A 230,686-nucleotide genomic window follows, 5' to 3' on the forward strand; every position below is an offset into this window, starting at 1 on the left:
GGATTGTTTGGATTGAATGAAGATATTGAAAAAGCTTGGAGAATGATGAGTAGAGACTATGAAGAAATGACTGGGAAAAAAATTCCATAAAACATTTGACTGTTTGTTAAAAGAATAGATAAGTTGTATAAAGTCAAGCCTAGAAAAGAATTTTGTTCATTCTTATCTGGGCTTTTTTGATGCAATAAATAAGCGCCAATAGAACAAAATTACTTGTTATTCTATTCTAGGTGAAAACGTTCAATCTTGCGAAGTTACGGTTTGTTCACAAAAAAGTTACTTTTATTAAATAAAACTAAAGAAGTAACAAAAACTTCGCTTTTTTCAGTTATTTCAAGTAACATAGAACGTATCTTAAAAGAAAAAGTTTGGATGATTCGATGCGTAGAGTAAGAAAAATAATTTATAAAATCATGCTACTTTTGTTTGTTGGTTTAGTTGCTGGTCTTGGCTATCTTGGCTATAAAATACATCAAAATGTTGAAACGGTAATGACCTTTGAAAAACAAGTAGAAGCAGAAGTCAAAAAAAATAAAATACCTGAATACAAAACATTAGCTTTAGCGATTATCTATACAGAATCTAAAGGGAAATCTGGCGATATTATGCAGAGCAGTGAAAGTGTTTATGGACAACAAGAAGTGATTGAAACACCAGAAGAAAGTATCGCACATGGCGTCAAATTTCTCGCGGAAGCGTTAGCGAAAGCAAAAGAAGCTGGCTGTGATGAGTGGACAGGCGTACAAGCATATAATTATGGACTGGATTATATTCAGTTTGTTAAAGAACGCGGCGGGAAACACACGACAGAGTTAGCAGAAGAATATTCAAGAGAAGTCCTTTCACCGTTGCTAGGGAATGACCAAAATACGAAATATCGTTATTATCGTTGGCAAGCGTTAGTTTACAATGGTGGTTACCTTTATCAAAATGGTGGCAATATGTTCTATGCGGAAATTGTCAAAATGAATCGTTGGTTTATTGAAAAGTTAAATTAAAACGAGAAAAGTCTAAAGAATTCTTTCAACTTACAGGAATTTTTTAGGCTTTTCTTGCAGTTTCATGAAAATGCAAGTAAACTAGAAGGGATGTAACTGATTAATTGAAAAGGTAGGGAAAGAGCTGGATGTTGAATAAAGTCGACCTGAAAAAAGGGTTAAGTACAGAAGAAGTTGCCAAGCAGAAAGAGTTAGGCCTTCAAAATAATTATGAGGAAAATGTAGCAAAATCTACAAAAGATATTATTTTTGATAACGTCATGACGTTATTCAACTTTTTAAACTTTGCAATCGCTGTTTGTTTACTATTTGTCGGAGCGTATTCTAATCTGGCTTTCTTAGCGATTATTATTGTGAACATGTCAATCGGGATTTTCCAAGAAATTCATGCCCGTAATTTAGTTCAAAAATTATCTATTGTGGCAAAAGAAAATGTTCATGTTGTTCGAAATGGCGTACAACAAGAAATTGATACAAAAGAACTAGTTATGGAAGATATTGTTATTATCTCTGCAGGGGAACAAGTTCCTTCTGATATGGAAGTTATTGACGGTAAAGTCGAAGCGAATGAAGCGTTGTTAACAGGTGAATCAGATTTAATTGAAAAGGAAATCGGCGATACCCTGCTTTCTGGAAGTTTCATTGTTAGCGGACAAGCCTATGCCCGTGTTATCCACGTTGGTGCCGAAAACTATGCTGTGAAAATCACCCAAGAAGCCAAAGTGCATAAACCAATTCAATCAGAGTTAGTCAATTCGATTCGTAAAGTCTCTAAATTTACAAGTTGGGTGATTATTCCTCTAGGGATTATTTTATTTGTTGAAGCTTTTTGGCTAAGAGATGCTGGCATTAAAACATCTGTTGTTGCTTCTGCAGCTGCTTTGTTAGGGATGTTACCAAAAGGATTAGTACTATTAATTAGTATTGCGCTGACAACAGGTGTCATTAAGTTAGCCAAAAAACGTATTCTAGTACAAGATATGTACTCAATTGAAACATTGGCCCATGTGGACACTTTGTGTTTAGATAAAACTGGAACGATTACAGAAGGTAAAATGAAAGTGCAAAAGGCGATTATCTTGCATGACAAATATGAAGAACTCTTCCCGCAGATTATCGGAAGCTACCTATCTGAAAGTACGGATAATAATATTACAATGCAAGCAATTCGTGATCATTATGAAGTATCCAATCGATTTGGCGCAAAAGAAGTCTTGGCTTTTTCTTCTGAACGAAAATGGGGGGCTATTGAATTTCCAGAAATTGGGACAGTTTATTTAGGGGCTCCTGAGCGTTTGGTAGACGATAGTCGGTTGCCAGAAGCTGTTTTTACAGCACAAGAGAATGGTTATCGCGTCTTGATGTTAGCCATTGCGGAACAACAACCGTTAAACGAAACCAAAATGCCTTATTTAGAGCCATTAGCAATTCTAGAAATTGACGATCCAATTCGCCAAAATGCCAAAGAAACACTGGCTTATCTAAAAGAAGAAGGAATCGACTTAAAAGTAATTTCTGGTGATAATCCGGTGACTGTTTCAAATATTGCTCGTCGTGCTGGGCTACCCGGTTATGAGTCTTATATTGATTTGTCGACCAAAACGACAGAAGCAGAAGTGCGTGAAGCGGTTCAGCAATACACAGTGTTCGGACGTGTATCGCCTCAGCAAAAACGAACCATTGTACGTGAGTTGAAAGACACAGAGCATGTGGTGGCGATGACCGGCGATGGGGTCAACGATGTTTTAGCGTTACGAGAAGCGGATTGTAGTATCGCTATGGCAGAAGGAGATGGCGCTACTCGGCAAATTTCTAATCTAGTTTTGCTAGATTCTGATTTTACAACGTTACCAGATGTCTTGTTTGAAGGACGGCGTGTGGTAAATAATGTAACTCGAGTTTCCAGCGTTTTCTTCATTAAAACGATTTATTCGTTTATTCTCTCAATCATTTGTGCCTTAACGGCCATTGCGTTCCCGTTCATTCCGATTCAAGTGACCTTGATTGATTTAGCAATTGAAGGGTATCCTGCTTTCTTCTTATCTTTCGAAGGGGACAAACGAAAAGTTGTCGGGAAGTTTTTACCAACGGCTTTGAAAAATGCGTCTGTTAATGCGCTTTTAGTTGTAGTGAATATCATTGCTGTTTATCTGATTGGACAAAATCAAGGATTTTCTTCTTTAGACACCACGACGTTAATGTATTATTTATTAGTTGGAATTAGCTGTATGGCTGTTGTTCGAGCATGTCTGCCTTTAAATCCATTACGCATTTTCTTGGTTTTCAGTACCATTATTGGTATTTATGTAGCAGCTATGTTATTCCACAACATTTTAGAAATTGGTTTCTTAACTTCGCAAACAATGGGTCTCTTCTTTATTATGATGGCCATTAATATTGTGGTGCGTGTAGCAATTGGTTTCGTACAAATGAAACGTGCTGGAAAAACAATTAAAGATTTATAAAAAACAGAGGTTGAGTTAAAAGCATTCGTCTCCAGAAATGCAGTTCTTCTTTAAATCTTGAAGGGAGTCGGAGCAAGTTTGATGTTTAATTGATTATTTTAAGAGTTAGTGTCTGGGGCAGAAGTCAGGATGACTTTTGTCCTAGATACTTTCTTTTTTTGTTGAGTTGAAACAAGATACTTGAAAAACAGAGATTATGTGATACAATAAATCATGTGTAAATGTGTCCATTGGAATTCGCACTGAAATGACAGTGCGTTTTTTAAACGGTCAATCACATGAGTTAGCACAATGCTATTCTTAGGAGGTGAGGACAATGGCACAACGCATTCCTCAGGAAGTCATTGAGGAAGTTCGTCACCGAACGAATATAGTAGATATTATTGGGCAGTATGTCCAGTTAAAAAAATCCGGTAAAAATTATATGGGTTTATGTCCGTTTCACGAAGAACGTTCCCCTTCATTTTCAGTAGCAGAAGACAAACAAATTTTTCACTGTTTTGGCTGCGGGAAAGGTGGAACTGTTTTTAATTTCTTGCAAGAAATTGAAGGCATTAGTTTTCCAGAATCCGTGAAACGTGTTGCAGATTTGGAACATTTATCTGTGGACTTTGATTGGTCAGAGCCGCGTGAAGTAGCGGATACCCCAGAAAACCAACAAAGACGGAGTTTGTTACAACTGCATAGTAAAGCCGCAGAACTTTACCATCATATTTTAGTGAATACTAAAATTGGCGAACCCGCATTAAACTATTTATTAGAGCGGGGGTTAACACAAGAACTAATTGAGACCTTTCAAATTGGATTTGCGCCGCAAAAACGTGATTTCTTAAGTCAAGTTTTTAAAAATGAACAATTGGATGAAACGCTTTTTGAGCCTTCTGGGCTGTTTGTCCAAAGAGATAACGGTACGTTTTTGGATCGTTTCTATCAACGAATCATGTTTCCAATTAATGATCCCCAAGGCAATGTCATCGCCTTTTCTGGTCGCTTGTTAAAAACAGCTGATTTTCCAGGGGATGAGATGCCTAAATACTTGAATAGTCCTGAAACAACACTTTTTAATAAGCGAGAAACGCTGTTTAACTTTGATAAAGCCAGAAAAGAAATTCGTAAAGAAAATACAGTCTTGCTTTTTGAAGGATTCATGGATGTTATCGCTGCTTGGCAATCAGGCGTAAAAAGTGGGGTGGCTTCAATGGGGACTAGTTTGACCAATGAACAAATTCGGCGTTTGGAGCGGGTCGCTAAGGAAGTAGTTATTTGTTACGATGGCGATAATGCCGGTGTTCAAGCCACAAACCGTGCGATTCAATTATTGCAAGAAAACAGTCATTTTGACTTGAGTATTGTCAGCATCCCTGAAAAGCTGGATCCTGATGAATATGTGCGGAAATATGGCGCAGAAGCTTTTCAAAATTTAGCCAATCATGGCCGAGAAACAGTTTTTAGTTTTAAAATGAATTATCATCGGTTAACTAGAAACATGAATAACGAAAAAGAACAATTGGATTATGTGAACGAATTGTTACGGGAGTTAACCAATGTTCAATCTCCCTTGGAACGTGATCGTTATTTAAACCAAATTGCTCAGGAATTTCAACTTTCTGTTCATAGTTTGGAAGAGCAATTCAATCAATTGAAGCAAGAGCAACGTTCAGTCCAACGGCAAGAAAGGCAACAATTTTATCAAGATGAAATGATGCCACCACCAATGGAAGAACCTGTTTTTGAAGAGAATCACGTCCAGAACAAGTTACCGTTAACACAAGTTCAAAAAGCAGAACGTTCCTTATTATTTCGTTTAATGAATGAACAAGGAGTACGGCAAACCGTTCAACAATTGCCAGATTTTTCGTTCGCTCATGATGAATACCAAGAATTATATTTCTTGCTAGAAAGTTATGCGACACTGCATCAAAGTTTCGACATTGCCGATTTTATTAATTTCTTGCAAGATAATCAAACCAAACAATTAGCAATTGAAATTGCGTATCAGAATTTATCGGAAGAAAGCTCTGAGCGAGAAGTTGCCGATTTATTACATGTAATTGCCTTATCAAGTATTGCAGAGGCAATTGAGCAGAAAAAGATTCAACAGCAAGAAGCAAAACGAGTGGGCAACCAACAGCTTGAAGCCGAATTAACAATGGAGATTATCCAATTGGCTCGACAGCTTAAAGCTCAACGAACATTTACTTAAGCAATATAATGAATAGAACTAAGCGTTTTGTTCATTTTATTTTGATAAGTCCCAGTGATTTATCAGTTATTTCAAGCGTGAACCGAAAAATGAAGGGGGCCTTCTTTCATGGAAAAAGAAACAAGTAAAAAATATGAAGCTGCAGTGGCAGCATTTATCAAAGAAAACAAGCCTAAAGGAACAGTGGTTTATGATGATTTAGCGAATCAATTAGCCACACCGTATACTTTGGATGCAGAAGCTATGGAAAAATTGATCCAAAAAGTTGAAGATGCTGGTATCAGCGTGGTCGATGAAAATGGAGACCCAAGTGAACATAGCTTGAAAAAAGATGAAAAGGAAGCGGAAAAGGCCCAAGCAGAAGACTTATCTGCGCCAACAGGTGTTAAAATTAATGATCCCGTGCGTATGTACCTAAAAGAAATTGGGCGCGTTCAATTATTAACTGCCGCAGAAGAAGTTGAATTGGCACTTAAAATTGAAGAAGGCGATCAAGAAGCAAAACAACGTTTAGCAGAAGCTAACTTACGTTTGGTTGTTTCAATTGCCAAACGATATGTAGGTCGTGGTATGCAATTCTTGGATTTAATTCAAGAAGGTAATATGGGCTTAATGAAAGCTGTTGAAAAATTTGACTACCGTAAAGGATTCAAATTCTCTACGTATGCTACTTGGTGGATTCGTCAAGCGATTACGCGGGCAATTGCGGACCAAGCTAGAACGATTCGAATTCCTGTTCACATGGTTGAAACAATCAATAAATTGATTCGGATTCAACGCCAACTATTGCAAGATTTAGGTAGAGAACCAACGCCAGAAGAAATTGGTGCGGAAATGGATTTACCAACAGAAAAAGTTCGTGAAATCCTAAAAATCGCACAAGAGCCAGTCTCTTTAGAAACACCAATTGGTGAAGAAGATGATTCACATTTAGGTGATTTCATTGAAGACCAAGATGCTACCAGTCCTGCTGAACATGCAGCTTACGAATTGTTAAAAGAACAACTAGAAGATGTTCTGGATACTTTAACAGACCGTGAAGAAAATGTTTTACGTTTACGTTTTGGTTTAGATGATGGTCGGACACGTACGCTAGAAGAAGTCGGAAAAGTTTTCGGTGTCACTCGCGAACGTATTCGTCAAATTGAAGCAAAAGCGTTAAGAAAACTAAGACATCCTTCTCGTTCAAAACAATTAAAAGACTTTTTAGAATAAACATACCGTTTAGCGGCTCTTTTCGTGCATGCGAGAAGAGCCGCTTTTGATTTTTAAAAAGTCTCTAAATGTCATTGCTAGTTATTGGAAGAAGGCGCAAGTTGTGGTAAATTAGAAGTAATGGAATATTAGCAGAATGTGAGGCGGAAGAATGACAAAAAAATGTCCGAAGTGCGGGAACGAATTCGATGCAGAATTAACGACCTGCCCAACATGTGGCTATTCACTAACTGACACAACAGTTGATAAAGAAGAAGCGGAAACGACTTCAACAAATATAGATTTTGAAACACAGGAAAATGAACAACACGAAGATCAATTAAATGAGAATATTGAATGGTCTGAGTTAAAAGATATGAGCTTAGGCCATGTGATGGAACTGTTTGGCGAATCACCAGAAGAAGAAAGTAATGATGACAAAAAAGAGGAGTCAACAGAAGATAACTTAATAGTCTCTGATTCAGAGGATGTTTCTGGTCTAGAAACATCGCTTCAAGAAGGGGCTAGTGAGGAGACTCATGATTCGGTGGAGGAGTCGACACCAGCGACAGAAGAGACGCCTACTCATTCAACAGAAGAAAAACTAGCAACGGACGAAGCAGTTAATTTAGAAGAAACAACGGAAGAAACAACTACTGTTGAAGCAGAAACAGCTGAGGTATCTGAGACGGTGAAGTCAGAAGAGGAAGCTTTAACAGAGATTTCAGGAACTGAAGTTATCTCTACCACTTCTGAAGAAGAAATTTTTTCACAACCACCGATAGAAGATCAAGATGTAACACCAAACGAAACTTTGCAAGCTTATATTCAAGCGCATCGAGCAGATACAGAAATGTCTGAAAATCCATCAGAAGAAACAGCAGAGACCCAAGAGTTAGAAAACAGCGGTGAGGCAGTATTAACCCAAGCCGAAACACCAACTGAATCCATTTCAGATTCTGAAGAAGGGTTAACAAGTGCAGCGTCGCTAGAAGCACCGAGTGAAGCTGATGCAACCGAGGAAAAAGTTTCAAATTCAGGTGTGATACCACCGATGAATGAAACTGGGAATACTCAACCAGCGCCTGCTCCGAAGAAACCATCAAAAAAAGTAGTTTTCGTTGCGCTTGCGGTTGTTTTATTAGCTGGAGGTAGTGCTTGGGCGTATCATGATCAAACGCAAAAAGCTGCCGCACAAGAGGCGGCGGCACTAACCAAGAAAACAGATACGCTGAAAGATGAACTAGCAGCCTTTTATACCACGAAGGAGCAAGTTTTTATTAAACCAGATATGGTGACTGTTAGTCCAGAAAAACTCTCAAAACAAGTCGCGGAAATTAAAGATTCAGAAGAGTATTCTCAATTAAATAAACAAATTCAAACATTGAAAGAGAAGCAACAAACCATTCAACAAATCAACCAATTATTTGAGGCGCCGATTGTCAATGGCAATGAGTTGAAACCGGCGATTCTAGCTGCTGATCAACCAATTTCCGTAAAGAAATTAACAGGAAATGATCCATTTGACCAATTGATGAACCAAGCAATCGATCAAGCGAACCAACAATACAACCAATTACAAAAAGCTAAAAAAGCGGTTGAGGTCATTTATAAAGATGGAAAAACTACCAATCAGCTGAATCGAGACACGTATCAAGCTGCTAAGGCAGAAGTAGATAAAGTAACAAGTGATAAGCTGAAAAAAGAACTGGTCAAACAAGTCACGACAGCTGACCAAGCGTTAACCAAGGTTGAAGAAGAACAGAAAAGAATTGCAGAAGAACAAGCTGCCGCAGAGCAAGCAAAACAAGCAGAAGAACAAGCGAAACAAGCTGCTGCCGCGAAAAAAGAGAACGCTAAGAAGGAAGAAACAGCGAAAACAGAAGCGAATGGCTACACGGCGCCGAACAGTGACGGGGTTTACACTAGTCCGCTTTATGCGCCAGATGCTGCCGATATCGCTGATAGTAGCAATCCAGCGTGGACATGGGCACCAGGTGTGAAAGAAAAAGTCTTAGACACAGTGATTGCTCGTGGCTATGTGGTTCCTGGCGGATATTCTTTAGAACCTGCCAAAATTGTGAATGGCGAAGGTTACTACAATCTTTATGCAACAAACAATCAATCAAAATTATTAGAAGGCACTACAGAGAAAAATGTTCACATGTATTTAGTTACAATCAATGCTAAAACAGGTTGGTTCAAAGGGAACGCTTCTCGTAATGCAGGGCAATAAAAGAAAATAGAAACAATCGAACAAAAGCGGAAATCTTTTGTTCGATTGATTTTCCTTGAGGAGTTAATGATAAATGAGAGAATTACTAGCAACAACATTTACCGGCATTGTGGTCGATGAAAATGAACAATTTTATTTTGTTCAAAAAAATGGCATCACATTCCGTTTAAAAAAAGAAGAAGGTACGCATGCTATAGGGGAGGCTGTAGAAGGGTTTGGTTATTTAAATCAAAAACAAGAGCCAGCACTGACAACTACAATTCCTACTGTGCGCATTGGTAGCTATGGCTTTGGTACTGTCACAGGAACGAGACGTGATTTAGGTGTCTTTGTAGACGTTGGCTTACCAGATAAAGATGTCGTTATTTCGTTGGATGAATTACCAACCATGCGGGAACTTTGGCCTAAAAAAGAAGACCGAGTAATGGTTACTTTAAAAGTGGACAGTAAAGACCGCATTTGGGGCGAATTAGCAGATGAAAAAGTCTTTAAAGCAATGGCAAAACGTGGGAATGCTGAAATGCAAAACCAAAACTTAACCGGGCATGTGTATCGTCTGAAACTTGCAGGAACGTATATTTTAACTGATGATTTATACATTGGATTTATCCATCCTTCTGAACGATTCCAGGAACCACGTTTAGGTGAAAAAGTAGTGGGACGTGTGATTGGCGTGCGGCCGGACGGCGTATTGAATCTTTCGTTAAAACCAAGAAGTCATGAAGTAATCAGCGATGATGCGTTAATGATTCTAACTTTCTTAGAAAGAGCAAACGATCACCAAATTCCTTTCACCGATAAATCAAGCCCTGATGAAATTAAACAAACCTTTGGCATTAGTAAAGCTCAATTTAAACGCGCCTTAGGCCATTTAATGAAACAAAAATTAATTAAACAAGAAGATGGTAAAACAATTCTAATTGGCTCGTTGGAACAATCAAAAGAAAAAAATTAAGGTAGCTAATTGAGAATATCTTGCAAATTACAGTTATTTCTTTTATAATTATTTTAATTTGATTGATAAATTAAGTTTCTTAATTTGTAATCATTCTAAACAAGGAGCTGTAATAATGGATTCGACTGCTGCTTTAAAAAAGACAAAAAAACAATTACATGAATCAGGCTTTAAATTAACACCACAACGGGAAGCAACCGTACTTGTATTATTGGAAAATGAAAAAGATCATTTATCAGCAGAAGAAATTTACTTCTTGGTAAAACAAAAAAGTCCGGAAATTGGTCTAGCAACAGTCTATCGAACGCTAGAAATTTTAACAGACTTAAAAGTCGTTGATAAAGTGAGCTTTAACGATGGTTTAGCTCGCTATGATTTAAGAAAAGAAGGCGCCAAACACTTTCACCACCATTTGTTATGCTTAGAATGTGGCACAATTGAGGAAGTGGAAGAAGACTTGCTTGGTGAAGTAGAGCAAATTGTTGAAAGTCGGTATCATTTTTTAGTCAAAGATCATCGCTTAACTTTTCATGGTATTTGTCAAAGTTGTCAAAGTAAACATTAAAAAAACTGCCTTGCATTAATTTATGCAAGGCAGTTTTTTATTCATTGGAATTATAAATTAGCGAATTTTTCCAATAAGCGAATCATTTGGCAAGTAAAACCATATTCATTGTCATACCAAGCCACAGTTTTCACTAATTGGAAATCGCCAGCTGTCGTTACTTCTGTTTGCGTTGGGTCAAAAATCGAACCTTCTGTCGTGCCGATTATGTCTCCAGAAACAATTTCACGATCATCATAACCGAAAGAAGGGTTATCAATGGTGTGTTTTTTCATTGCTTCATTTACTTGATCAGCTGTTACTTTTGTTTTTAAAATGCTAACTAATTCTGTTAAGGATCCATCCACAACGGGAACACGTTGGGCATGGCCTTGTAATTTTCCATTAAGTTCTGGAATAACTAAGCCAATTGCTTTAGCAGCACCAGTTGAATGGGGAATAGTATTGTCTGCAGCAGAGCGTGCCGCACGAAGATTTCCGCCACGAACAGGGCCATCTAATAGCATTTGTGTTGATGTGTAGGCATGGACAGTTGTCATGGTACCAACTTCAATACCGAATTCATTATTTAAGAAGTAAGCCATCGGTGCTAGACAGTTTGTCGTACATGAACCGGCAGAAATGATTTTATCGTTGGCATCAAGTGTATCATCATTGACGTTATAAACGATTGTTTTCATTGCGCCTGCAGGAGCAGAGATAACCACACGTTTCACACCTGCATCTAAATGAGCTTGTGCTTTTTCTTCAGAGGTATAAAAACCTGTACATTCAAGCACAATGTCTACTCCGTTTTCTTTAACCCAAGGGATTTTACTTGCATCTGGTTCTGCGTAGACACGGGTTTCTTCGCCGTCAACAACAATGCCATTTTCAGTGGCTGTCACGGTGCCAGGATAGGTGCCATGCGTAGAGTCAAATTGTAATAAGTGAGCCAACATTGTTGGGCTAGTCAAATCATTGATAGCCACAACTTCAATATCATCAGAAACTTCTTTTATTCGGCGAAAGGCTAAACGACCAATTCTTCCAAAACCGTTAATTCCTACTTTGACTGTCATAACAAAAATTCCTCCTTTAGATGTTTGTGTTTCTTTGGACCCTTGCTGAAAAAGTGATTTTCTTCAACTATCTATAGTATGAACCTCTAAAATTTTTTTGTCAAAAGACTGATAGCGAAGCGACAAAAAGAAAGCGAAAGATTCATGAGAAATTTTGCTTTTTCCAACGATAACTAACTAGAATTGCTAGACAAACGGTTGTTTTCCCGATACAATAATAAAGACTTTCGAATCACGCTTTTTGAGGTGATTAAAGATAGTAGAAGTAGAATAGGAGGACAAATTATATGTCCATGTTTTTAGATCAAGTGACGATTGATGTCAAAGCTGGTAAAGGCGGCGACGGAATGGTTGCTTTCCGTAGAGAAAAATATGTACCAGACGGGGGTCCCGCTGGTGGTGATGGCGGTCGCGGTGGCGACGTTGTTTTAGTTGTTGAAGAAGGATTACGCACATTAATGGATTTCCGGTTTAATCGTCATTTTAAGGCGACACCTGGAGAAAATGGTATGAGTAAAGGAATGCACGGTCGTGGTTCAGAAGATTTACTTGTCAAAGTTCCACCAGGTACAACAGTTCGTGATGCAGAAACTGGAGCCTTAATTGGGGATTTAATTGAGAATGGTCAGACCTTAGTAGTAGCAAAAGGCGGACGCGGTGGTCGCGGGAATATTCGCTTTGCTTCCCCGAGAAACCCTGCACCAGAAATTGCCGAAAACGGCGAACCAGGCCAAGAACGTAAAATCGAATTAGAATTAAAAGTTTTAGCAGATGTTGGCTTAGTTGGGTTTCCTTCTGTAGGGAAATCAACGTTACTCTCTGTTATCTCGTCCGCTCGTCCGAAAATTGGTGCCTATCATTTTACGACGTTAGTTCCAAACTTAGGGATGGTGACTACTAGTGACGGTCGAAGCTTCGCTGCAGCAGATTTGCCAGGCTTAATTGAAGGAGCTTCTCAAGGTGTCGGCTTAGGAACACAGTTCTTACGCCACATTGAACGGACGCGTGTTATTTTACATGTCATTGATATGAGTGGCATGGAAGGACGCGATCCTTATGAAGATTACTTGGCAATCAATAAAGAATTGGCTTCACACAATTTACGTTTGATGGAGCGACCTCAAATTATTGTTGCCAATAAAATGGACATGCCTGAAGCAGAAGAGAATTTAGCGAAATTTAAAGAGCAACTTGCGAAGGAACGCACAGATGAGTATGCTGATGAGCTACCTATTTTCCCAATCTCTGGGGTTACTCGTAAAGGTATTGAACCTTTATTAAATGCAACAGCTGACTTGTTGGAAGTAACGCCTGAATTCCCATTATATGAAGATGAAGTGGTAGAGGAAGAAACCGTTCGTTATGGCTTCCAACCAGAAGGTCCAGAATTTACGATTGATCGTGAACCAGATGCTTCATGGGTTTTATCTGGTGAAAAATTAGAAAAATTATTTGAAATGACGAATTTCGATCATGATGAAACAGTAATGCGTTTTGCACGTCAATTACGTGGTATGGGTGTCGATGAGGCATTACGAGCACGTGGCGCGAAAGACGGCGACATTGTTCGGATTGGTAATTTTGAATTTGAATTTGTCGAATAAGCATAAAACCAGTTCACTCAGTGAACTGGTTTTTTATTTTAAAATTAGTATTAAATTAGCGAATAGATTGAAATAATATTTTTAATAGCTTATAATTTTAAATGTAACAAAATAACAAACGAAAGGAGCGAAATTGAAATGGAAAACAATCAAGCAATGGTTCCTAAGTTTTCAGTTAAAAGTGCCGGTTTTCTTTTTAGTATGGGGCTCTTATGTGGTGTCCTGTTGCCGAGTGTTTTATTATGGACTTTCAATCTGCCGTTTAATATTGGTGCCATGATTTTTTTGCCTGTTGGGATTGCTTTTGCGTTAGCGTATAGTCATTATTTTATTGAAACGAAAACAGGTTTTTGTAAGCGTTTTATTTGGTTGTTTTTAATTTCTCTTATTTTATTAGAGCTTATCTCTTATTTATGGCTGATTAAAGGAGTTATTTTTTAAGAGAAAAACAGAGGAGAGTGTTATTTATGTTAGATAAACTGACTGTTTGGATTGAAAATCATCTAGCTGGACCAATGGCTAAAATTGCCAATCAGCGCCATTTACGTGCGGTGCGGGATGGGATTATTGCGACATTACCTTTAATTATTGTCGGTTCTTTTTTTCTAATTATTGCGTTTCCGCCGTTACCAGAATCTTGGGGCATTACTCAATTTTTAACAAGTAATGCTGCTACAATTTTATTGCCTTACCGAATGACAATGTACATTATGGCGTTATATGCGACTTTTGGCATTGGCGCTAGTTTAGCGAAATCATATAATCTTGATCAAGTCTCTGGAGGGATTTTGGCTACGATTGCTTTTTTATTAACATTAGTACCTGTGGCGATTCCTGAAGAAGCCAGTAAAGCAGCTGGCGTTTCTGGGTTTGTTTTACCAATGGCTAATTTGGGTGGTGCAGGGATGTTTGTCGGGATTGTGACGTCAATTATTGCTGTCGAAATCTATCGAGTAACAGATAAGTCTAAGTTCAAAATTACAATGCCTGATAACGTTCCACCTGCTGTTGCTCGTTCATTTGAATCGTTGACTCCGACGTTAATTGTCATGTTATTGATTGGTTCAATCACTTATTATTTAGGCTTTGATTGGCACACATTTGTAGGGAACTTAGTAGGACCACTAGTTCAAGCAGCGGACTCTTTATTGAGTGTCTTGCTGTTGGTCTTTTTAACCACATTTTTCTGGTTCTTTGGGATTCACGGCGCTTCAATCGTAGGATCGTTGGCGCGTCCTCTATGGCTACAACTATTAGAGGAAAACACGACTGCTAAAGCAGCTGGCGAAGCATTACCTCGGATTGCGGCAGAACCTTTTTACCAATGGTTTATTTGGATTGGTGGTGCTGGAGCCACAATTGGTTTAGCTATATTATTAGCCTTTCGGGCAAAATCAGAATATGGTTCAAAACTAGGAAAAGCTATTTTAGCACCGTCTATTTTTAATATTAATGAACCAGTTATTTTCGGTGTACCGATTGTCTTAAATCCGATTTTAATGATTCCTTTTATCTTTGCACCAATGGTTTTAGCAACGATTGCTTGGTTTGCCACAAAATTAGGTTTAGTAAGTGAAGTTGTCTTTACCGCTCCTTGGACCTTACCAGGACCAATTGGCGCCTTTATGGCGACAGGCGGCGATTGGCGTGCTGCTGTTTTGAATATTGTTTTAATTCTAGTGGCCATTTTGATTTACTATCCGTTCTTTGTAGCTTATGATAAAAATGAGCTTGCCAAAGAACAAGGCAAACAAATAGAAGAATAAAGAGTGCAGCCGTTTAGTGTCCAGAACAAAAGGTGATGACCTTTTGTTCTGGACCTATTTGTTTATAAGCGTTAAAAATTCTCAATTTTTTTGAAATGTATAGAAAATTTTGAGAAAAGAAACGCATAAAAAAGTGTAAAATATTATATATATAATGAAAATGGTTTTCTTTTGTGTGAACATAATAAAGTTATTGTTAACTAAAAGAGAAAAGGGGTATGAAAATGGTTAGAACGAAGGTATATACAAAGGAAAAAATCTTAAACGTAGCTGAAAAAATTTTAGTAGATAAAGGTTTTTCTAATTTAACTGCTAGAAATATTGCAGATACTATGGGGATTTCTACGCAGCCAATTTATTTAGAATTTGTCAACATGGACGATTTAAAGCGAACCTTAATTAAATCGTTATTTCATCGTATGCAATTATTTTATAAAGCAGATGTCGGTGCCTCAGACCCAGTGATTGCATTGGGTCTGAACTTTATATTATTTGCCCAAAAACATCAAAAAATCTATACGGCGTTATTTATGAAAGCACATGGTTATGAAGAAGAATTGCAGCAAATGCTTCAAGCTTTTTTTGAAGAGCGTTTATTATTGGATAAAAAATATGTACAAATGGACAAAGGAAAATTTGTCGAATTATTTCCTAAAATGGTGGTAATCTATTTAGGTTTAGCCACAGCGGTTACAATGAAAACAATTGACTTAACTAAGAATCAAGAAATTCAATTATTAAGTCAATTATTGATAGAAGAGTAGTGTTTTGTTATTTATTCAAAATAACAAAAATACGACATAAGTCTGAGGAAAAACTGGTCGTTGCGCCCGAGGAAGGATTGTTTAAAACTTGCTATACTTTGGAAGAAGTAACAGAGAATAATTACTCGGGAGGATTTATGTGATGAAATTTATTAAATTTTTAGTGGTGACAGCAATTGTTATTGGTGGTGGTTTATTTGGGGCCAAGTTTTACGCAGAGAAGAACTCTGGCGAATTAGCTGGTGTGTTAGATCAATTAAATCCATTGGTTAAAGAAGGAAATGTGTATGTTAAAACAAAGAAAGCCGATAGCGTTAATGGCTATGGAATTGCTAGTTATACGCAAGTAGCCGCAGATGAGGAAGGCAAAACACGAGAAATAACTTTTACAGCGGACCATGAATTAAAAACAGATCATTATCTAAAAGTCTCAAATAAAGGGGCCCACATCAATACGTATGAAGAGGTCAATCAAGACCAAGTACCAGAAAAGGCATTACAAGCAATTCAAAAATAACAAAAAGTCAGAACGTATCTTCAGCGTACGTTCTGACTTTTTGTTATTTTTTTGCTTCTTGAAGAATATTGATTTTTTCAATTTTAACATCAGTTTTTGGTTTATCGTTGGCACCAACTTCGACTTTGGCAATTTTATCGACAATATCCATTCCTTTGGTTACTTGACCGAAAACAGTATGTTTTTTATCAAGAGAAGGATAGCCGCCTTTTTTGTAAGCATCAATGATTGCTTTTGGATAATCATCATATAAAAGACCATCAGATTGATCATCTGTATTTTGGACAATAAAGAACTGACTGCCGTTAGTATTAGGTCCTGCATTCGCCATTGATAATGCGCCACGAATGTTATATAACTGGTTTGAAAATTCATCTTCAAATGGTTTATTCCAGATGCTGTTTCCGCCAGTTCCATCACCGCTAGGATCGCCACCTTGGATCATAAAGTTATTGATGACGCGGTGGAAAGTCAAGCCATCATAATAGCCATCTTTGGCATGTTTCATAAAGTTCTCGACAGTTTTTGGAGCCTGTTTAGGAAATAGTTTGATTTCAATATTTCCCATTGAAGTAACCATTTGGACTAAGTCTTGATCTTCGGCAACTTTGTCATCTAGTTGTGGTAAATCTAGTGAATTTAAGTCGACCGAATCCTTTGTTTTGCTTTCACTGGATTTAGCGACAGAATCACTCGTTGCGGTCGTGCCTTTATTATTGGTTGTGTTACAGCCTGCTAAAAGCAAGGTGAATGCTGCAACTGAAGCAACAGCAAGCATTTTCTTATGTTTCATCTGTTTTCCTCTTCCTTTCACACTGACAATTAGGTTCTTTTTTATCATAACAAAAGAGAAGATAACAAACCAGTGGAATTTTTATAAGATTTCCTATAGGAAAGGTGTAGACCACTTTTGTTTTTTTTGTTACAATGTAAGCAGATACATTATTATGTTTTACAATTTAGGAGGCAATCACATGGGAAAATTAGGTATTTCAATTTATCCAGAACGTTCAACATTTGAAAAGGACAAAGCATATTTGGATTTGGCTCATAAATACGGCTTTAAGCGTGTCTTTACTAGTTTATTGCAAATCAATGATGATCGGGAAAAGGTATTAGCAGAGTTTAAAAAAGTCGTAGATTACGCCAACCAATTAGGTATGGAAGTGATGGTCGATATTAATCCTGCATTGTTCGAACAATTAGGCATCTCTTATGATGATTTATCATTTTTCCATGATATGGGCGCTTACGGTATTCGTTTAGATCTTGGTTTTACTGGGCAAGAAGAGGCGAATATGACAAGAAACCCTTATGGCATTAAAATCGAAATTAATATGAGTTCAGGGACAAGTTATGTAGATAATATTATGGCCTACTCACCAAACACAGAAAATTTACTAGGCTCACATAATTTCTATCCACATCGTTATACAGGCTTAGGCTATGAGCATTTTGTTTATTGTTCAGAAAAATTTAGAAAATATAATTTAAATACGATGGCATTTGTGAACTCACACGATGCTACATTTGGGCCATGGCCGACACAAGATGGGTTATGTTCTTTGGAAGACCACCGCGATTTAGAAATTGCAACGCAAGTTAAGCATTTAGTTTTAACAGGATTAATCGATGATATTTCTGTCGGAAATGCTTATGCCTCAGAAGCAGAATTAGCAGCAATGGCAGAAGCCTTTCATGCACCGTATCCTTCGATCAAAGTGGATACAGAACCAGAAATCACAGAAGATGAAAGAATTGCATTGTTCGATAACTTACACAGTTATCGTGGAGATCGTTCTGATTACGTTTTGCGTTCAACAATGACACGTGTTTACTATAAAGATCGTCCTTTCCCAGCTCATACAACGAGAGATATTGTTCGAGGCGATGTCTTGATTGACAACGTTGGCTATGGACAATACAAAGGGGAAACACAAATTGCTTTAAAAGAAATGAAAAATGATGGCCGTGTAAATGTGGTTGGTCGTATTTCTGATGACGAACGTTTCTTATTAGAATTTTTGAAACCATGGTCAAGTTTTAAACTTATTGAAAATAAATAATTTTTAGTTTCCTATAAATAGATAAGTGGAGCATAGCGCAAGAGGTAATATTTTTGTGCTATGCTTTTTTTGTCGCAACAAAATTGTCTCATTGTAGTGGTAAAGAAAGATGGCTGAATCTTTGAATGGTAGTTGTCAAAAAAAGGGCGACAACTTATAATGAATCATACAGTTTAAATAAAAGGAGTACGTAGATGAATCGATGGTTAAAAATTTTGATTGCGCTTATTGTAGTAATTGCAATTGGTTTAATTGCGGCAGGCTTATATTTTTATAATTATGCAGTAGTTCCAGGAAAGAAAGACTTTATAAATGAGAATACCCCAGGGTCAAAAGTGGTCCAGACACCTGAAGGCGCGTGGTTTAAAGATGACAAAAATCGACAAGAATGGTCAATTACTTCGGAAGATGGGCTACGTCTAAAGGCCATTTATTTACCAGCCGACAAAAAAAGTAATCGTACCGTTATTATGGCGCATGGTTATATGGGTTCGGCAGAAACGATGTCTGTCTTTGCGAAAATGTATCATGATTGGGGATACAATGTGTTAGCGCCAGATGCGCGTGGTCACGGGAAAAGTCAAGGAGATTATATTGGGTTCGGCTGGCCCGATCGTAAAGATTATGTCCAATGGATTGAGAAAGTTTTAACCGAAAATGGTCAGCAAGAACAAATCACTTTATACGGTGTCAGTATGGGTGCTGCTACAGTCATGATGACGAGCGGGGAAAAATTACCAGATAACGTGAAAGCCATTGTGGAAGATTGTGGCTATTCTACAGTCAATCAGGAGTTGCAATATCAATTGAAAGAGCTTTTCAATTTACCAAGTTTCCCATTAGTTAATGTTACTAGCGGGATTACGAAACTTAGAGCTGGCTATTTCTTTGGGGAAGCAAGTGCTGTTAAGCAATTGCAAAAGAATCATTTACCAATGCTCTTTATTCATGGTGAAAATGATACGTTTGTGCCGTTTAGTATGTTAGACGAAGTTTATAATGCAACCCAAGGACCTAAAGAGAAATATGTCGTGCCTGGAGCAGAGCATGCGAAAGCTTATAATAAAAACCCAGAAAAATATAAGGAAACAGTAGCTGCTTTTCTAGATAAATATATAAAATAACAAATTTATTCTTTACTAATAGTAGCAACAACAAAAGACTTGTTCTTAAGTTAACGACTTAGTGAACAAGTCTTTTGTTGTCAGTTGATTTTTTTTAATAAGTTGGAATTTACCCATGCAATCTAGGGCATAATCTGATAGGATAGTACTAGAAATGAGGGAAGGATAATGGAAGAACAATTAGTCGATTATTTACACTATTTACAAATAGAGCGGGGCTTATCAAATAACACACGACGGAGTTACGAACGAGATTTAAAAAAATACGTAGCCTTTTTACAAGAACAAGGCCTGCATTCTTGGGACGAAGTTGACCGTTACATGATTACAGAATTTTTGCAATCCCTTCACGAAGAACAGCAAGCTTCAGCAAGTGTGATTCGGATGATTTCTAGTTTGAGAGGATTTCATCAATTTTTACGTCAAGAACGCTTAAGCGAACATAATCCGATGCAACATATTGACTCCCCCAAGAAAGTTCAAAAATTGCCAAGTACATTATCTGTTGACGAAGTGACTCGATTAATTGAAACGCCTGATACAAGTAAACCACTAGGTATGCGGAATCGTGCTATTTTAGAAGTGATGTATGCAACGGGCCTGCGAGTTAGTGAACTAATTGAAATAAAATTAGGGGATCTGCATTTATCCATTGGTTTATTGCAAACAATCGGAAAAGGGGACAAAGAACGAATTATCCCTTTAGGCGATTATGCGATTCAATGGATTGAGCGCTATATGAACGAAGCCAGACCTCAATTGATTAAAAATCATCCGAATGAAACACACCTGTTCGTTAATCATCATGGTGAACCGTTATCTAGACAGGGCATTTGGAAAAATTTAAAACAGATTGTTCGAGAAGCCCAGATAGAGAAAAATATTACCCCGCATACATTACGGCATAGTTTTGCGACACATTTGTTGGAAAATGGCGCAGACCTTAGAATCGTGCAAGAATTATTAGGACATGCAGATATCTCCACGACACAAATTTATACACATATTACCAAACAACGAATGGCAGATGTTTATAAGGAACATTTTCCTCGGGCTTAATTTGCGAGAATGCCCACAAACGAATAAATTTATGGTAAACTAGGAAGTCGAGAAAAGAAAGTAGGTGTCGTTTTTGCAAGAAATTAATTTAAAACTAGATGTCTTTGAAGGACCACTGGATCTTCTACTACATTTAATTCAAAAATTAGAAATCGATATCTATGACATTCCCATTACAGCAGTAACTGAACAATACATGTCTTATATTCATGCGATGCAAACCTTAGAGTTAGAAGTCGCTGGAGAATATCTAGTCATGGCTGCCACCTTAATGGCTATTAAAAGTCAGATGTTGCTTCCAAAACAAGAGCTTGAAATCATTGATGATGAAGATTTTTTTGAAGAGGAAGACCCACGGGAAGCTTTAGTAGCTCAGTTATTGGAGTATCGGAAATTTAAATATGCAGCGACTGTTTTACATGAAAAAGAAGAAGAACGTAAACTCTATTATACAAAAGAACCAATGGATATGGATGATTATAAAGAGGAAGATACAACACTACCGCCTAATCAAATCAATACAATTGATTTATTTCTAGCCTTTCACGCCATGTTAGAAAAGAAAAAAAATCGCCAGCCTGTTGAAACAACTGTTGCTAGTGACGATGTTTCCATCGAAGAAAAAATCACCGCTATTTCAGAGCGTATGCGTCAAGTACAGAAAGGGAAGGCAGTGTCGTTTGATTCTTTCTTCGATTCTTATTCCAAACAAGAAATTGTGACAACGTTCATGGCTCTTTTAGAATTAATGAAAACAGGCGTGATTTATGCTGAACAAGAAAATAATTATAGTGAAATTTTGTTATTTAATACAGAAACCCAGCAGGAAGATACAACAGAGGTGGAGGAAACACAGTGACATTAGTTAGTCAAATTGAAGCAATTTTATTTGTGGTTGGCGAAGAAGGAATTGGCTTGGAAGAGCTGGCGTACTTATTAGAGAAGTCAACAGCAAAAACCTATGAAGAATTAACGAAATTGAAAGAACATTATGCTTCTGACAATAAATCGGCGTTAAATATTTTAGAAGTCGGCAATCATTTTGTCTTAACAACGAAGAAAAAATATGCCTCATTACTAAAAAAATATGCGCAATCGCCTATGTCGAACGCCTTATCACAAGCGGCGCTAGAAACATTATCCATTATTGCTTATAAGCAACCAATTTCGCGTATTGAAATTGATGAAATTCGTGGCGTACAGACTTCTGGCTCTATCCAAAAGTTAGTTGCCCGTCAGTTGATAGAAGAAAAAGGCCGCGTCGATGGTCCTGGTAGAGCGATTTTGTATGGCACAACGAAGTATTTTATGGATTACTTTGGGTTGAAAAGTTTAGATGAATTACCAGATATCCAACAAATGGAAGATGAATTAGAAGAAGAACTACCAATGGATCTATTTTTTGATCGTTATCAAGAAACGAACCCAATGTCTGAAACAACAGAAGGCGAGGAAGCTTAAACAATGGAAAGATTACAAAAAGCAATTGCTCATGCTGGGGTGACTTCGCGTCGCAAAGCAGAGGAATTAATTGTCAAAGGCCGCGTAAAAGTCAATGGCCAAGTGGTCAAAGAATTAGGAACGCAAGTAAGTAAACAAGATACTGTTGAGGTTGATGGTGTACCAATTTATCAAGAAGAATATGGTTATTATTTATTCTATAAACCAAGAGGGGTTATTTCTGCGGTGTCTGACGATAAAGGCCGTAAAGTAGTAACGGATTATTTTACAGATGTTACTGAGCGAATTTATCCAGTCGGTCGTCTGGATTATGATACTTCTGGGTTGTTACTTTTAACGAATGATGGAAGTTTTTCACAAAAATTAACCCATCCTAAACATGAAGTAGATAAAGTCTACGTAGCAAAAATTAAAGGTGTACCTACTAAACGGGATCTATTGCCATTAGCCAAAGGCATTCGCATTGATGGCAAACGCACAGCACCAGCCAATTTTCAAATTCTTTCAGCGGATATTAAAACAGGTAGCAGTGTCGTGGAATTAACGATTCATGAAGGACGTAATCATCAAGTGAAGAAAATGTTTCAAGCTGTTGGTTTCCCTGTTCAAAAATTAAAACGTGAACGTTACGGTGAGTTGACCTTACAAGGTTTGCGACCAGGGCAATATCGTGATTTAACTAAAAAAGAAATCAGTCAATTATTAAATCAAGCTAAATAAGATAAAATGACTCGATCTCTTCGCGCTTATGGCGAAGGGATTGTTTTTTTTGAGAAATGAAACAATCAATGAAATTTAATAAAAAAGCTTAGTTAGTTGCATTCATTGTTCAAATCGGTTACACTAAGTAAGTAAAAAAATATAATACAAGGTTCGTCTTCAGGGGCAGGGTGTAATTCCCGACCGGTGGTTATAGTCCACGACTCGTTTTTAACGATTGAATTGGTGTAATTCCAATACCGACAGTATAGTCTGGATAAAGAAGATAGGGCTTATTTGAGACGCTTTTTCATCAGATAATCCTACTCTATTTTTCCCTGCAGAAAAATAGGGTTTTTTTGTATGACAAAGAAGCGAATCAAAAAGTTCGTTGAAGATGGGTCCTTAATTGGAGGATTTCAGATGAACAACAAGGTACAAAAAATGGTCAGCATTGCAATGTTGGCTGCAATCGGTACAGTATTACAATTTGTGGCATTTCCGATTATGCCGGCGTTTAGTTTTTTGAAAATCGATTTTAGTGATATTCCGATTCTACTCGGAATGTTCTTGTACGGACCGTTAGCAGGAGTAATTACTGCTTTTGTTCGTTCGTTGCTACACCTGTTCTTAACCGGACTAGCACCGCAAAATATGGTGGGAGATTTCGCTAGCTTTTTAGCAAGTAGTATCTTCACCTTGCCAATTTTTTATTTCTTTGGTAAAAAGAAAAATATCCGTACAAATCGGATAGTGGGCTTAGTAAGTGGGATCTTAGCCTTGACAATTTTCATGAGTATTGCGAATTATTTTGTCATTACACCCATTTACTTACAATTATATGGTGTGACCACACAACAATTTTTAGGAACATCTTTAGCAAGCTATGTGGCGATTGGTATTGTGCCATTCAACCTTATTAAAGGCCTCTTAGTCAGTGGTGTTTTTCTAGTACTACATGCGAAGTTATTGCCATGGCTATCAAAAAAGCAACATACTATTCAGAAAAAAACACCGTTAACAAAATAAATGATAAAAAACCTGCTGTTGAACAATGTTTGACAGTGGGTTTTTAAAATTTACGCCTAAAAGAAAAGAGGTTGTCATAATCTGTCATCATTCTGTTAAAAAATACTAAACCATCTGCATTGTAATTTTAACTTTCCCTTGGTATGATAGAAATCATCAAAGAAAGAGGAGTTTTCCTGAGTGAAAAAGTGTAAAAATTGTCGTCATGTGAATCGTGATACGGAGTCCTTTTGTGAAGAATGCGGCGCTCCGCTAATGAATGAATCTATGCATCAAGAGGAAAACCAAGCACAACCATCAATGAATAAAGGGAACGAATCTACTCCTCTCAGATCAAAAAGAAGCTGGATCTGGGTGTTTCTTTTTGTGTTCATCGTTCTTGGAGCGGGTAGCTATTTTCTCGGGACGCATTATTTTTCTAAGGAACAACAAATTTCTCATTTTATTGAAGCGATTGAGAATGGTGATGCCCAAGAATTAAGTAAAAAAATGAGGACGAACGAGTCTGAATTTCAAGTGAATCCGCAAAGCATTAAGCCTTTAATCACTTATTATCAAAAAAATCCAACTGAGCTAAAAAAATTAGAAAAAGCGCTATTAAAGGATAAAAAGCTACATGGTTTAACTATTCGTGAAACAAGTCAAACAGCATTTTTCTTTCACCGTTATCAATTCATTTTAACGCCTGTTTCTGTTCAGTTAACGACGAATCAGCGCGGTGTGACGCTGGCAATGAACGGGCGGGAAGTGGGCACTTCCGACTCAACCACTTATCAAAAGGAATTGGGACCCTTAGCGCCAGGACAATATACCTTTACAGCCACAGTGAAAGATAGCACCGGCGAACCTGTTATCACAGAAGAGTATCGTTTATTAGAAGAGGAAAATTATATTTCTAGTATTCCTTTAGATTTTAAACGAATGAATTTTGTTGTGGAGAGCAATCTGCCAGACGCAGATATTTATATTAATGATCGGAAAGTTGGTACGCTAACGAATGGAAGCAAAACGATTGGCCCTTTGTTCTGGTCCAAAGGGATGACGATTCAACTTAAAAAGACGATTAATGGAGAAGAAATTCAAACATCAAAAGAAACGATTGGTGAAAATGATTTTGTCGAAGCGCTCTCCGATAATCCAACGCTACAATTGAATTTTCCGTTAGCTAGCGACTATGATGCCCGCAAAGCGCTAGAAACCTTTTATCAAGCATTTGCCAAACAAGTGAAAAGTCATACGGATAGTACAGAATTTGCTAAAAAATATCTCGTTGGTGGGGAAAATAATCCTCAATTTCCTTCTTTTATAGAAGCACTTGAACGATTACGTGAAAAGAAATCGACCGATGTTTCACCAGATTTTGAAGTGACCATTAATACGCTACAATTGGATGGTAAAGAAAATTACCATGTCAATTATTATTTAGAAGCTAAAAATTCTAAAGCAAAAGAAAATGGTCTTCGTTATGAATGGATCAATGGCCTAAATGATCAAATTCATTTAGTCAAAGAACCGCTAAAAGAAGGACAATTACAGTTTGTTTCGATAGATGAACAAACACTTGCTTGGCTCGAAAAAATACTCTAAGCAAAAATGAGTGCTAAATTATTTAGCACTCATTTTTGCTTATTTCTATTGCACGCGTGGGACATTTGCGGTACGCTTTTAACACATTCTCGCGTTCGTTTTCTGGAATAAATTGTTGTCGAGCATGCGGCTCGTCTTTAAAAAGGACAATCCCATGATCATCATAATCAAATATATTGGGCGCATAAACTTGACAAAGTCCACAAGCAATACATTTTTCAGGAACTAAACGTGATTGCATAAACAGTGACACATCCTATCTAAAAGAGGTTTACTATGGAAGCAACTTTTATTTTAGCGTTATTATCTCACGGATACAAGGTACGTGCATCAACTTTGTATCATCTTTTAAAAGGCAAACGGACTAGCTCTGTTTTGATTTATGGTTTTTTATATGATTGTTTACGGTTCATTGGCTGGTGGCCAACGATTTCCGAACAAGCCTTTTTTCAATTTCTTGAAAAACTTTCGAAGGCGAAACAAATTCAGTATCACAAAGAGACAAATGAGATTCAACTAACAAAAGAAGGGCAACTATTTTTAAAGGAGCACCATTTTTCGTTGCTGGATTATCCTGCAATTGATCTTTATCGTTTTGGCAGAAGTGATCGAGAAAGTTGGCAACTCATTCAATTTGCCGTGCAAGTGACTTCGTATTTATCATTTGAGGAAAAACAGTATATTCCACTTTTATCAACACCGATTCCGCAACTATATTTGAAACGATGGTTACAAAAAGACAAGAAAGAGCAGCGCATTCAATCAATCAAAGAAGAACTGTTGCGAGGGTTTGAGTTACTAACTGAAGCAGAAAGCGACTATTTGGTTGCGCAACTTTCTGGTTATCAGCAAACTGGCAAAGTTCCTCAGCAATTAACAAGCGATAAGACAGCTCTTGAACAGCGTTTGTGGCACACGCAAGCGGTTCATCATTTACTGCAGTTGATAATGTACGGAGGAAACTATCCTGCTTTACAAACGCTTGTATGGCCGTATCTAGAAAAAAATCTAAACCAAAGTATGCAAGAAACCCAACGATTGTTAACGGAAGGCAAGACGCTTCAAGAAATTGCTGAGCAACGAAAAATAAAACTGAGTACCATTCATGATCATCTATTAGAGTTGGCTATTCAAGGGCAGCTGCAGGCGTCTGTTTATCTTGAAAAGGAGGCAATACTCCAAAACTTGGCTCAAACAGAACAAAATCCGCGGTTGTGGGTGTATCGGGATTGGCGAGCGCAAGAAGCGACGCTTTCTTATTTAGATTTCCGCTTATATCAAATCCAACAAATTTGGCAAGAAAAGGAGTGAGTGTTGTTGACATTAGAACAAGAATTATTCACTCGATTTGGTTATGCAGCGTTTAAGCCTGGTCAAAAAGAAGTGATTACAAACTTACTTGACGGTATGAATACATTGGCTGTTTTGCCAACAGGCACTGGCAAATCATTGTGTTATCAATTTGTGGGCCAAAAGTTAGAGGGACTAACGGTAATTGTTTCTCCCTTACTTTCGTTAATGGAAGATCAGGTGCGTCAATTACAAAGACAAGGAATTAAAGGTGCGGTTGCCTTAAACAGTACGTTACAGTATTCAGAAAAGCGTTATATTTTAGCGAAAATGTTCCAATACGATTATCTGTTTTTAAGCCCAGAAATGCTTTTGCAGCAAGAAGTACTTAGTGTGTTACAACGCCAAAAAATTGCATTATTTGTGGTGGATGAAGCCCATTGTGTTTATCAGTGGGGCGTCGATTTTCGCCCTGAATATAGTAAATTAGATCTGGTCCAAAAACAGCTAGACTTTCCTTTGACCTTGGCGTTAACTGCCACAGCGACACCCGTTGTACAGCACGCAATTATAAAACAATTATTTTCTCATGGTAGCTATCAAGAAGTTCTTTCTTCAGTGAATCGAAAAAATATTGGCTTGTTCGTGAAGGAAACGTCAGAAAAAGAAGAAGTATTACTAGATTACTTATCTAAAACGGCTGGTAAAATCATTATCTATTGCGCCACGCGCAACAAAACAGAACAAATCAGTCAACTTATTCAGGCGAAAACCAGTTTTAAGATAGCCTATTATCATGGGGGCTTGGAGGCTAGTGAACGTAGTCGCTTGCAAGAACAATTTATTGATAATCAAATCGATATTCTTTGTGCAACGAATGCTTTTGGGATGGGAATCGACAAACCTGATGTTCGTGGAGTGATTCATTTTGATTTGCCTGATAGCTTAGAAAATTACCTGCAAGAAATCGGGCGAGCTGGACGTGATGGTCAAAAAAGTTGGGCGCTATTATTGTATAAAAAAGGGGATGAATTTATTCATCGGTTTTTCTTAGAAGAGACAAGAGCGAATCGAGCGACATTAAAATCGCTGATTGAAGGAGAAGAACAAGCAGGTTTGTTAGAAAATGCCACCGAGTTACAACAAAAATGGGTTCAAGGCTATTTAGCCAAGGATTATTCTTTTGAAGAGCTAGAGCATCGTTTAGAGGAGAAAGAAAAAGATCGTCAAGCGCAATTAAGAGGGATGCTGACGTATATTGAAACCACAACCTGTCGAAGAACGTTGATTCAAACTTATTTTCAAGAACCGATTGTCAAACAATCACCGGAAACTTGTTGTGATAATTGTGCGTTATTCTTTGACATTTACCAAGATTCAATAGTAAAATCGAACAAGACCAGCAATCAAAATGAAGGAGGTTGGCGTTCTAAATTTCTAAAATTATTTAAAGAACGTGATTAATTCATTTTTTTAGTCGGCAGTTGGCAAAAGCTATGATATAATAACAAGCGAGAGAAGTTTAGGAGGAAATTAGCAGTGAGTAAAAAGGACAAAAAGAAAAACCAAGCTCGTGAGCCATGGGAACAATCAATTTATGAACCTGATCAAAATGGTGGTGGTTCTCGTTTAGCAAAACGCCAACAGCAACGAGGAAATTCATTATTTCTAACTGTTTTAGTTATTTTGCTATTATTAATTATTGCCATTCCAATTGGGACTTTCTTATGGATGATGCAAGACAAGAAACCGAACGAAAGTGCTAGCAAAAATAGCCAGCCATCTTCTTCATTAGTCCAATCATCATCAAAAGAGAAGAAAAAAGAAAGTACGTCAAAATCAGTGGAAAGCTCAGAACCAGCAAGCAGCCAACCAGCTGAAAATACAACACCTTCAAGTTCTGATGCTGCTGCACAGCAACAACAGGACCAACAAGCACAACAACAGGACCAACAAGCACAACAACAGCAACAGCAACAACAAGAGCAGCAACAACAACAAGAAGCTCAAAATCAACAACAGCAACAAGCGCAGAACCAACAACCTGTTTATGATACCGTTCAAAGTGGTGAAGGGGCACGTCAAGTTGCCGAACGTAACGGAATGACATTAGAACAAATTTTAGCGTTAAATCCTGGGATTGATACATCTGTGTTTTATCCGGGACAACCATTACGTATTAAATAATCCAGAAAAAGAGGTTTGGACAGCACTTTCAAGGGCTAAACCGCGACGGATGATTACATGAGAATGCCAATAAGCAGAAATTTCCGAAAGATGGTTTGCGTCTTTCGAGGGATTTCGGCTTATTGCTTTTTCGTTAGAAACTCGTCATCAGTTTAAATCCAAGTTCTTTTCTTCTGATTTTAATATAAAAGAAGAAGCGCATTTTAAAGGATGCATATCAGTTAAGGAGTTTTTTCATGGGGAAAATCAGTATTGCTATTGACGGACCAGCTTCGTCAGGCAAAAGTACAGTTGCAAAAATTTTAGCAAAACAATTGAATTATGTGTATTGTGACACGGGTGCCATGTACCGAGCGATTACGTATCTGGCCTTGCAAAATCAAATCGACATTCAAGCGGAAGAGCCATTAGTAGCGCTTTGTGTCAACCACACTATTTCTTTTCAGCAAGCAGAGAATGGCCAACGTGTTTTTATCGACGGTCATGAAGTGACCGAAGCGATTCGCCAGCCAGATGTAACGAATGCTGTTTCAGCTGTTTCAAAACATGCAAAAGTTAGAGAAGAAATGGTGGCGTTACAACAGAAAATTGGTCAAGCCGGCGGAGTTGTCATGGATGGTCGAGATATTGGTACTGCAGTTTTACCAAAGGCCGAAGTAAAGATATTCTTGGTGGCTAGCGTTGAAGAACGTGCAGAACGTCGTTTTAAAGAAAATCAAGAAAAAGGGATTGAGACGGATTTTGAAACCTTGAAGGCGGAGATTGAACGTCGGGATTATTTAGATTCAACCAGAGAAGTATCACCCCTTGTCCAAGCAAGTGATGCTGTGAAAATCGATACAACAGGGTTGACGATTGAAGAAGTCGTCGCCGCCATACAAAATGTGATTAAACAAAAAGGTTTTGAACTTTTTTAAAGAATTTTAAGAAAAATAGAAGAAATCGCTTTATTTTTTTACAAAAATCTCGTACTATGTAAGTATATATAGCTAAGTTTTGGAATTTTTGTTGGCATAGGAGGATAAGAGGCATGACAGATTTTGAAGACAAACAAGTAGCAAACAACGAAACAATGGAAGATGCAATGAACAGCGTTCAAGAAGTCAGTGTTGGCGATATTGTTAAAGGCGAAGTTTTAGCCATTGAAGACAAACAAGTTGTTGTCGGCATTGAAGGAGCGGGCGTTGAAGGCGTTGTTCCTGCAAAGGAATTATCGACTTTACCAGTTGAAGATGTACACGAACTTGTGAAAGTCGGTGATGTGTTAGATTTAGTTGTTATCACATCAATTGGCAAAGATAAAGAAAACGGCAGTTATTTACTGTCAAAACGCCGTTTAGATGCTAAAAAAGTTTGGGAAGAAATTGAACAAGATTTCCAAGCGGGCAAAGTAATCGAAGCACCTGTTACAAATGTTGTTAAAGGTGGTTTGGTTGTTGATGTCGGTGTTCGCGGATTTGTTCCTGCCTCAATGGTTGAAGATCATTTTGTTGCAGATTTTTCTGAATATAAAGGTCAAACACTAGCATTTAAAATTATTGAAATCGAACCTTCAGAAAACCGCTTAATTCTTTCACATAAAGCAGTTGTTGAAGCTGAAAAAGAATCGAAAAAAGAAGAATTACTTTCTTCTTTACATGACGGAGACGTTGTTGAAGGGAAAGTAGCTCGTTTAACAGATTTCGGCGCATTCATTGATTTAGGTGGCGTGGATGGTTTAGTTCATGTTTCTGAAATTGCTCATCAGCATGTGGGCAAACCAAGTGATGCGTTAACTGTTGGCGAAGACGTTCAAGTAAAAATTCTTTCAATTAATCCAGAAGAAGGACGTATTTCTTTATCTATTAAAGAAACACTGCCTGGACCATGGACAGATATCGAAACAAAAGCAGCCGCTGGGACTGTTTTAGATGGCACAGTAAAACGCCTAACAAGCTTCGGTGCCTTTGTGGAAGTTTTCCCTGGTGTGGAAGGATTAGTGCATATTTCTCAAATTTCTCACAAGCACATTGCAACGCCTCATGAAGTCCTTCATGAAGGGGATCAAGTACAAGTGAAAGTTTTAGAAGTTAATCCAGAGGAACATCGTATTGCTTTAAGTATCAAAGCGTTAGAACCAAAACCTGAGTCTCAAGAAGAACCAAAAGAAGAACAGGAATATGAATTGCCTGAAGAAAATACTGGCTTTACCATGGGCGATATTTTAGGTGACGCTTTATCTGATGCGAAAGAAGAGGAATAACACGTTACTTTCTTGAAATTTATGAGTTTGACATAGCCGTAAACAGATCGGCTATGTCAAACTCATTTTTTCTTGAATTGGTTAGAAAATCAGCAGAAACTAAAACTTTTCTTGCACTTTAAGGTTTGATTAGGTAAACTAGTAAGGATTGAAATTCTCAAGGAGGGAATCAAATGGCAAATCCAACTATTGCGATTGTCGGTAGACCGAATGTCGGTAAATCGACTCTTTTTAACCGCATTGCCGGTGAGCGTATCTCGATTGTAGAAGATACTCCTGGCGTAACACGCGACCGTATTTATACAACTGGAGAATGGTTAGGGCGTGAATTTAGTATTATTGATACAGGTGGGATTGATTTAGGTGACGAACCATTTATGGACCAAATCAAACACCAAGCAGAAATTGCGATTGATGAAGCAGATGTGATTATCTTTGTTGCTAGTGGCCGTGAAGGAATTACTGATGCAGATGAGTTAGTAGCAAAAATTTTATATCGTAGTAATAAACCAGTGATCTTAGCTGTTAATAAAGTTGACAATCCTGAAATGCGTAATGATATTTATGAATTTTATGCTTTAGGACTAGGGGATCCTTTCCCAGTTTCTGGTAGTCATGGTTTAGGCATTGGCGATGTGTTAGACGAAGCAGTTAAACATTTTCCTAACACTTCAGAAGAAGAGGACGAAGATACAATTAAATTCAGTTTAATCGGGCGTCCAAATGTCGGTAAATCATCATTGATTAATGCTATTCTTGGTGAGGATCGCGTGATTGTTTCAGATATTGAAGGAACAACGCGAGATGCAATCGATACGTATTTTGAATCTGAAGAAGGTCAAAAGTTCTTAATGATTGATACAGCTGGTATGCGTAAACGTGGAAAAGTATACGAATCAACTGAAAAATATAGCGTCATGCGCGCAATGCGGGCGATTGAACGCTCAGACATTGTTTTAATGGTCTTGAATGCAGAAGAAGGTATTCGTGAGCAAGACAAGCGTGTGGCGGGCTATGCCCATGAAGCAGGTCGCGGTATTATTATCGTGGTCAACAAATGGGATACAGTCAAAAAAGATACAAATACAATGCGTGATTTTGAAGCGGAAATTCGTGATGAATTCCAATATTTAGATTATGCACCCATTATTTTTGTGTCTGCATTAACCAAACAACGTTTAAACAAACTGCCTGAACTAATTGAAACAGTAAGTATGAATCAAAACTTACGGATTCCTTCAGCGTTGTTAAATGACGTTGTAATGGATGCTGTAGCAATTAATCCAACACCAACCGATAAAGGAAAACGTTTGAAGATTTTTTATGCAACACAAGTGGCAGTCAAACCACCTACATTTGTTATTTTTGTCAACGAAGAAGAACTAATGCACTTTTCTTATGCCCGGTTTTTAGAAAATAAAATCAGAAAAGCATTTACGTTTGAGGGCACGCCGATTAAAATCATTCCGCGACGCCGAAAATAGTGCATTCTACCATACTTTTTTTAGATATTCAAATAAATTTATCAACTTTGAGAAAAAATGATTATTTTTTGAAAAAACTGGTTAAAATACACTAAAAACCTTGCTATTACAACTTTCTTATGCTATCTTGTTAACAGAATATTGAACCAGATCAATATTTGCTGTCTGTTTTTGGACCACTCAAAAATAGACGGAACTTTAGGTGTGTAAAAACATCGTATCTCTTATAGAGGAGGTGAAATGATCCATGGCAAATAAAGCAGAATTAATCGAAAACGTTGCATCTTCAACTGGTTTAACTAAAAAAGATGCTACTGCAGCAGTAGACGCTGTCTTTTCAACAATTCAAGAAACTCTTGCTAAAGGTGAAAAAGTTCAATTAATCGGTTTTGGTAACTTTGAAGTTCGCGAACGCGCAGCTCGTAAAGGACGTAACCCACAAACTGGACAAGAAATTCAAATCGCTGCAAGCAAAGTACCTGCATTCAAACCAGGTAAAGCATTGAAAGATGCAGTGAAATAAGACAGACAATTAGAACCCTTGGTTTCCAAGGGTTCTTTTTTGAATCATACATAAAAAATGTTATTTTAAGAGGTGGTCGAAACAGTACGCTAAAAGGCTAAATTGTAACGAGCCTTGGGTGAGAAAAACGTGCTTCGCTCCGAGAATCAAGCGGGAACGGTTCGACACTCGCTCCTTGCTTTTTTGATAAAAAGAGAAAGATTTATGAATGAAGGACAAAAATAAGTTGTTGCCAGTAGCTGTTTTTTAGTGGTTATGCTAGACTTGGGGTGAAGGAAGAGGAAACAGTCTTAAGGTGGTGAATCAATGAAATACAACTATTCTAGAGGGGAAAACAAGGTCGCTATTATTTATGGAGAAACATTTGCTTCCGTCCTAAAAAAACGACCAGTAACGACGGAGTCAATCGTTGTTTTGGCGAATCAGCGTTACTATGATCTTTTTTCGGAGAAGATTAATTATGCCTTTGGGGAACAGTTGGGATTAAACTGGTATATTTGTCGCAATGATGTTCATTGCAATGACTTATCAGAATTAGAAAGTGTGTTACGTTTCTTAGCTGATTGGCCAGAAAATCAGGATGTTTTATTGATTGGTTTGGGTAATGAAGGGGTACTACAATTAACCGCATTTTTGCACCAAGTAAGTAAGTGTTCCTCCAAATGTTGGCTGATGCCTGTGTCTGTTCAAGCGTTACGGCAAGGACTTTTACCAAGTGTCACAATTCAGCAAGCACAGCATGCAACCATGCATATAGAAAATCATTCAGAAGAAATTTTGTTTGATAGTACCTTGACCAATAAAAAAGGTGCCGCTCCTTTAATTGATTTGCTCGTTTTTATTCGAGCGGGTCTTGTCTGTGATTATGCTTATTTACAAATGCTATACCAAACGTATCCAGATAAAAAACGGTTGAATCAAACGTCATTTAATGGTATTTTAGACGAGTTGTTATCCTTTTATGAACAAGTAGGGGAAAAAGTGGATCAATTTGGCCGAGTTTTTGAAGCGGCCTTTGCTACAACCGAAAATGGCCATTTGTTATCAGGTCCCATGAAACGATTATTGGGATTATTGTTACAAGTTTTATGGAGCCAGCAAGTCAATCACTTTGACTTTCAATTTAAAAATTTTATCGTTTGGTTTATTCGCTTAGGTTTTCCGGTGGCGTTTCCAAAAGAAATTTTAAGTGCTGATTACGCAGAACAAGTCTTGGCTCACACAGAAACACTAGGTCCTCCTATGGTGTTGGAAAAAATCGGTCAGCTAGGAGCAGCTTTAAAGCCAACGCCCGATCAACTGTTAACAACGATTGAAAGATACCAAGAAATTTTAAAAGAGATTTGAGGGGAAATTATGTCATATAGTGAAAAAATGGTTCAAGCATTACAAGCTGAAAATTTAGCAGAAGCACAGTTAATGTTTGAAGAAGCATTAAAGAAAGATGATGAAAATACCTTAGCTGATTTAGGGGAAACGTTATTATCTTTAGGTTTTCTAGAAGAAGCCAAACAAATTTTCCAACAATTGTTGGAACAATTTCCCGATGCAGATGGCTTAAACATTCCATTAGCAGAAATCGCCATTGAAAATAATGAAATAGATGACGCATTCATCTATTTAGAAAAAATTCCAGAAACTAGTGACAGTTATGTCCAAAGCCTCTTAGTTACTGCGGATTTGTACCAAGTTTTAGGGATTCCAGAAGTCAGTGAAGCGAAATTAAAAGAAGCAGCCAATCTTATGCCAGAAGAGCCGTTAATTCAATTTGCTTTGGGAGAACTATATTTTACAAATGGTCAATTTGTCGAGGCTATTACTCGTTATCAAAGCATTGTAGAAAGTGGGACAGCGCAAATCTCTGCTATTTCCTTGAATGAACGCTTAGGAAGTAGTTACAGCATGTTAGGTGATTTTGAAGAAGCAGTTCCTTATTTGGAAGCCGCGGTCAAAGAAGAACAAACAGATGATCGTTTATTCCAATTAGCTTTCACTTATTTACAGTTACATGAGAATCAAAAAGCCATTGCGTTGTTCCAGCAATTAAAAACACTAAACCCACATTATCAATCACTTTATCTATATTTAGCGGAAGCGCTCCAAGAAGAAGAGCAATTAGAGGAAGCAAAAGCGGTGATCGAAGAAGGAATTGCGGAAAACCCCTTCCAAGTAGAGTTATACCAATTTGCCTCTGAAAATGCCTATCGCTTACACGATATTGCTGGTGCTGAAAACTGGTTGTTAAAAGCTTTGGAATTAGGTGAGAAAACAGATGAAAGTCGTTTGACCTTAAGTAATCTCTACATCACGGAAGAGCGTTTTGAGGAAGTAATTACTATCTTAAATGATTTAGAGGAAACGGATCATCCTTATGCTGAATGGAATTTAGCAAAAGCGTACAACGAATTAGAAGACTTTGCCGTCGCTAAAGTTCATTATGAACAAGCAGCGCAAGAATTGTCTCACGAACCAGAATTTCTAAAAGAATACGCATTGTTCTTACGAGAAGAAGGCGAACTTGAAAAAGCAAAACACTTGTTATACCACTATTTGGAACATGAACCTGGTGATGTCGACATGCAATCTGTGCTAGCAGATATGGAAGAAAGATAGGAAACGACGATGTTTGTTAGTTTATCAGAAAAGAAAAAATTTTTAACTTGGTTAGTGAATACCGTGCCTTTTGGAAGAAGAGAAGTACTGTGGATTTTAAATTACTTATTAACGCACGATGCGATTTTAAATAATGTTCATTTTGTTGAGAACGTAGAGAAAACCGATCGGGGGATCCGTGTGGTAGCGGATGGTTTAGGTAAGGAGCCGTTATTGCTTTTTATCCAAGCACAAGAATTTACAGATCCGGAACAAATTTTTCATGAGATTCGAATGAATTGGCGGAAAGCTCTTTATTTAGAATGTGTATTTCCAGAGGCTTGGCAAACGAGCCAGTATTTATCTGTTTTAGAAGACAATCCGTTTGCGCCATGGAATGAACAAGTGGATCAGGAAGTTGCCAGAGCGATTGATCAATATTTTAAGCAAGAAGAACAAACGCAGCGAATGGCATTAATTAAAGCTCAAATTGATGATGCTTTAGAAACAGGCAACAAAGAAGCGTTTTTAGAATTATCCGATGAATTAAATCGTTTGAAGCAACAATAAATAAAACCCAGCATTTTCAATAAATGCTGGGTTTTATTTATTGTTTTAATTTAAAGCGCCGTTGTTTGCTGGGTTTTGCATAAGTAAAGCCTTCGCCAATTGCTTCATGTACGTTAATGATGGACACAAAGGCTTTTTCATCTATTTCATTAGCAATCCGTTTGACTTCCATTATTTCTCGAGGGCTGACTACCGTGTAGAGAACCCGTTTTTCCACTTGTGAATAAGCACCTTCACCATTTAAATATGTTACCCCGCGTTCTAAAGAAGCCATTAAACTTTGACCGATTTCTTCGGAATGATTGGAAACAATTAAAATTCCTTTCGCAGCATAGGCTCCATCGAGTACAGAATCAACAACACGACTGAAAACAAAGGACACAATTAAAGTATACATCATTCGTTTGACATCAATATAGGTCAACGAGAGGAGTAAGACTGCAACATCAAAAAGTAACAACGAGCGGCCCATGCTAATCCCAAAGTATTTTTCGAAAATGCGGGCAATGACGTCGGTCCCACCAGTGGTTCCGCCTACGCGGTAAACAAGGCCACTACCGAATCCTGCGGCCAAACCAGCTAAGAGAGCAGCAATCAATAAATCATGATCTAAATTAATTTCAACAGGAAATTTTTGCCAAAACCACAAAAATACCGATAACGACACGGTACCAATTAGCGTATAATAGAGGGAACGTTTGCCTAAAATTTTTCCACCAATTAATAAGAGCGGAATATTGATTAATAATGTCGTATATGCTGGGTTAAAATGAAATAAGGCTCTTAAAATCAAAGTAATCCCCGTGACACCACCTTCGGCCAGGTCATTGGCAATATTGAAAGTAACCAAACCAAAGGCATAGATACAGCTTCCTAATACAATAAATAACACATCTTTAAAATAAAATCTTTGTTCTTCCATTTAATCACGTCCTTTTACAGTATAAACTGTATCATTCTCTATATAAAACAACAAGTAGAACCTTTCCAGATAGCCAAGTTTTTGATAAGATGTAGGAGGTAGAGTAAGAAAGGTTGGGGTAAAATGTCAGAATCAGAACAACGTAGTTTGCAATCGATGCAAACAGAAGTTGATGATTATATTCAACAGTTTAAAACAGGCTATTTTTCACCATTAGGACAAATGGCTCGTTTGACGGAAGAGGTCGGAGAATTAGCCCGTGAAGTCAATCATTATTATGGTGAAAAACAGAAAAAAGCAGACGAAAAACCAAAGACAGTATCAGAGGAACTTGGAGATGTCTTTTTTGTATTGATTAGCATGGCAAATTCTTTAGAGATTGATTTAACCGAAGTTTTTGAAGAAAATATGGCTAAATTTAACAAGCGGGATCGCTATCGCTTTGAAAGAAAGGATGGGAAAACACATGATTAAAATAATTGTCGCTGGGTTTAAAGGACGAATGGGCAGTACAGCTACACAAATGGTCTTAGAAACTGCAGACTTTGAATTAGTAGGTGTGTATGATCCTCATGAAGCACAAGAAACTGTTTCTTTCAATGATGAAACAGCAATTCCCGTTTTTCATCGCTTAGAAGAAGTCCTAGCTGTCAAACCAGATGTTTGGATTGATTTTACGGTTCCTGAAGCCGCCTATCCAAATACACGTTTTGCGTTGGAACACGGTATGGCGCCTGTTGTTGGGACGACAGGCTTTACGGAGGAACAAATCAACGAATTGACAAACCTATCTCGAGAAAAAGCCATCGGCGGCTTGATTGCGCCAAATTTTGCAATTGGGGCAGTTTTAATGATGCAATTTGCCCAAAAAGCGGCACAGTATTTTCCGGATGTGGAAATCATTGAATTACATCATGATAACAAATTGGATGCACCGAGCGGAACGGCTATAAAAACTGCAGAAATGATTCAAGAAGTTCGGCCAGCAAAAAAACAAGGGAATCCGCAAGAGGTAGAATCAATACCAGGGGCACGCGGGGCTGATTTCGAGGGTCTGCGAATCCATAGTGTCCGCTTACCTGGTTTAGTGGCACACCAACAAGTCCAATTTGGCAGTGTAGGTGAAGGGCTCACTATTCGGCATGATTCTTATGATCGGCGTTCATTCATGACAGGAGTAGCGTTAGCTTGTCGGCAAGTGGTACAGAGAACAGAACTACTTTACGGATTGGAACAGATGCTATGAAATTGACAACTATTCCAAACGAATTTAAAGAAGCCGCTCCCGTTATTCGTGAAATCAATGCACAGGGCTTTGAAGCGTATTTTGTCGGGGGCAGCGTCCGTGATGCTTTATTAAATAAACCAATCCATGATGTCGATATTGCGACAAGTGCCTATCCAGAAGAGATTAAGCAAATTTTTAAACGAACCGTTGATGTGGGCATCGAACATGGCACAGTCCTTGTATTGATGGAAGACCAACAGTATGAAGTAACAACCTTTCGTACCGAGTCAACTTATCAAGACTTTCGTCGACCAGATGAAGTCACCTTTGTTCGCTCCTTGAAAGAAGACTTAAAACGGCGAGATTTTACGATTAATGCCTTGGCGCTCGACAGCACAGGCGAAATCATTGATTTATTTGATGGTATCGAAGATTTAACTAATCAAACCATTCGTGCTGTCGGTAATCCCCATGAGCGGTTTCATGAAGATGCTCTGCGAATGATGCGGGGCTTACGCTTTGCTAGCCAATTAGATTTTAAAATTGAAGAAAAAACCTTAGCCGCTATCGCTGAATTTCATCCTTTATTAGAAAAAATTTCAGTAGAACGCATTACGATTGAATTTGTAAAAATGCTTTTAGGGGTTAATCGACAAGGTGGCTTAGCTCCGTTTATTGAAACAGAATGCTATCAATATTGTCCCAAATTACGAGAACAAGGGGCTGGACTTTTTCGTTTAATGGACTTGCCTGCTCGTCAAATTGAAACAGAAGCAGAAGCGTGGACGTTACTTATTCAATCGTTGAATTTACCAGAAGCAGAAATTCGCTCCTTCTTAAAGGCTTGGAAACTTTCAAATCAATTAATTCAAAACGTTTCACAATTAGTACGCGGTTTGCGTTTTCGCTTGAGTAACGACTGGCAGCCAATGATGCTTTATGAATTAGGCGAAGAATCAGCAGTACTTGTTGAAAGGCTTTTATATTATTACCAACAAGAGAGTCAAGTACAAGTAACAAAAGAGTTAGTTAAGGCATTACCCATCCATCAAAGACATGAATTGGCCATAACAGGAAAAGACCTTTTAGCCGTCTTAGAAGAAACACCAGGCAAATGGTTAGGGGAACTGATTGCTGAAATCGAGCAACACGTTGTTGAAGGTAGCTTAGAGAATAAACAAGAAGTTCTGCTTTCGTTTGCCAAAAAACAACGTTCAAAAGGAGAGAAAGCATAATGCCAACAGAAATGTTTACAAAAGAATTCTTGGTGAAAGAATCACAAACGGCTAAAATGCTCGGTTCTGGTGACTTAGAAGTTTTAGGAACCCCTGCTTTAGCTGCCATGATTGAACAAACGGCCAAAGAAGCTGTGAAGGACCAATTATCAGTTGGGGAAACAACTGTCGGAACGGTGTTAGAATTGCGCCACTTATTTCCATCCGCGGTAGGGGCGACAATCGTTGTTACGATGACCAGCATTGAACAGACTGCACACAAAATACGCTATGAATTTGTTGCTTATGAAGGAGAACGACAAATTGCCAAAGGTTCTCACCAACGTGCAGTAGTTGAGATTGATTCTTTTTTAAAAAGAATAACAAAAGATTAAGAATCTACAGCGAAAGTTTGTGACCGTTTATCAAAAGTATGGTAAACTAATAATGTAAGAAATTATTTTTAAGTAAGGAGATTTGTGCTATGGCTAGAGAAATGACAGGACTTAAATTTTATTTCAGAAATGGTGAAACTTGGACGATTGATCGTCGTTTTATTGGTGATTTATGGATCAAACATATTACAACAAGTTTTGGCCGTATCCATGGTAGTGAATTTGTTGAAATTCATCCATGTGAAGGGTTCAAAATTGAAATTTTCCAAGAAGGAGATCATGTTCAAACCCACGATATTAACTTAGGTGGCTTAGAATTAGGGATGTTCTCTCGTGCTTTAAAATATGAAGATATCGAACGTATGGAAATTCTTTACAAAAATGGCACACCAGATTTAGTTTATTTCCCTTACAAAGATAAAACAGATGAGGGCTTGGATAACATCTATCAATCTACAAAAGTCAGCGAAAAAACTAAAAACTTATACATTGTTATCGACCCAACACAAACAGTTGATGATGTATACGCTGAAGAATTAAAATAATTTTTGCTCCACAGGAATCAGTGAAATGACTGGTTCCTGTGGCTTTTTTCAGTCTTTTGACGAATAAAATAACATTGGTTTTAATGGAATAGTCGAAAAAATAAGCGAATAAGTGTTGACACATGTTTTTTCTAGCGGTATACTGTTAACAATTCTTAATTAAATCAGTTTTGGAGTGATTCTTATGACAACAACGAAGAAAAACCATACACAACTGAATAACTTTTACTTTAGCTATTTTAGATAGGTTTGTATTCATAACATTATGGGTACAGACAACAAACGTTTGTATCTATAATGGCTAGGGAAATTTAAGATGACTTTCAGCCATGTAGATTTAAGAAAATCTATAGTGGCTTTTATATTGCTTTTTTGTAGGGTATTCACTGTAGATTTTTCTTAAAATTTACTGTGAATATCCTTTTTGTTTGGCCAAAAATTAGGATTTCAGAAACTTACTAAAAAAATTTCGTAAAGGAGCACACAGGATGAAAGAAATAACTGGAGCTACTCGTTTAGCTGGGTTATTCGCGAAACCCAGCCGACACAGTATTTCACCGTTGATTCATAATACAGCATTTCAAAATTTAGGAGTTGATGCTCGGTATCTGGCGTTTGACGTTGGACAAGAGACATTGCCACAAGCAATTGAAGCGATTCGAACGTTTCACATGTTAGGGGCCAACTTATCAATGCCCAATAAAGTGGCGGCTGTAAGTTATATGGATGAACTAAGTCCTACCGCTCAACTGGTTGGCGCAATTAATACGATTGTCAACAAAGATGGAAAACTTTACGGAGACAGCACGGATGGTACTGGTTTTATGTGGAGTTTGAAAGAGAAAAAGGTTGACGTTTTTCAGAATAAAATGACCATCTTAGGAACAGGTGGTGCAGCCTTATCAATCATTGCCCAAGCTGCTTTAGATGGCGTGAAAGAAATCGCCGTTTACAACAGGAAAAGCGCGGGGTTTAACAACAGTCAAAAAAAACTGGCAAATTTCACTGAACGAACCAACTGTGTAATTCATTTAAACGATTTAGCGGATACTGAAAAACTAGCAAAAGATGTTGCTGAAAGCGTCTTGTTAGTTAATGCAACGAGTGTGGGTATGCATCCACATGCACATAGTAGTCCTATAGAAAATTATGCAATGATTCAGCCGAAGTTATTTGTGTATGATGCTATTTATAATCCCAGAGAAACACAGTTATTAAAAGAAGCCCGTTTACGTGGCGCAGAAACAAGCAACGGCTTGGACATGCTACTTTATCAAGGAGCTGCTGCTTTTGAACAATGGACAGGACAAAAAATGCCTGTATCAGTCGTGAAACGTAAAATTGAAAATAGATAAAAAGAGCGCCGTTTAAAGGCATGAGGAGAGAATATAATGATCGTAATTATGAAAGAAAATGCAACCGAAAAGCAAATGAAACAAGTCATTGATTTAGTAACAGGTGCAGGCTTAACTACTCAAACAAGTCAAGATAATGGAAAAACAGTGATAGGCTTGATTGGTGATACAGAAAAATTAGTTGAAGCAGAGTTAACAGCATTAGAAGGCGTGGAAAAAAGTGTCCGCATTTCGTTGTCATACAAACTAACGAGTCGTTTATTTCATCCAGAGAATACAGTGGTTGATGTGAACGGTGTTAAAATCGGTGACGGCAGTATGACCATGATGGCGGGCCCTTGTTCAATCGAAAGCTTAGATCAGATTCGTGAATGTGCGCGAATTGCTAAAGCTGGCGGTGCAACAATTTTACGAGGTGGTGCATTCAAACCTAGAACGTCGCCATACGCTTTCCAAGGACTAGAAGAAGAAGGACTAAAATACATTCGCCAAGCGGCTGATGAATTAGATATGCAAGTCATTACAGAAGTGATGGATGAAGCGAATTTAGAACTTGTCGCAAAATACAGTGACATTTTACAAATCGGTGCGCGCAACATGCAAAATTTCAAGTTATTACAAGCGGTTGGTAAAACTGGAAAACCTATCGGCTTAAAACGCGGGATTGCTGGTACGATTGATGAATGGCTAAACGCAGCTGAATACATTGCTGCGCAAGGAAATTTCAATGTGATCTTCATTGAACGTGGGATTCGTACGTACGAAACCGCTACGCGCAATACACTTGATTTAAGTGCGGTGCCTTTAATTAAAAAATTAAGTCATTTTCCAATTATTGTTGATCCGAGTCATGGTGTTGGTATCTGGGATTTAGTACCGCCAATGGCCCGAGCAGGTGTTGCTTCAGGTGCGGACGGCTTGATTGTAGAAATTCACCCAGACCCAGCGAATGCGTGGTCAGATGGGCCACAATCCTTGAATGAAAAAACTTACCTACGTATGATGAAAGAAGTTCATATCATCGAAAAAGCAATGAAAGAAATTAATGCTTTAGAAGATTAGTAAAGACAGAGGAGTAGAGGACATGAAATTAACCGTAACGTTACCTACACATTCATATGATTTAACCATCGAAACAGGTGCCTTAGATAAAATTGGCACCTGGGTACGTAGCCTGTGGCAGCCACAACGGGTAGCGATTATTACCGATGAAACGGTGAATAAATTATATGGCGCAGCTGTTGAGAAAGAATTGCAAGCTGCTGGTTTTGAAACATCATTGATTGCTGTAGCGGCAGGTGAACAAAGTAAGAGCCTCGAAACAGCTCAGCTGCTTTATGATTTTTTAGCGGAACAGCAATTGACTCGAAGTGATGGTCTAATTGCTCTAGGTGGAGGCGTTGTGGGAGATCTAGCTGGATTTGTCGCTTCAACCTATATGCGCGGTATTCACTTTTTACAAGTACCAACAACCTTACTGGCACAAGTAGATAGTAGCATTGGAGGTAAAACAGCGGTTAATACTAAAAAAGCCAAAAATCTTGTCGGTACTTTTGCCCAACCAGATGGGGTTTTAATTGATCCTAATACACTTAAAACATTAGAACCTAGACGTGTTCGTGAAGGAATTGCAGAAATTGTAAAATCAGCAGCTATCGCTGATGTTGAATTGTGGCACCGTTTATCCTCTTTGGAAAATGAACAAGATTTAGTGGCACATGCAGAAGAAATTATCACGGCCTGTTGCAAGATTAAACGTGATGTCGTCGAAGAAGATGAATTAGATTTGGGCTTACGTTTGATTCTGAATTTTGGGCATACGATTGGCCACGCATTAGAAAATACAGCTGGTTACGGGGTGATTGCTCACGGTGAAGGCGTTTCTTTAGGAATGATTCAAATAACTCAAGTCGCAGAACAACAAGGGCTTTCCCCACTTGGGACTACCCAAGAGTTGGTCACCATGCTAGAAAAGTTCCATTTACCAGTAACCACAGATCGTTGGTCAGAAGAACGTCTCTATCAAGCAATTACACATGATAAAAAAACACGTGGGGGACAGATTAAAATCATTGTCTTAGAAAAAATTGGTCAAGCGAAAATTGTCTCTTTACCAACGGAAGAAATTCGAGCATTTTTAAACAGAGAAGGAGGAATTTAAGATGCGCTTTATTACAGCAGGCGAATCACATGGACCTGAATTAACTGCTATTATTGAAGGCTTACCAGCCGGCTTGCCTTTAAGTAGCGAAGAGATTAACCGAGAATTAGCAAGACGTCAAGGCGGTTACGGTCGTGGGGGACGGATGAAAATTGAAAAAGACCAAGTACGTATTACTTCGGGTATTCGGCATGGTAAAACACTTGGCTCACCAGTAACGTTGGTTGTCGAAAACAAAGACTGGAAAAATTGGACCTCCGTGATGTCAGTAGAGCCAGTTCCTGAAAAACAAAAGAAAATCCGCCGCGTCAGCAAACCACGTCCAGGACATGCTGATTTAGTTGGTGGCATGAAATATCAACATGATGATTTACGGAATGTTTTAGAACGGTCTTCGGCACGAGAAACAACGATGCGTGTGGCGATTGGTGCGGTTGCTAAAAAACTCTTAGCTGAACTGGATATCCAAGTCGCTGGGCATGTCGCGGTATTAGGCGGGATTGAAGCTACGATTCCTGAAAATTTAACGATCCGTGAAATTCAAGAACGGTCTGAACAATCTGCCGTTCGCGTATTAGATCCTTCCGTAGAAGAAAAAATGAAAGAACTAATTGACCAAACCAAGAAAAATGGCGATACAATTGGTGGGGTAGTAGAAGTACTTGTGGGTGGCGTTCCAGCTGGCTTAGGTAGCTATGTTCAATGGGATCGTAAACTAGATGCCAAAATTGCGCAAGCTGTTGTAAGCATCAATGCTTTTAAAGGTGCTGAGTTTGGCATTGGATTTGAAATGGCGCAACGCCCTGGTAGTCAAGTGATGGACGAGATTGTTTGGGACGAAAGTACTGGTTATACCAGAACTTCCAACAATTTAGGCGGTTTTGAAGGAGGAATGACCAATGGAATGCCAATCATCGTTCGTGGTGTCATGAAACCTATTCCAACCCTTTATAAACCATTACAAAGCGTGAATATTGATACAAAAGAGCCTTATAAGGCCAGCGTTGAGCGCTCTGATAGCACGGCGGTACCGGCCGCTAGCGTTGTTTGTGAAGCCGTTGTTGCAACGGAAGTAGCGAAGGCTATGCTCGAAAAATTTGATAGTGACTCATTTGAACAAATGAAAGAAGCAGTGAAACGTTATCGTCTATATACTCAAAACTTTTAATGGAAGAAAGTCGCAAGTATATGGAGGGAAAAAATGAAGAAACGTATTTTAATCGTAGGATTAGGGCTAATCGGGAGTTCACTGGCTTTGTGTATCAAAAAAGGACATCCCAACAGTGAGATTATCGGTTTCGATAATCAAGCGGAGTCAACTGAATTTGCTAAGAAAACGGGTCTAATTGATGAGATAGCTGAATCTTTAACAAGTGGGGCAAGACGAGCAGAGATTATTTTTCTTTGTTCCCCAGTTAAAGCAACTTTAGTACAACTAGAAGAATTAAACCAATTATCACTAGAAACTGCTCTGATCACAGATGTGGGTAGTACCAAGGTGGAAATTAATCAGTTAGCAACAAAGCTTAACATGAAAAATTTTATTGGTGGTCATCCAATGGCTGGTTCACATAAATCCGGCGTAACAGCCGCTGATGAACGTTTGTTTGAAAATGCCTACTATATTTTTACCGATGACCATGGCGAAAAAAACAAACAGATTCAGGAGTTACAAACATTACTAAAAGGAACGCATGCGAAGTTTATTACGATGCCTGCACAGGAACATGATGAAATTACTGGTGCTCTAAGTCACTTGCCACATATTGTTGCCGCAGCTTTAGTGAACGAAAGTCAGCAACTGAATACCACTTACCCTAGAGCACAGCAGCTAGCGGCTGGAGGATTCAGAGATATTACTCGAATTGCTTCCTCTGATGCAACGATGTGGACGGATATTTTATTAAGCAATCGCTTAGTATTATTGGACTTACTAGAAAATTGGCAAAAAGAGATGACTACTGTTTGCCAATGGTTAACAGAAAAAAACGCCCCAGCTATTCGTAATTTTTTTGATAAGGCCAAAGAAACACGTGCTCAATTGCCTATTCACAAAGAAGGCGCAATTCCAGCTTTCTATGATCTGTTTGTTGATGTACCAGATCAACCAGGAATCATTGCTGAAATTACGCAAATTTTAGGCGAAGCGGACCTTTCTCTTACAAATATTAAAATTTTAGAAACGAGAGAAGAAATCTATGGGATTCTTCAATTGTCTTTTAAAAATCAACCAGACTGCCAAGCTGCAAAACAAATTTTATCTAAAGAAACGAACTATACGTGTTATGAAAAATAAGAGGTGATGAGGGTGCAACTACGTACAAATGTGAAACATTTACAAGGGACTCTGATGGTTCCTAGCGACAAATCGATTTCCCATAGAAGTATTATGTTTGGAGCAATTTCTTCTGGAAAAACGACGATTACAAATTTTCTAAGAGGCGAAGATTGTTTAAGTACCTTAGCGGCGTTTCGTTCTTTGGGTGTGAACATTGAAGATGACGGGACGACAATCACCGTTGAGGGGCAAGGATTTGCAGGTTTAAAAAAGGCGAAGAATACAATTGATGTTGGAAATTCAGGGACAACAATTCGCCTAATGCTGGGCATTTTAGCTGGCTGTCCCTTTGAAACGCGCCTAGCTGGTGATGCGTCTATTTCTAAACGACCGATGAATCGTGTGATGCTTCCTTTAAACCAAATGGGAGCGGAATGTCAAGGGGTTCAGCAAACGGAGTTTCCGCCAATTTCTATTCGCGGGACTCAAAATTTGCAACCGATTGACTACACAATGCCTGTTGCGAGTGCTCAAGTGAAATCGGCTATTTTATTCGCCGCTTTGCAAGCCGAGGGCACTTCTGTAGTGGTTGAGAAAGAAAAGACACGTGATCATACAGAAGAGATGATTCGACAATTTGGTGGGACACTTGAAGTAGACGGCAAAAAAATTATGTTAACTGGACCGCAACAATTAACAGGTCAAAATGTGGTAGTTCCTGGTGATATCTCTTCTGCAGCTTTCTTTTTAGTTGCGGGTTTAGTAGTCCCAGATAGCGAGATACTTCTGAAAAATGTTGGCTTAAATCAAACGCGGACAGGTATTTTAGATGTGATTAAAAACATGGGTGGTTCCGTCACTATTTTAAATGAAGATGAGGCCAATCACTCTGGCGATTTACTTGTAAAAACGAGTCAATTGACAGCTACAGAGATTGGTGGCGCTATTATCCCACGTTTAATTGATGAGTTACCGATTATTGCTTTGTTAGCTACTCAGGCTACTGGCACGACAATCATTCGAGATGCAGAAGAATTGAAAGTCAAAGAAACCAATCGGATTGATGCAGTAGCGAAAGAATTAACAATTTTAGGCGCCGACATCACGCCTACTGATGATGGCTTAATTATACATGGACCAACTTCTTTACATGGTGGAAGAGTTACCAGTTATGGGGATCATCGTATCGGGATGATGTTACAAATTGCTGCATTACTTGTAAAAGAAGGCACTGTTGAATTAGATAAGGCTGAAGCAGTTTCAGTTTCTTATCCAGCATTTTTTGACGACTTAGAACGTTTAAGTTGTTAACGAAGGAGGATAACGAACCATGGAAAGCATTGTTTTAATTGGTTTCATGGGTGCGGGTAAAACAACTATCGGCCAAAGTTTGGCCAATAAACTAAAGATGCCTCATCTTGATTTAGATACAGCGTTAATTGAAAAAATAGGACGCTCAATTCCTGACTATTTCGAAAAATATGGTGAAGCAGCTTTCCGAGAACAGGAAACCCAACTTTTAAAGGAGCTGTCAAAAAATACAGCCGTCCTTTCAACTGGGGGCGGGATTGTTGTCGGACCAGAAAATCGTAGCTTATTAAAATCTTTTCAGCAAGTGATTTATTTACATGCGACACCAGAAGAGCTGTTAAAAAGAATCACAGAAGATACTGAAAACCAACGGCCCTTAGCTATAGAACGTTCTTCAAAAGAAATCATTACTTTGTTTGAGTCTCGTAAAAATTTTTATGAAGAATGTGCGAAGATGACAATTGATACGACCAATCGCTCACCAGAAGAAATTATCAATGAAATTCTGCAACAATTAAAGGAGTAGAGAAACGATGAAAGTTGGTTATTTAGGTCCGATTGGTTCCTTTACGTACAGTGCAACGTTGGCTGCTTTTCCTGATGCTACATTGATACCGTACGCATCGATTCCAGCTTGCTTGAAAGCAATTGAACAGCAAGAAGTGGCATGTAGCATTATTCCAATAGAAAACACGATTGAAGGAACTGTTAACGCATCGATAGATTATTTGTATCATCAAGCGCAGTTACCTGTCCAAGCAGAGTTAGTTTTACCGATTCAACAACAATTAATGGTGGCAAAAGAGAATCAAGCGATCTGGCAACAAAGTCAGAAAATTTTATCACATCCGCAAGCATTAGCTCAATCGCAGATGTTTCTAGAGAAAAACTTTCCAGAAGCGATTTTAGAAGCAACGCCTTCAACAGCTTACGCCGCCAAATACATTGCAGAACATCCAGAATTACCTTTTGCAGCTATTGCACCAAAACTTTCTGCGGAAATGTATGATTTGACCATTGTTGAAAAAAATATACAAGATTTATCGGTAAATCAAACCCGATTTTGGGTTCTTGGTTCTGAAAATTTAGCGATTTCTTTCCCGCTATCTGAGAAAAAAATAACGCTGGCGATTACGATGCCAAGTAATGTTCCTGGCTCTTTACACAAAGCATTAAGCGTGTTTAGTTGGCGAGGGATTAATCTTAGCAAAATAGAATCGCGGCCGTTGAAAACAAAGCTCGGAGAGTACTTCTTTTTAATGGACTTAGTGAATGATCAACCAGAAAAACTAATTGAAGCAGCTTTAACAGAACTGGAACTGATTGGCGCAGAAATAAAAATTTTAGGGGATTACCCGATCTATGTTTTGTCCACACTTTAAAGAGTTAAAAATGAAAATGAAGCTTACTTATTAGATAAAGTGAGTTTCATTTTTTATTAAATTACATATTTGTAATAGGAATTTCCTGCGAAATGAGGTATCCTAAGAAAGGTGATAAAACACAGAGGTAAAGGAGTGACACGATGAGTCGTGTAGATCGTTATAAACATATTCATGAAAAATCGAGACCAGCAGAGCATAAAAAGACCTTTAATCCCCGAAAATCAATGGGTGAACATAGAGAAGAAGAACCAGAAGAACTAGCTGAAAGCCTTCAAGAGCCAGTTTACGAAGACAGCTATACTGAGGACAGTCGCAGAAGTGAGAGGCGACATCAAACAGATTCAGGTGGTGGCAACGGTTCTGACCAACCACCCCGCGGAAAAAAAGACAAGAAACCAAAAAAGAAACGTAAAAAATCAAAAACAAAACGCTTTTTCAAATGGCTAGTAATCCTATTGATTCTGTTATTTGCTTATAGTACAGTCATGTTTTTAAAAGGAAAATCTGCAGCAGAACATGATGACTCGTTGCCTCAAGAAAAAGTAGAAACATTTAATGGTGTCAAAAGTAGCAACGGGGCTAAGAATATTTTAATTCTTGGCAGCGATACACGTGGGGAAGATGCTGGACGAGCCGACACAATAATGGTTCTCCAACTAAATGGACCATCAAAAAAACCGAAATTAATTTCATTTATGCGTGATACATTCGTGGACATTCCTGGTGTCGGGCCGAATAAAATTAATGCCGCATACGCTTATGGCGGTGCTGAATTGGTTCGTGAAACGTTAAAACAAAACTTTAATTTAGATACGAAATATTATGCTAAGGTAGATTTCCAATCATTTGAAAAAATTGTTGACTCTATGTTTCCAAAAGGTGTCAAAATCGATGCAGAAAAATCACTGAATTTAGATGGCGTTGATATTGAAAAAGGGCAACAGGTCATGGATGGACATGTCTTACTTCAATACGCTCGCTTTAGGATGGATGAAGAAGGCGACTTTGGTCGGGTTCGTCGCCAACAACAAGTTATGTCAGCTGTAATGAGCCAAATGAAAAATCCAATGACTTTATTAAGAACCCCAGAATCACTTGGGAAATTAGTCGGCTATATGTCGACAGATGTGCCTGTCAGTTTCATGCTAACGAACGGACCATCATTGATGATTAAAGGAAAAGCAGGGGTTGAGTCATTATCGGTTCCGGTACCAGATTCTTGGAATTTTGGTGAATCCTCTTATGCAGGCAGTATTTTAGAAGTAGATGAACAAAAAAATGCTGACGCCATCGAAAAATTCCTGAACGAATAAGGAAAGCATTTTAAAATATCCTTTTTTATGCTATATTAGAAACAACGTGGAAAATTAGTGAAACGAGGTTACAAAATGAAAATTGCTATTGTGACAGATAGTACAGCTTATTTACCCGAGCGCATTAAAGATCATCCGAATCTTTTTGTAATTCCCATCCCAGTCATTTTAGATGGAAAAATATACAACGAAGGCATTGACATTGAAGCAGATGAATATTATGCATTGCTAAATAATAGTAAAGAATTTCCGACGACTTCACAACCTGCTTTAGGAGAAGTGTTAGAGCTTTACAAATCAATCGCTGAACAAGGGTACGACACCATCATCAGCATTCATCTTTCTTCAGGAATCTCTGGTTTTGTTCATACATTGCACGGACTTACTGATGAAATCCCAGGCGTTGCTTTGTATCCATATGACTCAAAAATTACAAGTATGCCAATGGGACACATGGTAGAAGCTGCTTTAGATTTAACAGAAGAAAAAGCCAGCTTAGAAGAAATTTTTGCCAAATTAGATTTAATTCGTGACAATACGTATGCATATCTAATTGTAGAAGATCTGAACAACTTAGTTCGTGGCGGTCGCTTAACGAATGGCGCAGCCTTGATTGCTGGACTATTGAAGATTAAACCTATCTTGACTTTTGAAGATGGAAAGATTGTATTATTTGAAAAAATCCGTTCAACAAAGAAAGCTTTTGCTCGTGCAGAAAAGATTATTGGTGAACGAAACGCAGGGATTGAAGCACCAGTTAAACTGTACGTGATTCATGCCAATAACCGCATCGTTGCTGAAAAAGAACAAGCAAAATTACAAAAGCTATACCCAAATGCAGAAATTGAAATCGGTCATTTTGGTCCAGTTATCGGGACCCACCTAGGGGAAAAAGCAATTGGTTTAGCGATTTCAGCTCAATAATAAAAGATGAGACAAAAGTAAACTACTTCTGTCTCATTTTTTATTCTATTATTTTATCGTTCGCTGCTGTTACTCAGCCGAATACTTTTTGTTTATAAGAAAATGTAAAATTACTCCTTTTTATTAGAAAATATCTTGCAAATTAAGCAATTCCTTACAAAGTAATGTATACTAAGGAAGAGGAGGCGGTTAAATGAAAAGAAATATAGCCTTGTTGCAAAGCGAAAAAATGAAAAAAGTTCAAGCTTTAGCAAACTACTACCAAGAATCAATTGACTTACCGCCTGGAAAAAACCGTGAGGCGGTTATCAAAAAGATTAACGAATCAAAAAAAGAAATTAAAGAAATAAATGATATATTAACAGATATTCAAAAGAAAAAGAAATAAAGGAGTCGTTTGTGATTATCGATGGATTTACGTTATTGCTATTTTTATTTGTCGTCGTTATGTATGGTTACTTTTACTTCGTACGTAAAAGTATTGTAATTCCGGCTGCAAAACATCCTACAACAAAATATTTAGTTGCTTTTTTTAGTTTAATGATTCTGGCCAATGCATTTTCGGCAGGAGATAAAATTGAAATGATTCGAAGTGTGTTATATATTTTGATTATCTTCAGTTTTCTTTACGATGCAAGAGGTTTTGCGGAGGACTGTATTATTACGCATCCTTTTGACAATCGGGGCACGGCCTTTAAAGATATCGAAAAGATTGTCCTTGTTCAAAAGTCGAACGGTATTCGTTTAGGGTATTTAAAAAAAGGCAGAAGAGGGGTGGTTTTACGCTTTTCTGCGCCACTAGAAGAAATGGTTCTTTTTCTTTCAACACGGATGAATGAAGAGGCAGAAATTGATATTATTGTTAATGAAGATTAACCATGTTCAGCTCCTAGAAATCAGCTTTTCCCGCGTTAAGTTTTGTCTGAATTTCTTTTGAAAAAAAGAAAGCAATTTTGCTTGTACTTTTGGTAAAATTTGTTATAATTAGTCAGATTAAATTTTGGAAGGAAGTTGTTTCGGTGAGTGAAGAATTTGAAAAGTGTGTCGCTGACTTGAAAAAGAAATATCAAGCAATCCCTGAAGAAAAACGACAACACTTTGCAGAACGTATGCAAAAGAAAAATTTCTTACGCTACAAAAAAATTGAATTAATTAAAGGAGAACTTCTTCGTTTAGAAGCACGACGCGCTCAATTGGAACTTTGCGAACGCAGTTCTGAGTTAGAAGAAGTTGAAAAGAAAATTATTCTTAAAAAGAAAAAATTACTTAAATGTTTTGATCGGTAAGTCAATAAAAATTTAATATAGAAGGGAATGATAGGATGGAATTTACCTTTCTAATCATTGTTTTTGCACTGTCTATTACCTTCTCAAACATATTCAACCGGATTGTTCCCGTCATTCCGCTGCCAATTGTGCAAATTATTGTAGGCGTTCTAATTGGTTTAACTAAAATGGGGCAGGAAATTGAATTTGAGCCTGAAGTGTTTTTAGTAATGATTATTGCACCGCTTTTATTTAGAGAAGGGGAGCTAATCAATCTGAAAGCAATGATGAAAAATTTCGGGATGATTCTTTTCTTGGCCTTTTTTGGTGTGTTAATTACCTTAGTCGGAGTCGGCTGGACCCTGCATATGATTTTGCCTACTTTACCATTAGCCGCTTGCTTCGCTTTTGGGGCGGCTTTAGGGCCAACGGATGCGGTGGCGGTAGGTTCGTTATCAGGTCGAATTGACATTCCTGAACGTTCGATGAACATCTTATCTGGTGAAGGACTCATTAATGATGCATCAGGCGTTACAGCCTTTCAATTTGCATTAGCGGCTTTATTAACGGGGTCATTTTCGCCGGTGGAAGCGGCAGGGACCTTGGTTATTTCCAGTATTGGTGGAGCGGTAGTCGGAATCGTGTTAGTTCTATTAAAACAGCAAATTGTTCATTTACTTGAAACTGCGGTGGCAAAAGATGTTACAGGCTACTTGTTGATTGAATTACTCTTGCCATTTATTGCTTATTTAATTTCAGAGTTGATTGGCGTTTCTGGAATTATTGCCGCTGTGATTGCTGGAATTATGCAAGCGTCTAGTTTGAAAAAAGTTTCGCTTTTTGAAGCAGAACTGTCAAATGTTGGCGAAAGTATTTGGAGTATGATTGAGTTCACCTTAAATGCCTTAGTTTTCTTATTCTTAGGAATTGAACTTTCTCAAGTGTTTTCGCCAATTTGGATTGACCAACAATATTCAAACTGGTTCCTACTAATGGTTGTTCTAATTATTAGCGCCGTTGTCTTTTTGATTCGTTTCTTAGCCATTTTCAGTGTTTACACGCTTCAACATGGCCTTAAGAAAGTTAAAAACGCAATGAATGAAATGCTGATTTTAACTTTTGGCGGTGTTAAAGGAACAGTGAGTTTAGCCACCATCTTTATTTTGCCAACAGCGATTAACGGCGAGCATTTTAAAGAACGACCGTTATTACTATTCATTACGGCTTGTGTTATTTTGGTGACTCTGATTGGCGGGATTCTAGTTTTACCATTTTTAACTGATTCAGAGACGGAAGTGGAAAATGAAGAGTCAGTCGAAATTGATTTATTACGTGATGTTATTGATGTCTTAAAACAGCAAAATGAAGAGAATCCTCGTGGTGAAATGAATGCGGTCATTGAAAATTATCAAGATCGTTTAAAAGAATTGTATACCGAGCAGCTAAGTGCAGAACGAAAACAAGAAGTGCAAGAGTTGCGGACGTTAATTGTGTCCATTGAACGAGACGGCTTAGAAGAAAGTCTGAAACAAGGAGAAATTAGTGTCAGAAGTTATCGTATGTATCAACGCTTAATTACACGGATGCAACGGTCGATTGCCAAACAATTATTATCGATTGTAGGCTTTTGGTTATTATTTGCTCGACAAATCATTTCGATTCTTTTACATCCTAAGCTATTTTTCAATCGTGGTGAAGCTTCTGAAGAAGAAAAAGAATTACGAAATGAAGAACTAGAAAATATTCGCCAAGTTTTTCTAAGAAATTCTCAAGTTATTCTGAAGAGTTTAGATAATTTGCGCGGTGTCTATGATGATGATTTAATTGATTTCTTCATTGACGGACGCTTGGATTTAGCCCATAAGTTTGAAAAAGGCGAATTTATTGATTCATATATTGTTCATACGGAGACAGACTATGTCAAAGACCTATTATTAGGCTTCCAAGAAGAACGACGGATGATTGATCATTACGAACAATCTGAACGCATTTCAATTATCGAAGCGAACGAGTTACGAAAAAATGTCAATTTATTAGAGAGTTATTCGATTAGCGGCGAAGTGAATAATGTTCCGCTGAAACGATTTGTTAAAAATTTTAATAAAGAATAAGTAATAGTGTATGAGATGAAACCAAGATGATTTTTATCTCATGCACTTTTTTTATAATCCAATTTTTGATACAATAAGCAAGACCAAAATAGAAGGAGTTGGTAGTGTCGGTGAAAGAATTAAAAGTAACAGATTTAACCAAAACATATGGGGAAAAAACACTATTTGATCATCTTTCTTTTTTGATTCATGAAAAAGATCGCATTGGTTTAATTGGGATTAACGGCACAGGGAAAACCAGTTTATTAAATATTATTGCTGGCGTAGATAGCGGTGATGGTGATTTTGCTGCAATTCAGCAGCCAAGTGATTATCAAATTGGGTACCTTTCCCAGAATCAAACATTTGACGAGAATATTACGATTGCAGAAGCCGTGTTTCAGGGAGACAGCCCGATCATAAAAGCGGTCAAAAATTATGAATTAGCGTTAGCTGCTTTAAGTGAGAATGGTTTAGACGAAGGGGTTCAAAGACGTTACACGCAAGCAGAAGAAGCCATGAATAAACAAGATGCTTGGACAGCAGATACCAATGCAAAAATTATTTTACAAAAATTAGGTATTCCCACATTGGAAAAGAAAATAGGTGAGCTTTCTGGTGGGCAGTTAAAACGAGTAAGCTTGGCGCAAGTCTTAATTGAAGCGCCTGATTTACTGTTATTGGATGAACCAACGAACCATCTGGATTATGAAACGATTGAATGGCTGGAAAACTTTTTAAATAACTATCGTGGCGCGGTTTTAATGGTGACCCATGACCGCTACTTTTTAGATCGAGTAACCAATCGGATTTTCGAACTTTCTTTTGGAAAACTGTATGAATACAAAGGAAACTATGAAACGTATGTGATGGAAAAAGCCGAACGTGAACGTGTCGCTGTAGAGCAAGAAGAAAAAAGAAAACGCCTCTTCAAACAAGAACTTGCGTGGATGCGAGCAGGCGTTCAAGCACGAGGAACGAAACAGCAAGCAAGAATTGATCGGTTTCAGGATTTAAAAGAAAACTTGCATCAGGTACAAACCAATGGCACCTTAGAAGCAGACTTTGCCACGCAACGTTTAGGGAAAAAAGTTCTGGAAATCAAGGAAGGAAATTATGCCATTGATCATAAACAGCTTTTGAAAGACTTTAATTTACTCATTCAAGCAAACGATCGAATTGGCATTACTGGTAAAAATGGTGCAGGAAAATCCACGTTATTAAATATTTTAGCTGGACGCATTCCTTTAGAGAGTGGCCTATATAGTATCGGTGAAACCGTCCGAATTGGCTATTATACCCAGCAAAACGAAGAAATGGACCCTAATCAACGGATGATTGCTTATTTGCAAGAAGCAGCAGAAGAAGTGAAACGAAGTGATGGAAGCAGCGTTGGGGTCGCTGAAATGTTAGAGCGCTTTTTATTTCCTCGTTTTATGCATGGCACACTGATTGGCAAACTGTCTGGTGGAGAAAAACGCCGGTTATATCTCTTAAAATTATTAATTAGTCAGCCTAACGTGTTATTATTGGATGAGCCAACCAACGATTTGGACATTGATACGTTGACCATTTTAGAAGATTATATCCAAACGTTTAAAGGAGCGGTAATTGCGGTTTCTCATGACCGTTATTTCTTGGATAAAACAATGGATAAATTGTTAGTTTTTCAAGGAAATGCTCAGATCCTATCATTTTATGGCACAATGAGTGAATATTTGGCGAACCAAAAAGAACAAGAAAAGGTCAAAGAAAAACCGCTCAATAAACCAGTAAAAGAAGCATCGACAGAAAAGAAAGAAAAAACAAAGCTGACTTATATGGAACAAAAAGAGTGGGCAACAATTGAAGAAGACATCACACAATTAGAAACGAAATTAGAAACATTAACTGAAGAAATGAATCATCAGGGTGATGATTTTGTTCGTTTACAAGAATTGCAAGAAGCAGTAACAGCAACGGAACAATTGTTAGAAGAAAAAATGAATCGTTGGGAATACTTGAGTGAATACGCGGATTAAGAGACGGAGGGAATAAGATGGAAGAAGCATACTTAGCGCTAGGAAAAAAGATTTTAGAAGAAGGTCATTTTAAAGAAGACCGTACAGGAACTGGGACGTATAGTTTATTTGGCTATCAAATGCGTTTTGATTTGGCCAAAGGATTTCCCTTACTAACAACCAAACGAGTACCGTTTGGCTTGATTAAAAGTGAGTTATTGTGGTTTTTAAAAGGCGACACGAATATTCGCTATTTGTTAGAGCGAAATAATCATATTTGGGATGAATGGGCGTTCGAACGTTACGTAAAAAGCGCAGATTATCAAGGACCAGACATGACGGATTTTGGGCATCGTGTCTTACAAGATCCAGCGTTTGCAGAACAATACAAAGAAGAACATCAAAAATTCTGTGACACCATTTTAAATGATGCAGAGTTTGCAGAAAAATATGGTGAATTAGGGAATATTTATGGTGCGCAATGGCGTCACTGGGAAACCAAAGATGGTAGCTTTATCGATCAATTAGCTAATGTGATTGAAATGATTAAAACCAATCCTGATTCTCGCCGTTTAATTGTTTCCGCTTGGAATCCAGAAGATGTGCCTTCAATGGCGTTGCCGCCTTGTCACACTATGTTTCAATTTTATGTAAATGAAGGGAAATTAAGCTGTCAACTTTATCAGCGCAGTGCCGATGTTTTTTTAGGTGTTCCTTTTAACATTGCAAGCTATGCTTTATTGACACATCTGATTGCACATGAAACAGGTTTAGAAGTGGGGGAGTTTGTACACACGCTAGGAGATGCCCACTTATATCAAAATCATGTGGAGCAAATGCAAGAACAATTATCACGAGAAGTTCGTTCTTTCCCAACGCTCGTTTTGAATCCAGACAAGGCTTCTGTTTTTGATTTTGATATGGAAGATATTAAAGTAGAAGGCTATGACCCACATCCAACGATTAAAGCGCCGATTGCCGTATAAAAAAGGAGAGAGAAGCTATGTTAGCAGCTATTTGGGCCCAAGATGAACAAGGAGTGATTGGTAAAGAAGGCAAATTGCCTTGGCATTTACCCAATGACTTGAAATTTTTCAAGGAAAAAACAATTCATAATACATTGGTCTTAGGACGTGCAACTTTCGAAGGCATGGGATGTCGTCCGCTACCAAATCGAACAACGATTGTCCTAACCAGTAATCCGGATTACCGAGCTGAAGGCGTTTTGGTTATGCATTCCGTAGAGGAAATTCTTGCGTATGCTGACAACTATGAAGGTGTGACCGTTATTGGTGGAGGTTCTGTCGTTTTTAAAGAACTGATTCCCGCATGCGATGTCTTATATCGGACGATGATTCATGAAACGTTTGAAGGCGACACTTTCTTTCCAGAAATCGACTGGTCTGTTTGGGAAAAAGTTGCCACTGTTCCCGGCGTCGTGGACGAGAAAAATCTCTATGCACATGACTATGAAACGTATCATCGAAACGATAAATAATAAAATGAAGGGAGGCATGAGCAATGCCGACATTGAAAGAAAAAATTATTCAAGAGAGTCAACGTTTAGGCATCGATAAAATTGGCTTTACTCATGCTGAACCATTTATTGAATTAGAAGATTCTCTGCATGAACAACGAGAGCGAGGATATAACTCGGGGTTTGAACATCAAAATGTGGAAGAACGAATTTACCCAGAAAAAACGTTTGAGCATCCTAAAAGTATTATCTCCATTGCTTTAGCTTATCCCACCAAAGCTCAGGGAAAAATGCCTAGAGATGAAAAGCGTGGCCAATTTGCGCGAGCCTCTTGGGGAATTGACTATCATCACATTTTGCAGGATCGGTTGCAAAAATTAATTGCTTTTATTGAAGAGCAAGCTGCCACTGAAGCAGAAAAAGAACACTGGCGCTTTCGGCCGCAAGTGGATACTGGCGAATATGTCGACACCGCTGTTGCTCAGCGGGCGGGTTTAGGATTCATTGGTAAAAATGGTCTACTGATTACCGAAGAATTTGGTTCCTTTGTATATTTAGGTGAGGTGACCACCAACATTCAATTTGAGCCAGATGAACCTGTTCCAAACGGTTGCGGTGATTGTACTCGTTGTATCACAGGGTGTCCTACAGGGGCTTTGTTAGGGGACGGTCGAATGAATGCTCAAAAATGTTTGTCTTATCAAACGCAAACAAAAGGCATGATGCCTGAAGAGTATCGGAAAAAAATGCGTAACGTCATTTATGGTTGCGACATTTGTCAGCTGGTTTGCCCTTATAATAAAGGAAAAGATTTTCATTTTCATGAAGAGATGGAACCAAAGATTGAAGAAGTTTATCCCAAATTAGCACCGTTATTAACTATTTCCAATAAAGAGTTTAAACAGCAATTCGGACACTTAGCAGGCTCTTGGCGTGGTAAAAAACCATTGCAACGGAATGCTTTAATTGCGTTAGCGAATTTGGGCGGCCGTGAAGCTATCCCACAAATTATTCTCTGTTTAAATGATCAGCGTCCTGTCATTCGCGGAACAGCTGCTTGGTCGTTAGGTCAGCTCGCAAAAAGAGAACCCGAGCAAAGTTTAGAAGCTTTAAATTATCTACTTTCTGTAGAAACTGAAGAAGAGGTTATCGAGGAAGCTCAAAAGGCTATTCACTTGTTAACAAGCAAAAAAGGAAGCCGCTCAACGGAGTGACTTCCTTTTTTTATTAAATATGATTGCGATATAAACCAACAACTTTACCTAAAATTGTAACGTTATCTAAAAGAATAGGCGCTAATGCATCATTTTCAGGCTGCAAGCGGATATGATCTACTTCTCGGAAGAATCGTTTACAGGTTGCTTCATCTTCATCGGTCATTGCGATTACGATGTCGCCATTATTGGCGTTCGATTGCTTACGAACAATCACTTGGTCGCCATCTAGAATACCTGCGTTAATCATACTTTCTCCTCGAATCGTCAACATAAATAAAGCATTTTCTTCTGTACGTAAATCAGGAGGTAACGGGAAGAAATCTGATGCTTCTTCCACCGCTAAAATTGGTTCACCAGCAGTTACGACACCTAACATCGGAATAGTTGTCGGCTGAATCCCAATCTTTTCCAAGCCTTCTGGTGTTAATTCGATTGCTCGCGGTTTTGTTGGGTCACGTAAGATTAGACCCTTTTTTTCAAGACGAGCTAAATGTCCGTGAACGGTAGAAGTTGAGGATAAATCAACAGCCTTCCCAATTTCGCGAACGGTTGGCGGATAGCCCTTTAATTCGACTTGTTCGTATATATATTTAAGTACTTCTAATTGTCTTGTTTCTGTACGTTTCGCCAAAACCCGCACCTTCTTTCAATTGATAAAATTAGTGTACCATAAAATGCGAACGAAATCAAACAAGCGTTCGTGTTTTATAAATATCAGAATATAGTTGTTTTTTTAAGGCAGTTCTTATAATATAGACAGTGAGAGTAAGGAGGGATTTTGATGTTATCGAAAGAAAAAATTGCCCGTATAAATGAATTAGCGAATAAAGCAAAAGCGGAAGAACTTAGTGCGAAAGAAAAAGTCGAACAACAAGAATTACGTAAAGAGTATTTAGAAGCATTTCGTGGAGGAATGCGTCACCATATCGAAGGAATGAAGGTCGTGGATCAAGAAGGGACCGATGTGACTCCTGAAAAACTAAAAAAAATTCAGCGTGAAAAAGGACTTCACAACAGAAAGTAATTGCTTTCATTGTCGAAATAAGCTACACTATGAATAAAGGTAAAAAAAACCTAAATTAGGAGATGATTTTTTTGTTTGACAAGACAGATCAATTGGGCGTTAATACAATCCGGACATTAAGTATTGAAGCCGTACAAAAAGCGAACTCAGGACATCCTGGTTTACCAATGGGTGCTGCCCCAATGGCGTATGCACTTTGGACAAAACATTTAAAGGTGAACCCAACAACTTCTAGAAACTGGGTTGATCGTGATCGTTTTGTACTTTCAGCAGGCCACGGCTCTGCAATGTTGTACAGCTTATTACATCTATCAGGATACAACGTAACAATTGACGATTTGAAAAATTTCCGTCAATGGGATAGTAAAACACCAGGGCATCCAGAAGTGCACCACACAGATGGTGTTGAAGCAACAACAGGACCTCTAGGACAAGGGATTGCTATGGCTGTTGGTATGGCAATGGCTGAAGCGCATTTAGCTGCAACTTATAATCGTGATAGTTTCCCTATTATGGATCATTATACGTACGCAATTTGTGGTGACGGCGATTTAATGGAAGGTGTTTCCCAAGAAGCAAGTTCAATGGCTGGTCATATGAAATTAGGTAAATTAATTGTCTTGTACGATTCAAATGACATCTCATTAGATGGACCAACTTCTAAAGCCTTTACTGAAAATGTTGGGGCTCGTTATGAAGCATACGGATGGCAACATATTTTAGTTAAAGATGGCAATGATTTAGATGAAATAGAGGCTGCGATTGAAGCGGCTAAAGCTGAAACAGATAAACCAACATTGATTGAAGTTAAAACAGTCATTGGTTACGGAGCACCAAAAGAAGGAACTTCTTCCGTTCACGGCGCGCCAATTGGTGAAGAGGGCATTACAGCGGCTAAAGCTGTTTATGGTTGGGAATATCCTGACTTTACTGTGCCAGAGGAAGTCGCTGCTCGTTTTAAAGAAACGATGATTGACGAAGGCCAAAAAGCTGAAGAGGCTTGGAATGAGATGTTTAAGAACTATGAACATGCGCATCCAGAATTAGCCAAACAATTTAAAGAAGCTTTTGCCAACCAATTACCTGAAGGTTGGGAACAAGAATTACCTAAATATGAACTAGGAACAAGTGCCGCAAGTCGTGTAACAAGTAAAGAAACGATTCAAGCTATTTCAAAAGTTGTTCCAAGTTTCTGGGGCGGTTCAGCTGATTTATCAGCCTCAAATAATACAATGGTTGCTGCAGAAAAAGATTTCGAACCTGGTCAATACGAAGGCCGTAATATTTGGTTTGGTGTTCGCGAATTTGCAATGGCTGCAGCAATGAACGGGATTCAATTACACGGTGGTAGTCATGTTTATGGCGGGACATTCTTCGTCTTTACTGACTACTTACGTCCAGCAATCCGTTTAGCCGCTTTACAAAAAGTTCCTGTAACTTACGTCTTAACGCATGACTCTGTTGCGGTGGGTGAAGATGGGCCAACACACGAACCAATTGAGCAATTAGCAAGTGTTCGTTGCATTCCAAATGTTCATGTGATTCGTCCAGCAGACGGCAATGAAACTGTTGCTGCTTGGAAAATTGCTATGACTTCTACGGAAACACCAACTATTTTAGTTCTAAGTCGTCAAAACTTACCTGTTTTAGAAGGAACGTTAGAACACGCTTCTGATTCTGTTCAAAAAGGTGCTTATGTATTGTCACCACAAAAAGGTGAACAACCAACAGGGATTTTAATTGCGACTGGTTCTGAAGTAAATCTAGCAGTGGAAGCACAAGCTAAATTAGCGGAAGAAGGCATCGATGTATCTGTCGTGTCAATGCCAAGTTTTGATTTGTTTGAAAAACAATCTGCTGAATATAAAGAAAGTGTGTTACCTAAAGCTGTGACAAAACGTGTGGCAATTGAAGCTGCAGCAAGCTTTGGTTGGGAACGCTATGTAGGAACGGAAGGCAAAACAATTACAATTGATCACTTCGGCGCTTCTGCACCTGGCGGTCTAGTTCTTGAAAAATTCGGCTTTACTCCTGAAAATGTGGTTAATACCTATAAATCACTATAAATAAACATTAAAAAACCTGAATGCTTGTGATAGCATTCAGGTTTTTTTGCTCCATTTCTTTTTGGGAGCAAAGAGCATAAAGTGAAAAAATAATGCGAACAATTGGAACCCAATACCAGTTAAAGTAACACCAGACCAACCATAGTTTTGCCACATTAATGTACCAATCAATGAACCCAGTGAACCGCCGATGAAATAGAAAAACATAAAGACGGTATTGTTACGATTGCTGGCTTCTTCTCCCAAATTTTGGACGCGTGTTTGATTGGCTACTTGCCCAAATTGAGTACCGATATCTAAAACAATAATTGCTAAGATTAGTAAGACCACATGTGTTCCACCTAGAAAAAGTAAGATAAAACTACCGAACTGCATCAACAGGCCAATCAAAACAATCTTCCGCTCTGGATAATAATCGGATAGACGACCAATGATGGGTGCTACGAATGCTCCCGATAAACCAAAAATTGCTAAAATACCGACTTCTTTCGGTCCCCAATAATAAGCTGGACTACTAACAAAGAAAATTAATGTAGACCAAAAGATTGAAAAGGTTGCAAACATAAAAAAGCCATTGACAGTTGCTTCTCTTAACAAAGGTTGCGCTTTGATTAGCTTAGGAAGACTTTTCAAAGAACCTAAATAAGTTAATCGATTTGAAGTTTGAGTATGTATCACTGTTTTGGGCAATTTTAATTGAAGTAGAACGACCAATGCTAACACGAATATTACGGCGATTAGGTAGACTGTTCGCCAAGAAGCTGCACTAGCAATGAAACCCGAGATCGTTCGAGACAATAAAATTCCTGTCAATAGTCCGCCCAGCATTCGACCTGTTACTTTACCACGGTTCGCTGGTCCCGCCATGACCGCAGCATAAGGAATAATAATTTGGGCGACAATAGAGAGCAGCCCGATAAAAAAAGAAGAGAGTGCAAAAAGGAGAAAACTTGGTGCAAAAAACGCAGCACTTAGAGACAGCGAGGAGAGCGCGGCTACTCGAATGATTAATTTGCGACGATCAACGACATCGCCTAATGGAACAAGAAAAAGTAAGCCTAGCGCATAGCCTAATTGGGTCAGCATAGTAACAAAACCAATAGAACCAATACTGACTTGAAAGGCCTGAGCAATTTGGGTGCCAATTGGTTGAATATAATACATATTGGCGACCACGACCCCGCAAGTTAACGCTAATAAAAACGTCACTTGATTTGTTAAACCCGATTGTTGTTTCTTCATCTAACCACCTACATTTCTATGTAATTCATTTTGTAATACAACAACTACTCGGCAATAGTTGTTTTGATTACAAAAACAGACTTCTCTTATAAAGTTTGTTCAAAAAGTGACAAGTCCATTAAAAATTTTATCACAATAAATAAAGAAAAGTAAGAGGATAAATAACAAAAATCTCATCAAATTGAAAAGAAGAAGTGGTTGTTTTCACAAGTGTGAAGAGGGTTAATTAAATACAAACAAGATTTCAATTACATTACAGAAATTTTAAAACTCAAAATTTAATACGTTTATTTCTTGTTTCAATAGGAAATTAACGGTAAAATAGAAAAGTGAGACAGTGAGGAGGAAAAATGAATGAGCGAACAGTTAACAAGAAGTAGTAAACATATTCAAAAAGCTCTTAAAAAGCAAAAAGCTTATAAACGTGCTACCGCCGTTGCGGGGACTTCAATGATTTTAGCACCTGTGGTTGGTGCTGCGGTACCTGCCCAAGCAGAATCAAGCCAGCAAGCATTTATTAATGAAATCGGAAATTCAGCAGCAGCCGTTGCCAATAGCAATGATATGTATGCTTCCGTCATGATTGCTCAAGCGTTGCTAGAAAGTAGTTATGGTAGTTCTGGGTTAGCATCTGCACCGAACTATAACTTGTTTGGTGTAAAAGGAAGTTATAATGGACAATCTGTTTATATGCCAACAAAAGAATATTTAGACGGACAATGGGTGACCGTCACAGCAGCATTTAGAAGTTATAATTCTTATGCGGAATCGTTCCAAGATCATGCCAATGTTATTCGTTCCACTGCTTTTGGGGATACATACCATTATTCAGGCGTTTGGAAGAGTAATACTAGCAGTTATCGCGATGCAACAGCCGCTTTAGCTGGAAGTTATGCAACTGATCCAGGCTATGCCGAAAAATTGAATTGGTTAATTGAAGCATATAATTTAACTCAATATGATTGGGGAGCACCAGTCGCTCAAACCACTAGTTATTCAGATACAACGGGAACCGTTGATACAACAATCGATACAGCGGCTTCTGCAACAGCAACAGCAGAAACTGTAGCTAGTCAAAGTTACACTGTCGCAAACGGCGACACATTGTGGGACATTGCTGCACGTTTTGGAACGACAGTTGATAATTTAATGTCACTAAATGGATTAACATTGGATTCTGTTTTATCGGTGGGTCAAACCATCCAAATCGGTTAATTTTGCAATTATTTAGTTGAAGAAGGACCTTACAAAAGCGACAGTTTTTGTAAGGTCTTTTATCGTGAAAATAGGTAGGGCTAGCAGCAATTATTTGATGAGCATAATCCGTTTTTTTATTTAATTTTTCACAAACTAAAATTCGTTTTTCTGGTAGAAATCGTTTTTTTGAGCTATGCTTAGAGAAAGAATTATTATATTGTTTGTAAAATTGGAGGATGTAGGATTATGACTAAAGGTTATGTAAAATCAGTAACAGAGTTAATTGGTCAAAGCCCAGTTGTGAAATTAAAACGGATGGTACCAGAAGGAGCTGCAGATGTTTTTGTTAAACTAGAGTTCTTTAATCCTGGTGGCAGTGTGAAAGATCGAATTGCTTTAAGCATGATCCAACAAGCCGAAGCAGATGGTCGCCTAAAACCTGGACAAACGATTATTGAGCCGACTAGTGGTAATACAGGCATTGGGTTAGCAATGGTAGGTGCTGCGTTGGGATATCCAGTTAAGATTGTGATGCCAGATACTATGAGTATTGAACGCCGCAAATTAATGCAAGCATATGGGGCTGATTTATTATTAACCCCTGGTGCCGAAGGAATGAAAGGGGCAATTGCAAAAGCCACAGCATTAGCAGAAGAACACGGATACTTCATGCCTTTGCAATTTAATAATCCAGCTAATCCAATGGTACATGAACAAAAAACAGGAAAAGAAATTGTTGATGTCTTTGGTAAACGTGGCTTAGATGCGTTTGTTTCTGGTGTTGGCACTGGAGGAACCGTTACAGGAGTTGGCCATGAATTGAAACGGATTTTTCCAGACATTGAAATTGTTGCAGTAGAACCAACGGAGTCGCCTGTTTTAGAAGGTGGCGAACCAGGTCCACATAAAATCCAAGGAATAGGCGCTGGTTTTGTCCCAGAAGTTTTAGACACCACCGTTTATCAAAAAGTTGCCGCTGTTTCTAGTGAAGACGCATTAGAAACTGCTCGTTTAATGGGGCCAAAAGAAGGCATCCTTGTGGGGATCTCAGCAGGGGCAGCAATTAAAGCTGCCATTGATTTGGCAGTTGAATTAGGCGCAGGCAAACGTGTCTTAGCGCTGGTTCCGGATAACGGCGAACGTTATCTTTCGACAGCTCTTTACGAATTTCCAGAATAAAAAACACGCCAAAAAACGAGCATTTCTCTTAGTTTAGTAAAATGCTCGTTTTTTCCACGAGAATCCTACAATAATTCTTGTCAATCGTAATAAGAAATAGTATTATTTAAGAAAGATAGACAGGGGAGGGATACAAAGATGGACAACGTATTGGTTAAAAATGCACTTGCTGAATTAAAAGAAGCCAATATCCGAATTACTCCGCAACGTTATGCTATCTTGGAATATTTAATCGAAAATCATACACACCCAACAGCTGATGAAATTTATCGCGCACTAGAAGATCATTTTCCAAATATGAGTGTAGCAACGGTTTACAACAATCTACGTTTATTTACTGAAATCGGTTTCGTTCAAGAAATGAGTTATGGCGATGCATCTAGTCGTTTTGATTTTAGTTCGAAGAAACATTATCACGTGATTTGTCAAAAATGTGGTAAAATCGTTGATTTTCATTATCCAGGGTTAGAGGACGTTGAAATGGCCGCTAGTAAATTAACAGGCTTCGAAATTAATGAACATCGTTTAGAATTATATGGATTATGTCCAGATTGCCAACAAGCACAACAGGAGAATGTGTAAAAAATTACATACTGTTAAAAATTTATCAAAAGATAAGTCACTTGTCTAGGCAAATTTCACAAGCGTAAGAGTTTTCACTCTTATGCTTGTTTTTTTGTGTGGTTATTGACTTTTAAATTCTTAAAAACAAAAAATTAACTAGCTATTATTAAGAATTAGCAACAGTTTGTGAATTTTTTTATATGCGATTCACAAGCATAGAACTCGAATAAGCTTGATTCCTCTGATATATTTTAAACAGACAGAGGGAGACGTCACCTCTGCAAAACAAAGATTGTGAAAGAAGGGATTTACAACATGAAAGTCGTAGTCGTAGGATGTACCCATGCTGGAACTTCAGCAGTTAAAAGTATTTTAGCAAATCACCCGGAGGCGGAAGTCACTGTATATGAAAGAAATGACAATATTTCCTTCCTATCTTGCGGAATTGCCTTGTACGTTGGAGGCGTAGTTAAAAATGCTGCTGATTTATTTTATTCAAATCCAGAAGAACTGGCTTCTTTAGGAGCAACAGTGAAGATGGAACACAATGTTGAAGAAATCAACGTGAACGACAAAACTGTTACAGCGAAAAACTTACAAACGGGCGCAACTGAGACCGTTTCTTATGATAAATTAGTGATGACAACTGGTTCTTGGCCAATTATTCCACCAATTCCAGGAATTGATGCTGAAAATATTTTATTATGTAAAAACTATTCACAAGCCAACGTGATCATCGAAAAAGCGAAAGATGCCAAACGTGTCGTTGTCGTTGGTGGCGGTTATATTGGTATTGAATTAGTAGAAGCTTTTGTAGAATCTGGTAAAGAAGTCACTTTAGTTGACGGGTTAGACCGCATTTTAAATAAATATTTAGATAAGCCATTCACAGATGTTCTAGAAAAAGAATTAGTTGATCGTGGCGTTAATTTAGCTTTAGGTGAAAATGTCCAACAATTCGTAGCAGATGAGCAAGGAAAAGTAGCAAAAGTCATTACACCAAGTCAAGAATTCGAAGCAGATATGGTGATTATGTGTGTTGGTTTCCGTCCAAATACAGAATTATTAAAAGATAAAGTTGACATGTTACCAAATGGTGCAATTGAAGTCAATGAGTATATGCAAACAAGCAATCCTGATATTTTTGCTGCGGGTGATAGTGCAGTTGTTCACTACAACCCAAGTCAAACAAAAAATTATATCCCATTAGCAACGAATGCTGTTCGTCAAGGTATGCTAGTAGGTCGTAATTTGACTGAACAAAAATTGGCTTATCGTGGCACACAGGGAACTTCTGGCTTATATTTATTCGGTTGGAAAATTGGTTCAACAGGTGTGACAAAAGAAAGTGCCAAATTAAACGGACTAGATGTCGAAGCAACTGTTTTCGAAGATAACTATCGTCCAGAGTTTATGCCAACAACTGAAAAAGTTCTGATGGAATTAGTCTATGAAAAAGGAACACAACGCATTGTTGGTGGTCAATTGATGTCTAAATATGATATCACACAATCTGCCAATACTTTATCATTAGCGGTCCAAAATAAAATGACTGTCGAAGATTTAGCGATTTCTGATTTCTTCTTCCAACCACATTTTGATCGCCCTTGGAACTACTTAAACTTATTAGCCCAAGCCGCTTTAGAAAATATGTAATTAATAATAGAAAAAGGATGAAGAACAGAAGTTCTTCATCCTTTTTGTTAGTCACTAAGCGCTCCAGTTGTTTGGTTCATTAATGCCATTAATTGCTCTTTCGTTGTTCGTTTGATAGAAAGAGAGGGGAGATTATCTAAAGAAAAATAAGCACAATTCGAGGTTTCAATGTTTTTTTCAAAGGGATGATTTTCTAGAATGTCACAAGAAAAGATCATTTTATAGTACTGAAATAGTTGAGGAATGTCTTTTCGTTTATCTGTATCATAAACAGCAAGCAATTCTTTTGCTGTAACAACTAAGCCAGTTTCTTCCAATACTTCTTTTTCAATATTTTCTTTAGGAGAGCAGCCAATTTCGGCATAGCCACCAGGTAATGACCATTCTTTGGTCCGTAAATCTTCAACTAATAAAAAACGATTCTCTTTTTTTATCAAACCGCGAACATCTACTTTCGGTGTTGGATAACCTTCTTCTTTAGTTAAGATTTTTTCTAAGTCGGGCAAGACAGTCGCTTCGTGTCCGGTTGCGCTAATAAGTTGTAACGTAAGTTCTCGTAGTTCTTGGTAACGTTCTTGATCAAAAGCATCTTTCCCGTAAAAAAGACCAACATCTGCCAATGCTAGCAACCGCTTATAAGTGTTCAGATAATCCATATACGCACGCTCCTCATAGACTTAATACGTTTAGTTTAACAGAAAAAAATAAAGGAAGGGCAGATTTAGCGAGAAAAGGCGTCGTTTTAAGGAAATAATAAAGAATAAATGACTAACTTACATTTTTAAACTACCTATGCTATTATTTAATAAAAAAGATTGGGTATACAATAATTTTGTTATGTAAACAAAAAGGAGGTTGTAAATTGAAAGAATTTACAATTATAAGGGAAAAAAATGCAGATAAAAAGACTCAGGCAGCACAAGAAGTATTGTTTAATCTACCAGAATGGTTTGGCCTTGAAAAAGAGACCCGCAAGTATATCGATATAGCTAGCACTTTACCTATGTGGGTGGCAAAGGATGTAGAGAATAAAATACTCGGTTTTATAACACTTTCAGAAACAAGTAAAGATACAGTAGAAATCCATTGTATGGCAGTTAAAAAGCGGTATCATCGCAAAGGTATCGGCAAGTTATTGATAGAAAGCGTGGAAACGTATTCTAAAAATAACTATTTTTTTATTCAAGTCAAAACAGTTGACGAAGGAAATTATTCCGTGTACGATCATACTATTCGTTTTTACGAATCATTGGGTTTTAAGCGCCTTGAGGTTTTTCCGACATTATGGGACGCTTGGAATCCTTGTTTAATTTTAATTAAACAGTTGATTTAATCTACAAAGGAGTTTTAGTATGTCAGTATTTATTAGAGAGTGTACCGTCGCAGACGTACCAGAATTAGAGGCCATTTGCCAAGAGACTTTTGCAGATACTTATGGAGATGGCGAAAACGAAGAGGATTTACAGGCACATTATGAGAGGAAATTTAGTCCAGCAGTTTTAGAAAGCGAAATCTTACATAAAGATTCGCAATATTTCTTTGCTTTTTATAATAATGAACTTGCAGGTTATGTGAAATTAAATCACGGTGATGCTCAGATTACCTATCAACATCCACAAGCGTTACAAGTTGAGCGCATTTATATTCGTAAATCTTTTAAGCGTTTAGGCTTAGGCAAACATTTGATTACGAAAGCAATTGAATTAGCGGAAGAAGCAGAAAAAGAGACGGTTTGGTTAGGTGTTTGGGAACATAATCATCCAGCGCAAAAATTTTATCAATCATTGGGCTTCGTCAAAACAGATGAACATGATTTTTATATGGGAAATGAACGCCATACCGATTATACAATGACGAAACAGTTAAAAGAGTCAACGTAAAGCAAAAACAAGGAAACGGACGCAGTGAAGCCGACGATTCCTTGTTTTTTTATCTTAAAATTGTGAAGGAGATTTTCCATAATATTTTTTGAATAATTTACTAAAATGATAGGCATCTTCGTAACCAACCGTTTTTGCTACTTCTTTGACACTTAAGGAATCATTTTTCAGCAATTCTTTCGCATGGTTTAAGCGGATTTGAATTAAATAATTGATTGGCCCAACGCCTGTGGCCGCTTTAAAGGTTTTCGACAAATAAGTCGGGGTAACATATAACATTTCAGCTAACTGTTCCAAAGTAATTTCTTCGTCATGGTGGGTTTCCAGATAATAAATCGTATGATTGACTAAATTTCGTTTTCTTTTTTCCGTTTTCGATAGCCGAGTTTCAATTTTATTTTCTTGATCAACTGCTAAACTTCTTAAAATATAAACCAATAGTTCAATAACTAAAGCTTTAATTTGTAACGCTGATTCAACTTCTTGATGGTTTAATTCATGAACAATTTGCCAAGCTTTTTCTAAAAAAGCACCATGTAAATGACTTAAATCTAATAAAGCTGATTTATTTGGAAATACGTTTCGCGCTAAGCCTTCTAAATAGAGATTTGAAATGCCAATGTGTAGTTGATGTGAGTAAGTTCCTGCTTTTTGTTGCTCACCATGTTCCGTTCGCGGATTAAAAAGAAACACCATACCAGCAGTGGCATGGTACTGTTGCCCTTGAACAATATATTCAGATTCACCTTCTAAAAGAATAGATATTTCCAGAAATTCATGATGATGACAATTATAAGGGTGGGTCTCTTCGTTCCAAGGATCGAAGGCATATAAAATTTCAGGATTAAACGTTCGACTATTTGTGTAGTTCATAAAAAATCACTCCTACTTGTATCCGCTTTCTATACTATATTGTACATCAAAATATACAAGAATGCCCATTTCTTTTCCTATAAAAAAACAGTAATCTTATACACGTCCATAAAAACAAGAGAGAGTAGGGGAGAAAATGAATAGTTTTGAATGGATTTGGCAATATGCTAAAAAAAATAAGAATAAGTTACTGCTAGCTGTTATTTTTGTCGTTATTAACGCTATTTTAATTGTTATTATTCCATTGTTATCTGGCAGAATTGTAGACCAAGTAATCAATCAGGGAAAAACTGAAGAACTTGTCCCAATTCTTGGGATTATGATTGGAGTGACCGTTATTCGGACAGTTGTTCGTTATAGTTATCAAGTCTTGTTTGAATCGGTTGGACAATCTGCGTTATTTGACTTAAGAAAAGATATGTATGTCAAACTTCAAGAATTAGATTTTGATTTCTTTAATCATACACGTGTTGGCGATATTATGGCGCGAATGACAGGGGATACAGACGCTATCCGCCATTTTGTTTCTTGGGTCACTTATAACCTCTTAGAATGTATTTTATGGTTCATCGCAGCCGTGATTGTGATGGGGACGATCAATTGGCAATTGATGCTGGCATTAATTTTAATTACACCTTTGATTTTTCTGTTAACACAAAAAATGTCGAAGGAATCGCATCCGGTATTTTTTGAGATCCGGGAAAGTTTTTCTCGGCTAAATTCAATGGTCGAAGAAAATATTGGTGGAAATCGGGTGGTTAAAGCTTTTTCTCAAGAACCTTATGAAATTGAAAAGTTTAACAAGCACAATGAAGACTATAAAAAATGGAATATGGCTTCTGCAGATGTCTCTAAAAAATATTTACCGTGGTTAGACGGTTTTGCAGGTAGTTTAAATGTTATTGCCTTAGTTCTTGGTGGCCTCTTTGTGATTCAAGGTCGAATGACAATTGGTGATTTAGTGGCCTTTAACGGCTTTCTCTGGATGTTGAACATGCCAATGCGAATGAGTGGCTGGTTGATCAATGATGTGCAACGCTTTACGGCATCGTCCATTAAAATTCGTCAGTTATTAGCAACGAAACCGAAGATTCCCATTGCTCGGGAAAAAGAAGCAGAACCAATCCAAGGTTATGTGACGTTTGATCACGTGTCCTTTCATTTTTCAGATGATCCAGAAACCCCCATTTTATCGGATGTTTCATTTTCAGCAAAACCTGGTGAAACAATTGGTATTTTAGGGGAAACTGGTTCAGGCAAAACCACTTTAGTTAACTTAATCGCTCGGTTCTATGATCCAACAAAAGGCACTGTTTATATTGATGGAAAAGATGCTAAAAGCTATTCTGTTCGTAAATTGCGAGAAAATATCTCCATGGTTATGCAAGATGTCTTTCTTTTTTCCAATACAATAGAAGATAACATTGCTTTTGGTAACACATTGGCTAACTTGGAACAAGTGCAAATGATGGCTGAAATTGCTGATGCCCATAGCTTTATTTCCAGAATGCCCGAAGGTTATGCAACAATTGTTGGTGAACGCGGCGTTGGCCTATCTGGTGGCCAAAAACAGCGGATTTCACTGGCCCGTGCCTTAACCAAAGATCCAGCTATTTTAATTTTAGATGACACAACTTCCGCTGTTGATATGGAAACAGAATCAAAAATTCAAAAAGAACTAGGCCGTTTGACGGAAAAGAAAACGACATTTATTATTGCCCACCGAATTTCTTCTGTGAGAGAGGCCAATTTAATTTTGATGATGGAAAAAGGCCGTGTGGTGGAAAGCGGTACGCATAGCGAATTAGTCGAACAAAAAGGCAAATATTTTGACGTATATCAAAAACAATTAGGTCTGACAAAGGAAGGTGAGTCGCGTGGCTAGAAATACGTTTGATGTAGATGAGACTTTAGAAAAAGAATTTAATTGGTCCCACTATAAACGATTAGGCGCCTATATTAAGCCTTACAAAAAAGCTGTTTTTAAAACATTATTTGTCATCATATTAGCTAATCTGGCAAGTATGTTAGGCCCTTACTTTACTAAAATTGCGATTGACCAAGTAATTCCACAAAAGAATCTCTCGTTACTCTTGATACTAGGAGCTATTTTCCTATTTTCCTTGATGATTATTGGTTGGTGTATGCGTTATCGAATATATGCCATCACAGAAATTGGACAAGATATTTTAAAAGATATGCGTTTTTCAATTTTTGAGCATCTACAAAAATTACCATTTTCTTATTTTGACAGTCGGCCGCATGGAAAAATCTTAATTCGGGTGGTCAATTACATCAATACGTTAAGTGATTTACTAAGTAACGGATTGATCAATTTAATTTCTGATTTATTTAATGTGATTATCACCTTAATCTTCATGTTATTTATTGATGTGAAATTAACCTTATACAGTTTACTGCTATTGCCTGTGTTGTTCGTGATGGTTCTGTTTATCCAAGGGAAACAACGGAAAGCTTACCAAGAGCTTAGCAATAAACAATCAAACTTAAATGCCTATATTCATGAAAGTATTTCAGGAATTAAAATTACACAATCTTTTGCACGAGAAGATGAAAATTTCCAGATTTTTAACGAGGTAAGCGAAGAATATCGTCAATCCTTTATGAAAGCTGTGCGTGTCCAGTATTTATTATGGCCAGCAGTGCAAAATATATCCGTCATTACGACTTGTTTTATCTATTTCGTAGGAATCCGTCAATTAGGTGTGTCCGTTACTACTGGGACGCTAATTGCTTTTATCGGTTATATCAATAACTTTTGGAATCCGGTCATCAATATTGGTAACTTCTACAATTCTCTGATTACTGCAACTGCCTATTTGGAAAGGATTTTTGAAACGATGGATGTTGTTCCAGAAATTCAAGATGCGCCGCATGCTATTGCGTTACCGCCAATTAAAGGAACCGTCGACTTTCAGCATGTTTATTTCCGTTATGAAGAAGGAAAAAATATTTTGACCGATGTTAGTTTTCATATTGAGCCAGGACAAACAATCGCCTTGGTTGGGCCAACAGGTGCGGGTAAAACAACAATCATCAATTTGTTAAGTCGTTTTTATGATGTGAATGAAGGGGCCGTTAAAATTGATGGTTATGATGTTCGCGATGTGACACTCCGTTCGTTAAGAAAACAAATGGGGGTAATGCTTCAAGATACGTTTATTTTTTCAGGAACAATTATTGAAAACATTCGGTACGGAAATTTAGCAGCCACAGAGGAAGAAGTCATCCAAGCTGCAAAAATTGTTCGTGCGCACGACTTTATCAAGGATTTAAAAGATGGCTATGAAACAGTTGTGGAAGAGCGGGGTAGTACACTCTCGGCAGGACAACGCCAATTAATTTCATTTGCTCGTGCTTTACTGGCAGATCCCAAAATTTTAATTTTAGACGAAGCAACCTCCAGTATTGATACAAAAACAGAAGAATTGTTACAAGAAGGACTACAACAACTTCTGAAAGGACGGACATCGTTTATTATTGCTCATCGACTTTCTACCATCAAAAATAGCGATAAAATTTTCTATATTGATGGTGGTCGTATTGTGGAAGAAGGGTCTCATGATCAACTAATGGCAAAACATGAGTTATATCATCATTTATATCAATCGCAATACGACTTATTAAAGAGCTAGATGATAAAACAGAGAAAATTCTTAGTTGAATCTTTCTCTGTTTTTCTGTATCGTAACCTTAACAAAGGGAAAAATGATGAGGTGCCAAATGAAACGGAATTTTGAAGTGGAATTAACAACATTATGTATGATTAGAAATCAGAAAAATGAAATCCTTGTGCAAGAACGACAAAAAAAGGATTGGCCTGGTTGGACGTTCCCTGGCGGACATGTTGAAAAAAACGAGGGCATGGAAACAGCCATGGTTCGCGAACTCCTTGAAGAAACAGGATTAGTGCTGAAGCCACAATTAGTAGGTGTTGCAGAATGGCTGAATGATTGTTCAGGTGCGCGGGAATTAGCCACATTATTCATTGCAGAAACAGCGGATGAACTACCAGAAGAAACGGAACAACCCTTGTTTTGGGTCACTGAAAAAAAATTGCGAGAAGGTCCTTTAGCTGGCAGTTTAGCAGAACTTTTCCCAGTATTTTTTGGCGAAAAGCAATTTTATTTTAAAAATAATACAGCTTAATGATTCAAACCTAAAAGATTAAATCAATCCCGCTTATTAAAAGAGAGGAAATCTAAAATTAAACATTGCTATTTATAAGCAATGTTTGCTATTCTTAATAAAAGGGAATTAATTTTTTATATAATGAGGGGGAAAAAGTGTGTTAAAAAGAAAAGTGGGGATTGTCGCAGGCGTTTTCTGTTCAGCTTTGTTACTGACAGGTTGTGGCAAAAGTGCGAAAGATGAGTTCATTCAAGGGATTGGCAATCAAAACGCACAAGAATCTGGGGTTTGGGATTTCTCTATGTCAATTAGTGACATGAAATTTTCACAAGAAGATAGTGCACAAACGAATCCTATGATTGGGATGCTCATCACGCAAATCAAAGACGCATCGCTTTCTGGGAAGATTCAAGTAGATGCCAAAAAAGAAAAAGCATTCAACTTAGAGATGAAATTAAAAGCGATGGGAATGGATGTACCGATTTCATTGGTTGGATCAGTAGATAACGAAGGCAAAGAGCCAAAACTCTATTTAGCAACAGATATGATGGAATATATTGTCGCTGTCGCAGACTCAATGACTGACGGTGCTATCGATAGTTCTCAGTTAGATACAGAAAAACTAAAAGGAAAATACATTGATCTTTTAGCCATGAACGAGGAAAGTACGAAAGAATGGCAAGATACAATCAAAGAGTATCAAGAATCGGAAAAAGAACGAAAACAGTCTGCTAAGGAATACAAAGAGTTTTTAGAAGGATTAGACAAGGATACGTTCGAGAAAAAAGGGGATACCATTACCCATACGTTTACAAAAAAAGAATTACAAAAGTTAATCAAAATTACGACAGAAACATCTGAAAAAGGTAAAGAACAAGATCCTTTCGAAAAAATCAAAGATGTTTCTGCCAAAGTTTCTGTTAATACAAAAGAAAATAAAACAAATATGTTGATTAATGTGAAACCGCAGCAAGACAAGAACGTTGATATGGGACTTGAATCATTATCTAGTAAAATTAGCATTACACAAAAAGCCAAAAAAGCGACGATTTCAATGCCTAAGAAAGAAAATATTTTATCAGAACAAGAAGTTGAAAAAATATTTTCCGATAGCACCTCTATGACAGGTCTATCGACTGAAGACACGACTGTTGCAATCAATCAATAACGCTGAATGACCAATAAAAACGGCCGCTCAAAAAAAGTAACGAAAGACCTAGCATGATTGGGATGCTAGGTCTTTTTTGAATAAAAAAACAGCATTTTAGTTTTCTTTGAATTATTGGTTGTTATTTTTGGTGGTGTAAACAGTTTAAAGTTAATACATTTGTTTTTGATTTAAATTCTACTGCTATTTTTAATCATTCTATTAAATAACAAATGTTTTCGAGTGTTTTTAAGCATTATTTTTGTTAAGCAGAGTGGTTTTTTTATACAATGAGTATAATTTTAGATGAAGGAGTGTTTTAGGTGAAAAATCAACATTTAACTACGTCACAAGGAAGTCCAGTTGGCGATAATCAAAATTCGCTAACTGCAGGAGAATTTGGTCCTGTCCTAATCCAAGACGTTCATTTATTAGAAAAATTAGCTCATTTTAATCGTGAGCGCGTACCAGAACGGGTTGTTCATGCCAAAGGTGCTGGTGCTCATGGAATTTTCAAGGTGAGCCAATCAATGGCACAATATACTAAAGCCGATTTTTTATCTGAAGTTGGCAAAGAAACACCTTTATTCGCTCGTTTTTCAACTGTAGCTGGAGAGTTAGGTTCATCAGATACATTGCGTGATCCTCGCGGTTTTGCGCTTAAATTCTATACAGACGAAGGAAATTACGACTTAGTTGGCAATAATACGCCCATTTTTTTCATTCGTGATGCAATTAAGTTTCCAGATTTTATTCATAGCCAAAAAAGAAATCCGCGGACGCATTTGAAAAGTCCAGAAGCTGTTTGGGATTTTTGGTCTCATTCACCCGAAAGCCTTCATCAAGTAACAATTTTAATGAGTGATCGTGGCATTCCGTTGTCGTTCCGTCATATGCATGGTTTTGGTAGCCATACATTCAAATGGGTCAATGCTGCTGGAGAAGTATTTTTTGTTAAATATCACTTCAAGACGAATCAAGGAATCAAAAATCTAGAGAGTCAATTAGCAGAAGAAATTGCTGGGAAAAATCCCGATTTCCATATTGAAGATTTGCATAATGCAATTGAAAATCAAGAATTTCCTTCTTGGACATTATCTGTGCAAATTATCCCGTATGCAGATGCGTTAACAATGAAAGAAACTCTTTTTGATGTAACAAAAACGGTTTCTCAAAAAGAGTATCCGCTGATTGAAGTTGGCACGATGACTTTAAATAGAAATCCAGAGAATTATTTTGCAGAGGTTGAACAAGTAACCTTTTCACCAGGGAATTTCGTTCCTGGTATTGAAGCTTCTCCAGATAAATTATTGCAAGGACGTTTGTTCGCTTATGGGGATGCACATCGTCATCGTGTGGGCGCTAATAGTCACCAATTGCCGATCAACCAAGCAAAAGCGCCTGTAAATAACTACCAAAAAGACGGCAATATGCGTTTTAACAATGGCAATAGCGAAATTAATTACGAACCAAATAGTTATACTGAAACACCAAAAGAAGATCCTAAGGCGAAAATTAGTTCCTTTGAAGTTGAAGGAAATGTTGGTAATTATAGCTATAATCAAGATCACTTTACACAAGCAAACGCTTTGTATAATTTGCTGCCAAGCGAAGAAAAAGAAAACTTAATTAACAATATAGCGGCATCTTTAGGTCAAGTGAAAAATCAAGAAATCATCGCGCGTCAAATTGATTTGTTCACTAGAGTAAATCCAGAATATGGAGCACGTGTCGCACAAGCAATTAATCAACAAGCATAATTTATATAACGTACGTGACAAAACCAGTCTAGATAAACTAAAGACTGGTTTTTTTGCTTTTCAATGCTTTTTATTCTACTCCCGAATACTAGAATAAAGTGCAACACTCAGCAAATTATTGTTGAGTGTTTTTGTTATGTATCGAGGGTTAACATTGATAAATAAGCTATTTTAAGCTAATGTATAAATACGCTTATACCAACTTAAAAGGAGGCGTGTTTATGATTCAAAAGAAACGACTTGAGTTAATTTTAGAGGAATTGAAGACGCGCGGAACTCTTAGTTTGAAGGAAATTATAAACTTAACAGGTTCTTCAAGAGATACAGCAAGAAGAGATATTATCAAATTAGCTCAAAATAATGCTATTGATCGCACATATGGTGGAATTAGTTTGCCCAATACCTTTAGTCGTTTAGATGAATATCTTGAACGTACTGAAGATCTCAGTGCTGAAAAAGATATTCTAGCAAAAACTGCTAGTAATTTAGTAAAAGATAATTCCCATATTTTTTTAGATATTTCGACAACGGTCAGTTGCATTCCAAGACATATAAGACCTTATGAGAATGTCATAGCAACGACAAATTCATTAGATATTACCGACCAACTATTGAGAAATACTAAATGTAAAACTAAGATTTTAGGTGGAAGCGTCGATCCTATCAAACGAAATGTCGTTGGAACGAAACCAATGCTTGAGCTGGATTCATTTATCTTTGATGTTGCTTTTATGAGTGCCGCTGGAATCACAACTTCAGGCATTTATTACGCCTACGATGAAGATATAGATTTCAAAAAAAAGATAAGAAAACAATCCAAACTTGTAGTTTTACTAATTGATAATACAAAAATCGGATTAAGTCATAACTATAAAGGTTTAGATTTCGAAGATATTGATTTTCTTGTTATAGAAAGTTGTCTACCAGATGATTTAGAAAGAACAATATCAGATAGTAATGTCTCTATAATAAATTCAAAGTAGGTGCAAACATGATTAAAACGGTATTATTTGACGTAGATGGAACAATCTTAGATACAGAATTTGTCATGATTAAGTCTTTACAAAAAACTCTAAAAGAAGAGAAAAACTTGGACGTTCCAGAAGAAAATTTAGAGTATATCTTAGGTATACCAGGTAAAAAAGCAATTGAACGGTATTCATCATCTGGAGAGGAAGTTGATAAGCTACATGCATGTTGGTCCGAAAATGTTAAACAATACTCTCATCTTGCGACTTTGTTTCCTCAAGTGGAAGAAGCATTGACTAAGTTAAAAGAAAACGAGATACAAATTGGGATTGTTACATCCAAAACAAATGAAGAAATGGAAAATGAATTTGAACATTTTGGTTTAAGTAAACTTTTTGATATTTCAGTAACTGCCTCTGATACAACGAAACATAAACCTAATCCTGAACCAATTCTATATGCATTAAATAAATTAGGAAGTTTACCCGAAGAAACAATTTATATAGGCGATTCTATCTATGATATGCATAGCTCACAATCAGCTGGAGCTAAATTTGCTTTAGCAAAGTGGGGAGCAAAAGAAAATCCACTATTCTCAAGTGCAGATATTAGGTTAGAAACTCCTCTAGAAATATTACAACACTTAAAATAGATCAGCTTACTAAAAAATATGTTATTTCATTAACGGTTAACATAAGTGAGGATTATTTCAAGTGAATTGTCGTAGCAAGGATTTCAATCACCTAGATTGTGAAATGAGAATGGTCTACCTACGAACGCCTTGTCATTAAGGGATTTGTGGGCAGAAATCTTTGTGATTTACTAGAAGCGTCGTTTGTTGGGTTTGTTTTTTTAGATAGGAGTTTATGAAATGTCGTATAACCATTTATCAGCTGAAGAGCGTGGACAAATAGAAGCGTATCTGAAGGAAGGAGTCTCTCAGGCTGAGATAGCTCGCCGATTGGATCGGCATAGATCCACGATCTCTAGAGAGATCAAACGTGGTTCCGAGCAAAGAAAGAAGAAGAGTCTCGCTAGTTTGCCTTATCAAGCAACTAGCGCTGGTAATTTAGCACGTATTCGCAAGAAAAATTGCGGAACAACTACTAAGGCTACTGTACACAATACTAAAACTATCATGAAGTATCTTGATATGAAATATTCGCCGGAACAGATAGCGAACGCAGTTCGTAGTGTAAAGATTTGTACATCAACAATTTATAACTGGATTTACAAAAAGATCGTTCCTTTCGATATTAAGAAATTACGCGGTCGTGGAAAACGTTACAAAATAAAGAATACTGGGAAACGATTAAAACGGCCGGATCGAGCTTTCTTTGAAGGGCGCACGTTGGAGAACCGACCAGAAGAGGTTCAGTTACGAACGGAGTTCGGTCATTGGGAAGCAGATACCGTTGTGTCCAAGCAAGGTGTTGCAGCGTGTCTAGCAACATTCATAGAACGTAAAACAAGGCATTATGTAGCAATTAAGATACCGAACAAGACAGGTAGATCCATGATGACAGCAATTAAGCGTCTAGTGAAAATGTATCCACATGGTGTGAAATCGATCACATGTGACCGTGGAAGCGAGTTTGTCAATCAGTTTGAAATTGGACTTATTGAAGACACTTTTGACTGCAAAATCTATTATGCTAATCCATGCGCGCCACATGAACGCGGATCAAATGAAAATCATAATGGATTACTCAGAGAATATTTTCCAAAACCATCTAATTTTAAAAATATTTCTCAAAATAAGATCAATCAAGCTGTTCAAAGTATGAATTTACGGCCACGAAAAATCTTTAAGTGGAAATCACCGCAGCACAAATTTAATTTGGAGTATTCGAAAGCTTTCTAGCACCAACAAATATTTTTTACATTGTTATAAAAAAGAATAAAACGAACGATACTATTTATACGGAAATTGAAACATGATATAATAGAGCAAATCACGAACAATATTTATACTAAAACAATTATATGTTGCACTTAATCCTAACATTCGCCAATTCAAAACTACTTTGTATAATGTATATTATGTAAACTAGAATAAAATAAAAAACTTTAGCCGATAAATTGCACTTCTCTTTCGACTAATTAATTTGCCCAACTAACCTTACAAGTTGTTTGCTAAGCTAGTTGGGTTTACTGTTTATTTAAACCTTGGATTGTTCATTTCTTGATGAATTTCTTTGCTCGCTTCATATAGAAATAATGTTTGTTTTTTACTTGATGCATAATCGACAATGGGTTTTGGATAATTTTCTCCTAAATGTACATGATATTGCGTTTGTAAGGCTTCGTTCATTAGATTTGGTTGATGAATATACTTTTGTGGCACTTGCTTAAGTTCTGGAACATATTTTTTGATGAACTGGCCGTCATTATCAAATTTTTTTGACTGGATAATTGGATTAAAAATCCGAAAATAAGGGACAGCGTCCGTTCCTGTTGAAGCAGCCCATTGCCAACCACCGATATTATTGGCAGCATCATAGTCAATCAACATTTTTTGAAAGTATTTTTCACCCCAACGCCAATCGATGTGTAAATTTTTAACTAAAAAAGAGGCAGTAATCATTCTTAAGCGATTGTGCATCCAACCAGTTTGATTCAGTTGTCGCATTGCGGCATCAATTATAGGGTACCCCGTCTCCCCTTTTTGCCACTTGACAAACATTTCTGGGTCATTTGTCCATTGAATATAACGAAATTTTTCTTGAATAGCTTCCTCTTTTTGTTGTGGAAACGCACTATAGATCATATTGTAAAAGTCGCGCCAAGCTAATTCTTTTTTGAAGGTTTCTTTACTTAAGCTAGAAGGCACAGATGCAAGCTCTTGCCAAATGGTGCGAATCGAAAGTTCTCCCGTTCTTAAAAAAGTAGACAGATGACTCGTTTGATCCTGATAAGGGAAATCACGCTTATTTTCATAGGATTGAAGTTTTTGATCAATAAAAGTATTTAAGCGCCTTCTGGCTGTTTCTTCGCCGACACTATAGTGTGTTAAAGGAATCCTCGCAATCTGTTCACGATAAGCTGCTTCCTCTTCTGGAAAAAGACACGCACTAAAAATTTTTTCAGCTGTATAGGAAACAGGAATCGGGGTTTCTTTAGGCGCCTCTTTCCATTTATTGTAATAGGGCGTAAACACTTGGTACTTGCTGCCATCGTTCTTCTTAATTTCTTCAGAGCCATGCAAATAGGCATCTTGAAAAGAGAAAGACTGAATATTATTTTCTTCAAAAAAGCGCATAGCTTGCTGGTCCCGCTTTGCCCCAAAGCCACAAGTATCTTCATTAAAATAAATGGCCTGCCAATCGGGTAATTTGCGTTTCAAACGTGAAAATAAATCTAACGGTTCGCCGACCATGATTTGTAAATGTGCCTCTTGATCGATTCGTTCTTTGAACGAGGCTAAACTTGCAAAAAAAGCGTTATGATTAGCACTTTCTTGAATAAATTGTTGAGGATTCATTTGGAATAATAAAATCAATTCATCAGCTGCAGAATTTTGTAACGCGTGTGCTAATGCTTTATTATCCTGTAATCGTAAATCACGTCTAAACCACATTACTCTTTTCATTTTTAAATCCTCCTAAATACTTCGTCTTGCTTATCGTAACCGTGACTGCTGATTTTTAAAAGCAACTTGCCTAGACTTTTCAAAAAGCCGATAAAAACTGGGTTTTCAGCTTTTATCGGCTTTTTGATTTAAATTAATAGGAAATATTAAAAGCTTTCATATCTTTCTCAATATATTGTAGGACTTCTGTATTGCCAAAAAATTGTGTAAAATAATAGGCTTGACGATAGTCATCGGCTGTGTCTTCCCCGAGCATTTGTTTATTAAAGGCTTTTTCATATAAAAGATAATCTAGCAAATAAATGGAGTGTTTGTCACGACAAATCTGAATCCCTTTTTCGCTTAAAGTGACACTTTTTTGGTAGTCTTTCATTTCCGAGTAGAATTTAGCAGAATTATAATAAATTCTACAACGCTCCAAGGAACATTCTAATTTAAATTGTTCCAATTCTTGTAATGATTTTTCGTAATACACTTGCGCTTTTCTCATATCTTTTTCCAGTTCATATAGCGTACCTAGCGCATTCAGGCTTAAAATGTTGTAAATATTGACTTTACGGTCAATTTCCGCGCCCCGATATAGGTAAAACAAGGCCTCTGCTTTATCTTTTTTTCCTAATAAACAAGTAATTCCCTTATAATATAACAATTTAGTCGTTAGTTCATTATTAGATAAGATAAGACCTTCAGGCACTTCTTGTAATAAATTGTAGGCCTCTAAGTGAAATAACCGTAAAGATAAATCCTCGACTTTGTTTAGTAGATTTTCAATTTTCTTTTCTTCAGAAATCATCATGCATTCTTCTACTTCTAAATCTAATCGGAGGCAAATAGATGAGAAAATATCTAAACTGTCACATAGATTACGGTTTTCAATATTACTAATTGTTGCTTGCGTACAGATGCCGTTAGCCAGCTCTGATTGTGTGATTTTTTTAAGTTTTCTCGCTTGTTTTATTTTGTCTCCTGCTACCTTCACGAACAGACCTCCACTTGTATTATTATGTAAATTCATTAAAAAATGTTATACTTTGATTATCAATTAAAGGAGGTACATGCTATGTTTGATTTACTTGCATTATTGACTGGAACATCAACTTATGGCAACGTTCCCCATGTTTAATTAGTCAATGCGTGTCAAGTATGGTCTTCCATACTTGGCATGTTTCCTTTAAAACTGACTCAATGATACTACAAACGGACAGACAAATACAACCGAAAATCATTGGTTTTTTATTAAGAAAAAGAACAGCAAGAAGTAGTTATCACTTCTTGCTGTTCTTTTGTTTAGTTAGGTGTATTTAGATTTAAAATGATTTGTTCCGGCGTAATTTCATTATGATCTGACATCATTGGCTCTACGCTTAAATAACTTGAAGTATTTGTAATGATAACCATGACAGTTGAGTCAAGCCCAGCTTCTTTAATGGCTTTTCGATCGAACGTTCCTAAAAGATCTCCTTTTTTAACACGGTGACCTTGGGTTACTTGTGTCTGAAAGACCTCCTGCCCCAATGTGACAGTATCAATTCCTATATGAATTAATACTTCAGCTCCTGCGTCCGTTTGGATACCATAAGCGTGTCCAGTTTCTGCAACCAAGTTTAATAAACCATCTGCAGGCGCGTAAACCTTGTTCGCTGTTGGCATGATTGCTAAACCTTTGCCCATCATCTCGCTTGAAAATACCGGGTCATTAACAGCAGTAAGATTCATGGCGTAACCATTTACCGGAGAAAAAAGTTGTTCATCTAAGGTGTTATGTTGCATTTCAAAGACTTCGCGTTCTTCCTCTTCGATTACTTTATCTGAAATCAAAACCTCTTGCGGAATTGCAAATAGACTGGTTAATGCATAACATACACCGACAGATAAAAGTGCGACTAATAAATAGATCACTAATTGATGTGCACTATAGATATACATTAAGAAAGAAGGAATAACGGCTAAGCCATAAGAATTTGATTGAATATGAAAAATAGCTAAAATTGCTCCGCCTAAACCTGATGTAAACAAGACACATAGCAGTGGTTTTAAGTTCCAACGAATAAGTAATCCAAATAACACAGGCTCACTAACTCCAAATAATTGAGACAACATAGAACCAATGGCTGTCGACTTCACTTTGCTATCTTGCGCTTTTTTCGCAAAGGCTAAACAACTGCCAACGTTAGCAAACCCATACATGGCACATATTGTAATCAATGCATTAAATCCTGTATTTGCTAATAATGATGTTTCTACCATAGTTAGTGTATGATGAATACCAATCAAAACCATTAAAGGATATGAGGCACCAATCACGAAACCACCTAGTCCTAAGGGCAACCCAATCAACCATTGGACAACATCTACCATGCCTAATTCAACGGTATGCAAAATTGGGCCAATTCCGAGAATCATGATTAAAAAAGTAATTAACATAGTCATAAAGGGTGTAAAAATTTGATCAAGAATATTCGGCATCTTTTTTCGGAAAAAAAGTTCAATCTTTGCGCCAATTATACCAGCAGCAATTGCACTTAAAACGGACCCTTGTGCACCGACAACTGGGATAAAACCAAAAGCCATAATAGCTTTCACGCCAGAATCTGGTGTTGCAACTGCATAAGCGTTTGGTAAAATGGGTGATACCATCATTAAACCAATAACAATCCCGATTACAGGCGTCGCATTAAATGCTTTAAAGGTAGACCAAACAATCAAAGCTGGCAAAAAGGCAAAGACGGTATCTGTAATGACAGAGACAATTTGTTGAAAGCTTTCAGGAATATTGGCTACACTTGCTCCGAATAATTGTAAAAAAGTATCGTTAAAAATAACACCTTTTAACCCTAGGAACAATCCTGTTGCTGCAATTACTGGAACAATTGGAATGAATATTTCACTTAAAATGCGCATTGTTTTGCGCATGCCTGTTTCATTATTTTTTAAAATTGCTGTTTGCTCTGCTTTTGACACAACATTGATTCCAAGTTTTTCTATTTCATCATACACTTTAGTCACAATACCAGTTCCTAAAATCACTTGGTATTGACCACCATTATAAAAAACCCCCTTGACTAAATCGATTTTTTCTAGTTGTTTACCATCTACTTGTTCATGGTCCTTCAAAATAAAACGTAACCGCGTTTGACAATGGGTGACCGATATAATGTTATCCATACCGATTAATTGAATAATGTCTTTGGCTGCCTGCTGATAATTTTCTGCCATGTTATACTCCTCCTAGCTACTCATTTATAGTAATCAATAGTCCTTGATAGCTTTTTAATAATGTTCCCTGCTGAACTAATTGCTCTCGTTCTTCAGACTGTGTATCAAAAATAACTGTGCCATTAACTAAATAATGAGGGATTGGAACCGCCTCACCAAAATTAAAAAAGGCGTAAATCGTTTTTTCATTTAATTTGCGTTTATAAGCAATAACATTATCTGGAAGATTTGACAGACCCTCAAATGTTCCATAAAGTAAGATGTCTGTATAGGGACTCTTTTGACGAAATGCAATCATCCGCTTATAGAAATGAAAAATACTTTGACTATTTTTTATTTCTGCTTCGGCATTGATTTCTTTATAATTATCCACCATTCCTAACCAAGGCTTGACGCTTGAAAAACCGCCATACATAGAATCATTCCATGGAAAAGGCGTGCGGGCATTGTCTCGACTACGCAAATTGACAAGTGACAAGGCTTCTTTGGGCGTAAATCCTTCTTTTATTGCTCGATAGTATTGATCAATGCTAGAAATATCATCGAATTCATCAATCGAACCCCTTTCAAAATTGGTCATTCCTAATTCTTGTCCTTGGTAAATAAAAGGCGTGCCCCTTAAAAAGAAATACATGGCGCCGAATGTTTTAACCGCATTTGGCTGTTGAGCCTGTTCTTTTAAATATTTCGTTGTCGCTCGAGGTTGATCATGATTTTCAATAAAATTTGCACTCCAACCAGCCTCTTGCATGGCTTCTTGCTGTTTGAAAATTAATGTGCGTAAATCATTCCAAGACCAATCGATTCTATAAAACCATTCGCTTCCTGATTTCACATCCAAATCAGCCCATTTGAAGTCAAAAATCATGTCGAAATACCCTGTTTCTCCAATAAATTCTGATAAATTTAGATAATTGACGCCGGCTGCTTCGGCAACTGTGACAATATCAAAGCCAGCAAAAGCTTTTTCTTTTAATTCGTTCAGAAAGTCACTCATTCCTGGCATGTTTCTACTAGCTTTTGTTACTTTGGCTAATTGATCTGCCCCATCAGCAGGTAAGTTTGTCCAAGTCAAATCTTTCTTAATAAAATTAATCGCATCTACACGAAAACCAGCAATTCCTTTGTTTAACCAAAAACGAATCATTTGATAGATTTCTTTGCGTAGTTCAGGATTTTCCCAATTTAAATCCGGCTGTTTTTTATGAAAGGCATGAAAGTAGTAGGCATCTTCCCCAGGTAATTTTTCCCAAACACTACCACCGAAGTTAGACCGCCAATTTGTAGGTGCTTCTCGTCCTTCTTTTATAATATAAAAGTCTCGAAAACGACTTTGAGGATTTTTTAAAACATCTTGAAACCAAGCATGTTCATCAGATGTATGGTTTACCACCAAATCTAAAATAACTTTTATGTTTCGTTTTTTTGCTTCTTCAATGAGTTCATCGAAGTCTGCCATTGTACCAAAATCGCTAGAAATACCATAATAGTCTGAAATATCATATCCATTGTCAGCCATTGGCGACGGGTACATTGGACTCAGCCAAATCAGCGTAATTCCTAAATTTTCTAAGTAATCCAGTTTTTGAATAATGCCTTGTAAATCACCAATTCCGTCATTATTACTATCCGAAAAGCTACGTGGATAAATTTGATAGGCCACTTCTTTTTGCCACCAATTTCTGTTCATTCTGGTTCTCCTCACTCTTAAACTAGTCCTGTTAATTTTTTCTGTAACCGTTTTTACATTTTGTATGATACTCGTTTTTGCGTAATATGTCAAACGTTTATCATAAATAAATGTAAATTATAATATTCTTTTGATTTAAATAGATTTATATATGTTATACGTTTGACTTTTTTCTGATTTGTTTATACTATTAGACTAACTACTATTTTCTAATAAAGGAGACATTACTTATGTCAAGCATCATGAACCAATGGACTGATGAATTACGTTATGCGCCTTATTCTTCTTGGACATCTGCTCACCTCGAAAATCTAACTTCTATTACCGCGCAATCTAGTTGGCGTTTTAAGTATCATATTCAACCACAGACAGGACTACTAAATGATCCCAACGGTTTTTCGTATTTCAATAACCAGTGGCATTTATTTTATCAAGCGTTTCCTTTCGGGAGTGTTCACGGACTAAAAAGTTGGGCCCACTTAACTTCCTCCGACTTAATTCACTGGGATTATGAAGGAATTGCCCTTTATCCCGACTCTGAATATGATTCTCATGGCGTCTATTCAGGCTCAGCTTTACCAATAGATAACCAACTATGTTTATTTTATACAGGGAATGTTCGTGATCAAACTTGGCAACGATTTGCATATCAAAATATTGCATGGCTGAATTCTTTAGGTGCGATCACAAAGGAATCAACACCATTCCTACCTATTGACCCCAATTATTCTTCCCATTTTCGTGATCCGATGGTATTTCCTTATCAAGAAGGACTTGTTTTATTAATTGGTGCTAGTGATTTAAATGGACAAGGAAAAATTGTGGTCTATTTTTCTAAAGATCGAAATGTACACAATTTTCATCAACTTGGCGAATTGACGTTCACCGACCAAGAATTAGGCTACATGGTTGAATGCCCCAATTTGGTATTTATTGATGGCCAGCCTGTCTTATTATTTTGCCCACAAGGTCTATCTCCATCTGTAAAAAGTTATCAGAATATCTATCCGAATATGTACACATTGGCCGAAACGTTTGATTTGGAGAATCTTTCTTTAGTTCAGGCTGGGCCTTTTGAAAATTTAGATGAAGGATTTGATGTCTACGCCACTCAAGCCTTTAATGCGCCAGATGGTCGTGCACTTGCGGTCAGTTGGATTGGGTTGCCAGAAATCACTTACCCAAGTGATGTGGAGGGTTGGGCAAATGGCTTAAGTCTGGTTAAAGAACTCACAATTCACAACGGGAAACTATTTCAATATCCAGTTTCTGAAACAGAAATGCTTCGTCAATCCGCCACTACTTTATCAAATGGCTGCCATTTTTTATCTACTGCTTCTTTTGAATTAGAAGTGGATATTCCCAAAAATGAGATTGCTTTTATTCGGCTTTTAGCGAACGAAACGGGTTCAAAAGGACTTTTAATTACAATTGATACGATTCATGGTAAAATAACCCTTGATCGAACATTTGCTGGCCAACCTTTTGCTGAAAAGTATGGCACAATTCGTGAAACTAAAATTAGGAAAAATAAGTCAGTTCAGTTAACTATTTTTGTTGATTGCTCTGTTGCAGAAATCTATGTAAATAAAGGTGAAAAAACGATGACTGGTCGCTTCTTTCCAGATAAAGCGCAACAGTATCTTCATCTATCCAAGACGGCAAAAGCTTGTTTTTATGAGCTGGAAAATACGAATAATTAGGAATGATGGTGAATTTTGATGGTGGTTAAATTAACGGATGTAGCAAAGCTTGCTGGGGTGAGCCCGACAACGGTAAGCCGCGTGATTAATAATTATGGTTATCTTAGTCAAAAAACAATTGATAAAGTTCATCAAGCGATGGAAGAATTAAATTATCAACCTAATGGATTAGCCAGAAGCCTCCAAGGAAAAAGTACGCAGCTGATTGGTTTAGTCTTCCCTTCTGTTAGTCATCCATTTTTTGGTGAATTAATTGAAACACTGGAAAGAAAGCTCTTTGTTCAAGGATATAAAGTGATTTTATGTGATAGTGAAAAAGATCCAGAAAAAGAGCGCGCCTATTTACGAATGCTCGCTGCAAATAAAGTGGACGGTGTAATCACTGGTAGCCATAACTTAGCTATTAACGAATATGAAAATGTTTCACTACCTATTGTTTCCTTTGACCGTTTCTTGGCACCTGGCATTCCAATTGTCTCTTCGCAAAACTTTCAAGGGGGCCAAAAAGCCACTGAAGCCTTATTTGCAAGTGGTGCACAAAAGATTGCAATTATTACTGGTGCTAATAACACAGGCGCACCTAGCGATTATCGATTGGCTGGTTATAAACAAACAATGGAAAAATATGGCGCAGAAAAAACGATTCTACAAATTGATAATGGGACCTCAACAACATTAAAAAATCTAGAAATCGAACGTTTGCTTCAAAATAAAACTGTAGACGGCATCTTTTGTACAGATGATTTGACAGCAATTACAGTTATGAATATTGCTCAAAAATTGAAGATAGCCATTCCTGAAGAATTAAAAGTAATTGGTTATGATGGGACAAAATTAATCAAAAGAATTGCCCCACAACTATCAACCATTGTGCAGCCAATCGACGAGATGTGTGACGTTATGATTGACTTACTGCTTCGTAGAATGAAGGATCCTGATGTTGCACTCGAGGAAAATTATCCTATTCCGATTCAGCTATCATTGTCTGAATCCTGTTAAAAAAGACACCTTTTCAGGTGTCTTTTTTTATTCTTAATTCCTCATTTGCCTATTTTCCCTTAATTCCAAAGCACAGAGATTAAATAATACAACAACATGATCCCTACAAATACACCGAGCATTAGTAAAACATACCACCAATTTTTGGCGCTATAGGTTTCATTTTTATTTTTTTCGGTTCGTTTCCCGGCAGCCCATTTCCATAAATCGTAATTATTCATCTCTCTCACCACCTTTAATGGGTTTATTAACTTAAGCCTAACACGGAATGAGAGAACTTGAAAACAAAAGGATCACCCGCTTATGCAATGGATGATCCTTTTTTGGGCACTATTCTTCTGATAACCCATTATTTTTAATAACTGATTGGTACCAATAAAAACTATCTTTTTTAATGCGTCGTAAATCTTTTAACTCATGGTCTTCACGATTGACGTAAATAAAACCGTAGCGTTTTTTGAATCCTTGATGAGAACTTAAAATATCCATGACCGACCAAGGGCAATAGCCAAACAACTCAACACCGTCAGAAATAGCCGCATGACAAGCAGCAATATGATCATGCAAATACGCAATTCGATAATCATCATGAATTTTTCCGTCCTCTGTTAGGTGATCTGGTGTGCCTAAGCCGTTTTCTGTAATGATTAACGGCAAACGGTATTGACGATAATAATCATTTAAAACTAAACGTAGACCAGTTGGATCAATTTGGGCGCCATACTTAGAGGTTTTTAAATGTTGATTTTTTTCGATTTTAAAATAACCGTATAGATCAAAATCAATGTCCTTTTCTTTCGTACCCAATGGGTGTTGCTCATCTGTCGGTAAATAGCTAGCGACTAACGTCCGATAATAATTAAGAGCGATAAAATCTGGTTTAGCGGCTTTCAAAATTGCTTGATCTTCTGGCTGTGTTTCGGGATAAATGCCGCATTTGGTCAAATACTCTTGATAGTAACCAGGGTATTCGCCAAAACAATACATTTCTAGAGCGTAATTCGTTTTAAAGTTATCATTCATACGAGCCGCCCAAACATCTTCAGGCTTATTAGAACTAGGATAAGTCATCGTTGAGGAAACAGAGGGACCGACTTTTCCCCCAGCAACCAATTGGTGACAATCATTCGTCGCTAACGCATGGGCAACAAACATATGGTAATCCATTTGTGCACGAATTTTTTCAGCATTTTCTGGTGCAACGTCGTACATATTCATTCGTTCATCGACACGAATCATTAAGTTTTGTTCGTTTGTAACTTGCCAATTTTTGACTCGATCACCAAACGCTTGATAACAGACTTGCGCATAGCGTTGAAATGCGGAAACGCAGCGACGATCCGCCCAACCATTGTATTTTTCCACCAACGCAAAAGGTAAATCAAAATGATAAAGTGTGACAAACGGCAAAATATCGTTTTCTAAAAGTGTATCAATGACGGCATTATAAAAATCGATGCCGGCTTGATTGATTTCGCCATCACCTGTTGGAATGATTCGTGCCCATGAAAGAGAAAAACGATAGGTTTTTAAGCCTAATTCTTTCATTAACGCAATGTCCTCTTTGAAATGATGGTAAAAATCGCTGGCGACTTTCGTATCTGCTTGTACAGCTGACTTTTTAAAAGAATTGTAATCAGCAACTGTTAGGCCTTTGCCGTCCTCATTCCAAGCGCCCTCAATTTGAAAAGCGGATGAAGAAGCGCCCCATAAAAAATCGTTCTTAAATTGTTTAACCATTAGTTTTGCTCCTTTACTTGCATGAAAAATAAATTTGTTTGTGGTGTAATCTCTGTTTGTTTGGTTGTCTCAATTACAGCCATTTCCGCAGTATTTGTTACGATGACTAAGACGGTTGGATCATAACCAGCAGCTTGGATGATTTGTTTATCAAAAGAGAGCAGTTTTTGTCCTAGTCTGACCCTTTCTCCTACTTTTACGAACGTTTCAAATCCCCGCCCTTTTAATTCGACTGTATTGATTCCAATGTGAAGGAGGATTTCAGCACCATTGTCTAACTTTAAGCCAATTGCATGATGAGTTGGATATAAAGCCGTCACTTGCCCATTTCCTGGTGAAACAATTTGTTCCTCTGTCGGATAAATAGCTAGCGTTTTTCCCATTTGTTGAGAAGCAAAGACTTCATCGTTGATTTGGTCTAAAGATACGAGTTGTCCTTGAACAGGTGCTTGAATCCGTTGCTTTTCTTTGACTGTCCCTGCCTCTGTCTTTAAGCCGGGTTCTTGACGTGACTCGTCAAGCGGTAAATCATTAAAGCCTAGAAAAATCGTTAATAGAAATGCACCAAAAAAAGCAATGCCACAACCTAATAAATAACAAATAAAGGCTTTGGTTCCTGCTTCTGCGTAAACTGGGATGGTCAAGAGTCCTTGGTTAGCGAAGGCTGTCCCGTAGGAACCGCCCCAGCCCATTAAGGCCCCGCCTGCTGCTCCGCTAGCCACCGCATAAATCATCGGTTTTTTTAGCCGCAAGTTTGCACCATAAATGGCTGGTTCTGTGATACCAAATAATGCAGTCACTGTTGCAGAGGCAGCAACAGCTTTCAAGTCTTTATTTTTTGTGCGGACAAACACGCCAAATGCGGCGCCCGCTTGAGAAAAGTTTGCTGCACCAGCAAACGCTAGCAAATTTTGCCGCCCTGTTCGAGCGACATCATTAATCCCAATTGGCACAAGTCCGCGGTGAGCCCCAAAAATGACTAAGACACACCAAATTCCGCCGATAAAACCGCCTAACAAGATGGGACTAAAATTCATTATATAATAATACAACCAATTCACGCCGTCACCTAAATAAATCCCTATCGGTCCAAATAATAATAAAGTGGCTGGAATCATTAAAAGTAATGACAGCGTAGGAACCATAATAATTTTTAGAACTTCTGGAATGACTTTTTCCAAAAAGCGTTGCACATAAGCTAACATAAAAATTGCAAGAATAATAGGAATTACTGTGGAAACATAATTGGCTTTGGTCACATGTAATCCAAACAAGGTAACCGCTGATTCTTCAGTCATTAATGAAACGATGGTTGGATAACATAAGGTGGCACCAATTACCATGGCGATATATTCGTTTGTTTTGAAAACCTTAGCAGCTGAATAACCTAAAATAACTGGCATAAAATAAAAAAGTGCATCGGAAGCGGCGCTTAAAATAATATACGTATTCAAAGGTTTTAAATCGACCTGGTAAAAATTGTTTGCGACCATCACAGCGATGGCTAGAATTCCTTTTAACATGCCTGAAGCGGCAATTGCTGGTACGACAGGTGTGAAAATCGCGGCAACAGTATTTAAAATTCGATTGCCTAATGAATTTTTTTCTTTTGTAGATGTTTTGGTCGTAAGTTGCTGAGCCAACAAAGGTTCTAGAGCATTATAAACATGCGCGACTTTATTGCCTAAAACCACTTGATACTGCCCGCCACTTTCAACAACAGAAATGACACCTTCTGTTTGTAGTAAGGCTTCTTTGTTCGCTTGTTTCGTATCTTTCAATATGAAACGCAATCGTGTATAACAATGTGTGACATCCACGATATTGTCTTTGCCACCTACGTCTTTCAAAATTTCTTTTGCTATCGCTTGGTAGTCCATGATGACCACTCCTTATCTATAAAATAACAGCTCAATAAAAAAGACCAAATCACACATGCACGTTTCAGCAAACACACTCAATATTTGCTCGTCGTGAATGTCCCTTTGATCTGATCTACGTAATAACTATGTTTCTCACGATAGAATAGCTGATTGAATTTATTTTTAATTTACCATTATTTAGAGGGATTATCAATGAATTAGGTAGACCACCTCAGTGTTTTGTTACTAAAATCAGCAGTGAAAATAGTAGTTTACTACATTCACTGCTGATTTATTTGATTACAAGACTGGGGACAACAAGCGTGAAAAGTTTTGCTTGAAGCGTAGCCAGTACCCTTGTTTTTTAATTATCTCGTCGGTTAGTAAGACACTTTTTTCTATATCTTCTTCAAAGACTTGCGCTAACATCCACGCAATGTCGGGATTGTAAATAAACGTACTTACCTCAAAATTCAATGAATAACTGCGAATATCTTGGTTTGTTGTCCCAACCATAGCTAATTCATCATCAATCACCATTGTTTTTGCATGAATAAACCCACTATCATAAATATAAATTTTAATGCCGCGTTTGTGTAAGTAATTCGCGTAATATTGTGTTGCGCGGTAAATAAAGGGATGGTCAGGCATACAAGGAATCATAATTCGCACGTCCACACCCGAACGAACCGCCACTAACAACGCATTAATCATACTATCATCAGGGATTAAATACGGTGTTTGAATCCAGACGCTCTTTTCTGCAGAAAAAATCATCCGAACAAACCCGCTTTTCAAAATTTCTTCTTCTGAATCAGGACCATCTGAAACAACTTGTAAGGACAAATGCTCCACTTCATGATCTTCTGGTAATTTAAAATATTTTTCATGATACGTCATACGTTCTTCAGGATATTTGACTGAAGCATTCCAATCCATGATAAATATCTCTTGCAATGAAAATACGGCCGTCCCGACCAAACGAATATGGGTATCTCGCCAGTAACCAAATTTTTCGGTGACATTCAAATATTGATCCCCAACATTGAACCCGCCGGTCCAGCCAATTTTCCCATCGATGACAACAATTTTCCGATGCAAGTGATAATTTAGACGTGTTTTACGGATCATATCGCGAGAAGTAATAAAGGGAGCTACTTTTCCTCCAGCGTCAACGTAACGAGCAAAAAACTTTTTGTTTGCGCCGGGTGAACCCCAAGGATCGTAAATTAAGTAAACTTCCACGCCTTCATGCAACTTTTCGATTAATACATCTAAAAATTGATTGCCAATCGTGTCATTAAAAAACGCATAATATTCCACATGAACGGTTTCTTTCGCTGCACGAATATCTTCAAATAATGCTTGGAATTTTTCTTGGCCATCTGTGAATAATTGCAAACTATTTCTTTTGGCCAACGGTGATGCGTCCATATTCCGGAAATAACGATTTAAAACTTTCGCATCATAAAGTAAATCATAACGTTTATCGCGCCCTGCTTTTTTGTTATCAACGTCCACTTTTTCTTTAATTCGTTGAACCATTTGTTTTTCATCATCAGACAATTTAAAAACTTCTTGTCCATCGATACCTCGCCCACAGAATAAGTAAATAATAAAGCCGATACCAGGCAAGAAAATCAACGTCATCATCCATGCTAAAACGCTGGAAATACTACGAGGTTTTCTAAAAACAGTAATTAAGGCAGCAATAACGTTAATTACTAATAAAAATAACAAAATCCAAACAAAAATTTTCATCGCTTACCTCCTTCTTACTTCATACTAAGATTATATCAAATAACAGTTAAATTAGGCGAATAATATGAGCGAGTATTCAAAAAAGAATTCATTTCTATAAGTGTTTCGCCTTTGATTCTCAGTTTTTCTGTACTATAATGAGGGCTGGATGTAAAGATTTTGAAAAGAAGTACTTATTTTATGGTCGTTGATTTGAAAATGTTAGCTATGATTTTTATCATTAATTTTGCGTATATTACCTTAAATACTATTCGTTTTATGTTAACGATGAAAGGTTATCGGGTTATTGCACCGCTGGTTAGTATGGCTGAAATAACAATTTATGTCTTAGGGCTAAGTATGGTTCTGAATCGGTTAGACAATCCTTTAAATTTACTTGTTTATGCGCTTGGTTACGCTGTTGGCATTAGTGTAGGAATTAAAATCGAAGACTATTTGGCCTTGGGTTATATTATGGTATCGGTTATCCTCCCTTCTACTACTGAACAATTTCATTTACCAGAAACACTTCGTGAACACGGCTATGGTGTTACGCAAAGTGTCGCCTACGGACGCGAAGGAGAACGAATGGTTTTAGAAATTCTTTCCCCAAGAAAAAACGAACGTACATTGTACAAATTAATCAATCAATTAGAGCCGAGAGCATTTATCATTTCCTATGAGCCTAAGTTCATTTCCGGTGGGTTTTGGACGAAAAAAGTTCGCAAAAGAAATGACGCCATTTCTCACTAAGAAGCGGCGTCATTTCTTGTTATTGATTTTTAGTTTACATAATAAAATTATCGTAACTTTAATTTATTCTAAGATAACTTAGAGAGTTCGTACCTAGTTGCTCAATCAATTGTTGCATAAAAACTAAGCGTTCGATGGCCGATCGGTTAGCAATTTTTTCATAATAAAATGCTAGAATATCCGACTGTGCTTCTAAAGGCTCGGCTTGTTCCGTTGCTACTGGTAAAAGGAGTTTTAAGTGGTCCTGGTCAATCGTAATCACTTGGGTCAAGTGCAAACTTTCTTGAAAAATATTAGGCACAGTACTGACTTTGCGGCCTCGCAGAGCTTGTTTAATGACTCTTCTCGCTTGCGAAAGATAGTATTCAGGATTTACGTCCCCTAGCAAGTCATATAAAGCGCTGAAGGCTTCTGGCAAGGCTTCCTCTTTGCCCAAATAATCAAAATAACGAGGCATTGTTGGAACCTCTGTCTTCTCTTTTTCAAGCGTAATTATAGATAGTTGTGCCGAGGCCAATCTTTGTTTTTGATAAAATGAGGGGCCACCGCTCACGCCAAAAAAATAGTCTTCCTCTTCTGGAAACACTTGTGGCCAAAAAGATTCAGCTAGCCAAAATAATTGCTCTGTTACAGTTCCTTTAAATTTAGGAAGTTCGTCTTCAGCCAAGGGCAAACTCGCAACTTCAGCTGCCGTATAAATAGGAAAATTCAAACGATATTGACGATTTTCCCGAATGATTAACTGACAATCAATCATTTCTGATAAAAATTGTTCTAACTTGGCTTCTGTTGCAAAGGCCGCTTTTAATTGTCTTAAAATGATTCTTTCTTCCCGATGTTCATACATAAAAGTAACAAGAGGGAAAAAAAGTGATTGGTTGAGCAAATGATTGTATTGTTTCGTTTGTTGCGGAGAATGATAGTAAATTGCTAAATCATTCATGTTAACGCCCCTTTACTATTGAAGCGCCTAAGCAACAAGGAATTTATCGCGTTGCTTAGGCGCTTACGGTTTTAGTTAAAGACTTCTGTTAATTGTGGTACTACTTGTTTTTTACGAGAAACAACGCCGGGTAAGAACGCACGATTGTTAACTAGTGTTACATTGAACGCTGCTTCAATTTTGGCTTGTTCCGCACCAATCGCTAATAATTCAGAATCACTGTCTAAGATATTCGTAATAATTAAGACAAACAAGTCATAATTATTGGCTGCATTTTCTGCGGCCATAGCTGCTTCTAATTCAGCTTGACGATCTAAAACTTCTGCTAAATCGACGGTATTTACTTGGGCAACGCGAACTGTTTTGCCGTTCATTGGGAAGCTCTTAGCATCTAAATCTAAAAGGACTTCAGCTGATTTATCGCTTAAATTTGTTCCTGCTTTTAATAAGTCAAGACCATAGCCTTCTAAATTGATTTCAGCAATATCAGCTAGGGCGTGCGCTGCATCGATGTCTTCTTGTGTGCAAGTTGGTGATTTAAATAATAATGTATCAGAAATAATCGCTGAGACCATCATACCAGCAATTTGAGCTGGAATTGTCACGTTATTTTCTTTAAACATTTTATAGATGATTGTACTGGTACACCCTACTGGTTCTGCACGATAATACAATGGATCTGCTGTTTCGAAGTTGGCAATCCGGTGATGATCCACTACTGCTAAAATGTTTACTTCAGCGATATCTGAAATGCTTTGTTGGAATTCGTTATGATCCACTAACATGACTTGGTTTGTTTCGCTAGCTGCTTCAGTGACAACACGTGGTGCTTCAATATTAAAATAATCTAAGGCATATTGAGTTTCTTCACTTGGTGTTCCTAAAGCGACAGCTTCTGTCTCTTTTCCTAATTCTTTTTGTAAGTAAGCAAAACTAATTGCTGCTCCGATAGCATCTGTATCAGGATTTTGGTGTCCAAAAACTAAAATTTTTGACATAATACACACTCCTTGGTTTTGATTCACTCTTAATGATAACAAAAAATAGAAAAGAAACAACAAAAAAATTGTCTTCTTTTCTATTTTTTCGTTTGTTAACGTGCTAGATAACCTTGATAGTCCTCGACATGTAGTAGTTTTTTCGCATTTTCAACACGATCATTTTTAGGAGGCTCAATTCCTTCTAATGGATAAGGAATACCTAGTTCTTCCCATTTGTACTTGCCCATCGTATGGTAAGGAAGCACTTCAACTTTATCTACATTGTTTAATGTTTTTATGAAGGCATCCAGACGGATTAAATATTCGTCGTAATCACTACGTTGAGGCACCAATACGTGGCGAATCCAAACAGGTTTGTCAATTTCAGATAAATAGGTAGCCATCTCTAAAATATTATCATTTGATTGCGTTGTTAACAGTTTATGTTGCTCGTTATCAATATGTTTGATGTCAAATAAGAGTAAATCTGTATACTTCATCAATTCATCAAATTGACTAATGAAGGGTTCTTCCCGAGTAAAAGGCTTGCCACACGTATCTAAGGTTGTATGAATGCCTTGTGCTTTGGCTTTTTTAAATAAATCGATCAAAAAGTCCATTTGCAATAGCGGCTCACCACCACTGACAGTGATACCACCCTTTTCGCCCCAATAAGAGCGAAAACGTAATGCTTCCTCTAATACTTCGTCAGTCGTCACCACACGACCACCGGAACCAATTTTCCAAGTATCTGGATTATGACAGAATTGACATCTCATGCGACACCCTTGTGTAAATACGATAAAACGGACACCTGGGCCATCAACGGTACCAAAATTTTCTGTTGAATGAATTCTACCTGTAACTGGTGTTGTCATAATGATCCCTCTTCTTTCAAACGAAAAGGATGACACGTTGAATGTCACCCTTTCAGTTAAATAATGTAAATGTTTTTTATAGTCTGTCGTGTGAAGTTCTTGAAATAACGTCTGCTTGTTGTTCAGGAGTTAAGTCACGGAATTTCACGGCATATCCAGATACACGGATAGTTAAGTTTGGATATTTTTCTGGATGTGCTTGTGCATCTAATAATAATTCGTTTGTAAATACGTTTACGTTTAAGTGGTAACCACCTTTATCGAAGTAGCCATCTAATACGTTACGTAAGTTGTTAATTCTTGTGTCGTCGTCTTTACCTAAACCATTAGGGTTGATGGTTTGTGTATTAGAAATACCATCTAAAGCGATTGTATATTCTAAACGAGCTGTTGAGTTTAATGAAGCTAACAAGCCATTTTTCTCACCTAAGAATTTACCGTCTTGATAACTTGGGTTCGCACCTGGTGCAAGAGGTTTGCCGGCACGACGTCCGTCAGGCGTGTTCCCTGTTGCTTTACCATAAACAACGTTTGAAGTGATTGTTAATAATGAAGTCGTTGGTTTAGAGTTACGGTATGTGTGTTGACGTTTAATTTGTGTCATAAAGTAATCTAAAATCCAGTTAGCCATTGCATCAGCTTCTTCGTTATCGTTTCCGTATGTTGGGAATTCTTTTGTTGGTACATAATCAATTGCCATACCATCTTCGTCACGGATTACTTCTACTTCACCGTGTTTAATTGCCATGATACTATCAGTCGCATGAGAGATTCCGGCAATACCAGTTGCGAATGTCCGTTGTAAATCAGTATCCATTAAAGCTAATTGTGGTGCTTCATATGCATATTTATCATGCATGTAATGAATAATGTTTAATGTGTTAACGTACAATTCAGCTAACCAGTCTAAGATGTCTTTATAGCGTTCCATGAATTCATGGTAATCTAATTTGTCACCAGTCATTGGACGATATTTTGGTGCTACTTGCATTTTAGTTTTTTCGTCGACCCCGCCGTTAATTGCATAAAGAACAGCTTTCGCTAAGTTCGCACGAGCGCCGAAGAACTGCATATCTTTACCCATAACTGTTGCAGAAACACAACATGCGATTGCACAGTCGTCAGAACCCCAGTTTTCACGTAATAAGTCATCGTTTTCAAATTGGATAGATGAGCTTTCTTTCGCGATTTTAGCTGCATATGTTCTGAAGCCTTCTGGTAAGTGAGAAGAATATAATACAGTTAAGTTAGGTTCTGGAGATGGTCCCATGTTTGTTAATGTGTGTAAGATACGGAAGTCATTTTTGGTAACTAATGAACGACCGTCAATACCCATACCAGCAATAGATAATGTTGCCCAAATTGGATAACCAGAGAATAATTGGTTGTATTCTGGTGTCCGTGCAAATTTAACCATACGTAATTTCATGATTAAATGGTCAATCATTTCTTGTGCTTCAAATTCAGTGATTAAACCTGCTTCTAAGTCACGTTGGATATAGATATCTAAGAATGCTGAGATACGACCAATTGACATTGCCGCACCATTTTGAGATTTAATGGCACCTAGGTAACCAAAGTATAACCATTGGATTGCTTCTTGCGCATTTGCAGCAGGACGAGAAATATCGAAACCATAAGAAGCAGCCATTTGTTTTAAGTCATTTAACGCACGGTATTGTTCAGAAATTTCTTCACGTAAGCGAATAACATCGTCTGTCATTTCTTTGTTACCAGTGTTATCATGATCTTTTTTCTTTTGTTCCATTAAGTAGTCGATACCATATAATGCGATACGACGATAGTCACCGATAATACGGCCACGACCATAAGCATCTGGAAGACCAGTAATGATTTTGTTTTTACGTGCTAAACGCATTTCAGCTGTGTAGGCATCAAAAACACCTTGGTTATGTGTTTTTCTGTATTCTGTGAAGATTTTTGTCATTTCTTCGTCAGTTTCATAACCATTTGAAACTAAGGCATTGTTCGCCATTTTAATACCACCGAATGGCATAAATGCTTGTTTTAATGGTACATCTGTTTGTAAACCGACAATTTTTTCTTCTTCTTTGATTAAGTAACCAGGTTCATGTGACGTAATAGTTGCTGGGATATCGCTATCCATGTCATAAACGCCATTTTTTTCATGTTGGATTTCAAATAATTCTTGTAGTTTTGTCCATAATTTGTCAGTGCTCGGAGCGATTGGTTCTAAGAAACTGTCGTCGCCTTTGTACTCTGTGTAGTTGTTTTGAATAAAATCACGAGTGTCAACGCTTGTTCTCCATTTGTCGCCTTTAAAGCCTTCCCATTGTTTCATGAAGTGTTTGCCTCCTTAGTTAACTGCTACTTGATTGTATGTAACAGCTTTATGTGATTAGTATAACACATAACCTTTTAGATGCAAGCGTTTTTTTATTATTTATTGCACTTTCTTAATAAATAAATGGGGATCGAAGATTCTAAACGCTGATATATAAACATTTATACTTGTGAAAATAAGAACGATTTATAGTTGTTATCACTTGTGAAAAATGTACTTCTGTATTAAAAAACAGCAGCCATCTGTATTAATACAGATGGCTGCTGTGGAGATATTTATAACACAGTTTAGTTTGTTTGTTCTTCTTCAATCACTGCAGAATGCATCTCGTGGACTTCCATTACTTGGCCATCTTTTTGTTCATCGATGACAAAGGAACCGTTGGATGTTCGTTCACTGATTGGATAGTTTTTCGACTGAATAACTTCTTGTGTGCCTTTTTGCGTAGTAACTAATAAATCTAAATCGGTACTTTCAGACATAAAGACAACACGATGTGGATTTTTCTTCAATTCCCGTAAGACCATTAATCCACGTTTTGCTCGTCCTAATTGTGTTAATTCTTGGGCTAACATGCGTTTAACACCGCCACGTTGGGTAACGATGACAATCGGTGTATCCCCTTCAGAATGAACCAGTAAACCATTAACGACATAATCGTCTTCTTTGAGATTCATTGATTTAACTCCAGCCGCTTTACTACCCACGACTGGTACTTCATATAATGGATAACGTAAGCCAAAACCGCGATTGCTAACGAGGAAAACATCCAATAAGTCTTGATCATTTGTTAAATAAACATTGGTAATTTCATCTTGGTCTGATTTTAATTTCATACAAGATGTCGGGCGGCTCTTATAAGTGCGCCAAGGCTCAAAATCAGCCATTTTGGTTTGTTTAATCATGCCAGCTTTTGTAATGAAAACAAAGGTTTTTGTCGGACTTAACTCTTTATAAGGATATACAGCAATAATCGATTCATCGATAGCAAGATTTAAAATGGTTTGAGAAATATGTTCGCCAATTTCTTTCCAGCGTAAATCTGGCAACTCATGGACGGGGCGATAGATCATATTCCCTTTATTTGTTACTAGTAAAAGATGATCTAATGTATTGACTTCGCCAGCATATAATAAAAAGTCGCCTTCTTTCATGCCGATTTCTTCTGGTTTTGATGCTGTATAAGAACGAATACTACTCCGCTTGATATAGCCTTCGTGCGTCACGGTTACGACCACGTCTTCCTGCGCAACTAACACGGCTGTTTCAATCTTGATTTCTTGGATTTCCTCTTCAATTTGAGTTAAGCGCGGATTGCCATATTGCTTTTTAACTTCGCGAAGTTCTTTTTTCATGACTGAGAATAGTTCTTTTTCATTGTTTAAAATGTTCAATAACTCAGCAATTTGTTGTTCTAAAGTTTTCGCTTCTTCTTGTAAATCAGTAATATCCGTATTGGTTAAACGGTATAGCTGTAAAGTAACGATTGCTTCAGCTTGTTCTTCAGTAAACGCATAGTCGGATACTAAGTTCTTCTTCGCATCTTTTTTATCTTTACTGCCACGGATTGTTGCAATCACTTTATCTAAGATAGACAATGCTTTAATTAAACCAGCAACAATGTGCTCACGTTTGCGAGCTTTGTCCAACTCAAATTGACAACGGTTAATGATAACTGATTTGCGATGCGTAATGTAACTTTCTAAAATCCGTTTTAGGCCCACTTGTTGCGGGGTCATGTTGTCGATGGCTACCATGTTAAAGTTGTAATTGATTTGCAATTCAGTGTTTTTAAATAGATAATTTAAAATACCTTCTGCATTGACATCTTTTTTTAGTTCAACAACAATTTGCAAGCCAGTTCTGTCACTTTCGTCACGAACTTCGGCAATGCCGTCTACTTTTTTATTTAAACGGATTTCATCCATCTTCTTCACTAGCGTTGCTTTGTTGACTTCATAAGGAATTTCAGAAATGACAATTTGTTGTTTGCCGCCTTTTAAAGGCTCAATCTTTGTCTTCGCACGTAAAATTACTTTACCACGGCCGGTTTCGTAGGCTTTTTTAATTTCTGCTTTTCCTTGTAGAATCCCACCTGTTGGGAAATCTGGTCCTGGAATGTATTCCATTAATTTCTCTAAACTTGCATTAGGATGATCAATTAAATACACAGTTCCATCAATGATTTCCGCTAAATTATGCGTAGGAATTTCTGTTGCATAGCCTGCTGAAATCCCCGTTGAGCCGTTTACCAATAAATTAGGATATTTGGCTGGTAAAACAGTGGGTTCTTTTTCTGTATCGTCAAAATTCCAGACGAAATCGACGGTATTTTTGTCGATATCTTTTAACAACTCACCACTTAACTGTGATAAACGAGCTTCTGTATAACGCATCGCCGCTGGTGGGTCGCCATCCATACTTCCGTTGTTTCCGTGCATTTCAATTAGTACTTCCCGTAATTTCCAGTCTTGACTTAGACGCACCATCGCTTCATAAATACTACTGTCGCCATGGGGATGATAATTCCCCATAATGTTTCCGACAGATTTTGCTGATTTACGAAAGCCTTTATCAAAGGTATTGCCGTCTTTATTCATTGAAAAGAGAATGCGGCGTTGTACTGGTTTTAGCCCATCTCGAATATCTGGTAGGGCCCGTTCTTGAATGATGTATTTGGAATATCTTCCAAAACGATCGCCCATTACTTCTTCAAGGGTTAATTCTTGAACTTCTTGGCGTTTTTCCAAAATTGTCACTCCCTACTCTATGTCAAACAAACTGATTTCAGTGTCATCGGTTTGTTCTGCTTCTTTTGTTTTTTCCGCATCTAAAAGACTTTCTCCTGTTGGTGCAGAAGTGTCTTCTTCTGAACGATCTAAAATACTGCCATCTTCTTCCAATGTAAATTGAACATGTTGTTCAATCCATTTTCGACGAGGTTCGACTTTGTCGCCCATTAATGTGGTCACACGGCGTTCTGCTTGAGCTGCATCATCAATCCGAACACGAATTAAGGTTCTAGTTTCAGGATCCATCGTTGTTTCCCAAAGTTGTTCTGCATTCATTTCCCCCAGACCTTTATAGCGTTGGAGCATATAGCCTTTACCAACTTTATCAATCACTTCTGCCAATTCACCATCGGTCCAAGCATACTCAATGACTGATTTTTTTCCAGTTCCTTTAGAAACTTTATAAAGAGGTGGTAAGGCAATGTAGACTTTGCCGGCTTCAATTAATGGTTTCATATAACGATAGAAGAACGTTAATAGCAACACTTGAATATGGGCACCATCGGTATCCGCATCGGTCATGATGATGATTTTATCATAATTACAATCTTCAATTGAAAATTCAGGACCAACGCCTGCGCCAATTGTATAGATCATAGTATTGATTTCTTCGTTTTTCAAGATGTCTTGCATTTTCGCTTTTTCCGTATTAATGACTTTTCCTCGTAGCGGTAAAATGGCTTGAAACTTCCGATCGCGTCCTTGTTTTGCTGAACCACCGGCCGAGTCTCCTTCGACAAGATATAATTCATTTTTCTTAGGATTTCTGGATTGAGCCGGGGTTAATTTTCCAGAAAGTAACGATTCACCTTTTTTCCGTTTTTTACCGTTCCGGCTTTCTTCACGAGCTTTGCGAGCCGCTTCACGGGCTTCACGGGCTTTAATCGCTTTCCGAATTAATGATTGACTCATTTCACTGTTTTCTTGTAAATAGAAGCCCATTTGTTCGCCTACGACGTTATCGACAACGGTTCTTGCTAAAGGTGTGCCTAATTTCCCTTTGGTTTGACCCTCGAACTGTAGTAAGTTTTCTGGTACTCGAATAGAAAGGACAGCTGCTAAGCCTTCACGGAAGTCGCTACCTTCTAAATTTTTATCTTTTTCTTTTAATAGTCCCACTTTCCGTGCATATTCATTGTACGCCTTTGTCATTGACGTTTTCATACCGACTTCGTGGGTACCGCCATCTTTTGTGCGGACATTGTTAACGAAAGATAAAACATTTTCAGAATAGCCATCGTTGTATTGGTAAGCTAATTCAACTTCAATACCTTCTTTGGCTCCTGAAAAATAAACAACGGGTGTTAATGTATCTTTTTCTTCATTTAGATAGGCAACAAATTCTTTAATGCCTTCTTCGTAGTGGAAGACTTCTTCTTTGGGTTCTTCCCCACGTTCATCTGTTAAAGTAATTTTGACGCCTTTTAATAAGAAAGCTGATTCTCTCAAACGTTCTGCTAAAATTTCGTAAGAAAAATTTGTCGTAGAGAAAATGGTGTCGTCAGGTAAAAAAGTAACGGAGGTACCGTTGCGTTTTTTTGTTTTGCCGATTTTTTTTAAGGTACCAACTGGTTTACCGCCGTCCTCAAATCGTTCCATGTATTCTACGCCATCACGAACAATATGAACTTCTAACCACTTAGATAAGGCATTAACAACACTGGCACCCACCCCATGGAGTCCGCCTGAAGTTTTATAGCCACCTTGGCCAAACTTACCACCCGCATGTAAGACAGTAAAAATAACTTCTACTGTTGGGATACCAGAAGCATGCATCCCTGTTGGCATTCCGCGGCCAGAGTCTGCAACACAAATACTATTATCTTTTTGGATAGTTACGTTGATTTCATTCCCGTAGCCAGATAACGCTTCATCGACTGCGTTATCGACAATTTCATAGACTAAGTGATGGAGTCCACGGCTATCGGTTGAACCGATATACATACCAGGTCTTTTCCTCACTGCTTCCAATCCTTCTAGGACTTGGATAGAGGCATCATTGTACTCATTGTTAATTTTTTTAGCCAAAGAAAAAACTCCTTATACTTAGATTCTCGTTTAGTTAATAAGCGTACATTAACTATTTCTTAAAGAATTAGAAGAAGAGTGAGCGGGTTTCTTGCGTTTTCCGTTCGCTCCTTCTAAAACCATCATTACAATAATACTCTATCTGGGTCAAAAAAAAAAGAGCTTTCCGTTCAGGACGCTCTTTCTTTATAAAATTACACGTGTTTATTCAGCATCTGCCATTTTTGCCAATTCAATTTTAATACAACGGTTCATAATAACTTGACGACCTTCATTTAATAACAAGTTCGCTGCCTCTTCATTTTCCAAACCTAGTTGGGCCCAAAAGACAGGCGCTTCTGTTTTCAATGTTTCTGCGGCCACTTCTGGCAAAAATTCACTCCGCCGAAAGACGTCAACAATATCAATCTTTTCAGGAATCTCTGTTAATGCCCCATAAACCGTTTCGCCAAGCACCGTTTCACCTTTTAAAACTGGATTGACAGGCAATACACGATAGCCCTGTTGCTGTAAAATTTCCGCAATTTTGTAACTTGTGCGTTCGGGCTTGTTACTCAAACCAACCACCGCAATATTTTTTGCTTGTTTTAGAATATCAAAAATTTGATTTTGACTTGGATTCTCAAATGTCATTCACTCAACCCCTTTTTTCGTTCTTATTTATTATAACGCTGAGTAAAGGGTTTTGGCAAAATTATTCTCTGAATACCGACAAAATAATTATTGGCTTTGCCAATCTGCTGGATAGGTCACGTAGACAAAGCGGGCATCACCCGTCACTGAAAATTGAATTTTGCTACTTTTCGGGATTAAAATAATTTCACCGGCTGTTGCAGAAATTTTACGTCCGTCAATCAGTATATCCAGTTGTCCTGAAATAATATAATCAATTTCATCGTATTCTAGTGTCCAATCGAAGGTGGTATCTTTCATCACCATTAAACCGCAACCAAGGCGCGGGCTTTCTTCTAAAGAAAACAGATCTTTTGTGTAAACAATGTCCGCTGGGTTGCCTGTATCTAAGCGGTCGTCTTCTGTTACGTCGATTTCGGGTAATTTGATGGACATAATTCCACTTGGATCCACTTGTTTAGTCGGCATTAATTTTTCTGTGACAATTTGTCGAACAAGCGTTTCAATCATTTCACGATTTAATTCTGTCATATTTACACCTCATTATTTCACTTCTGTTTCGGGTTTCCCTAGCATTCGATTTGACATAAAGATAGCCACAAAAATGGCGGTAATCCCTCCAACTAATTTGCCAACAATCATTGGAAAAATCATTTCTTTTGCTACGCCTGCAGTAAAACCAAGGTGGTCACCTAAAACGAAAGAAGCCGAAACAGCAAAAGCGATATTAATAATTTTTCCTCGATTATCCATGTCTTTTAACATTTGGAACATAGGAATATTGTTAGCTAATGTAGCAACCATTCCTGCAGCCGCTACTTCATTCATTCCTAAAACTTTTCCTAGTTTCATCAATGGTTTATTAAAGACTTTCGTAATCACTGCTACTAAACAGAAAGCGCCAGCTAAAGTTAAAGCAATCCCGCCAACGACTTCAATTCCTTCAGTAACTGGTGCAATACCAGGAATCACTGTAATTCCTAATAATAGTTGAATCGCCCCGACAACTAAACCAAAGATAGCGACAATCACTACGCCTTGACCAAAAATTTGGAAGCCTTTAATCATGCCCTTTGGCGCTAACCATAAACCTAAAATAATTAAAGCAGCAACAATAATAATTGGAATTAAGTTAGGAATAATCAATGACAATGGCATGCCAGCTGTTAAACCACCTGCTAATAAACCAAAAGGAATTGTAATAATCCCGCTCAAAACACCTGTTGCTAAGAATTGTTGGTCGTCTTTTTGGATAATGCCAAGCGCTACTGGAATTGTAAAGACTAACGTTGGTCCCATCATTGCACCTAAGATTGCCCCCGCAAATAAACCAGCTTGCGGATCATTGGCTAATTGTTGCGCTAACGCAAAGCCGCCCATATCATTGGCCAATAAGGTTGTGGCAAACATTGCTGGATCAGCCCCTAGTAATTCATAGACAGGAACGACAATCGGACTTAAAAGATTGGCTAAGACAGGCGCTAAAGTGATAATCCCTACCATAGAAAGCGCTAGAGAACCCATAGCCATAATCCCTTCCTCAAATTGCTCCCCTAAACCTAGTTTGTTGCCAATACATTTATCGATTCCTCCAATAATCATGAAAAGAACCATAATATACATAATAATTTCATTAATGCTCATGTCTCGTCCTCCCTATTCTTCCTCTGTAGAATCAATGACACCAACAATCATTGCATCAATTGGGACATTCGGATCTTCTGCCGAAATACGGGCAGCATTGCCTTGACTAATTAACACTTTGTCCCCGACACCAGCTCCAGCGTTGTCAGCAGCAATTAAAAATCCTTGCTTTTCGTCCTCTTGATTCAAAATATCAACCATCATAAATTTCCAGCCATTTAATTTTTCATCTTTTCTTGTTGACCAAAGGCTACCAGTCACTTTTCCTAAAAGCATCGTTTTTCCTCCTTACGTCAGCAATTGATGTTTCCTAGCATAATCTTTCGCTAACGGGGTTAAATAGGCGTTTTTACTTAAAGAAACACCTGATTCTGTCATTCTTATCAATTGTTTTTCAGTAATGTAGGTTCGTTTGGTCTCAGCCAAAGAACGAAGTTGTTTTTGACAGGCCGCCTGAAACACAGCGTAATTTTCTGAATCATGATAAAAAATCAGCCCAAACTGTTGGCACATGTCCACGTTTTCCTGAATCGTTTGTTTCAAACGATACTTCAATCGTGAATTTTTAGTCACTGAAGGTATTGGGGTTAAAACCAATACCGGCTTACCTTCAAATAAGAATGCTAAGATGTTTTTGACTAATTCATCCGTTTCCTGTAAATGCGCAATCGCATTTACTTGGGAAATCGTTAGCCTCTTTACAACCAAGCCTCGTGCTAGCTTCTGCTCCTTGGTTACCCAATTTACATCAGGAAAACGAATAAACATTTCTTCAGGAAATGCTTCTTTTGCTTCTGCTAAAGCCACTGAATAAGACGACGACAGCAATTGTTGACAAATTTGATCAGTAATCTGTTGAATCAAATTTTCCATTTCAGAAACGTTCATTGTCTTGCCTCCTTTTACTTAAGAATATAGCCACGAGCTCCTTTGGTTAAGCCACAAGCGTTGGCTTCATCGTAGTCAATGTGCATGTACGTTGCAAATCGCGGACTGATTCGCACAACCACATCATCAAAGATTAACGGACGTGTGCCTTCCACTTTGACTTGCACAATTTGGCTATTGCTTACTTTATTTTTCAAGGCGTCTTCGGGTGTCATGTGAATATGACGTTTGGCAACAATTAAGCCGTGACTTAATGTCACAACTGCTGATCCGTTCATCAGCGTGACGCCAGGTGTCCCTTCTGTCTTGCCACTCTCTCTAACTGGGGCATTAATTCCTAAAATACGCGTATCCGTCATAGAAACTTCGACTTGTGATTCGCTACGTTCAGGGCCTAAAATAACCACATTTTGAAAAAGTCCTTTAGGTCCAGCAACCGTAATTCGTTCTTTACAAACGAACTGTCCAGGTTGTGATAAATCTTTCACTTTTGTTAGTTGATATCCTGGTCCAAATAATGCATCAATCTCTTGACGAGACAAATGAACATGTCGGCCAGAAGCTTCAACTTCAAAAGTATTTTGTTGTTGTTGCTGAATTCGTTTAACAACTTCTTCAACAATTTCATTCATTGAATCCAATTTGTTCATCTCCTAGTTTCGTGATATTTCAGCCATGGTGCTAATTAATTCTGTAGCCCAAGATTGAAAAAGTCCGAACAGTTGTGATTCTCCTTTTAACTGGAGAATAATTTTATCTAGTTGTAATTGAATTTCTTTTGAGGAATAGCGCCATTGTCTCTGTTGGTTAGTTAGAATAGTTACCTTTGATTCCAAAATGACTGGTTCCATTACGAGCGACTGTTCTAAAATAAATTTCTCTAACCACAGTTGTTGTTGTTCGAAATATAACCAACCTTCTGTTGATAACGCTTCATTCGTTAAGAAAGGCAAATACAATAGATGGCTTAAGTGCCGAATCTCATAAATTGTTTCTTTTGATAAATGTTCTTGTTTTTGTTTTTGTGAGGAGGCCTTCACTGAATGAACCTCAGAAAGCAATGGGTTTGTTGAAGAGAAGCTGCTATTAATCCGATGCTCGCGTAGATAGCTTTTGGCGGCTGGCGTCAGAAAACTGCCTACAGGAAACACAAAATCCATGCCATCTTCTAGTTCTTTTTTTAGCCTTTTGATGCGAAGCATATCTTCTGTAATAACTGTCATAACACCCCTCCTCAATGAAAGTTTAGGACAGAAGTAATGAACCTACCTCTGCCCCAAAAAATCAAAATTATAATTCAGTTGTTGCGTGTGGTAAAATAGCGTCTACTTCTGTATGTGGACGTGGAATTACATGGACAGATAATAATTCGCCAACACGTTCTGCTGCAGCAGCACCAGCATCTGTTGCTGCTTTTACAGCACCAACGTCACCGCGAACCATTACTGTAACTAAACCGCCACCGACTTGTTCTTTTCCAATTAAAGTAACGTTTGCCGCTTTCACCATTGCATCGGCTGCTTCAACAGCACCTACTAAACCACGAGTTTCGATCATTCCTAAAGCATTTGTACTTGACATTATAATTTCCTCCTAAGATGTATGTTTTATTTTTAAAAATTTGGGACAATTAGCAATTTGACTTAGGTCCCAAACCCTAAATCCAATAATTTATTTGTTTTACTCTTACTCGCTCGTTTCTTGTTAGTTTAAGCGAGCTAAAACTTGAGCTACCACGGCATTTACTAGTTCTTCTTGATTGGTTGTTTCGCAAGAAGTAGCCACAGATGTGGTTGATGTTTGACCAAATTCTTGACGAATCTCTTCTAAATCACGCACGCCATATGCAACACGACGTAAATTGAACAGATTTTCAACCCCAATATTATCAGAAGTTGAGCTGCCACCAACTGCGCCACAGCCAAGTGTTAATGCTGGCACTAAGTTAGTTGAAGCACCAATGCCGCCAAGTGTACCAGAGGTGTTAACAAGCAAACGAGAGACGGGTTTTCTTAAGCCAAATTCACGAATGACTTCTTTGTTTTCTGTGTGAATGCCCATTGTATGACCCGCACCTTCACCTTTCAAAATTTCAATTGATAACGCGCAAGCTGCTTCCCAGTTTTCAACTGTATAGAAAGCAATAATCGGTGCCAATTTTTCTCTTGAAAATGGATATTTCAAGCCTACATGTGTTTCTTCGGCAACAATTAAGCGGCGATCTTTTGGAATAGATAAACCAACTAATGAAGCAATATGTTGAACGGAACGTCCTACGATTTGCGGGTTCATTGTACCGTTTGGTCGTAAAATAAATTTAGCTAATTTGTCGGCTTCGGCTGGACTTAAGAAATACGCTCCCTGCTTAATTAACTCTTCTTTGACCGCTTCACGGTTGACAGTTTCAACAATAATTGATTGTTCCGATGCACAAATTGTACCGTTATCGAAAGTTTTTGAATCCATTATTTGTTTCACTGCATGAGGAACATTTGCGCTTCGTTCGATGTAGGCTGGTCCATTACCAGGCCCAACACCGATTGCTGGTGTTCCAGAAGAGTACGCTGCTTTAACCATTGCGTTTCCACCAGTAGCTAAAATTAAATTTGTTTCTTTATTTTTCATTAATTCGCTGGTCGCTTGCATGGTTGGCGTTTTGATGACCGAGACACAACCTTCTGGTGCCCCTGCAGCAATAGCCGCTTTTTGGATAATTTCCACTGTTTCAATAATCGATTTCAACGCATTGGGATGTGGTGAAAAAACAATGCTGTTGGCAGCTTTTAATGAAATTAATGCTTTGTAAATGACTGTTGATGTCGGGTTGGTAGAAGGAATTAATCCTGCAATTACACCCACTGGGACAGCAATTTCAGTGACTTTTTTGGCAGCATCATCATGGATCACACCAACTGTAGCTTTGTCCTTCATTTCGTCATATACTACTTTTGAAGCGAAAGCATTTTTGATAATTTTATCTTCATAGATACCAAATCCTGTTTCTTCATTGGCCATTTTCGCTAACTTTTCTCGTTGGTTAAATGTAGCCTCTGAAACTGCTTGGACAATCGCATCGATTTGTTTTTGCGAAAATATTGCTAATACTTGCTGTGCCTCTTTGGCTTTTCTGATTAAATTTCTTGTTTCTTGGATGGAACGTAAGTCTTTATCTACTAATTCCACTCGTCTTCACTTCTTTCTATTTCAGCCATGATTGCTTGAATTAAAGCTTCTTTATTGGCAAATTTAATCTCACTTTTCTTTAAACTACTTAGGTTCATTTTGTAGGCTTGTTTGCGTAAATCAACCACGCGTTGTGTTTCTAATTTTTGGCGTGTGCCAGTGTGTTCTTCCAAATCTGGTGTTTCAATCTCTTCTTCAATTACTTCTACTTGTTCCATCGGTTCAGGTGCTGACTTAGGTTCTGGATCTGATAAAATTACTTCCGTTTGAGCATCAACCCGTGAGATCACATGATGAGCAATTAAACAATTTAATTCTTTAGCTACTTCCGTGCCTACTTCAACGGCAGCTTGGACCGCGGCAACGTCACCAATCAGTTCCACAGTTGTTAAACCGCCATTAATAATTTCAGCTTTTAACAAAGTAACGTCGGCGGCTTTCAATGCCGCATCGGCCACACTAATGGCACCTAAAAATCCTTTGACTTCGACCATTCCTAATGCTTTCATTCAGGTCACATCCTTAATAACTCAACGGATTGTCAGCGATATTTTGAATGACTTGTTCAAACGCACTGCAAGCAGCTTTACATGCAGATTGACTACCTGTCAATAAGGCGCCGCCAAAGTTCGTTTCAGAAGGTGGGCCATAAAAGACACCCATTTGAACATCGGCAGCTTTCATTGCTGCATCTAAGCCAACCATTGCTTCTAGCGGTGGTGCAATCAGATAAGCAATCGCTTCACCTTCAGGAATATTCGCTTGTTCAGATAAAAAGCTACCCGTTCTTGATACTACATGTGCAAAATAAACAATGCTGTCATCTTCGTTAGCACTATAGAAGCTGGCTTCTTCTTCAATGACTTGCGTAATGACACTCAAGCCACTATTGACTTCGGCAGGACTCGGACCAGCAATAATGCCAATCACTTCACCGGCTAATTTGGTTGAAGCATTTGCTGCGCCAGCATACATACTTTTACCATAAACTACAGTAACATCGGCGGCTTTGGTTGCTTCATCTAATGCAACATAAGTGACATCATCACAATCGGAAGTAACAATTCCTAATGAGCGATGTTCTGGTTTCAATGATAATTCTTTTGCTAATGCCGGATCGACATTGGGAATGACTTTCATACTTAGGACATTTGCGCCTAGACGATCATTTTTCATGAGAAATCCTCCTTTATTCAGCTTCTTTTAAATCAATACCAGATTTTTTCTTGTCTAACATTTTTTTAATAATTTCGGCAATGTAGGCCCCTGCTTCAACAGCCGGTGTCCCACCTTTATGAATATTTGAAATAACTGTCCGCCGGGCTTCAGGCATACCAACAGTTGGTTTGTAAGCAATGTAGGCACTCATAGATTCAGCTGTTACTAAACCAGGACGTTCGCCAACTAGCAAGCAAACAACATCAGCGTCAGTGATTTCACCAATTTTATCCATTGCTGGCACGCGACAATATTTAACAAAAACTACATTGTCGAAATCTAAGTTGTACATGTTTAATCCTTGTTTAATTGCTGGTAGGACTTCTTTAATATTCGCTTCGATAGCAGCTGAACTAAGGCCATCCCCTACGACCATTTGGATTTTGGCTTTTGGTGTCGTATTTTTCCGAATGATTTCACTATTTTCTTCATCAAATTGACGACCATAATCTGGACGTGTTAAATATTCATCTTTACTGTTACAGATTGTTTTTGTAGAAATAAAATTCATTTCTTTTACCAAGTCTTCGCTTACGTCTGAAAAGACCGCATCTTGTGCTGCCGCATGGTCCGCTCGGAAACGTAATGTTGAACTAGTCATATAACGCGTCCCTGCACGACCAACGCCTAAACGAGCTGGCGAGAAAGCTTTCATTTTTAATAGTGCTTCAGGATCAACGGCATTTTTCAATAGTAATTGTTTACGTAAATCTACTTCAGTAATGTCAGGAATTAGGCCTTCTTCAATTTCTGTCGTTTCAGTGACGTGTGTTGTGACTGGTTTTTCTTCAGCAGTCACAGTGGCAGTCGAAACCGCTTGATTGTCAGCGACCATTTCTGTTAAAATTCCGGCAATCATTTCTTTTAATTCTTTTTCGTTCATTTGTATTCTCACCTCGTTTATTTAATAAATACAGATGCATCGCCAGCGCGACTTGTTAATTTTCCGTTTTCCATTAAGCCCATTTTTTCCATCCATTCTTCAAATTCTTTAATTGGACGTAAGCCTAATGTTTCACGAATCGTCGCAGTTTCATGGAACCCAGTTGTTTGATAATTTAACATGACATCATCGCCATGAGGAATCCCCATGATATACGTACAACCAGCTGTTGCTAATAACATTGCTAAGTTTTCCATATCATTTTGATCAGCTTTCATATGGTTGGTGTAGCAGACATCACAGCCCATTGAAATTCCAGTTAATTTGCCCATGAAATGATCTTCTAAACCAGCGCGGATGACTTGTTTTGAATCGTAAAGATATTCTGGTCCAATAAAGCCGACAACGGTATTTACAATATACGGATCAAATTTTTTGGCTAAGCCATAACAACGCGCTTCCATTGTCACTTGGTCTGCGCCAAAGTTCGCTTCAGAAGAAAGTTCTGAGCCTTGACCTGTTTCAAAATACATCACATTAGGACCAGCTGCTTGACCACTGTGAAGCGCTAAATCTTGTGCTTCAGCTAAAATTTCTGCATTTAAACCAAATGCAGTGTTCCCTTTTTCTGAACCAGCGATGGATTGAAAGACTAAGCCAGTTGGCGCGCCTTGACGCATGGCTTCCATTTGTGTCGTTACGTGAGCAAGCACGCAAGTTTGTGTTGGAATTTCCCATTCGCTGCGGAACTCTTCAAATTTGTTTAAGATTCGTTTAACACTTTCTGTAGAATCATCAACAGGATTCAAACCAATTAAAGCATCACCGGCGCCATAAGAAAGACCTTCCATAACTGATGCCATAATGCCATCGACATTATCGGTTGGATGGTTTGGCTGTAAACGATTCGAAAAAGTTCCGGGACGGCCAATCGTTGTGTTGGCGGTTTTTTCAATATTGATTTTTTTTGCGCCAACAATTAGATCCATGTTGGACATTAATTTACAGACAGCAGCAATCATTTCTGAAGTTAGTCCACGGGAAATTCGTTTGATATCAAAATCGGTTGTTTCCGAAGATAAGATAAATTCGCGTAATTCTGCGACTGTCCAATGTTTAATACTTTCAAAAATTCGCATATTGACTTGGTCAATAATAATGCGTGTCACTTCGTCTTCGTCATAATCAACAACGGGATTGTTAAACAAGTCATTTAAGGACAATTCCGATAAAACGACTTTCGCTGCCACGCGTTCTTCGGCTGAATTAGCAGCTACGCCAGCTAACTTGTCGCCAGACTTTTCTTCATTGGCTTTGGCTAAGACTTCTTTAACAGATGTAAATTGATAGACTTTGCCAAATAGTTTGGTTTTTAAAATCATCTTTGTGTCGCTCCTTTTTAATTAAATACTAAGGTCTTAACAATGACTGGAAGGACGGCTCCTTCTGCCACTGGTAAACCGATATCTACATAATCACCGTTTTCTACTTTGACCGAATCAAGACAGATAAACGGATAGTCTTTTGGCAGATGGGCACTTAAGGCATGCCCTAAAGCTTTCGCCATGTCTTCATCCACCATAACAATAATGGGAATTTGTTCAGCAACTAAACTAGCTAATCCTTCCACAATCCCTTGACCATAGCGTTGAATATCAGCAAATGTTGGATTGCTCATGCCTCTAATTGCTAGGGCAATCTGGGGTGTTTCTTCAATACGATGCCAATTGAGTTTTTCTTGGATTCGCTGGCCTAATTCTGTCACAGTAAGGGTTTCATCCTCTTGCGCTAATTTTAGAATTGGGATATTTTTTACCGGCAAAATTTGCTCACGATAAGCGATCGTGCTTCCGCTAATTTCAGCAGTGTGTGAACCTGCTCCGACGACCGTCGCTCGGATTGTTTCTGCGCTTTCTAAGACTTCTTTTTCCGAAAAAATCAGTGACTTTCTCAGATATTTTCCTAAAAGCAAGCCGATGTCTCCATATTTAAAGAGATTCGTACTTGTCGTATTTAAGCAATCAGCCACACCACCAGAAAATGTTACAATTGGTAATTCCTCAGCTTTTCGTAGTGGATGGTTGGTTACTAATAACTGGTAGAACGGACTTTGTGTCCCCAAGCCAATGCTATTTTCTAACACGGCAACTAATTCCGAAATAATTGGCAGTAAGTTTTGTTCGGTGGCTTGGTCACCAAGGTGCAAGGTTAGCCCTTTTTTATTTATAATTTCTTGAATCTTCGGAGCTATATAGGTGATTTTTTGTTGTTGATCTAATTTAATTAAGCGTCCGCCAATGTCAAAACAAGCCGTGTCAATCACTTCACCATCCTTAAAGACAGCTAAATTTGTCGTTCCACCACCAATGTCTAAATTAACCACTGGTTTGCGTTTCGTTTCAGAATAAGTTTGAGCCCCAGCGCCTTTCCCGGCAATGATACTTTCTAAATCAGGTCCAGCCGTAGCAACGACAAAATCACCTGCATAGCCACTAAGTGCTCGTAGCACATTGTTGGCATTGCTTTTTCGAGCAGTTTCACCTGTGATAATTACCGCACCCATTTGAATATCTTGTTTATGAATGCCTGCTTGGCGATATTGCTCCGCTACAAACGCTTTGATAGGTTCTACATCAATTTCTGATTGGTTAAGTAAGGGTGTAAAGATAATGTCACTTCGGTAAATGACTTTTTTATCAGAAATGCTGATACGTGGTACTGTAAACGCAGAGGCAAAATTTTCAACAGTTAATTCTGACAAGACTAATTGGGTTGTAGACGTCCCTAAATCAATCCCTACGGTTAAAAGTGTTTCCTTCGACATCGCCTGACTCGCCTCCTTTTGCATACAAAAAGGCACTTAAAGAATCGTTAGAAAATTTCTTTCTACTTTTCTTTAAGCGCCTTTGCTTAATCAATGAACAACATCACTGGTGTTCTGTTCGAAATAGAAACAGGTTTTAGTTCCCTGTTTATTGGATTCAATTGTAATTTTTCCTTTTAATTTATCTTTTACGTAGCTTTTGACAATCATCAAACCTAAACTGGTCTCGTTACTTTGATGAACGTCATAGCCTTTACCATTATCTGTAACAGTAATGGTAATCATTTTATTATCTAATGTTCCACTAAGTTTAACAACGCCACTTGTTTGTGGCTCAAATGCGTGATCAAAAATGTTTTGTAATAGTTCGTTGACAACAAGGGAAATGGTGACCATTTGTTCGCTAGAAACCATAATGGCTGGATCAACATCCATCATCATCTCAATGGGTTGTGCGCCTTGAAAAAGATGTCTAAAATTATACATCACTGCTTCCAATGTTTGCCGTAAAGCAACGTCATCTTTGACTTGTTTTGACAGCAATTCATGGGTGGCTGCAATCGCCATAATTCGATTGACACTTTCATGAAGGACTTTCTTTGCTTCGGGGCTTTGCGTTCGCCGTTCTTGAATACGCAATAAGGAAACCACCGATTGCAAGTTATTTTTAACACGATGATGAATTTCACGAATCGCAACAGATTTGGAAATAATTTCCGCTTCTTTTTCTTTAAATTCTGTATTGTCTTGAATAATCATAATCAGTTGTTCTTCTGATGCCAACCACACTTTCCGAACCTTAAAATAATAATTAAGGTAGGTCGTTTTGCTTTCAATTGGTTGATTACTCATTTTATATTTCATTTGATACAACACATATTCAAAAGTTGTATAATCGATGGACAAATTGTCATAACTCATTCCAATGATATTATCCCGATAACCAAGTTTGCGATAAAGCTCTTGTGCATTGTGATTGGTAATTAATAAGTGACCCGCCGCATCAAAAATCAAAACGGCTTCTGCCAATTGATCAATAAATAACGCATCGACTTGACTAGTTGATTTCGCTACTTTTGCTAACTGGCAGTTATTTAGCTCCTCTTTTTGTAAGTCCGCTTGAATCTCTTCATCTGCCGCAATCTCGACAATAATGACACCAATCGTTCGATGTTCATTGCGAATGGGATAGATATTTTGCTTAATCAAACGATTTTCCTGAGTCACTGCTAACAAACCAATGCTATTTAAGCTAGTTTGCATGGTACGCAGAACACCAGGTTCATTTTTTAATAAAGCTTCCATCCCGACGACATCTCCGCTATATAAAGAAGTTGTCTTCGCAGGCGGCTTATGATAAACGACTAGTGCTTGCTGTGACATTTCCTTATACACATCAATAAAAACATCTGCACTTTGATACAGTGTCGTCGAAGAAAGATAACGTGCTGTACGTTGTAATTCTTTAATGTCTGATTCTGAAAGATTGGTATATTGGTGACATAATTGCTCTAATCGTTTCATTTATTCATCATCCATTACAATCAATTCTGCAATTTCACTCATACGTGCGCGTTTGTTCATACTTAACGTACGCAACATTTGGTAGGCTTCTTCTTCCGATATATGATTTTCTTTTACAAGAATACCTTTGGCTTTTTCGATAATTTTACGTTCTTCTAATTTTAAACTTAATTTATCGATTTGACTTAGTAACAGCTGCGTTTGTTTGCCTCGTTCAATGCTCATTTCAATTGTAGGTATTAATGATTTTTCGTCTAGAGGTTTAACTAAATAACCCAGTGCGCCTAATTTTTTAGCCTTGTCCGTATTTTGTACGTCACTGTATGCAGATAAAAAGACAATACTACTGGCTAGTTGGTCTTGAACAATTTTTTTACCTGCTTTTAGACCATCTAAAATTGGCATTTGAATGTCCATTAATACTAGGTCAGGTTGTGTTTTTTTACATACTTCAATTGCTTCAAAACCATCAGCTGCTTCACCGACTACTTCGTACCCTGCTTCTATCACAATATCACGAATATCGAGTCTCGTAATAGGTTCATCATCGACTATTACAATTCGTCCATCCATTTTCTTCACGCCCTTGTCCTTTCAACGCTATGTTCTGGTAATTTTACAAGTTACAGAAAAGTTTAAAATCTGTTGTAAACCTTCAATCACCGCTTGTAAGGCTGCTTCCACTGAGCTTACGTCACCAGAAATGACCACCGATCCAGAAAAACGATCAATAAAACCGATTTGGATATCTCCGCTTTTAGTCGCAATATCAACAGCGATAATTGCCGCTTCGCTCGGAGTGATTGTCAAAATACCTAGTGCATTGCTGGTGCCTTCTGGCAATCCTAATTTTGTATAAATTTCTTTATTAGGACTAGCAATGATGTGCGCTAACGTTACTTGTTTCCCAGGAACATATTCTTGAATCATTCGTTGTTTTTCTTCCAACCAGACTCGCTCCTTTAATTTAGCAAATAAAAAATCCTCAATAAAAAACGTAAAGGTTCCACTTTCGCTTTCTACTAAGGAGCTTCTTTGCTCTTAAATTTTGAAGCACGCCGTTGTGCTACCCACATTATATGTTATCGATTTCATCCTGTCAATCGCTTATAAGATAGAATTTAAAATTTTTGTCACTTCTGCTGCTGTTGGTTGGACAGGATTTGTTTTGGTGCAGCCATCCATCAATGTGCCTTCAGCTATTTTTGGGATTGCAGCTTGGACTTCTTCTTTTGGTAAACCATAGTCACTAAAAGTGGCAGGCATGTTTAATTTTTGACGGAGTTGCTTGATTTGTCGAATAAATTGTTGAACACCAATCCGTGCATTGGTTGTCTGTGTATCATTTAGACAATTTGCTAACTGCGCATAACGTTTAGCTGTTGGTTCGTTGGCGACTTTGCCATTCGCTAAGCCACTGTTATATGCAATGACTTCCGGTAAGAGCATTGCATTCATTCGTCCATGTGGCACATGTAAACGCGCACCGGCCGCATGAGCAATACCGTGATTCAAGCCTAACGAAGTAACATTAAACGCCATCCCTGCCATACATGAAGCTAAATGCATATTTTCACGGGCTTGTTGGTTGCTACCCTCATTAAAGGCTATTTCTAAATTGTCGAATACTAAGCGAACGACTTTTTCGCACAACGCATCTGAAATCGGATTTGCTTCTGTTGAAACATAAGCTTCAATAACATGCGTTAAGACGTCCATTCCTGTATCCGCTGTGATTTTTGGTGGCACACTCATCACTAAATTTGTATCTAAAATCGCAATTTCTGGTTGAATTTCATCTGTTACAAGCGGGATTTTGGTGCCAGTTTCTGCAACCGTAATCACTGAAAAATTCGTAACTTCTGAACCAGTTCCACTAGTTGTAGGAACCGCAATAAACTCAGCAATCTGAGTTTGCAAAGTACGTTTGCCAAAAAATTTCATTGCTTTGGCCGCATCAATAGCGGATCCCCCACCTAAAGCTAATATCGTATCTCCTTGAAATGTCGCTAACTGCTTAATTCCCGCAGCAATCTTATCAATTGGTGGATCGGGGATGATATCACTAAAAATTTGCCATTCACTTTTTGTTAAATGCTTTGTCACTTCATTCACAAATCCAGAGTCAACCATGAATGGATCTGTGACAATGAAAACACGTCTATCATGAAGTGTTTCCAAATTGGCTAATGCGCCTTCTCCTACCCATAGTTCGGTAGGGAAATGAATTGTTTTCATCTCAATTCCTCCTTAATAAAATACAAAAAGACACTTCAAACAAACGAAAAATCATCTGTCTGAAGCGTCTTTGCTTCCTTATGTATACGCCATTGTACACGAAACCTTATCCATAGAGTACAACGCCTTTAATTAATTGTCAATAAAAAAAGGGAATATAGCAGTACGTCATTGTACCTGAAATCTCCTTCAACATTGAAAGACCAGCCCAAAATTCCCAAAAGCACTTCCTCGTGCCATTAATTGGATTAATACAAATATCTTGGGCTGGATTTTCAACACAAGCGTTGTTAAGAAACATCCTGTTTTGCCTCGAAACAGCATGCCCAATAATGAAAAAATGAAAAGACCTGACTTAAAAGCAACCTTGCTTCTTCACAGTGGCGGGACCGTGCCAGATTCTCACTGGCTTCCATTCATATTTTTCATAAAATATTCGTTTAATCTATCTGAAATTTACCATAAGTTTTTTAGAAAAGCAACTGTTTACAATCCATCTTCTTTAATTTTATGGAAAACCTTTTCGCTTCGTTCATAAAAAACATCAGGTCGTTGTGCTTGAACATTTAAATAGCGAGCCAACGCATAAAAATAATCTGATAAACGATTGGTAAAAATTAATACCTCTTCGTTAATTTTGGCTGTCCAATTTAAACGAACAATGATGCGTTCTGCGCGCCGTGCAATCGTCCGAGCCACATGAACCATACTGGCTGCTGGGGTTCCGCCAGGTAAAATAAAACGATCAATATCTGGTGATTGTGCAGTGTAGAAATCAATCCGCTGTTCTAGCCAATGCACACTTGCCTTTTGTAATTTAAATGGTCGTTGTGCTTCAATCGGTGTTGACAAATCTGTTCCCGCATCAAAAAGTAAATGTTGTAAAGCTTCTAGTTCTTCTTTAATTTCTTGATTTTCTTGTGGAAGTTGGCTGATAATATAGCCCACCCAAGAATTCAATTCATCAATCGTTCCATAACTTTCAACTCGATCAGAATCCTTAGCGACGGTTGAGCTGCCGACTAATTTCGTCATTCCCTTATCGCCAGTTTTTGTATAAATTTTCATTCTGCTTCATCCTCCTCTAAATAATCTACTAATTCTTGCAAGCCAATTTTTTCAACAGAAGAAATTTCAAAAATTCTTGTTGCACCCGCACTTTTTAATTGTTGCCGAACAATATCTAACTGCTGAGAATCTTGTGCTAAATCAATCTTGGTTAAAATACCAATGATTTCTTTCGGGAAAATACTACCAAATCCTGGTGAAAAAACTTGTTGTGTTTCTACAGCACTTTGAACCAAACCGATCACATCTGCTTCTGCCGCTGTGACGTTTAACGCATTATAATATTGTCGATGCAAAATAAACTCGCCTGGTGTATCAATCATTTCTGTATGAAATTCCACCGCCTGTGTTTTATCATAAATTAATTCTTTACCTTGCAGAGCTTGACATAACGTGGTTTTGCCACAACCGATAGCTCCCATTAAAATGATTCGTTTCATCGCTACCTCCATAAAAAAGGAGCCCAAAGCAAGTACCATCACGTACTTAGTCTTGGGCTCCTTTGCCGATTTGTTAAAACACGCCATTGTGTTTCTGCTTCTTTGCCTTTATCTTACCTGTTTCCAAAAAACTTGTCAAAATTATTGAATAGTTTCCCAAACTTTATGTTGTTTCTGAAAATAGGAGACAATATCTGTTTCAAAAATCGTTTGTAAAAATTCTTTGGAAGCCAACGTTTGAAAATCACCTTGCGCGGCCACTTTCCCTTGCTTCATAAACACAATTTTTTCACTTAGCGTTAACGCTAAACGGATATCATGAAACACCCCGATTAACGTTTTCCCTTCTTGCGCACTCCACTCATTTAACTGCTGAATCAATTCTTGTTGATACCGAATATCCAAATGATTATTGGGTTCATCCAATAAAATAATTTCTGGATCTTGTACAAATAATTTAGCCAAAAATACTCGTTGTTGTTGTCCTCCTGAAAGCTGATTGACAACTTTATCTTTTAAAGGCAATAAACCCGTGCGTTCTAAATAATAAAGGACTCGTTCTTTTTCTTGTTTAGAAACAATCGGTAAAAAACGTTGTGCTTGTTGTCGATACGCCCCCATCAAAACTGTTTCGTAAACCGTATAATCAAAAGCAACTGTCGTGAATTGACTCATCATCGCTACTTTCGTTGCCAATTCCTTCCGCTTTTGTCCATGAACTTCTTGACCATCAATTAAAACAGAACCACTATAAGGGACAAGTCCGGCAATCGTTTTTAAAAGTGTCGTTTTACCGCAACCATTTGGACCTAAAATACAAGTTTTACTACCTGTCGGAAAAACGAGGGAAATATCTTTTAAAATGGGGGTTTGTTGGAGCGTTACAGCTGTTTCTTTTAATTCAATCATGCAGCAACGCCCCTTTTTTTAAAGTAAATATACAAGAAGAATGGCGCTCCAATCAAGGCTGTTACGGCCCCGATGGGAATTTCTCTTGGTGATAAAATCGTGCGAGCAATTGTGTCCCCTATTACCATGATGGTCCCACCTAAGATTGCTGAACCGGGAATCAGCCAGCGATGAGTCGCCCCTAAATAGCGACGGACAATATGTGGTGCTATTAAATCAACAAAACCAATCACACCGACAAATGAAACCGCACTTCCTGCTAGTAAACTAGCCAAAAGAATAATGCGTAGTTTTGCTGTTTTGACTTCTACTCCCGATAACATCGCATGTTCTTCTCCTAAGCCAAGAACATCCAATGCGTTGGCATCAAACCAAAGAAACAGACTGCTGACAAGCAAGATTGGACAATAAATAGCAATTTTTTGCCAATTACTGCCAGAAAAACTACCCATTTGCCAAAAGACTAATTGTTTCAAATAATCTTGGAAAAGTGCTGTAATCAACGTCAAAATAGCACCGACAAACAAGGTCATAATCATTCCTACTAAAACAACTGTTTGATTGGACATTTGACTATCCATTGTTTGCGTAAATAACAAAACTAAAAAGACCGTTGCTAAGCCAAAGATAAAACCAGTTAAAGGCAATAAAAATGCCCCTAAGATCGAAGCAGTTACTCCAGTTACCATGATTAACGCAGCGCCTAAGGATGCTCCCGCTGATACGCCCAAAGTATACGAAGAAGCTAAAGGATTACCTAAGAGCGATTGCATCACCGTGCCACTTACTGCTAAGCCTGCGCCCACGAGATAGGCCATCACGACACGCGGTAACCGAACATTCCAGATGATTCCCTCTAAAATCCCGTCTTCTGAAACCGTCTTTTTCACTAAAATTTGAAGCAAATCCGTTAACGAAATCTGAACACTTCCAATTTTAATACCCAAAAAGAGCATGCTCATACTGATCAAGAGCATCAGTATGAGACACGTTTTTTTACTCATCTTTTAAATCCTTGTATTCCTCTGGATAAACAGCTTTTGCCATTTGTTTTAATGCTTTGGTAATGTGGTTATTTGGTAAAGAGCTAGACATGTTATCAATTTCGAAAACTTCTTTGTTTTGAACTGCTGGAACGCTTTCCCAGTTTTTACGAGCTAAAATTTCTTTGGCGGGATCTTTCATATAGTTAACATTGGTTAAAATGACTTCTGGTTTTGCAGCAATGGCCGCTTCTTCTGTCACTGGTAACCAGCCTTTTTCATTTGCCAAAACATTTTTTGCCCCAATTGTTTCAATCATTTCATTTAAAAATGTCCCATTACCAAAACTATAAATGTCTGGTAAGGCAGCCACTTCAAACAAAACAGTTTTTGGTTTTTTAATAGTTTTCCCAATTTTGGCTACTTCGTCGATTTCTTGATCCATTGTTTTGATTAACTTTTGTCCTTTTTCATGTTCAGATAAGCTATCCGCGATGAATTGGACGTCTTCTTTGATTGCTTTGATGCTTGTACTAGTGGGGATATTAACGACTGTAATTCCAGCATCTTCCACTTGTTTCCAAACACTTTCTGAGCTAGCTAAATTGATGTCATTCACATAAACAATTTGTGGTTTCAAGGCAATCAATTTTTCTGCATCGACAGCCATCATATCCATTTGTGGTAATTTTTTTAAATCAGTCATCATTGTGCTACTTTGAGTATCAACTGCGATTAATTGGTCGGTTTTACCTAAGTCTTCAATCACTTCTGTTGTTGATGGCACTAGGGAAATAATTTTGGTTGCTTCTTTGGGTAAAGTAATTTCTTTGCCGCTACGGTCTTTGGTTGGTAACGTTACTTCTGTTTTTTCAGAAGAGGTAGTTGCTTTCTTTTCCTGTTTACCACACCCTGCTAAGCCAAGTGTTGCTACTAAACCTAAAGTCATCATTGTTAAAGTAAATTTTTTCATTTTTTCATCCTCGCATTCGTCTATTTTATTTTGGGGAAAATTTTCTGAAATGAACCTCCTTTGTCTCAACGTCAAAACAATACAAAAAAACCACTTTTTTCTCCAATAGAAAAAAAGCAGTCACTTAACTATGCTAATGATATACTCAGCCAGTTATCTTCAAAGCCCCTTCTTTTTCCTACAAAAGAATGATTAGACTTATCAAGCCGGTATCCTGACTTAGCTTCTTCTTACTCCCAATCCTTCCAGAATAATCTGTGGTCTTATTGGTTTCATCCACCATACAGTAGGTAGGTCTGTAGAGGATTCGCACCTCTTTCCCTGACACTTCATAAGTACATATATATTGTATCTTCGTTGATAACTAATTTTCAAACCAGTGATTAGACGTCTTTGTCTAATGACACACATTTATTATAACGGTTATCAGCCATTTGTCAACGCTTCCTCAAGCAAAAGAAAAACTTTTCTTGTTTTAGTTATTAGACGTTGTTCCGTTTTTCTATTCATGATAAAATAAATCCTAGTTTGAATAAGAAAGAGGTTAACTTGATGAAAATCGTCATTTTGTTACTTGTTGCCTATTTATTAGGTTCGATTCCCTCAGGTGTTTGGATTGGTAAACTTTTCTTTAAAAAAGATATACGCCAATTTGGGAGTGGGAATACAGGAACAACCAATACATTTCGTGTCTTAGGGAAACCTGCCGGAATTACGGTATTATTAATGGATATCTTGAAAGGAACGTTAGCCACTTCATTACCCTATTTGTTTGGTTTACAAGGCGTGAATCCGCTCTTCTTTGGGGTAGCAGCTGTTTTAGGGCATACCTTCCCTATTTTTGCCAATTTCAAAGGTGGTAAAGCCGTAGCCACTAGCGCTGGCATGTTATTAGCATACAGCCCCACATTTTTTATTTATTCTGCTCTTATTTTTGTGATTTGTCTGTATCTAACCAGTATGGTGAGTTTAACAAGTATGATTAGCGCTGTACTAATTACACTTTCTACTATTATTTTGCCTTTCACTGTCCCAGCTATTTTACCAACATTTAACTGGTTATTAACCGTGATTGCGATTGCTTTGACTACTTTTATCTTTGTCCGTCATCGTGAAAACATTCAGCGAATTAAAAATGGAACAGAAAGTCGCCTTTCTTTTGGCTTACGTGCAAAAAAATAAAGAAAAAGGCTGTGAACAAATAATGTTCACAGCCTTTTTCTTTATTTTACACTAATCATATACTGTGTTTTAAATAGTTCGTTAGCTGGTAACTTATTGATGCCAAATTTTTCAGCAAGTTGGCCAGTTGCGTCGACAGCATCAGCAATCCCGCACCAAGGTTCGATACAGACAAAAGGCGCTTCTTTCGGCGTCGGTGACCAAATCCCCACAAAAGGCATTTCTGGATAACTCAAAGTGACTTGATGGTCACTTTCGTCTGTGGCAATCGTAATTGCTGTTTGACCTTTTGTTTCAAAAATCATTGCATCATTTTCAAATAATTGATGCGTTAAGTCAAAGCTGGTATTCGTTTGGGCTAGCGTTTTATTCGCTAAATCAATAAACGGGCCTGCTAAGGGAATTTGTGTCCGTGATTTTTTAGGTGAAAAACTTAGATAATAATCTTCAAACGTTAGTGAAGATTCTAAAGGTACATTAAAGGCTGGATGACCACCAATCCCAAAATACATCTCTTCTTTCCCTGTGTTTTCTACTTGGTAGTTTACAGTCAATTCTTGATGTTCTAATGTATAAGTAATCACTAGTTCAAAATCAAAAGGATACTTTTTCTTGGTTTCTTTTGTTGATTTTAGTGAAAAAGAAACTTCTTCTCCACCTTTTTCAATCACATCAAATACTTGATCACGAGCAAAACCATGTTGAGTTAAATGATACGCTTGATTTTGGTACATATACGTATCTTCTTTTAGACGACCGACAATCGGAAAAAGTACGGGCGCATGGCGGGCCCAAAATTCAGGATTTCCTTGCCAAATATATTCAATGCCGGTTTCTTTTGATTGTAAACTTACTAATTCTGCTCCTTCTTCAGCAAATGTTGCGATTAGAAATTCATTTTCAATTTGTACAGTCATTGCGTTGTCCTCCTAGTTGATACGAGCAATTGCTTATTTTTCCAACTCTTTAATAAATTGTTGATTTAACACTTTTAAATAAGTCCCTTTCATACCAAGAGAACGTGATTCAATAATGCCAGCTGATTCTAATTTTCTTAAGGCATTCACAATTACGGAACGAGTAATGCCTATTTCATCTGCAATACTTGAAGCAGTTAAACGACCTTCTTCGCCATCTAAGGCTTCAAAAATGGCGTGGACGGCTTTTAATTCACTATAGGAAAGAGTGTTGATGGCCATTTGCACGGCAGTCGCACTGCGAACTTCTGCTTCAATTGTTCTGGATTGATGATACAAAATTTGCATGCCGACAACGGTCGCACTATATTCAGCTAACACTAAATCATCCTCGTTAAAGGATTTTTCAACACGCGCTAAAATAATCGTACCCAAGCGTTTGCCAGCACCGTACAAAGGTACAATAGTGGTTAACCCAAACGGATACAGCTCTCGTGATTCAAAAGGAAATGCAGTTAAATCACTGTCTATTGGAATATTGGCTTCGGTTACTTTGAGCATATCCACGGCCTCGGTGTATCCTTGAGGAAATTTTTTCTCTTTAAACATATTTTTGATACGGGCATTATTAACATCTAATTTTTCAGTATACCCCAACAAATCCCCTGAACTGCTAATAATATACGCATTACTTTCTAAAATATCCCCTAAAATCATTGCCATTTTGTTGTACGGAAGTTCTGCTTGTACGTCAAACAGATTATTTTTTTGCAAAAGCTCGTTCACTTGACGTGTTTTTTCTAATAATGTAGCCATCTTTTCTCCTCCAGCCTTTTTTATAAGATGTAACGACTTAAATCTTCATTTTGAACAATGTCATTCAATTTTTCATTGACATATGCTTCGGTAATCGTAATTTCACCCATTTGCATATCTGGTGCTTCATATAATAAATCTTCTAATAAACGTTCTAAAATTGTGTGTAAACGACGCGCCCCAATATTATCTGTATCACGGTTTACATCATAAGCGATGTGTGCTAACCGTTCAATTGCTTCTTTTGTAAAGATGACTGAAACATTTTCTGTGCCAATTAATGCTACATATTGTTTAATTAAAGCATTGTTTGGCTCAGTTAAGATACTTACGAAGTCATCCGCCGTTAAATCATCTAATTCAACTCGAATTGGGAAGCGGCCTTGTAATTCTGGAATCAAGTCACTTGGTTTTGACAAGTGGAAAGCACCTGAAGCGATAAATAAAATGTGATCCGTTTGTAAAGGACCATACTTCGTGTTAACTTGGGAGCCTTCAACAATCGGCAAAATGTCTCTTTGTACTCCTTCACGAGAGACTTCGCCCGAATTTTGTTGACTTTTAGAGGTGATTTTATCAATCTCATCGATAAAAATAATTCCGCTTGATTCAGCTAAACGAATAGCTTCACTATGGATATCAGCGTCATTGACAATTTTTGCTGATTCTTCTTTCACTAATAATTCTTGTGCTTCTTTCACCGTTACAGTACGTTCGATTTTTTTCTTTGGTGACAGAGCGCCTAACGTTTCATTTAAGTCGATACCCATTTGTTCTAGGCCATTGTTCATAGCTGGCATCGTTTTCTTCGGTTCTTCAATTTCAATTGTTACTTCACGATTATCTAATAGACCTTTTTCCAGCTGTTCCAAAATTGTTCGGCGATTCGTTCGAATATCTTCCGTTACTTCTTCTTGTGCTTCTTGCTGTTGCTGAGCCATGTTAAACATGTTCATCATTTGTTCAAATTGATTACCGCCAGCCTGTTTTTGTTCTTTTTTAATTCCAGGCACTAATACTTTGACTAAACGTTGATTGGCCTTTTTTAACGCTTGCGCATACACGCGACTGTATTGTTGTTTTTCAACAATTTGGATCGCATTTTCTACTAAATCCCGAACCATTGATTCGACATCCCGACCGACATAGCCTACTTCTGTAAATTTGGTTGCTTCAACTTTTACAAAAGGCGCATTGACAATTTTTGCGAGACGACGAGCAATCTCAGTTTTACCAACACCTGTTGGTCCAATCATTAGTAAGTTTTTAGGCGTAATATCTTGTTGCATATTTTCTTCTAATTGCAAGCGACGATAGCGGTTACGTAAAGCTACCGCCACTGATTTTTTGGCAGCTTGCTGTCCAACAATATATTGATCTAGTTCTTTGACTATTTCTTTTGGTGTTTTGTTTAATTCATTCATGGATTTTCCCTCGCTTATAATTCTTCTACAATGATATTATGATTCGTAAATACACAGATATCTGCAGCAATATTTAAGGCATTTTTAGCAATCTCTTTCGCTGGCATTTCTTTATCGCCAAAGTTTTTCATGGCTCTTGCAGCGGACAAAGCAAAATTACCGCCTGAACCAATTGCTAAAATACCATCGTCTGGTGTGATGACTTCCCCAGTTCCTGAAACTAAGAGCATTTCTTCCTTATTCATCACAATCAGCATAGCTTCTAATTTTTGCATAGACTGTTGTGTTCGCCACTCTTGGGCTAACTCAACCGCAGCTCTCGTTAAGTTTCCGTTGTATTCATTTAATTTTCCTTCAAACTTTTCTTCTAATGTAAAGGCATCTGCCACACTTCCTGCAAAACCGACAACGACTTCATCATTGTAAATACGGCGCACCTTTTTGGCTGTACCTTTCATAACGACAGATTCGCCCATTGTTACTTGGCCGTCACCAGCCATTGCAAATTTTCCATCTTTTTCGACTGCACAAATTGTTGTAGAGTGAAATTGTGATTCAACCATTATTGTTCCTCCTAGACGTTTACCTCCATTATGCACGAGGATGAAACGTTCGATAATTTTTTTGTAAACTTTCTTTTGTCACATGCGCATATATCTGAGTTGTTGATAAATTAGCATGTCCTAATAATTCTTGAACTGTCCGCATATCGGCGCCATTATTTAATAAATGTGTCGCAAATGTATGGCGTAACATGTGGGGATGAATTTCCGCATTTAATGAACTTTTTTTAATTAGTTGGTTTAAGACATATTCAATCCCTGTTGGCGTGATTTGTTCACCATGATGATTAACAAAGACATACGGATGTTTTTTTTGATATTTTGTCATTAATAGCGCGCGGCCATTCTCTAAGTAATCCTTTAAGGCGTCTTGTGCAAATGAACCAAAAGGCACATAGCGATCTTTATTTCCTTTTCCGTGAACCAATAAAACAGAAGCTTGAAAGTCAACTGCGTCCACCGTTAAGTTCGCACATTCACTGACCCGAATACCAGTCCCATACAGAACTTCTAGCAACGCTTGATTTCTCAAATCAAGCGGTTGCTCGCCTTGTGCGCTCTCAAATAATGCATCCATTTCTTTTTCATAAAAAAAACGGGGTAACCGTAACTGTTTCTTTTTCATATGAACATAGGAAAAAGGATTCTCTTGGATTGCTTCATTTTTTAATAAGAATTGATAAAAAGAACGCAAACTGGCAATTTTTCGACTAATCGAATTGCGGCTATATTCCTGATCGTATAATTCGCTCAAATAAGCCCGAACATCCAAATGTTCCACAGTCAAATAATTGTCATTACCTGAAGTCTTTAAAAACGAAAAAAAATGTTGTATATCTTCTTGATATGCTTTTTTTGTTTTTTCTGAATAGCCTCTTTCGACAATAAGATAACGAGCAAATAACTCAGGCCAATTCTTTTCTTCCATGTGATAGCCCTCCTCATTCGATTACAAAGTAACTTTAGCATAACCTTTTTCAAAAGACAATTAAGTTGTCAGAATTTAATCAATATTTCTAAATATGTTCACAATTTTAACTATTCTTTAGCTTTTGTTATTTTTTTCTAAAAATTAAAAGACTGAGTATCATCGCATTTCTTAGCAATGATGCTCGGTCTTTTCTCATATTTTTTCTAATTTAGTCTAAAGATTGGATAACTTGAGCTTGGACATCTAAGGCCCGATTAGCAATTGCTTCATAGCGTTCTTTTTTGTCACGAATTCGTTCAGGTAACTCTGGGAAAAGCCCAAAGTTTGCATTCATTGGTTGGAAATGTTTGCCTTCTGCATGTGTAATATAATAAGCCATACTTCCTAAAGTCGTTTCGCGAGGGAATTCAATCGGCTCTTCCCCTTTGGCAAGACGAGCTGCGTTAATACCTGCAAGTAAACCACTTGCCGCGCTTTCAACATATCCTTCAACACCAGTCATTTGTCCAGCAAAAAACAGATCGTCACGTTTTTTTGATTGGTAGGTTGGTTTTAGCAACTCTGGAGAATTCATAAAACTATTACGATGCATGACGCCATAGCGAACAAATTCAGCATTTTCTAATCCTGGAATCATACGGAATACTCGTTTTTGTTCGCCCCATTTTAAATGCGTTTGGAAACCAACAATATTATATAAAGAAGCTGCAGCATTGTCTTGACGTAATTGAATTACAGCATACGGGCGTTTACCTGTTTTAGGGTCTTCTAGTCCGACAGGTTTCATTGGGCCAAACAACATGGTTTTAATGCCACGTTGCGCCATTACTTCGATGGGCATACAGCCTTCGAAAAACTTCTCTTTTTCAAACGTGCGTAAAGGAACCACTTCTGCATTGACTAGCGCTTCATGAAAAGCATTGAACTCTTCTTCAGTCATCGGACAATTTAAGTAAGCCGCTTCCCCCTTGTTATAGCGAGATTTTAAATAAACTTTATCCATGTCAATTGTTGATTTATCAATAATTGGTGCTGCTGCATCGTAAAAATAAAAGCCTTCAGAACCATTAAATTCTTGAATTTTTTGAGATAAGCTTTCAGAGGTTAAAGGACCCGTTGCAATAATTACAATCCCTTCCGGAATATCGGTGATCTCTTCATTTTTGATTGTAATTAATGGATGACTTTTAATTTTTTCAGTGATTGTTTCAGAAAAAGAATCACGGTCAACTGCTAAGGCGCCGCCAGCTGGTACAGCGGTTTGATCTGCACTACCAATAATGATTGAATTTAAACGGCGCATTTCTTCTTTCAAAACACCTACCGCATTGGTTAAACTATTTCCACGTAATGAATTAGAACAAACTAACTCTGCAAAATTTTCTGTTTGATGCGCTGGTGTCTTTTTGACAGGGCGCATTTCATATAAATCAACTGGTACGCCAGCATTGGCCACTTGCCATGCCGCTTCACTTCCGGCTAAACCGGCACCAATAATTGTGACTTTTTTTGTCATGTATAAAAATTCCTTTCTATGTCAAGAAGTTAAGAGCTGTCTCTTACAAACTCAATTCATTTTACTAAAAGAGAAGACCGAAGTAAATTCTTCGGTCTCAATTTTTCTTATTTTTGGACGTTTTCTTCATAATCGCCATTGATACAAACGACTTGTTTGCCGCCTTTAACTTTTTTCTCTACTAAATATTGCCCACATTTTGGACATGGTCGGCCTACTGGTTTGTCCCAAGAAGTGAAGTCACACTCTGGGTACCGACTACAGCCATAGAAAATCCGATTTTTCTTTGATTTGCGTTCGATAACTTGTCCTTCGTGACACACAGGACACGTCACGCCAATTTCTTTAACGATCGCTTTTGTATTTCGACAATCTGGGAAATTACTACATGCATAAAATTTCCCGTAGCGACCCAGTTTAATCACCATTGGATGTCCACATAGTTCGCAGTCAAAACCTGCTGGTTCATCTTTAATTTGGATTTTTTCAATCTTTTCTTCGGCATTTGTTAATTCTTTTTCGAAGGGCTTGTAGAAGCGATCGACAACTTCAACCCATTTTTCTTGGCCTTCACCGACTTTATCTAAGTCCGTTTCCATTGTCGCTGTAAAATGTGTATCGACAATTTGTGGGAAAAACTCTGAAACTAGGGAATTCACAATTTCACCTAATTCCGTTGGTTCAAACCGTTTATTGGTTAGCTTCACGTAATAACGCCGTTGAATGGTTTCTAATGTTGGCGCATACGTTGATGGTCGGCCCACACCATTTTCTTCTAAAGTCCGGATTAACGTGGCTTCACTAAAACGAGCCGGTGGTTGAGTAAAGTGTTGTTTCGGTTCGATATCGACCGATTTAACAACGTCACCTTCCACTAATTCAGGTAAAATATTTTCCTTGTCTTCTTTACCATCATCGCGTCCTTCAACATATACTTGCATAAACCCTTTAAATTTCACTTTGGAGCCATTGGCAATAAACGTTACGCCGTTTTGTTGAAGCGTGACCTTCATGGTATCTAAAATCGCTGGTGTCATTTGACTAGCAACAAAGCGCGACCAAATAAGAGTATATAATTTTAATTGATCTTTATCTAAATACTTCTTCATTTCATCAGGTGTTCTTAAAACGCTTGACGGACGAACCGCTTCATGGGCATCTTGTGCACCTTGCGTATTTTTTGCTTTGCGGCCGCCATGTGCTGAGAACTCATCTCCGTAGGTCTTTTCAATGAATTCAGCAGCTTCTGCTTTGGCAGAATCGGCAATTCTGGTTGAGTCTGTACGCATGTAGGTAATCAGCCCCACAGTGCCTTGTTTACCTAAAGCAATTCCCTCATACAATTGTTGCGCAACCATCATGGTTTTACGGGTACGGAAATTTAATTTACGTGCCGCTTCTTGTTGTAAACTACTGGTTGTAAAAGGTAATGCAGGATTACGTTTCCGTTCTTTTTTCTCAACTTTTGTAACATCGTAATCTTTACCGTCAATTCGAGAAGTGATTTCTTTCACCGCTTCTGCATTTGGTAATTTTTTCTTTTTACCATCTACGCCCCAGAAATTTGCTTTGAATTTCTTGCGACCTTTTTGGAAATTCCCATCAATGCTCCAATATTCTTCAGGTTTAAATTCTCGAATTTCATTTTCTCGATCAATAATCATTTTTAAAGCAACAGATTGCACACGACCAGCACTCAAACCTTTTTTTACTTTACGCCATAAAATAGGACTAATCGAGTATCCAACTAAACGGTCTAAAATGCGCCGTGCTTGTTGTGCATCAACTAAATCAACGTTGATGGTTCTAGGTTCTTTAAATGCCGCTTTTACCGCTTCTTTAGTGATCTCATTGAATACCACACGGTTTTTATCTTTTAAATCAAGGCCAAGAAGATAAGCTAAATGCCAAGCAATTGCTTCACCTTCTCGGTCCGGATCGGCTGCGAGATAGACTTTTTCAGCTTTTTTTGCAGCCGCTTTTAAACTTTTGATGACATCGCCTTTTCCGCGAATCGAAATATAATGAGGTTCATAATTATTTTCAATATCAATCCCCATTTTACTTTTTGGTAAATCGCGAATGTGACCAACACTGGCAACCACCTTGTAGTTTCTTCCTAGATATTTTTCAATTGTTTTGGCTTTGGCAGGTGATTCTACAATCACGAGATACTTATAGGCCATTCAATTAGCTCCTTTCGCGTTCGCTTTCCTACTATATAATATATGTAAAAAACGCACAAATCGTAATACATCATATGCTATATAGAACAGGTTTGTCAAGACTAGGCTTTCTAACATTTCTGTCATTTCTGTTTGACTGTCCGAATTTATAAATAAAAAATGCCTATGATTTATAGATTTTATCCTAAAGCATTAAAATACCTATAACATTCCAAATAAAATGAGTCAAGACAGCAGCTTCAAAGCGACCCGTGCGTAGATAGACCCAACTTAAAGCTAAACCCATGCCCCAATAAATAATAAAACTACCTATATCTGTGGGCGTGTGCACAAGTGCAAATAAAATAGAAGAAACGAGTATGCCTATTTTTGAAGCTGGCTTGAAAAACGCTTGAATCCCGACACGAAAAATTCCCTCTTCGAAAATTGGCCCAATCACACCTGCAAAAATAAGTATAAGCCCTTTAGGAATAGATTGGACAATTTCTTCAACACTTTGTTGGTTAGAGGTCGTCTCTAATCCTTCCAGACGTAATAAGAAATCACCAAATATTCCCACACAAAAGATTATCACCAAACCTAACAAGACCACTGGCAAGGTTTCTTTGATTCCTAAAAAAGTCCAAGTTATGAGCTTTTTCTTTTTCAAAAAAGCAACAAATAGATAGACGAAATAGGCACCAAGTCCAACAGCCACTAATCCACTAACAAAGCGAAACCAAAAATTTTCTGTAGAAAATTGAACAACTGAGACCATCATCAAAGGAATTTGATCCAAAATCAAAAAGCCCAGTAGCTGCATACCAAACAACCATCTTTTTCTAACAACCGTTTCCATTTAGACACTCCTAACTACCAACCAAAAGATTAAAATCTGATTAAATAGTACCGAAGTGAACGTAGGTTGTCAATTCACAATTAGTAAAAGTCACAATTCTTCACAAATATCATCAATTGTCTGAACACATTTAGCGCCGTCCTGAATTAATTCATGGCAGCCTGTTGAAAAAGACTGAAAAATACTTCCCGGTACGGCAAATACCTCGCGCCCGTAATCCATCGCCGCTTGTGCAGTAATTAAAGAGCCACTATTCTTACGAGCTTCCATCACGCAGACCCCTAAAGATAATCCAGCAATAATGCGATTACGTGCAGGAAAATGATATTTTTTCGGCCCACTCCCATTCACATATTCTGTTAAAACAAGCTGATTCTGCTTCATAGTTTGCTGTAATTCTTTCTTTTCATACGGATAATATACATCTAATCCAGTGCCTAAAATTCCAATTGTCTGACCCCCGTTCTGGATGGCCATCTCATGGCTACGACTATCGATGCCTTTGGCAAGACCACTGACGATTGTGAATCCTTCTTTGACTATTTTAGGAACCAGAGCTTCAGTCACTCTTAACCCATACGAAGTGGCATAGCGAGCGCCGACGATGCCAATTTTCCTTCTACTTAACAATTGTAAATTTCCTCTATAAAAAAGAATTGCTGGTGGATTATAAATTTCTCGTAATAATTTAGGATAGACGGCATCTAAAATTGTCATAAATTGGTGTTGGCATTGTCGTATATATAACGCTTCACTATGAATCGTATGGTGTAACCAAGATTGTTCAAATAATTCACGATATTTCTTGATTTCAGCAATTCTAATAATTTCTGTACTGGAAAAATCAACACGCTTTTGTGCGATAGCTTCTTGTAACACTTTTAAGATACCTAAATTGCCAATTCCTTGGCATACCGCTAATTTAAATAATAATTGTCGTTGTAAAATTTCCAACAAAAAACACCTCTTTCACATCTTCTTAAAATAAGAATACGTAAAAAAAGTGTTTTATTTTTAAATCATATCTTTTATTGGCGCAAACGTACGTCGATGAATGGGTGTTACACCGTATTTTTCTAACCCGAGAAGATGTTCTTTTGTTCCATAGCCTGCATTGTTTTTAAATCCATATCCAGGATATAATTCATCATATTCTTCCATTAATCGATCTCTTGTTACTTTTGCAATAATACTGGCTGCTGCAATTGAAATGGAGCGTGCATCCCCTTTAATCAAACTTTCTTGTGGTTGGGGAACGTCTAACTGCATTGCATCAATTAATAAATAATCTGGTGTAAAAGCTAAATCGTCAATTGCCATTTTCATCGCTTGTTTAGTTGCTTGATAAATATTAATTTGATCAATGACTCCTTGATCAGCGATACCTAACCCGATAGCGACAGCCTGTTCTTGAATCTGGTTATATAACGTTTCCCGTTTTTTAGCAGATAGTTTTTTTGAATCATTTAAGCCTAATAATTGACAATCTTTCGGTAAAATAACTGCAGCTGTCACAACAGGGCCAGCTAATGGTCCGCGGCCTACTTCATCAATTCCTGCAATTAAACGATGGCCTTTTTTATAGGCCGCTTCCTCAAATTGACTCATTTCTTTAAAAAGTTGCCACTCTTTTTCTTTGGCTAACTGGCGACGTTCCCATTGTTTGATCGCTTGTTGCACTCCTGAACGTTCATCTTCTCGCCAGCTTGCTAATCGTTCATCGGTTGCATCAGTGACAGTTAACAACGCTTCTTTGATTGCCTGAATCGACTCTTTTGCCATGTTATTCGTCTCCTAGTTCTTCCCAGCGGTCCAAAGTATACGTACCTAATTTTCCACTGCGAATTTCTAAAATAATCATTTCGCTGGCTCGATTATAATCATCTCTAAAACCACGTTTTTGGCTAATTAACATCAACTGTTCTGGAGCAGGTAAAAATAGCTCTTCTTCTGTTAAACCATATCGTTCCATCAAACGTTGCGGATAAAAACGTGCAAAAAATTCTAGTCCATAAATCGCCAAATCATCTAGATGCAATAATTGATCTTTTATAGCGCCAGTTAAAGCTAATTTTTTCCCAATTTCCTCATCTTCAAATTTTGGCCAGAGAATCCCTGGTGTATCCAGTAATTCCAATTGGGAACCAGAGCGTAACCATTGTTGTCCTTTTGTCACGCCTGGCTTGTTCCCAGTTTGCGCAATTTTTTTTCCGACTAAACGATTCATTAAGGTTGACTTACCAACATTGGGGATCCCAATACACATTGCGCGAATCGCACGCGGTTTCAAGCCTTTCGCCTGTTCACGAGCCAATTTTTCTTTTAACGCTTCCTTGGCTGCTGGCACAATTTTATTGATTCCTTTATTTTGTTGGGCATTGATGACTAGGGTTTGGTACCCTTTCTTTTGAAAGTAATGTTGCCATTTTTTATTTTGGTCGTTATCTGCTAAGTCCCCTTTATTTAAAAGGACTAATCGTGGTTTTTGTTGGACAATTTGGTCCATCATTGGGTTACGGGAAGAAAGCGGTAACCGCGCATCAACTAGTTCAAATACAATATCGACATATTTGATTTTTTCAGAAACTTCTCTTCTTGCTTTGGCCATATGGCCGGGAAACCATTGAATGGTCATAATCTGTTCAAATCCCTTCTTTAACACATTGTTTCTTTGATTCAATTCTTCAACGAGTCCTGTGTTCCGCGTAGATTCTTGCGAGAAAACACCTTCTCTAGTTTAACATATTTTTCACGGATTTGATTTATTTTCTGTAGTGTTCTTAAAAAAACAAAAAAGCTGAGACAAACTCACTTTGGATTTTGTCTCAGCCTTGTACACTGGCAAAGTATAGAAATTAGTAGGTCAAGCTCTTCTCAAGACTGACTCAAGAGTATTTCTGTTTTTACTTGTTATTTAGCATGAAGTAAATTTTCTTTACAATGAATTAACTCTGTTAAAAACTGACAGTACGGTGTAGCAATCCCATAGGCTTTCCCTTTGCGAACAATTGCTCCATTGATATAATCAATTTCGGTTAAACGATGATTGGTTATTAAGTCCTGATACATCGATGGGTGGTGCAAACCAATTGTTTCTCGATTATAACATGAGCGGATTTGTTGAAGAACTGCTTGTTTATCTAACGTAACTTGTTCCACTTCAGCGACTGCTAAAAATTCATTAACTATTTGTTGAACAATTTGATCTGCTTGCTCTGTTTCGCCAAAGTCTGCCATATTACAATCCAACAAAGTACATAAACCATTCATTGTTCCATTCACACAGGCCTTCTTATAAATGGATGATAAAATATTCTCAGAATAACGAGCATTTAAGCCAGCGTTATTTAATACCTTAATGACTGCTTCTGCTGCTTGTTCACTTTGCGCTCCTAAATTTTGTAAATCAATCGAACCATTGCCAAATAATTTTACTTTGCCAGGTCCTTCTAACCCAGCGGTCCACATTGTGTTTCCTAATAAAATATTTTCGTATGGCACGTATTTTTTGATAATATCTTCGTGACCAATTCCATTTAACAAGCATAAAACTTTCGTATTTTTATTAAGGAAATGTTCTAATGATTCAAGCATTCCTTCCAGTTGCATTGCTTTTGTAAATAGGATAACTAAGTCTGCTGTAAAATCGATGCTTGCTACTTCTGTCTGAGGATAAATAGGAATTTTAGCGGTCACCACTTCGCCATTAAAATCAGCAACTAACCCGTTTTTTCTTATTGCTTCAATATGTTCTGGCCAACCATCAACAAAAATAACGTCATTTCCTGCTTGATGTAACATTAGTCCAAAGCGACTGCCCATAGCGCCAGCACCTGCGATAATAATCTTCATTTCTTTTCCTCCGTTCAATTTTTTATTTTTAGGTAAAAATCTGCTAAGAAAATCTCTATCTCTTACTTTTATAGCAATAAAAAGGCAAAACATATGTTATATTATAAGTGATCTATTTGTTATTTTTTATCCAAGCGCATTTATGTAAGCGCTTTTAAAAAAGAAGGGGAGTTTCTGATGAATATTCAGCTTTTAAAGTACTTCATTGAAATTGTTAATACCCGCAGTTTATCGGCGGCCGCTCGCAATTTATTTGTCACCCAACCAACACTTTCTTTAGCATTGAAAAAAATGGAATCTGAGTTAGGCACAGCGTTGTTTGATCATTCTGATCAACCGTTTCAATTAACCGATACAGGTCTTTATTTATATGAACATGGCCAAGAAGTTGTTTTTCAATTCGATCAATTGGTAACAGATATTCGTGAAATGAACCAGAAACCAGTTAAAAAGCAATTGCGTTTAGGCTTAACTACTTTATTTGCTGTACAATTTATGAAAGAAATTTCACGATTTTTAACAACCCATCCACATGTGAATTTAATATTACAGCAAGATGGCTCGCCAAAATTACAAACGATGTTAGCAAATAAAGAAATTGATATGGGACTAATTTCTTTCCCAAATACCTTACCTGAAATTATTCATATTGAACCTTTAGAAACGACTACCAAAGGCTACCATGTTTATGTCGTGGTACCAGAATCAAATCCTCTCTCCCAATATGAAAAATTAACTTTTAAAGATTTGAAAGATCAACGATTTTCATCGTTAAGTGATAATTTTATGATTGGTCGCCTACTACTAGATCGGACTCGGAGCTTCGGTTATGAGCCGAATATCATTTTGCATAACGATGATTTACAAGTACTTCTTTATAGTTTACAAAAAAATAATTCGATTTGTTTGCTGCCGATTGAATATTATGAAGTGGGAAAAAGTCAGGGACTGAAATGGATTCCTTTAAAAGATAAGTTTGACTATTTCCCCATCGGCATTGCTTTGCGCCGCGATTTTAGTATGACAGAAGATGTTAGAGATTTTATCCAAATCATTAAAGAAAATTAATGGATAATCTAGCCTTGATAAGCAAAGACGACTTTACTATCATAAAGTTTCAACACTTTTTCAAATAAGAATTTTGAGAATAAACCCGCGACAATTGGAACAACAAACCAAGAAAAGAGTAAGGGTAAGATCCCTAAGCCCGCATCCAACGAAGCAAGTGGCCCCACGAGTCCAACCAAGCCAAATCCAGCCGATTGTGGGGTTCCTGAAATGTTGAATAGAACCACAGGAATTGCTGAAATAGTCGCTGTAAATAAACAAGGAATTAAAATAATTGGGTATTTAAATAAGTTAGGCATCATCATTTTCATGCCGCCCAAAGAGACAGCCAGTGTCACTCCTGATTGGTTGACATTCCAAGAATTAATCACAAGAACAACAGTTGTGGCTGCAATTCCCATTGCAGCAGCACCTGCAGACAAGCCATTCAACTGAATCGCCAAACCGATTGCCACAGTAGTGATTGGCGAAATAATCAGTGCAGCAAATGAACAAGCAATTAAAATACTCATGATAATTGGCTGGAAATCAGTAAAATTGTTAATCACTTTCCCAATGGCGACCGTAATTTGTGTCACATATGGATAAATCAACATGCCAAACAAGCCTGCACCTACTCCAACAACGATCGGTAAAGCAATGATTTCCACTGAACCGAATTTTTTATCAATGACTAATAAAAGTAAGACTGCAACAGAAGCGGTAATCATAATATTAATGATGTCACCAGTACCTGCACCAATAAAGCCTTTCACTTCTGAATTAAATTTAATCACGCCAGAGCTAGCAAATGCTGCACCGCCAGCAATCATCATTTTCTGTGGCGTTAAGCCAAATTGAAAAGCAATCAGTCCACCAATAATTAAAGGGGTGGCTAGTTGGAAAATTTGCGCCGCATGAATAATCATTTCGATAATCTTGTATTCTGCAAAATATTTTAAAATGGCTCCTAATACAGCATTGGGAATTAAGGCGATAATGGTGCCGGAAGCTGTTCCAGCTAACACTTTGTTAAAAAATATTCTTGGGGTTAATTGAGCATCCAGTTTATCAGTGGGCATTTTCAACACTCCTATTGATTATTTTTGTTTTTTTAGAACAAGTTTGAGAATGATTGAACTTTCTATTAGATAAAGAGCGGCCTCAAAGAAGAGCGCTTATTTCTTTGAGGCGCTTTTTATTTAACTAAAGCAAGGAACGATTTTTAATATACATCCGTATCCGCATTATATTTCGCTAAATTATCTTTAACATCTCGCAAGAACTTACCTGCTTGTTGTCCATCTAAAATTCGATGATCAATAGAAAGACATAAATTAACCATATCTGCCACTTTAAAGCCTCCATCTGCGGTTGGCACAAGGCGTTTATTAATTGACTCTACTTGTAATATCGCAGCTTGTGGATGGTTAATAATTCCCATCGATTGGACGGAACCTAGTGTTCCAGTATTATTAAGAGTAAAGGTCCCTCCTTGCATTTCTTTGCTTGCTAGCGTTCCTTGTCGGACTTCTTGTGCCAAGCGATTGATTTCTTTAGCTAGCCCTGCAATTGAATAGTTATCCGCTTGTTGAATCACTGGCACATAAAGATGCTCGTCTGTCGTTACAGCTATGGATAAATTAACATCTTTATGATAAATAATTGAGCCATCATCCCAAGATGTATTGATTTTTGGATTTTTCTTTAACGCTTGAATGACTGCTTTGGCAAAAAATGGGAAGAAGCTTAGAGACAGGCCTTCTTGTTGTTTAAATTCATCTTTTAATGAATTTCTAAGTTGGACTAAGTTGGTCACATCCGCTTCCACCATTAACCAAGCGTGAGGGATTTCGTTGACACTTTGGACCATTTTTTTAGCAATTGCTTTACGTACAGGATCTGCAGAGACAATTTTATCTGTGGTTGTTTCAGTTGGACTAGCTGTTGCGGCGCTTTCATTTTGCGAAGCAACTGGCTCCTCTGAAATTGAAGGGCTAGTTCCTGGACTCACTGTTTTCTCAGGTGTTCTTGCCTGTGTTGGTGTAAAGTTTGTGACATCTTTTCTAGTAATTCGACCATCACGACCTGTCCCTGTAACTTGTGTTAAATCAATCTTTTTTTCTTGGGCAATTTTAAGGACTGCTGGGGAATAACGACCATTATTTTTTTGATGGGACGTCGCAGTGTTTGTTGTTGCAACCGTTTCATGTTCTTGCACTTGTTCCGCACTTGCTTCTTTCACTGGTGCTAAAGTAGCTACTTCTGTTTCTTCTGTTGTTTCTTCTGTTGTTTCTTCTGTCTCTAACGTCATCACCGCTGTTCCGATGGGCACATCTGTATCTAGAGAAATCAGAAATTCTTTTACTACACCATCAAAATCTGATGGGACTTCCGTGGTGACTTTATCAGAAACGACTTCCATTAAGGGATCATAGCGTTTCACTGAATCTCCTGGTTTAACTAACCATTGGACAATGGCTGCCTCTGTGACACTTTCGCCTAGATGAGGCATTTTGATTTCTTTTGTGGCCATTTATTTTTTCCTCCTTGCTTCAATTAAAATTCTGCTAATTCTTTCATTGCTGCTAATACTTGTTCTTCATTGATTAAAAATTCTCTTTCTAAAGGTAATGCATAAGGCATGCTTGGACAATCAGGTCCTGCAAGTCGTTGAATCGGTGCATCTAAATCAAAGAGAGCATCTTCTGAAATCATTGCCGCAATTTCACTCATCACGCTGCCTTCTTTATTGTCTTCTGTTACGAGTAAGACCTTCCCTGTTTTCTTAGCTGTAGCTACTAATGTTTCGCGATCTAAAGGATATAATGAGCGAACATCGACGATTTCGGCATCAATTCCTTCAGCGGCTAGTTTTTCCGCCGCAGCTAAAGCTAATTGCAAGGTCATGCCGTAACTAATCACGGTTAAATCACTACCCGTTCTAACGACATTGGCTTTGTCAATTGGTACGATATAATCATCTGCAGGCACTTCATCTTTTAGTAAACGATATAAACGCTTATGTTCGTAAAAAATGACTGGATCATCGGAACGAATCGCTGCTTTAATCATCCCTTTTGCATCATAAGGATTAGAGGGGGTCACCACTCTTAATCCTGGTTGTCCACAAAAAACTTTTTCTGTAGACTGAGAATGATACAGCCCACCACGAACACCGCCGCCATAAGGGGTCCGATAAACGATTGGCGCAGTCCAATCGCCTTTTGTTCTATAGCGCATTGTCCGAGCCTCTGATAACAATTGATTGGTTGCAGGCAAAATGTAATCCGCAAATTGAAATTCACCAATTGCGCGATAGCCCATTAAACCTAAGCCGACAGCTAAACCGCCAATTAAGCCTTCTGTTAACGGTGTATTAAAACAACGCTCGTCACCGTATTTAGCGGCTAAACCCTTTGTTACACCGAACACGCCGCCTTTGTCGCCGCCGACATCTTCCCCAAAAATAACTACTTTTTCATCACGAGCCATTTCTTCAGAAATTCCTAAGTTAATTGCTTCTAAATAAGTCATCTCAGCCATTATATTTCTTCTCCTCTTCTCTTATTTTGCATACACTTCTTCTAAAATTGATGTCGGTACAGGATCTGGCATTGCTTCTGCTTCATCCGTTGCTTGATTGATTTCTGCACGAATTTCTTCATCAATTTTGGCAATGTCTTCGTCTGTTAAATAGCCCTCTTCTAATAATTGTTTTTCAAAAAGCTTCACTGCATCGTTCTTTTTCATTTCTTCAATTTCTTCTTTTGAACGATAAACAGATTGATCATCGTCAGCGGAATGAGAAGTCAAGCGAGAAACCATTAATTCAATCAATTTTGGTCCTTTTTTCCCGCGAGCCGCTTTTACTGCTTCTTTAAATGCTAGATAGACTTCAGTAAAATCACTACCATCGACTGTTACACCTTCAAAGCCATAAGCTTTCGCGCGATCGGCCATTCGTTTATTGGCATACTGTTCTTCAATTGGGACAGAAATCGCATATTCATTATTTTCAACAACAAAAATGACTGGTAATTTTTTTACGCCTGCAAAGTTCATAGCTTCTTGGACTTCTCCTTGATTGGCAGAGCCTTCCCCAGTGGTGGTCAATGCAACAAAATCAGCTTTTTGAAGTTGCGCTGCATAACCAACACCTGTCGCTAATGGCATTTGTGTACTTACTGTTGAAGAGAAGGAAACAATATTATGCTCTTTTGAACCATAATGATTCGGCATTTGACGACCATGGGAAGAAGGATCCGCTTCTTTTCCAAAAGAACCCATTAAAATATCTTTGGAGGTCATGCCCCAAACCAAGCACGCGGTCATATCACGATAATACGGTAAAAAATAATCTTTTTGAGGATCAAAAGCCATCGCCATCGCTACTTGTGCAACTTCTGCCCCTTGACCAGAAATATTGAAAGAGGTCTTACCAATCCTTGTTAATTGCCACAACCGTTCGTCTAAACGACGTCCTCTTAGTACTTGACGATATGCCTGAATCAATTCTTCTTTTGATAAACCCGATTTTTTAAGCGTTTTCATTTTCATCAACCTTTCTCTATTTGTGAATCGCTAAGCCATAAGTATCTAAGGCTGCTTCTTGCAATACTTCTGTCATTGTTGGATGCGCATGGATTGCTTCACCAATTTCAATGGGCGCGGCATCTAAATACATGGCAGTACTTGCTTCGGCAATTAAATCCGTGACATGTGGCCCAATCATAGAAACCCCTAATAAATCATCGGTCTTCTTGTCACGAATTACTTCTATAAAGCCATCTGTTTCTCCATAAACAAGTGATTTACCATTACCATTAAAATTAAAGGTACCAATCACTACTTCTTTATCTGCTGGTAAAGTTTCTCTAGTATAGCCGACACTTGCTATTTCAGGATTTGTATAAACACCTCGAGGCACGTTTGTATAATTTAAAGGTTCAACTGTCTCGCCTAAAAGATGCTGAACAGCTAACTCTCCTTCTTTCATAGCCACATGTGCTAGTTGGAGTGTATCGATACAATCACCGATCGCATAAATATGTCCTTCTGTGGTTTGATAAAATTCATTTACTTCAATGCCTTTGTCAGTATATTTCACTGAGGTATTCTGTAACCCTAACTTATTGATATTGGGTTGACGCCCAATTGCTACCATGACTTTGTCAACAGCGAGGCTTTCTTGTCCTGCAACTTCTATTTGAACCTTCTGCCCGGTAACTTTCGCTTCTTGGACTTTGCTACCTAATAAAATGTTAATTCCTCGTTGCTCTAAACGTTTCTTTAATTCTTTAGAAATTGTTGCACTCTCATTTATAAGTAACCGATCCAAAAATTCAATGATAGTTACGTTGACACCTAAGCTATTTAATAAAGAAGCCCACTCGACACCAATAACGCCACCACCAATAATTGCAATTGATTCTGGTAGCTCTTCTAATTCAAGCATCCCATCAGAAGATAAGATAAATTCTTCATCCAGTGGCAAATTAGGTAACGTTTTAGGACTAGAACCTGTCGCAATAATGACATTTTTAGGAACGATAATTTCTTCTTCCCGTGTTGGATCATTAAACGTAACTGCCACTGCGCCAGAGACTGGTGAAAAAATAGAGGGACCTAAAATCGCACCTTCGCCTGCTAAAATTTTGATTTTATTTTTTTTGCATAAGCCTTCAACACCTTTGTGTAACTGCTCAATAATTCCTTCTTTCCGTTGTTGTATTTTAGAAAAATCAATGGACGCTGCCTCTGTTTCAATCCCAAAAGAAGCCGCTTGTTTTAAGGTATCAAAAACCTCTGCGCTTCTTAATAAAGCTTTTGTAGGGATACAGCCTTTGTGCAAACAAGTGCCACCTAATTTGTATTTTTCAACAATTGTGACGTTTAGCCCTTTTTGTGCGGCTCGAATTGCTGCTACATAGCCTCCTGTTCCGCCACCTAAAATCAGTAAATCTGTTTGTTCCGCCATTTTGATCACTCCTGCTCAATTTTTGCTTCACTATAATTTAAAGCTTGTTCTTCCCCTGTTAATACTCGATTGACGCCTTCATATAAAGCAGCCATCTCCATTTCACCTGGGTAAACCTTAATTGGTGCAATCCAAGTGATTTTTTGACTAATTTCTTGAACAACGGTTTGCGAGTAGGCTGCGCCCCCTGTTAAAATAATTGCATCAATTGTGCCTTCAAGAACTACGGCCATCTCGCCAATACTTTTTGCGATTTGGTAACACATTCCTTTTAAATAGTAATTTGCTGTTTGATCACCTGCAGCTATTTGTGCTTGGATATGCCGTAAATCTGTTTCACCTAGGTATGATTTAAGGCCGCTATTACCCGCAATTAGCTTTTTCACTTGGCTAATCGTTAACTCCTGTTCAAGTATCCATTGCGCAAATTCAACGAGCGGTAAGGCACCACTGCGTTCTGGCGTATAAGGACCTTCACCATCAAGCCCATTTACCACATCCACCATGCGGCCTTTTTGATGCGCCCCCAAGCTAATGCCCCCACCTAAATGAACAACGATAAAATTGCTTTGCTCATATGTTTTCCCTAAATCCTCAGCGATTTTTCGAGCGACCGCTTTTTGATTTAAGGCGTGACCAACGCTACGCCGGTGAATGCCTTTTAATCCGGAAATCCTGGCTAATGGTTGTAGCTCATCTACAACAACAGGATCGACAATAAAGGCTGGCACGTGATATTTTTCTGCAAACTCATTAGCTAAAATCGCCCCTAAATTTGAAGCATGGGTATTAAAGCGTTCTGTCCGCAAGTCTTCTAGCATTTGTTGATCGACAAGATACGTACCGCCAGGAATAGGCTTAAGCAAACCACCACGCCCTACGACAGCGGCTAATTGTGTGATGTTATGTGTTTCTAAAAATTCCGCGATCATTTGTTTTCGAAATGGTGTTTGACTGACAACATTTTCAAAAGGTGCCAATTCTTGGACGCTATGTCTAAGCGTTTCTTCCGCCAAGCAATCATGATTAGCAAAAAGCGCTAACTTCGTGGAGGTCGATCCAGGATTAATAACCAATACTGTTTCCATTGTTTTCTGCTCCTTTTTTTAAACTTGTCTCATGGCAAATCTTAATGAATGGAATTTGCTTTCTGTTGAATCGCTTCTAGATGTTAAAACGACTGGGACTTTTGTGCCAACAATCGTTCCTCCCACTTTGGCGTGCCCAAACAAGGTTAATGATTTGTATAAACAATTTCCAACATCAATAGTTGGGACCACTAAAATATCTGCATCCCCCATGATAGGACCGCTGTAACGTTTATGCGCAACCGCTTCTTCAGAGGTCGCTAAATCAAGCGAAAGTGGCCCAAAAACCGTAGCCTCTTGTTGATCATTAAAATGTGCCGTGACTTCTTTTGCTAAAACAGACGAAGGCATTTTAGGATTGAAATTTTCCGCTGCGCTTAACAAAGCAATTTTCGGGTGATGCAATCCCAATTTTTGGGCGACTTCTTTAGCATTTTCAACAATTTCAATGAGGGTCGCTTGAGTGGGGGCGATATTCATCGCACAATCGGTTAACAAGAAGGTTTTTCCCGCAGGCAGCTCCACCATTGCTACATGGGAAAGAATTGGTTTATTCTTTAATTGATGCTCACTTTTCAACATTTCTTTTAGTAATGTGTGGGTCTGGATAATTCCTTTCAATAAAATTTGTGCTTGACCAGTTGCAACTAAACTGACAGCTTCCCGTGCTACCGCGGCCTCATCTGAGCAATGAACATATTTCCAGAGATTTTCAGTATCAAGATTTTCGCTTGTATCAAATACAATAAACTGCAACGGTTGCTCGGATTCTTTTAGTGCTTTTTTAACTAACTGTAAAATCTCTGGTTGTGAACCTCCTGCAATTGAAACAGTGATCATTTTCTCACCTCATTTTTTCTTCTTTACACTTTAAATCTACCTTAGTATGTAAGCGCATACAAATTGTTAATTTTTATGTCCTTATTAATATTTTTTATAGAGAAGGAAAAGCTTAGTAAATCAAGCTTTTCTTTCTCTAAACAATTGTTATCTAATTTACTTTTCATGAAAAAACTTCTTTTCTAAGAATGAAAGGAAAACTTATGCTTCGGCACAGCTGTTTATTTATGTCCGATCCTAAAGCATGTTATACTTTAGATACTTATTTTTAGGAGGAATTAAATGGCACTACTACTATTCTTTTTGTTTATCGCCCTACTAGGATTTGGTATATTAAAAATTAATAACCGCAGTATCCTCGGCGGTATCACTCTGGCTTCTGGCACCTTATTGTCATTAGTCACCTTACTATTTATCGGACTAGACAAAATTTATTTACATTTTAAGAATGGCGACCTAATTACTTTGGCCATTGCTTATCTATTAATTCCCGCTGTGTTTATCGGCATTTGCCTTTACTTTATTTTTAACTCACGTACGATGCAAACGAAAGAAGGCAAAAGTGTCACGGCTAAATTGTCGGCGGGCTTAGGGCTGAACTTATTAATTGCTTTACCAGCCTTTCTATATTTATTATCAGTTGGCACAGCGCAAATACCTTATATGCTTTTTCTGTTCTTACTTTTTCTATTGTTAATGGATCTTTTGCTGACCTTTCTATTTGCTGCTTACGTCTTGTATTCATGGATGTACCAAATGATTCCTTTAAAAAAAGCGGTTGATTATATCATTGTTTTAGGTTCGGGAATTCGTAGCGAGGAAGTACCTCCACTTTTGAAGAGTCGGTTAGATAAAGGGATTGAATATTATGAAAAAAATCCCACCGCTAAATTTGTAGTCAGCGGTGGTCAAGGTCCTGACGAACCTGTGGCCGAAGCTTTCGCAATGAAAAAATATTTGCTTTCACAAAATATTCCTGCAGAAGCAATTTTGATGGAGGACCAATCCACAACCACTTATGAAAATATGTTGTTTTCTAAAGCAATAATTCAGGCAGATTGGCAAAAGATGCCGTCTGATTCTAAACAACCCTCTGTTATTTTTTCAACAAATAACTATCATGTCTTACGAGGAGCTATGTATGCCCATCGTGTTGGCTTAAAAGCTGAAGGTGTCGGGGCGCCAACTGCCTTATATTTTTTACCGACTGCTCTAATCCGAGAATACATTGCCTTACTGGTTCATGATAAGCGAATTGTGCTTTTTGTTTTTCTACTTGTCACTCTTCTTTTAGGAATCAGTATCTTACCCATCTAAAAAAACAGCGACTCACATTTTTGTGAGTCGCTGTTTTTATTCTTTTAATATAAAAAGGTTTAATGAACGTAATTGGCTATCAATGCAATCAGCCATAAATGAAGCGGATAGAATCCGTAAAATAAATATTTGAAAAATGGTGCTTTGCTCCCTCTCTCACCATTGTAAAGCGATATAAATGGTAACACAGTGATAAACATAAAATCAGAATTATAAGCTAACATTTCAATTGTCGTTGGCCAATCTCCCAACCATTGAAAACTTGTAACTAAGAAAAAGAGCGCTAATGCACCATATAAACAGTTCCGTAAGACAAGTCTCTTTCTGGCTAGATACGTAATCAACATAAAAGGTAACATCACAATGCCACCTTCAGCAAACATTGCTCCTATTCCTAAAATTGCTAATATACTAATCAATAAAACAATTTTTAAACTGATTTTTGGCATCTCTAGCATCGCTTTTGTCACAATTAACATACTGACACCAAGGGCTAAGGTGAAGAAAATATTGTTGTGAACAGCGACAGCTGGATTATTCACTAAATGATTTAGAAGCGTATTTCCAACAAACATGATTGCTGCCCAAATATACAAACGACCATTGTAACGATAAACATTCCGTGTATAGTTGAACCCTTCTACAGCCATGTAACCAAAAAACACACCGACACAACGAGTAATTACATGAAAAATCAGTGCCCATTCTGGCGGAACAAAATAACTAATATGGTCAAGAACCATTAACCCCATCATCAATAACTTTAAGCGATTTGCGTTCATGAATCGTCTCCTTTATTTTTTCTACAGAAACTATCATATCTTTTTATATAACAGAAAACAACGAACATTCTTGTTAGATTCAACCATTCTTTTTGTCACTTTCGTTAAACCTGGTATCGCAAAGATAAATCTTCAAATAAATAATGTTGGTATTTAAATTGTTCAAAATGAATTTTTCGAATTTCTTGCTTAATGGCTATTAAGCATTCATCGACCGTCATCAATGATTCTTCTTTCAGAAGCGCCTCTTCTATTAATAATTTGCATTGGCAATCAATCAATAAAAGTTGACTATAGAATGTGTAAAATGTTTCTTTATTTAATTTTTCAATCAAATTTTTAGCTTGATTCTGCAACTTTTGATAACATTTGGTCAATTTTTGATAATCCATTAAATCAACTAACTGACCTTGTTTTAACATGTTACTAAAGTCTAAATCCCAAAGCATTTCTTTAGTCGGCTGTTGCAATAAATAATACATAGAATGACTACTAATAATTTCAGTGGTCGGTTCTTCAATTGTTTCATAAAAAGTCACAAAATATTCTCGCTCAATCACAGTAATAATTTCTTCTTCTGAAAGCTCACAATCTTCTAAATTTTGATAGAATATCAATAATTTAATCCGCTCATCTATTTTATTCAGCGAAGCGACTAATTCAGGAAAAAGAACCGACTGACAATTCTCTACTAATTCTCTTGCCTTATTTTGTTCATTTTTATAAAAGTTGTATAACTTTTTCCGCTGTTTTAACGAGTTTAATAAGTTATCGGGTATATTCCAGTAATATTGTTTCTTCATAGCATTCCCACTCTTCTTTTTTATGTACAATTTTACAAAATTGGTATTAGCCAATTTCGTCTCTAGTTATTCTATCAAAAAAGTGACGCTTTTTTACTGACAATAATTACTCGTTTTACGCCCAAAAAGTGAAAACTCAGCTGTTAAGTAATTATTGGGGCTTGTTTCTCGCGGGCCGAAAAAACTTTTTCCTTTTAAAAGTCCAGAAAAAGACCTACACTAGAGATAGACAAACGTTGGAGGGATTTAAATGGATTTACACTTAACGAATAAATTAGCATTAATTACTGGTTCAACCAAAGGAATTGGCAAAGCAATTGCGATTGAAATGGCTCGTGAAGGGACCGATGTCATTATCAATGGGCGCAATGAAGCCGAAGTAACTAAAGTTGTTGAAGAAATACAAACAATGTTTCCAGACACTCATCCTCAAGCAGGAACTGCCGATATTTCCATTGAAAGTCAACGAACTACTTTACTTGAAAAATTCCCTAAAGTCGACATTTTAGTGAATAATATGGGGATTTTTGAACCAATGGAATACTGGGACATCGATGACGCCACTTGGGAAAAATTTTTTACTGTGAACGTGTTGTCAGGCAATGCATTAGCAAAAGCTTATCTACCTAAAATGCTTGCACAAGATTTTGGTCGCATTATTTTCATCGCTAGCGAAGAAGCGGTGATGCCTTCTGGCGAAATGCCCCAATATAGCATGACAAAAACGATGAATCTTTCTTTAGCTAAAAGTTTATCCAACTTAACTGTCGGCACACATGTCACCGTTAACACGGTTATGCCTGGCTCAACCCTTACCGAAGGTGTAGAAAAAATGTTGGAAGATATGTACGCTGATTCAGACATTCCCAAAGAGGATTGGGAAAAAGATTTCATGAAAAATCATCGTTCTCGTTCACAAATCCAACGGCTCATTCGACCAGAAGAAATTGGTCGTTTTGTTACCTTTGTGGCCAGCCCGGATTCTTCTTCATTCTCAGGCGAAGCCTTAAGAATCGATGGCGGCTTAGTTCCAACAATCTTCTAAAATAAACAAAAAAGACAGCCAGCAAAAATTCACATTTTTTGCTGGCTGTTTTTTTAAGCATATTAATTGATTACTTACCAAAAGTAAGTTATATTTATCTCGAATTCGAAATAAAAAGAGGTGAAACAATGAACCAACAGCAAGAAGCTTTAAAAGCCTATATCGGTTTATTAAGAACCAGCCATCGACTAGAGCAACTTGCCAAGCAAGATGTTACTTGTTATGACTTAAACATTACAGAATTTTCAGTGTTAGAGCTGTTACTCCATAAAGGTCCTCAGACCATCCAAAAAATTAAGGAGAAAATTTTAATCGCTAGCAGTAGCACCACTTATGTTATTGACCAATTACATAAAAAAGGCTATGTAACGCGCACTCCCAGTGAAAAAGACCGACGCATTACTTACGTCGAATTAACAGAAGCTGGAAAAACATTAATTAAAGAAATTTTCCCGACGCATGCAAAGCGAATTGCAGAAGCATTTGAACAACTCTCTTCCGAAGAATTAACACTTCTTCAAAAAAATTTACGAAAAATAACAAATGAAACGAAATGAGGAAATAATGATGAAAAAAGAAGATCAATTATTAGGAATCCACCACGTTACAGCTATGACAAGTGATGCAGAAAAAAACTATCACTTCTTTACAGATGTTTTAGGGATGCGTTTAGTCAAAAAAACAGTGAATCAAGATGATATCTATACTTACCATACCTATTTTGCTGATGATTTGGGTACACCAGGTACAACCATGACCTTTTTCGATTTTCCCAATAACCCTAAAGGATTAAAAGGAACCAATACAATTTCAAGAACAGGGTTCCGGGTTCCTTCAGATGCAGCTTTGACTTATTATGAAAATCGCTTCAATGAATTTGCTGTCAAACACACAGGCATTTCTGAAGAATTCGGGAAAAAAGTCCTTCGCTTTTGGGATTTTGATGATCAAGCGTATCAATTAATCTCTGATGAATTAAATCAGGGCGTTGCAGCGGGTACCCCTTGGAAAAAAGGACCTGTTCCAACAGAATTTGCGATTTATGGCTTAGGACCTGTGGAAATAGCTATTTCCTATTTTCATGAATTCAAAGAAGTCTTTGAAGAAATTCTAGGCTTTCACGTAGTGGCACAAGAAGGCAATCGCTATTTACTAGAAGTTGGCCAAGGTGGCAATGGTGCCCAAGTCATTTTGGTAGACGATGATACTAGCTCACAAGCACAACAAGGATATGGTGAAGTACATCACGTTGCATTCCGCTTAGCGGATCGCAAATCACTTGGGACTTGGCAAGCGCTCTTTGATCATTTAGGCTTACAAAACTCTGGCTATGTCGATCGTTATTACTTTGAATCATTGTATGTTCGTATTGGGCATATTTTAGTCGAATTAGCCACCGATGAACCAGGATTTATGGGGGATGAACCTTACGAAACATTAGGAGAAAAGTTATCTCTTGCGCCATTTTTAGAAAACCGTCGTGAGTATATTGAGAGTGTTATCAAGCCTTTCAATACAAAACGAGCCTAAGGAGGAAAAAACATGCATTCAATTTTTAAAAAAGGACATCCTGAAGCACCTGTCTTTGTGCTACTTCACGGTACAGGTGGTGATGAAACATCTCTCCTACCAATTGCCCAAGAACTAAATAAACAAGCTACTGTGCTAAGTATTCGTGGTGATGTTTCAGAAAATGGAACGAATCGTTATTTTAAGCGCCTAGCGGAAGGTCATTATGACTTAGAAGATCTAGAAAAACGCGGCGAGGCGCTTCATAAGTTTATTCAACAAGCCGCTAACGAGCATCAATTTTCATTGGATAAAATTATTTTTATTGGCTATTCAAATGGGGCCAATATCGCTATTCAATTATTGCTTACTCATCCCGACAGCTACCATCAAGCTGTCCTCTATCATCCCATGTTTCCTGTTGAATTGACCAATCAACCAGACTTGACCGACACTTCTGTTTTATTATCTCTAGGAGAGCATGACCCGATTGTTCCACTTCCTGAAAGTATGCGTGTGATTCAATTATTTCAGAATCATGGAGCAACCGTACAAGAGGTTTGGACACAAAGTCATCAATTAACTTATCAAGAAATTAAGGAAACACAAACTTGGTTGGCACATCTGTCCTCTTAACAAAAAAGTGGGTCCTAAGTCGAAATGACTTAGGACCCACTTTTTCTATTTTAAGATAACTCACTGTCTGAGCTTCTTTTTATTCTGCCATTTGAACAACTATTTTACCAACTGCATGGTGCGTTTCACTGAGTGCATGTGCATCATAAATCCCTTGTCTAGAAAAAGGGAAAACTTCACCAATAATTGATTTCACTTTTCCAGCTGCCATCAAATCAGCAATTTTTTGTAATTGTTCTCCATTTGGTTGAAGCCAAATACTTTCAGCAGAAATATTTTTTTCGGCTGCCAATTGTTTATCTTCAATGCCCACAATTGAAACAAGACGACCGGTGTTTGGTTTTAAGACGGCAAAACTATTTTTTTGAACCTCACCACCCATTGTATCAAAGACCAAATCAACATCAGCTAATACCTCTGCAAAATTCGTTGTATGATAATCAATCACTTCATCTGCACCAATTTTTCTCAGTAAGGCATGATTTTTTGCGCTAGCGGTCGTGATGACATGTGCGCCCGCTTCTTTTGCTAGTTGAATCGCATAAGTACCGACCCCACCTGCACCAGCATGAATTAAAACAGTTTCTCCTTCTTTAAGGTGACCATGATCAAACAATGCTTGCCAAGCGGTTAAACCAGCCAACGGAACGGCAGCCGCTTCTTCAAAGCTAATTGTTTCAGGGATTTTTGCTAATAAATGATCATCCACAATCGTTACTTCTGCATAGGTGCCAAAACGAGTAGTTTCAGGACGAGCAAAAACTTTATCGCCAACTTGCCAATCCGTTACTTGACTCCCCACCTCTGTAATCACACCAGCGACATCCCAACCAAGAATAATCGGAAAGGACCAATCAAACATCTGTTTTAAATATCCTTCACGCAATTTCCAATCAATCGGATTAATTGATGTCGCGTATTCTTTTACCAACACTTGATGTTCCGATAATTCTGGCAGTGTTACTTCTGCTTCTTCAAGTACCTCTTTACTTCCGTACTGATTAACCACAACAGCTTTCATAAGCCAACTTCCTCTCATTTGTTTCATTTTTCACACTTTTAGTATACGCCTATTGCCTTCTTTTTATATAAGAATATGCTTTAGTTAAATTGAGAGAAAGTAGCTGTTTTTAGTCTATTATTCATAACGTAAAGATTCAATTGGATCTAATTTTGCTGCTCTTCGAGCTGGTAAAGTTCCTGCTAAAAAAGCAATAAACATAATAACTAAGATAATCGTTAGTGAAGATGGCAATGAAAATTGAATTAATTTAAATCCTGTTAAAGCCTTTAAAAAAGAATCCGTTGCCAAACGATTAACTAAATTTCCAACCCCAACAGCTCCTAAAATGCCTAATATTGAGCCAAAAAAGCCAATTAAAGCCGCCTCAACACTAAAAATTGTAAAGACTTTCCCATTGCTAAGTCCCATGGCTTTCATTAAACCAATTTCTCGCGTTCTTTCTTGGACAGACATATACAGCGTGTTAATAATGCCAAAACTTGCAGCTAACAAGGCAATTGCACCAAACATGGTTAAGACACCAGTGATTGCATTGATTATATTACGAATCATGCCAATTTCATCTTCGACAGTAGTCGCTAAATAGCCAGCTTTGTCTAAATCTTTTTTGATGTCCTTAATCTGCTCTGGCGTGCTGTCTTTTTTAACTTCAGCAATAATCATCGCGTATTGATTTTTTAAATGTTCTGGAAGATCTGCTTGATTGATTGAGACAACTTTATCAATCAATGCTTTATTCATCAACGAGAGCCCATTTTGAATGACACTGGCATTTCTAACGCCAACAATTTTCGCTTCAATAACTTGCTCTTGTCCTTTCAAGGAACTTGAGATACCTAATTGAACTGTTTCTCCCACGGCAGCTTTACTAGATGTATAGCCGAGCGCTTTTACATATTCTGGTGACAAATTAATTTCGAAGTCCTGGCTCGTTTGCGAAACTTTACGGCCAGCCGCTAAATCAATGGTCATCTCATCTAGCGCAGAAGTTGCTGAAAATACATATTTATGCTTATCTGCTCCTTTTATATAATCGATAGCAACGGATTTCATTGGTTCCACTGATGTAACATCCGAGATTTTTTTAATCTTCTCAATATCTTTTTCAGCAAGCATACTTTGTTGTTGAATCGTACTGGTTTTTTTCTCTGGATTATATTTACTTGGTTCTGTTCCGTTACCAACATTCATCTCCATTTTTGGCTGAATAAATAGCTGATTTGCACCACCGACACTGCCGACTTGTTTGTCAATATAATCATTTACACCAATATTGACTCCTGTAGTTAAAGCTATGGTAAATGCTCCAATAAAGATTGCAATAATGGTCAATACGGTTCGACCTTTATTACGCATTAAATTGGTACTAGCTGATTTTAAAATATCTCTAAATTTCATTTACTCATCTCCTCCTACAATCAAGCCGTCTCGAACATGAACTTGCCGATCACAACGTGCTGCTAAGTCTGGATCATGTGTCACAATAATTAAGGTAATTCCTTTATTTTTATTTAAATCAAATAACAATTCTTCAATTTTCTTCCCAGTGGCAGAATCTAAATTCCCTGTAGGTTCATCTGCAAAAATAATTTGCGGATTATTAACTAAAGCACGCGCTATACATACCCGTTGTTTTTGGCCACCAGATAAATTATTCGCTTTATTTTGAACTTTATCTTCCAAACCGACTGCTTTTAACGCATCTAAAGCCATCTTTTTCCTCTTGCTACCGGAAATTCCACCAATTTTTAATGGTAAAAGAACATTATTTAAAACTGTATCCTTGGCATTCATAAAGAATTGTTGAAAAACAAAACCAAATTCTTCATTTCTCGTTTTATTCAGCACTTTCTTTCTAATACTAGTAACATTTTTACCATTTAAATAAATATCTCCTGAAGTTGGTTGATCTAACAATGCCAAAATGTGCATAAATGTTGATTTCCCAGAGCCACTTTTACCAATTATGGCCACAGATTCACCTTTTTCAACTTTTAAATCAACACCTTTTAACGCATCAAATTTTGTTTCGTTCTTTCCATAACTTTTTTTAATATTTTTTGCTTCAATTACCGCCATGTTACCCCTCCATTTTTCATTCTTTGTCGTTTACTTATTTACAAAGTTTTTTACTCTTTTCATACTCCTTTCTTCTCTTTCTATTTTGACGGAAGCCCTTTCCTTTGTCATGGTACTTCCGATGTATCTCTCAATTAAAACAATAAGAACATGTTCCAAATTCACCTCATTGAACATGTTCTTATTAATTAGTTATGCATTTACGCGTTTAATTTCACGATGTTTATTCAATAAATAGGCCAAGCCAAGATTAATACCCACAAAGCAACTGATTGTCAGAAGAAGTGGTAGGACAGTAAAACCAGTGGATTGATAACCAACCATTGCTTGCAAGACATGGAGCATTCTCAGGCGCATTGGTGCCCCCCCTAATTGTGCAATCGTGCCCAGTAAAATAGGAATCATTAATAACAGCAATAAAACAATGAGTTTTTTTACGCCATCTATCCGATCATTAAAGACACCTGCTAACAAGCCAAGTGAGCCGCTAAGCATTAGTAAGATAAAAAAGAGCAACCACGACATGAAAAAGTTTCCTTGCGCATAGACATCAATTAATTTCATTGATAATTGAAAATGAGAAATGAAATTGCCGCTAAATACTTTAATCAGTACAAGTACAGCCAAGGATCCAACCAAAGATAAAATAGCATTACTTACAAAATTCACCAAAAAAATCGTCCAGCGGGAAAGCCCGTTTTGAATAAACAGTTTAAAATCTGTGTTTACCCCTAAAAATGATAGTATCCCCATAAAAACCAGACAAGGAATTACTGCATCAGAGCTGACAGTGTTCACGTCGTTAGAAAAGAGCAACCCAATAAGAGGAAAAAGAATGCCGAACAAAGCATAAAAGCCAAAATAAATTGCTAAGGAACGGACTTGATAAATAACACGATACCGCAAAGCTGTTTTAAATTTCATTTTACTTTTCCTTCTTTCTATTGGTTAATTGTACAAAATATGTTTGTAAATTTAGCGGCGCAATTTGAACCTCTGCTTTTTCAGTCGGCAAGTCGCCGTACACGTAAGCCGTAACTGCCCCACCTAAAGTGTCCATGCCTAAGATTTCCAATGACTGAGTATAGCGCTCTACTTGTTCTTTCGGCCCAGAAACAATGCGACCGTTTTTCAAAATTGTTTCAATAGATTCTGCGCGAATCAATTTTCCTTGATCAATGATGATAATATCTTCTAATAAATTCGCAATTTCTTCAATCAAATGGGTGGAAATCACAAACGTACGGGGACGTTCTTGGTATGTCTCAATTAAATAAGTATAAAATAATTCCCGATGATTGGCGTCTAAACCTAAGACTGGCTCATCTAAAAAAATATACTCACAGGGGACGGATAGCGCCACTATTAGTTTAGCAATACTCCGATAACCAGTTGATAATTTTTTGAATGTCTTTTTACTATCTAAACCAAAATCGCTTAACATTTGTTCGGCTAAAGACCAGTCAAAGGATCCATAAAAACCTTCAGTCGTTTTAAAAATATCTTTAATTTTTAACTGAGGAGGAAATAAATTATCTTCACTCATTAAGTAAATATGATTCAAAGCAGTCTCATTATCGGTCACTGTTTCTCCCGCCAATTGAACGGAACCTGAAGTGGCAAAACTTCGATTATTAATGATATTTAATAACGTACTTTTACCAGCCCCGTTTCTGCCTAAGAGCCCATAAATCGTTTCTTTTTCAAAAGTAATTGAAATATTATCTAGTGCTTTTTTTTGATGATATTTTTTACTTACTGATTCCACCCGCAAACTCATGCGTCATACCCTCTTTCAATTAGTTGTTTTAATTGTTCAGCTGTAATCCCTAATTTTTTAGCTTCTGCGACAACTTCTAAGACTTCTTTATTTAAAAATTCTTCTTTCCGTGCACTTCTTACTCTCTCTTGAGCGCCTGGTAAAACAAACATGCCAATCCCCCGTTTCTTTTCAATCAACTGTCGTTCTACTAATAAATTCATTCCTTTTAAAACGGTAGCTGAATTGATTTGATAACTTTTTGATATTTCTGTGGTTGAGGGAATTTGTTCGCCTTCTAAGTAAGCGCCATTAAAAATTCCTTCGGCAATCTGATCGGCTACTTGCTGAAATAAAGGCTTTTCCCCCGAAAAATTAAATTCCATTTTTACACCTCGCTTAAATAGTTAACTACATATGTAACTAACTATATATCCTAGAAATTCTTTTGTCAATAAAAAAACCATTGTTTCCAAAGAAATTTTTCTTTGAAAACAATGGCGATACTTTTGAGTTTATTGAATGATTTCGTTCTTATAGGGTTCCATTGTATAACAATTCATCGGTTGTTTCGTTGACAATTTTTAAGCGATTTTGTTTTTTTATCAAAATACTTTTATAGGTCGTTCCTGTAGCCTTTTCTTCCATCACAAGAATGCGTTTATACTCATTATCAGTGACTTTCTTAATCGTTGTTTGATTTAAGGACGGGATTTTTTCTTTTAGTGTTTTTTCTTCCGCCAGACCTTTTAAGATTTCTGATTCTGTAGTGGAACTTGTGGATTTACTAGAATCGCTTGATACACCTTCGTTATTAGACGCACTTTCAGATGACTTGCGACTTGATTCGGTTACTTTAGACTGTGATGATTCACTGGTATTGGTTGAATTCATTTGGGTTTGAGTTTGGTTTCCACATGCACCAATTAGCAACCCAACGCCTAAGATAGAGCTTGCTAAAATAGTTTTTCTAATCATTTGCATGACCTCCTACATCTATCATTACTTTAACCTTAACATTTTTCAGCTAAGAGAACAATTTTTCAGATTAGAAAAGACCACTAGTCGTTATTTAAATAAACGAACTAGTGGTCTTACTTATTTAGGAATGATCTTCATATGAGTGAGTGGGTAATAAACAAATTGTGCTTTCCCTAAGATTTGATCTGCATGTATTGCACCAAAAGAACGGCTGTCTTTGGACATACGGCGATTATCACCAAGCACAAAATAGCTATCTTTAGGTAATTTTTCTTGCATTAACAATTCTTTTGAATCAAAATTCGTAGTGTAAGGCATCGTTTCATGATCTTTTTTTCTGTTTTTAGTTAAATAGGGTTCAGCGATTGGCTGATTATTGACATATAATTGATCGTTTTCGTAACGCACAGCTTCCCCTGGTAAACCAATCACACGTTTAATCAGAATCGATCCTGTGTCTGTTTTAAAGACCACCACATCAAACCGTTTAATGGCGGAGAATTTTTCCATCACAATCATATCTCCTTGATTCAAGGTTTTTTGCATAGAATGGCCATCCACCCGAACAGGAATCAGGAAAAATCCTCTTAAAATAAAAACGGCTACGATTGCTGGTACTAAAATTTTCAGAAAGTACATTAAATACCCAACATAATCACGTTTCTTCTTCAACTTCGTGCCACCTTTTTTCTAGTTTTTTTGAATTTCTTTGACTGCTGTATCGTAGGCAGCGTCATTTTCAAGAATTAATTTACCTAAAGTGGCTTCAATTTTTGTGGCTGTTTCATTGTCGATTTCTCCAGTTACAGGCAAGCCATTTTTCTGTTGAAGATCGCTAACCGCTGCTTTTGTTTCTGCGGTGTAGTTTGCATTGTTTTCATCAACAGGATACGCTAATACAGCTAAAATAGCATTTAAGTTCTGAATATCTTCAGATTGATCTCCTTCTTTTAGCGTTTTATCGCGAGGAATCAATTTTAAATAGGCATACTCTGGGTAATCAGCTTTGATGGTTGGTTCAATTCCTTTTTCGTTGATCCATTCGCCTTTTGGTGTTAACCATTTTAAAACAGTCAATTTTATTTCGGTTTGGTCATTTAAATCCTTCACCGTTTGGACCGTTCCTTTGCCAAATGTTTTCGTTCCAATTAATGGGACATTCGCAGATTCATGCAGTGCTGCAGCAAAAATTTCGGATGCACTGGCACTATTGCCATCAATGATAACTGCAACAGGTTCTTTTACTTTAAAGCCGTCGTCTAATTCTTTGGAAGCAACTTCTTTCATCGTACGTCCTTTTTTGTCTTCAAATTGAACAATTGTTTCGCCATTTTTTAAAAACATACTGGCCATTCGCTCTGCTTGATCTAGCAGTCCACCAGGATTTTGGCGTACATCAATTACAAAGGATTTAGCTCCTTTGGCACGTAAATTCGTGATTGTTTCTTTCAATTCTTGATATGTTTTTTTACCAAAGGACGTAATTTTAATCGAGCCAATTTGTGCATCATTTTTGTCTAACTCACCAGTCACTGTTTTAACGGGAATTTTCCCACGTTTGATTGAGATATTTTTAGTTTCTCCCTCTCTTTGGATAGTCAATTCAACGGAAGTTCCTTTTTTTCCTCGGACTTTTGAGACGACTTCTGCTAGTTTCATCCCTTTTGTAGCTGTACCATCAACTTTTTCAATAATATCGCCTTCTTTGATTCCCGCTTTTTCAGCTGGGGAATCTGCTACAGGGGCCTCTGCTACAACTGGTTCGCCATCTTTCATTGTCATAGTGGCACCAATTCCTTCAAAATCACCAGATAAGCTTTCGTTTAAATCATTGGCAGCAGATTCATTTAGATAAGTTGAGTATGGGTCTCCAATGGCTTCAGACATGCCTTTTAAGGCGCCTTCAACTAATTCATTTTTATCTACTTCACCTACATAATTGGTACTAATTTCATTATATAAATCCTGCACTTTGCTTAAATCAGCATTGGTAATTGCCCCTTCTTGACTCATCTTTTTAACACGATGATCAAAATAAATATAACTACTTCCTCCAGCTAAAAATGCGACACAGAGGAGCGAAATAATATATTGATAAAAAGGAACAGTTCGTTTGTTCTTCATAGATTTCATCTCATTTCTAACAAATTCGTCACTACTTTTGTTTACTATAACATGAATGAAAAAAGAGGAAAAGCTTTGTTTGCTTTTCCTCTGGATTTATTTATTGTTTTCAAGGTACTTTTCCCATAACTCATCAAAGATGTCCATGTTGCTTAAATAGTCAGCATTCATTTCTAAATAAGAAGAAAGTTCATGATAATCCTCGGTTTGTTTTGGAAACTGAATATCTTTGGCCGCTTCATTGGCAAAATCAGTTTCAGGATCTTTAGCCGGACCTTTTAATGTCATTAAGTAATGGTAAAAGCTTCGTCTCATGTAAATTAATCACTCCATTTTTCTTCAATAAATTCACTTCTACGTTGATGGGACAATCCATAACGCAAAGCGTCTTTTTTATAAAAGTCTTGATGGTATTCTTCAGCAGGATAAAATGGTGCTGCTGGTTCGATGGTGGTAACAATTGGTTCTGTAAAACGGCCACTATTAGCTAGACGTTCTTTACTTTTCTCAGCAATTTCTTTTTGTTCTTGGGAACGATAAAAAATAACTGGCCGATAATTATCGCCGCGGTCTTGAAACTGACCGAAAGCATCAGTAGGATCTGTTTGTTGCCAATAAATATCCACTAATTGTTCGTAAGAAATAATCGCTGGATCAAAAGTGATTTCTACTGCTTCCGTATGGCCTGTTGTGTGTGTTAGAACCTGTTCATATGTTGGATTAGGCACGTGCCCACCTGTATAACCCGAAACAACTGAGATAATCCCTGGTTGTGTATCAAAAGGCTGCACCATACACCAGAAACAGCCGCCTGCAAAAATTGCTTTTTCTTCCATCTCTAACACTCCTTTTTTATTTCTCTTTTGGCAAGTATATATTCATCCGAATGTCATCGTCAACTAAATTAATCTTTTCTGCTCGAACAAATAGACCATTTTGCATTCTAAACTGATCTAAACGTAATAAAACAGTTTGATCATCTGGATTGATTTCAACCCATTTAGGTAGTTTGTAAGAACGTTTAGCAAATTTCAATACTTCTTTAATTGGCAAGCCTAACGTTCCTATAGATAAACTTTTTGCTTTTAATTGTACATTACCATTCGCCATCACGTAAGGATCAAAATATAAGTAAAAAGGAATGTCATGCCCTAACACCTGAAATGTTCCATTTAATAAAGCATCATTTTCTAAATAAAATTTATATTTAATCTCCGAGCCTTTTTGAAAGTCGGCTAAATAAAAGTCAATCAGTTTGTTCACTTGTTGTTTTTTTGACTGAATGGTGACGACTGGCTCGCCTTCTTTTTCAACAATTGCTGGTATTTTCTTTAAATCTGGTTCGCGAACTTGTGTTGCTCGAAATGTCACGAAAGCTACACTACCAATGACTAAACCCACTAGAACAAGAAAAGCGATTTTCCAGGGATTTCGTTTAAGATTGGTTGGTTGTGTCTTTTTAATTGATTTACTTGTTTTTGGCTTTTCTTCATTCATTTTATTCACTACCTTCTGATTTGGTTATCCATTCTTTCTCTGTCTTGACCATTTCATCCCGGACAGCTCCAGCCATAATTTGGTAGCCAAGATTATTCGGATGGAAGCGATCTTCTTCATATAACAAATTGTTTAAATCCTCTTTGCTAGCACTACTTCCTGTAGTTTCTGAGTCACCACCAGTTACGCCAACTTCATCGCCACGACCTTTATAGAGTAAATCATTGATAGGAATGAAATAGGCTCGTTTTTGCTCTTGAACCATTTCTTCGGTTGCTTGATTCCAGTTATCAACGATTTCTTGCATTTCTGTAATTTCGGAAAAGTTTAAGTAGAAGGGATTGTAAATTCCTAAGACATAAATAGGGGCCTTCTCGTTGTACTCTCGGATTTCTTCAAGTAGTCGTCTTACTCGGCGTTGATAGGCTTTTTGTGGACGATTGAACGAGCTGACTTTCAAGTCGAAAATATTACTACTAATTACTTTCATTAAGTCATTTCCGCCAACCGTTAGCGTAATCACGTCCGCAGAGGCAAGGCCTTTTTGAATTTCAGGTTTTTCTTTGATTCGTTTTAAAATTTGATCACTACGATCCCCATTTTTCCCAAAATTGTCTGTTTGAACACCGTTCAAGTTGTAGTGTTCTTTTAAATCATCTGCCACAATAGGAACAAAACCTCCACTATTCGTCAAATCGCCAATTCCTTCAGTTAAAGAATCACCGATTGCTGTATAATGAATGACTTCTTTTTGATTTTTTTGAGCAGTTGTGGCCACTTTCTCTTGCTTTAATAGTGGCTTTGCTTTGGGGATGGCCACACTTAACAATGTAAAAACACCTAGCGCAATGAGGATAGGTGTTAAGACGGTCAGCAAAATATGCTGTGTTTGTTTTTTCATCTTCGTCACTTCCTTTTAAATAAACCAACAAGAAATTTTCCTTTTCTTGTTAGAAAGAGGTTGCGTCTACTCATTTAAGAGTGAGACCCAACCTCGTTATTTCTTAGTCTGTATAGTACATAATAGCAAAGGCATTTTTTCCTGTATGTGTTGCAATGACTGGATTCGTATGTAATACGGGAATATCCATGTCTTTAAAGATTGCTTGTAATCCTTCTTTGAATCCATTTGCTAGTTCTAGCCCATCCGCATGAGAAATGCCAATTTGTCGAACATTTGGAATCTTACTTAATTCTGATTTCAATTCGTCAAACCATTTATTAAACGTTTTAACGCCGCGGCCTTTCGCTACAGGAATCAATTCCGTATTTTCAAAGTCCATGACAACTTTCATATTAAAAATGTTTGATAATAATCCTGTTGTACGGCTGATTCGTCCACCTTTAACCAAATTATCCAATGTTGAAATGCCAATGTATAATTTAGTATTTTGTTTGACGCGTTCAATTTCAGCTAAAATTTCTGGAACACCCGCTCCCGCTTGTGCCAATTTTGCTGCTTGAATGACTTGGAAAGACAAACCTTGGTCTGTAAAATCGCTATCAATCACCGTTACTTTACTTGATGATAAGTTGCTAGCTTGACGGGCCGCTTCAACCGTTCCACTTAAGCCTTTTGTCATGTGAATCGAAATTACTTCACTGCCATTTTCACCTAAGCGATCATATAATTCTACAAATTCACCAATTGGTGGTTGACTCGTTTTGGGTAAGGCCTTCGCATTAGCCATCATGTCCATAAATTTTTCGCCTGGCAAATGATCATCATCTGGATAAACAACGCCATCAACCATAATTGATAAAGGCATCATATGGATATTTAATTCATCTCTAAGACTTTTTTCCATCGTACATGAAGAATCCGTTACGATTTTAACGTTTGTCATAAATTTATCACTCTTTCTTTAAAAGGAACCTGTTTTCATGGTAGAATACCATTAAACGGTTAATTATCTAGTTATAGTATAACAGACACTGCCGAATTTTTCATCAAATTAAAATAAAGGAAGTGAATTTATTGGAAAAAACGCATTTCTCAAAAAAATACCTAATCGTGAACGAAGTCTTAAATGCAGTTACACATGGCATAGGCGCAGGTTTAAGTATTGCTGGTTTAGTCATTTTACTTGTTAAAGGAGCTCGTTTAGGCTCACCAATTCACGTGGTATCTTATGCTATTTATGGCTCCATGTTGATTCTACTTTTTTTATCTTCAACGTTATTTCATAGTTTAATTTTTACAAGAGCCAAAAAGGTCTTTCAGGTATTCGATCATAGTTCTATTTTCTTATTGATTGCTGGCAGCTATACGCCGTTTTGCTTAATTAGTATTGGCGGTTGGTTAGGTTGGACCTTATTTAGTTTAGTCTGGTTAATCGCCATCGTCGGTATTGTCTATAAATCCCTCACGTTGCATAAACAAGAAACAGTGAAAAACATTTCAACGATTATTTATATTGTTTTAGGTTGGCTCTGTATCATCGCTGCTCGTCCGTTATATGAATCTCTTGGGTTTACAGGAACAGCGTTATTGGTCGCAGGGGGTGTGTCTTACACATTAGGTGCAGCCTTCTATTCATTGAAAAATGTGCGGTTTATGCATGTAGTTTGGCACTTGTTCGTCATGCTTGCAGCGATCCTCATGTATTTTTCTGTTCTCTTTTATACGTAATCACAGCACAATAAGAACACGATGCTCAAAGCATCGTGTTCTTTTATTGCCCTAAATCTCTTTATTATAAAGGAATATTCTTCTTTTCGAATTATTTTAACATAAATTAGTAGAAAAGACTTTACAAAACGAACATACATTCGTATAATAACAATACGAACACTCGTTCGAATCAAATGAAGAGGTGATACACATGGAAGCAATTCGTCGTGTTGGATTTTTATTTTTTGTATTGGTTATAGGTATTTTTTTGGGAACATTAGGATTACGTCTTGCTTTTATGATCGTGACGCCGTTATTTATTCTTTGGTTTATGTCATGGGATGAGAAGCGTTATACACGTACACGTAAACAACAGCAAGCAAGATACGTTTATCGTAAGTTCCCTTAATAAATAATAAAACGGTGTGTTCCCCCCAAGCTACGCTCCGTTTTTATAAATATGTCAAAGAAAGAGCGAAGGATTAAATTCCTTCGCTCTTTCTAATTAAATTAGATTAGTATTCCATTAAGGTAACAATATCGTAGCCATCAATTTTATCACGGCCATGTAAATCCATTAATTCAATTAGGAACGCACAACCAACCACAATACCACCTAATTGTTCGACTAATTCGATGGTTGCTTTAATTGTACCACCAGTTGCTAACAAGTCATCACAAATCAACACACGTTGACCTGGTGTGATGGCATCTTTGTGCAACGTTAATGTATCTGAACCATATTCTAAGTCATAAGTCACTTCGATGGTTTCACGAGGAAGTTTTCCTTTTTTACGAACCGGAGCAAAGCCAACCCCTAGTTCATAAGCCACTGGACAGCCGACAATAAAGCCACGAGCTTCCGGTCCTACAACCATATCAATTCTTTTTTCTTTCGCGTAATCCACGATTTGTTTCGTTGCTTCACGATAGGCATCCCCATTAGCCATTAATGGAGAAATGTCACGGAACACGATCCCTTTCTCAGGATAATCTGGAATGCTTGCAATGTAATCTCTTAAATCCATTTTTATTTGTCCTCCTCATTCCACAGCCATTGTTGTATTGTTTGACAATCACTGTAAAGTAGAAATTCTTCTGTTTTTATTTTTTTCAATCGTTGTTGGTACACTTGACTTTCAGTCAATGGTCGATTGTCGGGTTTCTCAATACTGTTTAAAACACCGCTTTCTATTGTAACAAATCCTAAGTCAAAAAACACCTGTATCATGAAAATTAATAATTTTTCTTGGATATTTAAGTAATTTGCCACCTTCGATAGCTGGGAACGTAGATTTACTTCTTTTTGCTGCAAAATAAATTTATACAATGTTGCAAATTGTTCACGTGAAGCCATACCGTTTAAATAAGCTTCTTCTGGTGAAATAAACATCATGTATATACGTTGTATCTCAGTTGCTTCAACAATTTCTTTAACCGTGATTGCTTCCACAGGACAGTCGACAAAAACCAGTTGTTCGATTTGATTTTGAGAAACAGCTTCCACCAATTCTTCTTGGTTTGACCAAACAATAATATTAGCGGTTGGATCTGAAATGAATTTTTGATTTTTTTCATCAAACAAAAGATAAGCTGTTGCTTCTGAAGGAATTGGTTTCGTTTGATTATTTTTGCCACGAAAATCAAATAATTGTCTTCCCGATACAGCAAAATCAGTCACCATTAATTGTGGTTTCTTACGACCATTCCATTCATTGATGGAAAGTTGGCCTGCCACATCGGCGGTTCCTTGTGCTAGTTCATCCGCTTGAGGCCCCATTTGAAAAGCAATTGCATCCAATTGTGCCCCTTCTTGATTCATTTGAAATTTCAGATGTGCATTATCTGCACCAATTTGCCGAATTTGCGTAGGCGTGATTTCCTTAAATACAAAAGTTGGCACAGTATTATCAGTCCCAAAAGGCGCCAAAATACGCAATTGATCAATAAAAGTAGTCGTTGCCTGCGAAACCGCTAAGCTCTCACTAATGAGCAACTCTTGTCCATTAGCCATATCAATTTGATTTTTTTCAATAAAGTGTGCCAAATGTTCTTGAACAAAAGGAATATTTTCAACAGGTAAAGTCATTCCCGCTGCCATATGATGCCCACCAAAATGAGTGAATTGCTCACGCACTTCGTTCAACGCCTCATAGAGATTCAATGCGCTAATGCTACGTCCAGAGCCTTTAGCGGTCGTACCAGATTCATCTATTGCTAAAATAATGGTTGGTTTCCCCGTTTCTTGCATAATGCGGCCCGCGACAATCCCTAAGACGCCTTCATGCCAGCCTTGTTTCGCTAAAATATGGACCGGCGCATTCGGGTCGATTAAATCCAGGGCTTCTTTGGCAATCGTCGTTACAATGTCTTTTCGTTCATTGTTTTGTTGATCGATATATTTAGCGATTTCCAGCGCTTGTTCTTCATCAAATGTAGTCATTAATTCAACACCTGGTGCGGCTTCCCCTAATCGACCTAACGCATTTAAACGAGGTCCGATGGTAAAGCCAATTGATTCTTCTGAAACAGCTTCCTTTTTCACACCCGCTTCTTGTAGTAAAACGTCTAAGCCAATTCGATCACCAGTTTGAATCATTTGAAGGCCCATTTTGACAAACGTTCTATTTTCATCGGTTAATGAAACCAAGTCAGCAATTGTCCCAATTGCTACCAAATCTAATAACTCAATTGGCAATTCACCAAGTAACGCAGTAGCGACTTTGAAAGCCACGCCGACACCAGCTAAATCTCCAAAAGGATAGTCTCCTTGCGGATGTCTAGGGTGGACAATCGCATAGGCTCCTGGTAATTGTTCAGGCAATTCATGATGGTCAGTAACGATTACATCTACTCCTTGTGCCATAGCGTAGTTAATTGCTTCATGTCCGGCTACACCATTATCAACGGTTACAATTAATTGGACTCCTTGTTCAATTTGTTCAGCAAATACGTCTTTATTAGGTCCATATCCATGAACAAAACGATTCGGTAGAAAGTACTGAACCATGCCACCGACTAATTCGATTGCTTCTTTCATAACCGTGGTACTAGTGATGCCATCTGCATCATAATCCCCATAGACAAGGATTTGTTCACCCGCTTCGACGGCTTGCTGGATGCGGGCTACCGCTTTCTCCATATCATGCATTAAGAACGGATCATAAATATCTTCGATAGTCGGATGTAGAAACTTACGTAATGCTTCTTCTGTCCGGATATTGCGGTGCCATAAAAGTTGGCCAATTAATGGATTAATTTCTTCTTTTTTTAATTGTTCTATAAATTCTACAGGTAATTCTGTCTTTGTCTGTAACTGCCATTGATAGTTTGATTTTTTCACGACGTCACTCCTAACCAAGTAATTATAGCAAAATTTTTCCAAAAACTAAAGAAAGCATTTTTTTAAATCTGAGAAAAAAACTGTGATATCTGTTAGATAAATAGCAGATATCACAGTTTTATTTTAAAAGAAACTTAGCGATAAAGTCTCTTCCTTATTTTTGTTCCTCTTCATTCACACGAGGTTTCACATAACGATCAATACGACTACCTGACACAGGCGTTGCGTCTACTTCTGTGTTTGATGTTTGTTCGTTGACCACTGGTTCTGCGACTTGTGGTGCTGCCGCTTGTTTGGCTTGCAAATCAGCCAATTGATTATCAAAAGAACGTTGAACTTTTTCCGTTTCTTCTTTGACTAATTTATCCATATCATTTTTATAAATATCCAACTCTTTTTGTACAGCTTTTAATTCCTTACGTTGGTTCCAAATGGTGGTTGTGGAGGTTAGTAATCCAACTAGTGCGCCAATAATTGCAGAACCTAAAATAATTAAGATTAACGGTCCACTAATTTTAGTAAAACCAAAGTTTACTGGAACAGCTTGATTATTTAAAACAGCAAAAATAACAACAATTAAGACCAACACAAGGCCCAAAATAACACGCCATTGATTTTTCATGACTTGATCGACTCCTTTATTTTTTATTTAAAATATTTCCCGCTATGAAATCTCCTAAATGTGGAAACAATGTATAAAAGCGGGCAGCCGCTTCCATGACAAACGGACGATTAATCTCACGTCGAGAAGTCCCCATACTCCCAACCACTTCTTTCGCTAATTTCGTAGGGTCTAAAACAATTTTATCCACCGCAGCTAGATAAGTGCCTGTCGGGTCCGCTTTATCAAAGAATTCTGTTTGGATTGGTCCTGGATTGACAGTCGTTACTGCTACACCCAACGGTTTCAATTCTAAACGTAAAGCATTTGAAAAACCTAACACAGCAAATTTCGTTGCAGAATAAACGGTTGATTTAGCTGTAGCCATCTTCCCAGCCATTGAAGCAACGTTGATAATATGTCCTTGCCCAGCTTCAATCATTTTAATAGCTACTTTTTGAGTAAACGTCATCATTCCTAAAACGTTGACATCAAACATTTGGCGTGCAACAGCCAAGTCAATTTCAACAAAATTTTCAAACAAGCCAAAACCAGCATTGTTGACTAAAACATCTATAGGACCAACTTCTGCTGAAATAGCTTCAACCACACGTTCAACACTTTCTGGATCGGCAATATCTAATTGATAAGAAAATGCTTCTCGTCCGCTTAAAGCGGCACACTGCTCGCGAACTTTACCAATCAAATTAATTCTGCGGGCGCAGACAACGACGACTGCCCCTTGTTTAGCTGCTTCATAACAAATTTGTTCACCTAAACCAGCTGAACCTCCAGTTACGACAACGACTTTATTTGTTAAATCCATCTAAGCTCCTCCTTCATTGGCAAATGGAATCTCAATGATATCCATATCTTTTACGATTTTTGTATTGGGGAAAATTTCTTGGGCTTCTTCTTGAAGCTGATAGGCCTCTTTGGTTAAATAACGGGCACTAATATGCGTTAAGATAAGTTGTTTTACTTGCGCTTCTTTTGCAACTTCAGCTGCTTGTTGACTGGTTGAGTGGAAGTAGGCTTTTGCCATTTTTGCTTCGTGTTTATTAAACGTACTTTCATGGACTAAAACATCCGCTCGTCGTGCTAAGGTTACGCTATTTTTAGTTTTGCGAGTGTCTCCTAAAATCGTCACGATTCGTCCAGGTTTACGCTCTCCCACAAACGCTTGTCCATTAATTTCCTGTCCATCAAAAACAATCGTTTCACCACGTTTGAGTTTGCCATACAACGGCCCAGAAGGAATCCCTAAAGCTTGAAGTTTCTCTACTTGTAATTCTCCTTCATGCGCTGCTTCCTCAATTCGATAGCCAAAGCTCGTGATGCCATGGTCCAAGATATTACAGCGAACAGTGAATTGTTTATCTTTAAAAATAACGTCATTTTCTTTTGTTAATTCAATAAATTTCAGTGGATAGGACAACCGCGATTGCGAGACCCGTAAAGAAGTCTTGACAAAGTCAGCAACCCCAACTGGTCCATAGATTTCTAAAGGTTCTGTCCCGCCCTGAAAAGAACGACTACTTAACAAACCAGGTAAACCAAAAATATGATCCCCATGTAAATGTGTAATAAAAATCTTTTCAATTTTTCTTGGGCGAATACTACTTTTTAAAATTTGCAATTGAGTCCCTTCACCACAATCGAAGAGCCAAACTGCATTTCGTTCATCTAATAATTTCAACGCAATTCCTGTGACATTGCGATGTTTTGCTGGTACACCAGCGCCTGTTCCTAAAAATTGTATTTCCATCTGCTACCATACTTTCTTTTAAACTTCCTTTTTATTTTAGAAGAAGTTTGCTCCTTTAGCAAATAATAATTTATCTATTTTCTCAAAGTTTTCTTCTTAGTTTACCGTATTTTACGATAAAATAACAAAAAATTAGCAAACTACCATAAAAAACCGTGATTTCTTAGTATTTTAAAAGACTGTTTCCCTTTATTCAGAAAACAGTCTTTGCTCCTTATTCTTCTTTCGATGTCGCTTCTTTATGTTGTTCTTTTTTTGCTTGCCACGATTGTTTCGCTTCATTTGCAACTTCGTTCGCATCGTTAATTTCTTGTTGGACTTCCTCTAAATCAAGCCGCGTGATTTCGCCACCTAAGTCAAACATAACCAATTGGTTGAGCGGACGGTTGTCTTCTTCTTCTGCAATTAATAATAATCCCGTTTGTCCTTCATCAATCTTTTGAATCACATGTTCAAAAACCGTTTGTGCTTCTTGAATTTCTTTGGCGTCTTTGCTTGCACCATACATACTTCCAGCAAACCAGCCAAAAAGAATGCCCAGAGGACCACCTAATATGCCTACTAGCATCCCAATCATGCTATCTTTTGATGTATGATTGTTGCCTGTAAAATCGATAAAATCATTGATTTTAAATTGATGCTGGCCATCATTAACATGCGTAACAACCGCCATTTGCTCACCTTTAAGCTGTCTTTCTGCCTGCATCTTTTTTATTTCGGAAAATGCTTGGTACGATTTACTTTCAATATCAAAGTTCATAATGATAATTCGTTTTGCCATACAAATCGCTCCTTTATTCTGGATACATCTATTTTAGCAAGAAAGGCCTGTCTCTAGCAATGAAAACTTTTTGGTTATGTATAAAAAAAGAAGATAGCTAGGCTACCTCCTTGTTAATGCTTATTTACCATCAAGAATATTTAAGCGGACCTTTTTCGGACCATCGATACGTACACTATAAACAATTGTCCGAATTGCTTTTGCAACACGCCCTTGTTTACCAATGATACGTCCAATATCTTCTTTGGCCACAGTCAAATTATACTCGAGGAAATCAGTTGATTCCTCAATTTCTAATGAGACTGCTTCAGGTTGACTGACTAACGGACGGACAATAGTTAAAATTAACTCTTTCACATCTGCCATATTCAATCACCTTATTTCTTAACGTTTTTAGCTTCATGATGTTTTTTCATAACGCCTTCTTTTGAAAGGATGTTACGAACTGTATCAGAAGGTTGCGCACCTTTAGATAACCAATCTAAAACTAAATCTTCTTTTAAAACTACTTCTGCAGGGTCTTTCAAAGGGTTGTAAGTACCTACAGTTTCGATGAAACGTCCATCACGAGGAGAACGAGAATCAGCTACTACAATACGGTAAAAAGGACTCTTTTTAGAACCCATACGTTTTAAACGAATTTTAACTGCCATTATTAAATACACCTCCATTAACTTAATCACAAGAGTTAGTTTAACAGATTAACAACAACCTGTAAAGAGTTTTTTCTTGACACCTTTACTTTTTTTCAATTTTTTTAGCCAATTTGCAGGAAAACAAACGAAATAATGAAGAATTTTTACAAAATTTGATAATAGTTGTACTGGTTTCTCACTTGAAAGCCTTCTGTTTGATAGAGATGAAGCGCTGCTTGATTTTCTGTTTCAACTTCTAAAAAAATAGTCGCTGAAGCTGAATTTTCTAAAATCATTCGGAGCGCAGACTGTAACACTTGACGGCCAAGACCGCGACCTCGTTGCGTTTTTGTCACAACAAAGCCATAAATCCCCCATTCGTTTTCAAAATGATCCAAACGTAGCGTGGCTAAAAGTTGATTGTTTTCTTTATAAATAAGTGTTCGTTGAAGGTCCTCCGGCAAAGGCGTACCTTCGAGTAACCTAGCCAAGGAATCCAAATCAGCCACTTGTGGTCGGAGAAGTGTCAGCTTCGCCAACGCCTGTGAGTAAGTTTCTCTTTGAAAAACCAGATACTGTTCTGAAAAAGCTGGCAGAATCCCTTGTCTATTAAAATAATTCAGGCCAACAGATTGCTTGTCGTCCATCACGAGAAAGACTTCTTTCATTCCCCACAAAGCTGCTTGCTTTTCGAGTTCTTGAACAAGTTCTTCAAAAAATGGTCCTACATTTGGCGCAACAATCGTCGCTTCCAAGGTTTCCCCATCAAAACAATACCCTACGATATATGCTTGAATGGTTTGTTCCTTCCTGTATAAACCATAATAAGTATAAGCTGATTCCTCAGGAAATGTTTGTTCCAATTTATAAAAAGTTCCTTGTTTAATCATTTCCTTGTTTTTTAATTCAGTCAATGTTTGTTTCTCCAACGGTGTTAACTGTCGGCGCCAATTTATTTTTTTATTCAAGCAGTTGCTCCTTTACTCATCCTTTTACTAGCTATTATACGTGAAGTTACGAAGTTCAACAATGTACAAGGATAAAACGTTTGCGCTTTTTTTGGAAAAGTACTATCATAAAGTAAGTAAAAGAAAAATGGAGGGATTTACATGACAAAAAAAATTGGTATTTTTGTAGGGAGTTTAAGAAAAGATTCATTTAACAAATTGGTAGCAAAAACAATGGCGGACTTATTTCCAGCTGATTTCGAACCTGTTTTTATTAACATTGGTGATTTAGAATTATACAATCAAGATTTGGATGATGAAGGAACCCCCACCGAAGCTTGGACAACATTCCGTGAAGAAGTTAAACAAGTAGATGGCGTAATGTTTGTAACACCAGAATATAACCGTTCAGTACCAGCTGTTTTAAAAAATGCATTGGATGTCGGTTCACGTCCGTATGGCGAAAGCGTTTGGGATAAAAAACCAGGACTTGTGGTGAGTGTTTCACCAGGTGCAATTAGCGGATTTGGTGCGAACCATCATTTAAGACAATCATTAGTCTTCTTAAATGTTCCAACTTTACAACAACCTGAAGCCTATATTGGCGGTATTACGAACTTAATTGGTGAAGATGGTAAAATTATTGATGGCACTGTTGGTTTCTTACAATCAATTGTAGATGCTTACGTGGATTTCTTTAATCGCTTAACTGCCTAATTGAATCAATCGAGAAAAAGTGAGGCAACTTTTTACAGGTTGTCTCACTTTTTTTATTTTTTTGCTTGACCCTCTCGTTACGTAAAGGTTTATGATAGATTTTGTCAGGAGGAATGAATGATGGAATATACAATTAAAAAAATGGCTTCACTATCTGGCGTCAGTGCACGGACGTTACGATATTATGATGAAATTGGTCTTCTTCAACCAGCCAGAATTAATTCTTCTGGTTATCGAATTTACGGGCAAGCCGAGGTGAATCGTTTGCAACAAATTCTTTTTTACCGTGAATTGGATCTGAAACTAGATGAAATTAAAGAAATTTTGGAGCAACCTGACTTTAATGTTGAACAGGCTTTATACGAGCATCAACAAAAGCTATTGGAAAAGCGCAATGAAATTGATCGTCTTTTAGCCTCTGTTCAACAAACCTTACACCATTACAAAGGAGAGATAAACATGTCAGATCAGCAAAAATTCGAAGCATTCAAACAACAACGAGTTCAAGAAAACGAAGAAAAATATGGTAAAGAGATTCGGGAAAAATATGGCAACGAAACGATTGAACAAGCCAACAAAAAATATTTAAACTTGACGGAAAAAGACATGCAAGCAATGCAGAACGTGGAAAAAGATTTATTTTCTAAGTTAGCCATGTATCAAAAATCACCCAAGTTGACTAGCCAACTTGCGCAAGAAATTTTCCAATTACACAAAGATTGGTTAATGTACTCTTGGTCAAGCTATTCGCCAGAAGCACACAAAGGGTTAGGCCTTATGTATGTTGGCGATGAACGATTTACGTCATATTATGAACAACACGGTGCTGGTTTTGCCGAAGCGTTAAACGCAATTATCCAAAACTACGCTTAAACAGAAAGTGCGCCATTAGTCTCTTCGACTGATGGCGCACTTTCTGTTTCTTCCAATAATTAACTAAAGCCTGTTTATCTTTTTTTCTTTTTCTTCTTTTTGTTTTTCTTCATCATACGATTCATGGCCATTTTACCTAGCTTGCCTTTAACGCCGCCACCTAGCATTTGATCCATACCAGGAATGTTCATATCCCCTTTTGACATTTGTTGCATCATTTTTTTGGATTCTTTAAATTGTTTAATCATACGATTGACTTCAACCACACTATTTCCTGAACCAGCTGCAATTCTGCGGCGGCGACTAGGATTTAATAGATCAGGATTTTCACGTTCTGCAGGGGTCATTGATAAGACCATCGCCCGTTTCCGTGCCACATCTTTTGGATCGACTTTGACATTTTCAATACCAGGCATGTTACTCATTCCAGGGATCATTTTTAATAAGTCTTCAATCGGTCCCATGCCCATAACTTGATCCAATTGCTCAATGAAATCGTTAAAGTCAAAACTGTTTTCTTTCATTTTTTGAGCAAGTTCTTCTGCTTTTTTCTCATCGTAATCTTGTTGCGCTTTTTCAATTAGCGTCAACATGTCCCCCATACCTAGGATACGACTCGACATACGATCGGGATGGAAAATTTCTAAATCGGTTAATTTTTCACCAGAACCGACAAATTTAATCGGAGCGCCCGTTACTGCCCGAATTGACAGCGCAGCCCCCCCACGAGTATCGCCGTCCATTTTGGTAATAACAACCCCAGTAATTCCAAGCTGTTCATTAAAACTATCTGCAACGTTGACAGCATCTTGCCCCGTCATCGCATCAACAACTAACAGAATTTCATTGGGATTAGCCAACTCTTTAATTTGTTTCAATTCGTCCATTAAAGCTTCGTCAATGTGTAAACGGCCGGCCGTATCAATTAAGACATAATCATTTTTCTTTTCTTTTGCTAACGCTAACCCTTGACGAACAATTTCCACTGGATTAGCATCGGTTCCCATATCAAAAACGGGAACTTCTAATTGTTGACCTAAAACCTTCAACTGATCAATCGCTGCTGGACGATAAACGTCACCAGCGATTAAAAGCGGACGAGCGTTTTCAGTTTTCATTAAGTGTTTAGCTAATTTACCAGTAAAAGTTGTTTTACCAGCCCCTTGTAACCCTGTCATCATAATCACTGTCGGGATTTTTGGAGATTTATTCAGTTCAACCGTTTCTGAACCTAACGTTTTCGTTAATTCTTCATCAACAATTTTTACAATTTGTTGGGCTGGTGATAAGCTTTCTAATACTTCGACTCCTACTGCCCGTTCTCTGACACGTTTTGTGAAATCTTTGACCACTTGTAAATTAACGTCGGCTTCTAATAAAGCCAAACGGATTTCTCGCATCATTTCTTTTACGTCGGCTTCGGAAACTTTTCCCTTACGACGGATTTTACTCATTGCCTGTTGTAGGCGGTTTGTTAAACTCTCAAAAGCCATAGTTTCATTCCTCTATTTCTTGAATTTGTTCAATATATTTTTTGATTTCACTATCTTTGGGATAAGTTTCTTGAACATACTGCTGTAGTTGTTCAAGATATTCTTTCCGTACAACATAGTTTGAATAAAGATGTAACTTTTTTTCGTATTCTTCTAAAATTTTTTCGGTTCGTTTAATGTTATCATAAACCGCTTGGCGACTAACCTCATATTCTTCCGCAATTTCTCCTAAAGAAAAGTCATCAGCATAGTAAAGCTCCATATAATTCATCTGCTTTTCCGTTAATAATGTCGAATAAAATTCAAATAACGCATTCATGCGGTTTGTTTTTTCCATTTCCATGAGCCGTGCTCCCATCTTCAATCCCTTATAGGTTACCGATTTCATAGGGAATAGTCAATCTTTTTTTACTAAGTTTTTACCTTTTAAAAAGAAATGTCCGCAAGTTGCCATGTTTCTTCAGAATAAACGGTCATTCCTTGTTGAATAAAATAAGCAGTTGCGACTCCAACTCCAGCTTTTTTAATGCCAGAAAATTGTCCATCATAAATCAGCTGGCTGCCACAGCTGGGACTTTTTTCTTTCAAAATCAAGGTTGTAATTTGTTGGGCTTTTAATTTTTGATACGCGCGCTGTGCCCCTGCTTTAAACGCCTCAGTGACATCTTCCCCATTATCCGTATATACATAAGCAGTATTCGCCCAAACATCAAAGCCGTCCCCGCCAATGATTTCTGCTGGCGGACGTGGAATGGGCAACTCTCCTAAAACTTCGGGACAAATCATTATTGCTTTTCCATTAGTTACAAGTTGTTTTAACGCTTCTTGTTCTTGAGATTTTCCATCGTAACGGCAACAAATCCCACCTAAGCAACTACTAATACCAATCATTCGCTTCTCCTCATTTCATTTCTCTATTATACCATGAGTTGACTTTTCTCAAAAGTAGCATTCTCGCTTACTTTAAAGTACGTTCTTCCTCTAAAAATATGTTAAACTAACAATAGTGAAATATACACTTATTTTCAGAAATTTCTTGAAGGAGTTATGTAAATGAAAAAAGTTCTTGTCGTCGATGATGAACCATCGATTTTAACTTTGTTAACCTTTAATTTGGAAAAAGAAGGCTATCAGGTGACTACTTCCGAAGATGGTAAAAACGGCTTCGAATTAGCTTTGTCTAATCAATATGATTTTATAATTTTAGATGTAATGCTTCCTGGTATGGATGGCTTAGAAATTACCAAAGCACTTCGTCGAGAAAAAATTGACACGCCTATTTTGATTTTAACTGCCAAAGATGAACAAGTAGATAAAATCATCGGCTTAGAAATTGGGGCAGATGATTATTTAACAAAACCTTTTAGTCCCAGAGAAGTCCTAGCACGCATGAAAGCTATTTTTCGTCGTTTAAAACCTACCACGACCGAACCGCTTCAAGAGGACACACCTAAAGCTCCGCTTGTGATTGGCGAGATTCGTGTGGATGAACAAAATTATGAGGTCTTTGTGCGCAATCAGCCCATTGAACTAACACCGAAAGAATTTGAATTACTCGTTTACTTTATGAAACGCAAAGATCGGGTCATTAATCGGGAAACCTTGTTGGAACGAATTTGGCAATATGACTTCGCTGGACAAAGTCGCATCGTCGATGTCCACATTAGTCATTTACGTGATAAAATCGAGCCCGATCCCAAACGGCCCGTTTACTTAGTAACTGTCCGTGGCTTTGGCTACCGTTTTCAGGAGCCAAAACGATGAAAAAGAGACTGCGGATTGAATATTTTTTAGTTGCGGCAGTCATGCTTTTATTATTTGTCGGGAGTATTGCAGCGACCAATTTTTTCTTTCAAAAAGAAATGGTTGCTCAGCAAGAAACCTATTTAAGAAGAAAAAATACCCTTTTAACAGACCAGTTGCCCCCTTCCGTTTTCGAAAAAGGGCAACTGACAAACCAACAACAACTCCTTGTCACCCATGCGTTAGATGATGCAGAAGAACGGGTAACTTTGTTGCAAAAAAATGGTACCGTCTTTTTTGACAGCAGCCAAAATGAACCGCTAGAGTCGCACAAAAAACGACCTGAAATCGCTGCGGTTCTATCAGGAGCTACCTATGGTTCAGCTTTACGAAAGAGTAAAACGTTAAATAAAGAACTTCTGTACGTTGCCACGCCTGTTTTAAAATCAGGAGAAATCGTTGGTATTATTCGGATTTCGGAACAAACCGCGCTATTTTCTAAAAATATCCAATCTTTTCGTCGCTATATTATCTTTACATTTGGCATCTTGTTCCTACTAATTACCTTGTTTATCTTTTTATTGTTACGGCAAAAAAATCAACCGCTAGTGACTGTCTTACCGATTCTGAAACGAATGCTTAAACATCCAGATGAAAATCGATCCATTATCCAGCAATCTTCTGAATGGAATGAACTTTACGAAACTATTAACTTACTGAGTCAACAAGTAAGTCAAACGTATAAAGCGTATACGTCTGCGGATGAGCAATTTCACGAACTTTTAGATGAGTTGATGATTGGTGTCTTTATCATTGATACGCAAGGACGGCTTCGTCTGTTGAACCCTAAAATGCAGGAAATGTTAGGACTCTCTGCTAAAAATATGCAAAGCAATTATCTTGAAGTGATTCAAGACGCCGATTTGATTCATTTAATCCATCAAGTCGTCGCTGAAAAAAACAGCTTACATCAAGAAATCACTGTGACACAGGGACCAACACCTTTACGCTTAGATCTTTCTCTTCGTTACTTGGATGATCAAAGTGCCAATGATTATCAAGTGTTAGGAATTGCCTATGATTTAACGCGCGTTCGCCAACTAGAAAAAATGCAAAAAGATTTTGTATCAAACGTGTCTCATGAATTAAAAACGCCTGTCACTTCTCTTTTGGGCTTTACCGAGACACTCATAGACGGCGCCAAAGAAGATCCGGAAGTCCTTAATCAATTTTTGCACATCATGCAAAAAGATGCCCAGCGTCTGCAACAATTAATTCAAGAAATTTTAGAACTTTCTCGGGGCAGCGCGACAATTCCTTATGCAGAACAAGAAATTACTTTAGAAAAATTTATTACAGAAATTCTCGGTTCTTATCAGCAACAATTGGCAGCAAAACAGCTGAAAACAGTCGTTCATGGTCTGCCAGAGAGCCAGTTTTTCACCAAATACGAATTGTTTTATCCAATCGTGAAGAATCTAATTGAAAATGCCATTCAGTATTCCCAAGAAAATGGTCAGATTACTATTTCTTATGCTATTGAAAATCAGCAATTACGTTTATCTGTTCAAGATACTGGCATTGGCATTAGTCAAAAAGACCAAGAACGGATCTTTGAACGGTTCTATCGTGTCGATAAAGCACGTAGCCGTCATTCTGGTGGCACCGGTCTAGGTCTAGCTATTGTCCAAAATTACACAGAATTATTAGGCGGTAAAATCGCCATTGATAGTCACTTAGGCTTAGGGACCACTTTTACAATCACCTTGCCTTTAACAAAAAAAGAAGCCTAAAAAAACTCAGCCAATCCTGTTTATTGGCTGAGTTTTTTTGTTTATTTTTCAGTTACTTTTCCATTTACATCACGTTCTACTTGCATGTCTGTGATGGCTAAATAACCTAAGTCTTTGACAATTGTTTTTTGAACATCATCGGTGACCATATAGTCTAAGAAGGCTTTTACTTCTTTATTAGGCTCCCCTTTTGTATACATATGTTCATAAGACCAGATTTTCCATGAATTGTCTTTCACGTGTTCTTCTTTTGGTTCAACACCATCAATGCTTAAGGCAACGGTAGAATCATCCATATAAGAAAAAGCTAAATAGCTGATTGCTCCTGGTGTTTGTTCAACAATTTTACGAACTGTTCCCGAAGAATCTTGTTCTTGTGATTGAACTGGTTTAGCTCCATCTAAGCCCCATTTTTCAAATGTTGCTCGGGTGCCACTTCCGTTTGCGCGGTTTATTACGACGATTTCTTGATCTTTGCCGCCCACTTCTTTCCAGTTTTTGACTTTGCCAGTAAAGACATCAATCAATTGTTGCTTCGTTAAATTCTTCACGCCGACTTCTTTGTTGACCACTGGTCCCATACCGACCACGGCCACCCGATGATCGACTAATTTAGAGGCATCCACGCCATCTTTCTCTTCGGCAAACACATCGGAATTTCCAATGGTCACTGCGCCATCTGCAACTTGCGAAAGTCCTGTTCCGCTGCCGCCACCTTGGACAGAAACTGTATAATTAGGATGTTCTTGTGTAAATTGATCTTTCGCAGCATCTACTAACGGTTGTAAAGCGGTGGAACCAACAGCGACAATTTTAACTGGTTTGTTACTATCCGCTTCGCTGGATTTTTCAGTTGTGCCTCCTTGAGCTCCGCACCCAGTTAATAATAACCCTAGACTCAGCATAGTTGCTGCAATTACACGTTTTTTCATCTTTGCACTTCCTTTTCAATTAGTTACAAGTTTAGTCTACCAAGACTCTGTTAATTCTGTTTCAATTAAATGTAAATAAAAGGTAAAGGTGTGTAAAGAATCTATAAAGGTTAGTGTGTTATGCGTTGTGTCGCCATGTAATGTGCAATTCGTTCCATGGCCGTTGTTAATTTATCCATATCGGACGCATAACTAATTCGGACGTATCCTTCTGCTTCTGGACCAAAAGAAATACCTGGAATCAACGCTACTGCTTCTTTTTGCGCTAAATCAATACAAAATTTCATAGAATCTTGTTCATAACCAGTAGGAATCTTAGCAAAAATATAAAAGGCCCCATTTGGACGCGCAACCTCAAACCCCAATTGAGTCATCTGTTCATAAACAAAATCGCGCCGTTTCCGATACTCTTCTTTCATAATTTCAGCATCATGCATTCCTTCGATTAGGGCACGAACAGCCGCTTTTTGAGACACTGTTGCAGCCGCAGTAACTAAATACTGATGAACTTTAATGATCTCCGCTGTTAAAATCGCTGGTGCAAAAATAAAGCCAATCCGCCAGCCTGTCATGGCATGTGATTTCGACAAACCGTTAATTAAAATCGTTTGGTCACGTAACATTTCAGCAATCGAAACATGACTCTCATCATAAGTTAACTCACTATAAATTTCATCACTAATCACAAAAATGTCGTATTTTTTTAGAACATCAGCAATTGCTTGCAACTCTTGGCGGTTATATGTGACACCAGTTGGGTTGCTAGGATAATTTAAAATAATTGCTTTGACTTGTTCCCCATGCTCGGCCATTGCCGCTTCAATCATTTCAGGGGTCAAGACAAAATCGTTGTCTCGTGTATCCAAATATACCGGTTCCGCCCCCGCCAATGTAATAATTGGTTCATACCCTGGGTAAATAGGTGCTGGCAATAGCACTTTGTCACCTTGTTCTAAAATTGCTAATAACGAAGCTGAAATCGCTTCTGTTGCTCCAACTGTTACTAAAATTTCTGTCCCAGGCTGGTAAGTCAAATGGTACTTTTCTTTCATAAAATAAGCGGCTGCTTCACGGACATCTAATAAACCAGACATCCCTGTATAATGAGAAAAATTCGCATCAATTGCTTCTTTGGCTGCTTTTTTGACATGCTCAGGTGTGTTAAAATCCGGCTCTCCTAGCGTTAATTTTAAAATACCTTCAATTCCTGAGACTTGTTCGTCAAATTGACGAATTAAAGAAACAGCAATTTTATTTACTTGACGATTAAAACGATTGGTTAAATCCATTTAGCTTCACTCCTTCAGTTGACGTTATAGTAGCACAAATTGACCGTAAAATGAATGATTTTCTCATTGTTTCGCTAGATTTTTATTATAAATATCTCAAAAAAACGGCAGAGAAGAAAATAGGAGAACTTTGTCCTTTTCAACAAAGTTCTCCTATTTATTTATTTTTCGAAACGCCATGTCCGAATTTCAAACGGACGTAATGGTGCATCAACTTCTATCGCTGGTGTCAACGGTTCTTCTAATACATTTGTTAAACAAGTCGCTGGTTGTGTCTCTTTGTGAAGTTCACAAGGAATATTTTGCGCTGTTAGATTAAAGCCACGAACGACTAAATGATTTGTTTGCTCTTGACGTTTAACGGCTGTCCAACCAATTGGTCCTTCTGCCGTTGTCAAATAGACATGGTTCGGTGCTAGTTTACCTTCATGACGCGTAGTAGTAGCTGCAGTAAAAGGAATTTGTGCACTATAGGCTTGTTGATACGTAGCAAAGCGTTCTTCTGGTTTTCCATGCAATGACAAACCATATTTAAAGGTATATTCTCCTTGGCATTGTGCTTCTGGTGTCGCAAAATAGCCCCAATCACCTAGTTCGCCAACACAACGAATTAATGTGACAGCAATGGTTCCATCTGCTAAGACTTCATACTCATTTAAGCCTTCATTGAAGATAGTCACGCCTTTGTTTTGGTCATGAACATTCACAAACGCTTGTTGGTGCTGCGGGTTTGTTGGATTTTCCCATGTGTCGCTTACTTGATTTGGTCGTGTCACGACTTCATAAATACTATCCGCTTCATGTGTTTCTGTGACCATGCCAGTTGGGAAAAGCACGCGTAAACGATGATCTTTGATTTGATTATTAATGGTTGTTTCAAAGAATAATTGGTTACTTTCTTTGATCATTGTAACCACTGTCGTTATTTCGAACGGGCGAAGCGTCGTTGAACGTTGTGCTTGGCGTTCTCTAAACTCACGAACAGCCTTTTGTTCTTCTTCTAATCGTTCATCTGCTGAAACTGGTAACATGACGGTTTGTTTAATTTGATAACTTGCTTTTACAGGGGAATTTTCTTTATTCGTAATTTCAGCCGTTACATTTTCGGTTGTAATTCCTTGGTCTTCGGTCGGTTTGAAAAAGATATATTCATTCCCAATGTCGCCAGTATCTTCAAATGTTAACAATTTTGAAAATGTTTCTCCTGTTTTTTTGTCAGCAATGGTTAAGCTACCATTGTTTTCAATTTTCACTTGAATAAATTCGTTTTCCATTTCATTTGTTGCTGGTTGAGCCAAAAGACTTCCTTCAAAAGCTTTCGTTTCTCCTTGAATCAATGCAAAGCTATCCCAAGAGAATGGCGCCATTTCTTTGACAGATAATTCGACCGTTAAGTATTTGGCCATGTACGGTTGACGGAAAGCATCTTTAGGTAAATCGTAACCAAAACGAACATCTTCTTTGACAATACGGCTTGCAACGGCTTTTCCAGTTGGATCAATCACTTGATAATCTGGGGTGGCTTTTTGTTTTAATTCATGATAAAGATCTTCAGGTTTTCCTGTATAAAATGGCAATCGTTCAATCTCCACTTCCACAGTGACAACCTCCGTTTTCTGATAGCCACTAGTATTAAATAAAACAAACGGGTGCGCTTTTTCTGGGAAAACACTTGTATCAATTGCTTCTGTTAATTGTCGTGTTGCTTCATCTGCTAAGAAATGCCCGACATCATTGGCATTTTCAAAGCGAGTCATCATGCCTCGGTGAACCTCGTCGACAGAACAGCCACAAATACTATCGTGCGGATGGTTTTGAAGCAATGTTTTCCAAGCATAATCAAATTGGTCATGTGGGTAGTCGCCAGTTACTTCGTAAGCCATCGCTGCTAAAGGTTCTGCGATATTTTCTAATTGGCGTTGGACTTTTGTGTTCCACTGTTTTAAATAGACGCGAGCAGAAGAAGTATTGGCTAATGTGTACCAGCCATCCGTTTCTTGACTCGTTAATTCACCTGTTACTGTTCCTAAATCTTCTGGTAACTCCTCTTGAACAGCTTTCAAATAGTCATCGAAATTGGAATGAATAAATTCATATTCTGGGAATAGTTCATTGGCTAAAGCGATGGCCTTAGTAATATCTCTTTGTACCGGTTGGTGGTCGACCCCATTCATCATCAATAAATGGTTTGTGGAAGCGTAACGTTCCACATCAGCCAATTTTTGTTTCCAAAAAGCGATTGCCGCTTCTTTTTCTGAAGGAATTTCGTTCCCGTTACTATACCAGTTCGCAAAAAGCAAGCCGAAAATTTTGGTTTGGTCCGGACCTTCCCACCACATTTCAGAATATTGTGAGCTATAGTCGCTTTCTAAGACTTGATTATCAAAGCCAATCGGTTTCACCCCACGTCCAAAGGCAGCCGCAGGCAGATTTGCTAATTGCATCATTTGAGGCGTTTGACCCATGTTACCAAATGTATCCGGGAAGTAACCTAATTGAACTGGTGCTCCCCATTTTTGACTTTCTAAATGCCCAATCAGCATGTTTCGAACATTGGATTCAGAGCTAATTAAAAAGTCATCTTGTAAAATATAAAATGGTCCGATTTTTAGTTTGCCTGCTTGGACAGCTTTTTTTACAGCTTCTTTTTTCTCTGGGCGAACTTGTAAATAGTCGTCTAAGATAATCGTTTGTCCATCTAAATGGAAACTGTTAAACTCTGGATCATTTTCAATTAAATCTAATACATTATCCACTAATTCAATTAAGCGCATATGATGTTCTTCATAAGGAAGATACCATTCACGATCCCAATGACTATGGGAAACAATATAGACTTTTTTCTTTGTCATCACTTTTCCTCCTATTTTTCCACTCGGATGTCAAAATAATCCATAACTAATTCACAAAACATCATATTAGCCCATGAAAACCATTCTCTTGTATAATTTTCAGGATTATCTACGTCAAAACCTTCATGCATCAAATGAGTCCCCGCATCTGTGGCAACTAATAAATCTAAAATCCGTTCTTTTTCAGCTTTATCTTTGGTTGTCATTCCTTCCATTGCTAAAGCAATCGGCCACACGTAATTTTCTGGTGTATGCGAGCTACCAATCCCTTTCGCGTATTTGCCTTCATAGAAGTAAGGATTTTCTTTACTTAATAAGGTTTGACGCGTTGTTAAATATTGTTCATCCTCTGTTGAACAATAACCCAGATAAGGGGCTGCTACTAAATTGGGAACATTACTGTCATCCATCACGCTTGCATTGCCTAAGCCATCCACTTCATACGCATAAATCGTTTCGTTATTTTGATTTTTTGTTCGTCCAAATGTTTGGATGCCTTCTTCAATCTCTTCTTGTAATTTTTTAGCAATCGCCACAATCGTAGCATCTTCTAAAACATCAGAGAAAATTTCTTGAATATAGCCTAAAATTACGACTGCAAACATGTTAGAAGGAACTAAGTAACCATATTGGCAGGCATCATCACTAGGACGGAAGCCTGACCATGTCATCCCTGTTTTGCCAACTGGTGTTCCTTTCCCTGCTTCAACCAACGTATCTTCTTGACGCCACGTATCTCGTTCAAATAAATAAGGTGACTGTGCGTGATCTTGTTCTGTTGTGAAAACGTTGAGAATTTTTTTGACGCCTTCCACAAAATCTGAATTAAATTGTTCGGTCATCCCAGTATTTTTATAAAGTAAATAGGCTAATTGGACCGGGTAACATAATGAATCAATTTCATATTTCCGTTCCCAAATCCAGCCATTCATTTCGGTCTTATCAGTTTGATGGCCTGCATGATTATCTGTTTCATTAAACGCATTGGCATAAGGATCAATGCAAATATAACGAAACTGGCGCTTAACCAACCCAGCAATCATTTGAGCAAGGTCTTCGTCTTCTTTCGCAATCACTAAATAGGGACGAACTTGTGCTGTTGAGTCTCTCAACCACATTGCTGGAATATCGCCTGTTAATAAAAAGGTAGTACCATCTTCTTGACGTTTCACTGTTGTTAGTAAAGTATTGGCAAAGGCCGCCTGAAAGTTTTTTGCCCAATCTTGATGTGCTTCACCGCATTTTTCTGTAATTGTCTCCATAAATGTTGCTACGGATTTTGGAACTTCTGTATAAACCATTCTCGTCACCTCTTAAATTTGATATATCATTTTACAATTGAATTATAGCGTTTACATTTCACTTTGTCTAGTGATTTCGATCATTTTTTTCATTTTAAAACCAATTAATTTATGGTAAACTATAAATAAGATATATCTTATTGTGAGGTGAAATGAATGAAGCAACCATTATATCAACAAATTATTGATTATTTACAAAATGAAATTGATTCTGGGCGATTGCCTGTTGGAGCGCAAGTGCCTACCGAAAAAGAATTATCGGCTCAGTTTAACGTCAGTAGAATTACGTCCAAACGAGCGCTAACTGAGTTGGAAACGCAAGGCGTAATCCAACGTCACCAAGGAAAAGGAAGTTTTGTTCAAGCACCAAAGCATCCTCTTCATACCTCTTTAAATAAAGTTCTTTTTTTATTGCCTTTTGCAGACGATTTATCAGTAGGAAATTTCTATAGCGGTTTGGCCCCTACTATTCAAGCAGCTGGTTTAGAAGTCTTTATGACCTCGCCTAATTTTTTGAGAGAGAAAAATGCTGCGGACATTGTGAATGAGTTTGCCGGGCTTGTCTATTATGCTGCTACTAGTAATGACTACCTCGACTTACTGTTCGAGTTGGCTTTGATGAATTTTCCAGTCGTTGTCTTGGATAAAAAGATCCATGATTTACCTTTTGCAACCATTCAATCAGACAACTTTGCTGGTGGTAAAACAGCAACCGAACGCTTAATTGGCTTAGGACATACGAAAATTGGATATATCCTTTCAGGAAGTCCGGCCCTACAATCCGTTCGGCAACGTTATTTAGGTTATCTCCAAGCTTTAAAAGAAGCCAATCTGGCGTTCCATACAGCAATCACGGAAACCAATCTCTTAGATGAACACAACTTTAAACAGTATTTTGAGGCGCACCAACTCACAGCCGTGGTCTGCGATAATGACTTCAGCGCATTACATTGTTTACGAAACTGTAAAAACCTAGGTATTCATGTGCCTGAAGAATTATCGATTATTGGTTTTGACGATATTCAAGCAGCAGCATTTGTCGAACCGCCATTAACAACCATGGCGCAAGACTTTAAAGAAATGGGAAAACTAGCTGGTGAAGTGTTATTACAAACGATGCAACAAGACATTCAAATCATAGAAGACATTCAAGTACCTGTCACATTAATTGAAAGAGAAACCATTTCTACTGTTTCAAAATGAGCCAAAAAAGAAGAGCGTGGGACAAAAATCACTTTGGATTTTTGCTCCACGCTCAAAAACTAATAAACGACGGGAACAGAAGCAACTCCTTCGGAAATAAGCCGAAATTCTCCAAAAATTAAAGAACAATTTTCGGAAATTCCTTCTTATTTCTCGGAGTTAAACACTTCTGTCCCGACCTCTTCTTTTTATTCCTTAGTGCTAAACGTTTTGGTATCTACCTCTTTTTTAAACAACGCTTTTAGTTCTTTGATAAAGTAGCGACCAATCGGACTGATTTCCCGATTTTTGGGAAAGAGTAAACAAATACGATTTTCCAAGGCTGGCGCCAATGGCACTAACCGAATTTCTTTCTTCGTAAAACCCGTTACGACACCTGAACCAGAAGCATAAGCATTGGTTTCTACCAACAAATTCATCAAGGTTCCACGATCCGTAGTATGAATGACCGATTCCTGTTCAGGAATTTCAACTAAATCTTCAGAAAAATAGGAAAAATTGCTTCCTTCTTGATTAAAGCGAACTTGTGGATAGGGAACTAATTCCTCTAAATGAATTTCTTTTTGCTTGGCTAAAGGATGATGATTACCTAAAAAAATGTGTGTATTAAAGGTACTAATTACCTCGTAGGCTAGATTAGCTTGTTCTAAATACCGTTCAATACTGACACTATTTTGTTCATTTAAATAAATAATCCCCAACTCACTGTGAAATCCTTTGACGTCTTCAATTACTTTTAAGGTTGTGGTTTCAAAGACACGAAAATCTTTATATTGATCCCCATACTTTTTAAGAACTTTGGCAATTACCTCACCTAAAAAATCGTAATGTTGCGAAGAGATGGAGAATCGTTCGCTGGTCACTGTCTCGCGATAGCGATTTTCCAATAACTCCATTTGAACTAAGACTTTCTCTGCTTGTTCTAAAAAAACCATTCCTTCTTCTGTTAAAAAAGCGCCCTTATTGGTACGTAAAAAGAGGGAAATACCTAGTTCTTCTTCTAATTCTCGAATACTATTTGACAAGCTAGGTTGTGTAATAAATAGTTTTTTGGCTGCTTCCCGAAAACTCCCATTGTTAGCTATGGCAGCAACATACTTCATTTGTTGAATATTCAACACTTTTTCCTCCACACACTAATCATTTGAAAAATAAATCTTACGCCCATTCAACGGCTGAAGGGGCCGATTGTTAAAGGCCAACATACCTTCCTTGATCTTATTTAAAAAGGCTTGATCCATTTTTTGAATGGTATCAAATACAAACCATTTCACTGGACCCTTAGTTGGCGGTGTTGTTAACGAGCCTACATAATGGTAGTGTAGACGCTCCTCTGGTAAAAAGATTGACGGATTAAACCATTGTTGGTGCGTGCCGTTTTCCCAGTCCATCGGATGATTCGCTTCTGAAAAACGATTTTCTTCCTCAGTGATGGTAAACAGGCAACCGACAACTAAATTTTCGCCAGCATCGTTCATATGAACCAAATGGAATTCTAGCGGATACTGCTTTCCCGACAGCAAATGTTCGCTAGGCATATGAAAATGGATATCGGTTAAATGATACGCAACATTTTCAAACATTACGTAACTTTCCGTATTTGGTGGTACAAAATGAAACGTATTTTTGAATTCTTTTTCAGTGAATTCTTCTTTTTTATAATGAAACGTAATCTGAGAATTTACTGTCTCAGCACTTTCTTTTTCTAAAGCAATTGGCGATTGATAAGCAAACTTAGCACCTTCTGCAAACCAGTCACATAGCGTATGCCAATGTTCCGGTCCATCGTTGCCTGTATAGCTCCATTCAACGTCCATATTTTTTATTTTTTTCATACACTCTTCCTTCATTTCCACATAGTAATCAGGTAAAACTCATGTTAAAACTCTATCCTAACATCTTTTCTACGTCAAACAAAAGAACTTAGATCATTACGCTCCTCGGCAAATGACCTAAGTTCTCCTACCGTTAAATCTGGTTACTGAAAATGACACTAAAAATCAGACGACAAGAACCATCTTTAGTTCAACGGTTATTTGCCCCAGTTTTCAGGATCTTTTTTCCATTCTTGTAATAAGGTAACATCTTTTTCTTCGATATAGTTTGCTTCTAATGCAGCATCAATTAAAGTTGAGTAATTGGTTAACGTTAGTAACGTCATCTGTTTATCTGCAAAATTTGCCGTTCCTTTGGGTAACTCATAAGTGAAGATTGCCGCAACGCCTAAAACCGTTGCTCCTTCACGTTCCGCCGCTTCTGCCGCTTCTAACACGCTACCGCCGGTTGAAATTAAATCCTCGATAACTACCATTTTTTGTCCTTCAGAAATTCGGCCTTCAATTTGATTCCCTTTGCCGTGGTCTTTGGCTTTACTGCGGATATAAACCATTGGTAATCCTAAAATATCGGCTACCCATGCCGCATGTGGAATCCCTGCGGTAGCTGTCCCAGCAATCACTTCGACTTCTGGGAAAGTCTCTTTAATTTTTGCCGCTAAGCCTTCTGCAATTTCTTTACGCACAGCAGGATAACTCATCGTGATACGGTTATCACAATAAATCGGGCTTTTTATGCCACTAGCCCAGGTAAACGGCTCATTAGGGTTTAAAAATACCGCTTCAATATCTAATAAATCTTTGGCAATCTTTTTTGCTACTTTTGTCATGTTACTTTCCGCTCCAGTCTTTTTTGATTTCTTGATAGGCTTCATAAGGATTTTCTGCTTGGGTAATAGGTCGGCCAACAACGATATATGTGGACCCGATTTCGCGAGCATGTTGCGGCGTTACGACCCGTTGTTGGTCACCTACTGCACTTCCTGCTGGACGAATACCAGGTGTTAAGCAAATAAACGTCTGCTTGGTTGCTTCTTGAATACCACGTGCTTCTAATGCTGAACAAACCACGCCATCCAGACCCGCTTTTTCCGCACATTTAGCATAATGAATGACACTTGTCTCTAAAGAAACGTTGATTAATTGATCATGGTGCATCTCTTCTTCACTAGTAGAAGTCAACTGGGTTACAGCAATTAACTCAGGAACCTTAGCGCCTGGCTGAGTCCCTTTGATTAGACCTTCCTTAGCTGCTTGCATCATTCGAACGCCCCCTGCTGCATGGACATTGGTAATGGCAACGCCTAATTTTGCTAAATTTGTCATCGCTTTTTCCACAGTATTCGGAATATCATGTAATTTTAAATCCAAGAAAACATCATGTCCTTGTTCTTTAAGCCAGCGAACAATCGCTGGTCCTTCTGCGTAAAAAAGTTCCATCCCCACTTTAACAAACAAGGCTTCTTCCTTAGGAAATTTTTCTAAAAAAACAGCCACTTCTTTTTGCGTGGGAAAATCTAACGCAATAATTGGTCTATCGTGCATTTTGCTGCCCCTCTCTCACTTCTTTAATTAATTGTTCCAACGATTCAATGCCTAACTCTTCCATTCGCTTAGGTAATCCGTCAATCAACTTCGGACAAATATATGGATCTGTAAAGTTGGCCGTACCAACACCGACAGCGCTAGCACCTGCCATGAACATTTCCAAGACATCATCCACTGTTTGAACACCGCCCATTCCAATAATTGGCAACTGAGAAACACTGGCGACTTGTCGGATTAAGCGAATGGCAACAGGTTTAATGGCTGGGCCAGATAGTCCACCAGTTTGATTGGCTAAAATAGGTTTTCTCGTTTTTAAGTCAATGCGCATCCCGAGCAATGTATTAATCATAGAAAAGCCGTCTGCGCCCCCTGCTTCAATTGCTTGGGCGATCGGCACAATGTCCGTTACGTTTGGTGATAGTTTAACATAAATCGGAACAGAGGCGACTTTTTTGACTGCTTGTGTTAATTGAAAAGCAACTTCTGGATCTGTACCAAAAGCTATGCCGCCATGTTTCACATTGGGACAGGAAATATTCAGTTCAATTGCTTTGATATTAGGCGCTTGCCCAATTTTTGCGCAAACAGCCACATAGTCCTCTTCGCAAGCACCTGCAACATTTGCGATAATCGGTAAGTTAGGGTATTTTTCTAATTTTGGTAATTTTTCTTGCATAACCACGTCTAAGCCTGGATTCTGCAATCCAATGGCATTTAGCATACCACTAGGTGTTTCAGCTACACGTGGTGTGGGATTTCCATATCGTGCTTGGGGCGTTGTTGCCTTAATCATAATTGAACCTAATTGATCAAGGTCATAATAGTTAGCATATTCTTCCCCGAACCCAAAGCAACCACTGGCGGGAATAATTGGATTTTTTAATGTTAAACCTGGAATTGAAACGGCTAAAGGATTTTTCATCATAAGATAACCTCACTTGCTTTAAAAATCGGACCTTCATCACAGACCTTGACACTTTTTGCTCCAGTAGTGTCTCCTTTTTTATGGCAAACGCAGGCATAGCAAGCCCCAATTCCACAGGCCATCCGTTCTTCTAAAGAAAGGTAAACGTGTGGATGTGTTGGAAATAAAGAATCAATTGCTTTTAACATACCATTCGCACCACAAGCATACACTGCATCAGGGATCCGTCCTTTTGCTAACGCTTCTGACAATAAACGGCCCACGTTGCCATGAGCGCCAAACGAGCCGTCATCTGTGGCAAAATGTGTTTCTCCTAATGCCATAAATTCTTGTTGGTAATAAGCAACCTCTTTTGATGCATAACCAAGAAAATGAATCACTTTCACGCCTTTTTCATTGAGTTGTTTTGATAATTCATACAATGGGGGAATCCCGATTCCTCCGCCAACGATAAAAGCAGTTTGACCAGCTGCTACGGTAGTTATATCAAAGCCGTTTCCTAAAGGACCTAAAATATCTAATTGTTCACCAGCCTTCATGGTGGCAAACACTTCCGTTCCAGCGCCTTCGACTCGATAAATCAAACGACAGGTTTCGTTCGAATGATCAATTTGGTTGATACTAATCGGTCGCCGCAAAAGTAAATCTGCACGCGGAACCTTGATATGCACAAACTGTCCTGGTCGTGTCATGTCTTTCACTAACTCGCCTTGTAAGTCTAACTGATAGATGCGTGGCGCTAACTGTTTTTGAGCTACAATGGTCATCATTTCTTGCTTTCTCTGCATCAGTATCCTTCACTCCTTTATTCTCTGATTCCCCTATAAATGATTTTCTATTTCTTCGTAAAAGAATCTGGAACAGTCCTCCTCAGACGATTGTTCCAGATTTTTGCTTAAATGGCTTCTGTCGTAAAGGCTCTTGATTCTAAAACTTTTAAAATCGCATTTGCTGTGTCAAGTGAGGTAAACAACGGAATCCCATGTTCGACTGCTTCCCGACGGATTGAAAACCCATCTTGGTTGGCACTGGAACGATTTTTATCCATGGTATTGATTACCACTTGTGCATTCCCGTTGCGAATGACATCCAGCACGGTTTCCCCTTCAGGATTAGAAATTTTCGTCACTTTCTTAACAGGCAACTGATGCTTCGCTAAAAAGTCAGCGGTTCCTTCCGTTGCGACTAAACTATAGCCAATTGCTGAAAAACGCTTAGCAATTTCTAACGCCTCTTCTTTTGTTTCATCAGCAATGGTGAAAAGTACAGCCCCATAACTTGGCAAATGCAAGCCAGATGCTTCAAAGGCTTTATACAAGGCTTTTTCTAAATAATAATCACTACCCATAACTTCCCCAGTTGATTTCATTTCAGGCCCTAAGTACGTATCTACTTTTTGTAGTTTCGTAAAGGAGAATACAGGGGCTTTCACATGAACTTGTTTACTTTCAGGATATAATCCATCTTGATATCCTAGGTCAGTCAGTTTCTCACCAAGAATCGCTTTTGTAGCAACTTGGGCCATCGGAATCCCTGTGATTTTACTTAAGAAAGGAACTGTTCGACTCGCACGAGGATTCACTTCAATCACATAAACACGATTTTCATGAATAACAAATTGAATATTCATCATGCCTACACAGTTTAAACCAAGTGCCAGTTTTTTTGTATAATCGGCAATCGTTGCTTGAATTTCTTGAGAAAGATACTGCGGTGGATAAACCGCCATTGAATCACCAGAATGAACGCCAGCTCGTTCAATATGTTCCATAATCCCTGGAATTAGTACTGTTTCACCATCACAAATGGCATCAACTTCACATTCTTGTCCCAATAAATAGCTATCAACTAAGACAGGATGTTCTGGAGAAGCTTTGACTGCATGTCGCATATAATCTTCCAAATCCTTTTGATTTTCGACAATTTCCATTGCACGACCACCTAAAACATAACTTGGACGCACTAAAACGGGATAGCCGATACGATCAGCAATCACGACTGCTTCTTCTGCACTTGTGGCCGTATCTCCTGGTGGTTGAGGAATCGCTAACTCTTGCAAAGCTTGTTCAAATAAATCACGATTTTCCGCACGATCTAAATCTTCAATCGTTGTTCCAAGAATTTTAACGCCTTGTTTTGTGAGCGGCTCAGCTAAATTAATCGCTGTTTGTCCACCAAATTGGACGATCACGCCAATCGGATTTTCTAAATCAATCACATTCATGACGTCTTCTAAAGTTAATGGCTCAAAGTATAATTTATCAGAAACAGAGAAATCTGTTGAAACTGTTTCAGGATTACTATTCATAATAATTGCTTCATAACCAGCCGCTTGGATTGCTTTGACAGAATGAACCGTTGCATAATCAAACTCGACCCCTTGACCAATGCGAATGGGACCAGAACCTAATACTAGTACAGAAGGCTTTTTCGAAACATTGCTTTCGTTTTCCACTTCATACGTGCTATAAAAATAAGGCGTGTGTGATTCAAACTCTGCAGCACACGTATCCACCATTTTATAGACGGGCACAATTTGATTGGCTCTGCGGAAGTCAGCGATGGCTTGTTCTGTTTGTCCCCAAAGTGCTGCGATTTTCCGATCAGAAAAACCATTTTGTTTGGCTTCTTTCAAAACAGCTACGTTGTCCACGTGACTTTCAAGGGCTGTTTCAATTTCGATAATGTGTAAAAGTTTATCCAAGAAGAATAAATCAATTTTCGTTAAACTTTGTAATTCTTCGATGCTATATCCTCTGCGAATGGCTTCTGATAAGTAGAACAATCGATCATCTTGCGCATGGACCATTTTCTTCGTTAATTCTAAATCACTGACATGACTTAGTTCTTCTAACTCGTTGTGATAAGCACCAATTTCTAAAGAACGAACTGCTTTTAATAAGGATTCTTCAATATTGCGGCCAATTGCCATGACTTCCCCGGTTGCTTTCATTTGCGTTCCTAGTTCTCGAGCACCTTTTTCAAATTTGTCAAAAGGCCAACGAGGAATTTTGGAAACAACATAGTCCAAAGCCGGTTCAAATTCGGCATAAGTGGTTCCAGTAACTGGATTTTTCATTTCATCTAATGTTAAACCAACAGCAATTTTTGCGGCTAACTTCGCAATGGGATACCCTGTGGCTTTACTAGCAAGTGCAGATGAGCGAGAAACACGAGGATTCACTTCAATCACATAATAATTAAAGCTATGCGGGTCCAAAGCTAATTGAACATTACAGCCACCTTCAATTTTTAATGCACGAATAATTTTCAAAGACGCATCTCGCAACATTTGGTATTCATAATCTGATAAGGTTTGACTCGGAGCAAAAACAATCGAATCCCCAGTGTGAATGCCGACAGGATCAAAGTTTTCCATGTTACAAACCACAATCGCATTATCAGCCGAATCACGCATCACTTCATATTCAATTTCTTTAAAACCAGCAATACTTTTTTCAATTAAACATTGTGTAACTGGTGATAATTTCAGACCGTTTTCAGCAATTTGGCGGAGTTCTTCTTCTGTATCACACATGCCGCCGCCTGTTCCACCTAAAGTAAATGCGGGACGAACGATAATTGGATAGCCAATTCGTTTGGCAAAAGCCACGGCTTGTTCCACCGTATTGACAATTTCACTTTCTGGAATCGGTTGTTCTAATTCTTCCATCAATTGTTTAAATAAATCACGGTCTTCCGCTTGGTCAATCGCACTGAGCTTTGTTCCTAGCAATTCTACATTTAGCTCATCTAAAATTCCTGATTCCGATAATTCCATCGCCATATTTAATCCAGTTTGACCACCTAATGTTGGTAGAAGAGCATCAGGACGTTCTTTTCGCAAAATTCTTGAAACAAATTCTAAAGTAATCGGTTCGATATAAACATGATCCGCGATTTCCTTATCGGTCATGATAGTCGCTGGATTTGAGTTTACTAAGACAACTTCATACCCTTCTTCTTTTAGCGCTAAACAGGCTTGTGTGCCTGCATAGTCAAATTCTGCTGCTTGTCCAATAATGATTGGTCCTGAACCAATCACCATGATTTTCTTGATGTCCGTTCGTTTTGGCATTAGTTTTGCTCCTTCCATGCATCCATTAATTCCATAAATTCGTCAAATAAATGAAGACCATCGTGCGGTCCTGGAGCCGCATCTGGGTGATATTGCACAGTAAAAGCAGGATAATCTCGATGACGCACGCCTTCAACCGTTCCATCATTGACTTCCACGTGGGTCACAAGTAATTTTTCTGGATCAATTGTTGCTTCATCCACGGCATATCCGTGATTTTGTGAAGTGAAATCAATGCGTCCTGTTGCAATTTCTCGTACAGGATGATTCAAACCGCGATGTCCAAACTTCATCTTATACGTATCCGCACCATTCGCTAATGAAAATAACTGATGACCTAAGCAAATGCCGAAAATTGGAACTTTTCCTTGGATTGCTTGAATCATTTCAATAGCTTCAGGCACATCTTTGGGATCTCCAGGCCCATTTGTCAACATGACACCATCGGGACTTAATTCTAAAATCTCTTCGGCCGTTGTATTATAAGGCAACACGGTTAAGTTGCATTGCCGTTTTGATAATTCTCGCAAAATACTATGTTTCAACCCAAAATCAACGACGACCACATTACGCCCAATACCTGGACTCGGATAAGGCTTAGTGGTGGAGACTTGTGCCACTTGATTTTTCGGCATGACTGTCGCTTTTAATTGATCAAACGCATGCGGCAAATCATCCACGGCATCAATGATGCTCCCCTTCATTGTTCCAGCTGATCGTAACTTACGAGTCAGCGCACGCGTATCAATTCCTGAAATTCCCGGAATCCCTTTGCGCTTTAAAAATTCATCCAAGGTCATTTGTTGACGCCAATTTGAAGCAACCCGCGCATGCTCTTTAACAATGACACCTTTACAGGTTGGTGCAATGGATTCATAATCATCTCGGTTGACCCCGTAATTTCCAACTAATGGATACGTAAAAGTAATCATTTGTCCATTAAAACTTTGGTCAGTAATTGCTTCTTGGTAACCTGTCATGCCAGTAGTAAAAACAACTTCTCCTACTACATTGCCTTCTGCACCAAACGCTTTTCCTTCAAATACTGTTCCGTCTTCTAAAATCAATAACCTTTTCAAACCTACTGCGCCTCCTCCGACCAAGCTAATGCTCCGTCAACAAATGTCATAAGTGTCTTTCCTTTGACTGTCCACCCTGTAAATGGTGTATTGACAGCCATTGATTCAAATGCTTCTGCATCAATTGGTGCAGCTGTTGCTAAGTCAAAAACTGCAATATCTGCTGGTGCACCAATTGTTAGTGTTCCTGCGTTTAATCCAAAAATTTCTGCCGGTTTCACTGCCATCCAATCAATCACTTGTTCTAATGTGAAAATGCCTGTTTCGACAAAGTTCGTATAAATCAATTGGAAGGCCGTTTCACTACCGACAATACCAAAAGGTGCGTTTAAAAATGATTGTTGTTTTTCTTCTAAACCATGGGGCGCATGGTCGGTAGCAATACAGTCAATCGTGCCATCTAACAAGCCGTCAATCAATGCTTGTCGATCTGCTAAACCACGTAATGGCGGGTTCATTTTCCAAAACCCTTCGTCACCAGGAATATCCTCATCGACTAAAATTAAATGGTGTGGCGAAACTTCGGCTGTTACGTGAATCCCTGCTTTTTTAGCATCTCGAATAACGCGCACGCTTTCTTCTGTTGAAACATGACAAACATGATAATGAACGCCTGTTTCTTTTGCTAAAGTAATATCCCGAGCAATTTGTGAAGCTTCCGTTGCACTTAAAATCCCTGGTAGGCCTAATTTCTTAGAAACTTCTCCTTCATGCATCACACCACCAAATAATAAAGATTCATCTTCCGTGTGCGCAACAAGCGCCATATTTAATGCAGCCGCTTCTTTCATGGCTAAGTACATCGTTCCTGCCGTTTGGACACCAACACCATCATTCGTAAATGCAAAGGCACCCGCTTCCTTTAAGGCTTTCTGATTGGTTAAAACTTCACTCCGTAGTTCTTCTGTAATGGGCGCATATTGTAAAACTTTCACGACTGCATCTTTTTGAATTAAGTCGTAAACCTCACTTAATTTTTCAGCCGTATCTGGTACTGGATTCAAATTGGGCATTGCGCAAACCGTAGTAAAACCACCGCGAGCAGCAGCTTTACTACCCGTTTTAATCGTTTCTTTATACGTAAAGCCTGGTTCTCTAAAGTGAACATGCACATCCACCAAGCCTGGCGTGATTAGTTGCCCGTTCGCATCAAACACTTGCTCAAAATCTGCTTCGTCAAACGATTCTCCGATTGCGTGAATCACACCATTTTCTAGCCAAAGTGCTGCCTCAATCAATTGATTCTCTTTTTTGATGATTTTTCCATTCTTAATTAACGTCTTCATTTCTCCACCTAGGCCTTTCCATGTAAAATTGCTTCCAAAATTGCCATGCGCATAAAGACTCCGTTACTCATTTGCGCGACGATTCTTGATTGCAGACTTTCCACTAATTCATCTGCCAGTTCAACATCCCGATTGACTGGCGCTGGATGCATAATAATTGCGTGTTTCTGTAAACGAGTTGCCCGTTCGTTGGTTAAACCATATTCCAAATGATAGCCTTCTTTTGAAAAACTTTCCTTACCATCATGACGTTCGTGCTGCACGCGAAGCAACATCATCACATCGACTTTTTCAACAATTTCATCTAGCGGCACATATTGTCCATAGACATCAAACTGATGATCGTACCACTCTTCTGGACCTGAAAAATAAATTTCAGCGCCTAAACGGTTTAATAACTGCATATTTGATTTAGCAACGCGAGAATGTGTAATATCTCCCACAATCGCCACTTTCAAGCCTTCAAATCCACCAAATTCTTCATAAATAGTCATCAGATCCAATAAACATTGTGTAGGGTGTTGTCCACTCCCGTCCCCACCGTTAATAATAGAACATTGAATCGTTTTACTTTGAATCAATTCATCGTAATAATTTTCTTTACCATGACGAATGACTGCTACATCTACACCAATTGCCGACATCGTTAGTACTGTGTCGTATAACGTTTCTCCTTTTTGAACAGAACTTCTACTTGCTTCAAACTCAATCACTTCTAAGCCTAATTTTTTCTCAGCTACCTCAAAACTTTTATGTGTTCGAGTACTATTTTCAAAAAACAAGTTTGTTGCAAAATATTGACGTTCTTCTGGGTGCCATTTTGCCCCCTGTTTAAATTCTCCTGCGCGACGGATTAACCCCATGACTTCACGGTCGGTTAAAGCCTCAGCAGTTAAAAGATGTTTTAAACTAATTCGTTCAGATGTAATAATCATTCGTCCAGTCCTCCTACTGTTCTTCGCTACGTGCGTTTTCCGGTAAAATTAAATTCAAAACAATTCCTAAGACGGTTGCTAATGCCATTGAAGACAATTCAAAGGTTCCTACTTTGAAGACTAAGCCACCAATGCCGATGACTAAAATTACTGAAGCAATCAATAAATTCTTTTTCTTATCAAAATTAATCTTATTATCGATTAAGATTTTCAAACCACTTGCGGCAATCACACCGAACAAGACGAAACTAATTCCTGAAATAACTGGTCCTGGGATACTTAGAATCAAGGCACTTAATTTTCCAACAAAGCCTAAAGCTACAGCGAACACCGCGGCTCCACCAATCACGAAGACACTGTGTACTCTTGTAATTGCCAGCACGCCGATATTTTCACCATAACTTGTAACTGGTGGTCCACCAACAAAACCTGCTACAATTTGCGCTAAGCCATCTCCCATTAAAGTTTTAGATAAGCCTGGGTCTTGGAAAAAGTTGCGCTTGGTTAATTTATTCAAGACCATTAAATGACCAATATGTTCTGTCATTGTTACAAAAGCAATTGGTGCCATTGTTGTAATGGCATTTAAATACAATTTCGGTTCATATTGAACAAAAGGTACTTCAAAATTCGGTAAAGCAAACCAAGCAGCTTCTTTAATAGGGGTTAAGTCAATAATTCCGAAAGCTAAAGCGACTAGGTACCCACTAACAATTCCCAAAAGAATTGGAATTAATCCCAGGAAGCCTTTGAAAAACATGTTGTAAAAAATGGTTAAGCCTAAAGTAATTAAGGCTACGGCAATATATTTAAAATCATAAACGTTGTTGTTATACATTGCGTTATTTGCGGCGTTAGCAGCCAAGCCTAAACCGATAACCATCACGACAGGTCCTACAACGATAGGCGGTAAAATTTTATCCAACCAGTCGGAACCAATTTTTTTAATGATTAATGAAACGATTAGGTATACCAAGCCGGTTGTCATAGCACCTTGGGCAATGGCTGGATAACCATCACTCTTCATTAACATCTGCATCGCTGCAATAAAAGCAAAGCTACTGCCAAGATAGGCGGGGATTTTTCCTTTTGTAGTAATCAGATAGACCATTGTTCCTAATCCTGAACTGACTAACGCAATCCCTGGGTCAATTCCCACTAAGATTGGTACTAAAACCGTTGCACCAAACATCGTAAATAAATGTTGTAAACTTAGGCCAACCCAGTGAAAAGCTTGCGGTCTGTCTTTAATATCTAAGACTGCATCCTCATTTCGAAATTCTTTTTCTGACAACGTTGTTCACTCCTTTTTATTCGTTTCCTTTACTGATCATAATACGATCTGCGCCGTCACGCTCTTCCATTTCCACAATAATTTCCTCAGTTTTTGATGTTGGAATATTTTTTCCTACATAATCGGCACGAATCGGTAGTTCCCGATGTCCACGATCTACTAAGACTGCTAAAGAGATTTTTCTCGGACGACCTAAATCCATAACAGCGTCCATCGCAGCACGAATGGTCCGGCCAGTGTACAAGACATCATCCACTAAAATAACTTCTTTACCTTCAATTGAGACTGGTACGTCAGAAGAATGTAATTCAGGTTCCTCCATATCTTTCACATCATCACGATACAAAGTAATATCTAATTCACCAACTGGCACGTCAATATCTTCTAATTGTTTTAAGCGTTCGGCTAGACGTTGTGCAATGTATATCCCACGCGTTTTAATTCCTACTAAAACAATGTCTTGAATTCCTTTGTTTCTTTCAATAATTTCATACGAGATTCGAGTAAGCGCTCGTTTCATTGTGACTGCGTCAACAACTTCTTTCTTTGGCATAATAATTTCCTCCTCATTTCTTTTTTATCTACGTCCTCGCTGTCTTGGGGTCAGCGATTCTTCCTTCAATTGAGCAGCTGAAAAATAAGTGGGTTTTTATTGAAATTGTCCTGTTATTTTTTCCAACAAAAAATCCTCCTACCCGTATGAGGATAGGAGGATGTTGGTTACAGTTTAAAAAGGTACAAGGGTACCATGTAGCCCACACAACTTACTAACTAAGCGCACCTAGTGTTCTTTTGCATGATTCCTTCTTAGCCTCACGGGACTAAACTTAAAGGTTACAGTTATTTAGTTATTTTTCTTCTTAAAAAAGAGTTTACCTCTTCTTCAGAAAAAAATCAATGATTATTTCTTAATTGGTGTAAAGTTTTTTCAAAAACTTCTGGTAAAGGTGCTTCAAAGACTAATTGTTCACCTGTAGTAGGATGTGTAAAGCCTAATAACTTCGCATGTAAAAATTGTCCATTGCCAGGCAATGTTTTTTTCGGTCCATATAATGGATCTCCAGCTAATGGATAACCGATATATTTCATGTGAACACGGATTTGATGTGTCCGGCCTGTTTCTAGTTGTAATTCAACTAAGGTAAATGCATCAAAACGCTCTAAAACAGTAAAATGAGTGACTGCTTCTTTACCGCCTTCAATGACCGCTTGCATTTTACGGTCAACCTTGGAACGACCAATAGGCGCATTTATCTCTCCCTTATCGTGAGGAATAACACCGTGGACCAAGGCAACGTATTTACGTAACGATGTTTTTTCTTTTAGCTGTTTCGCTAATGATTCATGGGCTTGATCATTTTTAGCCACCATCAATAGCCCCGAAGTATCTTTATCAATTCGATGAACAATTCCCGGTCGCACCACATCATTAATCGCCGATAAGTGATCCGCATGATGAAGTAACGCGTTCACTAATGTACCCTTGGGATGCCCTGCCGAAGGATGAACGACCATGCCTTGAGGTTTGTTGACAACAATCACATCATTGTCTTCATAAACAATGGTCAAAGGAATATCCTCTGCTACCATATCTAGAACTTCTGGTTCAGGAATTGTTACAACAATTTCATCGCCTGCTGTAACTTTGTAATTTGCGCGGACCGTTTCACCATTAACTGTTACGTGTTTTTCTTTTAACCATTGTTGAATTTGCGAGCGGGAATGATTGGGTAAATGTTCACTTAATACTTTGTCAATCCGGCCTTTTTCTGTTTGAATCGTTACGTTAATTTGTTCCATTTTTGCCTTCCTTTGCTGCTTTTTCATCTAAAATCAAATAAATAAATATACAAATAACGCCGACCACTAACGTGCTATCTGCAACATTAAAAATAGGAAAATTCATAAAATCCGTTTGGAGCATGTCCACAACGTAGCCTAAACGTACACGATCAATAAAATTCCCAATGGCACCTGCTAAGACAAAAGATAAACCTACAGAATACCAGATACTTTTTTTATAATTCTTAATTAATAAATAAATAATCACGACACTAACAATTACTGTGATGACATAAAAGAATATCATCTTTCCTTCTAATAAGCTCCAAGCGGCTCCGGTATTTCTTAAATGGGTCAGCGACAAAAATCCAGGAATGAATTCTTTTGTTTCACCCAAAGAAATGTTTTGGACCGTCAAATATTTGCTCCATTGGTCAAGCCCTACTAATAAGGCACTGATTAAAAAATATACTACTAACAATCGCGTCATTCCTTTTCTCTATGAATACTTGCTAAATCTCTTGGTCGAACAATGCCTACTAACTCACCATTAGGATGGCCACTTTTACTAATAAGCACAGCTTCTAAGCGTGGCTGCTCCCGAAACATTTGTTCAACTTCAAAAACGGTTGCTTCAATTGAAACAAATTGATAGTTGCTGCGTTTATAATTTGATGCCAACAATTCTCGCACCGTTCGGTTGGCAATGTGAACTTCGCCTTTGGTGCTCTCAATGGCAAACCATACACCAATCCCTCGAACCGTGACTAATCCTTTAAATACACCTTTTTCATAAATCGGAAATTGAGAATATTGTTTTTTTGCAATAATCGTTAATAACGTTTCTAAAGAAGTGGTGATTTCAAAAGCTGTAACACGTTTCGCAAATTTAGGCACTACTTTTTCTGGTTTTGTTAAAGCTTGTTCAATCGTTTCAATTCGTTGAACTGCCCATTCGTTTGGCTCTGCAATTACAAAATCATCAGCAATTCGCTCATGAACGATGGCATTTCTTAACTGAGCCATTTGAAGCAAATCCTCTTCAAATTGAGCAATCTGTCCTTTTTCTTTTCGGGAAAGACGTCTTGTCATTTCACTGAATCCCATATTGACAGGATTGTTCAGTCTCTCTCTCATCCACTTTTCAATGCGATTAAAGTGTGCTAAAAATGTATCTGCTCGTTCCCCCATAGTCGTTGCTCCTTATAATAAACTACGCAATAAATTTCCGTCATTATTTTTTATTGAGCTACTTTCAAGTATATACTAAAAATAGGTCTCAGGAAAGAGCGGCTTTAAAAGAGACCGCTCGCTTGACCCGTTTCGTCCACATCCATATTTAACGCAGCAGGAACCTTCGGCAAGCCAGGCATCGTTAAAATGTCACCCGTTAACGCCACGATAAACCCTGCACCGATTTTTGGAACTAGCTCACGAATCGTAATCGTAAATCCTTCTGGCCGTCCTAATTTTTGAGGATCGTCAGAAAGTGAATACTGTGTCTTCGCCATGCAAATTGGTAATTGATCCCAACCATTTTTTGTAAAGTCTGCGATTTGCTTTTGCGCTTTCGGAGAAAAAATCGCCTGTTCCCCGCCGTAAATCGTTTGTACAATGGCTTGAATTTTTTCTTCAATAGTTTGGCGAGGATTATATAAAGGTTGAAACTGTTTTGTATTGGCTTCAATCTCTGCTACTACTGTTTTCGCTAGGTTCGTGCCACCTGCGCCACCTTGCGCCCAAACACTTGTTAACTCGACGGGCACGCCTAACGCTTGGCAAGCTTCTTTCAACAGTTGAATTTCCTTCTCTGTATCCTGTGTAAACTCATTAATTGCAACAACTACTGGTACATCATAACGTTGCATGTTTTGAATATGTTTTTCTAAGTTGGTAAAGCCTTTTTGTAACGCTGGTAAATTTTCTTCTGCTAACTGATCTTTCGCCAAACCGCCATGCATTTTCAACGCGCGAATCGTTGCCACAATCACAACGGCATCGGGTGCTTTTCCTAAAGAAGGTACTTTAATATCTAAAAATTTTTCGCCACCCAAGTCGCCACCAAAACCTGCTTCTGTTACGACATAATCCCCTAGATGCAAAGCTGTTTTTGTCGCTAAAATACTGTTACATCCATGAGCGATATTGGCAAAAGGACCACCGTGAACAAAAGCTGGAGTTCCTTCAATCGTTTGAACTAAATTAGGTTTTAAGGCGTCTTTTAATAATAAAGTCAGGGCACCTGCCACGTTTAAATCTTTAACCGTCACCGGCTCTCTTTGGTCATTATAGGCGACAATAATCCGACTTAAGCGTTCTTTTAAGTCCGTTAAATTTTGCGCTAAACAAAGAATCGCCATAATTTCGCTTGCCACAGTAATATCGAAACCGTCTTCTCTTGGTACACCTTGGAAAGGACCGCCTAAACCAACAACGACCTGTCTGAGCGCACGATCATTTAGATCCACTGCCCGTTTCCAAATCACCCGTCGAGAATCAATCTTTAATTCATTTCCTTGCTGTAAATGATTATCTAGTAACGCAGCTAAGGCATTATTGGCTGTCGTAATCGCATGCATATCACCAGTAAAATGCAAATTGATTTCTTCCATTGGTAATACTTGTGCGTAACCGCCACCTGTTGCGCCACCTTTAATCCCCATCACAGGACCTAATGATGGTTCTCTTAGGGCAATAACTGTTTTTTTATTGATTTGATTTAATGCATCTCCTAAACCAATGGTCACGGTTGACTTTCCTTCTCCTGCTGGTGTTGGATTAATCGATGTAACGAGGATTAATTTACCTTCTGGTTGCGCTTCTAAGGATTGAAGCGTTGGAAAATCTATTTTCGCTTTGTATTTTCCATAAAGTTCGAGCGAATCTTCTGAAAGACCGATTGTTTCGGCAATCTCTTGAATAGGTTTTAATGTTGCTGCTTGTGCAATGTTAATATCTGTCTTCATAACGGACCCCTTTTCAATTCTTTATCGTCTTTGTGACACATTGTTTCTTTTAAATTATAGCTTGTATTGAATAGAATGGCTAGAATAACCTTTTTTAAACAACCCAACCATTGACGTTTGGTAGCCTTTTCTCGTATAATGAAAGTGTCTTTACAAATCTAAAAGGAGCGTGAATTGGATGCAAAAAGGAATTGTCAAATGGTTCGATAACAGAAAAGGTTATGGTTTTATCGTTTACAACGAAGAAGATGAGATTTTTGTCCACTTCACTGCTATAGAAGGTGACGGATTCAAATCACTTGATGAGAATCAATCTGTAGAGTTCGAGATAATGGAAGGCAATCGTGGGCTACAAGCAGCACATGTCAAAAAAATAGATAACTAAAAAAGCTGAACCAACAACGCTTTGCTCCAAAAAGTAAGTAAACGTAGCGTTTGTTTCAGCTGATTATTTTAAGATTTTGAGAGTGGGTCACCAGTCGTTTCGACTTATGACTCACTCTTGTTTTTTTCTTCTTTTTTATGAAGGCCCAAAGAATGATCTTCTGCTACCTTCAATTCAGGCTTTTTTACCTTAAGTGCCTCAAGAAATAACGGAATCGTTTTCTTTTTCATTAAAAAGACTTTTGAGCCTTCCTTAAATTCTGAGGAAAAAATTTCGATGCTTTTTTCATTGTAGGTTACTTTTTCTATCTGAGAAAGCGGAAGTGCTTTTTTACGAAACCATAAAACATCTCTAACAATTAAAGATGTTTCTGTCAGGTTAAAAGACCGCGCAATTCCTAGATAAGCAAACACAAAAAATGGAACCATCACCAGATTACTAATCAAGTAAGGACCATTATTTTCCAATGCTAAAATTAAACTAATAAATAATATACAAAATGTGCAAGACCAGTAAATAATTGTTGATGCTAATTCTGGCTGCCAATAAAATTTCTGTTTTTTCATAAAGTGCCCTCACTACTTCTGGATCAACGCCGCTAAATTTAAATATGTTATAATAGTAACATACTTTTTTTAAGAACAAAAAGAAATTAGGAGTAATTTTATGTTAAGAATTTATGTAGATGCTGCAACAAAAGGCAATCCAGGTGAATCTGGCGGCGGTATCGTTTACCTCACCGACCAATCGCGGCAACAATTGCATGTGCCTTTAGGCATTGTTAGTAATCACGAAGCCGAATTTAAAGTGCTGATTGAAGCTTTAAAACAAGCGATTGCCAATGAAGACAATCAACAAACCGTTCTTCTCCACTCAGATAGTAAAATTGTTGTCCAAACAATTGAAAAAAACTATGCTAAAAATGAAAAGTACCAGCCTTATTTAGCAGAATATCAACAACTAGAAAAGAATTTCCCTTTGCTCTTAATCAAATGGCTACCTGAAAGTCAAAACAAAGCGGCCGATATGCTCGCACGGCAAGCATTACAAAAATTTTATCCCAATAAAAAGTAGCACTGTTTACTTAATGCTTTTCCTTTATTAATTTGATAATTAAACACGTGGAGCAAAAATCACTAGGGATTTTTGCTCCACGTTTAAAAACAGATAAACGGTTCTGTCTCGACTTCTTCTTATAGCCACTTATTCTTTTGTCGTTATTTCCGCAAATTGCCCATTGGTTAGCGAAAGGATTGCTTCAGGCGCTAATTCAATTTGCATGCCACGTTTGCCTGCAGAAACAATAATTGCAGAATATTGTTGAGCTTCTTCAGCCAAATAGGTGGGAAATTGTTTTTTCATCCCAATTGGTGAACAGCCCCCACGAATATAGCCTGTGGTTGCTTCTAAATCTTTTAAGTGAAGCATTTCTACCTTTTTGTTGCCACTAGCTTTCGCTAATTTTTTCAAATCTAATTCTTGATTACCAGGAATGACAGCCACGACTGGACCTGTTTTATTACCTACTGTAACCAAGGTTTTAAAAATTCGTCCTTTGTCAATACCTAAACTTTCAGCGACACTTTCTGCACTTAAATGATCTTCGCTCCAAGCGAATTCATATTCTTTATATGGTACTTTATGTTGTTCTACCATGCGCATCGCATTCGTTTTTTGTTGTGTTTTTTTCTTTGCCACTTTTTTCACCTTCTGAATCACTTGTTTTGTTCGAATGTCTTTAAATAATTTCTTAATACTTGTACGGATAGTTGGCCTGGTGCAGACGCTTGCTGGGCTGAGCCAAAAGTTAGTGCCGACCCGAACAGTTGACCTGTTACGCGACTAATCATCCCTAACTGTCCCATTGACATAGTAACGATTGGGACGGATGCATAATGGGTGTACATTTCATTGGTTGCTGAAAGTAACGTAAGTACATCTGTCGCATCTTGTGGCATCACAGCTATTTTACAAATATCCGCCTGACGCATTTGCATTTGGCGTAACCGCGCGACAATCTCCTCTTGCGACGGTGTTTTCTGAAAGTCGTGATTACAGAGAACAATTTTAATCCCCGCCTTTTTAGCTTCGTGAATTAACGTATCTGCCGCCAGTGGATTCGCAAATAATTCAATATCCAATAAATCCAACGCACCCTTTTTCACTAATTCATGATACAAAGCAAAATAATTTTCCTCGGAAAAAGCCATTTCGCCGCCTTCTTTTTGTGTACGAAAAGTTAACAATAACGGTTTTTGCCCCAACCGTTCCATTACTTGTTGTGAAAGATTACATACATCGGAAAAATCAGCGACATTTTCATAATAGTCTAAACGCCATTCCACCAAATCACAATCTAGTGTTTGGCTCGCCGTTGCTTCGGCCAAAATATCCTCGGCTGTTGGAGCAACAATGGGCACCACAATTTTGGGATTCCCTTCACCTATTCGCACATTTTTGACTATAACTGGCTTCACAGTTCCACCTAACTTCCTCGTTTGTTTTTCTCTCTTCATATCATACCATTTCTATTCTTTTTTGCAATTTAAAGAGCTACAAAGACACCTAGAATTAGGAATTTCCTAACACTAAATGTCTTTGTTTGGGTTATTTAACTCTTTCTGTTGTTACGTTAAACTTCCGTACTTTGTAACTGATACATATCCGCATAAAGTCCACCTTCTGCCAATAACGTTTCATGCGTTCCTCGTTCTACAATCTGTCCTTTGTCTAAAACTAAAATCAAGTTTGCATCACGAATCGTCGAAAGGCGATGCGCAATCGCAATTGTCGTTCTCCCTTGACGCATTTTGGCTAATCCTTCTTGAATCAATCCTTCTGTTTCTGTATCAATATTAGCGGTTGCTTCATCTAAAACTAAAATTTTGGGATCAGTCACAATCGTTCGTGCAAACGAAATTAATTGACGTTGTCCGCTAGAATAACTCGCTCCTCGTTCAATGACTTTCGCATGATAGGTATTGGGTAACGTGTGGATAAATTTATCCGCCTGAACAAATTCCGCAGCCTGTTTAATTTGTTCATCTGTAATATTGGGATTCAGTAAACGGATATTTCCAGCAATATCTCCATAAAACATGAAAGCATCCTGTAATACCAAGCCCATCTTTTCCCGTAATTCTGTCATGGGAAAATCACGAATATCACGATCATCAATTAAAATCTGCCCTTCATAAAATTCATAGAAACGCATGAGTACATTAATAATTGAACTTTTACCACTTCCTGTATGACCGACTAAAGCGACGGTTTCCCCGGGATTTGCGACAAAGCTAATATTTTTCAATACTTCGTTTTTGCCGTCATAAGAAAAAGTAACATTGCGAAATTCAATTTTCCCGCGGATAATTTCCCCATTCGCACCTACTGATTGTTGCGGCGTTAATTCTTCCGTATCCATAATTTTTAAAATACGACTACCTGCGACAATCCCATCTGTAAAGATACTTAGGAAGTCCATCATTTGTGTCATCGGATTAAAAAAAGCTTGGACATACGTTACAAAAGCATAAATCATCCCCGCTTCTACAGGAGAATGTAAAGCATCGATGCCAAACATAGTTAAGGCCAATGCAATCGCCAACGTATACAACAAATTAATGATGGGACTTAATAATAACGAATTCATACGAATCATTGCTACTCGTGTTTTTAAATAATCATCATTGGTTTCCTCAAATTCTTTTTCCAAACGCTTTTCTTGGCGAAATTGTTGAATGATTTGCATCCCAGAGATGTATTCATTTAGTTTGGTATTTAATTGACTTAATTTTTCCCGCATACTGCGATATAATTTTGAACTAAATTTTTGGTAATACCAAATCACAACTAATAAAATCGGCAAGAAAATTAGACAATAAAATGAGATTTCTGGACTGAGTTGAAACATTGCAAAAAATGACGAGATTACGGCAAAAATTCCTGTAATCACCATTAAGAATACATACCAGAATTCAAACAATGTTTCTGTGTCATTTGTAACACGAGACACCGTCGAACCCGCTGGTGTTTGATCAAAATAACGCATACCTAAAGTGTGTAATTTTTCAAATAATTTCACTCGTATATATTGATACGTTTTTAAAGAAGCCATCGAATACAAATACCATTGGAAAAACCAAACAATACTTTTGACAATGACACCAAAGAAATAAATAGCAGCAAAAGTTAGAATCACTTGCATTGTAGCAGTTTTAGGCGTTAAATAATTATCCATAAAAACTTGAATGACTCTAGGCAAAAGAATATTGATAATTGATAAGCCAAATGCAAAGAGAATAGCTGTGTAAAACATGCGTCGAAACGGTTTGGCAAAACGAAACAAACGCTGAACAATCGTTAATTGTTCTTTCAGCGGTAACTCTCTGGACCATTCGGATTGATACTTTTCTTCCATTAACTCTCACTCCCTTCAATTTTCGCTTCTAATTGCTGTTTTTCCCACATCCGCTGATACCAACCCTTCTGAGCCAGTAACTCTGGATGCGTCCCCCGTTCAATAATTTTCCCTTCATCCAACACTAAGATTTCTTTTGCATGCATGACACTACTTAAACGATGCGCTGTAATAATAGTGGTTTTTTCTTGGCGCGTTTCTTTTAGATTTGATAAAATCGCCTCTTCAGTCTTCGCATCGACTGCAGATAAGGCATCGTCTAAAATTAACAATTCTGGTTCAACAATCAAGGCCCGTGCAATAGAAATCCGTTGTTTTTGTCCTCCAGAAAGCGAAACGCCACGTTCCCCAACCATTGTGTCATAGCCTTCAGGGAATGCTTTAATTTCTTGGTTAATAAATGCTAATTCTGCCGCTTGTTCAACTGCTGCTTGTTCCAAGTCTGGTTTAGCAAAACGAATATTATCTCGTACCGTCATGGAAAAGAGAAAGTGGTCCTGTGGCACGTACCCCATTGCACCCATCAATGCATCTAATGTGTAATTTTTAATGTTATGTTTTCCAAAGGAAATCGTTCCTTGGTATTGGTCATATTCACGCATCAACAACTTCAAAATAGTGGTTTTACCAGCGCCTGTTTTACCAACAATCCCCAAGGTTTCTCCTTCTTGCAACGAAAATTGGATGTTTTCCAATGCCACTGCCTCTTCTTTTGGATAAGAAAAAGAATCAATCTTCATTGAAATTGTTCCTTGCGCCATTGTTTTGATGGCATCTTTTCGTTCGATAATATGCGTTTTTTCATGTAATAATTCGTTCACACGATCGTAACTAGCATTCCCACGTTCTAACACATTAAATAAGCGCCCAATCGCAAACATTGGCCAAACTAGCATCCCAATATAGGCAATGAAAGAGACCAACTGACCTAAACTAATCGTTCCTTTCATGATGAAACGACCACCAATAATAATTGTCAAAACATAAGAAACACCAATAATCAGCGTAATAAACGGATCAAATAGTGCATCTAAAAAGTTCGTTCGTTTATTTTTGACGATAGCATCATCAATTTTCTCTGTAAAATCAGCAAGATCTTCTTTTTCTTGCCCAAATGTTTTAATGACTTTAATTCCAGTAATACTTTCTTGTGTTTTATCATTAATCGCTGAAAAAGCAGCTTGTGAATCTCGAAAGGCATCATGCAACTTAGAACCTAGAACTCGTGAAGTGACGGCTAATAAAGGCAGCGGTAATAAAGCAATTAATGTTAAGCGCCAATCGACAAATAGAACCATTGCGATAATCGTTGTTCCTCCCGTAATCACAGAGTCGGCAAACGTTAAAATCCCAGCTCCAGCCACATTTTGGATGGCATTTAAATCATTGGTTGCATGCGCCATCAAGTCACCTGTCCGATATTTCTGATAAAAGATGCTATCCATTTTTGTGAAATGATGAAATAATTGAGTCCGTAGCTCTTTTTCCAAACGAGCCGCACTCCCCCAAATATGCATCCGCCAAATATAGCGAAAAAGATATTGGGCAAGCCCAGCACCAATCAAGAGTGCAACCCACACGATAATTTTCGTTAAGCGAATTTCTTTGTTAACGATTTCATCTACAACGACGCCAATAACTTTGGGCGGGACTAATTGAACAAGAGCGACCATCATTAATGAGAAAACCCCAATAATATAACTTTTTTTCTCTTGCTTAAAAAACCAGCCTAATTTTTTGAATATGGACATTCAGTTGTCCCTCCTTTTACTTTGTTGTTCTACGAAGACTACTTTCGAGCTAGAAGGTTTCTTCGTTATTGTTGTTTTTGATTAAACGTTTCGCTCTTTTCCTCCTAGATTATCCTATTCTCCCGCAAAACAACAAAAAAACGGACTGAAAATCAGCCCGTTTTTACACTTATTCATGATTACCTGAATAACCTTTACTATTTTCCTTGGTTTTTCATTTGTTGCATCATTTGTCTAACCTTTTTCTCTGACGGTTTTTGACCCATTGATGCCATCATCATGCGTAACATATCCTCATTAACGGGAGGATTTTTTTTGAAATAATCTTGCATATATTTGCGTGCAAGGAAAAAGCCCCCTGCAGCGCCTACTAATAAAGCGATTACTGCGATTAATACTACCCAACCTGTTGCCATTGAAACTCTCTCCTCTCCGTATAGTTTTGCTCTCAATGAATTATTTTACTAGAAATAGCAAAAAAAGAAAAGTTCTTTTTGCGGGATTTCTCTTAAATAATGAAAAAAGTCTGATTTTTTTGCAAAATAGTGATTAAAAGTCAAAAATATACGCTCTTAAATGTCAATAGGACCTTTAAGAGCGATTGTTGCTTTAGTTTTGTCCTTGAATTTTTTCTAATAATTCTGGATCAAATGTTTGATTTTTTAACATCGCAATTTCAAAGCCGTAAGGGGCCTTTTTATTTTTTTTGTCTTCTCCGACATAAGGTGTTTCTAAAATTTTTGGTAAAGCAGTTAATTTTTCATGGTGAACCACACCGTTTAAAGCTTCAAAACCAATAGTGCCAAAGCCAATATTGGCATGACGATCTTTATGTGAGCCCATAGGATTTTTAGAATCATTCACATGAATAACTTTTAAACGATCCAATCCGATAATTTTATCAAATTCAACTAATACGCCATCAAAATCATCTTTTACATTATAACCTGCATCATTAATGTGGCAAGTATCCAGAGTGACAGAAAGCTTATCATTTAGCGTAACTCCGTCAATAATCGCAGCTAGTTCGTCAAACGTACGGCCGATTTCGGTTCCTTTACCAGCCATGGTTTCTAAAGCGATTTGAGGGATTTGCTCTTTCCACAAGACTTCGTTTAGACCTTTAACAATTTGTTTAATGCCGGCTTCTGGACCTGCACCAACATGCGCACCTGGGTGTAACGTGATTTGCGTTGCTCCCAACGCTTGTGCTCGCTCAATTTCTTGACGCAAAAAGTCTACGGCAAAACCGAAATTTTCCGTTTTAATTGTATTACCTAAATTAATAATATACGGGGCATGAACGACGATATTACTTAAATTGTGTTCCTTCATAAACGCTTGCCCAGCTTCAATATTCATTTCTTCAATCGGTTTCCGACGCGTGTTTTGTGGCGCACCTGTATAAATCATAAAGGTTGTTGAGCCATAACTAGCCGCTTCCTCGGCAGAGCCTAATAGCATTTTCTTGCCACTCATACTAACGTGTGATCCTAATAACATGTGGTTCCTCCTAATAATTCTTCTTTTTCTTTTGGTAGTGTTGATACTGTTGCAGCCATTCTTCTAGCGTGATTTTTGTTACTAATTCGCCAATTAGTTCATAGGGTATTCGCTTAGGATTAGTGAAGCGAAGACAACTTTTCCCCATGTTTAGCTTTGTTGACACTTGTTCCTGATAGGCTTCTTGAAACCAACTTCGGACGGCTTCATTTCCCATTAATCCCATGTGATATAAAGCTACTTGCCTTTTAGTAGCGCCTAAGCTGATAAATGGTAACGGTTCATCACCACGGTTGAGATAGCCTTCTGGAAATACTGAAAGCGGCACAACAAAGGTTGGCATGCCATATTGCATTGTTAATTCAAATCCTGCTGGCAAATTTTGCGAAACGACATCTAATACTTGCTGATAAGCAATTCGCCAGTTTGGTTCAACTGTTTCGATGTATGCTGTAACTGTTTCAATTGACTGCGCCATTATTTCTTCCTTTGCTGATAAAGCGCTTTGGTTTTATAGCCTTCTTTTAAAATGACTAACATTTCAGTTTGCCGCTTTTTCCGTGTCTCCGCTCGCTTTGCACTAAATACATACCGCGCCCACTCTTTTTGATAACCAGGCGTTAATGCAGCGAATGTCGCTGCAGCAGCTGGTTCTGTTTGTACCAACGCTTCAATTTCTGGTAAATATTGAACATAATCCCCAACAGCAGAACTGGTCTGATTCTTCGCTGGCTTTTTAAGAACATTCTTCATGCCGACAACCGTAAAAGTCTCATCTAAACTAACCATGCGATTAAATTTTAAGGTTGAGCCTTTAATATACCCATCTGCCTCGTTTACTTGTAATGTTGGAAAAATTTCATCTCGGTGGACAAAGGTTGGATACATTTTATTGCCTTTTTTCGGATAAGCCACATATAACAACCCATTTTCTACTAAATGTTGACCTTCAATCACCATTGAAACAATCTCTTGAAATTCCGCCATCGTTTTCACAAATGCAAAAATCAGCTCAACTGGTTCTGAGGGTAATTGCTGCGCGGCTGAAGCAAATTCAGATAGATACTCTCCCTGTGGTCTATTTAAAATAACTAGTTGCTGATACTTCGTTAAGTTTAACTTTTCGACAATTGATTTCATAACCTACTCCTTATAGCGACTGCACTTTTTATTCTAGCATAGCACAAGTTATCTGTAATTGAATATGCCCAATAGTAAAAAAGAGTTTTTTGTAACAGAATTAATCCCAATTTATCTTTTTTAAAAGCGAAAGCTTGGAACCTGTTGTCTAAACGACCTTCGTCCCAAGCTTTCATTTTTTTAGTATTTTAACAAGAAATATTTTTTCTTACCGCGACGAATCACAGTAAATTGTCCTTCGATTTTATCAGTTTCTGTCAATTCAGCTGCTAAATCTTGTCTACGTTCTCCATTGACGTAAATCGCTCCATTTTGAACATCTTCACGGGCTTGACGTTTGGATGGTTCTATTTTTGAGGTAACTAATAAGTCGACTAAACTTAATTGATCCTCTGGTTGCACCTCGTACGTTGGTACATCTTTAAAGCCTTGTTTAATTTCTTCTGCTGTTAAGCTTTGGATATCCCCGCTGAATAAAGCTTCTGAAATTTTAACCGCTTGATGATAGGCTGCTTCACCGTGGACTAAAGTAGTCACTTCTTTGGCTAACGCTTTTTGCGCAGCACGTTGACCTGGGTTCGCTGTAAATTCTTCTTCAATTGTTGCAATTTCATCCAATGTTAAGAAAGTAAAGTATTTCAAGAATTTCACGACATCACGATCATCTGTGTTAATCCAGAATTGATAAAATTCATATGGCGAAGTTTTTTCCGCATCTAGCCAAACTGCGTTTCCTTCTGTTTTACCAAATTTGGTACCATCTGCTTTTGTAATTAAAGGCATGGTTAAGCCGAATCCTTGAACTTCTTGTTCTCGGCGTAATAATTCAATCCCTGAAGTAATGTTCCCCCATTGATCACTGCCGCCTAATTGCAATAAACAACCTTCTGTTTCGTACAATTTCAAGAAATCATACGCTTGTAATAATTGATACGCAAATTCAGTATAAGAAATTCCTGTTTCGATTCGGCGTTTCACGCTTTCTTTACTCATCATATAGTTAATTGTAAAGTTTTTTCCAACATCACGTAAGAAATCAATTAACGAAAGCTCTCCAAGCCAATCATAGTTATTTGCTAGAATCGCTGGATTTTTTTCATCTTCAAAATCGATAAAACGTGACAACTGGCCCTTAATACTTTCAGACCAAGCTTTCACTGTATCAAGTGTGTTTAAACTACGCTCTGCATCTTTGAATGATGGATCACCAATCATGCCTGTTCCGCCACCAACTAAAGCAATGGGCACATGACCATTTTGTTGGAAACGACGTAACATAAGAATTGGCAGTAGATGCCCGATGTGTAAACTGTCTGCCGTTGGATCAAAGCCGATATATAATTTAACAGATTCTTCATTTAATTGTTTTTGTAAGGCTTCTTCATCTGTGACTTGGTAGACCAACCCACGGGCTTTTAATTCTTCAAAAAAAGCTGAATTCATGATTTTCCTCCTATAGTAAAACATAATAATAGATCAAATTCCCCTATTCATAGTAACCGATTCTGTCACACTTGAAAAGTCAAAAAATGAGATTTCCCTATTTTCTCTTAAGTTTTTTCAACAAAAAATGGCAATTGGTGTAGAAACTATTCATAGAAGCTTTTTTTTGCTATAATAACACAGAATGTATCATTTTATTGAGGTGAAGCTTTTGAAAAATAATTCAAGTAACAATAAGCAAAAACCAACGACCTCTTCTGGCGGCAATGTCTTTTTACTTATTTTAAATGTCATTATTCGCGTTTTTCAGTCATTAGTGGTTTTTGGGGTTATTCTGATTGTCTTAGGTGGCTCTCTTGGCTTAGGTATTGGAATGGGCTATTTTGCTTTTCTAGTTGAAGATACACAGCCCCCAACGAAGGAAGAATTGCAAAAAGAAATCAGTGATATTACCGAAGTGTCAAAAATGACTTACGCAGATGGTACTCCGATTGCTAACATCAAATCAGATTTAATTCGGACACGAATTAATGGCGATCAAATGTCTCCATTGCTAAAAAAAGCCATTATTTCAACAGAAGATGAATATTTTGAAGAACATCATGGGGTGGTACCAAAAGCGCTAGTTCGAGCGTTGATTTCTGATGCGACAGGTATCGGCGGTTCTTCTGGTGGTTCAACATTGACTCAGCAATTGGTCAAGCAACAGATTTTAACTGACGAAACGACTTTTAAACGGAAAGCCAACGAAATTTTATTAGCTTTACGTATTGAAAAATACTTTTCTAAGGACGAAATCGTGACAACTTATCTAAATGTCTCCCCTTTTGGTCGTAATAACAAAGGTGAAAATATTGCAGGCGTGGAAGAAGCAGCCAAAGGACTCTTTGGTAAAAGTGCCAAGGACTTGAATCTTCCTCAAGCGGCCTTTATCGCAGGACTTCCCCAAAGTCCCATTGTTTACACGCCCTATACTAACACTGGTGCCTTGAAAGACGATTTGTCTTTAGGAATGAAGAGAAAAGATTTTGTTCTTTTCAGTATGTACCGAGAAAAAGCTATTTCACAAAAGGAATATGAAGAAGCCAAAGCTTACGACTTGAAAAAAGACTTTTTACCAACTGAACAGGCCAATGTCAATACAGAAGGCTATCTATACTACACGGTGTTAGATAAAGCAGTTGAGATTGTCATGGATTTAGATATGAAAAAAGCTAAAGTTAATCGTGATGATTTAGATCAAGTTGGTTTAGATCAATATGAAGAACAAGCACGTCGCGAAATCCAGTCGCAAGGCTATACAATCCAATCGACCATTGATCAGAACATTTATAACACGATGCAAACCGCTGTCGCAAATTATGGTTATTTGCTTGATGATGGAACTGCAGATGTCAATGGGAATACAATGATTGAAACTGGCAATATTTTAATGGATAACGCTACTGGTCGTATCCTCGGTTTTATCGGCGGCAGAAACTTCGATATTAATCAAAACAACCATGCCTTTAATGCCGATCGTCAAGTTGGTTCTACGATTAAACCAATTTCTGTCTATGGCCCTGCGATTGATCAAGGACTCATTGGTTCTGAAAGTCGTCTGGCCAACTACCCAACGACTTATGCTGATGGTACAGAATTTGTTAATTCCACAAATGTGGATTTAAATCAATTCGTGACTGTTCGAAATGCCTTGAATTGGTCTTTCAATATCCCTGTCGTTCATGTTAATAATGAGCTAAGGAAAAAAATGGGTGATGATAATTTCTCTTACAATCACTACTTAAGTAAAATGAACTATCCAGCTTCAGATGCTTGGGCTTACGAATCTGCGCCATTGGGTTCAGTAGAAACAAATGTTGTAACACAAACAAACGGCTTCCAAGCGCTTGCTAACAAAGGTAAATATCAAAAAGCCTTCATGATTGAAAAAATCACAGACAATAGCGGACATGTGGTCTACGAACACAAAGATGAAGGAACGCAAGTTTATTCACCGGCGACCGCTTCTATTATGAATGACTTGTTGCGCTCAGTGGTGGATTCTGCGAATACGACAAAATTCAAACCAACATTAGCTGGCTTGAATCCTCATTTAGCCAGTGCTGATTGGGTCGGAAAAACTGGGACAACTAATGACTATAAAGATTCATGGCTAATTGTCTCTACCCCGACTGTGACACTAAGTTCTTGGTCAGGACATGATCTACCAGCGCCAATGACGACGACCAGCGGCGACAATAACGGGAATTATATGGCGAACTTAGCTAACGCGCTGTACTATGCGAATCCAGAATTGTTTGGCATTGGTCAAAAATTTGAATTAGACCCAAGTGTCATTAAATCAAAAGTTTCTGAATTTACTGGTGAAAAACCTGGCTCAATTACCTATAATGGTGCCAAGTTCAACACACCTGGCAAAACAACGACTTCATACTATGCTAAAGATGGTGCACCACAAAGTACCTATAAATTTGGGATCGGTGGAACAGACAGCAATTACGCTTCTTACTGGGGAAATCTTGCTCCACGTGCCACTACAAATAATAACAACAACAATAACAATAAAAAGAACAACTAAAGAATTTGGTAAGTTAAGCTTGCAACCAAAATTATGTAAAAAAGTAGAGACGTAATTCATCAATTGATGGATTACGTCTCTACTTTTATTGTTTCTCTTATTCTTTACCATCGATACTAGCTCGAGCTATTCAAAAATAGCTCCTACATTTAATGAAATAATATGCAGCAATCAACCTATTTTAACTAAAATAATCCCTTTCTGTTTCTCAAAACAATAGCAGATACTATTAAACTTATTAATACATAGACAACTATCATCTTTAAAGAAAAATCAAATGTGAGACCTATCTCATCCATCGGCTCATACCCATTTCCTCCATTAATAATTTTAGGAAAATTCATATAAGCTGTAAAGAAAAATTTATTGGAAAGCATACTAAATCCTGAAGATAATACCACACCAACAATTAGCAAGCTATGAACAATCAAATTTCCAGTAAATAGTGAAAGCAAGAAACTGAATACTGTCAATGCTAATAACAGCATACCAAACATAATTAGGCTTCTCGACAAATAGTTAGAAAGAGAAATGATTGTAACACTTTGTCCCTTTTCAATAATCGCGACTGGATAATCAGGGTTTCCCAGACCATTTTTGAAAAATGCACTGATTGCAGAAAGAAAGATTGACAGATAAGAAACCAATCCGACTGTAAACAAAATACTACTTATTTTAATAGAATATTTTTCCCATAGTTTTAAGGGAAGTCCATTCCATAAAGAAACAGTATTTTTTCTTTTTTCTAAAGTTGCGAGCGCTATAATCATTAAACTAGGGATAATTAATAATAATGTATATGGAAAATCCATCGATAAAAGAAAACCTAGGTAATTCAAAGCAGGCATTTTAGCAACTTCAGAAGAATCCACTTGTTTGATCCTGTTTTCAGATAAATATTGCAATTCTTTGACTCTTTTTTGTTGCTCAATAATTGGTATACTGTACAACGTTCCTTTTAACATTGCGTTTAAATTACTTTCTTCCAATTTTTTCTCAGCTTCTAATAAAGCCCATTCATCACCAATTTTGATGGCATTAATTACTTTCCTTAATTGCTCACTTTCATCTTCTATCTCATTTAAAGTTTCTTTTGCTGCAGGTTCATTTTTCATTTTTTCTTTCGCTTGTTCGTTATTTTTGATTCGGTTTTCATATTGCATTTCTTTAAAAGAAAGTTGTTGGGGTTGAGCTAGCAACGGATAAATTAACATTAAAATAAAGGCTACAAACACAAACCACAGACTCTTCTCTTTCAATATTTTTATCGTTTCTATCTTAAGCATCTCTCTCTTCTCCTCTTAAATATAAGTTATCATATTGTTCACGTAAAGAAAGGTTACGTTGATCATTCTCAACCAACTTTTTATTTTTCATAAATAAAATACGTGTACATGTGTGTTCAACATTATACAAATCATGAGAAGATAAAATAACTATTTTATCTTTAGAAACTATTTCTTTTAAGCACATTATGAATAAACTAACACTAGTAGGATCCAAGCCATTAAAAGGTTCGTCTAACAAAAGTATTGTTGCATCACTTGCTAGATACATTGCTAATAATACATGTTGTTTCATTCCAAGAGATAATTTTTTTATTGTTCTATTTTGATATTCTTTCATCTTTAATTGTTCAAAAATATGCTCTATATCGCTATTACTTTTCCAAGCGGCTTTAATATATTCGAGATGTTCTTTCGGCGTCAAATAATCATATAAATTTTTACTACTTTCAAGAAAAAATAGTTCTTTTAAATACGTTGCACTTCTACTATTGTAATCAATCTTATTTAAACTAATATTTCCATTTTTTCTAGGGATTAAACCAGATATAGCATTAAAGAACGTGGTTTTTCCAGTTCCATTAGGAGCAACTAAGCCAATTATTTCACCAAATTCAGCTTGCATAGATAAATTTTCTATAATTGCTCTATTACCATACTCGACAGTTAATTCTCTTACCTCCACAAAAACACCTCTTTTTTAATCTAAAGATACCATAAGCAATGCTTTACCGACCGATTTTCTAATCAACTTAATCTTATTTTAATTTTCAATCTTATTGTGTATTAATAGCAGAATGCAAAAAAGTACAAGAAGAAATCATGAAAATGATTTCTTCTTGTACTTTTTTGCATTTCTAGTAGAATTTTCTCTTATTTTGTTGAACCTTTTTGATCAATTCCATAAGGTAAAACAACTGTTTTTTCTTCAATTTCTTCTTTGTTCATTAGTTTTGTTAATAAACGCATTGACACGGCACCGATATCATATAAAGGTTGTGTAATACTTGATAGACGTGGACGAGAGACTTCTGTAAGCAATGAGTTATTGCTTGTAATGATTTCAAATTCTTCTGGAACTTTCACACCAGCATCTAGCATCCCATCTAATAAGCCAATTGCTAGCTCATCATCTGTAACAAAGGCAGCAGTTGCCCCACTATTACGGACACGCTCAGCCAAATTAATGCCTGCTTTAAATTTATATTCAGATTCAAAAACTAAGCCTTCATTATAAGACAAGCCATTTTCCGCTAAAGCTTCTTTGTAGCCTTTCATTCGGTTTTGACCATTAATTGGATCGATTAATGCACCACTAACAAAAGCAATTTTTTTGTTCCCATTTTTCGCTAAAGTCGCTGTTGCGTCTTTCGTTGCTTCTGTGTAATCAATATTAACGCTACCGACTTGTTCGTCTGGATCAATTGAACCTGCTAAGACAACAGGCGTTTTTGAACGTGAAAATTCACCACGAATATCATCTGTAATGCGATGACCCATAAAGATAATCCCATCTACTTGCTTGGCAAGTAAATTGTTTAATACAGTAACTTCTTTTTGATCGTCTCCATCTGAATTAGCTAAAATGATATTATATTTATACATTGTAGCCACGTCGTCAATGCCACGTGCTAATGAAGCAAAAAATGCATTACTAACATCTGGAATAATGACACCCACTGTTGTCGTTTTTTTACTTGCTAAACCACGTGCGACTGCGTTAGGACGGTAATCTAAGCGATCAATCACTTCTAAGACTTTTTTACGCGTTGCTGGTTTTACATTGGGATTACCATTGACAACACGAGAAACAGTAGCCATAGATACATTTGCCTCTCTAGCAACATCATAAATTGTAATTGTTTGTTTTTCCATGTTTCTTCTCCTATAAATATGAATTTGTTCTCATTTTCTGAAAACACTGTTTACATTTCTTCCCTAGCCTAGAATATCAAAATTCTTCTATTTTTGCAACCGTTTTATCGTTTTTTCATGAAAATTTACTTTCCATTTCAAAAGGAACTTTTTGTCATTTCATGTTATGATAGTACTGTGATTCACTTCAGAATAAAAGAAAGAAGGATGTTTTATGAATCAAGAAAAAATTGCCGATTTAAAAAATTGGATGCACCAAGAAAAGATTGACTTCACTTATATTAGTGATCCTGGTCATATCGCTTACTTTTCCGGTTACGAAAGCGAACCTCATGAACGCGTGTTAGCTTTGTTTATCGCTGCGGACGACCAATCATTTTTATTTACACCTGCATTGGAAGTCGAAGATGCCGAAAAGAGTAGTTGGACTTATCCCGTTTATGGTTATTTAGATAGCGAAAATCCTTGGGAAAAAATTGCGGCTTTATTAAATAAACGAACACAAGGCACACCACGCTTTGCTTTAGAAAAACAAGCTCTTTCTTTAGCTCGTTTCGATCAATTGAAAACCTATTTCCCAGCTAGCGATTTTTCGCATGATGTTACGCCTTTAATTGAAAAACTTCAATTAATTAAAACAGAACCTGAAATTCAACGTTTACTAGAAGCTGGTAGTTGGGCTGATGTCGCTTTTGAGATTGGCTTCAAAGCAATTCAAGCAGGCGTTGCGGAACAAGAAATTGTTGCTGAAATCGAGTATCAATTAAAACGTCAAGGCATTCGCTCAATGAGTTTTGATACGTTAGTCTTAACAGGAAAAAACGGAGCTAGTCCTCACGGGGTACCTGGCGAAACAAAAATTGAGCCCCATGACTTAGTGTTATTTGATTTAGGTGTCGTTCATAATGGCTATTGTAGTGATGCCACACGAACAGTCAGCTACTTGGAACCTTCTGATTTCCAAAAAGAAATTTATGGAATTGTTTTAGAAGCACAATTAGCAGCAACTGAAGCGGTGAAACCTGGTGTTACAGCAGGCGAATTAGATGATATTGCCCGAGGTGTAATTACAAAAGCTGGTTATGGTGAATACTTTAACCATCGCTTAGGCCATGGCATTGGAACCACTGTCCATGAATACCCATCGCTGGTTCATGGCAATGATTTAGTCATTGAAGAAGGTATGTGTTTCTCTATTGAGCCCGGTATTTACATTCCTGGAAAAGTAGGCGTTCGTATTGAAGATTGTTTACACGTAACGAAAACAGGATCCGAACCATTCACTAAGACAACCAAAGAATTGCAAATTATTGAATAGCATAAAAATAAAATGAGGCCATCAGTCAACCGGACTGATGGCCTCATTTCTAAATTTTAAGGTAAGCCGCTGAACAAAAGCAACACGATCCGTTGCTAACTTTCATAAGCTAAACGCTTGTTACCCTTTAAATTCTTTTTTTACGTCTTTCGCTGCATCTTTAACATCTTCTTTTGCTTCTGCAGCTTTTTCAGGAACATCTTTGGTGGTTTCTTTTGCTTCATCGACACCAGCAGAAACAGTTTCTTTGGCCGCTGCCGCAGAATCTTTAACGTCAATATAGATATCTTCTGCTGCATCTTCGGCAATTTCACCTAAATCTTCTGCGTGATCTTGAGCATCGTCAGCTGCTTTTTTAAATTGATCAGATAAATCACCTGTTTGTTTTTTAAAGTTATCAAGCATGTCGCCAGAAACACCTTGTGCTTTATCCAATGAATCTTTTGTTTTTTCTTTGACAGAACCTGCCAAATCAGAGGCTTGATCTGATAAAACGCCGGCTTTTTGTTTTGCGATTTCTGTTAATTCTGTCCCTTTTTGAACAGCATAATCTGTGTAATCTTGCGCTTTGTTTTTTAAATCATCTGTTTGATTTGATAAATCATCACGTAATTCTTTACCTGATTTTGGTGCAAGTAATAATGCGGCAACGGCTGCTGCTGTTCCACCAATTACTGCTCCTAAGAAAAATCCGCCTTTTTTAGCCATAAAAATCTCCTCCAATTAGTTATTTGTTTTTTTATTTTTTGAACGCATTGCTCTAAAAGCAGAACCGCCTACTTTACTCACTAAACCAGCTTTCGCTGTGCCTTTCCCTACGGTTCCTACCTTTGTAATCAAATGTTTACTTGAGGTGTTCAATTCAGAGACACTTTCGCTTAAATCAGCAACGGCCGTAAACAACGGATCAATCGTTGCCACTTTTTGATTCACATCTGTCAATAGTTCATTGCTTTTAACAAGCAAGCCTTCCACTTGGCGACTCAATACATTCACATCGCTAGTCACGACTTTGATTGTTGTATTTGTTTCATCAATTGTATCTTCAATTTTTGAAACAACTTGAGAAACTTTATATAACACAAGTACTAAAAAGATGACTAAAACAACAAATGCTACCGCTGCAATTAAGGCAGCAATTTCCCCACCTGACATATCATTACTCCCCTCTGAAATTTTATTTATAATCTTAGGATAACACCAACTTATATTTTTCACAACTCATAAAGCTAAGAATGACAATTTATTTTATAAAATTCTCATGCCCTTTTCTTTAAGAAAAAAAGCGTAAAATTTCCTTCTAACGAATTGAAATTTTACGCTTATTTTTATTTATTTTTCTTTTGGTTGCTCTTTTTTCGCTAATTGAGCACCTAAATTAATAATGTATTCTCGTAAATTATCTTTTACTTCTGGATGAGTCAAACCATATTCAATGCTTGTTTTCATAAACCCAAATTTATCGCCAACGTCGTAACGTTCTCCTTTAAACTCACGAGCAAAAACGCGTTGTGTTTTATTTAAAGTGTCAATCGCATCTGTTAACTGAATTTCGTTACCAGCGCCTGGTTTTTGATTTTCAAGTACATCAAAAATTTCAGGGGTTAATAAATAACGGCCGATAATCGCTAAATCACTTGGTGCTTCCTCGGGTTTTGGTTTTTCAACAAAATTCTCGACATTGTATAGTCCTTTTTCGATTTCTTTTTCTGGGTTGATAATACCATATTTTGAAGTATCTTCATGGGGCACTTTCATTACAGCAATCGTCGAAGCATGTGTTTCTTCGTAATCATCCATTAATTGTTTCGTTAATGGCACTTTATCTTCCATTAAATCGTCGCCTAACATCACGACAAAAGGTTCATTGCCAACAAATGCTTTCGCTTGTAAAACAGCGTGTCCTAAGCCTTTCGGATGGGATTGACGAATAAAATGTAAATTAACATCCGTTGTTTCTTCGACTAATTTCAATAAATCGGTTTTATTTTTTTCTTTTAAATTATTTTCTAATTCAACATTTGAATCAAAATGATCTTCAATCGGACGTTTGGCTTTGCCTGTCACAATTAAAATATCTTCGATTCCTGAAGCTAGTGCTTCTTCTACAATAAATTGAATCGTTGGTTTATCAACAATCGGTAACATTTCTTTTGCCATCGCTTTGGTAGCCGGCAAGAAACGTGTTCCTAACCCAGCTGCTGGAATAACTGCCTTTTTAACTTTCATCTTTTTTCCTCCTAAAAATCAAGTGTAAATTCGTTTTCGGTTTTGCCATCGCGCAACATGATTTCTTTTGCTGCTTGTTGTACATCTTCGTCATTGTACAAGACATTGTAGATTGTTTCTGTGATTGGCATTTCGACTTCTAATTGTTGTGCCAATTCATAGGCTGCTTTAGTTGTTGAAACACCTTCCACAATCATACCCATGTTTTCTAAGACTTCATCTAACTTATGGCCTTTTCCTAATAAATTACCCGCACGCCAATTTCGAGAATGGACACTTGTACAAGTAACAATTAAATCCCCAACACCACTTAAACCAATAAATGTTAATGGGTTTGCTCCCATCGCAACCCCTAAACGACTAATTTCTGCTAAACCACGAGTCATAATTGCCGCTTTGGCATTATCACCAAAGCCTAAGCCATGAATCGCTCCGGCGCCCAAAGCAATAATATTTTTTAAGGCCGCCCCTGTTTCTACACCAATCACATCATCATTCGTATAAATTCTAAAGTAATCATTCATAAACAACTCTTGCACATACACAGCGTCTGCTAAATTTTCGCTTGCTGCTGTAATGGTTGTGATATCATGAACAGCGACTTCTTCTGCATGGCTTGGACCAGATAAAACCACAATCCCTTGCCGTTTTTTTGCTGGAATCTCTTCTGCTATCACTTCTGAAATCCGCTTATGTGTACCTTGTTCGAGCCCTTTACTTGCATGAATAATAATTGGTTTTGTTTTTAAATGTTGGGCCACTTCTTGTGCTACTGAACGAATGGCTTTAGTTGGTACCACAAACAGTACCGCATCCACATCTACTAAAGCAGTAGCTAAATCAGTGGTTGCCTGAATTGAAGTAGGTAAGATTAATTCTGGTAAATAATGTTTGTTGGTGTGTTTTGTATTTATTTCATCGATTTGCTCTGGTTTATTTCCCCAAATACAGACCTCGTGTCCATTTTCGGCTAATACTTGAGCTAAAGCTGTCCCCCAGGAACCTGGACCTAAAACAGCGACTTTTTGTTTCATCGGTGAAACTCTCCTTTCGCTAAACAACGTTACTTCTTTAGTTTACCATATTCTTCGATCAAGTTGGATTAAGAAGTTGTTATTTTTTTCTTTTGTTTCTCCCGATTGTAAAATTTCAAATTGGGATTTCTTCTACGAACGATCACAATAACAATTGCTGCCACGAACATCACTAAAGACAACAATTGTGAGACACGAATGTTACTAAACGCATACAAACTGTCCATCCGTAAGCCTTCGATGAAGAAACGGCCGAAAGAATACCATATTATATAACCTAAAAAGACTTCGCCTTCTTTTAAAAAGTGTGGCTTTTTGCGTAATAACACTAAAACGATAAAGCCTAAAACATTCCAGACAGATTCATATAAAAATGTTGGTTGATGATACGTTCCGTTGATATTCATGTTATCAATGATAAACGTTGGTAAATGGAGATTTTCTAAAAATTGTCTGGTGGTCGCTGGCCCATAGGCTTCATGATTCATAAAGTTGCCCCAGCGACCAATTGCTTGCGCTAAAATCACACTTGGTGCGGCAATATCTAAAAAAGTCCATGTAGAAATGAAACGATGACGCGTAAAGAAAAACAGCGCCAGTCCCCCACCAATAAGACCACCATAAATCGCTAAGCCACCATTTCGAGTAAAGAAAATTTCAATCGGATTGTCTACATAATCTTGCCATTGAAAAGCGACGTAATACAAGCGCGCGCCAACAATTGCTGCAGGTAATCCCCAGAGCATAAAGTCAAAGACATCATCTTCTTTTAAACCAACACGAACGGCTTCACGACTACTTAGCCAAACAGCTAAAGCAATCCCTGAAACAATAATAATTGCATACCAATAGACGGGAATACCGAAAAGGCGAAATGCAATTGAATTTACTTGAGCTAACATCATCACATCTTCTCCTTCTATTCTCCTGAATTTTCTTCAATCAAACGGGTTAAGCGCTCTTCGAACGTTTTTGTTGCATCATAGCCCATTGTTTTCGCGCGGAAGTTCATTGCTGCTACTTCAATGATAATGGCCACATTTCGGCCGGTCTTAACAGGAATACGAATCTGAGGGACATCAACGTTAGCTATTTCAACCATTGCATCATCACTACCAAGACGATCATATTTCTTGTCTTTTTCCCATGCCTCTAAATAAACGACCAATTGAACTTGCATAAAGCCGCGGACCGCACTAGCTCCAAACAGGTTCATGACGTCAATAATTCCGATACCACGAATTTCAATTAAATGCTGCAAAATTTTTGGTGGCTCTCCAACCACGGTTAATTCATCTTGCTGATAAACATCGACACGATCGTCTGCGATTAGCCGATGTCCACGTTTAATAAGCTCTAAAGCTGTTTCACTTTTACCAATACCGCTATCTCCTTGAATCAAAACACCAAGTCCATAAACATCAACTAAAACCCCATGGACACTTGTCCGAACAGCTAAACGGCCATCTAAATAACTGGATAGTTCCCCTAGTAAACGGGAAGTTGAAATCGGTGAACGTAATACAGAAACCCCATTTTCTTTTGCTGCTGTAATTAATTCTTCGGGGATTTCTAGTCCTCTGGATACTATAAAGGCTGGAGTATCTTTCGCACATAAACGGCGCATCACTAATAAACGCTCTTCAGGCATCATTCGTTCTGCAAAGGTAATTTCTTTGCTCCCAAATAATTGTAAACGGTCATGGGAATAATAATTAAAATACCCAGTTAATTCTAAACCTGGCCGGGAAATTTCACCAGTTTTAATTGTTCTATTTAAGCTTTCTTCATCTCCGTATACTACTTCTAAAGAAAGATTTTCTACCAGTTGATAAATCTTTACCACTTCTGTCATATCGAATGTCAGTCCTTTCTGCTACTTGTTATATTTTATCATTTAAAAATACAAGTTTCTAGCTATTCACTAGATAATTCCTAGAATTATCATATTTCAAAAAAATGAAACTATTTTTCAGTGAAATTACCTATGCTATTTCTGTTACTTGACTATTTCAGAAAACTTTGTATACTTGAAGCCGATCCTTTTAAGAAAAGAGGAAACTTATGAAAGAATATTTAAAGGAAAAAGCCCATCAATTACCGTTAACACCGGGTGTTTATTTAATGAAAGACGCAACCGACACAATTATTTATGTGGGTAAAGCCAAAAAATTAAAAAATCGCGTGTCGAGCTATTTTATTAATAGTAATCAACATTCTCGAAAGACGATGCGTTTAGTCAAACAAATTATAGACTTCGATGTTCTTCTCCATACTGACACAGAATTGGATGCGCTCCTCCTAGAATGTCAACTGATTCAACAGTATCGGCCGCGCTACAATCGCCAAATGAATGCTTATGAACAATATTCTTATGTATCGGTAGCCGTTAATGAGCGGCAATTAGAGATTAAACTCTTAAATATTCCCACTAAAGAGAACTGTTTTGGTCCTTATTCGATTCGCCGAAAATTAAACCGTTTAAAAATAATTTTGGATAGTATCTACGATCTCGTCCCAACCAACTATTGGCATCAAACCTTTCAAAAAGAGAGTGCCATTCCGACCGAACTATTTCAACAAGAATTGTTCGACTTTTTCCATAATCAAGGACGAGAACCAATCAAACGAATTGCTCAACAAATGCAAGAAGCTGCTGAAAAACAAGCCTTCGAAAAAGCGGCAAAACTCAAAG

The 230,686-nt window shown here is 37.7% G+C and carries 223 protein-coding genes, 2 pseudogenes and 3 riboswitches (2 of these 228 running past the window's edge); of the genes and pseudogenes, 92 read left to right on the forward strand and 133 right to left on the reverse strand.

Annotated elements, in window-relative coordinates; translation table 11 throughout:
- From alsE to IGL42_RS05975, 8 genes are all read left to right on the forward strand, one after another.
- A protein-coding gene (alsE, locus tag IGL42_RS05940) for a D-allulose 6-phosphate 3-epimerase (protein ID WP_002396372.1) crosses the window boundary here: on the forward strand, positions 1-90 show its 3' portion. 600 nt of this gene lie to the left of the window's left edge; only the last 90 of its 690 coding nucleotides appear in the window; its start codon lies beyond the left edge, outside the window; it ends in the stop codon at positions 88-90.
- Between the two features lie 290 nt (positions 91-380).
- Positions 381-998, forward strand: coding sequence for a lysozyme family protein (locus IGL42_RS05945; RefSeq protein WP_002357646.1), 618 nt, complete (start codon positions 381-383; stop codon positions 996-998).
- Positions 999-1,126: 128 nt separating this feature from the next.
- Positions 1,127-3,463 carry a cation-translocating P-type ATPase gene (locus IGL42_RS05950; RefSeq protein WP_002403620.1) on the forward strand — a complete coding sequence of 779 codons (2,337 nt, stop codon included), beginning with the start codon at positions 1,127-1,129 and terminating at the stop codon, positions 3,461-3,463.
- A gap of 316 nt (positions 3,464-3,779) precedes the next feature.
- Positions 3,780-5,666, forward strand: coding sequence for a DNA primase (dnaG, locus tag IGL42_RS05955; protein ID WP_002380276.1), 1,887 nt, complete (start codon positions 3,780-3,782; stop codon positions 5,664-5,666).
- A gap of 108 nt (positions 5,667-5,774) precedes the next feature.
- A complete protein-coding gene (rpoD, locus tag IGL42_RS05960) occupies positions 5,775-6,881 on the forward strand; it encodes an RNA polymerase sigma factor RpoD (RefSeq protein ID WP_002360364.1) in 1,107 nt (368 codons plus the stop codon).
- 151 nt (positions 6,882-7,032) lie between these two features.
- The gene (locus tag IGL42_RS05965) at positions 7,033-9,096 is read left to right on the forward strand and encodes a cell division site-positioning protein MapZ family protein (protein WP_010710398.1); all 2,064 of its coding nucleotides are present in this window, start codon (positions 7,033-7,035) and stop codon (positions 9,094-9,096) included.
- Between the two features lie 73 nt (positions 9,097-9,169).
- The gene (locus IGL42_RS05970) at positions 9,170-10,051 is read left to right on the forward strand and encodes a CvfB family protein (protein WP_002361792.1); all 882 of its coding nucleotides are present in this window, start codon (positions 9,170-9,172) and stop codon (positions 10,049-10,051) included.
- A 115-nt stretch (positions 10,052-10,166) separates the two neighbouring features.
- Positions 10,167-10,616, forward strand: coding sequence for a Fur family transcriptional regulator (locus tag IGL42_RS05975; protein ID WP_002357640.1), 450 nt, complete (start codon positions 10,167-10,169; stop codon positions 10,614-10,616).
- 50 nt (positions 10,617-10,666) lie between these two features.
- On the opposite strand, the gene gap is transcribed toward IGL42_RS05975, so the two are convergent.
- The gene (gene gap, locus IGL42_RS05980; RefSeq protein WP_002357638.1) at positions 10,667-11,677 is read right to left on the reverse strand and encodes a type I glyceraldehyde-3-phosphate dehydrogenase; all 1,011 of its coding nucleotides are present in this window, start codon (positions 11,675-11,677) and stop codon (positions 10,667-10,669) included.
- Positions 11,678-11,964: 287 nt separating this feature from the next.
- On the opposite strand from gap, the gene obgE reads away from it, so the two are divergent.
- The 5 genes from obgE to IGL42_RS06005 all read left to right on the forward strand — a co-directional run bounded on the left by obgE (position 11,965) and on the right by IGL42_RS06005 (position 16,328).
- Positions 11,965-13,281, forward strand: coding sequence for a GTPase ObgE (gene obgE, locus IGL42_RS05985; RefSeq protein ID WP_002384537.1), 1,317 nt, complete (start codon positions 11,965-11,967; stop codon positions 13,279-13,281).
- A 138-nt stretch (positions 13,282-13,419) separates the two neighbouring features.
- Positions 13,420-13,722, forward strand: a complete 303-nt coding sequence (locus IGL42_RS05990; protein WP_002357636.1) for a hypothetical protein — start codon at positions 13,420-13,422, stop codon at positions 13,720-13,722.
- A 26-nt stretch (positions 13,723-13,748) separates the two neighbouring features.
- Positions 13,749-15,047: a PTS sugar transporter subunit IIC gene (locus tag IGL42_RS05995; RefSeq protein WP_002363934.1), complete on the forward strand. Its 1,299-nt coding sequence runs from the start codon at positions 13,749-13,751 to the stop codon at positions 15,045-15,047.
- A 218-nt stretch (positions 15,048-15,265) separates the two neighbouring features.
- A complete protein-coding gene (locus tag IGL42_RS06000) occupies positions 15,266-15,811 on the forward strand; it encodes a TetR/AcrR family transcriptional regulator (protein WP_002380280.1) in 546 nt (181 codons plus the stop codon).
- A 142-nt stretch (positions 15,812-15,953) separates the two neighbouring features.
- The gene (locus tag IGL42_RS06005; protein WP_002357632.1) at positions 15,954-16,328 is read left to right on the forward strand and encodes a YxeA family protein; all 375 of its coding nucleotides are present in this window, start codon (positions 15,954-15,956) and stop codon (positions 16,326-16,328) included.
- Positions 16,329-16,371: 43 nt separating this feature from the next.
- Here the strand turns inward: IGL42_RS06005 and IGL42_RS06010 are convergent, their stop codons facing one another.
- Positions 16,372-17,121, reverse strand: a complete 750-nt coding sequence (locus IGL42_RS06010) for a peptidylprolyl isomerase (RefSeq protein WP_002374887.1) — start codon at positions 17,119-17,121, stop codon at positions 16,372-16,374.
- Between the two features lie 181 nt (positions 17,122-17,302).
- On the opposite strand from IGL42_RS06010, the gene IGL42_RS06015 reads away from it, so the two are divergent.
- From IGL42_RS06015 to IGL42_RS06050, 8 genes are all read left to right on the forward strand, one after another.
- A complete protein-coding gene (locus IGL42_RS06015; protein WP_002360357.1) occupies positions 17,303-18,394 on the forward strand; it encodes a DUF871 domain-containing protein in 1,092 nt (363 codons plus the stop codon).
- A gap of 194 nt (positions 18,395-18,588) precedes the next feature.
- Positions 18,589-19,518 carry an alpha/beta hydrolase gene (locus IGL42_RS06020; protein ID WP_002357629.1) on the forward strand — a complete coding sequence of 310 codons (930 nt, stop codon included), beginning with the start codon at positions 18,589-18,591 and terminating at the stop codon, positions 19,516-19,518.
- A 168-nt stretch (positions 19,519-19,686) separates the two neighbouring features.
- Complete coding sequence (gene xerD, locus IGL42_RS06025) at positions 19,687-20,577, forward strand: site-specific tyrosine recombinase XerD (RefSeq protein WP_002360354.1); 891 nt, start codon at positions 19,687-19,689, stop codon at positions 20,575-20,577.
- A 64-nt stretch (positions 20,578-20,641) separates the two neighbouring features.
- Positions 20,642-21,436, forward strand: a complete 795-nt coding sequence (locus IGL42_RS06030; RefSeq protein ID WP_002390627.1) for a segregation/condensation protein A — start codon at positions 20,642-20,644, stop codon at positions 21,434-21,436.
- Positions 21,433-22,038 (forward strand): SMC-Scp complex subunit ScpB, encoded by a 606-nt coding sequence (gene scpB / locus IGL42_RS06035; protein ID WP_002357625.1) that lies wholly within the window; start codon positions 21,433-21,435, stop codon positions 22,036-22,038. The genes IGL42_RS06030 and scpB overlap by 4 nt, the downstream gene beginning before the upstream one ends.
- Positions 22,039-22,041: 3 nt before the next feature.
- Entirely contained in the window at positions 22,042-22,758 is a 717-nt protein-coding gene (locus IGL42_RS06040; RefSeq protein WP_002357624.1) for a pseudouridine synthase, read from the forward strand.
- Between the two features lie 151 nt (positions 22,759-22,909).
- Positions 22,910-23,029, forward strand: a riboswitch (FMN riboswitch).
- A gap of 71 nt (positions 23,030-23,100) precedes the next feature.
- Positions 23,101-23,766 (forward strand): ECF transporter S component, encoded by a 666-nt coding sequence (locus tag IGL42_RS06045; protein WP_002382314.1) that lies wholly within the window; start codon positions 23,101-23,103, stop codon positions 23,764-23,766.
- 255 nt (positions 23,767-24,021) lie between these two features.
- Positions 24,022-25,353 (forward strand): zinc ribbon domain-containing protein, encoded by a 1,332-nt coding sequence (locus tag IGL42_RS06050; protein WP_002398998.1) that lies wholly within the window; start codon positions 24,022-24,024, stop codon positions 25,351-25,353.
- 22 nt (positions 25,354-25,375) lie between these two features.
- On the opposite strand, the gene IGL42_RS06055 is transcribed toward IGL42_RS06050, so the two are convergent.
- Complete coding sequence (locus tag IGL42_RS06055) at positions 25,376-25,594, reverse strand: ferredoxin (protein ID WP_002357617.1); 219 nt, start codon at positions 25,592-25,594, stop codon at positions 25,376-25,378.
- 35 nt (positions 25,595-25,629) lie between these two features.
- On the opposite strand from IGL42_RS06055, the gene IGL42_RS06060 reads away from it, so the two are divergent.
- The 10 genes from IGL42_RS06060 to IGL42_RS06105 all read left to right on the forward strand — a co-directional run bounded on the left by IGL42_RS06060 (position 25,630) and on the right by IGL42_RS06105 (position 36,241).
- On the forward strand, positions 25,630-26,664 hold the full coding sequence (locus IGL42_RS06060; RefSeq protein ID WP_010710396.1) for a helix-turn-helix domain-containing protein: 1,035 nt from the start codon (positions 25,630-25,632) through the stop codon (positions 26,662-26,664).
- Positions 26,665-28,107 (forward strand): RecQ family ATP-dependent DNA helicase, encoded by a 1,443-nt coding sequence (locus IGL42_RS06065; RefSeq protein WP_025191825.1) that lies wholly within the window; start codon positions 26,665-26,667, stop codon positions 28,105-28,107.
- 75 nt (positions 28,108-28,182) lie between these two features.
- Positions 28,183-28,830, forward strand: coding sequence for a LysM peptidoglycan-binding domain-containing protein (locus tag IGL42_RS06070; RefSeq protein ID WP_010710394.1), 648 nt, complete (start codon positions 28,183-28,185; stop codon positions 28,828-28,830).
- A 236-nt stretch (positions 28,831-29,066) separates the two neighbouring features.
- Positions 29,067-29,747, forward strand: coding sequence for a (d)CMP kinase (gene cmk / locus IGL42_RS06075; protein ID WP_002357612.1), 681 nt, complete (start codon positions 29,067-29,069; stop codon positions 29,745-29,747).
- A gap of 113 nt (positions 29,748-29,860) precedes the next feature.
- Positions 29,861-31,072 carry a 30S ribosomal protein S1 gene (rpsA, locus tag IGL42_RS06080; RefSeq protein WP_002360341.1) on the forward strand — a complete coding sequence of 404 codons (1,212 nt, stop codon included), beginning with the start codon at positions 29,861-29,863 and terminating at the stop codon, positions 31,070-31,072.
- Positions 31,073-31,245: 173 nt separating this feature from the next.
- Positions 31,246-32,556 (forward strand): ribosome biogenesis GTPase Der, encoded by a 1,311-nt coding sequence (gene der, locus IGL42_RS06085; protein WP_104842629.1) that lies wholly within the window; start codon positions 31,246-31,248, stop codon positions 32,554-32,556.
- A gap of 247 nt (positions 32,557-32,803) precedes the next feature.
- Complete coding sequence (locus tag IGL42_RS06090; protein ID WP_002357604.1) at positions 32,804-33,079, forward strand: HU family DNA-binding protein; 276 nt, start codon at positions 32,804-32,806, stop codon at positions 33,077-33,079.
- A 306-nt stretch (positions 33,080-33,385) separates the two neighbouring features.
- Complete coding sequence (locus IGL42_RS06095; RefSeq protein WP_010710392.1) at positions 33,386-34,426, forward strand: hypothetical protein; 1,041 nt, start codon at positions 33,386-33,388, stop codon at positions 34,424-34,426.
- Between the two features lie 9 nt (positions 34,427-34,435).
- The gene (locus IGL42_RS06100) at positions 34,436-35,692 is read left to right on the forward strand and encodes a tetratricopeptide repeat protein (protein ID WP_002360336.1); all 1,257 of its coding nucleotides are present in this window, start codon (positions 34,436-34,438) and stop codon (positions 35,690-35,692) included.
- 9 nt (positions 35,693-35,701) lie between these two features.
- Complete coding sequence (locus tag IGL42_RS06105) at positions 35,702-36,241, forward strand: ReoY family proteolytic degradation factor (RefSeq protein ID WP_002361802.1); 540 nt, start codon at positions 35,702-35,704, stop codon at positions 36,239-36,241.
- A gap of 37 nt (positions 36,242-36,278) precedes the next feature.
- On the opposite strand, the gene IGL42_RS06110 is transcribed toward IGL42_RS06105, so the two are convergent.
- On the reverse strand, positions 36,279-37,163 hold the full coding sequence (locus IGL42_RS06110; RefSeq protein WP_002357595.1) for a YitT family protein: 885 nt from the start codon (positions 37,161-37,163) through the stop codon (positions 36,279-36,281).
- Between the two features lie 123 nt (positions 37,164-37,286).
- Here IGL42_RS06110 and IGL42_RS06115 point away from each other — a divergent pair, with 123 nt between their 5' ends.
- The 23 genes from IGL42_RS06115 (at position 37,287) to queG (ending at position 59,318) form a co-directional block, all read left to right on the forward strand.
- Positions 37,287-37,637, forward strand: a complete 351-nt coding sequence (locus IGL42_RS06115) for a nucleotide pyrophosphohydrolase (RefSeq protein ID WP_002363944.1) — start codon at positions 37,287-37,289, stop codon at positions 37,635-37,637.
- Complete coding sequence (gene dapB, locus IGL42_RS06120; protein WP_010710391.1) at positions 37,630-38,409, forward strand: 4-hydroxy-tetrahydrodipicolinate reductase; 780 nt, start codon at positions 37,630-37,632, stop codon at positions 38,407-38,409. The genes IGL42_RS06115 and dapB overlap by 8 nt, the downstream gene beginning before the upstream one ends.
- The gene (locus IGL42_RS06125) at positions 38,406-39,626 is read left to right on the forward strand and encodes a CCA tRNA nucleotidyltransferase (RefSeq protein ID WP_002365655.1); all 1,221 of its coding nucleotides are present in this window, start codon (positions 38,406-38,408) and stop codon (positions 39,624-39,626) included. Before dapB ends, IGL42_RS06125 begins: the two co-directional genes overlap by 4 nt.
- Complete coding sequence (locus IGL42_RS06130) at positions 39,626-40,000, forward strand: thioesterase family protein (protein WP_002357588.1); 375 nt, start codon at positions 39,626-39,628, stop codon at positions 39,998-40,000. Before IGL42_RS06125 ends, IGL42_RS06130 begins: the two co-directional genes overlap by 1 nt.
- Before the next feature lie 89 nt (positions 40,001-40,089).
- A complete protein-coding gene (locus tag IGL42_RS06135; protein ID WP_002357586.1) occupies positions 40,090-40,545 on the forward strand; it encodes a hypothetical protein in 456 nt (151 codons plus the stop codon).
- 488 nt (positions 40,546-41,033) lie between these two features.
- On the forward strand, positions 41,034-41,900 hold the full coding sequence (aroE, locus tag IGL42_RS06140; protein WP_010710390.1) for a shikimate dehydrogenase: 867 nt from the start codon (positions 41,034-41,036) through the stop codon (positions 41,898-41,900).
- A 36-nt stretch (positions 41,901-41,936) separates the two neighbouring features.
- A complete protein-coding gene (aroF, locus tag IGL42_RS06145; RefSeq protein WP_002363948.1) occupies positions 41,937-42,962 on the forward strand; it encodes a 3-deoxy-7-phosphoheptulonate synthase in 1,026 nt (341 codons plus the stop codon).
- Between the two features lie 22 nt (positions 42,963-42,984).
- Positions 42,985-44,061, forward strand: coding sequence for a 3-dehydroquinate synthase (gene aroB, locus IGL42_RS06150; RefSeq protein WP_002357583.1), 1,077 nt, complete (start codon positions 42,985-42,987; stop codon positions 44,059-44,061).
- 1 nt (position 44,062) lies between these two features.
- Entirely contained in the window at positions 44,063-45,229 is a 1,167-nt protein-coding gene (aroC, locus tag IGL42_RS06155; RefSeq protein ID WP_010707588.1) for a chorismate synthase, read from the forward strand.
- Between the two features lie 33 nt (positions 45,230-45,262).
- Positions 45,263-46,357 (forward strand): prephenate dehydrogenase, encoded by a 1,095-nt coding sequence (locus IGL42_RS06160; protein WP_010710389.1) that lies wholly within the window; start codon positions 45,263-45,265, stop codon positions 46,355-46,357.
- Positions 46,358-46,363: 6 nt separating this feature from the next.
- Positions 46,364-47,650, forward strand: coding sequence for a 3-phosphoshikimate 1-carboxyvinyltransferase (aroA, locus tag IGL42_RS06165; RefSeq protein WP_002357580.1), 1,287 nt, complete (start codon positions 46,364-46,366; stop codon positions 47,648-47,650).
- Between the two features lie 19 nt (positions 47,651-47,669).
- Entirely contained in the window at positions 47,670-48,176 is a 507-nt protein-coding gene (locus IGL42_RS06170; RefSeq protein WP_002357579.1) for a shikimate kinase, read from the forward strand.
- A 7-nt stretch (positions 48,177-48,183) separates the two neighbouring features.
- On the forward strand, positions 48,184-49,032 hold the full coding sequence (gene pheA / locus IGL42_RS06175) for a prephenate dehydratase (protein WP_002374851.1): 849 nt from the start codon (positions 48,184-48,186) through the stop codon (positions 49,030-49,032).
- 143 nt (positions 49,033-49,175) lie between these two features.
- Positions 49,176-50,348 carry an LCP family protein gene (locus tag IGL42_RS06180; protein WP_010710388.1) on the forward strand — a complete coding sequence of 391 codons (1,173 nt, stop codon included), beginning with the start codon at positions 49,176-49,178 and terminating at the stop codon, positions 50,346-50,348.
- A gap of 75 nt (positions 50,349-50,423) precedes the next feature.
- Positions 50,424-51,272, forward strand: coding sequence for a DegV family protein (locus IGL42_RS06185; RefSeq protein WP_002382324.1), 849 nt, complete (start codon positions 50,424-50,426; stop codon positions 51,270-51,272).
- Positions 51,273-51,465: 193 nt separating this feature from the next.
- Positions 51,466-51,660 (forward strand): hypothetical protein, encoded by a 195-nt coding sequence (locus tag IGL42_RS06190; RefSeq protein ID WP_002357574.1) that lies wholly within the window; start codon positions 51,466-51,468, stop codon positions 51,658-51,660.
- Positions 51,661-51,671: 11 nt separating this feature from the next.
- Positions 51,672-52,148 (forward strand): hypothetical protein, encoded by a 477-nt coding sequence (locus IGL42_RS06195; RefSeq protein WP_002357573.1) that lies wholly within the window; start codon positions 51,672-51,674, stop codon positions 52,146-52,148.
- A gap of 77 nt (positions 52,149-52,225) precedes the next feature.
- Positions 52,226-52,558 carry an ACP phosphodiesterase gene (locus tag IGL42_RS06200; RefSeq protein WP_002357572.1) on the forward strand — a complete coding sequence of 111 codons (333 nt, stop codon included), beginning with the start codon at positions 52,226-52,228 and terminating at the stop codon, positions 52,556-52,558.
- 35 nt (positions 52,559-52,593) lie between these two features.
- Positions 52,594-54,648, forward strand: coding sequence for a cation:proton antiporter (locus IGL42_RS06205; RefSeq protein WP_002360309.1), 2,055 nt, complete (start codon positions 52,594-52,596; stop codon positions 54,646-54,648).
- A 110-nt stretch (positions 54,649-54,758) separates the two neighbouring features.
- Complete coding sequence (locus IGL42_RS06210; protein ID WP_025191824.1) at positions 54,759-56,648, forward strand: ABC-F family ATP-binding cassette domain-containing protein; 1,890 nt, start codon at positions 54,759-54,761, stop codon at positions 56,646-56,648.
- A gap of 17 nt (positions 56,649-56,665) precedes the next feature.
- Positions 56,666-57,613, forward strand: coding sequence for a thymidylate synthase (locus IGL42_RS06215; RefSeq protein ID WP_002384508.1), 948 nt, complete (start codon positions 56,666-56,668; stop codon positions 57,611-57,613).
- A 17-nt stretch (positions 57,614-57,630) separates the two neighbouring features.
- On the forward strand, positions 57,631-58,125 hold the full coding sequence (dfr, locus tag IGL42_RS06220) for a trimethoprim-sensitive dihydrofolate reductase (RefSeq protein WP_002384507.1): 495 nt from the start codon (positions 57,631-57,633) through the stop codon (positions 58,123-58,125).
- Positions 58,126-58,148: 23 nt separating this feature from the next.
- Complete coding sequence (queG, locus tag IGL42_RS06225; RefSeq protein ID WP_002365666.1) at positions 58,149-59,318, forward strand: tRNA epoxyqueuosine(34) reductase QueG; 1,170 nt, start codon at positions 58,149-58,151, stop codon at positions 59,316-59,318.
- A 13-nt stretch (positions 59,319-59,331) separates the two neighbouring features.
- Here the strand turns inward: queG and lexA are convergent, their stop codons facing one another.
- Positions 59,332-59,952, reverse strand: coding sequence for a transcriptional repressor LexA (gene lexA, locus IGL42_RS06230; protein WP_002357566.1), 621 nt, complete (start codon positions 59,950-59,952; stop codon positions 59,332-59,334).
- A gap of 150 nt (positions 59,953-60,102) precedes the next feature.
- On the opposite strand from lexA, the gene IGL42_RS06235 reads away from it, so the two are divergent.
- Positions 60,103-60,345, forward strand: a complete 243-nt coding sequence (locus IGL42_RS06235) for a DUF896 family protein (protein WP_010710385.1) — start codon at positions 60,103-60,105, stop codon at positions 60,343-60,345.
- Between the two features lie 71 nt (positions 60,346-60,416).
- A complete protein-coding gene (gene tkt / locus IGL42_RS06240; protein ID WP_010710384.1) occupies positions 60,417-62,411 on the forward strand; it encodes a transketolase in 1,995 nt (664 codons plus the stop codon).
- A 36-nt stretch (positions 62,412-62,447) separates the two neighbouring features.
- Here tkt and IGL42_RS06245 read toward each other — a convergent pair whose 3' ends face one another.
- A complete protein-coding gene (locus tag IGL42_RS06245) occupies positions 62,448-63,653 on the reverse strand; it encodes an MFS transporter (RefSeq protein ID WP_002401500.1) in 1,206 nt (401 codons plus the stop codon).
- A gap of 354 nt (positions 63,654-64,007) precedes the next feature.
- Between IGL42_RS06245 and IGL42_RS06250 the strand changes: the two genes are divergently transcribed.
- The 4 genes from IGL42_RS06250 to IGL42_RS06265 all read left to right on the forward strand — a co-directional run bounded on the left by IGL42_RS06250 (position 64,008) and on the right by IGL42_RS06265 (position 68,249).
- Positions 64,008-64,868 carry a glucosaminidase domain-containing protein gene (locus IGL42_RS06250; protein WP_002357562.1) on the forward strand — a complete coding sequence of 287 codons (861 nt, stop codon included), beginning with the start codon at positions 64,008-64,010 and terminating at the stop codon, positions 64,866-64,868.
- 228 nt (positions 64,869-65,096) lie between these two features.
- Positions 65,097-66,029 (forward strand): cysteine synthase A, encoded by a 933-nt coding sequence (cysK, locus tag IGL42_RS06255; protein ID WP_002357561.1) that lies wholly within the window; start codon positions 65,097-65,099, stop codon positions 66,027-66,029.
- Positions 66,030-66,167: 138 nt separating this feature from the next.
- Positions 66,168-66,611: a Fur family transcriptional regulator gene (locus IGL42_RS06260; RefSeq protein ID WP_002357560.1), complete on the forward strand. Its 444-nt coding sequence runs from the start codon at positions 66,168-66,170 to the stop codon at positions 66,609-66,611.
- Between the two features lie 297 nt (positions 66,612-66,908).
- Entirely contained in the window at positions 66,909-68,249 is a 1,341-nt protein-coding gene (locus tag IGL42_RS06265; RefSeq protein WP_010710382.1) for an NADH oxidase, read from the forward strand.
- A 47-nt stretch (positions 68,250-68,296) separates the two neighbouring features.
- On the opposite strand, the gene IGL42_RS06270 is transcribed toward IGL42_RS06265, so the two are convergent.
- Complete coding sequence (locus tag IGL42_RS06270; RefSeq protein WP_104842600.1) at positions 68,297-68,905, reverse strand: NUDIX hydrolase N-terminal domain-containing protein; 609 nt, start codon at positions 68,903-68,905, stop codon at positions 68,297-68,299.
- Between the two features lie 176 nt (positions 68,906-69,081).
- On the opposite strand from IGL42_RS06270, the gene IGL42_RS06275 reads away from it, so the two are divergent.
- Positions 69,082-69,582 (forward strand): GNAT family N-acetyltransferase, encoded by a 501-nt coding sequence (locus tag IGL42_RS06275; RefSeq protein ID WP_002382331.1) that lies wholly within the window; start codon positions 69,082-69,084, stop codon positions 69,580-69,582.
- A gap of 19 nt (positions 69,583-69,601) precedes the next feature.
- On the forward strand, positions 69,602-70,129 hold the full coding sequence (locus tag IGL42_RS06280; protein WP_002357555.1) for a GNAT family N-acetyltransferase: 528 nt from the start codon (positions 69,602-69,604) through the stop codon (positions 70,127-70,129).
- Between the two features lie 54 nt (positions 70,130-70,183).
- On the opposite strand, the gene IGL42_RS06285 is transcribed toward IGL42_RS06280, so the two are convergent.
- Positions 70,184-71,002, reverse strand: coding sequence for a helix-turn-helix transcriptional regulator (locus tag IGL42_RS06285; protein ID WP_010710381.1), 819 nt, complete (start codon positions 71,000-71,002; stop codon positions 70,184-70,186).
- Between the two features lie 136 nt (positions 71,003-71,138).
- Between IGL42_RS06285 and IGL42_RS06290 the strand changes: the two genes are divergently transcribed.
- The 8 genes from IGL42_RS06290 to IGL42_RS06325 all read left to right on the forward strand — a co-directional run bounded on the left by IGL42_RS06290 (position 71,139) and on the right by IGL42_RS06325 (position 80,894).
- On the forward strand, positions 71,139-72,887 hold the full coding sequence (locus IGL42_RS06290; protein WP_002357553.1) for an ABC transporter ATP-binding protein: 1,749 nt from the start codon (positions 71,139-71,141) through the stop codon (positions 72,885-72,887).
- Complete coding sequence (locus IGL42_RS06295) at positions 72,880-74,658, forward strand: ABC transporter ATP-binding protein (RefSeq protein WP_010710380.1); 1,779 nt, start codon at positions 72,880-72,882, stop codon at positions 74,656-74,658. The genes IGL42_RS06290 and IGL42_RS06295 overlap by 8 nt, the downstream gene beginning before the upstream one ends.
- 88 nt (positions 74,659-74,746) lie before the next feature.
- Entirely contained in the window at positions 74,747-75,172 is a 426-nt protein-coding gene (locus IGL42_RS06300; protein ID WP_010710379.1) for an NUDIX domain-containing protein, read from the forward strand.
- Between the two features lie 139 nt (positions 75,173-75,311).
- Positions 75,312-76,322, forward strand: a complete 1,011-nt coding sequence (locus tag IGL42_RS06305; protein ID WP_002389351.1) for a hypothetical protein — start codon at positions 75,312-75,314, stop codon at positions 76,320-76,322.
- A gap of 302 nt (positions 76,323-76,624) precedes the next feature.
- On the forward strand, positions 76,625-78,061 hold the full coding sequence (locus IGL42_RS06310; RefSeq protein WP_002357549.1) for a catalase: 1,437 nt from the start codon (positions 76,625-76,627) through the stop codon (positions 78,059-78,061).
- A 221-nt stretch (positions 78,062-78,282) separates the two neighbouring features.
- Entirely contained in the window at positions 78,283-79,044 is a 762-nt protein-coding gene (locus tag IGL42_RS06315; RefSeq protein ID WP_010710377.1) for a DeoR/GlpR family DNA-binding transcription regulator, read from the forward strand.
- Positions 79,045-79,052: 8 nt separating this feature from the next.
- Positions 79,053-79,682: an HAD family hydrolase gene (locus IGL42_RS06320; RefSeq protein ID WP_002357547.1), complete on the forward strand. Its 630-nt coding sequence runs from the start codon at positions 79,053-79,055 to the stop codon at positions 79,680-79,682.
- A 219-nt stretch (positions 79,683-79,901) separates the two neighbouring features.
- Positions 79,902-80,894: an IS30 family transposase gene (locus IGL42_RS06325; RefSeq protein WP_010710376.1), complete on the forward strand. Its 993-nt coding sequence runs from the start codon at positions 79,902-79,904 to the stop codon at positions 80,892-80,894.
- 294 nt (positions 80,895-81,188) lie between these two features.
- On the opposite strand, the gene IGL42_RS06330 is transcribed toward IGL42_RS06325, so the two are convergent.
- The 4 genes from IGL42_RS06330 to IGL42_RS06345 form a co-directional block, all read right to left on the reverse strand.
- On the reverse strand, positions 81,189-82,622 hold the full coding sequence (locus IGL42_RS06330) for a cryptochrome/photolyase family protein (RefSeq protein ID WP_010710375.1): 1,434 nt from the start codon (positions 82,620-82,622) through the stop codon (positions 81,189-81,191).
- A 133-nt stretch (positions 82,623-82,755) separates the two neighbouring features.
- A complete protein-coding gene (locus IGL42_RS06335) occupies positions 82,756-83,637 on the reverse strand; it encodes a helix-turn-helix domain-containing protein (protein ID WP_002357542.1) in 882 nt (293 codons plus the stop codon).
- 272 nt (positions 83,638-83,909) lie between these two features.
- A complete protein-coding gene (locus IGL42_RS06340) occupies positions 83,910-85,838 on the reverse strand; it encodes a sucrose-specific PTS transporter subunit IIBC (RefSeq protein WP_002357541.1) in 1,929 nt (642 codons plus the stop codon).
- Between the two features lie 16 nt (positions 85,839-85,854).
- The gene (locus IGL42_RS06345; protein ID WP_002382333.1) at positions 85,855-87,528 is read right to left on the reverse strand and encodes a glycoside hydrolase family 13 protein; all 1,674 of its coding nucleotides are present in this window, start codon (positions 87,526-87,528) and stop codon (positions 85,855-85,857) included.
- A gap of 242 nt (positions 87,529-87,770) precedes the next feature.
- On the opposite strand from IGL42_RS06345, the gene IGL42_RS06350 reads away from it, so the two are divergent.
- Both IGL42_RS06350 and IGL42_RS06355 read left to right on the forward strand, forming a co-directional pair.
- A complete protein-coding gene (locus IGL42_RS06350; RefSeq protein WP_025191823.1) occupies positions 87,771-89,231 on the forward strand; it encodes a sucrose-6-phosphate hydrolase in 1,461 nt (486 codons plus the stop codon).
- An 18-nt stretch (positions 89,232-89,249) separates the two neighbouring features.
- Positions 89,250-90,230 (forward strand): LacI family DNA-binding transcriptional regulator, encoded by a 981-nt coding sequence (locus IGL42_RS06355; RefSeq protein ID WP_002366709.1) that lies wholly within the window; start codon positions 89,250-89,252, stop codon positions 90,228-90,230.
- 59 nt (positions 90,231-90,289) lie between these two features.
- Here the strand turns inward: IGL42_RS06355 and IGL42_RS06360 are convergent, their stop codons facing one another.
- The 4 genes from IGL42_RS06360 to cls all read right to left on the reverse strand — a co-directional run bounded on the left by IGL42_RS06360 (position 90,290) and on the right by cls (position 95,593).
- Positions 90,290-90,451, reverse strand: a complete 162-nt coding sequence (locus tag IGL42_RS06360) for a hypothetical protein (protein ID WP_002357537.1) — start codon at positions 90,449-90,451, stop codon at positions 90,290-90,292.
- A gap of 109 nt (positions 90,452-90,560) precedes the next feature.
- Positions 90,561-91,970 (reverse strand): glycoside hydrolase family 1 protein, encoded by a 1,410-nt coding sequence (locus IGL42_RS06365; RefSeq protein WP_010710372.1) that lies wholly within the window; start codon positions 91,968-91,970, stop codon positions 90,561-90,563.
- Complete coding sequence (locus tag IGL42_RS06370; RefSeq protein ID WP_010710371.1) at positions 91,970-93,850, reverse strand: beta-glucoside-specific PTS transporter subunit IIABC; 1,881 nt, start codon at positions 93,848-93,850, stop codon at positions 91,970-91,972. The genes IGL42_RS06365 and IGL42_RS06370 overlap by 1 nt, the downstream gene beginning before the upstream one ends.
- 282 nt (positions 93,851-94,132) lie before the next feature.
- The gene (gene cls / locus IGL42_RS06375; protein ID WP_002371124.1) at positions 94,133-95,593 is read right to left on the reverse strand and encodes a cardiolipin synthase; all 1,461 of its coding nucleotides are present in this window, start codon (positions 95,591-95,593) and stop codon (positions 94,133-94,135) included.
- A gap of 180 nt (positions 95,594-95,773) precedes the next feature.
- Here cls and IGL42_RS06380 point away from each other — a divergent pair, with 180 nt between their 5' ends.
- Complete coding sequence (locus tag IGL42_RS06380) at positions 95,774-96,325, forward strand: DUF2179 domain-containing protein (RefSeq protein ID WP_002361848.1); 552 nt, start codon at positions 95,774-95,776, stop codon at positions 96,323-96,325.
- Between the two features lie 58 nt (positions 96,326-96,383).
- Here IGL42_RS06380 and IGL42_RS06385 read toward each other — a convergent pair whose 3' ends face one another.
- The 29 genes from IGL42_RS06385 to IGL42_RS06525 all read right to left on the reverse strand — a co-directional run bounded on the left by IGL42_RS06385 (position 96,384) and on the right by IGL42_RS06525 (position 125,749).
- A complete protein-coding gene (locus tag IGL42_RS06385; RefSeq protein ID WP_002360266.1) occupies positions 96,384-97,268 on the reverse strand; it encodes a DUF1803 domain-containing protein in 885 nt (294 codons plus the stop codon).
- Between the two features lie 71 nt (positions 97,269-97,339).
- Positions 97,340-98,266, reverse strand: coding sequence for a manganese-dependent inorganic pyrophosphatase (locus IGL42_RS06390; RefSeq protein WP_002360265.1), 927 nt, complete (start codon positions 98,264-98,266; stop codon positions 97,340-97,342).
- Positions 98,267-98,361: 95 nt separating this feature from the next.
- A complete protein-coding gene (gene pflA, locus IGL42_RS06395) occupies positions 98,362-99,126 on the reverse strand; it encodes a pyruvate formate-lyase-activating protein (RefSeq protein ID WP_002357530.1) in 765 nt (254 codons plus the stop codon).
- 76 nt (positions 99,127-99,202) lie between these two features.
- Positions 99,203-101,449 carry a formate C-acetyltransferase gene (pflB, locus tag IGL42_RS06400; protein ID WP_002357529.1) on the reverse strand — a complete coding sequence of 749 codons (2,247 nt, stop codon included), beginning with the start codon at positions 101,447-101,449 and terminating at the stop codon, positions 99,203-99,205.
- Between the two features lie 290 nt (positions 101,450-101,739).
- Complete coding sequence (parC, locus tag IGL42_RS06405; protein ID WP_002357527.1) at positions 101,740-104,202, reverse strand: DNA topoisomerase IV subunit A; 2,463 nt, start codon at positions 104,200-104,202, stop codon at positions 101,740-101,742.
- Between the two features lie 12 nt (positions 104,203-104,214).
- Positions 104,215-106,272: a DNA topoisomerase IV subunit B gene (gene parE, locus IGL42_RS06410; RefSeq protein WP_002381887.1), complete on the reverse strand. Its 2,058-nt coding sequence runs from the start codon at positions 106,270-106,272 to the stop codon at positions 104,215-104,217.
- Positions 106,273-106,476: 204 nt separating this feature from the next.
- Positions 106,477-106,905 carry a CoA-binding protein gene (locus IGL42_RS06415; protein WP_010710370.1) on the reverse strand — a complete coding sequence of 143 codons (429 nt, stop codon included), beginning with the start codon at positions 106,903-106,905 and terminating at the stop codon, positions 106,477-106,479.
- An 87-nt stretch (positions 106,906-106,992) separates the two neighbouring features.
- On the reverse strand, positions 106,993-107,436 hold the full coding sequence (locus IGL42_RS06420) for an ethanolamine utilization protein EutQ (protein WP_002357522.1): 444 nt from the start codon (positions 107,434-107,436) through the stop codon (positions 106,993-106,995).
- 12 nt (positions 107,437-107,448) lie between these two features.
- The gene (gene eutH / locus IGL42_RS06425) at positions 107,449-108,549 is read right to left on the reverse strand and encodes an ethanolamine utilization protein EutH (protein ID WP_010710369.1); all 1,101 of its coding nucleotides are present in this window, start codon (positions 108,547-108,549) and stop codon (positions 107,449-107,451) included.
- A 12-nt stretch (positions 108,550-108,561) separates the two neighbouring features.
- The gene (locus IGL42_RS06430; RefSeq protein WP_002357519.1) at positions 108,562-108,825 is read right to left on the reverse strand and encodes a EutN/CcmL family microcompartment protein; all 264 of its coding nucleotides are present in this window, start codon (positions 108,823-108,825) and stop codon (positions 108,562-108,564) included.
- Positions 108,826-108,837: 12 nt separating this feature from the next.
- The gene (locus tag IGL42_RS06435) at positions 108,838-109,437 is read right to left on the reverse strand and encodes a TIGR02536 family ethanolamine utilization protein (RefSeq protein ID WP_010710368.1); all 600 of its coding nucleotides are present in this window, start codon (positions 109,435-109,437) and stop codon (positions 108,838-108,840) included.
- A 14-nt stretch (positions 109,438-109,451) separates the two neighbouring features.
- A complete protein-coding gene (eutD, locus tag IGL42_RS06440; protein ID WP_002357516.1) occupies positions 109,452-110,087 on the reverse strand; it encodes an ethanolamine utilization phosphate acetyltransferase EutD in 636 nt (211 codons plus the stop codon).
- 3 nt (positions 110,088-110,090) lie between these two features.
- The gene (locus tag IGL42_RS06445) at positions 110,091-110,660 is read right to left on the reverse strand and encodes a hypothetical protein (protein ID WP_010710367.1); all 570 of its coding nucleotides are present in this window, start codon (positions 110,658-110,660) and stop codon (positions 110,091-110,093) included.
- A 67-nt stretch (positions 110,661-110,727) separates the two neighbouring features.
- A complete protein-coding gene (locus IGL42_RS06450) occupies positions 110,728-111,018 on the reverse strand; it encodes a BMC domain-containing protein (protein ID WP_002357513.1) in 291 nt (96 codons plus the stop codon).
- A 123-nt stretch (positions 111,019-111,141) separates the two neighbouring features.
- Positions 111,142-112,620 (reverse strand): acetaldehyde dehydrogenase (acetylating), encoded by a 1,479-nt coding sequence (locus tag IGL42_RS06455; protein WP_104842602.1) that lies wholly within the window; start codon positions 112,618-112,620, stop codon positions 111,142-111,144.
- Positions 112,611-113,129 (reverse strand): BMC domain-containing protein, encoded by a 519-nt coding sequence (locus IGL42_RS06460; RefSeq protein WP_002357510.1) that lies wholly within the window; start codon positions 113,127-113,129, stop codon positions 112,611-112,613. Before IGL42_RS06460 ends, IGL42_RS06455 begins: the two co-directional genes overlap by 10 nt.
- A gap of 13 nt (positions 113,130-113,142) precedes the next feature.
- Positions 113,143-113,796, reverse strand: a complete 654-nt coding sequence (eutL, locus tag IGL42_RS06465) for an ethanolamine utilization microcompartment protein EutL (protein ID WP_002357509.1) — start codon at positions 113,794-113,796, stop codon at positions 113,143-113,145.
- A 13-nt stretch (positions 113,797-113,809) separates the two neighbouring features.
- Positions 113,810-114,721: an ethanolamine ammonia-lyase subunit EutC gene (eutC, locus tag IGL42_RS06470; protein WP_002363986.1), complete on the reverse strand. Its 912-nt coding sequence runs from the start codon at positions 114,719-114,721 to the stop codon at positions 113,810-113,812.
- 17 nt (positions 114,722-114,738) lie between these two features.
- Positions 114,739-116,103: an ethanolamine ammonia-lyase subunit EutB gene (locus tag IGL42_RS06475; protein WP_002357506.1), complete on the reverse strand. Its 1,365-nt coding sequence runs from the start codon at positions 116,101-116,103 to the stop codon at positions 114,739-114,741.
- A gap of 17 nt (positions 116,104-116,120) precedes the next feature.
- Positions 116,121-117,569, reverse strand: coding sequence for an ethanolamine ammonia-lyase reactivating factor EutA (eutA, locus tag IGL42_RS06480; RefSeq protein WP_016633225.1), 1,449 nt, complete (start codon positions 117,567-117,569; stop codon positions 116,121-116,123).
- A gap of 66 nt (positions 117,570-117,635) precedes the next feature.
- Entirely contained in the window at positions 117,636-119,069 is a 1,434-nt protein-coding gene (locus IGL42_RS06485) for a sensor histidine kinase (protein WP_002357504.1), read from the reverse strand.
- Positions 119,070-119,642 carry an ANTAR domain-containing response regulator gene (locus IGL42_RS06490; protein WP_002384488.1) on the reverse strand — a complete coding sequence of 191 codons (573 nt, stop codon included), beginning with the start codon at positions 119,640-119,642 and terminating at the stop codon, positions 119,070-119,072. It abuts the gene before it with no gap.
- Positions 119,643-119,669: 27 nt separating this feature from the next.
- The gene (gene eutS, locus IGL42_RS06495; protein ID WP_002345864.1) at positions 119,670-120,017 is read right to left on the reverse strand and encodes an ethanolamine utilization microcompartment protein EutS; all 348 of its coding nucleotides are present in this window, start codon (positions 120,015-120,017) and stop codon (positions 119,670-119,672) included.
- A gap of 159 nt (positions 120,018-120,176) precedes the next feature.
- Positions 120,177-121,307: a 1-propanol dehydrogenase PduQ gene (locus IGL42_RS06500; RefSeq protein WP_010710366.1), complete on the reverse strand. Its 1,131-nt coding sequence runs from the start codon at positions 121,305-121,307 to the stop codon at positions 120,177-120,179.
- Positions 121,308-121,599: 292 nt separating this feature from the next.
- Positions 121,600-121,749: riboswitch (adenosylcobalamin (AdoCbl) riboswitch) on the reverse strand.
- 44 nt (positions 121,750-121,793) lie between these two features.
- Positions 121,794-122,375 (reverse strand): cob(I)yrinic acid a,c-diamide adenosyltransferase, encoded by a 582-nt coding sequence (locus tag IGL42_RS06505; RefSeq protein WP_002365686.1) that lies wholly within the window; start codon positions 122,373-122,375, stop codon positions 121,794-121,796.
- Positions 122,372-122,815 carry a EutP/PduV family microcompartment system protein gene (locus tag IGL42_RS06510; RefSeq protein ID WP_002365687.1) on the reverse strand — a complete coding sequence of 148 codons (444 nt, stop codon included), beginning with the start codon at positions 122,813-122,815 and terminating at the stop codon, positions 122,372-122,374. The genes IGL42_RS06505 and IGL42_RS06510 overlap by 4 nt, the downstream gene beginning before the upstream one ends.
- 141 nt (positions 122,816-122,956) lie before the next feature.
- Positions 122,957-123,724, reverse strand: coding sequence for an ABC transporter ATP-binding protein (locus IGL42_RS06515; RefSeq protein ID WP_002365688.1), 768 nt, complete (start codon positions 123,722-123,724; stop codon positions 122,957-122,959).
- Positions 123,721-124,728: a FecCD family ABC transporter permease gene (locus IGL42_RS06520; protein ID WP_002394472.1), complete on the reverse strand. Its 1,008-nt coding sequence runs from the start codon at positions 124,726-124,728 to the stop codon at positions 123,721-123,723. The genes IGL42_RS06515 and IGL42_RS06520 overlap by 4 nt, the downstream gene beginning before the upstream one ends.
- Positions 124,721-125,749: an ABC transporter substrate-binding protein gene (locus IGL42_RS06525; protein WP_002382345.1), complete on the reverse strand. Its 1,029-nt coding sequence runs from the start codon at positions 125,747-125,749 to the stop codon at positions 124,721-124,723. Before IGL42_RS06525 ends, IGL42_RS06520 begins: the two co-directional genes overlap by 8 nt.
- A gap of 118 nt (positions 125,750-125,867) precedes the next feature.
- Positions 125,868-126,027: riboswitch (cobalamin riboswitch) on the reverse strand.
- A gap of 205 nt (positions 126,028-126,232) precedes the next feature.
- On the opposite strand from IGL42_RS06525, the gene plsY reads away from it, so the two are divergent.
- On the forward strand, positions 126,233-126,862 hold the full coding sequence (gene plsY, locus IGL42_RS06530; protein WP_002360243.1) for a glycerol-3-phosphate 1-O-acyltransferase PlsY: 630 nt from the start codon (positions 126,233-126,235) through the stop codon (positions 126,860-126,862).
- Positions 126,863-126,903: 41 nt separating this feature from the next.
- On the opposite strand, the gene IGL42_RS06535 is transcribed toward plsY, so the two are convergent.
- From IGL42_RS06535 to IGL42_RS06590, 12 genes are all read right to left on the reverse strand, one after another.
- A complete protein-coding gene (locus IGL42_RS06535; protein ID WP_002363997.1) occupies positions 126,904-127,779 on the reverse strand; it encodes an aldose 1-epimerase family protein in 876 nt (291 codons plus the stop codon).
- Between the two features lie 33 nt (positions 127,780-127,812).
- The gene (codY, locus tag IGL42_RS06540) at positions 127,813-128,595 is read right to left on the reverse strand and encodes a GTP-sensing pleiotropic transcriptional regulator CodY (RefSeq protein ID WP_002357492.1); all 783 of its coding nucleotides are present in this window, start codon (positions 128,593-128,595) and stop codon (positions 127,813-127,815) included.
- 20 nt (positions 128,596-128,615) lie between these two features.
- Complete coding sequence (gene hslU / locus IGL42_RS06545) at positions 128,616-130,019, reverse strand: ATP-dependent protease ATPase subunit HslU (protein WP_002360239.1); 1,404 nt, start codon at positions 130,017-130,019, stop codon at positions 128,616-128,618.
- A 14-nt stretch (positions 130,020-130,033) separates the two neighbouring features.
- The gene (gene hslV, locus IGL42_RS06550) at positions 130,034-130,582 is read right to left on the reverse strand and encodes an HslVU peptidase proteolytic subunit (RefSeq protein ID WP_002357489.1); all 549 of its coding nucleotides are present in this window, start codon (positions 130,580-130,582) and stop codon (positions 130,034-130,036) included.
- A gap of 28 nt (positions 130,583-130,610) precedes the next feature.
- On the reverse strand, positions 130,611-131,510 hold the full coding sequence (xerC, locus tag IGL42_RS06555) for a tyrosine recombinase XerC (RefSeq protein ID WP_002357488.1): 900 nt from the start codon (positions 131,508-131,510) through the stop codon (positions 130,611-130,613).
- Between the two features lie 211 nt (positions 131,511-131,721).
- The gene (trmFO, locus tag IGL42_RS06560) at positions 131,722-133,029 is read right to left on the reverse strand and encodes an FADH(2)-oxidizing methylenetetrahydrofolate--tRNA-(uracil(54)-C(5))-methyltransferase TrmFO (protein WP_002357486.1); all 1,308 of its coding nucleotides are present in this window, start codon (positions 133,027-133,029) and stop codon (positions 131,722-131,724) included.
- Positions 133,030-133,136: 107 nt separating this feature from the next.
- Positions 133,137-135,215: a type I DNA topoisomerase gene (topA, locus tag IGL42_RS06565; protein WP_002357484.1), complete on the reverse strand. Its 2,079-nt coding sequence runs from the start codon at positions 135,213-135,215 to the stop codon at positions 133,137-133,139.
- 184 nt (positions 135,216-135,399) lie between these two features.
- Entirely contained in the window at positions 135,400-136,053 is a 654-nt protein-coding gene (locus tag IGL42_RS06570; protein WP_010710365.1) for a CPBP family intramembrane glutamic endopeptidase, read from the reverse strand.
- A gap of 90 nt (positions 136,054-136,143) precedes the next feature.
- On the reverse strand, positions 136,144-137,007 hold the full coding sequence (dprA, locus tag IGL42_RS06575) for a DNA-processing protein DprA (protein WP_002382350.1): 864 nt from the start codon (positions 137,005-137,007) through the stop codon (positions 136,144-136,146).
- A 60-nt stretch (positions 137,008-137,067) separates the two neighbouring features.
- Positions 137,068-137,835 (reverse strand): ribonuclease HII, encoded by a 768-nt coding sequence (locus IGL42_RS06580; RefSeq protein ID WP_002369352.1) that lies wholly within the window; start codon positions 137,833-137,835, stop codon positions 137,068-137,070.
- 1 nt (position 137,836) lies between these two features.
- On the reverse strand, positions 137,837-138,688 hold the full coding sequence (ylqF, locus tag IGL42_RS06585) for a ribosome biogenesis GTPase YlqF (protein WP_002371107.1): 852 nt from the start codon (positions 138,686-138,688) through the stop codon (positions 137,837-137,839).
- 275 nt (positions 138,689-138,963) lie between these two features.
- Positions 138,964-139,905 (reverse strand): 2-dehydropantoate 2-reductase, encoded by a 942-nt coding sequence (locus IGL42_RS06590; protein WP_010710317.1) that lies wholly within the window; start codon positions 139,903-139,905, stop codon positions 138,964-138,966.
- Positions 139,906-140,082: 177 nt separating this feature from the next.
- Here IGL42_RS06590 and IGL42_RS06595 point away from each other — a divergent pair, with 177 nt between their 5' ends.
- Entirely contained in the window at positions 140,083-140,973 is an 891-nt protein-coding gene (locus IGL42_RS06595; RefSeq protein ID WP_002365698.1) for a LysR family transcriptional regulator, read from the forward strand.
- Positions 140,974-140,981: 8 nt separating this feature from the next.
- On the opposite strand, the gene IGL42_RS06600 is transcribed toward IGL42_RS06595, so the two are convergent.
- From IGL42_RS06600 to ptb, 8 genes and pseudogenes are all read right to left on the reverse strand, one after another.
- On the reverse strand, positions 140,982-142,034 hold the full coding sequence (locus tag IGL42_RS06600; protein WP_010710316.1) for a PTS sugar transporter subunit IIC: 1,053 nt from the start codon (positions 142,032-142,034) through the stop codon (positions 140,982-140,984).
- A gap of 143 nt (positions 142,035-142,177) precedes the next feature.
- Positions 142,178-143,110 (reverse strand): annotated as a pseudogene (locus tag IGL42_RS06605) (dihydrolipoamide acetyltransferase family protein); the annotation flags it as partial.
- A gap of 207 nt (positions 143,111-143,317) precedes the next feature.
- Positions 143,318-143,488: pseudogene (locus IGL42_RS06610) on the reverse strand (biotin/lipoyl-containing protein); the annotation flags it as partial.
- A gap of 23 nt (positions 143,489-143,511) precedes the next feature.
- Positions 143,512-144,498, reverse strand: a complete 987-nt coding sequence (locus IGL42_RS06615; RefSeq protein WP_010710314.1) for an alpha-ketoacid dehydrogenase subunit beta — start codon at positions 144,496-144,498, stop codon at positions 143,512-143,514.
- Positions 144,499-144,519: 21 nt separating this feature from the next.
- Complete coding sequence (locus IGL42_RS06620) at positions 144,520-145,512, reverse strand: thiamine pyrophosphate-dependent dehydrogenase E1 component subunit alpha (RefSeq protein ID WP_002360226.1); 993 nt, start codon at positions 145,510-145,512, stop codon at positions 144,520-144,522.
- Positions 145,513-145,522: 10 nt separating this feature from the next.
- Positions 145,523-146,932 (reverse strand): dihydrolipoyl dehydrogenase, encoded by a 1,410-nt coding sequence (gene lpdA, locus IGL42_RS06625; RefSeq protein WP_002391793.1) that lies wholly within the window; start codon positions 146,930-146,932, stop codon positions 145,523-145,525.
- Positions 146,933-146,937: 5 nt separating this feature from the next.
- Entirely contained in the window at positions 146,938-148,020 is a 1,083-nt protein-coding gene (buk, locus tag IGL42_RS06630) for a butyrate kinase (RefSeq protein WP_010710313.1), read from the reverse strand.
- A gap of 18 nt (positions 148,021-148,038) precedes the next feature.
- A complete protein-coding gene (ptb, locus tag IGL42_RS06635) occupies positions 148,039-148,860 on the reverse strand; it encodes a branched-chain phosphotransacylase (protein ID WP_010710312.1) in 822 nt (273 codons plus the stop codon).
- A 282-nt stretch (positions 148,861-149,142) separates the two neighbouring features.
- On the opposite strand from ptb, the gene IGL42_RS06640 reads away from it, so the two are divergent.
- The gene (locus tag IGL42_RS06640; protein WP_010708703.1) at positions 149,143-150,177 is read left to right on the forward strand and encodes a YdcF family protein; all 1,035 of its coding nucleotides are present in this window, start codon (positions 149,143-149,145) and stop codon (positions 150,175-150,177) included.
- Positions 150,178-150,236: 59 nt separating this feature from the next.
- On the opposite strand, the gene IGL42_RS06645 is transcribed toward IGL42_RS06640, so the two are convergent.
- Together IGL42_RS06645 and IGL42_RS06650 are read right to left on the reverse strand one after the other, a co-directional pair.
- Positions 150,237-150,959 (reverse strand): TraX family protein, encoded by a 723-nt coding sequence (locus IGL42_RS06645; RefSeq protein ID WP_002357468.1) that lies wholly within the window; start codon positions 150,957-150,959, stop codon positions 150,237-150,239.
- A gap of 104 nt (positions 150,960-151,063) precedes the next feature.
- Positions 151,064-151,816: a DUF7006 family protein gene (locus IGL42_RS06650; RefSeq protein ID WP_025191822.1), complete on the reverse strand. Its 753-nt coding sequence runs from the start codon at positions 151,814-151,816 to the stop codon at positions 151,064-151,066.
- A gap of 196 nt (positions 151,817-152,012) precedes the next feature.
- On the opposite strand from IGL42_RS06650, the gene IGL42_RS06655 reads away from it, so the two are divergent.
- The 4 genes from IGL42_RS06655 to IGL42_RS06670 all read left to right on the forward strand — a co-directional run bounded on the left by IGL42_RS06655 (position 152,013) and on the right by IGL42_RS06670 (position 154,952).
- Positions 152,013-152,807: an SDR family NAD(P)-dependent oxidoreductase gene (locus IGL42_RS06655; RefSeq protein ID WP_010710310.1), complete on the forward strand. Its 795-nt coding sequence runs from the start codon at positions 152,013-152,015 to the stop codon at positions 152,805-152,807.
- 128 nt (positions 152,808-152,935) lie between these two features.
- Positions 152,936-153,364, forward strand: a complete 429-nt coding sequence (locus IGL42_RS06660) for a MarR family winged helix-turn-helix transcriptional regulator (RefSeq protein ID WP_010710309.1) — start codon at positions 152,936-152,938, stop codon at positions 153,362-153,364.
- Between the two features lie 10 nt (positions 153,365-153,374).
- Positions 153,375-154,337 carry a ring-cleaving dioxygenase gene (locus tag IGL42_RS06665; protein ID WP_033596522.1) on the forward strand — a complete coding sequence of 321 codons (963 nt, stop codon included), beginning with the start codon at positions 153,375-153,377 and terminating at the stop codon, positions 154,335-154,337.
- A 12-nt stretch (positions 154,338-154,349) separates the two neighbouring features.
- Positions 154,350-154,952, forward strand: a complete 603-nt coding sequence (locus tag IGL42_RS06670) for an alpha/beta hydrolase (RefSeq protein ID WP_010710308.1) — start codon at positions 154,350-154,352, stop codon at positions 154,950-154,952.
- Between the two features lie 79 nt (positions 154,953-155,031).
- Here the strand turns inward: IGL42_RS06670 and IGL42_RS06675 are convergent, their stop codons facing one another.
- From IGL42_RS06675 to IGL42_RS06740, 14 genes are all read right to left on the reverse strand, one after another.
- Positions 155,032-156,000, reverse strand: a complete 969-nt coding sequence (locus tag IGL42_RS06675) for an NADP-dependent oxidoreductase (RefSeq protein ID WP_025191820.1) — start codon at positions 155,998-156,000, stop codon at positions 155,032-155,034.
- 90 nt (positions 156,001-156,090) lie between these two features.
- The gene (locus IGL42_RS06680; protein ID WP_002357458.1) at positions 156,091-157,374 is read right to left on the reverse strand and encodes an ABC transporter permease; all 1,284 of its coding nucleotides are present in this window, start codon (positions 157,372-157,374) and stop codon (positions 156,091-156,093) included.
- The gene (locus IGL42_RS06685; protein ID WP_002357457.1) at positions 157,375-158,055 is read right to left on the reverse strand and encodes an ABC transporter ATP-binding protein; all 681 of its coding nucleotides are present in this window, start codon (positions 158,053-158,055) and stop codon (positions 157,375-157,377) included.
- Positions 158,056-158,247: 192 nt separating this feature from the next.
- Entirely contained in the window at positions 158,248-158,979 is a 732-nt protein-coding gene (locus IGL42_RS06690) for a hypothetical protein (protein ID WP_002371093.1), read from the reverse strand.
- 1 nt (position 158,980) lies between these two features.
- Positions 158,981-159,835, reverse strand: a complete 855-nt coding sequence (locus IGL42_RS06695) for an ATP-binding cassette domain-containing protein (RefSeq protein ID WP_002364016.1) — start codon at positions 159,833-159,835, stop codon at positions 158,981-158,983.
- Positions 159,832-160,200, reverse strand: a complete 369-nt coding sequence (locus tag IGL42_RS06700; protein ID WP_010710306.1) for a GntR family transcriptional regulator — start codon at positions 160,198-160,200, stop codon at positions 159,832-159,834. Before IGL42_RS06700 ends, IGL42_RS06695 begins: the two co-directional genes overlap by 4 nt.
- A gap of 148 nt (positions 160,201-160,348) precedes the next feature.
- Entirely contained in the window at positions 160,349-160,798 is a 450-nt protein-coding gene (locus IGL42_RS06705; protein ID WP_002380347.1) for a hypothetical protein, read from the reverse strand.
- Positions 160,799-160,912: 114 nt separating this feature from the next.
- The gene (lepB, locus tag IGL42_RS06710) at positions 160,913-161,467 is read right to left on the reverse strand and encodes a signal peptidase I (protein WP_002382369.1); all 555 of its coding nucleotides are present in this window, start codon (positions 161,465-161,467) and stop codon (positions 160,913-160,915) included.
- A gap of 18 nt (positions 161,468-161,485) precedes the next feature.
- Entirely contained in the window at positions 161,486-162,928 is a 1,443-nt protein-coding gene (locus IGL42_RS06715; RefSeq protein ID WP_002365715.1) for a S41 family peptidase, read from the reverse strand.
- 87 nt (positions 162,929-163,015) lie between these two features.
- A complete protein-coding gene (locus IGL42_RS06720; protein WP_002357449.1) occupies positions 163,016-163,234 on the reverse strand; it encodes a YozE family protein in 219 nt (72 codons plus the stop codon).
- A gap of 5 nt (positions 163,235-163,239) precedes the next feature.
- Entirely contained in the window at positions 163,240-163,755 is a 516-nt protein-coding gene (msrA, locus tag IGL42_RS06725; protein WP_002357448.1) for a peptide-methionine (S)-S-oxide reductase MsrA, read from the reverse strand.
- Positions 163,756-163,771: 16 nt separating this feature from the next.
- The gene (locus IGL42_RS06730) at positions 163,772-164,425 is read right to left on the reverse strand and encodes a YpmS family protein (RefSeq protein ID WP_002357446.1); all 654 of its coding nucleotides are present in this window, start codon (positions 164,423-164,425) and stop codon (positions 163,772-163,774) included.
- Positions 164,418-165,317, reverse strand: coding sequence for an SGNH/GDSL hydrolase family protein (locus tag IGL42_RS06735; RefSeq protein ID WP_002365717.1), 900 nt, complete (start codon positions 165,315-165,317; stop codon positions 164,418-164,420). Before IGL42_RS06735 ends, IGL42_RS06730 begins: the two co-directional genes overlap by 8 nt.
- A 103-nt stretch (positions 165,318-165,420) precedes the next feature.
- On the reverse strand, positions 165,421-166,263 hold the full coding sequence (locus tag IGL42_RS06740; RefSeq protein ID WP_010710305.1) for a DegV family protein: 843 nt from the start codon (positions 166,261-166,263) through the stop codon (positions 165,421-165,423).
- Positions 166,264-166,394: 131 nt separating this feature from the next.
- Here IGL42_RS06740 and trhA point away from each other — a divergent pair, with 131 nt between their 5' ends.
- Positions 166,395-167,048, forward strand: a complete 654-nt coding sequence (gene trhA, locus IGL42_RS06745; RefSeq protein WP_002357443.1) for a PAQR family membrane homeostasis protein TrhA — start codon at positions 166,395-166,397, stop codon at positions 167,046-167,048.
- Between the two features lie 193 nt (positions 167,049-167,241).
- Positions 167,242-167,439 (forward strand): hypothetical protein, encoded by a 198-nt coding sequence (locus tag IGL42_RS06750; protein WP_002360203.1) that lies wholly within the window; start codon positions 167,242-167,244, stop codon positions 167,437-167,439.
- Between the two features lie 106 nt (positions 167,440-167,545).
- Here the strand turns inward: IGL42_RS06750 and IGL42_RS06755 are convergent, their stop codons facing one another.
- The 9 genes from IGL42_RS06755 to IGL42_RS06795 form a co-directional block, all read right to left on the reverse strand.
- Complete coding sequence (locus IGL42_RS06755) at positions 167,546-168,058, reverse strand: adenine phosphoribosyltransferase (protein WP_002357441.1); 513 nt, start codon at positions 168,056-168,058, stop codon at positions 167,546-167,548.
- A gap of 2 nt (positions 168,059-168,060) precedes the next feature.
- Entirely contained in the window at positions 168,061-170,373 is a 2,313-nt protein-coding gene (recJ, locus tag IGL42_RS06760; RefSeq protein ID WP_010710304.1) for a single-stranded-DNA-specific exonuclease RecJ, read from the reverse strand.
- 154 nt (positions 170,374-170,527) lie between these two features.
- Positions 170,528-170,995, reverse strand: a complete 468-nt coding sequence (locus IGL42_RS06765) for a LapA family protein (protein WP_002357439.1) — start codon at positions 170,993-170,995, stop codon at positions 170,528-170,530.
- 16 nt (positions 170,996-171,011) lie between these two features.
- Positions 171,012-171,800 carry an SDR family NAD(P)-dependent oxidoreductase gene (locus IGL42_RS06770; protein WP_002364028.1) on the reverse strand — a complete coding sequence of 263 codons (789 nt, stop codon included), beginning with the start codon at positions 171,798-171,800 and terminating at the stop codon, positions 171,012-171,014.
- Entirely contained in the window at positions 171,801-172,742 is a 942-nt protein-coding gene (gene rnz, locus IGL42_RS06775; protein ID WP_002361891.1) for a ribonuclease Z, read from the reverse strand.
- A gap of 214 nt (positions 172,743-172,956) precedes the next feature.
- Positions 172,957-173,523 (reverse strand): hypothetical protein, encoded by a 567-nt coding sequence (locus IGL42_RS06780; protein WP_002357436.1) that lies wholly within the window; start codon positions 173,521-173,523, stop codon positions 172,957-172,959.
- A 120-nt stretch (positions 173,524-173,643) separates the two neighbouring features.
- Positions 173,644-173,889, reverse strand: coding sequence for a KH domain-containing protein (locus IGL42_RS06785; protein ID WP_002357435.1), 246 nt, complete (start codon positions 173,887-173,889; stop codon positions 173,644-173,646).
- An 11-nt stretch (positions 173,890-173,900) separates the two neighbouring features.
- Positions 173,901-174,176, reverse strand: coding sequence for a 30S ribosomal protein S16 (gene rpsP, locus IGL42_RS06790; RefSeq protein ID WP_002357434.1), 276 nt, complete (start codon positions 174,174-174,176; stop codon positions 173,901-173,903).
- 146 nt (positions 174,177-174,322) lie between these two features.
- Positions 174,323-175,126, reverse strand: a complete 804-nt coding sequence (locus tag IGL42_RS06795) for a GNAT family N-acetyltransferase (RefSeq protein ID WP_010710303.1) — start codon at positions 175,124-175,126, stop codon at positions 174,323-174,325.
- Positions 175,127-175,267: 141 nt separating this feature from the next.
- Here IGL42_RS06795 and IGL42_RS06800 point away from each other — a divergent pair, with 141 nt between their 5' ends.
- The gene (locus IGL42_RS06800) at positions 175,268-175,822 is read left to right on the forward strand and encodes an NADPH-dependent FMN reductase (protein WP_002357432.1); all 555 of its coding nucleotides are present in this window, start codon (positions 175,268-175,270) and stop codon (positions 175,820-175,822) included.
- A 117-nt stretch (positions 175,823-175,939) separates the two neighbouring features.
- Entirely contained in the window at positions 175,940-176,695 is a 756-nt protein-coding gene (locus IGL42_RS06805) for a MerR family transcriptional regulator (protein WP_002377293.1), read from the forward strand.
- Between the two features lie 74 nt (positions 176,696-176,769).
- Here IGL42_RS06805 and ffh read toward each other — a convergent pair whose 3' ends face one another.
- From ffh to IGL42_RS06820, 3 genes are all read right to left on the reverse strand, one after another.
- Positions 176,770-178,188: a signal recognition particle protein gene (gene ffh / locus IGL42_RS06810; protein WP_002360194.1), complete on the reverse strand. Its 1,419-nt coding sequence runs from the start codon at positions 178,186-178,188 to the stop codon at positions 176,770-176,772.
- A gap of 4 nt (positions 178,189-178,192) precedes the next feature.
- Positions 178,193-178,531 carry a putative DNA-binding protein gene (locus tag IGL42_RS06815; protein ID WP_002357429.1) on the reverse strand — a complete coding sequence of 113 codons (339 nt, stop codon included), beginning with the start codon at positions 178,529-178,531 and terminating at the stop codon, positions 178,193-178,195.
- Positions 178,532-178,614: 83 nt separating this feature from the next.
- Complete coding sequence (locus tag IGL42_RS06820) at positions 178,615-179,079, reverse strand: DUF523 domain-containing protein (protein ID WP_002364031.1); 465 nt, start codon at positions 179,077-179,079, stop codon at positions 178,615-178,617.
- A 162-nt stretch (positions 179,080-179,241) separates the two neighbouring features.
- On the opposite strand from IGL42_RS06820, the gene IGL42_RS06825 reads away from it, so the two are divergent.
- Complete coding sequence (locus IGL42_RS06825; protein ID WP_002360193.1) at positions 179,242-179,952, forward strand: response regulator transcription factor; 711 nt, start codon at positions 179,242-179,244, stop codon at positions 179,950-179,952.
- Positions 179,949-181,724 (forward strand): two-component system histidine kinase PnpS, encoded by a 1,776-nt coding sequence (gene pnpS, locus IGL42_RS06830; protein WP_002390658.1) that lies wholly within the window; start codon positions 179,949-179,951, stop codon positions 181,722-181,724. Before IGL42_RS06825 ends, pnpS begins: the two co-directional genes overlap by 4 nt.
- A 41-nt stretch (positions 181,725-181,765) precedes the next feature.
- Here pnpS and IGL42_RS06835 read toward each other — a convergent pair whose 3' ends face one another.
- The 4 genes from IGL42_RS06835 to IGL42_RS06850 form a co-directional block, all read right to left on the reverse strand.
- A complete protein-coding gene (locus IGL42_RS06835; protein ID WP_002357425.1) occupies positions 181,766-182,656 on the reverse strand; it encodes a phosphate ABC transporter substrate-binding protein PstS family protein in 891 nt (296 codons plus the stop codon).
- Between the two features lie 110 nt (positions 182,657-182,766).
- Positions 182,767-183,945 (reverse strand): pyridoxal phosphate-dependent aminotransferase, encoded by a 1,179-nt coding sequence (locus tag IGL42_RS06840; RefSeq protein ID WP_010710302.1) that lies wholly within the window; start codon positions 183,943-183,945, stop codon positions 182,767-182,769.
- 161 nt (positions 183,946-184,106) lie between these two features.
- Positions 184,107-186,797 carry an alpha-mannosidase gene (locus IGL42_RS06845; protein WP_010710301.1) on the reverse strand — a complete coding sequence of 897 codons (2,691 nt, stop codon included), beginning with the start codon at positions 186,795-186,797 and terminating at the stop codon, positions 184,107-184,109.
- Between the two features lie 11 nt (positions 186,798-186,808).
- On the reverse strand, positions 186,809-188,098 hold the full coding sequence (locus IGL42_RS06850; RefSeq protein WP_002357422.1) for a glycoside hydrolase family 125 protein: 1,290 nt from the start codon (positions 188,096-188,098) through the stop codon (positions 186,809-186,811).
- Between the two features lie 156 nt (positions 188,099-188,254).
- Between IGL42_RS06850 and IGL42_RS06855 the strand changes: the two genes are divergently transcribed.
- Entirely contained in the window at positions 188,255-189,301 is a 1,047-nt protein-coding gene (locus IGL42_RS06855; RefSeq protein ID WP_002360181.1) for a GntR family transcriptional regulator, read from the forward strand.
- 188 nt (positions 189,302-189,489) lie between these two features.
- Here the strand turns inward: IGL42_RS06855 and IGL42_RS06860 are convergent, their stop codons facing one another.
- From IGL42_RS06860 to IGL42_RS06935, 16 genes are all read right to left on the reverse strand, one after another.
- The gene (locus IGL42_RS06860) at positions 189,490-190,419 is read right to left on the reverse strand and encodes a LysR family transcriptional regulator (RefSeq protein WP_002361904.1); all 930 of its coding nucleotides are present in this window, start codon (positions 190,417-190,419) and stop codon (positions 189,490-189,492) included.
- Positions 190,420-190,437: 18 nt separating this feature from the next.
- Complete coding sequence (locus IGL42_RS06865; RefSeq protein WP_002382382.1) at positions 190,438-191,151, reverse strand: carbonic anhydrase; 714 nt, start codon at positions 191,149-191,151, stop codon at positions 190,438-190,440.
- 182 nt (positions 191,152-191,333) lie between these two features.
- The gene (gene pyrE, locus IGL42_RS06870; RefSeq protein WP_002357418.1) at positions 191,334-191,966 is read right to left on the reverse strand and encodes an orotate phosphoribosyltransferase; all 633 of its coding nucleotides are present in this window, start codon (positions 191,964-191,966) and stop codon (positions 191,334-191,336) included.
- A 1-nt stretch (position 191,967) separates the two neighbouring features.
- Positions 191,968-192,681: an orotidine-5'-phosphate decarboxylase gene (gene pyrF, locus IGL42_RS06875; RefSeq protein WP_002365730.1), complete on the reverse strand. Its 714-nt coding sequence runs from the start codon at positions 192,679-192,681 to the stop codon at positions 191,968-191,970.
- A complete protein-coding gene (locus IGL42_RS06880; RefSeq protein ID WP_010710300.1) occupies positions 192,671-193,609 on the reverse strand; it encodes a dihydroorotate dehydrogenase in 939 nt (312 codons plus the stop codon). Before IGL42_RS06880 ends, pyrF begins: the two co-directional genes overlap by 11 nt.
- Entirely contained in the window at positions 193,606-194,397 is a 792-nt protein-coding gene (locus IGL42_RS06885; RefSeq protein ID WP_002380354.1) for a dihydroorotate dehydrogenase electron transfer subunit, read from the reverse strand. The genes IGL42_RS06880 and IGL42_RS06885 overlap by 4 nt, the downstream gene beginning before the upstream one ends.
- A gap of 107 nt (positions 194,398-194,504) precedes the next feature.
- Positions 194,505-197,687, reverse strand: coding sequence for a carbamoyl-phosphate synthase large subunit (gene carB / locus IGL42_RS06890; RefSeq protein WP_002379494.1), 3,183 nt, complete (start codon positions 197,685-197,687; stop codon positions 194,505-194,507).
- A complete protein-coding gene (locus tag IGL42_RS06895) occupies positions 197,687-198,766 on the reverse strand; it encodes a carbamoyl phosphate synthase small subunit (RefSeq protein ID WP_002360175.1) in 1,080 nt (359 codons plus the stop codon). Before IGL42_RS06895 ends, carB begins: the two co-directional genes overlap by 1 nt.
- 2 nt (positions 198,767-198,768) lie before the next feature.
- Entirely contained in the window at positions 198,769-200,052 is a 1,284-nt protein-coding gene (locus IGL42_RS06900) for a dihydroorotase (RefSeq protein WP_002357412.1), read from the reverse strand.
- Positions 200,053-200,060: 8 nt separating this feature from the next.
- Positions 200,061-200,987: an aspartate carbamoyltransferase catalytic subunit gene (locus IGL42_RS06905; protein ID WP_002357411.1), complete on the reverse strand. Its 927-nt coding sequence runs from the start codon at positions 200,985-200,987 to the stop codon at positions 200,061-200,063.
- 13 nt (positions 200,988-201,000) lie between these two features.
- The gene (locus IGL42_RS06910) at positions 201,001-202,281 is read right to left on the reverse strand and encodes a solute carrier family 23 protein (protein WP_002357410.1); all 1,281 of its coding nucleotides are present in this window, start codon (positions 202,279-202,281) and stop codon (positions 201,001-201,003) included.
- A 16-nt stretch (positions 202,282-202,297) separates the two neighbouring features.
- Positions 202,298-202,837, reverse strand: coding sequence for a bifunctional pyr operon transcriptional regulator/uracil phosphoribosyltransferase PyrR (gene pyrR, locus IGL42_RS06915; protein WP_301280621.1), 540 nt, complete (start codon positions 202,835-202,837; stop codon positions 202,298-202,300).
- A gap of 338 nt (positions 202,838-203,175) precedes the next feature.
- Positions 203,176-204,081, reverse strand: a complete 906-nt coding sequence (locus tag IGL42_RS06920; RefSeq protein ID WP_002357408.1) for an RluA family pseudouridine synthase — start codon at positions 204,079-204,081, stop codon at positions 203,176-203,178.
- The gene (gene lspA, locus IGL42_RS06925; RefSeq protein ID WP_002360174.1) at positions 204,068-204,544 is read right to left on the reverse strand and encodes a signal peptidase II; all 477 of its coding nucleotides are present in this window, start codon (positions 204,542-204,544) and stop codon (positions 204,068-204,070) included. The genes IGL42_RS06920 and lspA overlap by 14 nt, the downstream gene beginning before the upstream one ends.
- Positions 204,545-204,549: 5 nt before the next feature.
- On the reverse strand, positions 204,550-205,254 hold the full coding sequence (locus IGL42_RS06930) for a CBS domain-containing protein (RefSeq protein ID WP_002357406.1): 705 nt from the start codon (positions 205,252-205,254) through the stop codon (positions 204,550-204,552).
- Positions 205,255-205,358: 104 nt separating this feature from the next.
- On the reverse strand, positions 205,359-207,029 hold the full coding sequence (locus tag IGL42_RS06935; protein ID WP_002384453.1) for a formate--tetrahydrofolate ligase: 1,671 nt from the start codon (positions 207,027-207,029) through the stop codon (positions 205,359-205,361).
- A 178-nt stretch (positions 207,030-207,207) separates the two neighbouring features.
- On the opposite strand from IGL42_RS06935, the gene IGL42_RS06940 reads away from it, so the two are divergent.
- On the forward strand, positions 207,208-207,414 hold the full coding sequence (locus tag IGL42_RS06940; RefSeq protein ID WP_002357404.1) for a cold-shock protein: 207 nt from the start codon (positions 207,208-207,210) through the stop codon (positions 207,412-207,414).
- Positions 207,415-207,518: 104 nt separating this feature from the next.
- Here IGL42_RS06940 and IGL42_RS06945 read toward each other — a convergent pair whose 3' ends face one another.
- Entirely contained in the window at positions 207,519-207,980 is a 462-nt protein-coding gene (locus IGL42_RS06945; protein ID WP_002366775.1) for an EbsA family protein, read from the reverse strand.
- A gap of 100 nt (positions 207,981-208,080) precedes the next feature.
- Between IGL42_RS06945 and IGL42_RS06950 the strand changes: the two genes are divergently transcribed.
- Positions 208,081-208,488 (forward strand): ribonuclease HI family protein, encoded by a 408-nt coding sequence (locus IGL42_RS06950; protein ID WP_002357402.1) that lies wholly within the window; start codon positions 208,081-208,083, stop codon positions 208,486-208,488.
- Positions 208,489-208,617: 129 nt separating this feature from the next.
- Here the strand turns inward: IGL42_RS06950 and ybaK are convergent, their stop codons facing one another.
- The 10 genes from ybaK to tyrS all read right to left on the reverse strand — a co-directional run bounded on the left by ybaK (position 208,618) and on the right by tyrS (position 217,668).
- Complete coding sequence (ybaK, locus tag IGL42_RS06955; protein WP_002397353.1) at positions 208,618-209,133, reverse strand: Cys-tRNA(Pro) deacylase; 516 nt, start codon at positions 209,131-209,133, stop codon at positions 208,618-208,620.
- Entirely contained in the window at positions 209,130-209,891 is a 762-nt protein-coding gene (aroD, locus tag IGL42_RS06960) for a type I 3-dehydroquinate dehydratase (protein ID WP_002357400.1), read from the reverse strand. Before aroD ends, ybaK begins: the two co-directional genes overlap by 4 nt.
- A gap of 155 nt (positions 209,892-210,046) precedes the next feature.
- Positions 210,047-211,831, reverse strand: a complete 1,785-nt coding sequence (locus IGL42_RS06965; RefSeq protein ID WP_002374713.1) for an ABC transporter ATP-binding protein — start codon at positions 211,829-211,831, stop codon at positions 210,047-210,049.
- A complete protein-coding gene (locus IGL42_RS06970; RefSeq protein WP_010710299.1) occupies positions 211,831-213,582 on the reverse strand; it encodes an ABC transporter ATP-binding protein in 1,752 nt (583 codons plus the stop codon). The genes IGL42_RS06965 and IGL42_RS06970 overlap by 1 nt, the downstream gene beginning before the upstream one ends.
- A 197-nt stretch (positions 213,583-213,779) precedes the next feature.
- Positions 213,780-213,998, reverse strand: a complete 219-nt coding sequence (locus IGL42_RS06975) for a YneF family protein (RefSeq protein ID WP_002357397.1) — start codon at positions 213,996-213,998, stop codon at positions 213,780-213,782.
- A gap of 193 nt (positions 213,999-214,191) precedes the next feature.
- The gene (locus tag IGL42_RS06980) at positions 214,192-215,085 is read right to left on the reverse strand and encodes a deoxyribonuclease IV (RefSeq protein WP_002357396.1); all 894 of its coding nucleotides are present in this window, start codon (positions 215,083-215,085) and stop codon (positions 214,192-214,194) included.
- 10 nt (positions 215,086-215,095) lie between these two features.
- Positions 215,096-215,563: a DUF1801 domain-containing protein gene (locus tag IGL42_RS06985; protein ID WP_002369299.1), complete on the reverse strand. Its 468-nt coding sequence runs from the start codon at positions 215,561-215,563 to the stop codon at positions 215,096-215,098.
- The gene (locus IGL42_RS06990) at positions 215,563-216,225 is read right to left on the reverse strand and encodes a YdeI/OmpD-associated family protein (protein ID WP_002371904.1); all 663 of its coding nucleotides are present in this window, start codon (positions 216,223-216,225) and stop codon (positions 215,563-215,565) included. Before IGL42_RS06990 ends, IGL42_RS06985 begins: the two co-directional genes overlap by 1 nt.
- Positions 216,222-216,401: a hypothetical protein gene (locus IGL42_RS06995; protein WP_002365741.1), complete on the reverse strand. Its 180-nt coding sequence runs from the start codon at positions 216,399-216,401 to the stop codon at positions 216,222-216,224. The genes IGL42_RS06990 and IGL42_RS06995 overlap by 4 nt, the downstream gene beginning before the upstream one ends.
- Before the next feature lie 4 nt (positions 216,402-216,405).
- Positions 216,406-217,668: a tyrosine--tRNA ligase gene (gene tyrS, locus IGL42_RS07000; protein WP_002357324.1), complete on the reverse strand. Its 1,263-nt coding sequence runs from the start codon at positions 217,666-217,668 to the stop codon at positions 216,406-216,408.
- Positions 217,669-217,852: 184 nt separating this feature from the next.
- Between tyrS and IGL42_RS07005 the strand changes: the two genes are divergently transcribed.
- Positions 217,853-220,249, forward strand: coding sequence for a transglycosylase domain-containing protein (locus tag IGL42_RS07005; protein WP_025191818.1), 2,397 nt, complete (start codon positions 217,853-217,855; stop codon positions 220,247-220,249).
- Positions 220,250-220,434: 185 nt separating this feature from the next.
- Here IGL42_RS07005 and IGL42_RS07010 read toward each other — a convergent pair whose 3' ends face one another.
- The 3 genes from IGL42_RS07010 to ccpA all read right to left on the reverse strand — a co-directional run bounded on the left by IGL42_RS07010 (position 220,435) and on the right by ccpA (position 223,410).
- Positions 220,435-221,535 carry an ABC transporter permease gene (locus tag IGL42_RS07010; RefSeq protein ID WP_010710297.1) on the reverse strand — a complete coding sequence of 367 codons (1,101 nt, stop codon included), beginning with the start codon at positions 221,533-221,535 and terminating at the stop codon, positions 220,435-220,437.
- Positions 221,528-222,220 carry an ATP-binding cassette domain-containing protein gene (locus tag IGL42_RS07015; RefSeq protein WP_010710296.1) on the reverse strand — a complete coding sequence of 231 codons (693 nt, stop codon included), beginning with the start codon at positions 222,218-222,220 and terminating at the stop codon, positions 221,528-221,530. Before IGL42_RS07015 ends, IGL42_RS07010 begins: the two co-directional genes overlap by 8 nt.
- A 188-nt stretch (positions 222,221-222,408) precedes the next feature.
- Complete coding sequence (ccpA, locus tag IGL42_RS07020; protein ID WP_002357319.1) at positions 222,409-223,410, reverse strand: catabolite control protein A; 1,002 nt, start codon at positions 223,408-223,410, stop codon at positions 222,409-222,411.
- Between the two features lie 214 nt (positions 223,411-223,624).
- Here ccpA and IGL42_RS07025 point away from each other — a divergent pair, with 214 nt between their 5' ends.
- A complete protein-coding gene (locus IGL42_RS07025; RefSeq protein ID WP_002379504.1) occupies positions 223,625-224,728 on the forward strand; it encodes an aminopeptidase P family protein in 1,104 nt (367 codons plus the stop codon).
- 120 nt (positions 224,729-224,848) lie between these two features.
- Here IGL42_RS07025 and IGL42_RS07030 read toward each other — a convergent pair whose 3' ends face one another.
- From IGL42_RS07030 to hprK, 6 genes are all read right to left on the reverse strand, one after another.
- Positions 224,849-225,436 carry a YtxH domain-containing protein gene (locus IGL42_RS07030; protein WP_002381831.1) on the reverse strand — a complete coding sequence of 196 codons (588 nt, stop codon included), beginning with the start codon at positions 225,434-225,436 and terminating at the stop codon, positions 224,849-224,851.
- Between the two features lie 15 nt (positions 225,437-225,451).
- Positions 225,452-225,883 carry a DUF948 domain-containing protein gene (locus IGL42_RS07035; protein WP_002357316.1) on the reverse strand — a complete coding sequence of 144 codons (432 nt, stop codon included), beginning with the start codon at positions 225,881-225,883 and terminating at the stop codon, positions 225,452-225,454.
- A 177-nt stretch (positions 225,884-226,060) separates the two neighbouring features.
- On the reverse strand, positions 226,061-226,957 hold the full coding sequence (gene galU / locus IGL42_RS07040) for a UTP--glucose-1-phosphate uridylyltransferase GalU (RefSeq protein ID WP_002360159.1): 897 nt from the start codon (positions 226,955-226,957) through the stop codon (positions 226,061-226,063).
- A gap of 11 nt (positions 226,958-226,968) precedes the next feature.
- Complete coding sequence (locus tag IGL42_RS07045; protein ID WP_010710294.1) at positions 226,969-227,991, reverse strand: NAD(P)H-dependent glycerol-3-phosphate dehydrogenase; 1,023 nt, start codon at positions 227,989-227,991, stop codon at positions 226,969-226,971.
- 68 nt (positions 227,992-228,059) lie between these two features.
- Positions 228,060-228,893 (reverse strand): prolipoprotein diacylglyceryl transferase, encoded by an 834-nt coding sequence (gene lgt / locus IGL42_RS07050; protein WP_002381830.1) that lies wholly within the window; start codon positions 228,891-228,893, stop codon positions 228,060-228,062.
- Between the two features lie 17 nt (positions 228,894-228,910).
- A complete protein-coding gene (gene hprK, locus IGL42_RS07055) occupies positions 228,911-229,846 on the reverse strand; it encodes an HPr(Ser) kinase/phosphatase (RefSeq protein WP_002357309.1) in 936 nt (311 codons plus the stop codon).
- Between the two features lie 209 nt (positions 229,847-230,055).
- Between hprK and IGL42_RS07060 the strand changes: the two genes are divergently transcribed.
- Positions 230,056-230,686, forward strand: the 5' portion of a protein-coding gene (locus IGL42_RS07060) for a GIY-YIG nuclease family protein (protein WP_185776371.1). It continues 335 nt past the right edge of the window; the window shows 631 of its 966 coding nt (coding positions 1-631); the start codon lies at positions 230,056-230,058; its stop codon lies off the right edge, out of view.

Origin of the sequence: Enterococcus sp. DIV0712 (assembly GCF_050554855.1) — a bacterium.
GTDB classification, from domain to species: domain Bacteria; phylum Bacillota; class Bacilli; order Lactobacillales; family Enterococcaceae; genus Enterococcus; species Enterococcus faecalis.

Coding starts and splice junctions, on each gene's coding strand:
- IGL42_RS06665 (WP_033596522.1), top strand. CDS start 153,375: ATGAAAAAAGAAGATCAATTATTAGGAATCCACCACGTTACAGCTATG.
- lpdA (WP_002391793.1), bottom strand. CDS start 146,932: ATGGCGGAACAAACAGATTTACTGATTTTAGGTGGCGGAACAGGAGGC.
- IGL42_RS06090 (WP_002357604.1), top strand. CDS start 32,804: ATGGCAAATAAAGCAGAATTAATCGAAAACGTTGCATCTTCAACTGGT.
- IGL42_RS06050 (WP_002398998.1), top strand. CDS start 24,022: ATGAATGAATCTATGCATCAAGAGGAAAACCAAGCACAACCATCAATG.
- aroA (WP_002357580.1), top strand. CDS start 46,364: ATGAGGGTGCAACTACGTACAAATGTGAAACATTTACAAGGGACTCTG.
- IGL42_RS06885 (WP_002380354.1), bottom strand. CDS start 194,397: ATGCAGAGAAAGCAAGAAATGATGACCATTGTAGCTCAAAAACAGTTA.
- IGL42_RS06055 (WP_002357617.1), bottom strand. CDS start 25,594: ATGCAATCACGTTTAGTTCCTGAAAAATGTATTGCTTGTGGACTTTGT.
- IGL42_RS06020 (WP_002357629.1), top strand. CDS start 18,589: ATGAATCGATGGTTAAAAATTTTGATTGCGCTTATTGTAGTAATTGCA.
- IGL42_RS06385 (WP_002360266.1), bottom strand. CDS start 97,268: ATGAATGATTTAGCAATTTACTATCATTCTCCGCAACAAACGAAACAA.
- hslV (WP_002357489.1), bottom strand. CDS start 130,582: ATGGTTGAATCACAATTTCACTCTACAACAATTTGTGCAGTCGAAAAA.
- aroC (WP_010707588.1), top strand. CDS start 44,063: ATGCGCTTTATTACAGCAGGCGAATCACATGGACCTGAATTAACTGCT.
- IGL42_RS07030 (WP_002381831.1), bottom strand. CDS start 225,436: ATGGCTAAAAAAGGCGGATTTTTCTTAGGAGCAGTAATTGGTGGAACA.
- dfr (WP_002384507.1), top strand. CDS start 57,631: ATGTTAGCAGCTATTTGGGCCCAAGATGAACAAGGAGTGATTGGTAAA.
- IGL42_RS06940 (WP_002357404.1), top strand. CDS start 207,208: ATGCAAAAAGGAATTGTCAAATGGTTCGATAACAGAAAAGGTTATGGT.
- IGL42_RS06615 (WP_010710314.1), bottom strand. CDS start 144,498: ATGGCTGAGATGACTTATTTAGAAGCAATTAACTTAGGAATTTCTGAA.
- IGL42_RS06935 (WP_002384453.1), bottom strand. CDS start 207,029: ATGAAGACAGATATTAACATTGCACAAGCAGCAACATTAAAACCTATT.
- IGL42_RS06660 (WP_010710309.1), top strand. CDS start 152,936: ATGAACCAACAGCAAGAAGCTTTAAAAGCCTATATCGGTTTATTAAGA.
- ylqF (WP_002371107.1), bottom strand. CDS start 138,688: ATGACCATTCAATGGTTTCCCGGCCATATGGCCAAAGCAAGAAGAGAA.
- rpoD (WP_002360364.1), top strand. CDS start 5,775: ATGGAAAAAGAAACAAGTAAAAAATATGAAGCTGCAGTGGCAGCATTT.
- IGL42_RS06160 (WP_010710389.1), top strand. CDS start 45,263: ATGAAGAAACGTATTTTAATCGTAGGATTAGGGCTAATCGGGAGTTCA.
- IGL42_RS07025 (WP_002379504.1), top strand. CDS start 223,625: ATGAATCAAGAAAAAATTGCCGATTTAAAAAATTGGATGCACCAAGAA.
- IGL42_RS06485 (WP_002357504.1), bottom strand. CDS start 119,069: ATGAAACGATTAGAGCAATTATGTCACCAATATACCAATCTTTCAGAA.
- aroB (WP_002357583.1), top strand. CDS start 42,985: ATGAAATTAACCGTAACGTTACCTACACATTCATATGATTTAACCATC.
- pflB (WP_002357529.1), bottom strand. CDS start 101,449: ATGAAACAATGGGAAGGCTTTAAAGGCGACAAATGGAGAACAAGCGTT.
- IGL42_RS06995 (WP_002365741.1), bottom strand. CDS start 216,401: ATGAAAGCTTGGGACGAAGGTCGTTTAGACAACAGGTTCCAAGCTTTC.
- IGL42_RS06835 (WP_002357425.1), bottom strand. CDS start 182,656: ATGAAAAAACGTGTAATTGCAGCAACTATGCTGAGTCTAGGGTTATTA.
- IGL42_RS06260 (WP_002357560.1), top strand. CDS start 66,168: ATGGACAACGTATTGGTTAAAAATGCACTTGCTGAATTAAAAGAAGCC.
- IGL42_RS05995 (WP_002363934.1), top strand. CDS start 13,749: ATGTTAGATAAACTGACTGTTTGGATTGAAAATCATCTAGCTGGACCA.
- IGL42_RS06845 (WP_010710301.1), bottom strand. CDS start 186,797: ATGACAAAGAAAAAAGTCTATATTGTTTCCCATAGTCATTGGGATCGT.
- gap (WP_002357638.1), bottom strand. CDS start 11,677: ATGACAGTCAAAGTAGGAATTAACGGTTTTGGAAGAATTGGTCGTTTA.
- IGL42_RS06300 (WP_010710379.1), top strand. CDS start 74,747: ATGAAACGGAATTTTGAAGTGGAATTAACAACATTATGTATGATTAGA.
- IGL42_RS06430 (WP_002357519.1), bottom strand. CDS start 108,825: ATGCTTTTAGGAAAAGTGACTGGTAGCCTTTGGTCAACAAGAAAAGAT.
- IGL42_RS06850 (WP_002357422.1), bottom strand. CDS start 188,098: ATGGTTTATACAGAAGTTCCAAAATCCGTAGCAACATTTATGGAGACA.
- IGL42_RS06765 (WP_002357439.1), bottom strand. CDS start 170,995: ATGAAAAATCAATGGCGTGTTATTTTGGGCCTTGTGTTGGTCTTAATT.
- cmk (WP_002357612.1), top strand. CDS start 29,067: ATGGGGAAAATCAGTATTGCTATTGACGGACCAGCTTCGTCAGGCAAA.
- IGL42_RS06180 (WP_010710388.1), top strand. CDS start 49,176: ATGAGTCGTGTAGATCGTTATAAACATATTCATGAAAAATCGAGACCA.
- IGL42_RS06865 (WP_002382382.1), bottom strand. CDS start 191,151: ATGAAGGAAGAGTGTATGAAAAAAATAAAAAATATGGACGTTGAATGG.
- IGL42_RS06945 (WP_002366775.1), bottom strand. CDS start 207,980: ATGAAAAAACAGAAATTTTATTGGCAGCCAGAATTAGCATCAACAATT.
- IGL42_RS06280 (WP_002357555.1), top strand. CDS start 69,602: ATGTCAGTATTTATTAGAGAGTGTACCGTCGCAGACGTACCAGAATTA.
- aroF (WP_002363948.1), top strand. CDS start 41,937: ATGATCGTAATTATGAAAGAAAATGCAACCGAAAAGCAAATGAAACAA.
- ccpA (WP_002357319.1), bottom strand. CDS start 223,410: ATGGAAAAACAAACAATTACAATTTATGATGTTGCTAGAGAGGCAAAT.
- IGL42_RS06100 (WP_002360336.1), top strand. CDS start 34,436: ATGTCATATAGTGAAAAAATGGTTCAAGCATTACAAGCTGAAAATTTA.
- pnpS (WP_002390658.1), top strand. CDS start 179,949: ATGAAAAAGAGACTGCGGATTGAATATTTTTTAGTTGCGGCAGTCATG.
- pflA (WP_002357530.1), bottom strand. CDS start 99,126: ATGACAACACCAGTTACAGGTAGAATTCATTCAACAGAAAATTTTGGT.
- IGL42_RS05950 (WP_002403620.1), top strand. CDS start 1,127: ATGTTGAATAAAGTCGACCTGAAAAAAGGGTTAAGTACAGAAGAAGTT.
- IGL42_RS06900 (WP_002357412.1), bottom strand. CDS start 200,052: ATGAAGACGTTAATTAAGAATGGAAAAATCATCAAAAAAGAGAATCAA.
- eutA (WP_016633225.1), bottom strand. CDS start 117,569: ATGCAAAAGGAGGCGAGTCAGGCGATGTCGAAGGAAACACTTTTAACC.
- buk (WP_010710313.1), bottom strand. CDS start 148,020: ATGGAAACAGTATTGGTTATTAATCCTGGATCGACCTCCACGAAGTTA.
- der (WP_104842629.1), top strand. CDS start 31,246: ATGGCAAATCCAACTATTGCGATTGTCGGTAGACCGAATGTCGGTAAA.
- xerD (WP_002360354.1), top strand. CDS start 19,687: ATGGAAGAACAATTAGTCGATTATTTACACTATTTACAAATAGAGCGG.
- rpsP (WP_002357434.1), bottom strand. CDS start 174,176: ATGGCAGTTAAAATTCGTTTAAAACGTATGGGTTCTAAAAAGAGTCCT.
- pyrE (WP_002357418.1), bottom strand. CDS start 191,966: ATGACAAAAGTAGCAAAAAAGATTGCCAAAGATTTATTAGATATTGAA.
- IGL42_RS06095 (WP_010710392.1), top strand. CDS start 33,386: ATGAAATACAACTATTCTAGAGGGGAAAACAAGGTCGCTATTATTTAT.
- IGL42_RS06110 (WP_002357595.1), bottom strand. CDS start 37,163: ATGGAAGAACAAAGATTTTATTTTAAAGATGTGTTATTTATTGTATTA.
- IGL42_RS06135 (WP_002357586.1), top strand. CDS start 40,090: ATGGCTAGAGAAATGACAGGACTTAAATTTTATTTCAGAAATGGTGAA.
- IGL42_RS06785 (WP_002357435.1), bottom strand. CDS start 173,889: ATGGCAGATGTGAAAGAGTTAATTTTAACTATTGTCCGTCCGTTAGTC.
- IGL42_RS06690 (WP_002371093.1), bottom strand. CDS start 158,979: ATGAAATTTAAAACAGCTTTGCGGTATCGTGTTATTTATCAAGTCCGT.
- eutL (WP_002357509.1), bottom strand. CDS start 113,796: ATGAAAAATGATCGTCTAGGCGCAAATGTCCTAAGTATGAAAGTCATT.
- IGL42_RS07005 (WP_025191818.1), top strand. CDS start 217,853: ATGTATCATTTTATTGAGGTGAAGCTTTTGAAAAATAATTCAAGTAAC.
- topA (WP_002357484.1), bottom strand. CDS start 135,215: ATGGCCTATAAGTATCTCGTGATTGTAGAATCACCTGCCAAAGCCAAA.
- IGL42_RS05970 (WP_002361792.1), top strand. CDS start 9,170: ATGAGAGAATTACTAGCAACAACATTTACCGGCATTGTGGTCGATGAA.
- IGL42_RS06500 (WP_010710366.1), bottom strand. CDS start 121,307: ATGAAAACAATTCATTTCCCTACCGAACTATGGGTAGGAGAAGGCGCA.
- IGL42_RS06215 (WP_002384508.1), top strand. CDS start 56,666: ATGGAAGAAGCATACTTAGCGCTAGGAAAAAAGATTTTAGAAGAAGGT.
- IGL42_RS06640 (WP_010708703.1), top strand. CDS start 149,143: ATGGCACTACTACTATTCTTTTTGTTTATCGCCCTACTAGGATTTGGT.
- IGL42_RS06335 (WP_002357542.1), bottom strand. CDS start 83,637: ATGAATTTACATAATAATACAAGTGGAGGTCTGTTCGTGAAGGTAGCA.
- dnaG (WP_002380276.1), top strand. CDS start 3,780: ATGGCACAACGCATTCCTCAGGAAGTCATTGAGGAAGTTCGTCACCGA.
- IGL42_RS06060 (WP_010710396.1), top strand. CDS start 25,630: ATGGAAGCAACTTTTATTTTAGCGTTATTATCTCACGGATACAAGGTA.
- IGL42_RS06655 (WP_010710310.1), top strand. CDS start 152,013: ATGGATTTACACTTAACGAATAAATTAGCATTAATTACTGGTTCAACC.
- IGL42_RS06340 (WP_002357541.1), bottom strand. CDS start 85,838: ATGGCAGAAAATTATCAGCAGGCAGCCAAAGACATTATTCAATTAATC.
- IGL42_RS06590 (WP_010710317.1), bottom strand. CDS start 139,905: ATGAAGATTATTATCGCAGGTGCTGGCGCTATGGGCAGTCGCTTTGGA.
- IGL42_RS06675 (WP_025191820.1), bottom strand. CDS start 156,000: ATGAAACAAATGAGAGGAAGTTGGCTTATGAAAGCTGTTGTGGTTAAT.
- IGL42_RS06115 (WP_002363944.1), top strand. CDS start 37,287: ATGTCAGAATCAGAACAACGTAGTTTGCAATCGATGCAAACAGAAGTT.
- eutD (WP_002357516.1), bottom strand. CDS start 110,087: ATGAACAAATTGGATTCAATGAATGAAATTGTTGAAGAAGTTGTTAAA.
- IGL42_RS06320 (WP_002357547.1), top strand. CDS start 79,053: ATGATTAAAACGGTATTATTTGACGTAGATGGAACAATCTTAGATACA.
- IGL42_RS06190 (WP_002357574.1), top strand. CDS start 51,466: ATGAAAAGAAATATAGCCTTGTTGCAAAGCGAAAAAATGAAAAAAGTT.
- plsY (WP_002360243.1), top strand. CDS start 126,233: ATGAAAATCGTCATTTTGTTACTTGTTGCCTATTTATTAGGTTCGATT.
- dapB (WP_010710391.1), top strand. CDS start 37,630: ATGATTAAAATAATTGTCGCTGGGTTTAAAGGACGAATGGGCAGTACA.
- IGL42_RS06855 (WP_002360181.1), top strand. CDS start 188,255: ATGAAGCAACCATTATATCAACAAATTATTGATTATTTACAAAATGAA.
- IGL42_RS06685 (WP_002357457.1), bottom strand. CDS start 158,055: ATGGCGGTAATTGAAGCAAAAAATATTAAAAAAAGTTATGGAAAGAAC.
- pyrF (WP_002365730.1), bottom strand. CDS start 192,681: ATGCACGATAGACCAATTATTGCGTTAGATTTTCCCACGCAAAAAGAA.
- IGL42_RS06755 (WP_002357441.1), bottom strand. CDS start 168,058: ATGGATTTAAGAGATTACATTGCAAGCATTCCAGATTATCCTGAGAAA.
- IGL42_RS06720 (WP_002357449.1), bottom strand. CDS start 163,234: ATGAGACGAAGCTTTTACCATTACTTAATGACATTAAAAGGTCCGGCT.
- IGL42_RS06315 (WP_010710377.1), top strand. CDS start 78,283: ATGATTCAAAAGAAACGACTTGAGTTAATTTTAGAGGAATTGAAGACG.
- IGL42_RS06185 (WP_002382324.1), top strand. CDS start 50,424: ATGAAAATTGCTATTGTGACAGATAGTACAGCTTATTTACCCGAGCGC.
- carB (WP_002379494.1), bottom strand. CDS start 197,687: ATGCCAAAACGAACGGACATCAAGAAAATCATGGTGATTGGTTCAGGA.
- IGL42_RS06420 (WP_002357522.1), bottom strand. CDS start 107,436: ATGACAGAATTAAATCGTGAAATGATTGAAACGCTTGTTCGACAAATT.
- IGL42_RS06620 (WP_002360226.1), bottom strand. CDS start 145,512: ATGAAAATGAAAACGCTTAAAAAATCGGGTTTATCAAAAGAAGAATTG.
- IGL42_RS06570 (WP_010710365.1), bottom strand. CDS start 136,053: ATGGAAACGGTTGTTAGAAAAAGATGGTTGTTTGGTATGCAGCTACTG.
- IGL42_RS06825 (WP_002360193.1), top strand. CDS start 179,242: ATGAAAAAAGTTCTTGTCGTCGATGATGAACCATCGATTTTAACTTTG.
- IGL42_RS06460 (WP_002357510.1), bottom strand. CDS start 113,129: ATGAAAGCATTAGGAATGGTCGAAGTCAAAGGATTTTTAGGTGCCATT.
- IGL42_RS06880 (WP_010710300.1), bottom strand. CDS start 193,609: ATGATGAAAAATCCTTTAGCCGTTTCAATTCCAGGTTTAACATTAAAA.
- hslU (WP_002360239.1), bottom strand. CDS start 130,019: ATGAATGAATTAAACAAAACACCAAAAGAAATAGTCAAAGAACTAGAT.
- IGL42_RS06325 (WP_010710376.1), top strand. CDS start 79,902: ATGTCGTATAACCATTTATCAGCTGAAGAGCGTGGACAAATAGAAGCG.
- IGL42_RS06265 (WP_010710382.1), top strand. CDS start 66,909: ATGAAAGTCGTAGTCGTAGGATGTACCCATGCTGGAACTTCAGCAGTT.
- IGL42_RS06490 (WP_002384488.1), bottom strand. CDS start 119,642: ATGGATGGACGAATTGTAATAGTCGATGATGAACCTATTACGAGACTC.
- IGL42_RS06170 (WP_002357579.1), top strand. CDS start 47,670: ATGGAAAGCATTGTTTTAATTGGTTTCATGGGTGCGGGTAAAACAACT.
- rpsA (WP_002360341.1), top strand. CDS start 29,861: ATGACAGATTTTGAAGACAAACAAGTAGCAAACAACGAAACAATGGAA.
- IGL42_RS06520 (WP_002394472.1), bottom strand. CDS start 124,728: ATGAGTAAAAAAACGTGTCTCATACTGATGCTCTTGATCAGTATGAGC.
- IGL42_RS06990 (WP_002371904.1), bottom strand. CDS start 216,225: ATGAAATCAATTGTCGAAAAGTTAAACTTAACGAAGTATCAGCAACTA.
- hprK (WP_002357309.1), bottom strand. CDS start 229,846: ATGACAGAAGTGGTAAAGATTTATCAACTGGTAGAAAATCTTTCTTTA.
- IGL42_RS06390 (WP_002360265.1), bottom strand. CDS start 98,266: ATGTCAAAAATTTTAGTTTTTGGACACCAAAATCCTGATACAGATGCT.
- obgE (WP_002384537.1), top strand. CDS start 11,965: ATGTCCATGTTTTTAGATCAAGTGACGATTGATGTCAAAGCTGGTAAA.
- IGL42_RS06975 (WP_002357397.1), bottom strand. CDS start 213,998: ATGGCAACAGGTTGGGTAGTATTAATCGCAGTAATCGCTTTATTAGTA.
- IGL42_RS06015 (WP_002360357.1), top strand. CDS start 17,303: ATGGGAAAATTAGGTATTTCAATTTATCCAGAACGTTCAACATTTGAA.
- IGL42_RS06125 (WP_002365655.1), top strand. CDS start 38,406: ATGAAATTGACAACTATTCCAAACGAATTTAAAGAAGCCGCTCCCGTT.
- IGL42_RS06040 (WP_002357624.1), top strand. CDS start 22,042: ATGGAAAGATTACAAAAAGCAATTGCTCATGCTGGGGTGACTTCGCGT.
- IGL42_RS06345 (WP_002382333.1), bottom strand. CDS start 87,528: ATGAACAGAAATTGGTGGCAAAAAGAAGTGGCCTATCAAATTTATCCA.
- IGL42_RS06250 (WP_002357562.1), top strand. CDS start 64,008: ATGAGCGAACAGTTAACAAGAAGTAGTAAACATATTCAAAAAGCTCTT.
- IGL42_RS06475 (WP_002357506.1), bottom strand. CDS start 116,103: ATGATTTTAAAAACCAAACTATTTGGCAAAGTCTATCAATTTACATCT.
- IGL42_RS06600 (WP_010710316.1), bottom strand. CDS start 142,034: ATGCCCACTGATAAACTGGATGCTCAATTAACCCCAAGAATATTTTTT.
- IGL42_RS06750 (WP_002360203.1), top strand. CDS start 167,242: ATGGAAGCAATTCGTCGTGTTGGATTTTTATTTTTTGTATTGGTTATA.
- lgt (WP_002381830.1), bottom strand. CDS start 228,893: ATGTTAGCTCAAGTAAATTCAATTGCATTTCGCCTTTTCGGTATTCCC.
- IGL42_RS06005 (WP_002357632.1), top strand. CDS start 15,954: ATGAAATTTATTAAATTTTTAGTGGTGACAGCAATTGTTATTGGTGGT.
- IGL42_RS06970 (WP_010710299.1), bottom strand. CDS start 213,582: ATGTCCATATTCAAAAAATTAGGCTGGTTTTTTAAGCAAGAGAAAAAA.
- IGL42_RS05945 (WP_002357646.1), top strand. CDS start 381: ATGCGTAGAGTAAGAAAAATAATTTATAAAATCATGCTACTTTTGTTT.
- IGL42_RS07035 (WP_002357316.1), bottom strand. CDS start 225,883: ATGTCAGGTGGGGAAATTGCTGCCTTAATTGCAGCGGTAGCATTTGTT.
- IGL42_RS05965 (WP_010710398.1), top strand. CDS start 7,033: ATGACAAAAAAATGTCCGAAGTGCGGGAACGAATTCGATGCAGAATTA.
- IGL42_RS06805 (WP_002377293.1), top strand. CDS start 175,940: ATGATGGAATATACAATTAAAAAAATGGCTTCACTATCTGGCGTCAGT.
- IGL42_RS06680 (WP_002357458.1), bottom strand. CDS start 157,374: ATGAAATTTAGAGATATTTTAAAATCAGCTAGTACCAATTTAATGCGT.
- IGL42_RS06370 (WP_010710371.1), bottom strand. CDS start 93,850: ATGGACTACCAAGCGATAGCAAAAGAAATTTTGAAAGACGTAGGTGGC.
- cysK (WP_002357561.1), top strand. CDS start 65,097: ATGACTAAAGGTTATGTAAAATCAGTAACAGAGTTAATTGGTCAAAGC.
- IGL42_RS06045 (WP_002382314.1), top strand. CDS start 23,101: ATGACAAAGAAGCGAATCAAAAAGTTCGTTGAAGATGGGTCCTTAATT.
- IGL42_RS06450 (WP_002357513.1), bottom strand. CDS start 111,018: ATGTCAAGTACAAATGCTTTAGGAATGATCGAAACTCGTGGTTTAGTA.
- ptb (WP_010710312.1), bottom strand. CDS start 148,860: ATGATCACTGTTTCAATTGCAGGAGGTTCACAACCAGAGATTTTACAG.
- queG (WP_002365666.1), top strand. CDS start 58,149: ATGCCGACATTGAAAGAAAAAATTATTCAAGAGAGTCAACGTTTAGGC.
- IGL42_RS06515 (WP_002365688.1), bottom strand. CDS start 123,724: ATGATTGAATTAAAAGAAACAGCTGTAACGCTCCAACAAACCCCCATT.
- aroE (WP_010710390.1), top strand. CDS start 41,034: ATGAAAGAAATAACTGGAGCTACTCGTTTAGCTGGGTTATTCGCGAAA.
- IGL42_RS06205 (WP_002360309.1), top strand. CDS start 52,594: ATGGAATTTACCTTTCTAATCATTGTTTTTGCACTGTCTATTACCTTC.
- IGL42_RS06800 (WP_002357432.1), top strand. CDS start 175,268: ATGACAAAAAAAATTGGTATTTTTGTAGGGAGTTTAAGAAAAGATTCA.
- IGL42_RS06510 (WP_002365687.1), bottom strand. CDS start 122,815: ATGAAACGAATCATTTTAATGGGAGCTATCGGTTGTGGCAAAACCACG.
- IGL42_RS06815 (WP_002357429.1), bottom strand. CDS start 178,531: ATGGAAATGGAAAAAACAAACCGCATGAATGCGTTATTTGAATTTTAT.
- eutC (WP_002363986.1), bottom strand. CDS start 114,721: ATGAACGAAAAAGAATTAAAAGAAATGATTGCCGGAATTTTAACAGAA.
- IGL42_RS06245 (WP_002401500.1), bottom strand. CDS start 63,653: ATGAAGAAACAACAATCGGGTTTAACAAATCAAGTGACGTTTTTATTA.
- IGL42_RS06270 (WP_104842600.1), bottom strand. CDS start 68,905: ATGGATTATCTGAACACTTATAAGCGGTTGCTAGCATTGGCAGATGTT.
- IGL42_RS06740 (WP_010710305.1), bottom strand. CDS start 166,263: ATGACAAACGTTAAAATCGTAACGGATTCTTCATGTACGATGGAAAAA.
- IGL42_RS06705 (WP_002380347.1), bottom strand. CDS start 160,798: ATGCAAATGATTAGAAAAACTATTTTAGCAAGCTCTATCTTAGGCGTT.
- eutH (WP_010710369.1), bottom strand. CDS start 108,549: ATGAGCATTAATGAAATTATTATGTATATTATGGTTCTTTTCATGATT.
- xerC (WP_002357488.1), bottom strand. CDS start 131,510: ATGGAAGAAAAGAATTGGCCTGAGTTATTTGCTCGTTATCTTATTGTC.
- IGL42_RS06365 (WP_010710372.1), bottom strand. CDS start 91,970: ATGGTTAAACAATTTAAGAACGATTTTTTATGGGGCGCTTCTTCATCC.
- IGL42_RS07045 (WP_010710294.1), bottom strand. CDS start 227,991: ATGAAACAAAAAGTCGCTGTTTTAGGTCCAGGTTCCTGGGGGACAGCT.
- IGL42_RS06735 (WP_002365717.1), bottom strand. CDS start 165,317: ATGAAAAAACAAACACAGCATATTTTGCTGACCGTCTTAACACCTATC.
- IGL42_RS06415 (WP_010710370.1), bottom strand. CDS start 106,905: ATGACATTTGAGAATCCAAGTCAAAATCAAATTTTTGATATTCTAAAA.
- IGL42_RS05990 (WP_002357636.1), top strand. CDS start 13,420: ATGGAAAACAATCAAGCAATGGTTCCTAAGTTTTCAGTTAAAAGTGCC.
- codY (WP_002357492.1), bottom strand. CDS start 128,595: ATGGCTACATTATTAGAAAAAACACGTCAAGTGAACGAGCTTTTGCAA.
- IGL42_RS07010 (WP_010710297.1), bottom strand. CDS start 221,535: ATGCTTAAGATAGAAACGATAAAAATATTGAAAGAGAAGAGTCTGTGG.
- pheA (WP_002374851.1), top strand. CDS start 48,184: ATGAAAGTTGGTTATTTAGGTCCGATTGGTTCCTTTACGTACAGTGCA.
- IGL42_RS06535 (WP_002363997.1), bottom strand. CDS start 127,779: ATGACTGTACAAATTGAAAATGAATTTCTAATCGCAACATTTGCTGAA.
- IGL42_RS06000 (WP_002380280.1), top strand. CDS start 15,266: ATGAAAATGGTTAGAACGAAGGTATATACAAAGGAAAAAATCTTAAAC.
- IGL42_RS06350 (WP_025191823.1), top strand. CDS start 87,771: ATGAACCAATGGACTGATGAATTACGTTATGCGCCTTATTCTTCTTGG.
- IGL42_RS06380 (WP_002361848.1), top strand. CDS start 95,774: ATGGTCGTTGATTTGAAAATGTTAGCTATGATTTTTATCATTAATTTT.
- IGL42_RS06920 (WP_002357408.1), bottom strand. CDS start 204,081: ATGGAACAAATTAACGTAACGATTCAAACAGAAAAAGGCCGGATTGAC.
- IGL42_RS06700 (WP_010710306.1), bottom strand. CDS start 160,200: ATGGAATTTAATTTTTCGGGGGAAAAGCCTTTATTTCAGCAAGTAGCC.
- IGL42_RS06985 (WP_002369299.1), bottom strand. CDS start 215,563: ATGGCGCAGTCAATTGAAACAGTTACAGCATACATCGAAACAGTTGAA.
- IGL42_RS06360 (WP_002357537.1), bottom strand. CDS start 90,451: ATGAATAATTACGATTTATGGAAATGGGCTGCCGGGAAACGAACCGAA.
- IGL42_RS06950 (WP_002357402.1), top strand. CDS start 208,081: ATGTTAAGAATTTATGTAGATGCTGCAACAAAAGGCAATCCAGGTGAA.
- ffh (WP_002360194.1), bottom strand. CDS start 178,188: ATGGCTTTTGAGAGTTTAACAAACCGCCTACAACAGGCAATGAGTAAA.
- IGL42_RS06235 (WP_010710385.1), top strand. CDS start 60,103: ATGTTATCGAAAGAAAAAATTGCCCGTATAAATGAATTAGCGAATAAA.
- IGL42_RS06905 (WP_002357411.1), bottom strand. CDS start 200,987: ATGATTATTACATCTGAACGAATTAGTTTAAAACATCTTTTAACTGCT.
- trmFO (WP_002357486.1), bottom strand. CDS start 133,029: ATGACAAAAAAAGTCACAATTATTGGTGCCGGTTTAGCCGGAAGTGAA.
- IGL42_RS05975 (WP_002357640.1), top strand. CDS start 10,167: ATGGATTCGACTGCTGCTTTAAAAAAGACAAAAAAACAATTACATGAA.
- IGL42_RS06980 (WP_002357396.1), bottom strand. CDS start 215,085: ATGTTATTAGGATCACACGTTAGTATGAGTGGCAAGAAAATGCTATTA.
- IGL42_RS06330 (WP_010710375.1), bottom strand. CDS start 82,622: ATGAAAAGAGTAATGTGGTTTAGACGTGATTTACGATTACAGGATAAT.
- cls (WP_002371124.1), bottom strand. CDS start 95,593: ATGAAAATTTTTGTTTGGATTTTGTTATTTTTATTAGTAATTAACGTT.
- IGL42_RS06445 (WP_010710367.1), bottom strand. CDS start 110,660: ATGACAGTTATTACAGAAGATATGCTTCGCATCAAAAGGCTAAAAAAA.
- IGL42_RS06840 (WP_010710302.1), bottom strand. CDS start 183,945: ATGGATTTAACCAATCGTTTTAATCGTCAAGTAAATAAAATTGCTGTT.
- IGL42_RS06780 (WP_002357436.1), bottom strand. CDS start 173,523: ATGGCAAAACGAATTATCATTATGAACTTTGATATTGAAAGTAAATCG.
- IGL42_RS06930 (WP_002357406.1), bottom strand. CDS start 205,254: ATGGGGGAACGAGCAGATACATTTTTAGCACACTTTAATCGCATTGAA.
- IGL42_RS06355 (WP_002366709.1), top strand. CDS start 89,250: ATGGTGGTTAAATTAACGGATGTAGCAAAGCTTGCTGGGGTGAGCCCG.
- IGL42_RS06290 (WP_002357553.1), top strand. CDS start 71,139: ATGAATAGTTTTGAATGGATTTGGCAATATGCTAAAAAAAATAAGAAT.
- IGL42_RS06435 (WP_010710368.1), bottom strand. CDS start 109,437: ATGAACGTTTCTGAAATGGAAAATTTGATTCAACAGATTACTGATCAA.
- IGL42_RS06595 (WP_002365698.1), top strand. CDS start 140,083: ATGAATATTCAGCTTTTAAAGTACTTCATTGAAATTGTTAATACCCGC.
- IGL42_RS06130 (WP_002357588.1), top strand. CDS start 39,626: ATGCCAACAGAAATGTTTACAAAAGAATTCTTGGTGAAAGAATCACAA.
- galU (WP_002360159.1), bottom strand. CDS start 226,957: ATGAAAGTTAAAAAGGCAGTTATTCCAGCAGCTGGGTTAGGAACACGT.
- IGL42_RS06505 (WP_002365686.1), bottom strand. CDS start 122,375: ATGAAAATTTATACAAAAACTGGCGATAAGGGAATGACGAAATTAGTC.
- tyrS (WP_002357324.1), bottom strand. CDS start 217,668: ATGAATTCAGCTTTTTTTGAAGAATTAAAAGCCCGTGGGTTGGTCTAC.
- IGL42_RS06770 (WP_002364028.1), bottom strand. CDS start 171,800: ATGGATTTAACAAATAAAGTCGTTGTCGTAACTGGAGGTTCAGCTGGT.
- IGL42_RS06670 (WP_010710308.1), top strand. CDS start 154,350: ATGCATTCAATTTTTAAAAAAGGACATCCTGAAGCACCTGTCTTTGTG.
- IGL42_RS06105 (WP_002361802.1), top strand. CDS start 35,702: ATGTTTGTTAGTTTATCAGAAAAGAAAAAATTTTTAACTTGGTTAGTG.
- IGL42_RS06010 (WP_002374887.1), bottom strand. CDS start 17,121: ATGAAACATAAGAAAATGCTTGCTGTTGCTTCAGTTGCAGCATTCACC.
- IGL42_RS06285 (WP_010710381.1), bottom strand. CDS start 71,002: ATGAACTACACAAATAGTCGAACGTTTAATCCTGAAATTTTATATGCC.
- IGL42_RS06580 (WP_002369352.1), bottom strand. CDS start 137,835: ATGGCAAAAGAGTCGATTCAGGCAATCAAAGAAGCGTTGTTAACTGTC.
- IGL42_RS06965 (WP_002374713.1), bottom strand. CDS start 211,831: ATGGAAGAAAAGTATCAATCCGAATGGTCCAGAGAGTTACCGCTGAAA.
- IGL42_RS06645 (WP_002357468.1), bottom strand. CDS start 150,959: ATGAACGCAAATCGCTTAAAGTTATTGATGATGGGGTTAATGGTTCTT.
- msrA (WP_002357448.1), bottom strand. CDS start 163,755: ATGGAAGAAAAAGCAATTTTTGCAGGCGGCTGTTTCTGGTGTATGGTG.
- IGL42_RS06820 (WP_002364031.1), bottom strand. CDS start 179,079: ATGATTGGTATTAGTAGTTGCTTAGGTGGGATTTGTTGCCGTTACGAT.
- IGL42_RS06715 (WP_002365715.1), bottom strand. CDS start 162,928: ATGAAATCTATGAAGAACAAACGAACTGTTCCTTTTTATCAATATATT.
- rnz (WP_002361891.1), bottom strand. CDS start 172,742: ATGGAAATACAATTTTTAGGAACAGGCGCTGGTGTACCAGCAAAACAT.
- IGL42_RS06695 (WP_002364016.1), bottom strand. CDS start 159,835: ATGAGTTTGCGGGTGGAATCAGTAAGTAAAAAATATCATCAAAAAAAA.